This is a genomic window from Paracoccus spongiarum (genome assembly GCF_030732095.1).
GTDB lineage: Bacteria > Pseudomonadota > Alphaproteobacteria > Rhodobacterales > Rhodobacteraceae > Paracoccus > Paracoccus spongiarum.
In genome coordinates, this window is record NZ_JAVAMQ010000004.1 from 112,753 (window position 1) to 318,486 (window position 205,734).

The window sequence follows — 205,734 nt, forward strand, 5'->3', positions numbered from 1 at the left end:
GCCCGGCGCCGGTCGGTCAGCGTCGTGCTGATGCTGGACGAGGTCGAATGCGCCAGCCCGTCCGGGCTGCTGGCCGTCAGCGACGGGCGGCACAGCCGGCTGGCCCGCCTGTCGCTGCCGGACCTGGCCGCCGACACGGCGCGGCTGCAGGCGCTTGGCGTCACCCCCGCCGAGGCGCGACCGTGACCCAGGCCGAGCTTCTGGCGGCGCTGGCGCCGCCGCGCCTGCCGGCCGACCTGGCCCGGATCGGCTGGCGCGAGGGGCTGGCGCTGGTCAGCCTGGGGCTGCTGGCGGCGGTGATTCTGTTTGCGCTGCTGGCGCCGATGCTGGCCCGCAGGCCCTCGCGGCGCGCGCGCATCCGTGCCACCCGCGGGCTGCCGGTGCCCGATCGCCTGCTGGCGATCGCCCGCATCCTTGGCCATCTGCCCGCGACCCTGCGCCCGGCCGCCTATGGCGCCGCGCCGCCGCCCGGGGACCGCCAGATCGAGCGGCTGGCCCTGCGCAGCCGAAGGCCGCGATGAGCCTGGCCGCACCCTGGCTGCTGGCCCTGCTGCCCCTGCCGCTGCTGCTGCGACGGCTGCTGCCGCCGCTGGCCTTGCGGCGCCCGGCCCTTGTCCTGCCGCCGCATCTCGATGCCGCCGCGCAGCAGGCCGGATCGGCGGGGCTGCGGCGCGGACCGTGGCTGGCGGCGCTGGCCTGGGCCGCGCTTGTCCTGGCGCTGGCCGGTCCAAGGATCGAGGCGGTCAGCGACATCGTGCCCGCCTCGGGGCGCGACATCGTGCTGGCGCTGGACCTGTCGGGCAGCATGATGAAGGAGGATTTCCAGCTGGACGGGCAGCCGCTGACCCGTCTCGACGCGGTCAAGCGCACGGCCTCGGCCTTCGTGGCGGCGCGGCGGGGCGATCGGATCGGGCTGGTGATCTTTGGCGAGCGGGCCTATTTCGCCGAACCGCTGACCTCCGACGTGGCCGCCGTCGCCCGCACGATCGACGAGGCGCAGATCGGCATCTCGGGCCGCGGCACCGCGATTTCGGACGGGCTGGGGCTGGCGACCAAGCGTCTGTCGCAAAGCGCGGCGCCCAGCCGGGTGATCGTGCTGCTGTCGGACGGCGTGGACACCTCGGGCACGGTGCAGGCAGTCGATGCCGCGCGGCTTGCCGACCGCCACGGCATCCGCATCCATTCGATCGCGCTTGGCCCCGAGGACCTCGAGACGCAGCCCGCATCGCGCGACGCGGTCGATGTGGCGACGCTGCGCGCGGTTGCCGCGGCGGCCGGCGGTGAAAGCTTTCGGGTGCGCACCGTCGCCGATCTGGACCGCATGGCCGAGGCGCTGGACCGGCTGGAACCGAACCCCTCGGCCCGCCCGCCGATGCGCTACTGGCAATCGCTGTGGGTGTGGCCGGCGGGGCTGTCGCTGGCCTGCCTGGCACTGATCGGCCTGCGGAGGCGCGGATGGACGGGCTGATCCTGTTGCGGCCCTGGTGGCTGGCGGGTCTCGTGCCGCTGGCCGCGCTGCTGATCTGGTCGCGGCGCCGCCTGCCGGATGCCGGGGGCTGGCAGGCGGTGATGCCGCGCGACATGCTGGCGGCGATGGTCGCGCTTGGCGCGTTGGGCGGTCGGCCGCCGCGGTGGCAGCGGGGCCTGGCACCGGCGGCGATCGCGCTTTTGCTGCTGGGGCTGGCGGGGCCGGCGCTGCCGCGGCCGGACGCGCCCCTGCTGGCCCAGACCGACGCGGTGGTGCTGGCCATCGACCTGTCGCCCTCGGTCGCGCAGGGCCCGGCGCTGGCCGAGGCGCGGCTGGCCGCGGCGGGGCTGTTGCAGGGGCTGGCCGGCCGGCCGGTCGGGCTGATCCTCTACAGCGGCGAGGCTTATGCCATCGCCGCGCCCACCACCGATACAGCGGTGCTGGAGACGCAGATCGGCGTCCTGGATGCCGAGACCATGCCCGCCCCCGGCAGCCGCGCGGCGGCGGGCCTCGGGCAGGCGGCGGCGCTACTGGCCGGGCTGCGCCGGGCCGATCTGGTGCTGATCTCGGATGGCGGTGGGGTCGATGCGGCGGCGGTGGCCGAGGCCGACCGCCTCGATCGGCAGGGGGTGCGCATCTCGGCCCTGCGACTGGATGAGCCGGCGCCGGCCGCACCGCCGGTGCCTCACGACGCGCTGGACCGGCTGGTGCGCGGTGGCGGAGCGGTGCTGCCCGCGGCCGAGATGCGGCAAATGGCAACGCGGCTTCGGCGGTCGGGCGCCAGCCTGCGCGATCCGGCGCTGGTGGCGTTGCGGTTTCGCGACCTTGGGCCTTTCCTCGCTGCGCTGGCGGGGCTGCCGCTGCTGGTGATGCTGCGGAGGCCGCGATGAGGCGGGCGGCGATTCTGCTGGCCATGGCGGCGGCCGGGCTTATCGCAGCGGGACCCGAGGCCCTCGGGCGGCTCGCCCTGCGAAGCGGGCTGAACGGCGCTGCCGCCGCGCTGCTGCGCGATCCGGCGGCGCGGGGCGTCGCGCAGTTCCGGCTGCGGCGGTTCGAAGCCGCCGATGCCAGCTTTGCCGCGGCCGGCCGCGCGCAGACCTACAATCGCGGGCTCAGCCTTGCCGCGCGCGGCGACTACATGCTGTCGCGTGCCTATTTCGACGCGATGCTGTTCGCCAATCCTGCTGACTCCGCCGCGCGGCAGAACCGCGATCTGGTCGATGCGATGATCGATCCGGTGCGCGGGCAGACCACGGCGCCGGGCCGGATTGCCGGGGCGGGCGGGCTGTCGCCCGACGAGGCGCCGATTTCCGACCTGCTGGCGAATGCCTCGGGGCCCGAATGGGAACGCCGCTTCGACCGCAAGGGCATCGCCGCCACCGATGACTGGCTGGCCACGATCAGCGACGATCCGGGCGAATTCCTTCGGCTGCGGCTGCGCGCCGAGCATGATCGCCGCGCGGCGCTTGGCCTGATCCGCCCGGACGAGATCTCGCCATGGTGAGGCATCTGGTCCTGATCCTGGCCGCGCTGCTGTCCTTGCCGGCCGGCCCCGCGCCGGCGCAGGAGGCGCGGCTGATGATCCTGCACGACCACGGCAACCCGGTGGTGTCCGAGATGGTCCGCCTGCGGATCAGGGGCGAATACGATCTGACCGTCTCGCTCGAGGACATGCAGTTTCCGAACTCGCCAGACTATGACTGGATGCAGATCGCCCGCGACGACTGGCACAAGGAACGCGTGAACGGCCGGCTGCGGCAGGTCTTCGAGCGGCAGGTGGCGCTGTTCCCGCGCCGGGTCGGGCCGCTGCAGGTCGGCCCGGTCAGCCATCGGCTGACCTATGTGACGCCCGATGACGGCCGCGCCGAGATCGAGGTCGTGGCGCCGCCGGTGACGCTGAACGTGAAGGCCTTTCCGGGCGGCTACACGCCGCTTGCCGCCAGCCGGCTGACCCTGACGGACGAGTTGTCGGCCCAGCCCGGAAGCCTGAAGAAGGACGAGATCCTGACCCGCCGCGTCACCGTCGAGGCGCTAGGCGCGCTGGCCCATTCGCTGCCGCCGCGCCCGGACCTGCGCCAGCCCTGGATGATCAGCTTTACCGTCCCCGAGACCCGCGAGACGGTGCTGACCGCGCAGGGGCCGGTCGCCCGCGTGGTCTGGGAATGGCAGATGCGCCCGCAAACCGGCGAACCGGCGATCCTGCCGGGCACGGGTTTTCCCTGGTTCGACACCGACAGCCGGCAGATCGAGGTCGCGCCGCTGCGCCCGATTCCCTTCGGGTTTGCGGGGTTCGGATCGAATTTCGGTGATGCCGGGGCCGCGGGCGCCCGCAACGGCCTGATTGCGGCGGTGGCGCTGGCCGCGGGAGTCCTGGCGGGAATGACGCTGCTGGCGCGCCATCGCGGCATGCTGCCGCCGACAAGACTGCGCGGCCTGTGGCGCAGGCTGCGGCCCTCGCCGCACCGGGCGGCGCTGCGGGCGGCGGCGGCGCGCGGTGACCTGGGCGCCCTGCGCCGCGCGGCCGAGGCCCATCTGCGCTGGCTTGGCCTGCCCGTGACGGGGCTGCAGGCGCTGGACCGGCAGATCTATGCGGAGAGCCCGCCCGCGGGTTTCGACGCGCGGCACTGGCTGCGGGGCTTTCTGCGCGACGCGCGGCGGATGCCTCAGCCCGCGGCGACCGCCGCCTGCCAGCGCGCACCGTAGGCGGCCAGCCCGGCACGGTCCGCGGGCTGGGGCCAGACCCGCGTTGCGGGCGGGCGCGTGTCCGTCAGGCACAGCAGCGCCGCGCCGACCGAGGTACCGGTGGCCGATCCGGCGGTCTCGACGCCGTCCGGACGCAGCGCGGCCAGCATGTCCAGATAATCGGGATTGCGCGCGAACGGCCCCTCGACCACCACAGGGCCGCGCGCCCCGATCAGACCAAGGCAGGCATCGGTCATCAGCGCCAGATACCATGACAGCGCGACCATCCGCGGCCCCGCACCGCCCGGCTCGGCCGTCCAGCGCATCCGGCGACCCGGAAACGGTCCCGATCCCGGCTCGACCGCGGGCAGCAGCATCAGCCCCTGCCGCAGCGCCGCCTGCCGGTCGGCCTCGGTCCGGGGAGCGCTGTCGCCGGCGCCGACGATCTGGAACTTGCGCCCGCCCATGAAGCGGGCCGAGGGCACCGGCTGGCCAAGCGCATTGACGTTCACCAGCACGTCGCGCCTCGCATCCAGCGGACCCCGCGCCCCGCCGATCGCCATGGCGACGACCCAGGTGCCGGTCGAGACCACCGAGAATGGCGCCGCACGGCCCAGCACATGCGGATAGAGCGAGGCATTGCTGTCATGGATGCCGACCGCGACCGGGGTCGCCGGGGCCAGCCCGGTTGCGGCGGCGACCTGCGGGGTGACCCGGCCCAGCATCTCGCCGGGGTGCCGGGGCGGCGCGATCAGGCCGGCCAGGCCCAGCCGCCCGGGCAGGTCGGACCAGTCGCCCGCCCAGGGGTTCCACAGGTCGGTGTGGCAGCCAAGCGATGTCACGTCGCTGGCGATTTCCCCGGTCAGCCGCCAGCCCCAGTATTGCGGGTAGGTCACGACATGGGCCAGCCGCGCCGCGAGCCCGGGGTCCTCGTGCAGCATCCAGTGCAGCTGCGCCCCCAGGTTCAGGCCCGCGGGCAGGCGCGGGGATCCGGTCTGCGCGAAGTCCGGGCGGATCGCGTCATATGCGGCGGCATGTCCGTCGGGGCCGGGATGTTCGTAGTCCAGCATCGGCGCGGCGATGCCGCCATCCCGGCCCAGGACCACGCCCGAGGCGCCATGCGTCGCCACCGAGATCGCGTCGATGCCATGTGCCGCGTGGAAGCCGGCCAGATGGTGCAGGAAGAAATCCCACAGCCCCTCGAGGTCGAATTGCGGCCAGGGTGGCCCGGGCCGGGGCCTGTTGGGCCGCGTGACCACCGCGATCTCGGCCAGCGTCTCGCCTTCGACCAGGGCCAGCTTGGCGTTGGTCTTGCCGATGTCGATGACGGCGATGCGGGTCATGGCAGGTGGAACATGGTGGCCAGCGGCACCACGACGGGCCGGTCGTCGGGATGCGTCTCCATGATGTCGGCCATGTGCGCCCACCAGCGGCGCATGACCGGATGCGCCGGCAGATCTTCCATGCCGTGATCCTCGCGCCGCCACAGCACGCCGAACAGGGCGTCGGTCTGCGGGTCGAGATGGATCGAATAGTCCTCGACCCCCGCCGCCTTCAGCAGCGCGACCAGTTCGGGCCAGATCGCGTCATGGCGGCGACGGTATTCCTCGGCCATGCCGGGCTTCAGCATCATGCGGAAGGCGTGTTTCTGCATCACGCCCCCCGCGCCATCCGCCACAGCCGGGGCAGGGCGATCACGGCGATCAGCAGCGCGCCGACGATGATGGACATCACGATGCCCGGCACGTTCAGCAGCCCGAGGCCGAAGGTCACGAGGCCCATCACGAAGGCCGCCAGCACGACGCCGGGGATCGTCCCCGACCCGCCCAGGATGCTGACCCCGCCCAGCACGACGATGGTGACGACCTCAAGCTCGAAGCCCGAGGCGATCGAGGGACGCGTCGATCCCAGCCGCGAGGTCAGGCAGATCGCCGCGATGCCGCTCATCAGCCCGGTCAGCAGGAACAGGATGAACCTGACCCGATCGACCCGGATGCCCGAAAACCGGGCGGCGGTCGCATTGTTGCCTATGGCATAGACCATGCGGCCGAAATTCGTGCGGTGCAGCAGGATTCCGAAGGCCAGCGCGGCAAGGGCAAAGATCACCAGTTCCACGGTGATGACCCAGACGACATAGCCCTGTCCGAACCAGGCGAAGGCAGGCGGATAGCCGGTGAAGGCGCCGTCGCCCAGCACGATGTAGCTGATGCCGCGAAACAGGCTCATGGTGCCGATCGTCACCACGATCGAGGGCAGCCCGAAGCGCGCCACCAGGAGGCCGTTGAACGCTCCGCAGGCCAGCCCCGTGCCCAGACCCAGCAGCACCAGCACCGGCGTCGGCGCCCCTGCGGCCATCGCGACGCCCATCACCGTCGAGGCCAGCGCGATGATCGCGCCCACCGACAGGTCAATCTCGCCGGCCACGATCAGCATGGCCATGGCAAAGGCGATCATTGCCTTTTCGGTGAAGTTGAAGGTCGCGTCGCTGAGGTTCCAGGGATCGAGGAAATAGGGCGAGGCCAGGGAATTGAGGATGAAGATGGCGATCGCCGTGACCAGCAGCAGCGCCTCCCAGCTTTTCAGGGCGCGGGCGGCGGGGCTGCCGAGGCGGTCGGGGATCTGGCGGCCGGTGGTGGCAGGGTTGGCGGTGGTCATGTCCGGTGCTCCGCGCGCTTCAGGATGATGCGGCCGGGGTCGCGCCGGCTGGCCGCGTTGAAGGCGATGGCGACCAGGATCGCGCTGCCCGAGATGGCCATCTGCCAAAAGGGCGAGATGCCCACGACCGGCAGGGCGTTCTTGATGATGCCGAGAAACAGCGCCCCCATCACCGCGCCGGCGACGCTGCCCGATCCGCCGGCGATTGCGATGCCGCCGATCACGCAGGCCGCGACCACGTCCAGTTCGAACCCGCCGGCGATGTCGACATAGGCGACGGCATAGCGCGCGACCCACAGATAGCCTGTCAGCCCGGCCAGCGCGCCGGCCAGCACGAAGGCCAGGAACTGCGTCCGCCCGACCGAGATGCCGGTATAGACCGCCGCATGGGGGTTGCCGCCGACGGCGTAGAAGGCGCGGCCAAGCGGGGTGCGGGTCAGCAGCAGCGCCATCGCCGCCACCGCGGCCAGCGCGATCCAGGCCATCACCGGCAGCCCCGCGACGACCGCGCGCGGGAACGCCTTGAAGGCATCGCTCATCTGGTGGGCGTTGATCCATGCGCCGCCGGTCAGCAGGAAGATCGTGCCGCGATAGATGGTCATGGTGCCCAGCGTGACCACGATCGACGGGATGCCGAGGCGCCAGACCAGCAGCCCGTTCACCGCGCCAAGCGCGGCGCCGAGACCGATCACCGCCAGCAGGATCAGCGGCAGGGGCAGGCCCGCGCCGTTCATCAGCGCCGCGACCATGCCGCACAGCGCAAGGTTGGCGGCCACCGACAGGTCGATGCATTTCGTCACGATCACCACCATCTGACCCAGTGCCAGAAGGATCAGCGGCGCGGTGTCGGTCAGCACGCGGGCCAGGTTCGCCGGTGCGACAAAGCCGGGAAAGCGGGTCGCGATGACCGCCAGCAGGATCAGGATGGCCAGCGCGAGGATCGCCTCGCGGGATGTGACGAGGCGCGTCATGCGGCGGCTCCGCTGTCGGTGCCGGCCAGCCCGACGGCGGCGCGCACGAGGTTTTCGGGGGTCATCCGGTCACCCGAGAATTCGCCCGCGATGCGGCCCTCGCGCATCACGATGATGCGGTCGGACATGCCCAGCACCTCGGGAATCTCGCTGCTGACCATGATCACGGCCAGCCCTTCGGCAGCCAGTTCGGACATGAAGTCGTGGACCGCAGCCTTGGACCCGATGTCGATGCCCTTGGTCGGCTCGTCCAGGATGATGACGCGGGGCCGGGTGGCCAGCCACTTGGCGATCACCACCTTCTGCTGGTTGCCCCCCGACAGCAGCGCGACGTCCTGATCGAGGCTGGCAGCGCGCAGGTCCAGCCGCTGGGTATAGTCGCGGGCCATCGCGAATTCCTCGGCCAGCCGCAGGAAGCCCGCCCGGCTGGTCCGCGCCAGCGAGGGCAGCGTGACGTTCTGGAAGATCGGCAGCCCCTTGACTGCGCCCTGCCGGCCGCGATCCTCGGGCACATAGACGATGCCCGCCTCGACGGCCTGCGCGGTGGAGCGGATCGCGCGCACCTGATCGCCGATCCGGCAGGCGCCCTTGGAGGGCTGGGTGATGCCGAACAGCGCCTGCATCACCTCGGACCGCCCGGCGCCGACAAGGCCGTAAAAGCCCAGGATCTCGCCCTGGTGCAGCGTGAACGAGATGTCCTCGAACTCGGTCGGGTGGCAGTAGCCCGCGACCGTCAGCGCGGGCGGGCCGATGCGGGCCGGGCGCTTGGGATAGATCTGGTCGACCGCGCGGCCGACCATCATCTGCACCAGGTCGGATTCGGTCACATCTGCCATTGCGCCCTCGGCGACGAACTGCCCGTCGCGGAACACCGTCCAGCGGTCGGCGATGCGGAAGATCTCGTCGAACTTGTGGCTGATGAACAGGATCGCCTTGCCCTGCGCCTTCAGCTTTTCCACCAGCTCGTAAAGCTCGTGGATCTCCTTGTGGCTCAGCGCGGCCGTCGGCTCGTCCATGATGACCACGCGGGCGTCGATCGACAGGGCGCGGGCGATGGCCACCAGGTGCTTGCTGGCGATGCCAAGATCGACAAGCCGGGCCGAGGGGTCCAGGTCGGCACCGATCGCATCGAGGATCCGCCGCGCCCTGTCGCGCATCGCGCGGCGGTCGATCAGCCCCCACCGGTCGCGCGGCGCATGGCCGATGAAGATGTTCTCGGCCACCGTCATCTCGTCGAACAGCACGGTTTCCTGATGGATCGCGGTGACGCCCGCCTGCCCGGCCGCCTGCGCGGTCGGAAAGCGCGTCTCGGCGCCGTCGACGATGATCTGGCCCTCGTCGGGCTGGTAGATGCCGGTGAGCACCTTCACGATGGTCGATTTTCCCGCGCCATTCTCGCCGATCAGCGCGGTGACCTGGCCGGGATGAAGGTCCAGATGGACCCCGTCCAGCGCGCGGACGCCGGGAAAGGACTTGACGATGCCGCGCAGCGACAGCACCGGGCCGGCTGCGGCCGGGGACATGGCCTGCATTGGGATGATCCTTCGGAAGGAGGCAGGGTCCGGGCGGCTGGCCCGGACCCGCTTGCGGGTTCAGAAGATCGAACTGAACTCGTCGATGTTGCTGGCGTCATAGGTGAAGGGATCGGCCATCGCGGCCTCGGTGTTGTCGTCCAGTGTCACCTCGCCCATGCGGCCGATGGGGATGGTCGCGCCCGGCTCTGCCTTGGCATCGCCCTTGGCCAGGTGATAGGCGATCATCGTCGCGGAATAGCCAAGGTCGATCGGGTTCCAGATCGCGAAGGATTTCGAGGCGCCCGATTTCACGTGGCCGGCCATCTCGGAGGGCAGGCCAAGTCCGGTGACGTTCACCTGGCCGATCTTGCCGGCGTCGGTGACGGCCTGCGCGGCGGCGACGATGCCCACGCTGGTCGGGGCGATGATCGCCTTGAGGTCGGGATAGGTCTGCATGAGGCCCTGCGCCTCGCGATAGGACTTGTCGGCCAGGTCGTCGCCATAGACGGTGCCCACCACCTTCACGTCCGGGTAGTTGCCCGCGACCTTGTTCATCTCTTCGATCCAGGTGTTCTGGTTGGTCGAGGTGGTCGTGGCCGACAGCACCGCAACCTCACCGCCCTCGGGCAGGTGATCGGCCGCCAGCTTGATGATCGTGTTGCCGATCAGCGCGCTGGACGAGGGGTTCAGATGCATCTGCCGGCCCTCGGCCGCGACGCCGGAATCCCAGCTGATGACCGTGATGCCGCGATCCATCGCCTTCTTCAGCGTCGGCACCAGCGCGTCGGTGTCGTTGGCGCTGACCGCGATGGCATCGACGCGCTGCGCGATCAGGCTGTTGATGACCTCGATCTGGCCCTCGGCGGTGGTGTCGGTGGGGCCGGTATAGATGATCTCGACCCCGCCCAGTTCGGCCGCGGCTTCTTGCGCGCCCTTGTTGGCGGCCTCGAAGAAGCCGATGCCAAGCGCCTTGACGACCAGTGCGATGCGCATGTCCTCGGCCTGTGCCGATCCCGCGACAAGCGCGGTCGCCATCGCGGCGGTGGTCAGGGCCTTTCTCAGAATGCTCATGTGTTCCTCCCTATGAGCGGTTGGCGCGTCATTCCTGCGCGCGCGTCTTGCGGTCGGTCGCGGCCAGCGGCGCCACGATCAGGCGGATCTCGGCGGCCTGAAGCATCTGCGCCTCGCGATCCGTGATGCCGTCATCGGTGATGACGGTGTGGATGCGGGTCAGCGGGCACAGAAGCAGGCTGGATCGCTGCCTGAATTTCGAGCTGTCGGCCAGCACGACCAACTCGTCGGCCTGGCCGATCAGCTTCTGTTCGGCCTGCACCAGCAGCGGGTCGCCCTCCATCAGGCCAAGGGGGCCGAGGCCGCGGCAGCCCATGAACATGCGGCGGGCGTGGAAATGGTTGCTGCCATCGGCGTCGAAGGGCGACAGGATGATGTTCTGTTCGCGGTAGATCGCGCCGGCCGGCAGCAGCACGGTGTTCTTCGACTGCTTCAGCAGGTGTTCCGCGATGGGAAAGCTGTTGGTGAAGACCTGCAGCCGCTTGGTGGTCAGCGGATGGACCATCTGGAAGGTCGTCGTGCCGCCATTGATGATGATGGCGTCGCCATCCTCGCACAGATCGACGGCGGCCTGCGCGATTGCGCGTTTCTGCGCGATGTTGATCGTCTGGTTCACGGCGAAGGGCCGGGCGTTGATGCCCACGAACTGCGGCGGGGCGATGGCCTCGGCGCCGCCGCGCACCCGGCGCAGCTTCTTGGCGACGTGCAGCTGGGCGATGTCGCGCCGCACGGTGGCCTCGGAGGCGCCGGTCAGCGCGCAGCAATCGGCCACCGTGACGACCGGCCGTTCCTGGACCGCCGACAGGATGATGCGATGGCGTTCGGTTTCCAGCATGGTGCCCCTCCGTCCCTCGATCACAGCTTCCACCATTTTCGCGCATTGTCAATCAATAATGATCGAAAAATACTTTCTGCATGTGCATAATGATCGGTGATGATCGAAAATGATTGACCAATGCGGCTGTCGGGGTGTATCGCCGATCTGATCGCGCGGCGCATCGCCGCCACAAGGGAGGCATCCATGACCAAGACACTTGCCGCCGACCGGCTGGAAAACCTGTGGGATGACGGCCGTGCCGCCGCGATGAGCGAATCGGAAAAGCTGCTCTACCGCTCGAACCTGCTGGGTTCGGACAAGCGGGTGACGAATTACGGCGGCGGCAACACCTCGGCGAAGGTCATGGAAACCGATCCGCTGACCGGCGAGGCGGTCGAGGTGCTGTGGGTCAAGGGATCGGGCGGCGACATCGGCTCGATGGGCATGGACGGGTTCGCCACGCTCTACATGGACCGGTTGCGGGCGCTGAAGGGCCGGTATCGCGGCCTGGCGCATGAGGACGAGATGGTCGGCTATCTGCCGCATTGCACCTTCGGGCTGAACCCGCGCGCGGCCAGCATCGACACGCCGCTGCACGCCTATGTGCCGCGCCGGCATGTCGATCACGTCCATTCCGATGCGATCATCGCCATTGCCGCCTCGGTCAATTCGCGCGCGCTGACGGCCGAGATCTTCGGCGACGATATCGGCTGGCTGCCCTGGAAGAAGCCCGGCTACGAGTTGGGCCTGTGGCTGGAGAAATTCGCCACCCAGAACCCGCAGGCGCGCGGCTGCGTGCTGGAAAGCCACGGGCTGTTCACCTGGGCCGACGACGCCAAGGACTGCTACCTGACCACGCTTGAGGTCATCAACACCGCCGCAGAATGGCTGGCGCGGCGCAGCGCCGGCAAGCCCGTCTTCGGCGGCGTCGCGCGCCCGACGCTGGAGCCGGCGCAGCGGCGCGAGATCGCGGCCCGGCTGATGCCGGCGATCCGCGGGCTGATCTCGAAGGATCGCCACAAGGTCGGGCATTTCGACGACCAGCCTGCGGTGCTGGACTTCGTGGGCTCGCAGATGCTGGAGACGCTGGCGCCGATGGGAACATCCTGCCCGGACCATTTCCTGCGCACCAAGATCCGGCCGCTGGTCGTCGATTTCGACCCCGCGCGCCCCGATCCGGACGCCACCATCGCCGGGCTGGCCAGGGCGGCCGAGGATTACCGCGCCGATTACGCCACCTATTACGATCGCTGCAAGCATCCCGACAGCCCCGCCCTGCGTGATCCGAACGCGGTCGTCTGGCTGGTGCCCGGCGTCGGCATGATCACCTTTGCGCTGGACAAGGCCACGGCCCGCATCTCGGGCGAGTTCTACGTCAATGCGATCAACGTGATGCGCGGGGCCAGCGCGGTCAGCACCTATCAGGGTCTGCCGGAACAAGAGGCCTTCGACATCGAATACTGGCTGCTGGAAGAGGCCAAGCTGCAGCGCATGCCCAAGCCGAAATCGCTGGCCGGTCGGGTCGCGCTGGTGACCGGCGGCGCCGGCGGCATCGGTGCGGCGACGGCCGAACGCTTCCTGCGCGAGGGCGCGTGCGTCATGCTGGCCGATATCGACCAGGACGCGCTGGCCGGTGCCCGGCAGGGGCTGGCCGCCCGGCACGGTGCCGATGCGGTCCGCTGCGTGCAGATGAACGTCACCGACGAACACCAGGTCGCCCGCGCCTATGCAGAGATGGCAGTCGAGTTCGGCGGCATCGACATCCTCGTGTCGAATGCCGGCATCGCCTCGTCGGCGCCGGTCGAGGACACCTCGCTGGCGATGTGGAACAAGAACATGGACATCCTGTCCACAGGCTATTTCCTCGTCTCGCGCGAGGCGTTCAGGACCTTCCGCACACAGGATATCGGCGGCGCGGTGATCTTCGTGGCGTCCAAGAACGGGCTGGCGGCCAGCCCCAATGCCAGCGCCTACTGCACCGCCAAGGCGGCCGAGATCCATCTGGCCCGCTGCCTGGCGCTGGAAGGCGCCGAGGCCGGCATCCGCGTGAATGTCGTCAACCCCGACGCGGTGCTGCGGGGCAGCAGGATCTGGCAGGGCGACTGGCTGGACCAGCGCGCCTCGACCTATGGCACCGACAAGGAAGGGCTGGAGGAGATGTATCGCCAACGCTCGATGCTGAAACGCTCGGTCCTGCCCGAGGACATCGCCGAGGCCGCGTATTTCCTTGCTTCGGACCTGTCGGCCAAATCGACCGGCAACATCCTCAACGTGGACGCCGGCAACGTCCAGGCGTTCACGCGGTGATGGCGATGATCGACAGCAGCATCATCGAGGCGGAAAACGCCGCGCGCCGGGCCGATCTGGCCGAAGATTACGACGCGCTGGGGGCAAGGCTGGCCCGGCGCGGCATCGAGATCGAGGCGCTGACCGCGCGGGCGGTGGCCTTCGGCGTGGCGGTGCCCAGCTGGGGGACAGGGACCGGCGGCACCCGCTTCGCGCGCTTTCCGGGGATCGGAGAGCCTGCCGGCATCTTCGACAAGCTGGACGATTGCGGCGTCATCCATGCCCTGACCCGCGCCACGCCCAGGGTCAGCCTGCACATTCCCTGGGACAGGGCCGATCCCGCCCTGCTGCGCGAAAAGGCCGAGGAAGCCGGCCTTGGCTTCGACGCCATGAACTCGAACAGCTTTCAGGACCAGCCGGGGCAGGCGCGCAGCTACAAGTTCGGCTCGCTGAGCCATACCGATGCCGCGACCCGCGCGCAGGCGGTCGAGCACAATCTGGACTGCATCGAGATCGGCCGCGCCATCGGGTCGCGCGCGCTGACGGTCTGGATCGGGGACGGGTCGAACTTTCCCGGCCAGACCTCGCTGAGCCGGCAGTTCGACCGCTATCTCGACTCGATGAAGGCGATCTATGCCGGGCTGCCGCCGGACTGGCGGCTGTTCAGCGAACACAAGATCTACGAGCCGGCCTTCTATTCGACCGTGGTGCAGGACTGGGGCACCAGCCTGATGACCGCGCAGGAGCTTGGCCCCAAGGCGCAATGCCTGGTCGATCTGGGCCATCACGCGCCGAACGTGAATATCGAGATGATCGTGGCGCGGCTGATCCGCGCCGGCAAGCTGGGCGGCTTCCACTTCAACGACAGCAAATATGGCGATGACGACCTGGACAGCGGCACCATCGAGCCGTTTCGCCTGTTCCTCGTCTTCAACGAGCTGGTCGAGCTTGAGGACAGCCCCGGCCTCGACCTGGCGCACATGATCGACCAGAGCCACAATGTCACCGATCCGATCGAAAGCCTGATCGTCTCGGCCTGCGAGATCCAGCGCGCCTTCGTGCAGGCCAGCCTGGTGGATCGCACGGCTCTGGAGGCGTATCGACAGTCTAACGATGCGCTGATGGCGGCGGCGACGCTGCGCGCGGCGTTTCGCACCGATGTCGAGCCGATCCTGCAGATGGCGCGGCTGCGGCAGGGCGGGGCGATCGACCCCGTGGCCTGTTTCCGCGCCTCGGGCTGGCGCGCGACCGTCGCGGAACGCCGGCCGAAAGCGGCGGGCGGCGGCGGCGGCATCGTCTGAGACGGGGCGGGGCGATGGACGCCCCGCCGGCCCCTCAGGCCGCGAGGCCGCGTGGGCGGACGGTTTCGGGCGAGACCGCACCCTCGAGCCCGGTCGAGCCGTAGAGCCAGCCCACCGCCTGATACCAGTCGGCCGGCGACTTGGCGCGCATCACCGCGTTGCGCAGGTCGGCATGGGCACCGGCGGGGTGATAGACATGCTGGCCGATCTCGCGCGATTGCAGCTGCACCCGCGCGGTGCGCAGCCGGCGCAGGTCCTGATAGGCGCCCAGGGCCGTGCCCGGATCCTCGCCATGTCGCTCCAGCATCGCCGACAGCGCCACCGCATCCTCCATCGCCATGCAGGCGCCTTGCGCGAAATACTGCATCATCGGATGGGCGGCGTCGCCCAGCAGCACCACACGCCCGTCGATCCAGTTCTGCACCGGGTCGCGGTCGCACAGCACCCAGCGCTTCCAGTCGCGGCCGCGGTCGATGATCTGGCGGGCGACGGGGTTCACATGCTCGAAGCCCTTGCGCACCTCGTCATGGCTGACCGGCACTCCGGCCTCGGGCGAGGGGGCGTCGTTGTGGTAGGTGACGACAAGGTTGAACACCTTCCAGCCCTTCAGCGGATAATGGACGATGTGGCATTTCGGACCGGCCCAGAGGGTCGCGGCGTTCCAGCGCAGATCCTCGGGCATGTCCTCGGTCGGGATGACCGAGCGGTAGGTGGTGTGCCCCGAGACCCGCGGCGCGCCGTCGCCGACCAGCTGCTGGCGGATGTTCGACCACAGCCCGTCGGCCCCGACCAGCAGGCGGCCAGTCAGCCGCTCGCCCGATTTCAGGATCGCGGTGACGGTCTCGCCGTCCTGGTCATAGGCCACCACCTCGCTGCTGGTGCGCAGGCTGACCAGCGGATGATCGGCGCAGGCCTTCAGGAAGATGCCGTGCAGGTCGCCCCGATGGATGACGGCGTAGGGGTTCCTGAAATGCGCCCGGAACGCGTCGTCCAGCGGGATGCGGGTGATCTCGTCGCCGCTGAGCGCGTCCATCAGGCGCAGGCTGTCGATGTAGACGGCGATGGATCGCGCCGCCTCGCCGACGCCCAGATAGTCGAAGGCGTGAAAGGCGTTCGGGCCCAGCTGGATGCCGGCGCCGATCTCGCCCAGCTGCGGTGCCTTTTCCAGCACCAGCGAGGCGATGCCCTTGTTGGCGAGGCCGATCGCGGTGGCAAGGCCGCCGATGCCGCCGCCGGCGATGATGACGGGATGGGTCATGATGAGTTCCTCCTCCTGCGGGGCGCGCCCGCGTGTTCGTTGTCAGAAAGGCCGCACCGTCCAGGGGACGAAGATGACCATCAGGATGACGGCGATGGACGCCAGGATGTAGGGCGCCACCAGGCGGGACAGGCGCGTGATCGGGATCTCGGACATCGCCGCGGCGATGTAGAGGCCGGTGCCGACCGGGGGCGTCAGCAGGCCCAGGACCAGCGTCAGCGACATCAGCACCCCGAACTGGATCGGATCGATGCCGTAATTGGCGATGGCGACGGGCAGCAGGATCGGCGTCAGGATGATCAGGGCGGCGATGCCGTCGAGGAACATCCCGACCACCATCAGCGCAACCATGATCAGCAGCATGAAGATCAGCGGATCGCCGGTCAGCGAGACGATGAAGGCCGCGACCGCCTGCGGGATCTGGTTGAAGGTCAGAACCCAGCCGAAGACCTTGGCGGCCATGATCAGGAAAAGCACGATGGCGGTGTTGGTCACCGTGCGGTCGATGATCCGCGGCAGCGCGCGCAGCGGCAGCTCGCGAAAGACGATGGCCCCGAACAGCAGCGCCACGACGATGGCCACGGCGGCGCTTTCGGTGGGCGTGAAGATGCCCCAGCTGATGCCGCCGATGATCGTCAGCGGGATCAGCATCGTCGCCAGCCCCGGGATCGTCGCCCTGAGGCGCGATCCGGTGGGCAGCGGCGCACCCGGATGGCCCGGCTCGCGATGCCGGCCTGCCACAGCGCGATCGCCAGAATCAGCGCGAACAGCACGATGCCGGGCAGGATTCCGGCCATGAACATGTCCGCGATCAAGACCTGCGCCACCACGCCATAGATGATGAACACCATCGAGGGCGGGATGATCGGTCCCAGAAGCCCGGCCGAAGCGGTGATCGAGGCCGCATAGCCGCGGTCATAGCCGTCCTTCTCCATCTCGGGCACCACGACGCGCGACATCACGGCCATCTGTGCGGTGGCCGAACCCATGATCGCGGCCAGCGCCAGGTTCGAGATCAGGTTCACGATGACGAGGTTGTGCGGCAGCCGGGTCAGCCAGACGCGCGCGGCGATGATGATCCGCCGCGTCAGCCCGCTTTCGTTCATGATCTCGCCCAGCAGCACGAACAGCGGGATGGCCAGCAGGTCGAAATTCTCGACCGAACCGAACAGGATCTGCGGGATCGAGTTCAGGATCTGCATGTTGCCGGTCATCAGCACGAAGGTGAAGGTGGCGGCCAGCAGCACGAAGGCGATCGGCATCGCGGCCAGCATCAGCGCGAGGAAGGACAGGCCCGTCATATCTCGACCCCCTTGTCGGTGGACAGCTCGATGGGCTTGTGGCCCGTGACAGCCTCGGCGAAATCGGCAAGCACATGGATCAGCGCCGAGGCCGAAAAGATCGGGACGATCCAGAAGAAGGGCGATTTCGCCCAGCCAAGCGTGATGATCTGCTCGAAGGCGACCACCGGCGAGATGACCCATCTCGCCGACGCCCACAGCAGGGTGGCAAGGATCGCGGCAACCAGCGCCAGCACCACCAGATCGACGATCCGGCGCGGCCCGTCAGGCAGCGTCTCGGTCAGCAGCGTGACGCCGATCTGCGCGCGGTCATTGACCGTGATCGAGGTCGCGACGAAGGCCAGCCAGACCAGCAGGATCGCCGCCATCTCTTCGGCGAAGACGATCGGAAGCCCGATCACATAGCGCATCGCGACATTGGCAACGATCAGCGCCACGAACGCCAGGACCAGAAGCCGGCTGGCCCACCGCTCGATGCGGGCCAGCCCGTCCGAGAGGGCGGAGAGCCAGGTCATTTCCCTTCGACGCCCGCGATGAAGGCTTCGATGGTCGGGTCGCCCGCAAGGCTGTCGCGCACCGCCTGATTGGCTTGCGCGAAGGCCTCGGCGCCATTTTCCAGCGTCACGATCTCGACCTTGCCCTCGAGCGCGGCGAGATTGGCCTTCTCGGCCTCGACCTGCTGGGCAGTGCCCCAGGCCAGGGCCTCGCGGGCAACCTCGCTGAAGCCGGCACGATCCTCGTCGGACAGCGAGTCCCATGTCACCTTGCTGACCACCAGCGCCGCGGGGAAGGGCATGTGACTGGTGATCGTCAGACCCTTGGCCACCTCGTCGAATTTCAGGCCGACCATCGCGTCAAGGTCGATGTCGATGCCGTCCAGAAGGCCGCTTTGCAGGCCCTGATAGACCTCGGTGAGGTTGACCGGGGTGGGAACCGCGCCCACAGCCTCCCACCAGGTCTTCATCGCCGGGAAGGGCACGATGCGGATCTTCTTCTGCGCCAGGTCGGCCGGGCCGTTCGCGGGGGCGGCCTTCATCAGGATGTGGCGCTGTCCGGCGAAGGTATAGCCCAGCCCGACAAGGCCCGCGGCCCCGAGCTGCGCCAGCATTTCGCCGGCTGCGGGGGTTTCGGCGGCGGCGGCGGCCGCGGTCACGTCCGCGAACAGGTAGGGCGTGAACCAGCCCTGCATCGAGGGCGCGCGCAGGCTGGTGATGGCGGCGGTCATCAGCCCGCTGTCCAGAAGCCCGCCCGACATCTGCTGGAACATCTCCTGCTCGACGCCCAGCTGCCCGGCGGGAAAGACCGCCAGCGTCAGGTTGCCGCCGGTCGCCTCGGGAAGCCTTTCGGCGATGCGGTTTGCGACCTGCGTCCAGACATGGCTGGGCGGGGTGATCAGGCCCATGCGCAGTTCGCGCGCATCGGCGGCCCCGGCCAGCGAGGCCAGCGCGGTGGTGGCAAGGGCTGCGGCGACGGCCGCGCGGCGGGTGAAGGTGGTGATGGACATGGCGTTCCTCCCTGGATGTCGGTCTTATTGCGCGTCGGGCTGGCGCGCGGGATGTGCTTCGGCAAAGGCCGGCAGCGCCTCGCAGGCGGCGCGGATCGCGCGCAGGCGGGGATAGGCATCGGTGGCAAGGCCGAAGCGGTCGGCCGAGAACATCTGCGGCACAAGGCAGATGTCGGCGAGGCCGGGGCGGTCACCGAAGGCGAAGGCGCCGCGATGATCCTGCGCGGCCGCAATCGCCTCGCAGGCCGCCAGCCCCTCGGCGATCCAGTGGCGACACCATGCGCCGGCGCCGTCCTGGTCCTGCCCGTGATGCGCCTTGATGTAGTTCAGCACCCGGAGGTTCTGCAGCGGATGGACCTCGCAGGCGATGATCTGCGCAAAGGCGCGGACCTCGGCGCGGGCCGTCGCGTCGTCGGGCAGCAGGCGCGCGCCGGCCTGCGTCTCGTCCAGCCATTCGATGATCGCCAGCGACTGGGTCAGCCGCGCGGTGCCGGTGTCGAGGACCGGCACCAGCCCCTGCGGGTTCATCGCCAGGAAGGCGTCGTCGCGGTGCGCCTTGTCGCGCAGGTTGACGGTCACGACCTCGGGCGCCAGGCCCTTGAGGTTGAACGCGATCCGGCAGCGATAGGCCGAGGACGAGCGGAAATAGCCGTAAAAGCGCATCACTCGGGCGCTCCGACGGTCAGGTTGACCGGGTCGAGCCCGTCGATGGTGCCGTGGATCGACTGGCCGGGCGTGACCGCGCCGACGCCCGCGGGCGTGCCGGTATAGATCAGGTCGCCCGGTTCGAGGTGGTAGAATTTCGACAGGTCCGCGACCAGTTCGGCAACCGACCAGATCAGGTCCGACAGGCGCGCGTCCTGGCGCAACTCGCCATCCACGCTCAGCTGGACCTTCTGGTCGCCGATGGTGCCGAAATCGGCGGCGCGGGTGATCGGGGCGATCACCGAGGAGCCCTCGACATCCTTGCCGAGATCCCAGGGCCGCTGCTTGGCGCGGGCCGCAAGCTGCAGGTCGCGCCGGGTCATGTCGAGGCCGGTCGCATAGCCAAAGACCGCCTCCAGCGCCTCGTCGACCGACACGCGGAACGCCGGCTTGCCGATCGCCACGACGAATTCCATCTCGTAGTGGAAGTTCCCGGTGCCGGGCGGATAGGGGTAGGTCTGGCCGGTCGGCAGGATCGTCAGCGCCGATTTGGTAAAGTAGAAGGGCGCCTCGCGATCCACCTCGACACCCATCTCGGCGGCATGGGCGGCATAGTTGCGACCCACGCAGAAGACGCGGTGGACGGGATATTCGGCGGTCTCGCCCTTGACGGGAACGGTCGGCCATGCCGGCGAGGGAAACAGGGTCTGGGTCATCGGTCGGGTCCTTGCGGTCAGGGATGGGTCAGGTCTTGTGCCAGAGCGGCGGGAATGTCGCGCAGCCTGCCGCCGGCGCGCAGATCGATCGCCGCGCGCCACAGGGTCAGCGCATGCATGTGGGCGGTGTCGCGGGCCGCGACCTCACCCGAGGCGAGCCGCACCGGCAGATCCCATTCGGCATCCGTCAGGTCGCGCCACACGACGTTCAGATGCACTTCGGCATGGGCGGCCAGATGGCGCAGCGCGCGGTCCGGCAGGGTCTCGGCCAGGTCCAGAGCGGCGGCGTCGGTGTCGGCCCGGTCGCCGGTGCGGCCTGTGGCATCCTCCAGCACCTGCGCGATGGCACGCGCCTCGAGGGCCGCGGCGGCAATCACCCGCCGGCGGCTGAAACCCTCGCGCGCCGATTCGGCCCACAGCGATTCGTCGTCCAGTCCGTTCACGATCCGCGCCAGATAGGCCCTGCCGCGCCGCGCCATTGCCAGCGCCCCGGCCGGCGCCGCGGCGGCGTCATGGCGCGCCCCGGCACCCTGCCGTTCGCGCAGCGCCGCCCGGGCGGTGTCCAGATCGCTCACGCCTCGGCCTCGATCAGGCTGCGCTGGAAGTTCAGCCGCTCGATGATCGGCGCGTCGGAAAAGCGGAACAGGTCGAACAGGGTCTCGGCCTCCAGCGACCAGGCGACCCAGGACGGGATCACGAAGATGTCGCCTGTCTCGAGCCGCGTGCGTTCGCCGTCCATCACCACCGCGCCGCGCCCCTCGAAGACCTGGAACACGGTCGAGCCGACCTCGCGCCGGGTCTGCGTCTGCGTGCCCTCGCGCAGCCGGTGGAATTCGGCCCGGATCGTCGGCATCACGTCGCCGCCCGTCGTCGGGTTGACATACCGGACCGCGGCATGGCCCTGCGCGACGGTGGCGGGCTGGCCTTCCTCTTCCAGCAGCAATTGCTGGGTCAGGGCGGCGTCGGTGACGTCCCAGCGATAGGCGCCGATCGGGCTGGCCGCGGTGTTCTGAAGCTGCGACAGCGGGCGCAGGCCGGGATGGCACCACAGCCGTTCGCCGCGCGAATATCGCGGCGTGGCGTAGTCGGTCACCCGGTCGGCGCCGAATTCGAAGAAGCCCACGTCGTTCTGGAAGCTGAAGGGGATGTCCAGCCCGTCGATCCAGGCCATCGGCTGATCGGTGTCGTTGTGGTGGCCGTGAAAGCACCAGCCCGGCGTCAGCAGGAAATCGCCCCGCGACATGCGGACCGGATCGCCGTTCACCACCGTCCAGACGCCCTCCCCCTCGACGACGAAGCGAAAGGCGTTCTGCGAGTGGCGGTGTTCGGGCGCCGTCTCGCGCGGGCCCAGATACTGGATCGCGCACCACAGCGTCGGCGTGATGTAGGTCTGCCTGCCAAGGCCCGGATTGGCCAGGCCGATGGCCCGACGCTCGCCGCCGCGGCCGACCGGGACCAGATCGCCCGATCGCTGCGCCAGCGGATAGAGGTTGGCCCATTTCCAGACATGCGCGACGGCCCTCGGACGGGGATGGCGCGGCATCAGGTCGCCGATCTGGGTCCATAGCGGGTTCAGATGATGCTCTGCAAAGCCCTGATACAGGCGGCGCAGTTCGGGCGTGTCCTCGGGCTGCATGGCGTTGTCCATCGCGGGCCTCCTCCTCCGACGAATCGTTCCTCTATTGATATGTATACTGATGATTAGTATACTTTGTAAATAGCCGTGTTGCCAAAGCCGCGGCGCCGCCCGAGGATCGCTGGAATGACACAGATCTACGACCTTCCGGGGCACCAGATTCGCCGCCTGCACCAGATCTCGGTCGCAGTCTTCGCTGCGCAGACGCGGGCCGCGGGCTTCGACCTGACGCCCGTGCAATATGCGGCGCTGGCCAGCCTGCGCGACCATCCCGGCATCGATCAGGCCACGCTGGCCGGGCTGATCGCCTATGACCGGGTGACCATCGGCGGGGTCGTGTCGCGGCTGGAGGCGCGCGGCTATCTGCAACGCAAGGTGCGCGACGGCGACCGCCGCGCCCGCAGCCTGACCCTGACCGAGCGCGGCGAATCGCTGCTGGCGACGATCCAGCCCGCTGTGCGCGCCACGCAGGATCAGCTGATGGCCGGGCTTGCGCCGGACGAGCGGGATGCGTTCATGCGCCTTCTCGCCAAGCTGACCGAGGCCGGCAATCACCTGAGCCGCGCGCCCTTCGAGGGCGGCGAGGCCTGAGCGGGGTGGCGGGCGGACGGGGCGTCAGTCGTCGATTGCGGGCATCACCACCCGGGCCAGGGTCGCGGGCGAGATCGGCTTGTGCAGGATCTCGATGCGGTGGCGCGCGGCCTCTTGCAGCAGGGCGTCCGACCGGTCGGCGGTAATCAGGCATCGGCCGGCCGCCTGCGGCAAGAGCGGGGCCAGGGCGCGCAGGCAGGCCAGCCCGTCCATGCCCGCGCCAAGCTGGTAGTCGACGAGGCACAGGTCCGGCTCGACCCCGGTTTCCTCGATCAGCGCAACGGCCTCTTCGCCCGAGGCCACGTCCAGGACCGCCACGCCCCATTGGTCCAGCAGCTGCGACAGCGCCTGCGTCACCTCGCGGTCGTTCTCGACGATCAGGGCGATGCGGTCGATGGCGCGGTCCTGTCCGGGCGGTTCGGCGGGCGGCGAGGCCGCGTCGCGCCGGTCGCCCAGCCCGGTCGAGGGCACCTCGACCGAGAAGGTCGAGCCGCGGCCCGGCGCCGATCGCAGGTCCAGCCGGTGCCCCAGCAGCGCCGCCGCGCGTTCGACGATGGCCAGACCCAGACCCAGACCCTCGGCGGCCGACGCCTTGGAATCCAGCCGCCTGAATTCGGCGAAGATCACCCCCTGATCGTCGGGTGCGATGCCGCGGCCGCTGTCGCGCACCTGGATCAGCTGGCATCCGGGCCGGCCGCGCGCGGCGACCATGATGCCGCCGCTGTCGGTATAGCGGATCGCATTCGAGATCAGGTTCTGCAGGATCCGCCGCAGGTAGATGCGATCCGACAGCACCGTGGCGGGGGCCGGCCGGAAGGACAGCCGCAGGCCCTTGCGTTCGGCCAGCGGGGTGAACTCCTCGCGCAGTTGCCGGAACAGCGGCGCCAGCGCGATCGGCTCGATGCTCAGCGCCGCCTGCCCGACCTCCAGCCGCGAGATGTCGAGAAGCGCCTCGAGCAGCGCGCTGACCGAATCCAGCGAGCGTTGGGTCTTTTCCAGCCGCGACCGCAGCCGCGCCTCGGTCACCTCCTCGATCAGCGTGCCGACATACAGCGTTGCCGCCGACAGCGGCTGCATCAGGTCGTGGCTGACCGCCGCGACAAAACGCACCCGCGAGGCATTGGCGCGTTCGGCGCTGGCCAGCGCGTCCTGCAATTCCAGCGTGCGTTGCACCACCCGCGCCTCCAGCGTCTCGTTGGCGTCGCGGATCGCCTGCATCGCGGCCTTGTAGTCGGTGATGTCGTCCAGCGACATCACGAAGCCGCCATCCGGGATCTCCTGCGCGAAGATCGCGTAGCTGCCCTTGCCGCCCTGCCGGCGCAGCTCGACCTCGAAGGCGGTCTTGCGGCGGACCGAGCGCACCCAGTCGGCCAGCATGTTGGCACCCTGATGGGCCGGAAAGACGAACTGGCCGCGCAGCTGCTGCCACAGCTCGTCGAAATGCATCCCCGCGCGCAGCCGGCTGCGCGGCAGCACCAGCATCTGGGTCAGGTTGGCGTTCCAGCCCAGCAGGTGCAGCCGGGCATCGAAGATGCAGACGCCAAGGGGGACGTGATCCAGCGTCGCCTGGAGGATCCTGGTCTGGGTGGACAGCAGCCGGCCGCGTTCCTGGCGTTCGGCCCGGATCAGGTCGGTCACCTCGGTCTGGATGATCGCGGTGCTGCCATCGGCGGTGCGCTGTTCGGACACCTGCACCCAGCGGCCCTCGGCCATGCCCTGCGTCAGGATGAAATGCCGCTCGGCGTGGCGGCGCTGCCGCATCGCGATCCAGTCCTCGCGGGTGGTGCCCTCGGGCAGCGCCAGATGCCGCGAACTGGCGGCAAGGCGCAGATAGTCGTCGAAGGACAGGCCCGGCTTCAACCCGGCCACGATGTCGGGCAGCAGCGCGTTGAAGCGCGAGTTGCACATGATCAGCACGTCGTCCGCGTCGAACAGCGCAAAGCCCTCCTGCACCGCCTCGATGGCGTTCGCAAGGTTCTGGCGGGCGATGTCCTTTTCGCGCCAGGCCTCGGACAGCCGCTCGTTCGAGGCGTTCAGCAGGTCCAGCGCATTTTCCAGCTCGCGCGTGCGGGCGCGCACCTCGTCCTCCAGCACGGCGGCGCGCTGGAACTGGGCATAGCCCACGCCGGTGTCGCCGGGCAGGTCCTCGATGTGGCGGATCAGCGACTGGGTGATGCGCACCAGCTTTTCGTGGCGCCGGTCCATGTCGTCCTCGGGCGCCATCATCCGCTCGACATCCGCGGGCTGGTGCGGGGCCGTCACTGGGGCGTCCCGGCGTCGTAGAAGGCCACGCCGCTGAAGGTCTGGTTCATATGCATCGCGCCGATCTGTTCGCCATAGGTGGAAAAGCCTGCGACGCGGTGATCACGCAGGATCCGCGAGACGTCGCGGGTGCGCTGCCGGGCCTCGGCGTCGATGCGGCGGAACAGGCAGTCGAAGCCCAGCACCATCGCGGGCGCGCCGTCGCGGCCCAGATCGCGCAGCGAGGCGTCGAGATGGGTGGCGATGTCGCCCTGCTCGGCCAGCGTCAGCACCATGCCCTCGGCCACCGCGCCAAAGAACACCAGCGCCCCGTCGGACCCGACCTCCTGGATCGAGCGGACGTGATGGCGCCCGCCCGCCCGCACCAGCAGCGGCCGGGTCGCGAAGGTCTCGGGGCCGAGGCTGTCGACCGGGACCGACAGCAGCCGCGCGTATTCCTGCGCGGCGGGCTCGTCATTGATGCGCAGGATCGCGCGGTTGGGCGGATCGGCCCGGGTCACGACCATCTGCGTGCGCGAGGGGCTGGTGCAGTCGAAGGAAAAGACCCGCACCGGCGCGCGGGCGCGCAGCAGGCACAGCACCGCCGCGCGGTCATGCAGGGCGCCGGACAGGAACACCCGCGTGCGCCGGAAGCGGCGCCCGTCGCCCGCCGAGCCGCCGACCAGCGGCACCGGGCCCAGCCCTCCGGCCAGCGAGGCGACCAGCTGTTCCTCGCGCCCCGACAGCCCGTCGACCATCAGGATGCCCAGCTCATGAGGGAAATCGGCGGCATGGCGGTGCAGGGTCTGGCGGGCGCGCTGCAGCTGCGCGATGACGCCGCGGCTGTCGACCTCGTCCAGCGGGTCGATCAGCACCGCGTCGGCGACGAAGGCCGAGGCCGGAAAGCCGATGGCGACGATGCGGCCGTCGCCATAGCCGTCCTCGCACAATTCGCCGGCGGTGGTGCAGCCGGCGACCGTGGTGCCGGGGAACAGCCCGGCCGCGCGGGGCAGCAGCGCGTCCAGCCGCGTCTGGGGCGCGGCAAACAGCAGCAGCAGCGCGAAGGGGCCGGGGCCGATGATGCCCGCGATGGCGAAGGCCGGGTCGGGATGGTCGGCAAAGACCGAGGCGCGGGCGGGCACCAGCGGCGACGGGCGGGCCGCAAAGCCGGCCAGCGTCGGGCTATGGATGTCCTCCTGCATCGCTCAGCTGTCCTGCCATGGTTGCATCCCGCGCCAGCAGCACCGCCTGCGTCCGCGACGACACGCCCAGCTTGCGCATGATCGCCGTCACATGCGCCTTGACCGTGGTTTCGGCGATCGACAGCTCGTAGGCGATCTGCTTATTCATCTTGCCGTCGCAGATCAAATCAAGAATCCGCGCCTGCTGGCGGGTCAGCTGCGACAGCCGGCGGATCGCGGCGGTCGCGCCGCCCGAGGGCGCATCGCCGGGGGCACCCTCGGCGGGCAGGTCGGGGGCATAGACCTCGCCTGCGGCCAGCGCCGCGAAGGCGGCGCGAAAGATCTCGCGCCGCGAATGCTTGGGCACGAAGCCCGCCGCCCCGGCCGCCAGCGCCGCCCGGATCACCCGCGTCTCCTTGATCGAGGTGACCAGCAGGATCGGCAGGTCCGGCGCGATGCGGCGCAGCGCCACCAGCCCCTCGAGGCCATCCACATCGGGCAGGTTCAGGTCCAGCACCACCACATCGAAGCGCCGGCCGGATTCCAGCGCCTCGATGGCCCGCGCCAGGCTGTCGGCATGGACCACCCGCTGGATCCGGGTGACGCTTTGCAGCGTCATCGCCAGCGCATCCCCGAAAAGCGGATGATCCTCGATGATCAGCGCGGTGCGGAAATCCAGAACGGGATGGGGGGCAGTCGGCGGGTCGTCCATCAGCATCCCTCGTCAGGGCAGGGCCATCGCCGCCAAGCATAAGGGCGGCGTGGCGATGCAGCGACATGTAAAATGGTCGTATGGACGCTGCGCCGGCCACCCTTGCGGGGTCAGGCGGGCGCGGCTGTCAGCGCCACGATGCGCCGGACGGCCGCGACATAGCCATCAAGGCCCAGCCCCGCGATGACCCCGTCGGCGCGCAGCGAGACGTAGGAATGGTGGCGGAACGCCTCGCGCTTGTGGACCTGGCTGATATGGACTTCGATCACCGGCCCCTCGAAGGCGTTCAGCGCGTCGAGGATCGCGACCGAGGTATGGGTCAGCGCGGCGGGGTTGATGACGATGCCGCAGGCGGTGTCGCGGGCCTCGTGGATCCAGTCGACGATCTGGCCCTCCCAGTTCGATTGCAACAGCCGGATCTGGTGGCGGTCGCCCGCCGCCTCGCGGCACATCCGTTCGACATCGGCCAGCGTCTCGCGGCCATAGATTTCGGGCTGGCGCTTGCCCAGCAGGTTGAGGTTCGGGCCGTTCAGCACCTGGATTGTCTTCATGCGTCCCCCGTCAGGCAGTCATGCCGGTCACAGCGCGCCGATCATAACGCCTGGCCCGGGATTGATAAGGCGCAAAGCGCCGCTTACGGTCCGCGCGCGCCTGTTGTGCGCGGGAAGGCCGGTCGCGATGGCACGTTTGTTCAGCACCTCCAGCAGCGCGCTTGGCGCGACCTCGGCGATTCTCGCGGCATCGGTCCTGTACAGCCTGATCCCGCTGGCGATGACGGCGGGCGGCGCCGATCTGGCGGTGCATCTGGGGGCGATCCTGCCGATCCTGCTGGGTCTGCTGTCGATTCCGGCGATCTTCGCGCTGCACCTTGGCGGGGCCTTCCGGCAGATCGTCACCGATCTGCGGCTCAGCGCACTGATGCTGGCCAACGCTGCCTGCCTCGTCCTCAGCTTCGTGCTGCTGAGCGCGGCGCTGGCTTCGGGGCGGCATGTCGCCAGCGTCATCATCGCCGAGACCTGGCCCTTCTTCGCGGCGCTGACGATGCAGTATCTGCGCCGCCAGCGGGTCCAGTCGCTGAGCGCGGGGGACCTGTTCTGGGGGCTGGTGTCGGTCGCCGGCGTTGCATTGGTCATGCGTGGCGAATTCAACGCGGCCCCGGTCCTGACGCGCGGCCATCCGGCGGCGCCCGATTTCGGGGGAAACTGGCTCAGCGGATATGCCGGGCCCTCGGGAACCCTGCTGCTGGCCGGTGCCGCTGCCGTCGCAATGGGGCTCGCCGTGTCGCTGAAGGCGCGGATCGCCGACATCCTTCTGCAGCGTCACGACATCGGCCCGTTCCGCGGTTACGCCATCATCCAGGCCTATTTCCTGCCGGTCGGCCTTCTGGCCCTGCCGTTCCTGTCGCTGCGCCCGGTCAGCATCGGGGCGGGCGATCTGGTGCCCGTGGCGCTCGTGGCGCTGCTGAACGTGGCCTCGTCGATCGCCTTCACCATCGGCACGCTGCGCATGACCCATGCCTCGCAGACCTATGTGTCGTTCTTTTCGCCGCTGTTCGCGATGATCTGGCTCAGCGTCGCGCACTGGACCATCCCGGTCGAGGATCAGCTGCTGGGCATCAGCTTCCTGCTGGGCTCGAACCTGATGGTCGCGCTGAAGCAGGATCTCAGCATCGCGCTGCGCGGGATGATCGCGGGGTTGCTGCTGGTCGGGGCGGCCTGCCACATGACGCCGCCCGTCGAATCCGAGAACTATTTCGAGGTGGTCGCCGCGCTGTCGGTCTTTTTCGTGGTCTATTTCGTGTTCGTGATGGAGTTGCTGGTCCGCTGGGGGGACGAGGAACTGCTGCTGCGGGTCGAGTTGAGCCATCCCGGCGATCCCGGCAACGCCGCGCTGCTGGGATCACTGGCGCATCGGCTGCGGGCGCTGTCGACGCGGCAGGTCTATTTCGGCCATGTCGCGGTGATGGTGCTGATCTTCCTGGCCAGCGCGACGGTCGGGGTCTTCGCGCGGCCCGAGGGCTGGGTCTTCAGCCTGTTCGTGACGCTGTATGTCTCGGCGATGCTGTATTCGGTGCTGCTGGTGATCGTGTCGGTCCGGGCGCGGCGGAACCGGTCGCAGGCCGAGGGGCTGGAACGGGGCGGCCATGACGGCAGCCTGCGCGGCTTGCGCGACGAGCCCGACCGTCAGGACCTGGTGATGCTGACCATGCTGGCCACGATCATCATCCTGCTGGATATGCTGGTGTTCATCCGCTGACGGGGTGGCCGCGCCGTGCATGGTGTGGCGACGGGTCGCGGGGTTGTGAACGGAATCGCCCTTGTGAATGACGCGCATTCGCGCCCAAGGCGAATTTTTTGGCGACAACGGCCGGTCCGCGGGCTTAATTGACCATGCGGCAAGAAGGAGACTCAGATGATTGCAGCATGCAATGAGCGCAAGCTGGCGGACGCCGAGTTCAGCAGGGACATGGTGGAAACCATGCTGCAATATTTCGATGCCTATGCGGATGGGGGCGTGCTGACGGTCGAGGTCCGCGAGGGCGGACTGTGGCTGCCCAACCCGGTCACGGGCGGCCGGCAGTTCCTGGGTCTGGCCAAGCTGCCGGGCTATCTGCGCCACTGATCGCGCCGGGTCGGGGGATCAGCCGGCCGGCCCGGTCGTCTCGCGCAGCATCAGCCGCGGCGCCAGCAGCGTCACCGGCGCGACCTCCTGCCCCTCGATCCGTGCCAGGATCACCCGCGCCGCCTGACGGCCGATGTCGCGCTTGGGCTGGCGGATCGTCGTCAGCGCCGGTGACAGATGCGAGACAAGGTCAATATCGTCGAAGCCGATGATCGACACATCGCGCGGCGCGGCCAGACCGGCCCGTTGCAGGCTGGCCATGAAGGCGCAGGCCATCTCGTCCGACAGGGCAAAGACCGCGCCGGGCCGGTCGGGCATCGCCTGCCAGGCCTCGGCGGCCTTGCGCCCGGCGGCCAGGCTGAAATCGCCGGGAAACAGCGTCAGCCGCCCGCCCGCCAGTGCCGCCCGCGCGCCCGCCAGCCGCGCCTGATGCAGCACGTTGCCGGCCGGTCCGCCGATCACGCCGATGTGGCGATGCCCGAGGTCTCGCAGATGCGCGACGGCGATGCGCCCGCCCTCGCGATTGTCCAGCATGACCCGCGGCAGGTCGGCGCCCTCGATCCATTCGCAGGCGGTGATCAGCGGCGGCAGGTCCTGCCCCTGGCCCAGCCGGCCAAGCGGCACCAGCCCGTCCAGCAGGATGATGCCGTCCGCGCGGGACGGATCAAGAAACCGCTCCAGCGTGCGGTGCCTGCCCGCGTCTTCCAGCGTGTCGGCGATCAGCAGGTCATAGCCCGCCGCCGCAAGTTCCCGACCCATGCCATCAAGGATCTTGGCGAAGAACGGGTTGCCGAGATTCGGCACCAGCGCCACGACGCAGCCGGTCCGCTGCTTGCGCAGATTCCGGGCGGCATGATTCATCCGGTAGCCGCTGGCCATGACCGCCGCCAGCACGGCCTCGCGGGTGGCGGGCGCGACAAGGCCCGGATTGGACAGCACGCGGCTGACGGTCGAGGCCGACACCCCCGCCAGCCGCGCCACATCCGACAGTCGCGCCCGTCCGGGCATGGCCATGCGCCTCTCCATGCCGGGCAGGTTACGCGCGGAGTCGCGGGGCCGGCAAGAAAATGTTTGAAATCGATTGCAGTCCCGTGCAAGCTGCGCGGCGGGGAGGCTTCGACATGCAGACGATCAAGGGGCCTGCGCTGTTTCTGGCGCAGTTCATCGGCGATGCCGCACCGTTCGACAGCTGGGCGGGGCTGACAGGCTGGGCCGCCGGCTGCGGCTATCGGGGCGTTCAGGTGCCCACCGGCGATGCGCGCATCCTCGATCTTGCCAGGGCCGAGACCTCGGCGGACTACCGCGACGACTTCCTGGGCACCGCGCGCGACAATGGCGTTGCGGTGACCGAGCTTTCGGCCCATCTGCAGGGTCAGCTTGTCGCCGTTCATCCGGCCTATGATGCGGGCTTCGATGCCTTCGCGCCCGCCGCGCTGCGCGGCAATCCGGCCGCGCGGCAGGAATGGGCCGTCGATCAGGTGGCCCGCGCCATCCGCGTCAGCCGCCTTCTGGGGCTGGACCGCATGGCGACCTTTTCCGGCGCGCTCGCCTGGCCCTATCTCTACCCCTGGCCGCAGCGGGCGCCGGGGCTGGTCGAGGCTGCCTTCGACGCGCTGGCGGCGCGCTGGCGGCCGCTGCTGGACCTGGCCGAGGATCACGGCGTCGATCTGTGCTACGAGATCCATCCCGGCGAGGATCTGCATGACGGCGCCAGCTTCGAGATGTTCCTGGACCGCGTGAACGGGCATCCGCGCGCCAACATGCTGTACGACCCGTCGCATTATCTGCTGCAGCAGCTGGACTACCTGCAGAACATCGACCTGTATCACGACCGCATCCGCATGTTCCACGTCAAGGATGCCGAATTTCGCCCGACCGGCCGGCAGGGCGTCTATGGCGGCTACCAGCCCTGGGCGGCGCGGGCCGGACGGTTCCGCAGCCCCGGCGACGGGCAGGTGGATTTCGGCGCGATCTTCTCGCGGCTGACCCAATACGGCTTTGACGGCTGGGCGGTGGTCGAATGGGAATGCGCGCTGAAGCATCCCGAGGACGGCGCCCGCGAGGGGGCGGCCTTCGTGCGCGACCACATCATCCGCGTGACCCCGCATGCCTTCGACGATTTCGCGGCAAGTGCGGTGGATGGCGACGCGATCAGAAAGGCGCTTGGATTATGAAGCCCATTCCCCTTGGCATGGTCGGCGGCGGCAGCGGCGCCTTCATCGGCGCAGTCCACCGGATCGCCGCGCGCATCGACGGGCAGTTCCGGCTGGTGGCCGGCGCCCTGTCCTCGGACCCCGCGCGCGCCGATGCCAGCGCGCGCGAACTGGGTCTGGCCCGCAGCTATGCCAGCTTTGACGAGATGGCCGAGGCCGAGGCGGCGCGGCAGGACGGCATCGCGGCTGTGGCGATCGTGACGCCGAACCACATGCATGCGGCCCCCGCCGTGGCCTTCCTGAAGGCCGGCATCCATGTCATCTGCGACAAGCCGCTGGCCGCCACGGCCGCGCAGGCGGCCGAGATCGCCGAGGCCGCGCGGTCCTCGCGGGCGCGGTTCTTCCTGACCCACAACTACAGCGCCATGCCGATGATCCGCGAGGCGCGGGCGCTGGTGGCCGAGGGCGCGCTGGGCGAAGTCCGGCTGGTGCAGGCCGAATATCTGCAGGGCTGGCTGGCCGATCCGGCCTCGGGAAAGCAGGCCGAATGGCGCACCGACCCGGCGCGGGCCGGGGCTGGGGCGCTGGGCGACATCGGCACCCATGCCTGGCAGCTGGCCCAGTTCGTGACCGGCCAGACCCCCGCGCATCTGTCGGCCGAGCTGTCCAGCGTGGTGCCGGGCCGCCCGGTCGATGACGACGCCCGGATCGCGCTGCGCTATGCCGGGGGCGCCAAGGGCGGCATCTGGGTCAGCCAGGTCGCGGTCGGGCAGGAAAACGGCGTCTCGTTGCGGGTGTTCGGCACCAGGGCGGCGCTGGAATGGCGGCTTGACGCCTCGGAGCGGCTGATCCTGTCGCCCAAGGACGGTCCCGCGCGGCTGCTGACCCGCGCGCAGGACCGCAGTGCCTCGTCGCGGACACCGCCCGGCCATCCCGAGGGCTATCTGGAAGGGTTTGCGAACCTCTATGCCGACATCGCGGCGATCATCAACGGCGATGTCGGCCCTCTCGACCGGGTGCCGGGGCTGGACGCCGGCCTGTCCGGCATGGCCTTCATCGCCGCCGCGCAGGCCTCGTCGGCGCGCGACGGCGCCTGGGTCGAGGTCGCGCCATGAGCCTGCTGGCGCTGCGCGATGTCTCGAAAAGCTTCGGGCCGATCGAGGTGCTGCACAACGTCGATCTGGCGCTTGAGCCGGGCGAAGTGCACGCGCTGATCGGCGAGAACGGCGCCGGCAAGTCCACGATCATGAAGATCCTCGGCGGTTTCCTTGATCCCAGCGCGGGCGAGATCCTGATGGACGGCGCACCGCTGCGTTTCGCCGGCGGGCCCGAGGCCGAGGCGCGCGGCATCGTGGTGATCCATCAGGAGTTCAACCTGGCGCCCGATCTCGGCGTCGCCGCCAACATCTTTCTGGGCCGTGAGGCGGGGGGCTGGCGGCTGGATCTCGCAGCGATGCGCCGCCAGACCGCGGCGCTGCTGCAACGGCTGGACTGCGCGATCCCGCCCGATGCGCTGATCGGCGAGCTGTCGGTGCCCGACCGCCAGATGGTCGAGATCGCCAAGGCGCTGTCGCGCAATGCCCGCGTGCTGATCATGGACGAGCCAAGCGCCGTGCTGACCCACCGCGAGGTCGGCACGCTTTACGCGCAGATCGACCGGCTGCGGGCCGAGGGCGTCGCGATCCTCTACTGTTCGCACCGGCTGGACGAGGTGGCGCATCTGGCCGACCGCATCACCGTGCTGCGCGACGGCCGGGTGGTGCGGCAGGCGCTGCGCGGCGAGTTGACCGAGGACGACATGGCCACCGCCATGGTCGGGCGCGAATTGCAGGACTTCTATCCGCCCAAGGGGCAGCCGGGCGGCGCCCTGGCGCTCGAGGTTCGCGGGCTGAGCGTGCCGGGCCGGGTGCGCGATGTCTCCCTGAGCCTGCGCGAGTGCGAGGTGCTGGGCATCGCGGGGCTGGTCGGGTCGGGCCGGACCGAACTGGCCGAGGGGATCGTCGGGCTGCGCCCGGCCAGCGGCGAGATCCGGGTGGCGGGCCGCCCGGTCGCGATCCGCGAACTGCGCGACGCCTTCGCGGCGGGTCTGGCCTACCTGACCGAGGATCGCAAGGAGGCCGGCCTGCTGCTGGACAAGGGCCTGCGCGAGAACCTGACGCTGGCCACGCTGGACCGCTTTGGCGGCTTCCATAATGGGGCGGGAGTAGTCAAGCGCCGTGGAACACGAAGAAGTTGAACGCGAAATGGTAGCCCATTCGCGGCACGAAGGCGCTGGCAGCGCGGAGACGTCATGGATCGAAGCGGTGCCAGCGCCTGGTCAATCTGTCGATGCCTGTGCGGTTCGGCCCGTGACCTGACGTTTCTGGGATGCCGATTGGTCGTTCCCGGCTCGGGATGTCGCTTCCATCCGAGGTCGGCGCAGATGGCCGCCTCTCCATGCCTGGTTCAAGTGCGGTTCCCGCGTGCCAATCTGAACTGCGCTCTCGGACAGGGTCCGGATGCAAGCCGCCAGGCGGCATCGTCGGGAACCGCGTCCCGGTCGGGACCTCGGCAAGCCATGGCGGCCATGCCCGGCCTGTTCCTCCTGTTCTGGGTTTCCTGCCGAACGGCTTTCAGCAGGTGCGTAGCGTCATCGCCGCCATAGCCTCATCGCGGGTGAAACGGAATTCCGTCCCGTCGCGCCACATGCGGTGCAGCACTACACCGATCCGTCGGGCCAGCGCGACCGTGGCGCGCTTCTTGCCGCGACGCGCAGCCACCCTCAGCGCCCATGCCTTGAGCCAGCTCGGCGCGCTTCGGCACAACACCGCATTCGCGGCCTGATAGAGCGCCGTGCGCAGGGCGGCATCCCCGGCCCTCGTGATCCGGCCGATGACATCCCGCTCACCGGACTGGGTGCGCCGCGGTGTCAGGCCCGCCCAAGGGCCGATATCTTTCGACGAGTGAAACCGCTCGGGATCATCCACCGCCGTGCGCATGGTCAACGCCACAACCGCGCCAACCCCCGGCATTGTCATCATCAACCGGCAGTCAGGATCCGTCTTGGCCAGATCGCGCAGCAGCTTCTCCAGCCCGGCGAGTTCCTTCCGCAATTCCTCTCGGGCGCGCAGGACGGGTGCGGCAGCCCGTTCCAGCATCAGGTTGCCGTCGACCAACTCACGGACCCGCGCCTCGAAGCGGACCTTCGTCAGCGCGCCCATCTTGAGGCCGAAGTTGCGCAGCACGCCGCGCAGCGAAAGCTCGAGGTTGATCAGGGTCTGCTGGAGCAATTTGCGCGTGCTCAGAACGGCCCGCATCTCCTGCGCCGAGACCGACTTGCAGTGGACCGGCCTGAACCATCCCATCTGCAAGAGTCGGGCAATACCTTCGGCATCCCGGCGATCGGTCTTGATCGGCATCGCCTTCAGGGCGCCCTTCACCTGCCGCGTCTCCAGCAGCACGACGGTGAAACCGGCACCACTCATGTGCAGGTGCAGCCATTGCGAAAGCGGGCCGGCCTCGAGACCGACAACCACAACCTTGCCGGGCAGCGTACGCAGGACCGCGATCAGCGCCTCCGGCTCGCTGTCGACCTTCGCCTCCTTCACCACCTTGCCATGCGCATTCAGGGCGCAGAGCGCCGTGCTTGCCAGCGAGACATCAAGAGCAATAAACAGATCCATGTCGTTGTCCTTCTTCCTGACCAGGGAATTGGGGCGCGCCTCGCGGCATGACCCCGTCGACACGCCAGCCGTGTCAGGGACAACGACACCTCACCTCCCGCCAGCCATCAAGACGTCAAACCACGCATCAAGATGCCCAGACAGTGCCGACTCGCACCGAGCCCCATTACGGCATCTGGCGGCTGGATGTCGCGGCCGAGACCGCCGCGCTGGACCGCGCCACCGAGGATTTCGACATCCGCGCGCCAAGCCGCGAGATCGTGGCCGGCAAGCTGTCGGGCGGCAACCAGCAAAAGCTGCTGCTGGCCAAGACCATGCTGCCGGACCCGCGCATCATCATCATCGACGAACCCACGCGCGGCATCGATGTGGGCACCAAGCAGCAGATCTATGCCTTCATCCGCAAGCTGGCCGCCGAGGGCCGCAGCGTCATCGTCATCAGCAGCGAGATGACCGAGGTGATCGGCCTGTCGGACAGGGTGCTGGTGATGCGCGAGGGGCGGCTGGCCGGCGAATTGACCGGCGACCGGCTGACCGAGGACCGAATCGTGCGCCTTGCGATGGGCGTGAACAGCGAGGCCGCATGAAGATCGACCTGCATACCCTCGGACCTCTGGTGGCGCTGATCGCGCTGGTGATCCTGGGCGCGGCGCTGAACAGCGCGTTCCTGGCCCCTGCCAACATCACCAATGTCCTCGCGCGGTCGGCCTTCATCGGGCTGATCGCGGTGGGCATGACCTTCGTCATCACCGCGGGCGGGCTGGATCTGTCGGTGGGCTCGATGGCCGCCTTCCTGGCCGGCATCGCGATCATCGCCATGAACGCCGCGCTGCCGGGCACCGGCGAGAACTGGGGCACCATCCTGATCGGGATGGGCGTGGCGATCATGGGCGGGGTGCTGGCCGGCTATCTCAACGGCGCGCTGATCACAAAGGCCCGGATCGAGCCCTTCATCGTCACCCTGGGAACGATGGGCATCTTCCGGTCGCTGGTGACCTGGCTTGCCGATGGCGGCACGCTGAGCCTCGAATACGGGCTGCGGACGCTGTACCGGCCGGTCTATTACGGCGGCCTCGGCTGGATCACCTGGCCGATCATCGCCTTCGCCATCGTCGCGGTCGCCGGCGAATGGGTCATGCGCCACAGCCGCTTTGGCCGCCATGTCGAGGCGATCGGGTCGAACGACCGGGTTGCGCGCTATTCGGCCATCGACGTGAACCGGGTGCGGCTGCTGACCTATGTGCTGCTGGGCGTCCTCGTCGGGCTGGCGGTGGTGCTGTATGTGCCGCGCCTCGGCTCGGCCTCGGGCTCGACCGGCGTGCTGTGGGAGCTTGAGGCGATCGCCGCCGTCATCATCGGCGGCACCGCGCTGAAGGGCGGGCGCGGGCGCGTCTGGGGGACAGTGGTCGGCGTGCTGATCATGTCGCTGATCGACAACATCCTGAATCTGGCCGATCTGGTCAGCCCCTATCTGAACGGGGCGATCCAGGGGGTCATCATCGTCCTTGCTGTCGTGTTGCAGCGGGAAAAGCGCACCGCCGACGAGCGGTGAGACAAACGGGGAGGAAAGAAGCATGAAACGCAGAAGCCTGATGAAATCGGCGGCCGTCATCGCGGTGCTGGGATTTGCCGGCGCGCCGGTCTTCGCGCAGGACGACGCCAAGACGATCATCGGCGTGTCGATCCCGTCGGCCACCCATGGCTTCATGGGTGGGCTGAACTGGCACGCGCAGGACAGCATCGACCGTCTCAGCGCCGCCTATCCGCAGCTGGAATTCGTGCTGGCGACGGCCGGCGATGCCGCCAAGCAGGTCAACGACATCGAGGACATGATGGCGACCCGCAACATCGACGGGCTGGTCGTGCTGCCCTTCGAATCCGAACCGCTGACCGCGCCGGTCAAGGCGGTCAAGGATGCCGGCAAGTTCGTGACCGTCGTTGATCGCGGCCTGTCGCAGGAGGGGATCGAGGATCTGTATGTCGCCGGCGACAACACCGCCTTCGGGCGCGTGGCGGGCGAGTATTTCCGCGACAATCTCGAGGATGGCGCCAAGGTGGTGGTGCTGCGCGGCATTCCCACGACGCTGGACAACGAGCGGGTCGAGGCCTTCCAGGCCGCGCTGGAGGGCTCGGGCGTCGAGATCCTGGACATGCAGCACGGCAACTGGAACCGTGACGACGCCTTTGCCGTGATGCAGGACTTCCTGGCGAAGTATCCCCAGATCGATGCGGTCTGGGCGGCCGATGACGACATGGCGATCGGCGTGATGGAGGCCATCGCGGCCGCCAACCGCAGCGAGGAGATGTGGGTGATCGGCGGCGCCGGCATGAAGGAGATCGTCAAGCGGATCATGGACAAGGACCCGCAACTGCCGGTCAACGTCACCTACCCGCCGGCGCTGATCTCGTCGGCGATCGAGATGACGGCGCTGAACTTCGTGTCGGGCGCGCCGATGGTCGGCCGCTTCATCATCGCCAGCCAGCTGATCACGCCCGAGAACGCCGAGCGGTTCTATTTCCCCGACAGCCCGTTCTGACCAGGAGGACGGCGGGCGTCGCGCCCGCCGTCACCCCCCGGGCGCGGCCGGCCCCGCGCGTCGTGCGGACAGCCGGTGGCGCAGGAAGAACCGCACCATCTCGCGCGAGGCGTCGGGCCCGGCCGGATCGGTGAAGCGGCCCCGGGACGAGCCGCCCGACCACGCATGGCCGGATGCGGTCACGCTCCAATGCTCGACACAGGGGCGGCCCTTGCCGATCCGGTGGACGGTCTTCACATAGGCCCGGCCCTGCGCCACCTGGCCGGCCGTCTCGGTGCGGCGCAGCGCGGCATAGGGCTCGACCGCGCGGATGGCGATCAGCCGACCGTTGCGCGGATGCACGACGCGGTCGGCGCTGCCATGGAAGGCGATGGTGGGCACCGCGGTGCTGCGTCGCTGCCCCGGATTGCCGCGCTGCATGGCGATCACCGCCGAGGCATTGTCGCGCGCCGCCCCGACCGGCAGGCCGGAATGCGCCCCGACCGCCGCGAAGAGGTCGGGATGGGTCTCGGCAAGGACCAGCGCGGCCGAGGCGCCCGCCGACAGTCCGGCGACATAGACGCGGGCCGGGTCGGCATGGTGGCGCGACAGAACATGCCGGGTCAGCGCGGCCAGCAGCGCCGGCTCGCCCGCCTCGCGGCCCTGATCGGCGGGGCGGAACCAGTTCCAGCAGCGGCCCGGATGCGCCTCGCGCGGCTGCTGCGGATAGACCACCAGCAGGCCGCGTTCCTCGGCGATGGCATTCATGCCGGTGCCGCGCGCGAAATCGTCGGGCGTCTGGCCGCAGCCATGCAGCATCACCAGCACGGGCAGCGGAGTCACCGACGCCGCGGCACAGCCGGGGATAAAGACTTTGTAGCGCCGCTCGCCATGCTCGCAGCGGAACACCGCCGACCGGAAGGATGACCCCCGCATCGGCGCCGCATCGGCGGCGCGCCTGAGGGGCTTGGACCCAGCGATCCTGGCCGCCGGCGTTGCCGCGGGTTTTCGCCGCGGCTTGGGCTTGGGTGGCGCCTTGCGCTTGGCCTGCGATACCAGCGCGGCGGCCGGAACCGCAAGACCCATCGCCGCGCCCAGCAGGCCCGCCATCGTGCCGGCGGCCCTGCCGCTGCCGCGACGCCGCTTGCGCAGGCGTCCTGAACTGAAGAAGCCGGCCATCGAACCCCCGAGGCTGTGATGCGATGGGGGTGCCACGGACCGTCCCGCACGGCAATCGTCAAACGTGCCGCGCGCCCACACAAGCGCGTTCCCCTGCCTCGCAGGCGGGCAGCGGCGGCGTTGCGCAGAATATTGTTGCAATTGAAACGAAATTTGCTATCCAGCCGGCGACCCCGGCGGGCTGGAGGACAGGGCACGTCCTGCCGGAGGGGGCGAGGCACCAGCAGACAGGGGGTGGGTATGCCGAAGGATCAGACCGGATTGCGCAGCTGGCTCGCGGCCGCGAATGAGGAGGGCTGCGATTTCCCCATCCAGAACCTGCCCTATGGTGTGTTCTCGGTCGGTGACGCGGCGCCGACCTGCGGGGTGGCCATCGGCGACCGGATCGTCGATCTGGCTGCCTGCGAGGCGCGCGGCCTGCTGGAGGCCGACGGGACGTTCTCCGCGCCGCAGCTGAACGATTTCATCGCGCTTGGCCGCCCCAGGTGGGAAGCAGTGCGGGCCCGCCTGACCGCCCTGCTGGCCGAGGACGGCGACCGCGACCTGCCCACCGTGGCCATGTCCGCGGCGCGGCTGCATTTGCCGATCCGGGTCAGCGAATTCACCGATTTCTACGCTTCGCGCAATCATGCCTTCAATGTCGGCGTGCTGTTCCGCGGCCCAGAGAACGCGCTGCCGCCGCAGTGGACGCACATGCCCATCGGCTATAACGGCCGGGCCTCGTCGGTGGTGGTGTCGGGGACGCCGATCCGCCGGCCGATGGGACAGGTGCGTGGCGAGGCGGGGCCGGAATGGACCGCCTGCCGACGGCTTGATCTGGAACTGGAACTGGGCGCGATCGTCGGCGCCGACAGCGTCATGGGCCAGCGCATCGGCGTCGACGAGGCTGAGGGGATGATCTTCGGCTATGTCCTGCTGAACGACTGGTCGGCCCGCGACATCCAGGCGTGGGAATACCAGCCGCTGGGACCGTTCCAGTCGAAGGCGCTTGGCACCACCATCGGGCCTTGGATCGTCACGCAGGCCGCGCTGGAACCGTTCCGCTGCGCCGGTGCGCCGCGCGACAACGAGATCCTGCCCTATCTGCGCGAGGAGCGCCCCGGCTTTTACGACCTGACGATCGGCTGGACGATGAACGGCCAGCAGATGTGCCGTACCAATTACAACGTAATGTACTGGTCCAGCGCGCAGCAGATCGCGCATCACGGCGTCTCGGGCTGTCCGATGCGGGTGGGCGACCTGCTGGGATCGGGCACGATCTCGGGACCCGCGCCCGACCAGACCGGCGCGCTGCTGGAAATGACCGAGGGCGGCAAGCGCCCGGTCATGGTCCATGGCGAACCGCGCAGCTTCATCGAGGATGGCGACGAGATCGGGCTTTACGCCCATGCGCAGGGCCAGGGCTACCGCATCGGCTTCGGCCCCTGCACCGGGCGCATCCTGCCCGCGACCGACGACCGGCCGGCCTAGTCCGGCCGCGCGCCCAGCCGGGCAAGGGCGCGATCCAGCGCCTCGGCATCCTCGCCCAGTTCGGCGACCAGCTCGGCCTGGAAGGCCTGTGCGCTGCGGCCCAGCCGCTGCATCAGCTCGCGGCCCTTGGCGGTCAGCTCCAGCGCGACCAGCCGCCGGTCCTGGTCATGGCCGGCCTTGCTGACCAGCCCGACCTGTTCCAGTCGCGTCGCCGCGCGGCTGACCATCGACTTGTCCAGATTCACGCGGGCATGGATGTCGCGGACGCTGACCGAGCCGGAATGGTTCAGATGTGCCATCACCCGCCATTCGGGGATGCTGAGGCCCGCCTCGGCCGCATAGCGTTCGGCGAATCGGCGGCTGATGCGCGTGGCGGCGACGCTCAGCCGGTAGGGCAGGAACAGGTCAAGGCGGAACGGATCATGGGCGCTCATGCGCCAAGATCAGCAGAAATTCCCCGCCGCGGCAATCGCGAAGGCCCGCGCCGCTTGACATCGTTGCAAATGCAACGTTATGGAGAGCCATCGACAACGAGGCGGCGACAGGAGGTTGGGGATGACCACGCATGACCTGCCCGAGGGCATGATCCGCGCAGCGCGTGGCGACGGCGCGCATCCGGGCTACATGCCGGGCTTTGGCAACGACTTCGAGACCGAGGCCCTTCCCGATGCGCTGCCGCAGGGCCAGAACAGCCCGCAGAAGTGCAATTACGGCCTTTACGCCGAGCAACTGTCTGGCACCGCCTTCACCGCCCCGCGCGGCCAGAACGAGCGGACCTGGTGCTATCGCATCCGCCCCTCGGTCCATCATACCGGGCGGTTCAGCGCCATCGACATGCCGCACTGGAAATCGGCGCCGAACGTCCTGCCGCATGTGACCAGCCTCGGCCAGTACCGCTGGGACCCGATCCCGGTGCCCGACGAGCCGCTGACCTGGATCACCGGGATGCGCACCATCACCACCGCGGGCGACGTGAACATCCAGGTCGGCATGGCCAGCCATGTCTATCTGGTCACCCGCTCGATGCAGGACGAATATTTCTTCTCGGCCGACAGCGAATTGCTGGTGGTGCCGCAGGAGGGCCGGCTGCGCTTCTGCACCGAACTGGGCATCATCGACCTTGAGCCGAGGGAAATCGCGATCATCCCGCGCGGCATGGTCTACCGGGTCGAGGTTCTGGAAGGCCCCGCCCGCGGCTTCGTGTGCGAGAACTACGGCCAGAAGTTCGACCTGCCCGGCCGCGGCCCGATCGGCGCGAACTGCATGGCCAATCCGCGCGACTTCAAGTCGCCCGTGGCGGCCTTCGAGGATCGCGAGGTGCCAAGCCGCGTGGTCATCAAGTGGTGCGGCCAGTTCCACGAGACCCGCATCGGCCACAGCCCGCTGGATGTGGTGGCATGGCACGGCAATTATTGTGCATACAAATATGACCTGCGCACCTATTCCCCGGTCGGTGCGATCCTGTTCGATCATCCCGACCCCTCGATCTTCACGGTGCTGACCGCGCCCTCGGGGCAGGAAGGGACGGCGAACATCGATTTCGTGCTGTTCCGCGAACGCTGGATGGTGGCCGAGCATTCCTTCCGCCCGCCCTGGTATCACAAGAACATCATGTCCGAACTGATGGGCAACATCTATGGCCAGTACGACGCCAAGCCGCAGGGCTTCGCGCCGGGCAGCATCAGCCTGCACAACTGCATGCTGCCGCACGGGCCCGACCGCGACGCCTTCGAGGGCGCCAGCAATGCCGCGCTGAAGCCCGAGAAGCTGGACAACACCATGTCCTTCATGTTCGAGACGCGGTTTCCCCAGCACCTCACCGAATACGCCGCGAAGGACGCCCCGATGCAGCAGGAATACATCGAGGTCTGGAACCGGCTCGAGAAGAAGTTCGACGGCACGCCGGGCATCAAGTAACGGTCAGGCGGGTGCAGCGGAAAGCCTCGTTTCCGCCGTGAAAACGCAGGCTCTTCAGGGCGATATGCCGCCGCATTGACATCGATCGCCGCGCCCACCTACCCTCGCCCAGGCGTGGCGCGGGGGGCGGCGCGGGGATCGCGGGAGGAACGTGATGGTCAGCCAGGGGCGTCCGATGTCGGCGGCCGGTCTTGCGACATTCGCATGGCAGGTCCCCGAGGATTTCAACCTCGGCATCGCCGTCTGCGACCATTGGGTGGCGCGCGATCCCGACCGGATCGCGCTGATCGAGGTGGACGAGACCGGCGTGGCCGCCCATCACAGCTTTGCCGATCTGGGGCGGCTTGCGGCGCGGATCTCGCATGTGCTGGCGGCGCGGGGCATCGCCCTGCCGCGTCAGGGCGAGGTCGGCGACCGGGTCGGGGTGCTGCTGCCGCAATCGCTGGAAACCGCGGCCAGCCATGTCGCGGTGACCCGCATGGGCGGCGTGTCCCTGCCGCTGTTCACGCTGTTCGGCCCCGAGGCGCTGTTGCACAGGCTGCGCGATTCCGGCGCGCGGGCGATCGTGACCGGCGCGGCAAGCCTGCCGCTGCTGGCCGGGATCCGGGCCGAACTGCCGGACCTGCGGCTGATCCTGTGCAAGAACCTTCCGGCAGAGGCCGTCGCCGGCTTCCCGGGCATCGAGGTGCTGGATCTCGACCGCGCCTGCGCCGACCAGCCGGGCGGCTATCCGGCCGCGGCGACGCGTGCCGACGACCCGGCGATCCTGATCTACACCTCTGGCACGACCGGCAACCCCAAGGGCGCGCTGCACGCGCATCGCGTCCTCTTGGGCCATCTTCCCGGCGTCGAGGTCAGCCACAACCTGCTGCCGCAGCCCGGCGACCGGCTGTGGACGCCGGCGGACTGGGCCTGGATCGGCGGCCTTCTGGACGTGCTGCTGCCCGGCCTCTACCACGGCGTCGGCGTCGTCGCCTGCCGGTTTTCCAAGTTCACGGCCCGGGCGGCCCTTGACCTGATGCGCGATCATGCCATCCGCAACGCCTTCCTGCCGCCCACCGCGCTGAAGCTGATGCGGCTCGAGCCCGAGGCCGAGAGCTGGGGGCTGCGCCTGCGCTCGGTCGCCAGCGGCGGCGAGCCGCTGGGCGCCGAGTTGCTGGACTGGGGCCGGCGGGTATTCGGCACGACGATCAACGAATTCTACGGCCAGACCGAATGCAACATGACCGTTTCGGCCTGCAGCGCGCTGGAACAGCCGCGGCCCGGCGCGATGGGCCGCCCGGTGCCCGGCCACCAGGTCGCGATCATCGACCGCGACAGCGGTGCGCGGCTGCCCGACGACCACGAGGGCGAGATTGCCGTGCTGTCGCCGGACCCGGTGATGTTCCTGGGATACTGGAACAATCCCGACGCCACGCGGGCGAAATTCATTGACGGGCCCGAGGGACGCTGGCTGCTGACCGGCGATCGCGGGATGCGCCGCGCCGACGGCCGGCTGGTCTTCGTCGGGCGCGACGACGACGTGATCTCGTCGGCCGGCTATCGCATCGGTCCCGCCGAGATCGAGGACTGCCTGCTGCGCCATCCGGCGGTGCATCTGGCCGGAGTGGTCGGCCAGCCCGATCCGCTGCGCGGCCATGTCGTCGCGGCCTTCGTCACCCTGGCCGAGGGGCACAGCGCCAGCGACGATCTGGCGGCCGAGATCTCGGATCATGTCCGCCGCCACCTGGCCGCCTATGAATATCCCCGCGCCGTGCATTTCATCGAGGACATGCCGATGACCACCACCGGCAAGATCATCCGCGCGGCGCTGCGCGACCGGGCGGCGGACATCGCGGCGCGGGCGCAGGAGGCGCCGAACTGACGCTGCGGCAGGCGGGCAGGGAATGGCCCGGCGGCGCTGGCCTTTGCCGTCCAAGACTGGCTAAGGTGCCCGCGACGCGGGCTGAAAGCGTCACAACACGGGAACGACAGGGTGCCACGATGACCGGGTCATCGCGGCAAGAGCCATGCAGGGCCGCCTGTCTCGAGGAGGGTTCATAACGTGCCGATCATTCGCGTGATCGACGGCATCAACGAGATCGTCGGCCGGATCGTGTCGATCGTGGCCATCGTGTTCGCCGCCATCATCATCTACGACGTCTTCATGCGCTATTTCCTTGGCGAGCCGACGCGCTGGGCCTTCGACGTCACCAAGCAGCTTTACGGCTTCTATTTCATCATGCTGGGCGGCTATGCGCTGCGCCACCAGTCGCATGTGCGGGTTGATCTGCTGACCGCGCGGATGGGCCGAGAGACGCGCCGCTGGGTCGAGGCGGCGGGCTACCTGATCTTCTTCTTTCCCTTCGCCTGGATCTTCGCGCGCCACAGCTGGAACTTCGCGATGACCTCGTGGAGCCAGGCCGAGGTGACCTATGGCGCGGTGCAGCTGCCGGTCTACCCGCTGAAGATGGCGATGTTCGCGGCCGCCGTGCTGCTGCTGATCCAGGGCGTCAGCGAATTCCTGAAGCTGCTGCTGAACAAGGCCGACCACCTCGAACCGATGGAGCCGCTTGATGTCCGGTGAATCGATCGCCCTGATCATGTCGGGCCTGCTGCTGCTGGGCCTGTTCATGGGGCACCCGCTGGCCTTCGTGCTGGGCGGCACCGCCGTCCTGGGCGCGCTGATCGCCGGCAAGCCGATGGTGCTGGGCATCGTCATCAACCGCATCTTCGGCGACGTGCTGGACAATTATGTCCTGATCGCCATTCCGCTGTTCGTTCTGATGGCGCGGTTCCTGTCCGACAGCGGCGTGACCGACCGCATGTTCGAGGCGCTGCGCCACCTGATGGCGCGCGTGACCGGCGGCCTTGGCCTTGCGGTCGTGTTCATCTCGATCCTGCTGGCCGCGACGACCGGGATCATCGGCGCCTCGATCACCGTGATGGGCATGATGGCGCTGCGCCCGATGCTGCAATACGGCTATGACAAGAAGCTGGCGACCGGGCTGATCGCCTCGTCGGGCTGCCTCGGCATCCTGATCCCGCCCTCGATCATGCTCATCCTGATGGCGTCCTATGCGCCGGGCCTGTCGGTCGGGCAGTTGTTCGCGGGGGCGATGCTGCCCGGCCTGATCCTGGGCGTGATGTATGCGGTCTATGTGGCCGCCATCGCCTGGCTGAAGCCGGAATGGGCGCCGCCCGTCGCCGACGAGGAACAGATCAGCCGCGGCGCCATGTGGCGGATGCTGATCGTCGAGGCGGTGCCGCCGCTGGTGCTGATCCTCGGGATCCTCGGCTCGCTGCTGGCCGGCATCGCCACCGCGACCGAGGCCAGCGCCATCGGTGCCGCGCTGGCGCTGCTGATCGTGATCTCTCGCGGGCGGTTCGAATGGCAGACCTTCTATTCGGCGCTGCTCGAGACCGGGCGGACCTCGGCGATGATCCTGTTCATCGTCGTCGGCGCGACGGCCTTTACCGGGGTGTTCAACATCACCGGCGGGCTGCGCGCCAGCCAGGACCTGATCCGCGGTCTGGCCGACGATCCCTACACGCTGGTGGCGGTGATGCTGCTGGTGGTGTTCATCCTGGGCATGTTCCTGGACTGGACCGGCATCGTGCTGCTGTCCTTCCCGATCTTCCTGCCGCTGGTGGGCGAGATGGGCATCAGCCCGCTGTGGTTCGTGATCCTGATGGCGGTGGTTCTGCAGACCAGCTTCCTCTCGCCGCCCTTCGGCTATGCGCTCTTCTACATGCGCGCCATCGCACCGCCCGATGTCTCGACCGGCGACATCATCAAGGGCGTGTTGCCCTTCATCGCGCTGATCCTGCTGATGTGCGCGCTGATCATCCTGTTTCCCGCGCTGGTGACCTGGCTTCCCACGACGCTTTATGGCGGCTGAGCCCGCGCGATCCCGAATAACCACCAAGGAGGACCTTCATGAAACATCTGCTGACCACCGCCGCTCTTGCGCTGGCCGCTGCCGCGCCCGCCATGGCCGAGACCTGGACGATGACCAGCACCTGGCCGTCCAGCCTCGAGCTGATCGAGATCGACAAGCACTGGGTCGAGCTGGCCAACAGCCTGGTCGACGACGACAAGCTGACCATCGAGTTCTACGAGGGCGGCAGCCTCGTCCCGGCGGGCGAGGTGTTCGGCGCCGTCGAATCGGGCACGATCCAGGCCGGCGCCGACTGGCCCGGCTACTGGGCCGGCCGCGACAGCGCGTTTTCGCCGCTGGCCACGACGGCCAGCCTGTTCAACGCCGTGGACTATGTGAACTGGATCCAGGAATGGGGCGGGGCCGATCTCTACAACGAGGTCTATGGCAAGTTCGGAATGGTCTACCTGCCTTATGGCGTGACCAACAACGAATCGGGCTTCCGCACCGTAAGCAAGGCGATCAAGACCGTCGACGACCTGAAGGGCCTGCGGCTGCGCCTGTCGGGGCTGGAACAGGGCAAGCTGCTGGAAAAGCTGGGCGGCAACCAGGTGAGCATGGCCGGCGGCGAAATCTATCAGTCGCTGGAACGCGGCGTGATCGACGGGGCCGAGTTCTCGACCCCCAATGTGGACTTCTCGGGCGGCTTCCAGCAGGTGACCAAATACTGGTCCACGCCGGGCTGGCACCAGTCGTCCTCCGTCTTCGGGGTGATGATCAACAAGGCCAGCTGGGACGCGCTGGACGACGAGACCCGCGAGCGGCTGGAGATCGCCGCCGACGCCACGATGCTGTGGTCGCTGGCCTTCACCGAGAAGCGCGCGACCGAAGCCTTCGCGCAGTTCACCGAGGCCGGGACCGAGATCAACCGTCTCGACGACGCCGCGCTGGAGCAGATCCAGACCCTCGCCAACGAGACCATCCAGGAAGTCGCCTGCGAGAACCCGTTGTCGGCCAAGGTCTATGCCAGCCAGATCAGCTACCTTCAGGATTATGCGACCTGGCGCGACGCCTCGGCGCCGTTCAACCTGGGCCGCACGCCCAACGGGCCGGACCTCGCCGCGATCCAGGCCTGCGCCCAGTAGGGCCGCGCCGTCGCAGAACCCGAGGGGGCGCCGGTTGCGGCGCCCCTTTTCCGTCGTGACCGCCGCGGGCGCGGCCTGTCCAGACGCGCGACGATCGGCCATGGTGCGCCGGCGGGTCAACGGTCGCGCTTGCCCTGCGCGGCCCGTCCCGCGCGCCCGTCCTGCCGGAAAGGAGCCCCCGGATGCCCCGACTGCCCCGCCTTCGCCACCACGCCGGCCCCGGCGCTGCAGGCCGCGCGAAGGGGCTGTTTCCGGGCATCGCGGTGGCGGTTCTGGTGGCGATCACCGCGCAGTTCCTGTCCGAACATTACGGCGCCCCGGCCATGCTGATGGCTCTGCTGCTGGGGCTGGCGCTGCACTTTCTGGCCGACGAGGGCACCCGCACCCGTCCGGGGATCGAGTTCGCGTCACGCGCCATCCTGCAGGTCGGGGTGGCGCTGCTGGGCGCGCGGATCTCGGCGCAGATGATCGCGGACCTGGGTCTGGCGACGATCGGGCTGGTCGTCGCGGGGATTGTCGCGACCATCCTTGTCTCGCTGCTGCTGGCGCGCGCCTTCGGGCAGGACTGGCGGCTGGCGCTGCTGACCGGGGGCTCGGTGGCGATCTGCGGCGCCTCGGCGGCCATGGCCATCGCCGCCGTGCTGCCGCGCGACGAACGCTCGGAACGCAACCTCGCCTTCACGGTGCTGTCGGTCACGCTGCTGTCGACGGTGGCGATGGTCGCCTATCCACCGCTGGTCGGGGCGCTGGGCCTGAGCGCGCCCGAGGCGGGGGTGTTCCTTGGCGGCACCATCCACGATGTCGCGCAGGTCGTGGGCGCGGGCTTCTCGATCAGCCCCGAAGTCGGCGAGACGGCCACGCTGGTCAAGCTGATCCGGGTGTCGATGCTGGCGCCCGTTGTGCTGGCCGTCTCGCTGGCGGTGCGGGCCCGCGGGCAGGCCGAGCGCGTCGCAGCCGGGGGCAGGCCGCCGCTGCTGCCGGGCTTCGTGCTGGGCTTCCTTGCGCTGGCGACGCTGAATTCGCTGGCGCTGATCCCGGTGCCGGTCGCGGATCTCGCCGCGGGCCTCAGCCGCTGGGCGCTGCTGGCCGCGATCGCCGCGGTCGGCATCAGGACATCGCTGGTGCGGATGCTGGCGGTCGGCGGCAACGCCGTCGCCCTGATCGTCGCCGAGTCCGCGCTGCTGGCCGGGGTCATCCTTGCGGGGCTGCACCTGTTGTCCTGACGGCCGCATCTCGCGTCCCTGCGCCCGAAAGGTTCCTGTGGCCGCACAAGCCGTGTATAGCGCGATCCGAAGGCCGGCGTGGCCGGCGAAGACGGGATGTTTGATGAACCAGGCGGCCGAGGCGGCAATTCACTGCAGAGGGCTGTGCCACGAGGTGCAGGGCCGCGTGATCCTGGACCGGATCGACCTTTGCACCGACGCGGCGCGGGTCGGCGTGGTCGGCCGCAACGGATCGGGCAAAAGCACGCTGGCGCGGATTCTGGCGGGGCTGGTGCGGCCCAGCGCCGGGCAGGTCCGCATCCATGGCATCGACATCGCGCGCGACCGCCGCGCCGCCCTGCAGACCGTCGGGCTGCTGTTCCAGAACCCAGAACACCAGATCATCTTTCCCCGCGTCGACGAGGAAATCGCCTTCGGCCTGCGCCAGCAGGGCCTGTCGCGCGACGAGGCCGGCCGTCGCGCCTCTGCCATGCTGGACTGGTTCGGCAATGCGCACTGGTCGGATGCGCCGGTGACCGAGCTGTCGCAGGGCCAGAAGCATCTGGTCTGCATGATGGCGGTGCTGGCGATGCGCCCGCGCCTGCTGATCCTCGACGAACCCTTCGCCGGGCTGGACATTCCCACCCGGCTGCAACTGGCGCGCTATCTGGATCGCGCCTCGGTCGGGCTGCTGCACATCTCGCATGATCCGGCCGATCTGGCAGGCTGTGACCGGGTGTTCTGGCTGGATCGTGGCCGCATCGTGGCCGATGGCCCGCCCGCGCCGCTGCTGGCGCGGTTCACCGAGGAGATGCAGCGGCTGGGGGGGCTGGATGATATCTCTGACCTCGCCGGTTGAGACCCGCGCCCATCGCTGGCCGGCGGGGCTGAAGCTGGGCCTGCTTTGCCTTGCCAGCACCGGCCTGCTGCTGACCGCCGACCCGGTCCTGCATGGCGCGGTCCTGCTGGCGGCGCTGACGCTGTATGCGGCGCCGGGACGGGTGTTCCTGCGCACCGGGCTGGGCCGGCTGCGGATCGTGCTGCCCTTCGTGGCAATCGTGCTGGCCTGGCACGCGGTCACCGGCGAGCTGCGCGCGGGGATCGTGATCGCGCTGCGCATGACGACGCTGGTCGCGCTGGCCAATCTGGTGACGATGACCACGCCGCTTGGCGACATGACCGACCTGATCCGCTGGCTGCTGACCCCGCTGCGCCGGATCGGCCTGCCGACGCATCTGCTGGAACTGGCGATCCCGCTGGTGATCCGCTTTACCCCGGTGCTGATCGGACGGGCGGACATGCTGGCCGATGCCTGGCGGGCGCGGTCGCGCCGACGGCCCGGATGGCGGCTGATCCTGCCGCTGATGCTGCAGGCCCTCGATGATGCCGACCGGGTCGGCGATGCCCTGCGCGCGCGCGGCGGGGTGACGGAACCACAACGACAGGAGTAGTTGACGATGATGGAACGAAACCTTGCCCAGATCGCGCTGTTCGCGGCGATGATCGCGGCCCTCGGGCTGGTGCCCCAGATCACCCTGGCCTTCGGCGTGCCGATCACCGCGCAGTCGATGGGCGTGATGCTGGCCGGTGCGGTGCTGGGCGCCTGGCGCGGCGCGGCTGCGACGGCGCTGTTTCTGGTGCTGGTCGCGCTGGGCCTGCCCCTGCTGTCGGGCGGTCGCGGCGGGCTGGGCATCTTCGTTTCGCCCACTGCTGGCTTTGCCCTCGGCTTCCCGGTCGCGGCCTTCGTGACCGGGCTGGTGGTCGAGCGGCTGCGGCTGCGCCCGGCAGGGCTGGTTGCAGGGCTTGGCGCGGTGCTGGGCGGCATCGTCGTGCTGTATGCCCTGGGCGCCATCGGCCTGTCGCTGGTACTGGGCAAGACCCTGCCCGAGGCGTTCATGCTGACCGCCGTCTTCGTGCCGGGCGACCTGCTGAAAGCCGCGATCACCGGGATGCTGGTGCAGGCGCTGGCGCGGGCGCGTCCGCAGACGCTGGCCTGGTATCGCCGCGGCCCCGCGAACGGCGCCGCCTGAGCGCCGCGCCCGGCGCGTCGGACGCGCGCCGGGCATCCGTATATTAGATATTATTTACTTCGGAAATATGTTATTATTATTCCCTGCCCGATCCTGTAGCGGACCCGGCATTTACATCAGGTAATCATGTTTGAATGTGGGGGATATCACAATGGCCGAAGACATCCTTGGCCGCCGATGCGCGACCCATGACCTTGGCAGCGGCGACGTGGCCCGCATGGTCGAGCTGGAGCGAGACTTCCGGGCCCGCAGCCGCATCGCCGAATCGACCTTGCAGGTGACCATTCCGGTGCGCTTCATCCATATCGTCTCGGGGGCGCAGGGCGTCGTCACCCGCCAGCAGCGCGAGGACCAGATCGCGGTGATGAACGCGGCCTTCGCGCCGGCCGGTGTCAGCTTTTCCCATGACGAGGCGCAGGTGTCCGAAATCGACAATGCGGCGTTCTTCGCGATGGGCCACGGGTCGGCGGCGGAACGGCAATGCAAGTCGCAGACCCAGGCGATCGCGCCCGAACAGGGGCTTAACTTCTATACCGCGCGGCCGGGCGGCGGGCTGCTGGGCTGGGCGACCTTCCCGCACGAGATGGCGGGCGACCCGGTGATGGACGGCGTGGTGATGCTGGACGGCACGCTGCCGGGCGGCGCGACCGCGGATTTCAACAAGGGCAAGACGGCGGTGCACGAGGTCGGTCACTGGCTGGGCCTTTGGCACACCTTCCAGGGCGGCTGCTTTCCGCCCGGCGACGAGGTGGCCGACACGCCCGCCCATTCGGGGCCGAATTTCGGCAAGCCCGCCGATTCGGGACAGCCCTACAACCGCTGCCCCAGCGAGCCAAGCTCGGCGCTGTGTCCGATCCACAACTACATGAATTATGTCGATGACGACTGGATGACCGAGTTCACCGATGGCCAGATCCAGCGGATCTGGGCGCAGATCGGGATGTTCCGGTCGCGGCTGCTGCAACCCGGCGTCTCGAATGTCCGCGAAAGCGCGCTGGCGGCCCCGGTGGTCTGGTAGGCGATGCCCGCCGCGCCGCTCTGCGTGCTGCTGGGCGCCGGGTTCCTGGCCGATCCCGGCTATTCGGTGAACCCCGACGCCGTGGCGACGGCCGGCGCGGCCATCGCGATCCGGGCCGAGGCCGGCGCCGGGCGGCTGAGCGTCGCGGCCGAGGGGCCGGGGCTGGACCGGCTGCGCGAGATCGCCCGGATCGCGGCGGGCGCGCGTGCCGCCGACGATCTGGCCGCATCATGCCCGCCCGAGGCCGACCGGATCATGCTGGTCGATCACGCCGGGCGCGAAGCCGCGGGACGCGAGATTTTGTGGCCGCCGGCGATGGCGGATGCGGGCGCCGGGCCGGCCCCCGAGATCGCCCGCGCGATCCGCGAATTCCTGGGTCTGGCGGTGCCGCGACCGCTGCCGCCTGACCGCCACCCGGTGACGGTCATGCGGCTTGCCGCGCCGGTGGCCGCGGACCTGCTGCTGTCGCTGGCCTTCGCATCGCCCTGGACAAGCTGGCATGGCGCGGGCGGTTCGGTCTATGTTGCGCTGGACGACGCAGCCGGGATCGCCCGACTGGTCGGGCTGCCCGGCAGCCGGATTCTCGGCGAAGAGATCCCGCTTGGCCGGTTGCGGCTGCTGGGCGGGGTCGGGGTCGAGGGCGCCCGGCCGCTGGATCGCTGGCCCGAGGGGCAGCTGGCGGTCTGCGCCGAACCCTGCGACACGGGCCGCGCCTGGCTGGACGACCGCTTCGACCGCGACACGGGCACCGGAGGATAGCCATGCCGCCACCGCTCACCCGAACCGACCCGCCAGGTCGCGCGCTTCAAATTCATCCGTTTTTTCCGTAGAACAGAAAGAATGCACCGGCCCCGCGCCGGTCCGGCAAGGATCCTCGCCATGCAGTTCCATCTCGACGAGACAGAGCGCAGGGTTCTTTTCAGCGAATTGCTGTCCGCGACCGAGGGCTTCGACACGCCGGCGATCCTGAAGCATCTGCTGCGCGACTATCCGGTGCTGGTGGCCCAACTGCCGGCCGGCGCCCTGCCGAACGGCATCCACATCGACAACGCCATCGATCTGTGCAGTCGCAGCGGTTACGATCTCAGCCCGCCGGCGCTGCTGGCGCTGCTGGATTATCTGGTCCATTCGGGGCGGCTGGATGCCGACACCCTTCTGCGTGCCCGGCTGCTGACCGTGCCGCGCGGCGCGATCGCCGTGCATCCGCTGGAGGCCGAGTTGCTGTTCGAACGGCTGCCCTTCGCCAATCGCGCGCATCTGCGCCAGATCCTGCGCGAGATGAGCGGCGAGGCCAGCCTCAAGAAGATCCTGCATATCGAGGGAACGCCGGGGTCGGGCCGGTCCTGGACCGCGCAGCTGATCGATTTCCACTGCACCAGCGCGCCGGGGCTTCTGTATTGTCAGGAGACGGTGACCGAGGACAACGGCTCGGCCACGGGACCGGTGGAACTTGCGCGCAACCTTGCCATCAAGCTGGGCGCCGACCTGTCGGATTGCCCGCCGCCGATGACGAACGAGGACGCGCATCTGAGCGTTCTGGTGCAGTGGATCATCGCCGAGGCCAACAGGCCCCAGCCGGACCTGCAGAACAATCGCCGCCGCGTGTGGTTCGTCTTCGACGGCTTCAAGACCGGCACGCTGCGCGAGGACACGGCGCGCTTTCTGGTCGAGCTGGCGCGGCAATGCACCAGCGGCGTGGCCGCACAGCTGCATCGCGTGGTGTTCTGCGAGTTCGACTTCGACCTTGCCAGCCGGATCCGGCTGAAGGTCCAGAACTACCGGATCGAGCCGGTGACCGCCGACGACCTGCGCGGGATCGTGCGCCGGGTGATCGAGGCCAACGAGCAGATCCCCGAAGCCGACCGCGCCGCGGTGATCGAGCAGTCGATGCGGATGGTGACGCAGGACGCGCCCGGGCCCTTCGTGGATCTCAGCGAGATCGGCGCCCGCCTGCAGCAGATGATCGAGGAGGCGCGGCGATGAGCGCGATGTCATCCTACAGCGCCGGGTTTCTGGATCGTCTGCGCGACCGGCTGGAGAAGGGCCGGGAGATGGTCGAGGCCCAGGCCGCCCCGCCGCCGGCGCAGGACTGGCCGGCGCAGCTGGTGGCCGCCGCCGTCCAGCATGTGTTCACGATGCAGCTGCCCGGCGGGCTGTCCGACGCGGCGCTGCTGGGCCGGCTTCTGGCCGCCTCGGTGCCGGCGCCGGGGCTTGGCGACCGCGAGGGTCGCATCCTGTCGCGCGGGCTGCGGCGGCAGATCCTGACGGCCCTTGGCGCCGACGGCATCCGCGCCGCGCTGGCCACGCTGACGCCGATCCAGACCCCGACGCAGACCATGTTCGGCCAGCTTCTGAAGGGGCAGCTGCCGTCGCTGGACAGCCTTGGACGGGCCGACCTGCTGGGCCTGCAAGAGGCCGCCGGCTGGCTTGACGGCCTGATCGAGTTGCCGTTCTCGGCCCGGCAGGTCGAACAGGCCCTTGCCCGCGCCGCGATCTGGGCGCCGCTTGGCGCGGTCCTGGGCGCGGCGCTGGTGGGGCGCGACGAGGATCTTGCCCGGCTTGCGGGCTTCGCCGGCGTCAGGCTGAGCGGGACGGGCGCGGTCGCGACAGGCACCGCGACGCGCGCCCGGATCGCCCTGGTCGAGGGGGTCGGCGGCATCGGCAAGACCTCGCTGATCGCGCATTTCCTGCTGCGGCTGAACCAGGGCGACGGGCGGCCGCGCATCCCCTTTGCCTATCTGGCCTGCGACGATCCCGCGCTGGACGTGACGGATGCCGAGCTTCTGCAGAGCGTTGCGGCCGATCAGATCCTGCGACAGCTGCAGCTGGCCGATCCAGACTCCGCCGACCCCGACCCTTCCGACCCCGACCCTGCCGCTCGCGACGCGGCCCGGCGCGCCCATGCCGCCTTCGCAGACAGCGTCCGACGGCAGTCGCTGACCATCGAAGGCGCCACCAAGCGCAGTTCGACCGCCGGCAGCATGGACGGGCGGCTGGACCAGATCCGCAGCGGCGCGGGCGAGGTGACGCGCCGCTTTGCCGACTTCGCCGATCTCGCCAGCAACGCGCTGCGGCGGCCTGAGCTTGACTGGCAGCCGCCCTGCCTGATCGTGATCGACACCTTCGAAGAGGTCCAGTATCGCAGCGGCGCCCGGCTTCTGGACTTCTGGCGGATGCTGGCCGATCTGGTCACGCAGTCGCGCCACGCGCGCATCGTCATCGCCGGCCGCGCGCCGCTGCCCCGGCCTGACCTGCCTGCGGACATCGACACGCTGTCGCTGCAGCTGCGCAACCTGCCCCATGCCGCCGCGGTCGATCTTCTGGAACGCGAGACCGGCCAGCAGGGCCGCGCGGTCGAGGCGCTGGCCCGGCAGATCGGCGGCAACCCCCTGAACCTGCGCCTCGCCGCGCGGGTCATCGCCGACGAGCCAGCCGGCCGGCGCGGCATCGAGGGGATCACGACCCGCCGCTGGGGTTTCCTGCGGGTCGGCGAGGACCTGATCCGCGGCCAGCTGTATCGTCGGGTCCTGGACCACATCCACGATCCGCGGGTGCGCGCGCTGGCGCATCCGGGCATGGTCCTGCGCCGGGTCACGCCGCAGGTCATTGCCGATGTCCTCGCCGGGATCTGCGAGATCGGGATTGCAGGTCCCGAGGATGCGGCCGCCCTGTTCGAGTCGCTGGCCCGCGAACACACGCTGGTGCAGCGCACCGAGGATGGCGCGCTGGCCTATCGCGACGATGTGCGCCGCCCGGTGCTGCGGCTGCTGCAGGCCGACCAGCCGCAGCTGGTGCGGCGTGCGCATGACGCGGCCTGGCGGCATTACGCGGCATTTCCGGATGCGGTATCGGTGGCCGAAGCCGTGTATCACGCCCTGATGCTGGGTCTCGATGACGCCGTGCTGGACGGGCTGTGGACCCCCGAGGCCGGCCCGCATCTTGTCAGCGCGGTCGAGGAGCTGCCGCCCGAGGGGGCGCGATGGCTGGCCGCGCGGACCGACATCCACCTGACCGACGACCAGCGGCAGGCCGCCAGCCTTGCCGAATGGGAACGCATCATCGGCCCCCGCGCGCTGGCCGTGCTGCAGCAGGCCGGGTCCGACAAGGTGCTGGCCATGCTGTCCGAGCGCGAGGCGCGCAGCGTGCAAAGCCCGCTGATCGCGATCGAGGCGCGCTGCCTGATCTCGCTGGGCGACTACCGGGCGGCGCAGAGGCTGCTGACGGCCGAACTGGATCGCAGCCCCGCCGACGGAAACCCCGGTCGCAAGGCGGAATTCCTGTGGCTGCTGGCAAAGGGCTTCTGGGAGGACGGCCAGCGCGAGCCTGCGATCGAGGCGCTGGACGCGCTGGCCGGGCTGGCACGGTCACTGTCCTCGCCGGTCCCGCTGGTGCAGGCGCTGACGGCGCGGCTGGCGCTGTCGGCGCCGGAGGCGGCGGGGCTGGCCGATCACCGCGCCGCGCTGGCCGAGGCGCTGGCGCGCTGTTCCGAGGCCGACCTGCTGCGCGAGCCCGACGTGACGCGGCGCGGCTTTGCCCGCGTCGATCCCGAGGCGGCCGGCGGGCTGACGCGCTGCGCCCTGTCCAGCCTGTCGGGACTGTTCGCGCTGGCCGAACGGGGCGTGGGCCTTGCACCGGCCCAGCCGCATCTGCGCGCGATCCGCGACCTGGCCGCCCGCCTGTCGCAGCAGCCGGGCGAGATGGAGTTCGCGCATCAGGTGGGCGCGGCGCTGGCCTCGGACAGCCCGACGGCGGCCGAACTGCTGCGTGCCATGCAGGTGCTGCGCCGCCCGCTGGCCACTGCGGCCGAGGCTCGACCCGACCCGGCCTCGGCGGGCGCCGCGCGGATGGTCTGGCATCTGGCGCAGATGGAGACCGCGACGCTGGCGACCGCGACCCTGGCCGGGATCGACGATTACCGGATGCCGTGGGAAACCCAGACGGACTATCTGGCGGCGGCGGTCTGACACGGAAGCAGGGAGGCACGGTCATGGCGTGGAACGGCTATCTCGATGCGGCGGAACTGATCCGCGTCCGCGACGCGCTGATCGCCGCCGATCTCTTTTCGCCCGAGGCGTTCCGCGCCCTGCTGTCAGTGCTGCCGGCGGGCTATCGCGCCCTGCTGCCCGGCAATCCGGGCCTGCCCCCGGCCATGCAGATCGACCAGATCCTGCGGGCGATGAACCTTGTCGTGAACCTGCGCGGCGGCGAGGTGCCGATGCGGCTGGTGCTGGCGCAGGCGGCCGATTATGCCGCCGATGCCGCCCAGCGGGACCTGTTCGAGGACATGGCCGCGCAGGTCGTGGCGCGCAGGCCGGCGCCCGCCGGGGCGAACGCGGCGGCAGGATCGGCGGCCGCCGCGGCGGTTCCGGCCCAGCCCACCGCGATGGCGCGGCTTGCCGCCGCGATGCCCTCGCTTGCCGGTGCCGAGGTCGCGCCCGAGGCGGTCATCGGCGAATTGGACACCACCCTGTCGGTCAATTTCCTCGCGGGCGGGCTGGCAGCCGCCGGGTCGGTCTTCAAGATCGTGGTGCAGCGCCATTTCGATGGCGCGGCCTCCTTCACCAGCGGCGATACGCCGGATGCCAGCAGCGGGACGGCCTGGATGTTCCGCCCCGGCATCGGCATCACCAACCACCATGTCCTCAACGCCCGCACCGGGACCGAGCCGGACGCCGCGCCCGGCGATCTCCGCCTGCAGGCCGAGACGGCGCGGCTGATCGCAGATTTCCGGGACGAGGCCGATGAACGCCCCGGGCTGGTTCTGGGGCCGGGCAGCCTGATTCATGCGGACAAGACGCTGGACTACGCGCTGTTTCGGGTGCCGGACGAGCTGGCGCAACGCCCGGCGCTGGGCCTGCGGCGCCATCCGATCCGCAAGACGGGGCAGCAGAAGATCGGCGACCGGGTGAACCTGCTTCAGCATCCGATGGGCCGGCCGATGCGCCTTGGCTTTCGCAACAATTTCGTGGTGCTGGGCAACAACGACATGCTGGCCTACCTGACCGACACGAACCGCGGCTCGTCGGGGGCGCCGGTCTTCGACGACAGCTGGGCGGTGGCGGCGCTGCATGTCGGCTCGCAACCGCTGTCGGTGCCGGAATTCGACCTGATGGGCGTCACGGTCCGGCGCGAGAATTTCGGCGTGCCGGTGCAGGCGATCCTGGCGGATCTGGCCGCAAATGCGCCCGCCGCGCTGGCGGCCATCGGCGGCGCGGTCTGACGCGATGTCCGGCGGGGTGGCAGGCGCGGGCCCAGGCTAGGCGAAGGCGCGCAGATAGCTGGCAAGGTTCGCGCCCAGTGCCGGCTGCAGATAGCCGCCCTCCTGCACGCTGAGGACCGGCAGCCCCAGCCCGGCGATGCGGCCGGCGATGCGGGCGAAGCCCGGGGTCGTGATCGTCATCGCCTGGAAAGGATCGCCCTCATGCGCATCGAGGCCTAGCGCCACGACCACCACGCTGGCCCCGAAGGCGCGCAGATGCGCAAGCGCCCGGTCAAGCGCGGCCAGATAGGCCTCGTCGCCGGTGCCGCGCGGCAGCGGCAGGTTCAGGTTGTAGCCCAGCCCGCGCCCGGTGCCGCATTCCTGCGCGCCGCCCGCGTGGAACGGATAGAACTGCGCCGGATCGACATGCAGCGACAGGGTCATCACGTCGCTGCGGTCGTAGAAGATCGCCTGCGTGCCGTTGCCGTGATGCACGTCGATGTCCAGGATCGCCAGGCGGTGGCCCTGCGCGCGCAGGTATTCTGCCGCGATCGCGCTGTTGTTGAGAAAGCAGAACCCGCCCGCCAGTTCGCGGTCGGCGTGGTGGCCCGAGGGGCGCGACAGCGCATAGCAGGCGCGATCCCCGGCAAGGATCCGCGCCGCGCCGCTGATCGCGGTCTGCGCCGACCAGTAGATTGCCGGCCAGCTGCCGGCCGAGACCGGGCAGGAGGTGTCGGCGTTGTGAAATCCGATCTGCGCCTCGACGTGATCGCTGTAATGGCCGCCGCGGTCCGGGCAGAAGCGGCTGGGCACCACTTCGGCCAGCCCGGGCACCATCGCGCTGCGCCGCGCGAACACACCCGACAGATAATCCAGATAGCGCGGCGTATGGATCGCGGCCAGCGGCGCCATGCCGAAATCCCGCGCCGGATCGTGGTGCAGCCCTGCCTCGGCCGCGCCCTGAAGCAGGCGGTCGATGCGATCGGGGCGGTCGGGGTTCTGCACCACCCTGCCATCCACCAGCCGGAATTGCGGGTCATGGCCACGCTGGCGGTCGTCGAAGATGATCTTCATGGGGGCCTCCTGTCGGGCATCTGGCGTCTTCCGCCGCCAGCTCGCTTGCAGTCGCGGCAATTTTCACGGCAACGTCGCGCAGACGCATATCACATGGCGCCCGATGAGAAACTCGCTTGCCGCATCGCTTGCCCTTGGCCTGGCGGGCCTTCAGCTGATCGCGATCCTCGCGGTCGTCTTTTCCTCCTATATCACCTCGGAACGCGCGCTTCTGGACCACGCCCGCAGCCTGCTGAGCGATGTCGGCACCAATACCGCGGAACATGCCAAGGGCTTCCTGAACCCCGCGCGCGGCGCGGCCGAGCTGGCAGCCCGTCTGGCCCAGCATCGCATCGTCGTCAGCGAGGACCAGACCCTGCTGGAGCAGTTCCTGTTCGAGCAGCTGCGCATCACGCCGCAATTCTCGGGCCTCTATTTCGGCGATGAGGATGGCAATTTCGTCTATGTGATGCGCAGCGGCGGCCCCGGCCCCTTCCGGTCCAAGCTCATCTCGACCGGCGAAGGCGCCCGCAAGGTCGAGTTCATCTGGCGCGACGAGGAGTTCCGCGTGATCGAGCGCAGCCTTGATCCGGCCGACATGTTCGACCCGCGCACCCGGCCCTGGTATGTGCGGGCGCGCGCCGAGATGGGCACGATCTGGACCGATCCCTACATCTTCTTCTCGTCGCAGCAGCCCGGCATCACGCTGGCGGCGCCGGTTCCCGACAATCGCGGCGGCATCCGCGGCGTGGTCGGCGTCGATATCGAGATCGCCAGCATCTCGCGGTTCCTGTCGATGCTTCGGGTCGGCAACAGCGGGCGGGCCCTGATCATCAACCACAATGGCGACGTGATCGCCCATCCCGACCAGTCGCTGATCAAGAGCCGCAACAGCGACGGCACGCTGCGCTTCACGGGCATCACCGAATTCGGCGATCCGATCGCGCGGGCGGCGTTCTCGGGGATCGGCAATGGCGTGCCGCTGCCGGTGGCGGGCGAGGTGTTTTCCGAGTTCACCTTCGATGATCGCCCCTATGTCGCCAACGTTCTGCCCGCCATCAGCGGCGAGATGCCGTGGACGATTGCCGTCTATGCGCCCCAGGACGATTTCATCGGCGCGATCAAGCGCAACCGCAGCGTGAACATCTGGATCGCGCTGTCGGTCGCGGTCATCACCGGGCTGGGCGGGCTGATGCTGGCGCGCTATATATATCGTCCGGTGCGCGCCTTCGCGGTGCGCGCCGCGCTGATCTCGCAGGGCGAGGCCGATCCGGCAGAACCGCTGCCGCGCACCTATCGCGAGCTTTCCGAGGCCAATGCCTCGCTCGTCCAGCAGATCGTCGCCCGCAAGAAGGCCGAGCGTGAATACGGGCAGACCTTCGACCTGTCCTCGCGCGCGATGGCGCAGATCGAACCGGGATCGGGGCGGTTCCTGAAGGTCAATGCGCGGCTGTGCCAGATCACCGGATACGGCGCGCCCGAATTGCTGGCGATGCGCTATGCCGACCTGGTCCCGTCCGAGGACGCGCCGCTGTTTCCGGTCGCCCGACTGGGCGCCGAGGACGCCTTTGCGACCAATCACGAGGCCCGGATCCGGCGCAAGGATGGCGCGATCGTCAGCCTGTCGGTCAACGCGATCCTGATCCGCGACCACAACGGCAAGGCACTGCATGCGGTGCTGACGCTGGACGACATCACCGAGACCAAGGCGCAGGAGACCGAGATCGCCCGGTTGAACCGCGACCTGTCGCATCTGGCGCGCGGCAACACGATGGGGCAGATGGCCGCCGGGCTGGCGCATGAGCTGAACCAGCCCCTTGCCGCCATCGCGCAGAACGCCGATGCCGGGATGCTGATCATGGACAAGGCGCGTCAGGGCGCGCCCGAACTGCGCCAGATCCTGGCCGAGATCGAGCAGCAGTCGCTGCGCGCGGGCGAGATCATCCGGGCGCTGCGCGGCTTCATCGGCAAGGACACGACGCAGATGACCACCTTCGATCTGGGCGATCTGCTGGCGCAGGCCCGGCGGCTGGTGCAGGCCGAGGCGACCGAGGCCGGGGTGGCGATCGCATCGGACCTGCCCGCCCTGCCGCCGGTCCGCGCCAATCGCGTGCAGATCGCGCAGGTCTTCGTCAACCTGCTGCGCAACGCGATCGAGGCGCTGGCGGCGATGCCGCCGGACCGGCGCCGGATCGTGGTCCGGGCGCTGCGGTTCGGGGCGCTGGTGCAGGTTGATGTCGAGGACAGCGGCCCGGGCGTGCGCGCCGACATCAACCTGTTCGCCCAGTTCGAGACCACAAAGCCGAACGGCATGGGGCTGGGGCTTTCGATCTGCCGCTCGATGGTCGAGGCGAATGGCGGCACGCTGGTGCTGGACCGTTGCCATCGCGAGGGTGCGCGTTTCCGCTTTACGCTGCCGGTCGATCTCGCTTACCTCGACGGGCCGGACGTGGTCGCGTGAGGCCATGACCGGGGTGGACACGACCCGACCGGCGGGCCGTCGCAACCGATGCGGGGCGGCGGCGCGTCAGGAACGGCCCCGCGCGCCGAGGACGCAACGAGGATGACGCAGGACGGCAGATCGACGATCTTCCTGGTCGATGACGACCCGGCGATCCGCACATCTCTGTCCCGGGCACTGCGACTGCGTGGCCATGACGTGCGCGCCTACGCCTCGGCGGCCGAGTTCCTGGCCGCATATGAGGACGGCGTGGCGGGCTGCCTGATCCTCGATCACGGCATGCCGGGGATGAGCGGGCTGGAACTTCAGGCGCAACTCACCGCCGAGGGGCGCCAGATCCCCATCATCTTCATCACCGGCCATGGCGGGGTTCCGGAATCAGTGCAGGCGATGAAGGCCGGCGCGGTGGATTTCCTGGAGAAGCCGTTCCGTCAGGCCGATCTGCTGGAGCGGATCAGCGAGGCGCTGCAGATCGCCCGGAGGCTGCATCAAAGCGACCAGGCCGCCCGCGAAGTCGGCGCCCGCTTTGCCCGGCTGACGCCCCGCGAAAGCGAGATCGTCGCCCATATCCTCAGCCATCCGGGCGAGGTGTCCAGCAAGGAGATCGGCCGCCATCTCGAGATCAGCCCGCGCACCGTCGATCATCACCGCGCGCGGATCCTGGAAAAGCTGGAGGTCGGCTCGGTCGTCGAACTGATCGACCTGGCCCGACGCAGCAACCTGTGACACGGGCCTCCGGGCGGGCGCGGCGCAGCCGACAAAAAAGCCGCCGGAACCCGCGCGCATGCGCGACGCCCCGGCGACGCTGAAAAGGCTTTCAGTCGTAAAGGTTCCGCCTGAACCGCCATCCTTCCGTCTGACCCGGACAGCAATCGCGGCGTGCGCAATCGTGACATTCAAATGCTCGCCGGGGCCTTCGGCCTGCCGACGCAGGCACTATGCAACGGCCTCGTGGCCCCTGCCATTCGCAAGATTGCCAAGGCAATATTGCCTATGCCAGGATGATCGCGCGGTGTTAGGCGTCAGGCGTCAGGCGGCGCCGGTCTGCCAGTCGATGCCCGCGAACGCCTCGCGGAAGGCAAAGCGTTGCAGGTGGCTGTCAAGGATGCCCTGCATCCGCGTCAGCGCCTCGGGCGAGGTGCCGGTCAGCCGCACCGACAGCAGATCATCGCCGGCCTGCAGGCGTGCGGTGCCGATGTCGAAGCAAATCTCGCCGGTCTCGCCCTCGGTGCTGGCGGGGATCTTGTGGGCGAAATGCTTGCACAGCTGGGTCATGTATTTGCGCGCATGGGGGGTGGCATGGCGCCCCGTCGCCGTGATCTGGTCTTCCATCACCAATTCCTGATTATTTCGATAGGAAATTGGCGACGGCCGGACCTGCTGTCAAGGGCGCCCGGTCGGCCGGACGCCCCGCATCCGCGGGTCAGAGGATGAAGTTGTCCTCGCCCAGCTGCGAGAACCAGCCGTGATAGACGGTGATGCGCGCATCCTCCAGCTGGATGACCGACCGGCCGAACCAACTGGTCGAGATGTTGTCCTGAAGGTCGTCGAAGCTGTCGAAGCCATAGCCCGTCAGGTCGATGCGATCCTGGCCGCGGCTGAAACCGGCGACGATGTCCCGCCCCTCGGACGGGCCGAAGGCAAACACATCCGCGCCGCTGCCGCCCCAGATCGTATCGTTGCCGCTGCCGCCGCTGATGCTGTCATCGCCCGTGCCGCCATAGATGCGGTCGTCGCCCGCGCCGCCGGCCACGCTGTCGTTGCCGCCGCCGCCCGACAGCAGGTCCGCATCCGCGCCGCCGTCCAGGTGGTCGGTGCCGTCCCGGCCGAACAACAGGTCGCCGCCCGCGCCGCCCAGCACGACATCGGCGCCCGATCCGGCCACCACCCGGTCGTTGCCGGCCTTGCCGAGGAACCAGTCGTCGCCCCGCCCCAGCCACGCCTTGTCGCGCCCCTCGCCGCCGATGACGAAATCGACGCCCTTGCCGGAATCCGGCAGATCCGCGGGCAGCAGCACCCCGTCGATCACATGCACGATGCCGTTGCTGGCCAGCAGATCCACCGCCGTGATCGACGGATCGGCGACCGAGGGATCGGCATCCACCAGCCGGGTGCCGTCCACGCCCAGATCGGGCCCCAGCAGCGTGGCGATGCTGTCGCTGGCCAGAACCTGGCTGGATTGCAGCGATTGCGGTGCGATGTGATAGCTGAGGATGTCGGTCAGCAGCGGCACCGGGCTGGCCCCCTTGCTGAGCAGCGTCAGCGCATCGACCAGATAGCCCCAGGCCTCGGCCTCGCCCTTGCCCTCGAAGCCCAATGTGGCAGCCAGCGCCATGAAGGCATCGTCATCGGGCGCAAAGACGGTCAGATCGGCGCCGGCGTCGTCCAGCGCGCCGACCAGCCCCGCCGTTTGCGCGGCGGTCAGCAGGATGTCGAAATCGGCGCCGTTGCGATCGAAGCCCGTGCCGCTGGCGGCCACGATCCCGGCAATGCTGGGCGCGTCATTGCCCGGCAGGTCGATGGGCAGCAGCACCCGGTCGATCAGATGCACCACCCCGTTCGAGGCGCGGATATCCGTGGCGATCAGCGAGGGATCCAGGAGGTCCGGCTCGTTGTCGCGCAGCACCGGCAGTTCGGTCGCGATGGTTGCGCCCTGCAGCGTGGCCAGCGTTGCCTGGCCGGAAATGTCGCCCGAGGACTGCGCGCCCGGCAGCACATGGTACAGGATCACCTGGTTCAGTGTTGCAGGGCCGACCGCCGCCAGCAGGAAATCGGCCACGGCATCATTGTCCGAGCTGCCGGTATGGCCCAGGTCGCGGGCCAGCGCGGCAAAGGCCGAATTCACCGGCGCGAACACTGTCAGCGGGTCGGCCCCGGCGAGGGCCGCGACCAGCCCCGCCGAGGGGATCGCGTCGTCCACGGCCTGCGACAGGCGCAGGAGGACGGCAAGGTCGGGGTTGGCAATGGCAAGGCCGGCGATGGTGGTGTCGGTTCTTCTCGGCATCAATCTCTCCTGTTGCACATGCGTGTTGGCCGCGCCCGCGCGGGGATGCGCCGCTGCGGCAGTCCTCGCGGTCCGGTCAGGAGAGTTGCGGCGGGGCGGTTTCGGCCGCCCCTGCCGCGGACGCCCTGCCGTGGCCCGCGCGCAAGCCACGCAGGCGCGGGCAGGACGGATGCAGCCGACCGGCGGCAGGCTGCATCACAATCGCGTCACGACCGGGCACGACTGCCCGCACGGCGGCGCGGCGTGCGCCGGGGGTCAGCGGGCCGAACCGAGCCCGCCCGCCGAGATGGCGGCCATGTTCAGGATGTCGTTCACCGTCGAGGTGGTCGAGCAGATCTGGATCGGCTGCGACACGCCGGTGAGGATCGGGCCGATGACCGTGGCGCCGGCCATTTCCTGCAGCAGCTTGACCGAGATCGAGGCCGAATGTCGCGCCGGCACGACCAGCACGTTCGCCGGTCCGGTCAGGCGGCTGAACGGGTACCGCGCCGCCGCCTCGGCGTTCAGCGCCACGTCGACGGTCATCTCGCCCTCGTACTCGAAATCGACCCCGCGGGCATCCAGGACCTTCGGCGCCTCGGCCATCTTGATCGCGCGTTCGCTGACCGGATAGCCGAAATTCGAGAAGGACAGGAAGGCCACCCGCGGCTCAAGCCCCAGGCCGCGGGCCACGGCCGCCGCGCGGGTCGCGATGTCGGCCAGGTCCTCGGCTTCGGGCCATTCATGCACCAGCGTGTCGCCGATCAGCACGATGCGGCCGCGATGCAGAACTGCCGTGACGCCGACCGCGCCATCCTGAGGGCGCACGTCGAAGACCTGCCCGATCTGCGCCAGCACCGGCGCGTTCTTGCGCGTGGCGCCCGTCACCAGCCCGTCGCCATGCCCATGCGCCAGCATCAGCGCGGCGAACACATGCCGGTCGCGATTGGCCAGCTTGTGCGCGTCCTCGCGGTCCACCCCTTTGCGTTGCAGGCGCTGATACAGGAACTCGTGATAGGCCTCGAGATGGCGGTTGTTCGCGGCGTTCACGACGCTGATCTCGCGATAGGCATCGCCCAGGCCCAGCTGCTCCAGCTCGGCCTTGACCTCGGCCTCGCGGCCCACCACCAGCGCCTGGCCCATGCCGCCGCGCTGCCAGGCCACGGCGGCGCGCAGCACGCGCGGGTCGTCGCCCTCGGCAAAGATCATCCGCGCCTGCTTCTGTCGCGCGCGGGCATGGATGCCCTGCAGGATCGCGGCGGTCGGATCCATCCGCGCCTTCAGGGTCTGGACATAGCCCTCCATGTCGATGATCGGCCGGCGGGCGACGCCGGTATCCATGCCGGCGCGGGCGACGGCGGGGGGCACCACATGGATCAGCCGCGGATCGAAGGGCGTCGGGATGATGTAGTCGCGCCCGAAGATCAGCTTGCGGCCATAGGCGATGGCGACCTCGTCGGGCACGTCCTCGCGGGCCAGTTCGGCCAGCGCGCGGGCGCAGGCGATCTTCATCTCGTCATTGATGGCACGGGCATGGATGTCCAGCGCGCCCCGGAACAGGTAGGGAAAGCCCAGCACGTTGTTGACCTGGTTCGGATAGTCGCTGCGGCCGGTCGCCACGATGGCGTCGGGGCGCACGGCATGGGCATCCTCGGGGGTGATTTCCGGGTCGGGGTTGGCCATTGCGAAGATCACCGGGTTGTCGGCCATCGACTGCACCATCGCCTGCGTGACGGCACCCTTGGCGGAAACCCCCAGGAAGACGTCGGCGCCGCGCATCGCGTCCTCCAGCGTGCGGGCCTCGGTGACGACGGCATGGGCCGATTTCCACTGGTTCATGCCCTCCGTGCGGCCCTGGTAGATGACGCCCTTGGTGTCGCACATGATGCAGTTCTCGTGCCGCGCGCCCATGGATTTCAGCAGCTCGAGGCAGGCGATGCCCGCCGCGCCCGCGCCGTTCAGCACGATGCGCACATCCTCGATCTTCTTGCCCGACAGCTCCAGCGCGTTCAGCAGGCCGGCGGCACAGATCACCGCCGTCCCGTGCTGGTCGTCGTGGAACACCGGAATGTCCATCATCTCTTTCAGGCGCTGCTCGATGATGAAGCATTCCGGCGCCTTGATGTCTTCCAGGTTGATGCCCCCGAAGGTCGGGCCCATCAGCCGGACGGCGCTGATGAATTCGTCGGCATCCTCGGTGGCCAGTTCCAGGTCGATGGCGTTCACGTCGGCAAAGCGCTTGAACAGCACCGCCTTGCCCTCCATCACCGGCTTGCTGGCCAGCGCGCCCAGATTGCCCATGCCGAGGATTGCGGTGCCGTTCGAGATGACGGCGACCATGTTGCCCTTGGTGGTGTAGTCATAGGCGGTCTCGGGGCGGTCGGCGATGGCCTGGACCGGCACCGCAACGCCGGGGCTGTAGGCCAGCGACAGGTCGCGCTGGGTCGTCATCGGCGTCGAGGCGACGATGTCGTATTTGCCCGGTCGCGGCTCCATGTGATAGGCCAGCGCCTCTTCGGGCGTGATCCGCGTGCTGCGGCCCGGCTGTTCGGTCATCGGCATGTCCCCCCTGATGCTGCCTCGTCCGGTCTAGCGCGGTGGAGTGCGGATCATCAACGGGGATCGCGCAAGCAGGGGCGAAACGGGCGGCCTAGATGGTGACCTTGACGAAGCTGTCGCGCAGGGCGGCGGACCACTCGGCGCTCATCTGCATGAAGTCCGGATCGCCTTCCAGGATGCGGCGGCGTGCGCCCACCTTGCAGGCGTCCTTCTCGATGATGGCGAGGTCCAGCGGCATGCCCACCGACAGGTTCGAGCGCAGCGTCGAATCCATCGACAGCAGCACCGCCTTCTGCGCGTCGGCAAGGCTGGTGGCGGGCGTCACCACCCGGTCGAGGATCGGCTTGCCGTATTTGTGTTCGCCGATCTGCAGGAAGGGGGTGTCCTCGGTCGCCTCGATGAAATTGCCTTCCGGGTAGATCAGGAACATCCGCATGTCGCCGCCGCGCCGCTGGCCGGCGACGATCATGCTGGCCGAGGCCTGCTGGCGCAGCTCGCGGCACTGGTCGGCGATCTCGCGCCGCGTGCGCGACAGCGTGTCGCCGATGATCGAGGCGACCTGCAGCATGGTCGGCGCCTTCAGGATGGAGGTGGTCTCGTCGGCCATCTCGTCCTCGTTGGCCTCGTCCAGCCGCGCCAGCGTGGTCTGGGTGACCGACAGCGAGCCCGCGGTCATGATCGCGATGACCCGTTCGCCCGGGGTCTCGAAGAAGAACATCTTGCGATAGCAGGCGATGTTGTCGAGGCCGGCATTGGTGCGTGTGTCGGACAGTAGCACCAGCCCGGCATTGAGTTTCAGTCCGACGCAATAGGTCATCGGCAGGCTTTCTGATGGTTCGTCGCGGCGCGTTTCCTGTCGGACGCACCTTAGTCGGACGCCCGGGGTCAGGCAATCATCCGCCACGGGCCACCGCGCGCGACGCGATGCGCTGCGGCAATTCTGTCGCAGCCGCAACGCCCCGCCGCCGGTGAGGCGGGCCGATTTTTTCGTTGCGCGGGGCGCGCGGGGCGCGTATGTGCGGCGCCGGGACACCCTTCCCCAACGAAGGGCTTTTAGCTGGAAGGCTGAGTCACATGACTGATCCGACGATCCCGGCCGCGCGGCCGGAAAATCCGCGCTTTTCCTCGGGCCCCTGCGCCAAGATTCCCGGATATTCGCTGGACATGCTGGCCGACGCCCCGCTGGGGCGGTCGCATCGCGCCGCTGTGGGCAAGTCGAAGCTGGCCGAGGCGATCGACCTGACCCGCGAGGTCCTCGGCGTGCCGGACGATTATCGCATCGGTATCGTGCCCGGTTCGGATACCGGCGCGGTCGAGATGGCGATGTGGACCATGCTGGGCGCCCGGCCGGTCGAGATGCTGGCCTGGGAAAGCTTTGGCGAGGGATGGGTCACCGACGCCGTCAAGCAGCTGAAGCTGGATGCCACGGTGCGCAAGGCCGATTACGGCAGGATCGTCGATCTGGCCGAGGTCGATTTCGACCGCGATGTCGTCTTTACCTGGAATGGCACCACCTCGGGTGTGCGGCTGCCCGATGGCGGGGCGATCCCGGCCGATCGCGCCGGCCTGACGATCTGCGACGCGACCAGCGCGGCCTTTGCGATGGACCTGCCCTGGGATAGGCTGGATGTGGTGACCTTCAGCTGGCAGAAGGTCCTGGGCGGCGAGGGCGCGCATGGGGTGCTGATCCTGGGCCCCCGCGCGGTCGAGCGGCTGGAAAGCTTTACCCCCGACCGCCCGCTTCCGAAGATCTTCCGGCTGACCAAGGGCGGCAAGCTGATCGAGGGCATCTTCAGGGGCGAGACGATCAACACCCCCTCCATGCTGGCGGTCGAGGATTACCTCGTGGCCTTGAATTGGGCGCAGGGGCTTGGCGGGCTGCCGGCGCTGATCGCGCGTGCAGACGCGAATGCCCGCGCGGTGCGCGACTTCATCGCCGGCAAGGACTGGATCGCGGACCTGGCCGAGGACCCGGCGACCGGGTCGACCACCTCGGTCTGCCTGAAATTCACCGACCCCGGGATCCGCGACGGTGCGGCCTTCGCCAAGGCCGTCGCGAAGCGGCTGGAACAGCAGGGCGTCGCGCTGGATGCCGGGGCCTATCGCGATGCGCCCGCCGGCTTGCGGATCTGGTGCGGCTCGACCGTGGAGACGGCGGATGTCGCGGCGCTGATGCCGTGGATCGAATGGGCCTATCGCGCCGAACTGGCCGCGCAATAGTCTTGCGTCCCGCGACCGCCGGGGGCCGTCTGCCCCCGGACCCCCGAGGATATTTCCGCACAGAAGATGATCACGGCACCTGCGAGGCGCGGCCCCGGGTGCGTCACATGAGGAAGAACGACATGCCGAAGGTTCTCGTCTCGGACAAGCTGTCCGAAACCGCCGTCCAGATCTTTCGCGATCGCGGCGTCGAGGTGGACTACCTGCCCGATCTGGGCAAGGACAAGGAGAGGCTGGCCGAGGTGATCGCCGAGTATGACGGGCTTGCCATCCGCTCGGCCACCAAGGTGACCGAGAAGCTGCTGGAGAAGGCGGCCCGGCTGAAGGTCGTCGGGCGGGCCGGGATCGGCGTCGACAATGTCGACATCCCCGCCGCCAGCAAGAAGGGCGTGATCGTGATGAACACGCCCTTCGGCAACAGCGTCACCACCGCCGAACATGCCATCGCGATGATGTTCGCGGTGGCGCGGCAGCTGCCCGAGGCCAGCGTCTCGACCCATGCCGGCAAATGGGAGAAGAACCGCTTCATGGGGGTCGAGCTGTTCAACAAGACATTGGGCGTGATCGGCGCGGGCAATATCGGCTCGATCGTGATCGACCGGGCGCTGGGGCTGCATATGCGCGTGCTGGCCTATGATCCCTTCCTGTCCGAGGATCGCGCCCGCGAGATCGGCGTCACCAAGGTCGAGCTGGACGATCTGCTGGGCAAGTCGGATTTCATCACCTTCCACGTGCCTCTGACCGACAAGACCCGCAACATCCTGTCGCGCGAGGCCATCGCGAAATTGAAGAGGGGTGTCAGGATCATCAACTGCGCGCGGGGCGGGCTGGTCGACGAGGCGGCGCTGGCCGAGGCGCTGACGGATGGCCGCGTGGCTGGGGCGGCCTTCGACGTGTTCGCTGTCGAGCCGGCGACCGACAGCCCGCTGTTCAACCTGCCGAATGTCGTGGTGACGCCGCATCTGGGCGCCTCGACCACCGAGGCGCAGGAGAACGTGGCCCTGCAGGTGGCCGAGCAGATGTCGGACTATCTGCTGACCGGCGCCGTGCAGAACGCGCTGAACATGCCGTCGGTGACCGCCGAGGAGGCGGCGACGATGGGGCCGTGGATCAAGCTGGCCGGGCATCTGGGCGCCTTCGTGGGACAGATGACCGACGAGCCGATCAAGGCGATCAACGTGCTGTATGACGGCGTTGCCGCGACGATGAACCTGAACGCGCTGAACGCCTCGGTCATTGCCGGGGTGATGCAGGCGACCAACCCGGATGTGAACATGGTCTCGGCGCCGGTGATCGCGAAGGAGCGCGGCATCCAGGTGGCCACGACGACCCAGGACAAGGGCGGCGTCTATGAGGGCTATGTCAAGCTGACCGTGGTGACGGCGCAGCGCGAGCGGTCCATCGCCGGCACCGTGTTCAGCGACGGCAAGCCGCGCTTCATCCAGATCCGCGGGATCAATGTCGATGCCGAGATCGGCGAACACATGCTGTATACGCGCAACAAGGACGTGCCCGGCGTGATCGGCGCGCTGGGGATGACGCTGGGCGATCTGGGGGTGAACATCGCCAACTTCACCCTTGGCCGGTCCGCCAGCGATGACGATGCCATCGCGATCCTGTATCTGGACGAGGCGATCGGCGACGATGTCCTGGCGGCGTTGCAGGCGACCGGCAAGTTCCTGCAGGCGCGACGCCTGAAGTTCGAGGTCTGAGGCGGCGGTTGTGCGCCGGGCCTGCCGGCGCGCAACCTCGACCGGTGCGGCGACGTTCATCTGTCCCGGAGACCTGACAGGAGGCAGCATGCGGCTTTATGCCATCGGCGACATTCACGGCCAGCTGGACCTGCTGACGGACGCGCATGAGCGGGTGTTCCGGGATGGCGGGCGCGATGCGCTGATCGCCCATGTCGGCGACCTGATCGATCGCGGCCCCGATTCGCGCGGTGTGGTCGAGCACCTGCTGCGCGGCCGGCGGGACGGTCGCAACTGGGTGGTCACGCGGGGCAATCACGACCGCTTCCTGCCGCAATTCCTGCAGCGGCCGTCCTGGGTCGATCCGGGGCTCAGTTCGGGGCAGCATTGGGTCGATCATCCGGGGCTGGGCGCGGCTGCCACGCTGGCCTCTTATGGGATCGACCCCACCTTGCCGCGCGCGCAGCTGCGCGCCGAGGCCGCTCGCGCGGTGCCCGCGGCGCATTGCGACTTCCTGGCCTCGCTGCCCCTGTGGTTCCTGCATCCGCAGGCGCTGGTGGTGCATGCGGGGATCCGGCCCGGCGTCGATCTGCGCGACCAGGCCGAGGATGACCTTGTCTGGATCCGCGCCGGGTTCCTGGACAGCAGGGCCGATCACGGGCCGCTGGTCGTGCATGGCCACACGGCGATCAAGACGGCAAGGTGGTATCCGAACCGGCTGAATGTCGATGGCGGGGCCGCCTATGGCCGGCCGCTATGCGCAGTGGTGATCGAGGACGGAATGGTGCATCTGCTGACCGACGACGGCAGGGTGCCCTTGCAGCAGGAGACGGAAGATGCGCTTTAGGGTCGTGGTTGCGCTGCTGGCGCTGATGCCGGTGGCGGCGGCGGGCGAGGAGGTGGCGAAGATCGGCGTGGACTGGGTCGGCAATGACGTGATTGTCGAGGCGATCCGCGATCCCAAGGTCGGCGGCGTCACCTGCCATCTGGCCTATTTCGAGCGGTCGGTCCTGGATCGGCTGAGTCAGGGGAACTGGTTCGAGGACCCGTCCAACAGCGCCATCGAATGCGCGCAGACCGGGCCGATCGATCTGAGCCAGATCCGTCGTGGCTCGGATGGCGAGGATGTCTTTAGCGAGGGCCGGTCGCTGATCTTCAAGTCGCTGCGGGTCAAGCGCATCTATGACGAGGCCAATCAGGTGCTGATCTACCTCGCTCATGCCAACCAGATCACGGAAGGGTCGGCCAAGATGGCGATCTCGACCGTGCCCTTGTTTGCCGCAGGCGCCGAGGCGCTGCCTGCGAACTAGGCCCGGGCCGGGCGCGAATCCTGCGGATGATGCAAATTCGGGCGATCCGGTGGACAGAATCGGCATCAGGCGCTAGAAGGCGTGTCAGTCTGGCGAAGGATCGGGCAAATGGTGGAAACTCTGCGCATACAATCGCATAGCCGCATCGCGAAATTCAGTCTGGGTCAGGTCGTGCGGCACCGCAACCGGCCGTTCCGGGGCGTGATCTTCGATGTCGATCCGGAATTCGCCAATACCCAGGAGTGGTACGATTCCATCCCCGAAGATGTGCGCCCGGCCAAGGACCAGCCGTTCTACCATCTCTATGCCGAGACCGAGGCGACCTATTACGTCGCCTATGTATCGGAGCAGAACCTCGTGCCGGATGCCTCGGGCGAGCCGCTGGAACATCCCGACGTGCTGGACATGTTCGGCGACTTCAGCGAGGGCCGCTACCCGCTGGCCGGGCCTCTGAACTGACGCGGCGGGCTGACCGGCACGACGGACCCTGCCGCAGCCCCGGGCGGTCGCCCCGACGGCGGTGCGGGCGCGTCAGCGGCCGCCGGTCTGGTCCGTAAAGGGAATGCTGAAGGCCAGGAAGTTGCGCTGTTCCTCGCGGTAATAGCACAGCGCCTGGGTCAGGTCCTGGATGAGATACCAGCCGAAGCCGCCCTCGGGCAGGTCGGTCAGGTCCATCACCGGCAGGCCGCGCGGCAGCAGGCATTCCTCGGGCAGCGATACCCCGTCATCCGAGATCGCGCAGGCAAGGCCGGTGTCGTGGCGCACGATGCTGATATGGATCGAGGGCTGCTGCCCGGCATCCGCGGCGCTGTCGGCAAGGCTGGCATGTTCGGTGACGTTGTTCATCACCTCGGCCAGCACCAGTTCCAGCCGGCCCAGCGTGTCGTCGCTGACTTCGCTGCGAAAGCGGGTGCGGATGGCGGTCAGCGTCTCGCGCACGCGGGTCGGCTGGGCGTGCAGGACGCGGTGAAACATCGGCTGGGTGCGGGTCGAGATCTGCCCGTTCAGCCCGGCATTCTGCCGTTCGGTTGAGGTCATTCGGTCTGTTCCTCGTCAGCGGCTGCGGGGCGGATGTCGAAGACGGTGTCCATGCGCGTCAGCCGGAACACGCGCTCGACATTGGGGGTCAGGTCCTTCAGCACCAGCGGCAGGTTGTCCGGCAGTGCCTTGCGGACCGCGATCATCGCGCCGAGGCCCGAACTGTCCATGAAGTCCACCGCGCCCATCAGCATCTCGACGGGCTTGCGGTGGCGCAGCACCACCTCGCGCAGCTTGTCCTTGAAGCGGGTCGCAATCGCCGCGTCGATCCGCGCCTCGGCCACGGTGATGACCAGTCGGTTCTCGGTCTCGGTAACGGTGAATTGCATGTCGGTCCCTCGCTTCGCATTCCTTCTGCCGTGACTAGACGCAAAAGGTTACCATCCGGTAAGCGGGAACAGAGGGCTCAGGGGAGGGATCATGACAATTCGACAGGCATATGTTCTGGGGGCGGCCCGCACGCCGATGGGCGGGCTGATGGGCGATCTGGGCGGGGTGGCCGCCGCGCAGCTGGGCGGGGTGGCGATCCGGGCGGCGCTGTCGCGTGCGGGCGTCGCGGCCGACCGGCCCGAGGCGCTGCTGATGGGCTGCGTCCTGCCGGCCGGTCAGGGCCAGGCCCCGGCGCGGCAGGCAGGCTTCGCCGCGGGGCTGCCGCAGACTGTGCCGGCGACGACGCTGAACAAGATGTGCGGGTCGGGGATGCAGGCGGTGATGATGGCCGATGATGCGATCCGCGCCGGCAGCGCCGATCTGGTCGTCGCGGGCGGCATGGAAAGCATGTCGAACGCCCCTTACCTGCTGCCCGGGATGCGGGCCGGGGCGCGGCTGGGCCATGGCCAGGTGATCGACCACATGTTCCTGGACGGCCTTGAGGATGCCTATGACAAGGGCCGCCTGATGGGCACATTCGCCGAGGACTGCGCGGCCGAGTTCGCCTTCAGCCGCGAGGCGCAGGACGCATATGCCCTGGAGAGCCTGGCGCGGGCCAAGGCGGCGATCGACACGGGCGGCTTTGCCGACGAGATCGCCACAGTGGCGGTTCCCGGCCGCGCGGGCGAGACGCTGGTCGAGATCGACGAACAGCCCGGCAAGGCGCGGCCCGACCGGATTCCGCTGCTGAAGCCGGCCTTCCGGAAGGACGGCACGGTGACGGCGGCCAATTCCAGCTCGATCTCGGACGGGGCGGCGGCGCTGGTCATCGGCGCCTCGGCGGAAGGCGCGCTCGCCCGCATCGTCGGCCATGCCAGCCACGGGCAGGCACCCGGCCAGTTCCCGACCGCACCGGTGCCGGCCGCCGAGAAGCTGCTGGACCGGATCGGCTGGAGCCGCGACAGCGTCGATCTGTGGGAGGTGAACGAGGCCTTCGCAGTCGTGCCGATGGCCTTCATGGCGCGGATGGGGCTGGGCCATGACCGCGTGAACGTCAATGGCGGCGCCTGCGCGCTTGGCCATCCGATCGGCGCGTCGGGGGCGCGGATCATCGTCACCCTGCTGCATGCGCTGAAGGCCCGGGGCGGGCGGCGCGGTGTCGCGGCGATCTGCATCGGCGGCGGCGAGGGCACGGCGATCGCCCTCGAATTGCTGTAAGGCTGCACAAATTTACGGCAACGCGCCCGCCAATCGCCGGGCGCGTCGTCAGCACCGGCCGGGAAATGCGGAACTTTCCCGCAATCGGGTGGGTTCTGATGTGGACTTCGGGATACCTCTCTCGGATCATTCCGGCATAAGAAGCCCATTGAGGGGCGCCGTTCCACAGCGGGGGGAAGATGTCCTATTACAACGAGATGTTTGAAGGCACCCGGGTCCGTGATCCCTATGCGCGCCTGAATGAATGGGTCGAGACGATGCCTGCCGATTTCCGGCAGATGAAGCAGGCCGAGGCCGAGGCGCTGTTCCGGCGCATCGGGATCACCTTCGCGGTCTATGGCGAGGGCGGCGACCCCGACCGGCTGATCCCCTTCGACATGATGCCCCGCGTCTTCGAGCAGGCCGAATGGCGCAAGCTGGAACGCGGCATCAAGCAGCGGGCGCGGGCGCTGAACGCCTTTCTGCGCGACGTCTATGGCCGGGCCGAGATCGTCCGGGCCGGCCGCATCCCCGCCCGGCTGGTCTACCAGAACGAGGCCTACGAGAAGGCCGTGGTTGGCGTCGTGCCGCCGCGCGGGGTCTACAGCCACATCATCGGCATCGACCTGGTGCGCACCGGCAAGGATGAATTCTACGTCCTCGAGGACAATTGCCGCACCCCGTCCGGCGTCAGCTACATGCTGGAAAACCGCGAGATCATGATGCGGATGTTTCCGCAGCTGTTCCGCAACAACCGCATCGAGCCGGTGGACCAGTATCCCGAACTGCTGCGCCGCACGCTGGAATCGGTGGCGCCGCAGAAATGCACCGACCGACCGACCTGCGTGATCCTGACGCCCGGGCATTTCAACAGCGCCTATTACGAGCACAGCTTCCTCGCCAACCTGATGGGGGTCGAACTGGTCGAGGGGCAGGACCTGTTCGTGGATGGCGAATTCGTCTACATGCGCACCACCCAGGGTCCCAAGCGCGTCGACGTGATCTACCGCCGGATCGACGATCCCTATCTGGATCCGCTGTGCTTCCGCCCCGACTCGATGCTGGGCATCCCCGGGCTGATGGACATCTATCGCTCGGGCGGGGTCAGCATCTGTTCGGCGCCGGGTGCAGGGGTGGCCGACGACAAGGCCATCTACACCTTCGTGCCCGAGATGGTGCGGTTCTACCTCGGCGAACAGCCGATCCTGAACAACGTCCAGACCTGGACCCTGTGGAAGGACGACGACTACAAGCATGTCATGGCGAACCTTGGCGATCTGGTCGTCAAGGAGGTGCATGGCTCGGGCGGATACGGGATGCTGGTCGGCCCGAAATCGACCAAGGACGAGATCGAGGCGTTCCGCAAGAAGATCGAGGCCGATCCTTCGAACTACATCGCCCAGCCCACGCTGGCGCTGTCGACCTGCCCGACCTTCGTGGAGGAGGGCATCGCGCCCCGCCATGTCGACCTGCGACCCTATTGCCTCTGCGGCGACCGGATCGAGCTGGTCCCCGGCGGGCTGACGCGGGTGGCGCTGCGCGAGGGCAGCCTCGTGGTCAACTCGTCCCAGGGCGGCGGTGTCAAGGACACCTGGGTCCTGTCGGAATAAGGGGGACAACAGATGCTCAGCCGCACCGCAACCAATCTGTTCTGGATGGGCCGTCACCTGGAACGCGCCGAAACCGCCGCCCGGCTGCTGGATGTGGGCCAGCGGATCACGCTGTTGCCCAATACCGAGACCGGCTATCAGAACGAGTGGAACTCGCTGCTGCAGGCCTCGGGAACCTCGGACCTGTTTGCCGAGAAGTATGGCGAGATAACCCAGGAGAAGATCGAGGAATTCATCTTCTTCGACCGCGACAACCCGTCCTCGGTGTTTTCCTGCATCGAGAAGGCCCGCGAAAGCGGCCGCATCGTGCGCACCGCGCTGACCAGCGAGGTCTGGGACGCGCTGAACGTGGCCTATCAGGAGTTGCGCCGGATCTCGAAGACGCCGCGTGACAAGCTGGACACGGCCTCGCTGACCGATTTCACCACCGGCCACACGGCGACGGTGCGGGGCGCGATCAACTCGACCCAGCTGCGCAATGACGGCTGGCACTTCATGCATCTGGGCTACGGGCTGGAACGCGCGGACGCGACCGCGCGGCTTCTGGACGTCAAGTATTTCGTGCTGCTGCCGCGGATCGAGTTCGTGGGCTCGGGCCTTGACACCTACCAGTGGCAGGTGATCCTGCGGGCGCTGTCGGCGCACCGCGCCTATCACTGGGCTTATGGCGGCGACGTGTCGGCGGGCCGGGTGGCCGATTTCCTGATCCTGAACGGCGAAAGTCCGCGATCGCTGATCACCTCGCTCTACGAGGCGGTCTGGCATCTCGAGGGCCTGGCCAAGCGCTATGGCGAGACCGCGCCGACCGCGGCGCGCGACAAGTCGCGCGAGGTGCTGACCGCCTTGCAGGCGCGCGACATCGACATGATCTTCGACGAAGGGCTGCACGAATTCCTCAGCTGGTTCATCGGCGAGATCGGCACCATCTCGGTGCGCGTGCACGAGGATTATCTGCTGGGAGGCGCATGAGCGATGAAACTGGCCATTTCTCACCAGACCGAGTACCGCTATGATCCGCCCCTGCGCAACATCGTGCAAAGCCTGCGGCTGACGCCCTCGGTCTTCGAGGGGCAGAAGCTTCAGGACTGGAAGATCGAGGTATCGGGCGGGCTGCGGGGTCCGGGTTTCCGCGACGGCGCCGGCGACTGGATCTCGGGCTGGACGGTGCGCGGCCCCGCCGAACAGATCGTGGTCAGCGTGACGGGCCGGGTCGACACGCGCGACACCGCGGGCGTGCTGCGCGGCCACCGCGAGATGATCCACCCGCTGGCCTATCTGCGCGACACCAAGGCGACCAGACCCGCCGAGGCGCTGCGCGAGCTTGCCGGCTCCGTCGGGGCCGGGACCGACCGGCTGGACCTGGCGCACAGGCTGTCGGCGGCGGTCAGCGACCGGATCGCCTATCGGCCCGGCGTGACCGAGGCCGCGACCACCGCCGCCGAGGCGCTGGAGCAGGGCGAGGGCGTCTGCCAGGATCATGCCCATGTGCTGATCGCGCTGGCGCGGCTGCACGAGCTGCCGGCGCGCTATGTGTCGGGCTATCTGCATTCGACCAGCGACGGCACCGCGCATGACGCCGCACACGCCTGGGCCGAGATCCATGTCGAGGGGCTGGGCTGGGTCGGCTTCGACGCGGCCAATGCCTGCTGCCCCGATGAACGCTATGTGCGGCTGGGATCGGGGCTGGACGCGCCCGATGCCGCGCCGATCCGCGGCATCGCCCTGGGGCAGGGGGCCGAGCGCCTGTCGGTCGCCGTGCAGGTCGAGGATGTCGAGGCCCTGCAACGCCAGAGTCAGAGCCAGACGCAAAGCTGACCCCGCCCCGGTGGCGCCCTGCCTGCCTCAGGGGCCTCTGGCAGCGCGGCGCGCTTTGGCCTAGATCGCATGGGCAGCCGCAGAAGGAAGTGCCCATGTTCACCGTCTCGCTGATCGCCGCACCGGCGAAGGCCAATCTGGAAAGCGCCCTTCTGGATGGGCTGGCGCGCATGTGGGCGGGGAGCGGGCCGCGCTGGCTCGATCCGGGCATCGCCGCCGAATTCGACATCGCCCAGCGGCCCGACGACGCCGAAACGGTCTGGGCCGAGCTGCAGGCGGCGGGCATCGACCTTGCCATCCAGCCTGCCGGGGGGCGGCGCAAGTCGATCCTGCTGGCAGACATGGATTCGACCATGATCGGACAGGAATGCATCGACGAGCTGGCTGACATGGCGGGCGTCGGGCCGCGCGTCGCCGCGATCACCGCCCGCGCCATGAACGGCGAGCTGGATTTCAACGCGGCCCTGACCGAGCGTGTCGCCCTGCTGCAGGGTCTGCCCGAGACCGTCATCGCCGAGGTTCTGGACCAGCGCATCACCATGGCGCCGGGCGGAGAGGTGCTGGTGGCCACGATGCGCGCCCATGGCGGCTATGCCGCACTGGTCTCGGGCGGGTTCACCGCCTTTACCGGGCCGGTCGCCGCGCGGCTTGGCTTTGACGAGGACCGCGCCAACACCCTGCTGGCGCGGGACGGGCTGCTGACCGGCGAGGTCGCGCAGCCGATCCTGGGCCGCGAGGCCAAGGTCGCGGCGCTGCATCGCATCAGCGCCGCGCGCGGCGTCACCCCCGACGCGGTCATCGCGGTGGGCGACGGGGCCAACGATCTGGGAATGCTGCAGCGTGCCGGATGCGGCGTCGCGCTGCATGCCAAGCCCGCCGTGGCCGCGCAGGCACGGGTTCGCATCAACCACGGCGACCTGACCGCGCTGCTGTATCTTCAGGGCTACCGCGCCGCCGACTTCGTCACGGGCTGATCGCCTGCACCGTCCGGGCCGCGGGCCGGGCCACCGCGCCTGCCGCACCGCGGCCTGCCCAGAAGGCGCCATAGCCCGCCTCGCCCCGCGCCAGCGCGGCGGCGTTCAACGCCTTGCCTGCATCATAGGCCAGAGGATAGTCGGCAGCCCCGGCATCCGCGATCTCGGTGAAGCGGTTGGCAAGGCAGCGCGCCGGCCGGCCCGAGATTGCCCGCGTCATCACCGTCTGCCCCGCGGCCATCGCGGCCCGATGCGGGGCGCTGGTCGCGGCTTCGGGCGCCAGCAGGAAGGCGGTGCCGCATTGGACCGCAACGGCGCCCGCCTGCAACGCGGCGCGCGCATCGCTTCGGGCCATGATCCCGCCCGCCGCGATCAGGGGCAGGCCGATGGGCGCAAGACTGCGCAGCAGCGACAGGCAGTCCAGCCTGTCATCCCCGGCCTCGGGATCGAAGATGCCGCGATGCCCGCCGGCCTCCCAGCCCTGTGCGACGATGCCGTGCAGCCCGGCCCCGGCGATGCGCCGTCCCTCGTCGGCGCTGGTGGCGCTTGCGATCAGCAGAGCGCCGGTCTCGCGCAGCGCCTGCAACTGCCCGGCCTCGGGCAGGCCGAAATGGAAGCTGATGACCGCGGGTCGCAGGTCAAGCAGCACCCGCAGCATGGCGTCGTTGCCCCGGAAGCTGTCGTAGATCTCGGACAGCTGCTGCGGCGGGCTGGCCCCGAAGCGGTGAAATTCGGGCGCGAGGCGCCCCAGCCATGCGGCCTCGCGCGCCGGGTCGCGCCGCGCGGGCCTGTGGCAGAACAGGTTCACGCCGAAGGGCCGGGCGGTCAGCGCCGCCGTCGCCCGGATCGCCTGCGCCGCCGCATCGGGCGCCAGCGCGCCCAGCGCGACCGAGCCCAGCCCCCCGGCCTCGCAGACCGCCGCGGCCAGTTCGGGGGTCGAGACGCCCGCCATCGGCGCCTGCACCAGCCGGTGCGCCAGGCCCAAGCGGTCGATCATCCTGCCCTCCATCCTGCCCGCACCAGTCTTTCACGCATCCGCGCGGCTGTGAATGCCGCGTCGCCCCGGCCGCTTTACAATTCCGCGCCGGCAGGGCAATCGCGGGCCATGATCGACTTGTCCCTCGACATCCTGCTGTTGCTGATCGCGGCCGGCTTCGCCGCGGGCTTCATCGACGCGATCGCCGGGGGCGGCGGGCTGATCACCGTGCCGGCGCTGCTTCTGGCGGGCGTGCCGCCCGCACAGGCGCTGGCGACCAACAAGGTGCAGGGCGTGTTCGGCGCGGCGACGGCGGCGTTCAGCTATGCCCGTGGCGGGCTGGTCGATCTGCGCACGCAAGGGCGCGCGGCCCTTCTGGCCGGTTTGGGCGGCGTCGCGGGCGCCGCACTGGTCAGCCACCTGCCGACCCAGGCGCTGCGGATCGCGTTGCCGGTGATCCTCATCGGCATCGCCCTGTTCTTCGCGCTGAAGCCGGGGCTGAACGATCTGGACCGGGTGCGCCGCATGCGGCCGGCGCTGTTCACCGCCAGCATCGTGCCGCTGATCGGGTTCTATGACGGGCTGGTGGGGCCGGGGGCCGGCTCTTTCTACATGATCGCCTTTGTCAGCCTGGCGGGATATGGCGTGCTGAAGGCGACCGCGCATACCAAGCTTCTGAACCTGTTCTCGAATCTCGGGGGGCTGTTGACCTTTGCGCTGGTCGGCCAGCCGCTGTGGCTGCTGGGCGTCTGCATGGGGGTGGCGCAGATCGCCGGTGCCGCGCTTGGCGCGCGGCTGGCGGCGCGGATCGGCGCGCGGCTGATCAAGCCGCTGCTGGTCGTGACCTCGACGGCGCTGGCGCTGCGCCTGATCTGGCAGCTGCTGGCAAGCTGAGGCGGCCGACGCCCGCTCTGCCAAAGGGGCGCCGGCTATTCTGTCGCGACGGACGGACCGGGGGGCACCGTCCGCGCACAGATAACCAGAAACATGCGTCGAATTCGTGACGCCTAGGCCGGAAAGCCGGTCGAGGTCCGCATGTCGCCGGTGTCCATGCCGCGCCAGTTGCGGATCGACTTCGGCAGGTGGCGGTCCACGGCGGGATCGTCGGCGTCCAGCACGCCCAGATGCACCAGCAGGGCGGTGATCGCGGCCTCGCTGGCGCGGCTGGCGCCATCGACGACCTTCAGCGCGACACCGATGCCGCGTTCGGGCAGGATTGCCACGAACACCGCCTCGGCGCCTTCCTTGGCCGCGGCCTGCCCTTGCGTGGCGCGCATCAGAACCGTCGAGGCGGCGCCTTCGCCGGCCACCATCTCGGGATGGGCGCGCATCGCATCGACCAGCCGCCGCATCGCCTGGCCGCGCCGGTCCTGGCCGGGATCGGCGAAGGCGGCCATGGCGCGGCCCAGCCCCTCGAGGGTGCAGGCCCAGTTCGGGGCCGAGCAGCCGTCGATGCCGAAGCCGGGGCTGACCTCGTCGGTGACCTCTTCGAAGGCCGCCTTGACCGCCTGCTGGACGGGGTGGTCGGGCTCGATGTATTCGGGGCCGCCGCGCAGATGGCGGTTCAGCGTCAGGAACCCCGCATGCTTGCCCGAGCAGTTGTTGTGCAGCTGGCTGGGTGCGCCATCCGAACAGGTCAGCCGGCGGTTTTCCTCGCGGTCGCGCGGCATGTGGCAGCCGCAGCGCAAGTCGGGTTCGGCCATGCCGATCCCGTCGAGCCAGTCTCCAACCGCCTCGACATGCATCCGCGCGCCGTCATGGCTGGCGCAGGCCAGGGCCAGCTGCCGGTCGGTCAGTCCGGCCGCATCGGCCGCGCCGCTCTCGATCAGCGGCAGCGCCTGGATCATCTTGCAGGACGAGCGCGGGAAGATCACCCGCGACGGGGCGCCCCAGGCTTCCAGCACGCCGCTGCGGTCGCAGATCACCGCATGGCCGCGATGAATGCTTTCGCGGCGCCCGCCGCGCCACAATTCGATCAGATCGGCCGACCGCATCGCTTTCCCCCTGACAATCGCGCGATTTCCTGCCTTGCGCTCTTTTGTGCGCAATGATTTTGGATATCCTGCGCGCAGATGGTTGAAAAGACCCTAGCGATCGGGGAACAAGGCCCCGAGCGGCGAAACGAATGGCAGGAGGCCAGAGCATGACGACCACCACGCTGCGAGGCATGGCAGCACTCGCGGTCCTGATGACGGGGCTGGGCACGGCCGCGGCACAGGAATCGACCAATGTCGTAGCGACGGAGGGCGACTGGACCGTCTTCGCCGCGGAGAATCCGAAGGAGTGCTGGGCGGTCTCGCCGCCGAAATCGACCCTGAACACCAAGGACGGCAAGGAGGTCGAGGTGACGCGTGGCGACATCCGCCTGTATGTCGCCTATCGCCCCGGCCAGGGCGGCGAGGTGTCCTTTGCCGGCGGCTATCCCTTTGCGCCGGATTCCACCGTCGAGCTGGATATCGGCGGGCAGAAGTTCAACCTGTTCACAGAAGGCGAAAGCGCCTGGACCGGCAGCCCGTCCGAGGACGGCAAGCTGATCGGCGCGCTGCGCGCGGGCTCGACCGCGGTTGTCACCGGCCGCTCGGCGCGTGGCACCACCACCAAGGACAGCTTCAGCCTGTCGGGCATCACCGCCGCGACCAACACCGCGCAGGAACGCTGCAAGTAGGGCGGAAGGGGGGGCGCTGCCCCCCGTCGCCCGAGGGCGACTCCCCCCGGGATATTTGCGCACAGCAGATGGGGCGGCGCGGCCGGTTGATTTGCGGCCCTGTTTCGCCTATCTGCAGGTCTTTCACGCGCAACCCCGGTAGTTCCCATGTCCGCCCCGATCACGCAGGATGTCCTGACCCTTCCCCGCAAGCTGCCCGAGGGCGGTCTGACGAATATCGTCGGGCTGACCCGCGACCAGTTGCAGGCGGCGCTGATCGCCGCCGGCACGCCCGCGCGGCAGGCGCGGATGCGCGTCGGGCAGGTCTGGCAGTGGGTCTATCACTGGGGGGTCCGCGATTTCGCGCAGATGACCAATCTGGCCAAGGATTATCGCGCCCTGCTGGCCCGGCATTTCGAGATCGCGCTGCCCGAGGTCGTAACGCGGCAGGTCAGCGCCGACGGCACCCGGAAATACCTGCTGCGGATCGCCGGCGGCCACGAGGTCGAGACCGTCTACATTCCCGAGGAAGGCCGCGGCACGCTGTGCGTGAGCAGCCAGGTCGGCTGCACGCTGACCTGTTCCTTCTGCCATACCGGCACGCAGAAGCTGGTGCGCAACCTGACGCCCGGCGAGATCGTCGGCCAGTTGATGGTGGCGCGCGACGATCTGGGCGAATGGCCGCAGCCCGGCGCGCCCAAGGACGAGACCCGGCTGGTCAGCAACCTGGTGCTGATGGGCATGGGCGAGCCGCTGTACAATTTCGAGGGCGTGCGCGACGCCATGAAGGTGGTGATGGATGGCGAGGGCCTGTCGCTGTCGCGCCGCCGGATCACCCTGTCCACCAGCGGCGTGGTGCCGGAAATCGCCCGCACCGCCGAGGAGATCGGCTGCCTGCTGGCAGTGTCGTTCCACGCCACCACCGACGATGTGCGCGACCGGCTGGTGCCGATCAACAGGCGCTGGAACATCAAGACCCTGCTGGACGCGCTGCGTGATTACCCGCGGCTGTCGAACAGCGAACGGATCACCTTCGAATACGTGATGCTGGACGGCGTGAACGACAGCGACGCCGACGCGCGCCGGCTGGTCCAGCTGATCCGCGGCATCCCCGCGAAGATCAACTTGATCCCCTTCAACGAATGGCCCGGCGCGCCCTACCAGCGGTCAAGCCGGGAGCGCATCGAGGCCTTCGCCGACATCATCTACAAGGCCGGCTACGCCAGCCCCATCCGCACCCCGCGCGGCGAGGACATCATGGCCGCCTGCGGCCAGCTGAAATCCGCGACCGAACGGGGGCGGAAGTCGAAGGCGGAGATAGCGGCGGACTCTAGGCTCCAGACTCATTGATCGTCAAAGCCAGAAGATGACGGTCGCGGCCAGTGCGACGGCGGAGAGGAAGACCCTGGCGCACCTGTCGTAGCGCGTTGCGATCCGGCGCCAGTCCTTGAGCCTGCCGAACATGATCTCGATCCGGTTCCGCCGCTTGTAGCGCCGCTTGTCGTATCGAACGGCCTTGCCGCGCGACTTTCGGCCTGGGATGCAGGGTCGTATCCCTTTGTCTTCCAACGCTTCCCGGAACCAGTCGGCATCGTAGCCCCGGTCTGCGATCAGCCATTCGGCGGCTGGCAGGCTGCCCAGAAGGGCTGCAGCACCTGTGTAGTCGCTGACCTGGCCCGCCGTCATGAAGAACCTCAAGGGGCGGCCCTTGGCATCTGTCACGGCGTGCAGCTTCGTGTTCAGCCCGCCCTTCGTGCGCCCGATCAGACGCCCGCGCTTGTCGTCAGACCCCCCTTTTTCGCCCGCAGGCTCGAAGCCGTGCGATGCGCCTTGAGGTATGTCGCGTCGATCATGACCGTCTTCTCGTCGGTGCCTTCGGACGCCAGCCCCATCATGATCCGGGCGAAGACCCCCATGTCGCCCCACCGCTTCCATCGGTTGTAAAGCGTCTTGGCAGGGCCATACTCCTGAGGTGCGTCACACCACCGCAAACCATTGCGATTGATGAAGATTATGCCGCTCAGGACGCGTCGGTCATCAACGCGCGGCTTGCCATGGCTCTTGGGAAAGAAGGGCCGCAGCCGCTCCATCTGCTCGTCGGTCAGCCAGAAAAGGTTGTCCATCATCACCCCCGTCAGTTCGGGAGCTTGAATCACGCGGGCCGGACCACCCCAAGCAGAACAATGGGTCCTGACCCTAGGCGATTGTTTGCTGATTTGTATAGCCTTGTCTGACGTGTGCCTTCCTGTGCTAGCAGGGCTCTTTCCACCCGTCGATGATCGCCACGGCCTCGGCGGAGGTCTCGACATAGTGGAACAGTTTCAGGTCGTCGGCGCTGATCGTGCCGGCATCGGCAAGGGCCTGCCAGTTGATGATGCCGTCCCAGAATTCCTGACCGAACAGCAGGATCGGGATCGGTCTCATGCGCCTGGTCTGCACCAGGGTCAGCGTCTCGAACAATTCGTCCAGCGTGCCGAAGCCGCCGGGAAAGACGGTGATGGCGCGGGCGCGCATCAGGAAATGCATCTTGCGCACGGCGAAGTAGTGGAAGTTGAAGCACAGATCCGGCGTGACATAGCGGTTCGGCGCCTGTTCATGCGGCAGCACGATGCCAAGGCCGATCGACTGGCCGCCGGCCTCGTCGGCGCCCATGTTGCCGGCCTCCATCACGCCGGGGCCGCCGCCGGTGCAGATGACGAATTCGCGGCCATAGCTTTGCAGGCTGCGGCGGGTCATCTCGCGCGCGAAGAGGCGGGCCTCGTCGTAGTATGTCGACAGCGCGGCCAGCGTCGGGGTGCGGGCGCTGCCGGCGTCCTCGGGCGCGGGGATGCGGGCGCCGCCGAACATCACCACCGTCGATTCGATGCCGCGTTCGTCCATCACCATCTGCGGCTTCAGCAGTTCCAGCTGCAGCCGGACCGGGCGCAGTTCCTCGCGCAGCAGGAAGTCGCGATCAGTGAAGGCCAGACGGTAGGCGGGGGCGCGGGTCTGGGGCGTGTCGGGGCTGCGGTCGGCGCGGGCCGCGTCCTCGTCGCTGTGCGGGAAGGGGTGGGCGCGGTCGTCTTCGCTGGGGTCGGGCATGGCGTGGGGCCTATGGAGTTTCGCGCCCTGCGCGGATTGCGCGGGCTTTCCCTCACGCTTATAGCCCTGACGTGACAGTTTCCACCCGGACGCGACAGATCGAGGAGAGGCCGCGATGACACAAGCCCTGGAGAACGCCATCGAAACCGCGTGGGAGACCCGCGCCGAGATCACCAGCGCGACGAAGGGCGAGGTCCGCGATGCCGTCGAGGAGACCCTGACCGCGCTGGACGAGGGGCGGCTGCGGGTCGCGGAGCGGCGCGGCGCCGAGTGGCATGTGAACCAGTGGGCCAAGAAGGCGGTGCTGCTGTCCTTCCGGCTGAACGACATGGAAGAGATGTCGGGCGGGCCGCAGGGCGGCAACTGGTGGGACAAGGTGCCGTCGAAATTCGCAGGCTGGGGCGACAACCAGTGGCGCGAGGCCGGGTTTCGGGCGGTGCCGGGCGCGATCGTGCGGCGGTCGGCCTTCATTGGCAAGGGGGCGGTCCTGATGCCTTCATTCGTCAATCTGGGCGCGCATGTCGGCGAGGGCACGATGGTCGACACCTGGGCCACCGTGGGCAGCTGCGCGCAGATCGGGCGCAATGTCCATCTGTCGGGCGGTGTGGGCATCGGCGGCGTCCTGGAGCCGTTGCAGGCCGGGCCGACGATCATCGAGGATGACTGCTTCATCGGCGCGCGCTCGGAGGTGGTCGAGGGCTGCATCGTCCGCGAGGGATCGGTCCTCGGGATGGGCGTGTTCATCGGCCAGTCGACCAAGATCGTCGATCGCGAGACCGGCGCGGTGATGTATGGCGAGGTTCCGGCGGGGTCCGTCGTGGTGGCCGGGTCGCTGCCCTCGACGAACGGGGTGAACCTGTATTGCGCGGTGATCGTCAAGCGGGTGGATGCGCGGACACGCTCGAAGACCTCGATCAACGATCTGCTGCGCGATTGACGACGCTGTTCATCGATGCCGACGCCTGCCCGGTGAAGGCCGAGGCCGAGCGGGTGGCGACGCGACTGCGGGTGCCGATGGTGCTGGTCTGCAATGGCGGGCTGCGGCCGTCGCAGAACCCGCTGGTGTCGCTGAAGGTCGTGCCCGAGGGGCCGGATGCGGCCGACATCTGGATCGCGGGGGCCTGCGGGCCGGGCGATGTGGTGGTGACCAGCGACCTGCCGCTGGCCGACCGCTGCCTGAAGGCGGGCGCGCGGGTCGTGCAGCATGACGGGCAGGTGCTGTCCGAGGCCAATATCGGCGCCCGCCTTGCGACACGCGACCTGATGGGCGATCTGCGCGCGGCCAATCCCTTCCTGCAAGGCAGCGGCGCAGGGTTCGGCAAGGCAGAGCGGTCGCGATTCCTGCAGGCGCTTGATCTTGCGCTTCGGGGCGCGCTGCGGTCGCCCTGACAGCGGCCCCGTCCGGCTGCGGGCGGAGGCTCTGGTGGAGGGGGTGCGGTTGGCCAGGCCATCGAGGCCCGGCCAACCGCCGCCTCGGCGCCGGCCTCGATGGCCGGCACCGAGGCGCCCCCCGTGGCGGCGGTGGCTTCACGCCTGGCCGATCAGCAGCATGATCGCGGGCAGCGTCGCGATGCTGAGCATCGTCGAGATCAGGATCGCCGCCGAGACGCGCTGCTGGGCGATGCCGAAATGCTGCGCGAGGATATAGACATTGCCGGCGACCGGCAGGGCCGCGGCTGCCACCATCACGCCGGCCGCGAAGGGCTTGACCCCGAAGGCCAGCGCGGCAAGGCCGACCGCAAGCGGATGCAGCGCCAGCTTGGCCGCGCTGAGCCAGACCGAGGCGGCAACGCGGCGGATGCGGTGGCCGACGAGGCTGGCGCCGATGGCGAACAGCGCACCGGGCGTCGCGGCGGCGCCGAGCAGCGTCAGGAATTCCTCGAGCGGACCCGGCATCGGCAGGTCGGCCTGCGCCCATGCGAGGCCGGCCGACATCGACAGGACCATCGGATTGCCGATGATCCCGCGCATCACCGGCCCGAAGCTGGAGAGCCGCAGCCGGCTTTGGCGCGAGGCGTGGATGATCAGCGTGATGAGTGTCGAGAACACCAGCATGTCGATGGTCAGCACCATCAGCACCGGCCCGATCGCGCCCTCGCCCAGCAGCACCACCAGCATCGGGACGCCAAGAAAGCCGGTGTTGCCGATCATGCAGCATTGCGCCTCCATCGCGGCTTCGGGCAGGGCAAGCCCACGCGCGCGACCGACCGACATTCCGACGACCCAGACCAGGGTCGAGCCCGCGAGGTAGGCCGCCACGAAGCGGGCGTCGAAAAGCGCCGCGAGGTCGAGGCCCGAGGCAAAGCGGAACAGCATCGCCGAAAGGGCGAAGTAGAACACGAATTTCGTCAGCCAGACCGCGCCGGCCTCGGGGAACAGGCGGCTGCGCGCGGCAAGCCAGCCCAGCCCGATCAGGGCGAAGAACGGCAGCGTCTTGAGGAACACGGCCAGCATCAGCGTGTCGTCCCTGTGGCCGCGGATCGGCTGCGGGATGTGGTGTCAGGCCCGGCCATGCGGACCGGCCGGCGGGGCAGGGCGGCCACCTTTCGTGGCATTGCCGGCGGCGTGGCGGCAGGGCTCCGGGAGGGCGCGTCCGGGCGCTGCCGGGCGGCATCGGGTGCGGCCGCTGCGCGCCCGCGCCCGCTTGCGCCCGCAACCGGCCCTGCATCCTGCGGACCGTCGCCGCGCCCGAGACCCGCAGCGCCCTCGCAGGCGCCAGCGGCCCGACGGGGCGACGGCGGGTCGGCCGGGCCGTGCAGGCGGCCGGGATGGCGGGGCGGTTCGATGGGCCGGACGGTCACGCAGTCTCCTTGCGGGGTTAGCCCGAACCGATCAGCACCCCTGTCGCGAAGACCAAACCACCCCCGACCACCACTTGCAAGGCCGCGCGCCAGAACGGCGTCTGCATCCAGCGGTTCTGGATCCAGGCAATGGCCCACAGCTCGACGAAGACGACCAGGCAGGCGATCGTCGTGGCGGTCCAGAAATGCGGGATCAGATAGGGCAGCGCATGGCCCAGCCCGCCCACTGCCGTCATCACCCCCGAGGCGAGGCCGCGCTTGAAGGGCGAGCCGCGCCCCGACACCACCCCGTCATCCGAGGCGGCTTCGGTAAACCCCATGCTGATCCCGGCGCCAAGGCTGGCGGCCAGCCCGACGAGAAAGGTCGTGCCGGTGTCCTGCGTGGCGAAGGCTGTCGCGAAGATCGGCGCCAGGGTCGAAACGCTGCCATCCATCAGCCCGGCCAGCCCCGGCTGCACCCAGGTGAGCACGAAGTTGCGATGCGCGACGGCGCCTTCTTCGGCCAGCGCATCGGGGGTCAGGTGCCGCTCGGCCAGTTCGGTCGCGCGCGCGCCGTGGCCGCGTTCGGCCGCGGCCAGATCGCCCAGCAGCTTGCGGGTCGCGATGTCGCCGCTGGCCTGCGCGGCGCGGGCGTAGAACTCGGCGGCGTCATGTTCCATCAGCGCGGCTTCCTGGCGGATCGCGTCCAGCGAGGCGGTGCCCATCATCCAGGCCGGGCGCCGGCTGAAATATCCCGCGATATGCTCGCGCCGGATCACCGGCAGGTCGGGACCGAATCGCGCCTGAAAGACGTCCAGCAACCGGCGGCGGTGGTCGTCTTCTTCGCCGGCCATGCCCTCGAAGATGGCGGCGGTCGCCGGATAGTCGCCGCGCAGCATTCCCGCCCAGTTGCGATAGATGCGCGCGTCATCCTCTTCCGAGGCGATTGCCAGCGCCAGCACCTCACGCTCGGTCAGCTCGGCGAAGCGCTTGCGATGACCGGCAATCTGCATGTCCGTCTCCGGCTGTTCAGGGTTCGGCCCGGCCGGAACCGGACTCGGCCCGCAGGGCGCCGCGCTGGACGACATAGGCCTGCCCGCCCCCGTCCAGATCGTGCGTGTGGATCATGGCATGACCGGCCACCGCGCAGAAATGCGGCACATCGACCGAGGCCATCGGGTCCGAGGCCCACAGCGTCACCCGCCCACCCGGCGGCAGGTCGGCCAGAGCCTTGCGAAGCCGAAGGACCGGCAGCGGGCACAGCAGCCCGCGCGCGTCGACCGCGATGCAGGACGGATCGTCGGGCGCCGGCATCCGCTTCATGCTGCCCGCCTGGCGCGCAGGGCCGCCCAGTCGGCCAGCGCATCCGGCGCCAGCCGTTCGCCGATACCGTCGCAGAACCCAAGGAAATCGGCGCGCTGCTCGGGCGGCACATGCAGCAGGACCGGCAGCCCGCCGCCGATGGCCTGGGCGATCACGTCGCGAAAGCCGCGCCCGGCCGCCTCTTGCCGGCCGAATTTCGGCACGATCAGCAGATCAGCGCCCGCCAGCCGCCGCGCCACGCGCAGCGCCGCGACCTCCAGCGCCCCGGCATCGAGGCGGCAGCCGGTCGAGCCCCTGCCCAGCGATTGCGAGATGCGGACCGGGCGATCCTCTTCGCCGATCACCACCACATCCATCTCGCAGGCACAGTCGCCGTCCCCCCCGAGATTGTGCTGGACCGCGCCGGCGAGACGCAGCCCGGCCGCCGTCAGATCGTCGACCAGCCGCGCCAGCAGGCGGTCGGCCTCGCCCGGCGCGGCGCTGTCGGGCAGTCCGAACCAGCCCAGCATCGCGGTTTCCATCCCGACCTCCTAGACGCCGCTGTCCAGCGCGATCTTCATCAGCCCGTTGATCCCGTCGACCGCCAGCTTCTTCTTCAACGAGGACGAGGCATTCGCGGCGGTCTTGTAACTGACGCCGAGATCATCGGCGATCGCCTGCAGGCTGTAGCCGCGCCCGATCAGCCCCAGCACGCGCCGCTCGCGTTCGGACAGCAGCGCTAGGGGATCGGCGCTGGCCCCCGCCCGCAGGGTCGCAAGCTCGACCGCCTGCCGGGCCGACAGGTAGAACGCGCCGTCCTCGAGCCGGCGCACCGCCTCGCGGAAATCGGCGGGCGCGGCGTTCTTGGACAGAAAGCCATGCGCGCCGACCTGCAGCGCGCGGGCGGCGAAGCCGGTCTGGTCGTTCATCGAGAAGATCAGCACCCGCGCCCCCGGCGCCGCCTCGCGCAGCGGCTGCACAAGGTCCAGACCGCCGGCGTCGGGCAGGCTGATGTCCAGCACGATCAGGTCGGGGGCCGGCGGGTCGCGCAGCAGCGCCAGTGCCTCGGCGGCGGACATCGCCTGCAGCACCGGGTCGTATCCCAGGTCGCGCAGCAGCCGGCTGGCGCCGAGATGGGTGATCGGGTGGTCATCGACGACCAGCGCGCATTTCATGTTCCGGCCTCATTGCGCCTGCATCCGGGGCAGGCTGGTCTCGATCATCGTGCCGCGTTCCGGCGCGGACAGCCGCAGCGTGCCGCCCAGCAGGGTGATCCGCTCGCGCATGCCGGTCAGCCCGGTGCCCTCGCGGCTGCCCGGCGCGAAGCCCGCGCCGTCATCGGTCAGGATCATGCGCCAATGCGCCGGATCGGTCCAGAGCCGGATGACCACCTCGCGCGCGCCCGAGTGGCGCAGCGCGTTCGTGGTGCCCTCTTGCAGCACGCGAAACAGCGTGACCGCCGTCGCCTCGTCGGGTTCGGGCAGGTCGGGCGCCACCTCCAGCCGGATCGCCAGATCGCCAAAGCGCCGGCCCAGATCGGCGACATAGTCGCGCAGCACCGTCGCCAGCGGCAATTGCCCGATAGCGGCGGGGCGCAAATCGTCCAGAAGGGCGCGATTGACGCGGGCGATTTCCTCGGCGATGGCGGCGATGGCATCGGCCTGCGCGGCGACCTGCGGGCTGGGCGCGGCCTCGCGCAGGGCGTCGGCCTCGACCCGCAGGCCGAAGAGACAGGGGCCCATCTCGTCATGCAGGTCGCGGGCGATGGCCTTGCGCTCCTCGTCGCCGCGGCTGACGACCTGTCGCTGCAGCCGCACCCGGTCGGCCTGCGCGCGCGCCAGGGCCTCGGCCAGCCGGTCGACGCCGCGCGCCAGCGGTGCGAGATCCGGCTGCGGCACCGCGCCGACGCGGGCCGCCAGGTCGCCCCTTTCCAGTTCCGCCAGCCGCGCCGCGATACCCTCGACCGGGCGCAGCGCGTGGCGGGTCGCGATCAGGATCAGCAGCGCCTGGCCGGCGGCCGCCAGCGCCGCCAGCCCCAGCGTGCGGCGGATGTCGCCCCAGGCCGCGGCGATCTCGGCCGTGGGGTCGCTGGCGATATAGACATAGCCGCGCAGCCGCCCGTCGAGGCTGACCGGCAGGCGGATCTCCTGCGGATCGGGCGCCACGAGGGCCGCGAACCAGCCGGGCGCCGGGTCGCCGGCCCCGGTCGGCGCGTCCGGCGTGCGCACCTCGCCGGCGCGGGCGTCCAGCACCCCGATCCGGGTGTGGCGCGGCGGCACCAGCCGGTCGGGCAGCGCCGCCATCAGCCGGTCATGCGGTACGGCGCCCTGCATCGTGCCGACCGTGGCCAGCACCAGCGAGCGGGCGGTCTCGGTCGCCAGCCGGCTTTCGGTCGCGATCTCGCCGCGCAGGCTGTCGAGGCTGGCCGCCGCCAGGGCCCCGATCAGCAGGGCCTGCATGGTAAGGATCACCACCAGAATGCGCGAGGTCAGCGAAAGACGGCTCATGCGCGAAAGCTAGGCCGAAGCACCGGCCGCCGTCCATGCCTCACGGGTGGGCGCGGCAGTGGCGGGGCAAGCCGCGCCTGCTTGAGAATCGGGTCCGGTCGCGATAGCCGGGGCGCGCAGCGGCAAGTGAGGGTGGGGCGATGATCTGGGAAACGCTGGCGATGATTCCCGTGGCGCAGCTGACGGCGTTCGTCGCGGGCGGGCTGGTGCTGAACCTTGCGCCGGGTCAGGACGTGTTCTTTGCCAGCGCCTGCGGCATCCAGGGCGGGCCACGCGCCGGCGCGCTGGCGGGGTTCGGGGTCGGGCTTGGCGTGCTGGTGCATCTGGCGCTCGCGACGCTTGGCCTTGGGGCCGTCGTCGCCGCCCATCCCCAGGCGCTGCTGGCGGTGAAATATGCGGGCGCGGCCTATCTGATGTGGCTGGCCTGGAAAAGCTGGACCCCCGGGCCGGTCGATCCGCAGGCACGCGCCGCGCGGCGGCCCTGGGCCATCATCCGGCGCGGCGCGCTGTCGAACATCCTCAACCCCAAGCCGGTGCTGTTCCTGCTGGCCTTCCTGCCGCAATTCACCAGCCCTGCCCATGGCCCGATCTGGCAGCAGATCCTGGCACTGGGGCTGATCTTCGCCGTGACAGGGACGCTGGTGACGATGGGCTACGGGATCCTGGCTGGCCATGCCGGGCAGATGCTGGGCCGTCGTCTGGGGGTGGTGAACAAGGTCGCGGCGGTGCTGTTCGCGGCGCTGGCGATCCGGCTGGTCGCGCGATGATGCGCGCCTATGATCCGCCGTCCGAGCCGCCGCAGATCCTGCATGCCGACCACCAGATCCTGGTGGTGGACAAGCCCGCCGGCCTGCTGTCGGTGCCGGGGCGCGGCGAGGACAAGGCCGATTGCCTGATTGCCCGGCTGCGCGGCGCCTTCCCCACCGTGCTGCTGGTGCATCGGCTGGATCTCGACACCTCCGGCGTGATGATCTTTGCGCTGACGCCCCATGCCCAGCGGCATCTTTCTGCGCAGTTCGAGGCGCGGCATACGAAAAAGGTCTATGTCGCGCGGCTGCATGGCCGGCTGGACCCCAGGACCGGCCGCGTCGATCTGCCGCTGATCGTGGACTGGCCGAACCGGCCGCGCCAGAAGGTCGACCACGCCGAGGGCCGCCCCGCGCAGACCGACTGGCGGGTGCTGCGCGCCAGCGACCACGAGACGCGGGTGCGGCTGACGCCGATCACCGGCCGCAGCCACCAGCTGCGTGTGCACATGGCACAGACCGGCCACCCGATCCTGGGCGACACGCTGTATGCGACCGGCGCGGCGGCGGCGCATCCGCGGCTGATGCTGCATGCCGAAAGCCTGCGGGTGAAGCATCCCGAAACCGGGATTGCCACGACCTTTACCGCCGCGGCGCCGTTCTGAGGGTTCAGCCCTGGCCCGCGGGATACCAGTCGGCCAACGCCACCGTGCTGCCCGATCCACCCTCGGCGACCAGCCGCGCGAATTCCTCCACGTCGCTGTCCCGGTGGTGATAGGGCACCACGACCGCCGGCTTGAAGGCGGCCACGGCCTCGGCAGCCTGCTGGACGGTCATCGTGTAGGGCAGGTTCATCGGCAGGAACGCCATGGCGATGTCGGTCATCGCCAGCATCTCGGGCGTCGGTTCGGTATCGCCGGCAATATAGACGCGCTTGCCGCCGATCGTCAGGACATAGCCGTTGTCGCGCCCGACCGGGTGATACTGCATCCGGTCCTCGGTGGTGTTGTGCGCGGGCACCGCCTCGATGGTCATGCCCATCGCCTCGGCGGCATCGCCATTGGCCATGACGGTGGCGCGTTCCTTCATCGCATCGGGCAGCTTGTCATGGACCGACTGGTTGGTGATCAGCCGCACCGCAGGCAGCGCCTCCAGCGTCGGCAGGTCGAAATGGTCGCCATGCTCATGGGTGACGAGGATCAGCGCGGGCTCGGGCAGGCCGGCGTATTTCTGCGCGCCGCCGACCGGATCGACATGGATCGCGCCCGCCGGGGTCCGGATGACCATCGAGGCGTGATCGACGGGCAGGACCTGCACCTCGCCGCCCTCGACGGCAAGCCCGAGGGGCGATGTGGCCTGCTGCGCAAGCGGCCTGCGCGGCAGAAGGCCCGCGCCAAGCGCGGCGGCGGCAAGGGTCAGTCCGGTACGGCGGGTAAGGATCATGGTCATGTCTCCTGCTGGCAGGTTGATGGCCAAGGGGAACCCGCGCGCGGCACGACGGTTCCGGTGGCGGCGCGGCTTCTGACGCGGACGTGAACGGCTGCGGGGGGCATTGGTGAAATCGCCATGCTAGCCTGACGCCACGGTGCTGCCGAGCCACGCCCCGACGACCCAAGCCCCGCCGACCCAGCCTGACGAGGAGATCCCGATGAAGCCATTGACGGTCATTGCCGCGACCGCCCTGTTTGCCGGCTGCGCCATGGCGCAGGATTTCAACGACCGGCCGCCCAATGCCGAGGGCCAGACCCCGGCCTTCGCGAACCAGACCCGCGCCCCGGCGCTGGCCAATATCGTCATGGATCGCGAGGTCGTCGCGCGGGGGCTGGAACATCCCTGGGGCATGGCGCAACTGCCCGATGGCAGCTGGCTGGTGACCGAACGTCCGGGCCGGCTGCGGCTGGTGTCGCCCGAGGGCAACCTGTCGGATGCCATCGCCGGCGTGCCCGCGGTCGATGCGCTGGATCAGGGCGGGCTTCTGGATGTCGCCATTGCCCAGGATTTCGCGCAGACCCGCCGGGTCTGGCTCAGCTTTTCCGAACGCAATGCCGAGGATCTGACCTATACCGCCGTTGCCACCGGCGTCCTGTCCGACGACGCCAGCCGGCTTGAGGACATGCGGGTGATCTGGCGGCAGACGCCCTATCCCTCGACGCTGCATTACGGCTCGCGGCTGGTCTTCGACGGGCAGGGCGGGCTGTTCGTCACCACGGGCGAGCGCGGCGGTACCGACGCGCCGCGCTTTGCGCAGGATCTTTCCACGACGCTGGGCAAGGTCGTCCGCATCGACCCGATCAGCGGCGCGCCGATGGGCCGGCCCGGCGTCGACGGCGCCATGCCCGAGATCTGGTCATGGGGCCACCGCAACATGCAGGGCGCCACGCTGGGACCCGACGGCGCGTTGTGGACGGTCGAGCACGGGCCGATGGGCGGGGACGAGCTGAACCGCCCCGAGGCCGGCCGGAACTATGGCTGGCCGGTCGTCAGCTATGGCGAGGAATACAGCGGCGCGAAGATCGGGCAGGGCCTGACGCAGAAGGAGGGCATCGAACAGCCGGTCTATTACTGGGACCCGGTGATCGCGCCCGGCGGCATGACCTTCTATTCCGGCGAGATGTTCCCGCAATTGCAGGGCGACCTGCTGGTCGCCGGGCTGCAGGCCGGGGCGGTGGTGCGGCTGAAGCTTGGCGCGGACGGGCGCGTCAGCGGCGAATCGCGGCTGCTGCGCGATGTCGGGCGGGTACGCGATGTCGCCGTGGCGCAGGACGGCGCGATCATGGTGCTGACCGACGAACAGGACGGCGCGCTGATCCGGGCCACGTCGGGGCGCTGATCAGACCGGCTTGTGCAGCGCGTCCTCGGCGTCCTCGGGCGACAGGCCGAGGGCGTCCATCCCGGCCTCGAGCAGGTCGGCCAGATGCGGCTCGCCCATCAGGTAGTCCTCGGTCGGGATGGTCCGTTCGGCCCGCGCCGTCTCGATCGCCTCGGCCAGCTCGTCGGCCTCAAAGCTGTCGCGGCCGATCCACATGACCGCGACAAGGCTGGCCTGCTCGTCCTCGTTCAGCGCCGCGATGAAATCATGCAGCTCGCTGCGCGTGCCATGCTGGCGTCGCTGGCCCGAATGCTGCCAGGCGTCGATACCGCTGCCGTATTCGCGGGCGCGGATGATGACATGGGCGATCTTGTCGGGGCCGATCTGCAGCATCGCGATCTCCGAGGGGGTCGTTGCCGTCGCCTTCTCTTGTCGCGCCGCGGGCCGGCTCGGTCAATCCCTGCGGCCGAACAGCCGTTCGATGTCGTCAAGGCGCAACTTGACCCAGGTCGGACGGCCGTGGTTGCACTGGCCCGAGCGCGGCGTCGCCTCCATCTCGCGCAGCAGGGCGTTCATCTCGGCCGCGCTCATGCGCCGGCCGGCGCGGACCGAGCCGTGGCAGGCCATCGAGGACAGCACCGCGTCGATCCGCGCCCGCAGCCGGTCCGAGGCACCCTGATCGTCCAGATCGTCGAGGATGTCGCGGATCAGCGCCGCGGCGTCCAGCCGGCCCAGCAGGGCCGGTGCCTCGCGCACCGCGACGGCGCCGCCGCCGAAGGGTTCGATGACCAGGCCCAGCCGCGCCAGGTCGTCGGCGATCGACAGGATCCGCGCGCTGTCGGCGGGCGCCAGCTCGACGATCTCGGGGATCAGAAGGGCCTGGCCGGGGATGCCGCTGGCGGCCGCCTGCGCCTTCAGCCGTTCATAGACCAGCCGCTCATGGGCGGCATGCTGGTCGACGATCACCAGCCCGTCCGCCGTCTGCGCGATGATGTAATTCTCGTGCAGCTGCGCGCGGGCGGCGCCCAGCGGGGCGTCGGCGGGCACCGCGTCGTCCTGCGCGCTGTCCTCGAAGCGTGCCGAGGGGGTTTCGGCGAAGCCGCCGGCGAATCCCGGAACCGGCGCCTGCAGGTCGAGGCTGGCGCGGATCGCCCCGCCCGAGGGGCGGTAATCCATCTGGTAGGCGCGCGTCGCCGCCGGACGCGGGGCCTCGGCGCGAAACGCCGCCAGCGTCGCATCGCCCAGCGTGGACGAGGCGCGCGGCCCGGCCCCGGCCAGCGCATGACGCAGCGCCGAGACCACCAGCCCGCGCGCCGCCTGCGGATCGCGGAACCGCACCTCGGCCTTCGCGGGATGCACGTTCACATCGACCATCTGCGGATCGCAGGCCAGATACAGCACGGCCGCGGGATGCCGTCCCGACGCCAGCATGTCCGTGTAGCCCGCCCGCAGCGCCCCGGTCAGCAGCTTGTCGCGCACCGGGCGGCCGTTGACGCAGACATGCTGCGCCACCGCCGCGCCGCGCGAATAGGTCGGCAGCGCGGCAAGCCCGGTCAGCCGCAACCCGTCGCGCTGGGCCTCGATGCGGATGGCGTTGTCGGTGAAGTCGCGCCCCATGACCCGCGCCAGGCGGGCCTGCAGCGCGCCGAACAGGTCGCCCTGCTCGGCATCGGCGCGAAAGATCTCGTGGCCATCGGCGGTCAGCGTCAGGCTGACACGCGGTTCGGCCATCGCCAGCCGCCGCACGCAGTCGGCGACCGCCTGCGTTTCGGCCCGGTCGCTGCGCATGAATTTCAACCGCGCGGGGGTGGCGAAGAACAGGTCGCGCAACTCGACCACGCTGCCCTCGTTCGCGGCGGCCGGGCGGACCGGCTGCATGGCCCCGCCCGCGACGGAAATCGTGGCGCCCTCGGCGCCTGCCACCCGCGAGGTGATGCACAGCCGGCCCACCGCCCCCAGCGAGGGCAGCGCCTCGCCGCGAAAGCCGAAACTGCGGATCGCCAGAAGGTCGCTGCCGTCGATCTTGCTGGTCGCGTGGCGCGACAGCGCCAGCGGCAGGTCCGCGGCGGTCATGCCGCAGCCGTCATCGGCGACCCGGATCAGCCGCTTGCCGCCCTGCTCGATGGCGATGTCGATGCGGGTGGCGCCGGCATCCAGCGCGTTCTCGACCAGCTCCTTGACCGCCGAGGCGGGACGCTCGACCACCTCGCCGGCGGCGATCCGGTTGGCGGTGGTTTCATCCAGCTGCCGGATGACGGGGCGCATGTTGGGGGCGTGCGAATTCATCTTACAAGATATAGCAGGCGTGGAGGCGGGCGGGAAGTTCTTCCTGTGCCGATCCGCGAGCCAAGGAAACCGCAAGGCGCTGTTCGGGGTTGAACCGGCGATCACAATTTCAACAGGAAGGAAATTCCCATGCAGAAATCCCTGATGATCCTCGCCTGCGGTGCGGCCCTGGCGGTCGCGGCATGCGGTCCGAACACCGCCACCCGCGCGACCACCGGCGCGGCCACCGGGGCCGTCGTCGCGGGGCCGGTCGGCGCGGTCGCGGGCGCCGCGCTGGGTGGCAGCGGCGCGGTGCGGGTGGAATGACGCAATGACACGGCGGCGGGCCGGCCTGTCGCCGGCCCGTCTCCCCTCAGCCGCCTGACGCCTCGGGGGCGGTGGCAGCCTGGGCCTCGACGCCTTCGGGCCGGCCTACGAGAACGAATCGCAGCGCGTCCGCGTCCAGCAGTCGGGCCGCGACGCGGCGCAGATCTTCGAGGGTGACCGCCGCGACAAGGTCGTTGCGGCGGTTCACGTAATCCGCCGGAAAGCCGGCAATCTGCATCCCCGACAGAATCGAGGCGATCTTGGCGTTGCCGTCGAAGCGCAGCGGGTATTCGCCCGTCAGGTAGGTCTTGGCATCGGCGAGTTCCTGTTCGGTCGCGCCCTCGCGGGCCATGCGGTCCCACTCCTGCCGGATGAGGTCCACCGCCTCGGCGACATTGCCGTTCGAGGCGGCCAGCCCGCCCTGCCAACTCTGGCCGTAAAGCCCGGTGGCAAGGCCGGTATAGACGCCATAGGTCAGGCCGCGCTTCTCCCGGATCTCCTCCATCAGGCGCGAACTGAAACCGCCGCCGCCAAGGATGTGATTGGCGACATAGGCTGCGAAGAAGTCCGGATCGTCCTGCGGCAGGCCGGGGCCGGCAAAGCTGATGACGGTCTGCGGGCTGTCCCAGTCCACCACCGACAATCCGCCGCCGGCCGCGATCGTCGCCGGGTCGGGCAGGGGGGCGGTGCCTTCGGCGGGCAGCCCCGACAGGATCCGGTCCACCAACAGGCCCAGTTCCTCGGCGGTGATGTCCCCGGCGGCGCCCACCACCACCCGGTCGCGGGCCAGGACCCGGTTCTTGGCGGCGACGAGATCCTTGCGGGTCAGTGCCGCCACGGTTTCGGCGGTGCCGTTGACCGAACTTCCATAGGGGTGATCGCCCCACAACTGCCGCGCCATTTCCTTTGCGGCGATGGCCTGCGGGTCGGTCGCCTCGGACCGGATCATCGCCTGCACCTGTGCGCGCACCCGTTCCACGGCGCTGTCGTCGAATCGCGGCTGGCCCAGCGCCAGGGCCAGAAGGTCGGCCACCTGATCGCGGTTTTCGGTCAGCGCCCGCATACGCACCGACAGCGCGTCGTCGCCCACATCGAAGCCGAGGCTTGCGCCCAGCATCTCCAGCTCTTGCGCGAATTGCGTGGCATCGCGCTTGCCCGCGCCCTCTTCCAGCAGGCCGGTCATCAGGTTGATCGCCCCGCGCTTGCCGGGGGCATCAAGGCTGGCGCCGCCCTTGAAGTCGAGGCTGATCGCCACGAAGGGGATCGAGTGGTCCTCGACCAGCCAGGCATCCACGCCGCCCGGCGAGGTCACCTGCCGGATGTCGATGGCCTGGGCCGGAAGGGCCGTCAGGGTCAGGATCAGGAAGACAAGGGCGCGGATCATTGCTGCGGCTCCGTTGCGGGGCTGGCGTCGGGAAGGCGGCGTGCGGGCGGGCGGCCTGCGGCGGTCGCAGCGGCGCCGGCCTGCGGGTCGGCCTGTGGGTCGGCCTGCGCCTCGGTTGCCGCTGCCGGCAGCAGCCAGCCGGTGACGGTGGCCCTGCTGTCCAGCAGCGCGGCGGCGGCGCTGCGCAGCTGGTCGGCGGTGACGGCGTCCAGCAGGTCGGGCCAGCCGGCCACGTCCTCGGCGCTCAGCCCGATCGACAGGCCCTGCCCGTAATCATAGGCCCGTCCATGCGCGCTGTCGCGGGCATAGACCTGCGCCGCGCGGATGCGCGTCTTGACACGCGCCAGATCATCCTCGTCCGGCCCCTTCGCCAGGAACTCGGCCAGTGTGGCGTCCAGCAACTCCTCGGCCTTCCGCGTCGCCATGCCCTCGGCCGGCACCATCGACAGGGTGAAGGTCGTGGGGTCCAGCGACAGCCCGTCATACGAGGCCGAAACCCACAGCGCCTTGCCCGGCAGGGCCAGCGCCCGTCCCAGGACCGATGTCTGCATCGAGCCGCCCAGCAGTTCCGCCAGCACGGTCAGCGCCGCCGCATCCTGCTGATCGCCGGGGTTGCGCTCGGGGGCGAGATAGCTGCGCACCAGCGTCGGCTGGGCCACCCGCGCATCCTGCATCTGCATCCGGCGCGGTGACCGCTGCACGGGTTCCTGCGGGCGCTGGCGGGGCGCGGCCTTGCCCTTGGCGGGGATCGGGCCGTAATACTGTTCGGCCAGCTTGCGGACCTCGTCGGCGGTCACGTCGCCGGCAATGATCAGCACCGCCTCGTCGGGCGAATAATGGGCGTCGTACCAGGCGATCGCGTCCTCGCGGGTCAGGCCCATCATCTCGTCGCGCCAGCCGATCACCGGGCGGCCATAGGGGTGGTTGTAGAACTGCACCGCGGCGCGTTCCTCGGCAAAGAGGGCGCGGGGATCGCTGTCGGTGCGCTGTGCGCGTTCCTCCAGCACGACCTGCCGTTCGGCCTGCCAGTCATCCTCGCCGATGCGCAGATTGGCCATTCGGTCGGCCTCCATCCGCATGATCATCGGCAGGCGGTCGCTGGCGATGCGCTGGAAATAGGCGGTGTAGTCGTACGAGGTGAAGGCGTTGTCCATGCCGCCATTCGCGGTGACGGTCTTCGAGAACTCGCCCGCCGCCAGCGTGTCGGTGCCCTTGAACATCAGGTGTTCCAGATAATGCGCGATGCCCGACTTGCCCGGCATCTCGTCGGCGGCGCCGACCCGGTACCACAGCATCTGCACGACGACCGGGGCGCGGCGATCCTCGATCACAACCGCCTCGAGGCCGTTGGGAAGCGTGAAGTGGCTGATGCCCTCGGGCAGGTCGCCGGTGCGGGCCGCGGATGGCTGCGCCCTGGAAGCCTGCGTGTCGGGCGCTTGCGCGTCGGATGTCCGCGTCTCGGCCGCGGGGGGCGCGGTCTCGGGCGTCTGGGCCGGTGCCGCCGTGGCCAGCAACAGCACCAGTGCGGGGGCCGCGATCAGGGCAGGGCGGAACGGCGGGGCGGTGCGACGCATGGGCAGGACCTCCAGTTGGACGGGCGGAAATCTGGCCTGACGCCGCGATGCGCGCAACCCGGACTCGCGGCATTGTGTGGCACGCGCCTGCGACAGGTCGCAGCAGGCCGCCGCGGCGGTCGCCGGGGCAAGGCGGTCTCAGGCGGGTGCGATCACTCGGCCGCGGGGGCGGGAGAGGTCGAGGTGCGGGCCCCGGCGCGCTGCCAGCGCAGTTGCTCGGCCACCGGGTCCAGCGTCATCGCCCGATAGGCCCGCAGATAGACCGAGGTGCCGAACAGCGTCTCCAGCGGGCGACGGGAATTGCGCGACCGCCATTCCACATCGGCCTGCGCCAGCCGGGAGCGGATGTCAGCCTGGTTGCCGCGCCGCGAGGCATGGGCCACCAGCGCCTGATCGGCCGCAGCAACGCCCTGATCGGCCAGCCGGCCGGGATCGCCGCCCAGCGCCGCCACGGCATCGGCCTGCGGCGTCGGGTCGGTGATGTTGGCACCGCCCGGCGTCGGCGCCGGAAGCACGGCCAGATCGGGCGGCATCGACAGGGCGCGGGTCGGCAGCACCGCGAATTCGTCGGGGCTGTTCTGGCCCGCGCTGATGTTCATCAGGCGCGGATCGCCGCCACAGGCCACAAGCCCGGCCGTCGCCGCCAAACCGATCACCAGCGCCATTGCCCGCATGTCCTGTCCCTTTTGTCGTTCGCGCCCGTTCTAGCCTTATTTCTCGGCCCCGTCACGGGTGTTGTCCGGCGCCGGTCCGGTCGTCTCGGGCGCGGTCCTGGCGGCTGGTCGCGGCGCGGTGCGCTGCCGCGGGGTGCGGGCCGGGGCAACCGCTTCGGGGGGGCGCTGCGGCATCAGCACCAGCCCGATCGCGCCGGCAAAGATCGAGATGTCGGCCACGTTGAAGCTGTAGGGATTCTGCCAGCCGGGCAACGACATATTCAGGAAATCGGCGACCGCGCCATAGGCCAGCCGGTCGATGACATTGCCGATCGCCCCGCCGGTCAGCAGCCCCGCCGCGAGGCGCGCGAAGCGGCCGGCCGCGCTGCGCCAGATCCACAGCCAGACCCACAGGCAGATCGCGACCGCGACCCCGATCAGGATCCAGCGCGTCACATCCCCGTCCGACGCCATCAGCCCGAAATTCACGCCCTGGTTCCACGCCATGCGCAGGTTCAGCCAGGGTGGAAGCAGGTCGATCTCGCGCAGCCGGTCGAGATGCAGCACATGCACGACCCAGTATTTCAGCGCCTGGTCGGCGGCGATGATCGCGGCCGCGGTCCAGGCGGTCAGCCGCATGTCGGCGCGCGCCGGGGGCGGCGTCGGGCTCTTGGCGCGCCGCGCCGCCGGGGCCTTCTTGGTGCCATCGGACGCCACCTGCCGGGCCGGTGTCGGAACCCTGCTCATCAGTGCCGGAAATGGCGCTGGCCGGTCAGCGCCATCGCCAGGCCCAGCCGGTCCGCGGCGGCGATCACCTCGTCGTCGCGCAGCGAGCCGCCGGGATGGATGACCGCCTTCGCGCCGGCCTCGGCCAGCGTCTCGATGCCGTCGGCGAAGGGGAAGAACGCGTCCGAGGCGACCACCGCGCCGATGGTCAGCGGCAGCGGCAGGCCCAGGGCCTCGGCCATGTCCTCGGATTTGCGCCGCCCGATCCGGGTGCTGTCCACGCGGCTCATCTGGCCGGCGCCGATGCCGACCGTCGCGAGGTCCTTGGCGTAGACGATGGCGTTCGACTTGACGTGCTTCGCCACGTTCCAGGCGAACAGCATGTCGGCCAGTTCGGACTCGGACGGCTGCCGCTCGGTCACGATGCGCAGCGCCGCGGGCTCAAGATGGCCGTTGTCGCGTGTCTGCGCCAGAAAGCCGCCGGCGACCTGCCGGAAGGTCATCCCGCCCGCGCGCGGATCGGGCAGCCCGCCCGTCGTCAGCAGGCGCAGGTTCTTCTTGCCCGCGAAGATGCGCCGGGCGTCCTCGTCGGCCTCGGGCGCGATCACCACCTCGGTGAAGATCTTCACGATTTCCTCGGCGGTCGCCCCGTCCAGCGGCCGGTTCAGCGCGACGATGCCCCCGAAGGCCGAGGTCCGGTCGCAGTCGAAGGCCCGGCGATAGGCCTCGATGGCGGTGTCTGCGCGCGCCACGCCGCAAGGATTGGCATGCTTGATGATCGCGCAGGCCGGACCCTCGGCGGGATCGAACTCGGCGACCAGTTCGAAGGCCGCGTCGGTGTCGTTGATGTTGTTGTAGGACAGCTCCTTGCCCTGCCACTGCCGGGCCGTGGCCACGCCGGGCCGCGCTTCGCCGGTGACGTAGAAGGCGGCGCGCTGGTGCGGGTTCTCGCCATAGCGCAACCCCTGCGCCAGCCGACCCGCGAAGACGCGGCGGCGCGGCGTCTGCTCGCCGATCGCCTCTGCCATCCAGGTCGAGACGGCGGCATCATAGGCGGCGGTCCGCGCATAGGCGATCTGCGCCAGCCGCTGCCGGAAGGCCAGGCTTGTCCCGCCGCCCTGCGCATCCATCTCGGCCAGCAGCGCGTCGTAATCGGCCAGATCGACGATCACCGACACGAAGCCGTGGTTCTTGGCCGCCGCGCGGATCATCGCGGGGCCGCCGATGTCGATGTTCTCCACGCAATCGGCATGATCGGCGCCCCGGGCGACGGTCTGCTCGAACGGGTAGAGGTTCACCACCAGCAGGTCGATCGGGGCGATTCCGTGCTCGGCCATCGCCGCGCGGTGCGCCTCGTTGTCGCGCAGCGCCAGAAGCCCGCCATGCACGGCAGGGTGCAGCGTCTTCACACGGCCGTCCATCATCTCGGGAAATCCGGTGATCTCGGCCACATCCACCACCTGCAACCCGGCCTCGCGCAGCGCGGCGGCGCTGCCGCCGGTCGACAGGATCTCGACCCCGCGCGACGCAAGCGCGCGGGCGAAATCGACCAGCCCGGTCTTGTCGGATACCGAGATCAGCGCGCGTTTCAGGGCGACGGGATGGGACATGGCGGGGCCTCGCATCTGCATGTGCCGCCCCCCTACCCAAGCAGGCCGGGAAGGTCCAGCACTTGCTGACGGGTCTTGCCTTGGCCGTGAAATATCCTCGGGGGGTCCGGGGGGCAGACAGCCCCCCGGCCGGCGCGGGACGCAAGGGCCGGCGCGGCGTCGCCCCCCTTTCACGTTGCGCCCGGCACCACCAGCCGCGCCATGAAGAACCCGTCCATGCCGCCCCGGTCCGGCCAGTGGTCGGGACGCAGCCGCAGCCCGCGCGCGGGGGTGATCCAGCCGGGCAGGGTTCCCGGCAGGTCGGGCGGCTCGATCGCAAGGCCCGGATGCCGCGCCAGCGCAGCGTCGATCTGCGCCTCGCCCTCGGCGGGCAGCAGCGAACAGACCGCATAGACCAGTCGCCCGCCCGGGCGCAGCAGGCTCAGCGCGTGGTCGATCAGCCGCGCCTGCAGCGCCACCAGATCGGCGACCCCGCTGCCGTCGCGCAGAAAGGGCAGGTCGGGGTGGCGCCGGATCGTGCCGGTGGCCGAACAGGGCGCGTCCAGCAGCACCGCATCCAGCGCCGCGGCGGGCCGCCACTCCAGGGCATCCGCCGCCACCACCGTTGCCGACAGCCCGCACCGCGCCAGGTTCTGGTCCAGCCGCGCCAGCCGCGCCGCGCTGAGATCCACGGCGGTGACCTCGGCTCCTGCCGCCGCCAGTTGCAGTGTCTTGCCGCCCGGCGCGGCGCAGAGATCGGCGATCCGCTCGCCCGGCGCCGGGGCCAGCAGCCGCACCGGCAGCGCGGCCGCCGCGTCCTGCACCCACCAATGGCCCTCGGCATAGCCCGGCAGGGCCGACACCTGCCCCTGCGTCCGCATCCGCAGGCTTCCGGTCGGCAGGGGTTGCGCCCCCGGCGGGGCCGCGGCGCCCGGCTTCAGGGTCAGGTCAAGCGGCGCGCCCGCCTGATGGGCGGCCTCGATCGCGCGGGCCGCGTCCTCGCCCCAGGCCGCCACGACCGGTTCGCGCAGCCAGCCGGGCATCCGCTGCGGCGGCAGGGCCTGCCAGCCCTCGTGCCGCGCGATCTTGCGCGCCACCGCATTGACCATGCCCGCCGCCGCCGCGCCGCCGCGCCCCTGCCCGCGCACCAGATCCACCGCCGCATCGACCACGCCATGCGCCGCGCCACCCAGTTCCAGCATCTCGACGCAGGCCAGCCGCAGCACGTCCGCGACTGGTGGCGCCGGCCAGCGCCGGACATGGGCGGCGATCACCGCATCGGCCCGGTCGCGATGGCGCAGCGTCTCGGCCGCCAGCCGTCCGGCGCGGGCCTGATCGGCTGGCGCCAAGGCCGCCAGCAGGCCCGCCAGGTCGCCCAGCGAGCGGCCCTCGCGCACGCCCTGAAGCAGGCGCAGCGCGCCGCGCCGCGCCATATCCATCCCCGGCTTTGCCAAATCGCTTTCCTTCGCCTAAGTCTTGTTCAAGACTGCGACGGACCCTTAAGCCCTGTTGGGGGATGTTTCCATGAGTGATGTGACCGGCTCCGACGACCGCGACCTGCCCCCTGCGGCACGCCGCGCCCTGGCCGAGGCGGCCGAACGCCGCCGCACCCTTGCGGCCCAGGCCCGGATCCTGCCGCGCGAATATGGCGGCCGCGACGGACCCGAGCCGGTGCGCTTCGGTGATTACGAAAAGAACGGAATCGCGGTGGATTTCTGAACATGGTCGACTGGTTGCGCGCGCCGGCGGTCCGGCAGGGCCGGGCGATCATGGCCGGGCTTCTCGATCCGATCGACCAGACCGAGGCCTATCTCGAGGCGGCGCGCAAGCATCGCTATGGCCGGCGCATCTATGCGCGGCTGACCGAGGCCCGCGCCCGCTCCGAGGCGGTGGCCGCCCATGACCGCGCCAAGGCCGAACTGCGCCACGGCATCCTCGACGGCGTGGCGATCAGCTGGAAGGACAATATCGACAGCGGCGGCATCGTCACCGAGGCCGGTTCGAAGCTGCTGGAAGGCCGGGTGCCGCGCAAGGATGCCACGGTCCTGTCGCGGGCCACGCGCGAGGGGATGATCTGCCTCGGCAAGACGCATCTGAGCGAGCTGGCCTTTTCCGGGCTGGGCCTCAACCCGGTCACCGCCACCCCGCCCAATGCGCTGGATCCGGCGCTGGCGCCTGGCGGCTCGTCCTCGGGCGCGGCGGTGTCGGTGGCGCTGGGCCTTGCCGCCGCCGCGATCGGCAGCGACACCGGCGGCTCGCTGCGGGTGCCGGCGGCATGGAACGGGCTGGTCGGGTTCAAGCCCAGCCATGATTCGGTGCCCGAAAAGGGCGTCGTGCCGCTGTGCCGCCGCTTTGACGTGGTCGGGCCGATGGCGCGGTCGGTCGAGGACTGCGCGGAACTGCTGGCGGTGCTGGCGGGCGACAAGCCGGCCGACCTGCACGGCGCCTCCGCCTCGGGGCTGCGGCTGATGGTGCTGGACGGGTTGCCCTTCGACGATGCCGAGGCCGGGCCGCTCACCGCCTTCCAGGACGCGCTCGACCGGCTGGGGCGTGCGGGCGCGCGGATCAGCACCGTGGCCACCGACTGGCTGGTGCAGGCGATGGACCTGTCGGCGCAGGTCTTCGCCCCCGAGGCCTACGGCATCTGGCAGGCCCAGATCGAGGACGCGCCAGAGCTGATGTGGGCGCCGATCCTCGAACGGTTTCGCGGCGGGGCCGGGGTCAGCGCGGCCGAATATGTCGCCGCCTGGGAACAGCTGGTGCGCATCCGCCGCAAATGGATCAAGGAGGTCGCCAGCGGCTTCGACGCGGTCATCCTGCCCACCGTGCCGATCCTGCCGCCCGACGCCGCCCGGCTGATGCAGGAACAGGATTACTATGTCCGCGCCAACCTGCTGACGCTGCGCAACACCCGCATCGCCAACCTTCTGGCACTGCCAGCGGTGACCCTGCCGACCGGACATCCGGGCTGCGGGATCATGCTCATGGGCCATGTCGGCCGCGACCGGCACCTGCTGCGCGTCGCCGCCGGCGCCGAGGCCGCGCTGGACGCGGCCTAGGCGCGCGGCCCGCCGTGCCGGCGATGGCCCGCTTTCGCTGGACGCAAGGCGGCGATCACGTTACTGTTGACGACAATAATGGGGCAAAGACCCCGCAAGCGAGGCAGTATGGCAATCCCCGAGCGGTTCTCGAACCTGCCGGATTACGCGTTCCCGCGGCTGCGGGCGCTGTTGTCGGGTATCGCGCCGGGCCTGCGTCCCGGCGAGGCGCCGATGGTCCTGACCATCGGCGAGCCGCGCCATGCCATGCCCGATTTCGTGGCCGAGGTGATCGCCCGCCACATGGACGGCTTTGCCCGCTATCCCAGCAATGACGGCATTCCCGACCTTCTTGACGCCATCGGCGGCTGGATCCGGCGCCGTCACGGCATCGAGGTCGGCGCGGACCGGATCATGGCGCTGAACGGCACCCGCGAGGGGCTGTTCAACGCCGCGCTGGCGCTGTGCCCCGAAACCAAGGCCGGCGCGCGGCCCGTGGTGCTGGTGCCGAACCCCTTCTATCAGGTCTATGCGGTCGCCGCTGCGGCGGTCGGCGCCGAGCCCGTCTTCGTCCCCGCCACGCCCGAGACCGGCAACCTGCCCGACTACGCCGCGCTGCCGCCTGCCCTGCTGGACCGGGTGGCCATCGCCTATCTCTGCTCGCCGGCCAATCCGCAGGGCGCGATTGCCCGGCGCGCGGATCTGGAACGGCTGCTGGCCCTGGCCGAGCGGCATGATTTCCTGGTCTTCGCCGATGAATGCTATTCCGAGATCTATCGCGACGACCCGCCCGAAGGCGCGCTGGCCGTGGCCACGGCGATGGGGCTGGCCGACCGGGTGGTGATGTTCAATTCGCTCAGCAAGCGGTCGAACCTGCCCGGCCTGCGGTCGGGATTTGCCGCCGGCAGCGCCGCCAACATCGCCCAGCTGCGGCGGCTGCGCAGCTATGCCGGCGCGCCGCTGTCGCCGCCCGCCCAGCATCTCAGCGCCGCGGTCTGGCGCGACGAGGCGCATGTCGAGGCCAGCCGCGCGCTTTATCGGCAGAAATACCGGATCGCCGACAGCGTCCTGGGCGAGGTGCCGGGCTACCACCCTGTCGAAGGCGGGTTCTTCCTGTGGCTGCCGGTCGCGGATGGCGAGGCTGCCGCGCGACGGCTGTGGGCCGAGGCGGGCATCCAGGTGCTGCCCGGCGCCTATCTGTCCCGCGAGGTCGAGGGGCACAATCCGGGTCGCGGGTTCATCCGGGTCGCGCTGGTCGCCACGCCCGAGGAGACCGGGTCCGCGCTGACGCGGCTGCGCGAGGTGTTGTATGATGGTGCTTGAAGGCAAGAGGGGCTGACGGGATGGCAAGCTGGCAGGCGAAACACCGCGATCCGCTGTTCGACCAGACCACGCAGGCGGCTCTGGAACGGCGCGGCAAGGAACTGGCCGGCGCCGCGCTGGTGGTGCTTGCGGTGCTGATCGCGATGATGCTGGGCAGCTGGTCGGCCGAGGATCCCAGCTTCCTCAGCGCGACCGATGCCGAGGCCCAGAACCTGCTGGGCGGCTTTGGCGCCTATGTCGCCTCGCCGCTGATGATGATCGCGGGATACGGCTCGTGGATGCTGGTCGTCGCCGCGGTCGTCTGGGGCGTGCGGCTGATGCTGCACCGGGGCGAGGAACGCATCATGCGCGGCATCTTCACGCCGCTGTCGGTCGCGCTTGTCTCGGTCTATTGCAGCACGCTGACGCCGGGGCCGGACTGGCAGCAGAGCTATGGCCTGGGCGGGCATTTCGGCGACATGGTGATGGGCGCCACGCTGAACCTGATCCCGATGAAGGCGCAGATCGGCATCCGGCTGGCCGCGCTGGTCGCTGCCATCGGCGGGCTTGCCGTGCTGATCTTCGTCCTCGGCTTCAACCGGGCCGAGACGCGGGCCCTGTGGCACCGCTTTGTCACCGGCCTCGTCACCGCCTTTGATCTGGCGTTGCGGGGGGCGGGGCGCGGTGCCCGCCTGTCCGCGGGCCTCGCGCAGCGCGCCCGGACGCGGCGCGGCGCCTCGGCGGCCGCAGGGGATCACGACCCGGCCGACCAGGCGCCCGCGGCCCCGCGCGGCAACCTGTTCGCGCGGCGCAGACCTGCGGCGGGGCCGGATCGGGATGCCGAGTTCGGCGACGAGATGCCCGAGCCCGAACTGATCGAGCGCGACGCCGACTACGGCGGCGAAGCGCCCTCGCCCGAGGAGGTCAGCGGCCGCATCAGCGATGCGATCCGAAGCCGCACCGGCGCGTCCTCGGTTCTTGCCGCGGTCGCGGCGCGGCTGGCGCGCGAAGGCCACAGCCCCACGCCCCGCGCCGAGCCGCAGGCCCCGGCCGCCCCGCCCGAGCCTGCCGAGCCGATGCCCTTCGGCGCCGAGACGCAGCGCGTGGTGGTGCCACCGCTGCGCAAGCCGGCCTCCGGCACATCGCGCCAGGCCCGTGACGAGGCCGAGCCGCGGCTGCGCTTTGACGACGAGGCGACCGGCTATGAACGCCCGGCGCTGGCCCTGCTGACCGCGCCGACGCATGGCGACCGGCCGCAGATCAGCCAGGAATCGCTGATGGAAAACGCCCGCATGCTCGAGGCGGTGCTGGACGATTACGGCGTCAAGGGCCAGATCACCGAGGTCCGCCCCGGCCCGGTCGTGACGCTTTACGAACTGGAACCCGCGCCGGGGCTGAAGGCCAGCCGGGTGATCGGGCTCGCCGACGACATCGCCCGGTCGATGTCCGCGCTGTCGGCGCGCGTTTCGACCGTGCCGGGCCGCACCGTGATCGGGATCGAGCTTCCGAACGCGCGGCGCGAAAAAGTGCTGCTGCGCGAGATCCTTGCGGCCCGCGCCTTCGGTGACGGCACGCAGCCGCTGCCCCTGGCGCTGGGCAAGGACATCGGTGGCGACCCGGTTGTGGCCAACCTCGCCAAGATGCCCCACCTGCTGATCGCCGGCACCACCGGCTCGGGCAAGTCGGTGGCGATCAACACGATGATCCTGTCGCTGCTCTACAAGCTGACGCCGGATGAATGCCGGCTGATCATGATCGACCCCAAGATGCTGGAACTGTCGGTCTATGACGGCATCCCGCATCTGCTGTCGCCGGTCGTCACCGACCCCAAGAAGGCCGTCGTGGCCCTGAAATGGGTCGTCGGCGAGATGGAGGACCGCTATCGCAAGATGTCCAAGATGGGGGTGCGCAACATCGAGGGCTATAACGGCCGCGTCCGCGAGGCGCTGTCCAAGGGCGAGATGTTCAAGCGCACCGTCCAGACCGGCTTTGACGAGGATACCGGCGAGCCGATCTTCGAGACCGAGGAATTCCAGCCCGAGACCTTCCCCTATATCGTCGTGATCGTCGACGAGATGGCCGACCTGATGATGGTCGCGGGCAAGGAGATCGAGGCCTGCATCCAGCGCCTCGCGCAGATGGCGCGGGCGTCCGGCATCCATCTGATCATGGCCACGCAGCGGCCTTCCGTCGATGTCATCACCGGCACGATCAAGGCGAACTTCCCGACCCGGATCAGCTTTCAGGTCACCTCGAAGATCGACAGCCGCACCATCCTGGGCGAGCAGGGTGCCGAGCAGTTGCTGGGTCAGGGCGACATGCTCTACATGGGCAACGGCGCCCGGATCACCCGCATCCACGGACCCTTTGTCAGCGATGAAGAGGTCGAGGAGGTGGTGACGCATCTGAAATCCTTCGGGCCACCCAACTACAAGTCGGGCGTGGTCGAGGGGGTCGAGGACGACAAGGCCGACGACATCGACGCCGTCCTCGGTCTTGGCGGCGGCGATGGCGGCGACGAGGCGCTGTATGACCAGGCGGTGATGATCGTGGCGAAGGATCGCAAATGCTCGACCAGCTATATCCAGCGCAAGCTGGCGATCGGCTATAACAAGGCGGCGCGGCTTGTCGAACAGATGGAGGATCAGGGCGTCGTGTCCGCCGCCAACCATGTCGGCAAGCGCGAGGTTCTGGTTCCCGAGGTCTGAGTGCTGCCCCGATGACGGTCTGGACCCTGCATCTGCTGAACGCGCGCCACGGCCTGACCCGGGTCCTGCCCGATATCCGCGCCACCGCACGCGAGACGGTGGCGCTGGTGTCGGGCCATGCCGACCTGCCGCCCTTCGATCTGGTCGTCCGCGCGCAGCCGCCGGGCGCGGGCGATCGCGACCTGCCGGGCGGTCCGCCGCAGCCCGGACTGATCGAGATCGCGCTGAACCCCGACCGCTTCGATCCGGCGCAGATGCAGCGACAACTGATCCGCGCGATGCATCACCTGATCCGGGCCGAGGGGCCGGGCTATGGCCGCAGCCTGGGCGAGGCGCTGGTCAGCGAGGGGCTGGCGGGGCATTTCGTGGCGCTTCTGTCGGGCGGGACGGTCGATCCTCGCGCCACGACCGCACCGCCTTCGGGCCTGGCGCGGCGCGCGATGAACGAATGGTCGCGGCTTGACCACGACCACGCCCACTGGTTCCTCGGCAAGGGCGATCTGCGCCGCTGGGCGGGCTTCGGTCTCGCGCAGCGCCTTGTCGCCGAACATCTGAGGGGCCAGCCCGGGGGTGATGCCGAGCCCCTGGCGATGCTGCCGGCCGATGCCTTCCGCGCCGCGCTTCGCCGCCTTGTCGCGGCCGAGGCCGCGCCCGGCCCCGATCCCGAACGGGCTGATCGCGAACCTGCCGAGGACGGACCCGAGGACGGACCCGAGGATGCCGGCACTGATGACGGCGCCGCCGCCGCGCCGCCCGCGCCGGATGACGCATCGTCGCCTCCGGCGGGCAGCTAGCGTCGTTCAGGCACCGACCCGGCTGAGAAAGCGTTGCAGCCTCTCGTCCTTCGGGGCGCCGAAGATCTGCTCGGGCGGGCCGCTTTCGACGATCCGGCCGCTGTGCATGAACAGGATGCGGTCGGCGATCTCGCGGGCAAACTGCATCTCGTGGGTCACGATCAGCATGGTCTGGCGCCGCGCCGCCACCCGGCGCATCAGGTCCAGAACCTCGCCCACCCATTCGGGGTCCAGCGCCGAGGTCGGTTCGTCGAACAGCATCAGGTCGGCATGCAGCGCCATCGCCCGGCCGATGCCCACGCGCTGCTGCTGGCCCCCCGACAGCGCCGCCGGATAGCTGTCGGCCTTGTCGGACAGCCCGGTTTCGGCCAGCACCGCCAGCGCGCGGGCCTCGGCCTCGGCACGCGGCTGTTTCTGCACCGTGACCAGCGCCTCCATGATGTTTTCCTTGGCCGTCCTGTTGGCGAACAGCGCGTAGTTCTGAAACACGAAGGCGGTGCGCCGGCGCAGGGCAAGGATCTGCGCCCGCGAGGCCCGCGCGGCATCCAAGGTCAGGTCGCCGATGCTGATCTGCCCGGCCTGCGGGCGATCCAGGAAGTTCAGGCAGCGCAGCAGGGTCGACTTGCCGGTGCCCGACGGCCCGATCACGACCACCCGTTCGCCATGCGCGATCCGCAGGTCGACGCCGTCGATCACGGTCGTTTCGCCGAAACGCTTGGTCAGCCCGCGAATGTCGATCATCTTGCATAGGCCCGGTTGAGGAACAGCTCCAGCCGCTTCTGTCCCTGATTCAGCGCCTCGACGATCACCCAGTAGATGATCGCGACCACCAGAAACGCCTCGAAATAGCGAAAGCTGCCAGCGGCTTCCTTCTGCGCGGCGCCCATCATCTCTGTCACGCCGAGGGTGAAGGCCAGCGAGGTGCCCTTGATCATGTCGATGAAATAGTTGACCAGCGTCGGCGCCGCGATCCGCGTCGCCTGCGGCAGCACGATGCGCCGCATCATCTGGCCCTGGGTCATGCCGATCGACTGCGCGGCCTCCCACTGGCTGCGATCCACCCCGGCGATGGCCGCGCGGATGCTTTCGGCCATGTAGGCCGAGAAATGCAGTGTCAGCCCCATGATTGCCGCGGTCACGCCGTTGATCTGGGTCAGGAAGGCCAAGACCTGCGGCAGGCCGTAGTAAAACAGGAACAGCTGCACCAGCAACGGCGTGCCGCGAAAGAAGCTGATGAACAGCAGCACCAGCCAGTCCAGCCCCGGCACCTTGAACACCCGTTCCACCGCCAGCAGGGAGGCCAGCACCAGGGCCAGCGCCATGCCCACCAGCGCCATGAACAGCGTCAGCGGCACATAGCCGAGGATGACGGGCACCAGACCCAGCATGTATTCAAGGTCAAGTGCCCGCATCCAGCCTACTCCGCCGAGGTGATGTCGCTGTCAAACCACTTCTGCGAAATCTCGGCCAGCGTTCCATCCTCGCGCAGCGCCGTCAATGCGGCGTCCACCCGGTCGCGCATCGCCGTGCCGGCCTCGTCCTTGCGGAAGGGCAGGGCGTTGCGGATCTCGGAAAAGGGCTTGCCGGCCAGTTGCAGCGGCAGCGGGCTTTCCTTGATGACCTGCGCCGAGGACACGCGGTCCATCACGAAGGCATCGACCCGGCCCAGCGCGGTGTCCTGTTCGATGTTGGATTCATAGGTCCTGATCTCGACTTCGTCGGCAAAGGGCAACTCGCGCAGCAGCTGTTCGAAATTCGAGCCCAGATTGACCGCGACGGTCTTGCCCCGCAAATCCTCGACGCCGGCGATGTCGTCATTGCCCTCGCGGGTGACGACCTGCGCGCCGTCGATGACATAGGGCTGGGTAAAGCCGAACTTCGCCTCGCGTTCGGGGGTGATGGTGATCTGGTTGGCGATGGTGTCGATGCGGCCGGCCTCCAGCGCGCCGACGAGGCCGGAAAAGGACATCGTCTCGAACTGGATGTCGAGGCCGGCCTGCTCGCCGACGGCGTTCATCACGTCGACCTCGAAGCCCTGCAACTGGTCCTGCTTGACGAAGGTGAACGGGAAATAGCCGCCCGACATGCCGACGCGCAGCGTGTCGCCCTGCTGGGCGGTCGCGGGAACGGCAAGTGCTGCGGACAGCAGCACGGCCGCGGCGGTCAGGAATTTCGTCATGGTCTGTCTCCATCTGTTTCTGGAGATACAGGTGTTTGTTCGGAATGACTTTTTCAACGCATCTCGTCAAGCAAGACCATTGGTCCCGGGATTCGCGCTGCCCGGCGATGGCTGTTCCGCCGACGCCGCCGTCGGGGGTTCAGCATTGCGATGCCCGCCCATGGTCCGGAACAGCGTTCCGCCCTGCCTGGGCCGCGCCTGCGCTGCGCGGCGCCTCAGACGAAGATGAAATCGCCCGAATCAAGCTCGAACGGGCGGGTGCCGCGCAGGACGATCTCGACATCCGCGAACTCGACCACGGTGCTGCTGCCCACCCGGTAGAAGTCCAGCTGGCCGAAACGCGTGGCGCCGGAATCGATGACGATATCATCGACGTTGGGGCGGAAATCGGCGATCACGTCCACCCCGTCGCCGCGCCGGAAGAGAAAGCGGTCGGCCCCGCCGCCGCCGGTCAGCAGGTCATTGCCGGTTTCGCCGTACAGGGTGTCGACCCCGCCCTGACCCCGGATCGTGTCGGCGCCGCTGCCGCCCAGCAGCCGGTCGGCGCCGCTGCCGCCATTGATGAGGTCGTTGCCGGCATCGCCATAGATGACGTCGCGCCCGCCCGCCGCCCGCACAAGGTCATTGCCGGCGCCGCTTTCGAAACGGTCGCTGGCGCGGCTGAGGTTGATGACGTCGTTGCCCGACAGGATCTGTTGCAGCAGCGCGCGGTCGTCGGCGTTGCCGGCGGTCGAGATGACCCGGAAGAACGACGCGATCGGCACCGCGAAGCCGTCCGCATACCACAGCGGCGTTTCCGAGAAGGTGAATTCGAAGATCGCGTTGACTGTCCCCGCGATCTCGCCGCGGAAGGTCTCGTAGAGGTTGTTGCCCATCAGGCTGAGGACAAGGTCCACAGGCGCGTCATAGCCGTTGACCACATAGGCGTCGCGATAGGTGCGCCCGCCAAGGTCCAGATATTCGTCCTCGAGAAGGTCGTCGTCGAAGAAATTCCGGTCGTAGAAGTTGAAATCCGCGCGGAACGTGTCCAGCGCGCTGAAAGCCACGATACGTGTCACGATGACCCCACCCTGCAACCCATTGTTGCCTTTACCTTAGACAATAGCCGATCGCCGGTGCCACCTGTCCTAATCGACAGGCAGCTTCGTGCCGCGAAGGTTCTGCCTTCCTCGCTGCGCCCCGGATGCCCGGCGGCCGACCCGCGCGCTCAGGCGACGAGGCCGGCATAGATCCCGTTGCGGGCCAGCAGCGCCGCGTGGCTGCCGATCTCGGCGATGCGGCCCTCGTGCATCACGACGATCCGGTCGGCATGGCGGATCGTGCCGAGACGGTGGGCGATGACCAGCGTCGTGCGGCCGACGGCCAGAGCGTCCAGCGCCGCCTGGATCTCGCGTTCGGTCTGGCTGTCCAGCGCGCTGGTCGCCTCGTCAAGGATGAGGATGGGCGGGTTCTTCAGGAAGGCGCGGGCGATGGCGACGCGCTGTTTCTGCCCGCCCGACAGCATCACCCCGCGTTCGCCCACCACCGTGTCGAGGCCGTCGGGCAGGCTGGCGATCAGCCCGCTCAGTTGTGCCTGTGCCGCAGCCTGCGCGATCTCGGCGTCGGTCGCGTCGAGGCGCCCATAGGCGATGTTCTCGCGCAGCGTGCCGCCGAACAGGAACACGTCCTGGCTGACCAGCCCGATCTGGCGGCGCAGGCTGGTCAGCCGGATCCGTGGAAGGGCCAGCCCGTCCACGGTGATACGCCCCCCGGTCGGATCGTAGAAGCGCGGCAGCAGGGCCAGCAGCGTGGTCTTGCCGGCGCCGGAATGGCCGACGAAGGCCACCGTTTCGCCCGCCCGGATCTGCAGGTCGATGCCGGTGAGGATCGGTCGGGCGGGGTCATAGGCAAAGCCCACCGCCTCGAAGCCGACATCGCCGCGCAGCGCGGGGGCGTCGATGGCGTCGGGCGCGTCGGCGATCTCGGGCTCGGTCGCCAGCAGTTCCTGATAACGGCGAAAGCCCGCGATGCCGCGCGGATAGGTCTCTATCACGGCGGCGATCTTTTCCAGCGGGCGGTAGAAGACGCCGACCAGCAACAGGAAGCCCACGAAGCCGCCGGTCGTCAGGCTGCCGGCCAGCACGAAGCCCGCGCCCATCACCATCACAACCACCTGCACCAGCCGCAGCCCCATGTATTGCAGCGCGGACGAGGCGGCCATCACCCGGTAGGCATCCAGCTTGGCCTGGCGGTAGCGTGCATTGTCGCCGGCGAACAGGTGGGTCTCGTGGCGTTCATTGCCGAAGGCCTGCACCACGCGGACCCCGCCCAGCGCCTCTTCCAGCCGGACGTTGAAATCGCCGACGCGCGCATAGATCGCCCGCCATGTCCGAGTCATGCGCCCGCCATAGACGATCACCAGCACCAGCATGGCCGGCACGATCAGCGCCACGACCAGCGCCAGCTGCGGGTTGATCCAGAACATCAGCGCGAAGGCGCCGAAAAACGTCATGATCGCGATGAAGGCGTCCTCGGGGCCGTGATGGGCGACCTCGCCGATCTCCTCGAGGTCGCGGGTGACCCGTGCGACCAGCTTGCCGGTGCGGGCGCGGTCATACCAGCGCCAGGACAGCCGCGTGAGGTGATCGAAGGCCCGGGCGCGCATCTCGGTCTCGATGTTGATGCCCAGCTTGTGGCCCCAGTAGATCACCACGCTCAGCAACCCGGCATTGATCGTGTAAAGGACCAGCAGCCCGGCGGCGGCGGCGATCGTCAGCCCCCAGTCGCCGCGCGGCAGCAGATGGTCGATGAAGCCGGTGATGGCCAGCGGAAAGGCCAGTTCCAGAAGCCCCGACAGCGTGGCGCAGCCGAAATCCAGCCAGAACAGGCCAAGGAAGGGGCGGTAATACGAGAAGAAGTCGCGCAGCATGTGTCATCCTCGGGCAACGATCCGGTCGCCGAACAGGGGCGGGTTCGGGCCGCGCGGCAGCCCAGTCTGCTGCGGGCCCTGGTCTTGCTGGGCCGGCGGCCCGGATGACCGAGGCCGGCGTTGCGGGGGTCTCGCCCTCATGCGGCATCGCGGCGGCGGCGCACGGGGCGAGGACCCGGACCCGGCAAGGGCTCCGGCGCGGCGACGGGATGGGGCATCGGCAGCGGTCCTCGTGCGGAGACGCGCCGACAGCTGATTAAAAAACTCGGAATTGTCAATTGTCCGAGTGAAAAACTTTGATATAGCTCGGCGGCGACTGGAATGGAACGCGGGTGACGACATGGCGCATATGCGCAGCTATCGCAGCACGGGCCGGATCGAACGGGCCGCGGGGGCCGCCGTGGCCGCGTTGAAGGCGCGGGCTGCGGCGTGGGAAGTGCCGCTGGTCGAGGCGCCCGAGCGGCTGAGCCTTGTGCTGTGGGGCTGCGAACTGATCCTGATGCCGCAGCCCGATGGCGTGCAGATCGACCTTGTCGGCCCCGAGGAGCGGTTGATCGGCACATTGCGCGACAGCGCCACCGAGATCTTCGCCGAGGTCGGCCTGCCGGTACTGTGGGATCATGTCGATGTCGGCGCGCTTGCCCCCGGCCTTTCGCTGATGCGGGTCGAGGCGGTGAGTCCGCTGACGCCCGGCTTCCTGCGCGTGCGCCTGTCGGGTCCCGAGGCCGGGCGCTTCGCATCGGGCGGGCTGCATTTCCGCCTGCTGTTGCCGCCGGCCGGGCGCCCGGCGATCTGGCCCCGGGTGGCCGGAACCGGCCGGACGGTCTGGCCCGAGGGGGCGGACGCGCTGCACCGCCCGGTCTATACCGTGGCCGCGCAGGAGGCCGACTGGCTGGACTTCGACATCTTCCGGCATCGCGGCAGCCCCACCTGCGACTGGGCCGAGGCCGGTCCGGTGGGGGCCACGGTCGGCATCATCGGTCCTGGCGGGGGCTGGTGCCCCGAGGCGGGCCGGCTGTTCCTGTTCGGCGACGAGACCGCCCTGCCGGCGATCAGGCGGATGCTGGATCTGGCGGGCGGCCGCGCGCGGGCCGTGCTGCGCTGCGCGGCGGCCGATCTGGGCCGGCTGGCCGGCGACCCGCGCGTCGACCGCAGCGACGACCTGCTGGCCGCGCTGGCCGCGCAGGAGGCGTGCGGGCCCGACCATTTCCTGTGGTTCGCGGCCAGCGCCGACGAGGCACGCGCCGCCCGCCGGCATCTGCAGGATCGCGGCGTGGCCAGGGCGCGGTTCGTCGCCGCCGCCTACTGGTCATGACGCGGGCCATCGCGCGGGGCGTGGTCGGGCCGGGCGGGATCAGCGCCGGCGGCGGAACAGATCGGCACGGTCATAGAGGGATTCCAGCCGCTTCATCCGCGCCTCGGTCCGGGGCCACGCGCGTTCCTGAACCGCGGCCAGCAGCGTTTCGACCAGCACCAGCAGCGCGGCCGATGAATCCCAGGCCGAGGGCACCTCGATCTGGGCGGTGAAGCGCAGGCAGGCATGTCGCGCCACCGGGCTGACCCAGGGATCGGTCAGCAGCAGGATCCGCGCGCCGCGTTCGGCGGCCAGTTCGGTCAGCTGCAGGATCGCGTCCTCGTAGCGGCGGATGTCGAACACCACCAGCAGGTCGCCCTCGCGCATGTCGAGCAGCGCGGGCGGCCAGGCGCTGGACAGGCCCGGCAGGATCGCCACGCCGGGCCGCACAACGCTGAGCTGGGTGACCAGATATTCCGCCACCGACTGGGTGATTCGCCCGCCGATCACCCGGACCTGCCGCGCCGGATCGGCCAGCAGGTCGGCGGCGGCGTCGAAATCTCCGTGGTCGATCCGCTCCAGCGTCACCCGCAGGTTGGTCAGCACCGCATCGGCAAAGCGGTTCAGGATATGCGTCTGCGGGGCCGACTGGCTCCAGCGCGCGCGCTTGGCGAGGGGCGATTCCAGCCGGGCCTCGATCTCGGATCGCAGCTGCGCCTGGAATTCGGGATAGCCGCGAAAGCCCAGCTTCTGCACCAGCCGCAGCACCGTCGGGGTCGAGACCCCGGCCTCGCGCGCCAGCTGCGACATCGAGGCGAGGCCGGCGACCGGATAATGCCGCGTCAGATGGCCGGCCAGCCCGCGCTCCAGCGGGGTCAGCGCATCGAACTGCCGCGCAAGGCGTTCCTCGATCAGCATCGCGGCGGCAGGGGTCTGGTCGGGCATCTGCGGCTCCTTCCCCGGCGGGGCTGCCGGGGCATGGCAAGGGGGCGGGCGTAACGAATTTAACAGACAATTCAGGCCATGAAAAAATATTGACAGAAACCGCCCTGCTGATCCAGCCTGTCGTGAGCGGAGGGCGGATGGCGAAGGCGGCGGCAGTTCTGGCGATCGAGGGGGCGGATGCGGCCGGGCCGGCCGTCTTGGTCTGCGAACATGCCTCCAACGCGCTGCCGAAGGATTGGGGCGATCCCGGCATCGACGCGGCGCAGCAGCAATCGCATGTCGCCTGGGATCCGGGCGCGCTGGACCTCGCCCGGGGGCTGGCGCGGCTTCTGGACGCGCCGCTGATCTTCGGCCGGGTGTCGCGGCTGATCTATGACCTGAACCGCCCGCCACATTCGCCCGCCGCCATGCCCGACCGCAGCGAATTGCACGACATCCCCGGCAACCGCGACCTGGCCCCCGCCCTGCGCCGGCGCCGCACCGACGAGATCTACCTGCCCTTCCATGCCGCGCTGGCGGCGATGCTGGCGCATCGGCTGGCGATCGGGCAGATGCCGGTACTGATCACTGTCCACAGTTTCACGCCGGTCTATTTCGGCCGCCCGCGCGCGGTCGAGTTCGGCGTGATCCATGATCGCGACGACCGTCTGGCCCGCGCCATCGCCGCTGCGGCGACGGGCCTCGAGACGCGGCTGAACGCGCCCTACAGCGCCGCCGACGGCGTGGCGCACACGCTGGCGCTGCACGCCACGCCGATGGGCCTGCGACACGCCATGCTGGAGCTGCGCAACGACCTGCTTGCCGGCGGGGCAGGCGCCGCGATGGCGCAGCGGCTGGCGCCGGTGTTGCGCGCGGCCATCGGGGATGCCGCGTGATGCCGGGCTGGGCGGTCGGCTATGTCCGCGCGGTCGAGGCGCTGAACCATCGCATCGGGCGCGCGGCGATGTATCTGCTGTTCGCGATCATGGGCATCCTGATCTGGTCGTCGCTGACCAGGATGGCCGATGTGCCCGCGCTTTGGACGATGGAGATGGCCCAGTTCACGCTGGTCGCCTACTACCTGCTCGGGGCGCCCTACGCGATGCAGCTTGGCGCCAATGTCCGCATGGACCTGCTGTATGCGCGGCTCGGCCCGCGGGCGCAGGCGCGGCTTGACCTGCTGACGGTGTTCTTCCTGCTGTTCTACCTGGGCGTGATGCTGTGGGGCGCGGTCGATTCCACCGCCTACAGCCTTCAGATCAACGAACGTGCGCCCAGTGCGTGGCGGCCTCTGCTGTGGCCGATCAAGCTGGTCATCACGCTGGCCTTCGCGCTGATGATCCTGCAGGCCATCGCCTATCTGATCCGCGACATCGCCATCCTGCGCGGCGTCGAGATCCCGCGGCCCTTTGCCGACGAGGTCGCGCGATGAGCCACGAGGTGATCGCGCTGCTGATGTTCTCGACCATGATGCTGATGATGGTCACCGGACAGCGCGTCTTTGGCGCCATCGGCTTTGTCGCGGTGGTCGCGGCACTGGTGCTGTGGGGTCCGGGCGGCACCGACATGGGCTTTTCGGCGGTGATGAAGGTGATGCGCTGGAACGCGCTGCTGACCCTGCCGATGTTCGTCTTCATGGGCTATGTCATGTCCGAATCGCGGCTGGCCGACGATCTCTACCGGATGTTCCATGTCTGGTTCGGGCCGGTGCCGGGCGGGCTGGCGATCGGGACGATCCTGCTGATGGTGATGATCTCGGCGATGAACGGGCTGTCGGTCGCGGGCATGGCCATCGGCGCGACCATCGCCCTACCCGAACTGGTCCGGCGCGGTTATGACAAGCCGATGATCTCGGGCGTGATCCAGGCCGGGTCCAGCCTGGGGATCCTGATCCCGCCCTCGGTGGTGCTGGTGCTGTATTCGCTGATCGCGCGCCAGCCGGTCAGCCAGCTGTGGCTGGCGGGCATCGGGCCGGGGCTGCTGATGGCGGCGCTGTTCATCGCCTATGTCGTGATCCGCACCCGGCTGAACCCCGCGCTGGCCCCGCCGATGCCATCGGAGGAACGCGCCGCGATCACCTGGGCGCAGCGGATCGCGCTGCTGCGGGCGGGGCTGCTGCCGGTGGCGATCTTCGTGGCGATGATGGTGCCCTTCGTGCGCGGCTGGACCTCGCTGACCGAAAGCAGCGTGGTCGGCGCGCTGGCCGCCGTGCTGGCGGCGGTCGTGAAGGGCCGCTTCACGCGGCAGGTGTTCGAGACCGCGACCCGCCAGACGCTGGCGATCACCTGCATGTTCATGCTGATCATCACCGCGGCGCTGTCCTTCGGGGCGGTGTTCGACGGGCTGGGCGCCGGCCGCGCCATCGAGGGGCTGTTCCTGCGCGAGATGGGCCTTTCGCCCTTGCAGGTGCTGCTGCTGATGCAGGCCTCGTTCCTCGTCATGGGGATGTTCCTCGACGATACCGCGATGCTGGTGATCGTCGCGCCGATCTTCGTGACGCTGGCCCGCAGCCTGGGCTTCGATCTGGTCTGGTACGGCATCCTCTATACCATCACCTGCCAGATCGCCTATCTGACGCCGCCCTTCGGCTACAACCTGTTCCTGATGCGGGCGATGGCCCCGCCCGATTTTACGATGGGCGTGATCTACCGCTCGGTCCTGCCCTTCGTGCTGATCATGGTGCTGACCTTGGCGCTGGTGATCGCCTTCCCGCAGATCGCCATGTGGCTGCCGCAGTCGATCTACGGTCAATCATAAAACAGGGAGACACGACCATGACCACGACACGACGCAAGTTCCTGACCACCGGCGCGCTGGCCGCCGGCACCGGGGCGCTGGCCGCGCCCGCCATCGCGCAGGGCGCACCGCTGAAGTGGCGGATGCAGACCTATGCCGGCGCCACCCTGGGCGAGCATGTCTGCAAGCCCGCCATCGACGCCCTCAACAGGATCGCCAATGGCCAGATGGAGATCGAGCTGTTCTATGCCGACCAGCTTGTGCCCACCCCGGAACTGTTCCGCGCCATGCAGAACGGCACCATCGACGCCGTGCAGTCCGACGATGACAGCATGGCCAGCCCGACCGAGGTGACGGTGTTCGGCGGCTATTTCCCCTTCGCGCTGCGCTATTCGCTGGATGTGCCGGCTCTGTTCAACCATCACGGGCTGGACGAGATCTGGAAGGAACAATACGGCGCCCTGGGCATCCAGCACATCTCGGCCGGGGCCTGGGACCCGTGCAACTTCGCCACCAAGCAGCCGATCAACAGCCTGGCCGATCTTCAGGGCAAGCGGGTATTCACCTTCCCGACCGCGGGCCGGTTCCTGACCCGATTCGGCGTGGTGCCGGTCACGCTGCCCTGGGAGGATATCGAGGTCGCGCTGCAGACCGGCGAGTTGGACGGGGTGGCCTGGTCGGGCATCACCGAGGATTACACCGTGGGCTGGGCCGAGGCGACCGGGAATTTCCTGACCAACAGCATCTCGGGCGCCTGGATCGGCCATTTCTTCGCCAACCAGTCGCGCTGGGACGAGGTGCCCGAGCACCTGAAAGAGGCGATGAAGGCCGTCTTCGACCAGTCGCATTACTATCGCCAGCACTGGTACTGGAGCGGCGAGGCCAATCTGCGCGTCAATGGCGACAAGATGACGCTGACCACCATTCCGGCCGAGGAATGGGGGCAGGTCGAGGAGGCCGCGAAGGAATTCTGGGACGAGATCGCGGCCGAGTCCGAGGTCAAGGCGCGGGTCGTCGCCAAGATCAAGGAATACAACGAGGCGATGACCAAGGCCGGGCCACCCTACCGCTATTCCTGATGCCTGCCACGGGCGCGCCGGCCGCGGCGCGCCCGATCCCCGTTCATGCCGGAGAACGTGATGCCCGCCAATCTCAGCTTCGACGATCTGAAGGCCGCCGTCGGGGCGGGCGAGATCGACACCGTCATCGTCGCACTGCCCGACATGCAGGGCCGGCTGATGGGCAAGCGGTTCCATGCCGCGCACTTCCTTGAGAGCCCTGACGAGACGCATTGCTGCAACTATCTGCTGGCCACCGATGTCGAGATGGTGACCGTGCCCGGCTATGCCGCGACCGGCTGGGACAGGGGCTATGGCGACTATGTGATGAAGCCCGACCTGGCGACGCTGCGCCGGCTGCCCTGGGCGCCGGGAACCGCGCTGTGCCTTGTCGATCTGCTGGACCACCATACCCACCAGCCGGTCCCCCACGCGCCGCGCAGCGTGCTGGCCCGGCAGGTGCGGCGGGCCGAGGCGATGGGCTATGTGCCGATGATGGCGACCGAGCTTGAGTTCTTCCTCTTCGCGCAGGGCTTCAAGGACCTGTTCGACGCCGGCTATCGTGGCATGACGCCCACGGCGCGCCACAATGTCGATTACGCGCTGACCGGCACCTTCGCGGACGAGTCGGTGATGCGCGCCCTGCGCAACGGGCTGCACGGCGCGGGCATCCCGGTCGAGAACTCGAAGGGCGAGGCCGAGGCCGGCCAGCACGAGATCAACGTGAAATATTCCGACGCGATGGACACGGCCGACATGCATGTGCTGGTCAAGGCCGCCACCAAGGAGATCGCGCAGGCCCATGGCCAGTCGGCGACCTTCATGGCGAAATACTCCGACCGCCGCGCCGGCTCGTCCAGCCATGTGCACCAGTCGCTGTTCAAGGGCGGCGCGAACGCCTTTCACGATCCCGAGGCGGATCACGGCATGTCCGGGCTGATGCGGTCCTATCTTGCCGGCCAGCTTGCCCATGCCGGGGCGCTGACCCTGTTCCTGGCGCCCTATGTCAACAGCTACAAGCGGTTCGTCACGGGCATGTTCGCGCCCACCAAGGCGATCTGGTCGATCGACAATCGCACCGCCGGCTTCCGGGTCTGCGGCGACCGCACGAAGGGCGTGCGGGTCGAATGCCGTATCGGCGGGGCTGACCTGAACCCCTATCTGGCCTGCGCCGGGCTGCTGGCCGCCGGGCTGGACGGGATCGAACAGGGCATGGACCTTGAACCGGAATTCACCGGCGACGCCTATGCCGCGCGCTCCGCCCGCGCGATCCCCGGCACGCTGGGCGCGGCGGCGGACGCGCTGGAAGGCTCGCGGATGCTGCGGCAGGCGATGGGCGATGAGGTCGTCGATCACTATGTCCGCGCCGCCCGATGGGAGATCGAGGAACAGAATCGCGTCGTCACCGACTGGGAACTGGCCCGCGGCTTCGAGCGGGCCTGAGATGCAACGCCGAGGCTTCGGCACAATGAGGAACCGATGACCACCACGATCACGCTTGTCTCGCCCGTCGATGGCGAGGTTCACGTCGAACGCGCGGCGCTGAGCCCCGAGGCCGCCCATGCCGCCGTCGCCCGCGCCCGCGCCGCGCAGCCGGGCTGGGCCGCGCTGCCGCTGGCCACGCGCATCGAAAGGGTGCAGGCCGGGATCGCCGCGCTGAACGCGATGAAGGACGAGGTGGTGGCCGAACTGGCGATGCAGATGGGCCGCCCGGTGCGTTATGGCGGTGAATTCGGCGGGGTGAACGAACGCACCGCCCATATGGCGCAGATCGCCGCCGAGGCGCTGGCGCCCGAACGGGTCGAGGACAGCGCCGGGTTCCGCCGCGAATTGCGGCGCGAGCCGGTGGGGGTCGTCTTCGTCATCGCGCCCTGGAACTATCCGTTCCTGACCGCCGTCAATACCATCGTGCCGGCCCTGATCGCCGGCAATGCGGTGATCCTGAAGCACGCCAGCCAGACCCTGCTGGCCGGCGAAAGGCTGGAGGCCGCGATGCGGGCGGGCGGGGTTCCGGCGGACCTGTTCCAGAACCTCGTGCTGGATCACCCGGCGACCGAGGCGCTGATCGCCGCGCGCAGCTTCGGCTTCGTGAACTTCACCGGATCGGTCGCGGGCGGGCAGGCGATCGAGCGGGCGGCGGCCGGAACCTTCACCGCCGTCGGGCTGGAACTGGGCGGCAAGGACCCCGGCTATGTCCGCGCCGATGCCGATCTGGAGGCGGCGGTAGAGGGGTTGATGGACGGGGCGATGTTCAATTCCGGCCAGTGCTGCTGCGGGATCGAACGGATCTATGTCCATGACAGCCTTTACGATGCCTTCGTGGGCAAGGCGGTCGCATGGGTCGGCCGGCAGCGGCTGGGCGATCCGCGCGACCCCGACACCACCATGGGCCCGATGGCGCATCGCCGCTTTGCCACGCTGGTGCGCGGGCAGATCGCCGATGCGGTGGCGCAGGGGGCCCGCGCCCTGATCGACCCCGCCGGCTTTCCCGCCGATGACGGCGGCGCCTACCTGGCGCCGCAGGTGCTGGTGGATGTGACCCATGACATGCGTGTGATGCGCGAGGAAAGCTTTGGCCCGGTCGTCGGCATCATGCGGGTTTCGGGCGATGACGAGGCGGTGGCGCTGATGAACGACTGCGCCTACGGGCTGACCGCCTCGATCTGGACCGCCGATGCGGATGCTGCGGCGGAGATCGGTGCGCGGCTGGAAACCGGCACCGTGTTCATGAACCGCTGCGACTATCTGGACCCGGCGCTGTGCTGGACCGGCTGCAAGGACACCGGCCGGGGCGCGTCGCTGTCGCATCTGGGCTATCTGGCCGTGACCCGGCCCAAATCCTACCATCTGAAGAAGGTGACGACATGACCCTGCGCGCCAACTGGTCCTATCCGACCGCGATCAGGTTCGGCGCCGGCCGCATCGCCGAACTGGCCGATCATTGCCGCGCCACCGGGATCGCGCGCCCGCTGCTGGTGACCGACAGGGCGCTGGCCGGCCTGCCGATCACCGCGCGGGCGCTGGACATCCTGGACGCGGGCGGGCTGGGCCGCGCGGTGTTTTCCGGCGTCGATCCGAACCCGACCGAACACAACATGCAGGCGGGCATCGCAGCCTACCGCGCCGGCGGGCATGACGGGGTGGTGTGCTTTGGCGGCGGCTCGGCGCTGGATCTGGGCAAGATGATCGCGCTGATGGTGGATCAGCGCGTGTCGGTCTGGGACCTCGAGGATGTCGGCGACTGGTGGACGCGCGCCGATGCGGACGCCATCGCGCCGATCATCGCGGTGCCGACCACGGCGGGAACAGGGTCCGAGGTGGGCCGGGCCGGGGTGCTGACCAATTCGCAGACCCACAAGAAGAAGATCATCTTCCACCCGCGCCTGCTGCCCGCCGTGACGATCTGCGATCCCGAACTGACCGTCGGGATGCCGAAGGTCATCACCGCTGGCACGGGCATGGATGCGTTTGCGCATTGCCTGGAAGCCTATTGCTCGCCGCATTACCACCCGATGAGCCAGGGGATCGCGCTGGAGGGAATGCGTCTGGTCAACGAATACCTGCCCCGCGCCTATGCTGTACCCGACGATCTGGAGGCCCGCGCCCAGATGATGAGCGCGGCGGCGATGGGCGCGGTCGCCTTTCAAAAGGGCCTCGGCGCGATCCATTCGCTGAGCCATCCGGTCGGCGCGGTCTACAACACCCATCACGGCACCACCAATGCGGTGGTGATGCCCGCGGTCCTGGATTTCAACCGCCCCGCCATCGACGCGCTGATCGCCCGCGCCGCCGATTATCTGGGCATCGCGGGCGGCTTTGACGGCTTTCGCGACCGGGTGATGGCCTTGCGGGCCGAACTGGCGATCCCGGCGAACCTGACCGCGCTCGGCGTCGCGGCCGACCGGCTGGACGAACTGACCGCGATGGCGCTGGAGGATCCGTCCTGCGGCGGCAACCCGGTGCCGATGACGCCCCGGAACACCCGCCAGCTCTTCGCCGACTGCCTCTAGCGTCCCCGGCTCGCGATCTGGCCGGCAGTGGCCTGCCGCCTTGGCCCGAAGGCTTCTCGACATGCCGGCCGCGCCGGCCGAGGTTTCGGACCGGAGGCGCGGTGATGGGGGAACAGGACGTGGCCGGCGACAACGCCCTTGAGGCCGGTCATGTGATGTTCGGCGCCGGCTTGGCCGGTGGCGTGATCGCCAGCAGGGCCAGCGCGGATGGGGGCAGCCGGGGCGCCCTGCCGGAATCCTGCGGGTCGGACCGCAATTTCTGGGTGCGGATGCCGATCGGCCATGGCGGCGCGTTCCACCACCCGGCGCCGAACTGTCGCGATCGGACCGAAGCGGTGCCGGGGCGCGGCAGCGACTGGCCGCGCGGCAAGGTGGTTGTCCGCGAGGCCAGCCGTCCGACCGGAACGACATCCTTCGCCCGCTGTCCCGCCGTCGTCTGGCGGGGGGCGGGCCATGTGCTGACGCGGGGCGGGCCGCCGTCGCTCGTCGGCGATCAGGGCTGCGGCTTCGTCAGGACATCGGCCGCGCGCGAACGGCCCGACATCCGGCGGGGCTTCTCGCCGCTCGGCCGTGCCCGGAAGGCCGAGGCCGACCGTTCATCCGCGGGCCCGACCCGACCCCTCCGCCCCAGATCCACCCCGGCCATCTGGACGAACTGGTCGAGGGGGCCGCGATCCTGTGCCGCGTCGCCACCGCATCGCCCTTGGCGGGGCTGGGTCCGGCGCCAGGTGCCGCCCGGCCCGATGCCTCCGGCGATGAGGCGATCCGCGAGGATATCCGCCAGCGCGCCGGTTCGGTGTTCCATCCGTGCGGCACCCGCGCGATTGGCCCCGACCCCGCGCCCGGCGCGGTGGTGGACGCCCCGCTGCGCGTCCGCGGCATCGAGGTGCTGCGCGTTGCCGATGCCCCGTATTTCCCGCCATCGCCTCTGGCAACCTGAATGGCCCCCCGCGTTCATGCCGGGCGAGAAGGCGTCGCGGGTCATCGTCGGCACCGACGGCTGAGCCGGGCCGGGGGCCAGATCGCGCGCGTCGCGGGCGATCTGCTGTGGGGCGACGGCGCCGAGGCCCAGTGTGATCGCCTGCCGGTCCAGCGGCCGGACCGCGAAGCGGCGCAGCGGCGCGGTGGCAAGGCCCGCCTGCTGCGCGGCGCGGGCCAGAACAACGACGGCCAGCCCCGGCACAAGGATGCCGGACAGGGTGTGAGACCCGGCCCCGGCCCTCGGCGCATCGCGGCGCTGGGCACAGACCTCGGACATGAGGCGGATCCGTGCGGCGACATGCGCCTGCGTGATGAACTCGGCGACCACCGCCCGCATGCTGGCCGCCGCGCCCTGCATGGTCGGGCTGGCGATGCGCCGGAAGAGCGGCGCTTGCCCCGGCGGCGCGACGACCTAGCCAAGCCGCAGGGGCGGAGACAGCGCCTTCGAGAAGGTGCCGACAGGGATCGCCCGGCCGGCCCGGTCGATGTTTTTCCGCGGCGGCAAGGCGTGGCCGCCATAGGGGACGTCGCCGACGACATCACCCTCGACGATCCGGGGCCCGGCCGTCTCGGCGGCGCGCAGCCGGTCCGGCCGCCGCTCGGCGCTCATGGTGCTGCCAAGGGGGTGCGGGCAGGCGGGGGTGACGAAGGTTAGCCCGAAATCGGGCGCCGGCGCCAGACCCGCCCGCGCGTCAGGGCCCTGATCGTTGACTGGCACCGGGACGAGCCTCGCCCGCACGAGATCAAGCTGTCGCGCGCCCCTGTCGCGCCGGGATCCCCGGGCGAGACCCGGGCGCCCGGGTCCAGCAGCATGTGGCCGACCCCGTTGAAGGCATCCATGCGCGCCGTTGACGATGAACTGCTGGTCCGGGGCGCCGACAATGCCCGCGATCGGCGCGCAGGTGCCGGCAGACGGCGCGGCGCAGTCCGGGAAGGCCGCAGGGCTGGGGATAGCTCAACGCCATGCCGCGCGCGCTGCGCCAGTCGCGCGCCACCATCCGCGGCCGCAGCGGCATCGGGAAGGCGTCGAACGCTGGCATGCCGATGACGCAGGGGCGCGGCGTCTCGGGGTTATCGAGGCGCGTGAAACAGCGGTCCGGGACCTCGGGGCTGAGCGCGGCGCGGCGCGGCGGCAGGCCGGCCACCTCGGTGGATGCCGCCGGCGCGGGGGGCGCCGCCGCGACATGGTCGCTGACACAGGTGCCCGACCCGACATGCGGGCGGATAAGCCCCTCGGCGGCTGCGCGACCGCGCCGGCTACGACGCCTTCACGTTCCGTGGCGAGGATGTGGCGCTGCTGGTCGACGCCAATTCCTGACTTGCGCCGGCGGAGGCCATCGCCCATCGCGCGCTGCTGGCCGAACACGGCGTCTCGCATTTCGAGGAAGGCCGCCCCTACTGGCAGCTTGAGCAGACCCGGCAGGTCACCGAGGCCCTGCCGATCCACGTGGCAGGGGGGCGGGCAGGACTGCATGATCCCGCTCTGGCGCCGCATGCTCGAGATGCGCGCCGTGGACATCGCGCGGCCCGACGTCCTGTATCTGGGCGGCATCAGCCGCAGCCTGCAGGTCGCGCGAATGGCGGCGAATGGCCTGCTTGCCGGGCACGACGCATTGCGCAAGCCTGTCGCTGGCGACGCTGTTCACGATGCACCTCCTGCGGGCGATCCCGGATGCGGGCAGGTATCTGGAATGCTCGGTCGCGGGCGCGGATTGCTGCCCCTGGCTGCAGGGCCTGCTCGTGACCCGCCCCTGCCGCATCGCCGATGGCAGGGCGGTGGTCGGCGACGCGCCGTGCCGGGGTCGCGATCTCGCCCGACTGGCTGGCGCGGTCCCGCTGTCAGGGCCAGCGACCCGGCATGAGCGGGCGTGACGCCGGCGGCGGTATCTTCACCGGTGATTTCCGCGAACGGCCCTACTGGTGGGGTGACAGCCCGCCCGACGCGACGCCGCCCGACGACCTGCCGGGACGGGCCGATGCGATGGTGACCGGCTCGAGCCAAGGGGGGCTGCACGCGCCGCTGCATCTGTCGCGGGCCGGGCGCGTGGTTGTGGTGCAGGAGGCGGGCCTGCCCGGGCAGGGCTGATCGACCCGCGATCGCGGGCAGATAAGCACCGCGATCAGGCCCGATCTCGCGCGCCTGTGTCGAACGCCTCGTCGCGGATGAGCGGGTCGACTGCGACTTCGGGCTGTGCGGGCGATTCCTCGCGGCCCATTCCCCGCACGCCTTCGCGGTGATGCGCGCCGCCGCGGCCCGGCTGCCCGAGGGGTTGCCCAGCCGGGTGAGCGTCATCGACCGCGACCGGCAGCGGGACAAGATCGGCTCGGATCGCTGTCACGGCGGTGGCGTGCATCAATACCACGCGCCGCCGGATGCCGGCCGCTATCACGCGGGGCTGCCGCGGCCGGCGGGGGCCGCCGGCGTGCAGGTGGCGGCGCAGACGCGGGCCCTGTCGCTGACCGCGGAGGAGGCCGGGGTGCGGGTTGTCACGCCGCGCGGCACGATCCGCGCGGGCGATGCGGTTCGGCAACGAACGGCCATGCCGACGGGCTGTCGCCCTGGCATCGGCGGCGGATCATCCCCACCGGCAGCTTAATCATCGCCGCCGGGGACCTGCCCGGCGCGCTGGCCACCCAGATCGACCCCAAGGGCCGGATCACGTCGGACAGCCGCGAGTTGGTCTAGTACTTCCGAGTGTCGCCGGATCGCCGGCGCATGCTGTTCGGCGGCCGGGTCCGCGCGGGCGAGACCGACCTGCGCAGCAGCGCGCGCCGCCTGCACCGCGAGATGCTGGCGATCTTCCCCCAGCTTGAAGGGCGCCGCGTCAGCCATTCCCGCATGGGTCACGGGGCCTGATCAGCGACCCGGTCGACCGGCTCTCCAACGACATGACGGTGGTGAGCGGGCTGGTCTGCACGGTGATGCAGTTCCTGATCGCGCCGCTGGTTTAGACGCCGGACGGCACGGACGATGCGTTGCTGGAGGCGGGCTAGCCCCCCGGCGGCAGCCGCATGATGGTGTTTCGCCACATCATCGGGCCCTGTGCCATGCCGGGCATCATGGCGGGCTGGATCATCACCGTCATGCTCACCGCCGGCAGCGCTGTGACCCCGATCCTGCCGGGCGGCAAGAACAGCGGCTGGTCCACCGGACAGATCTGCAATCGGTTCGTCACCCGCTGCACCGGGGATGCCGGGGCGATCTTCGGGGTGCTGCCGCGGGCCTTCGCCTCGCGAGTGACCTGGCCGGGCCTGCGGGTGACCGCCCAGAGCCTCGCCACCACGGTCGCGGAGGGCGAGGCGATGGCGCGCGCCCCCTCATACGCCACGCTGCGCCTGATCTGTCGCACTTGTGGGGCGGCGGTCTTGCTGTATCGGGTCGCGGCGGTTCTGGCGGCGGGCATCGTCGCCTTCAACGATACGATGTTCCCCCCACCGCCCCGGCGGGGCTTCACCCCGTGGTTCTTCAACGGCAACCAGCGGAAAGAGGGCAGGTTCCACGGCGACCGCCTGCTGCGGGGCCTTTGGCAGTTCCTCTACACGGGGGGTGATCGTCTCGGCGCTGGCGGTTGCGGCGGGAACCTGCAACGCCGTCCTGTCCGTACGGAAGGAGTTCCGGTTCAAGAACGCGCTTTGCGCGCGGTTGGTGTTGGCGCTGGTGACCCCGGGGTGATCCTCGTCATCTCGATCCTGGTCTGTGCCAGCACGATCGCCGATGGCATCGACGCGGCCATCGGCGTGAATCGGCGCTGGCTGCGGCCGGAAATTCCGCTGATCGTGCCGGGGCCGTTCTGGCTCCTGACCACGATCACCTCGCTGGAGATCGCCGCGCGGAGCCCGGGGTGCCGGCCGGCGGCGCGCGCTGACGACGGTGACGGCGCCCTTGCTGTTCCCGGGGCTGTTCTCGGCCTTCGTGGTGGCGTTTCTCGTCCCGCGCGAGAATTTCAACACCACGCTGATGCTCGTCGGATCGGACGCGGCTGGCCATCACCAGGGACGAGCGCTTGGTGAAGGTCGGCCCGACCCCGGTGCTGATTGCAGTATCGGTGTTCCTTAGGATCGGATCGGGTTTGCCGGCGCTGCCCGGCGTGCGGGTGCAGCGCGACCGCGGCTGGGGCGCCGTTGCAGCGCGGCGGCCAGCAGCGCCAGCACGGCCAGCGCGATCACCGGCGCGGGCCCCAAGCGCAGCCACGGAGTCGGCGGCAGGGCGCCGGGCAGGGCCGCGTCGATGCGCCCCATCGCGCCCAGGGGCAGCGTGTCGCGCAGCGTGCCGCGGGCGTCGACCACTGCGCTGACCCCGGTATTGGCCGCGCGGATCAGCGGCAGCCCGGTTTCGATGGCGCGCAGGCGCGCCTGCGCCAGATGCTGATAGGGCCCCGAGAAGCGGCCGAACCAGCCGTCATTGGTGACCTGCAGGATCCAGCCGGGCCGGTCCGGCAAGCCCCGCAGATGCTGCGGAAAGATCGCCTCGTAGCAGATCAGCGGCTGAAGGGACGGCAGGCCGGGCACCGCCATCAGCGCGGGGCCGGGACCGGCCGAATAGCCGTTGCCCTCCTGCGCGGCGAAGGCGGTGATGCCGATGCGGGCCAGCCAGTCGCCCCAGGGGACATATTCGCCAAAGGGCACCAGGTGGAACTTGTCATAGACCTCCAGCACCTGGCCATCGCGGTCCAGCAGCGCGAGGCTGTTCAGGTAGCGCGGCCCCTCCTGCCGCTGGATGCCCAGCAACAGCGGCGCGCCAGCCGCCCCGGCCATCGAGGGCAGCAGCCCGGCCGCGTCGTCCAGCAGGAAGTTCACCGCCGTTTCGGGCCAGATCACCAGATCGCGCGGGCCGGGTTCGGACGACAGTTCCAGAAGACGGCGAAAGAAGACCGTGGACCAGTCACGGTCCCACTTCAGGCGCTGTTCGGCATTGGGCTGCACGATCCGCAGCATGATCGCGGTGTCCTCGGGCAGCGGCCGCGCGAGCCGCGCCAGCCCGGCGGCCCAGATCCCGCCCAGCATCACGATCGCCAGCGCGATGCCCGGGGCCGCGCCGGGGATGGCCGCGGGACCGCGACGCCACAGCAGCGCGGGCAGGCCCGCCAGGGTCAGGGTCAGAAGGCTCAGCCCGATCGCCCCGCCGAAGGCCGCCATCTGGGCCACAGGCGTGTCGATCCAGACATGGCCGACCAGCGCCCAGGGCAGGCCGGTGAAGATCCAGCCGCGCAGCCAGTCCGACAGGACCAGCGCCGCGATGGTCGCGACCAGCCGCCATCGCCAGCCAAGCGCCAGCCACGCGGCGACCCGGACGGGGATCGCCCAGAACAGCGCCCCGCCCGCAGCGGTCAGGATCAGCGCGAAGGGCGCCATCCAGCCATAGGTCTCGGGTTCGACAAGGAAGGGCTCGACGATCCAGCACATCGAGAGGCCGAACCAGCCGAGGCCGGCCGCGAGGGCGTGCCAGAAGGCTTGTGCCGGACGCGCGCGCGACAGCCGCCACAGCAGCAGCGCCAGCGCCGTCAGCGTCGCGCCCCAGATGCCGAAGGGCGCCAGCCCAAGCGCCGCGACCAGCCCCAGCCCGAAGTCAAGGGCCAGTTGCGCCAGCGGCGGACGGCTGCGCCGCGGCAGGCGCGGCGGTCGCAGCAGGCTGCGGCGCAGGCCCGGCATCGCGGCGATCAGGCGTCGGCGTCGGCGCGATCCGCAGGCTGACCGGTCGGCGCCCCGGCATCCGCCGGCGCCTCGTCCGCGGCGGCCGCCTTGCTGCGCCGGCTGCGCCGGGGCGCCGGCGCGGCGGCCTCGTCGGCCGCGCCTTCCGCCGTATCGGCCTTCTTGCGCCTGCTGCGCCTGGGCTTGGGCGTCTCGTCGGTGGTTTCGGCCGGGGTTTCGGCCTGCTCGGGCTGGGCGGCCTTGCGCGTGCGGCTCTTGCGCGGGGCGGTGGCCGCCGGCGCATCGCCTGCCTCGGTCGCCGCCTCGTCGGCCTTCTTGCGCCGCGTGCGCTTGGGCTTGGCAGGCGCCTCGACGGTCTGGGCCGTCTCGGCCTCGGCCGCGGCGGGCTGGTCGGGGGCCACCGCTTCGGGCGCGGCGCCCGCATTTTCGGCGGTGCTGTCCGGGGCGGGGCTGTCCGACGGGGCGGTCTCGCCGGCCGCGGCTGCGTTCGGCGCGGCATCATCGGCGGAGGTTTCGGCCTTGCGGCGGCGCCCGCCGCGCGAGCGGCTGCGCGACGGCTTCGGGGTCTCGGAGGCGGTCCCGGCGCTTGCCGCGACGGTTTCCGTTGCGACGTCCTCGGCGCTGTCGGCTTCGGGCATGGAATCGGTCTGGCTGGTGCGCAGCTCGACCAGCATGAATTGCGGGACATGATCGCCCATGCCCATCACCGCAGGGCCGCGGTTGTCGTCACGGCCTCGGCCGCCGCGGCGATCGTCGCGCCCGTGATCCCGGTTCTGGTCGCGACCCTGATCGCGGCGGTCCTGACGACGATCCTCGCGCGGCTCGTCGCGGCGGGCGTCGCGGGCGGGGCCGCCGTCGCGGTCCTCCCCGCGCGGTGCCTCGGCCTCGGCGGTGCGGGCGCGATCCTCGCGCGGCCGCGCGGGGCGGGAAGGCTCGGCGGGCCGTTCCTCGTCGCGGCGTCCGCGCCGGCGCTTGCCGTCGCCGCGTGCGCCCTTGCGATCCTCGCGGTCCGAGCGGGGCGCGGGGCTGCCGCTGTCGGTGACCTCGAAGCCGTCGGGTGCCGGGCTGCGCGGCAGCGTGCGGTTGACCAGCGTCTCGATCGCTGCCAGGTACTTGTCGTCGGCGGGCGTGCCGATGCTGATGGCGGTGCCGCTGCGGCCGGCGCGGCCGGTCCGGCCGATGCGGTGGACGTAGTCCTCGGCATGGCTGGGCAGGTCGAAGTTGAACACATGGCTGACCGCCGGAATGTCCAGCCCGCGCGCCGCCACGTCCGAGGCGATCAGCAGCTTCAGCCGACCGTCGCGGAAGCCGTCAAGCGTCCGGGTGCGGTGGCTCTGGTCCAGGTCGCCATGGATCGGCGCGGCATCATAGCCGTGCTTCTTCAGCGATTTGGCGACGATGTCCACATCGGTCTTGCGGTTGCAGAAGACGATCGCGTTGGTCAGCGCCTCGCCCTCGGCGTCGATCAGGGCGCGCAGCAATGCGCGCTTCTGCTTCGAGGTCTGGTCGCGGCGGATCGGCGTGATCTCGACGAGACGCTGGGTGATCGTCTCGCTGGCGGTGGCCTGCCGGGCGACCTCGATGCGTTCGGGCGAATGCAGGAAGGTGTCGGTGATCCGCTCGATCTCGGGCGCCATCGTCGCACTGAAGAACAGCGTCTGGCGGGTAAAGGGCGTCAGCTGGAAGATGCGCTCGATATCCGGGATGAAGCCCATGTCCAGCATCCGGTCGGCCTCGTCCACGACCATGATCTGCACACCGGTCAGAAGCAGCTTGCCGCGTTCGAAATGATCCAGCAGGCGGCCGGGTGTGGCGATCAGCACGTCCACGCCGCGGTCGATCAGCTTGTCCTGTTCGGAAAAGCTGACGCCGCCGATCAGCAGCGCCTTGGTCAGCCGGGTGTGCTTGGCATAGGTGTCGAAGTTCTCGGCCACCTGCGCGGCCAGTTCCCGCGTCGGGCACATCACCAGGCTGCGCGGCATCCGCGCCCGCGCCCGGCCGCGGCCCAGCAGGGTGATCATCGGCAGGGTGAAGCTGGCAGTCTTGCCGGTCCCGGTCTGCGCGATGCCCAGCACGTCGCGGCCTTCCAGCGCATGCGGGATGGCCCCGGCCTGGATCGGCGTCGGCGTCTCGTAGCCGGCCTCGGCGATGGCCTGCAGGACCTTGGGATCAAGCTTCAGATCAGAGAACTTCGTCATTCGGGGCTTTCCGTGCTGCCGCGCCAAATCGCGCGATGCGTTCCATGCCGCGCGCCCGTATGGCGCCATGCGGTGCTGATGGGACGCATATCCGAACGCCCCGTCGGTCGGCCCGCCGGATGCGGGCTGCCTTCGCCTAGACCAAAGCCGCGGGCGCGTCAATCTTTCCGCCCGGTTCCCGAACAATATGGCATGGTGGCGGAACCCTGAGGGCCGGCGGCCGGTTCCCACAGGGACAGACAGGGCGGGGGCGCGATGGCGACCGAGATTTCCGGCGGGCTTGCCCCGATGCAGGCACTGGCGCTGATCGGCATTGCCGGTGTCGGCGCGCAATGGCTGGCCTGGCGGTTCCGGCTTCCGGCAATCGTGCTGATGCTGCTGGCAGGACTGGTGCTGGGGCCGGTCACCGGCGTCATGATCCCGTCGCGCGACATCGGCGACCTGGTGCCGCCGATGATCGCGCTGGCCGTCGCGGTGATCCTGTTCGAGGGCGGCCTGACGCTGAGCTTCAAGCAACTGGCCGACGCGCGTCCCGCGGTGCGGCGGCTGGTCTATGTCGGCGCCCCGCTGGGCTGGCTTCTGTCGACGCTGGTGCTGGTCTATGGCGCGGGGCTGGGCTGGGCCTCGGCCACCGTGTTCGGCGGCGTGCTGATCGTGACCGGGCCGACCGTCATCGCGCCGCTGCTGCGCCAGGCCAAGCTGCGCTCGCGGCCCGCGCAGGTCCTGCAATGGGAGGGCATCGTCAACGACCCGATCGGCGCGCTGGTCGCCGTCATCGCGCTGGAGATCGTGCTGGTGCTGCGCGCCGGGGTGACATGGCCCGAGGCGATCGGCCAGCTGGTCCTGGGCATCGGCGTGGCCGCATCGCTGGGGGTGCTGGGCGGCTATCTGATCGTGCAGGCCTTTCGCCGGGGATGGGTCCCCGAATACATGAAGGTGCCGCTGCTGTTCGTGGCGGTGCTGGGCATCTTCTCGGCCTCGGACAGCATCCTGCATGAAAGCGGGCTGCTGGCGGTGACGGTGATGGGGCTGGTCGTCGCCAATGCCGACCTGCCCAGCTATCACGAGCTGCGCCGCTTCAAGGAGCACGCCACGATCCTGCTGGTCTCGGGTGTCTTCATCCTGCTGGCGGCGGGTATCCAGTTCGATACGCTGGCGCGGCTGGACTGGTGGCGCGCGCTGCTGTTCGTGGCGCTGATCGTGCTGGTCGCCCGGCCGCTGACGGTGATGATCGCGCTGATCGGCTCGGGCCTGCCGATGGCCGAAAGGGTGCTGATCGCGCTGACCGGGCCGCGCGGGGTGGTGCTGGTCGCGGTGTCGGGGATCTTTGCCGAAAGGCTGGTGGCGGAAGGCATCGCGGATGGCGAACGCATCGCGCCGCTGGCCTTCGTCCTGGTGCTGGCAACGGTGGTGCTGCACGGCTTCACGCTGGCGCCGCTGGCGCGGCGGCTGGGCCTGACCTCGGGCGGCAAGCCGGGTGTGCTGGTCGTCGGCGGCTCGCTGTTCGCGACCGGCCTCGCCAAGGCGCTGCAAAAGGCCGATGTCGAGGTGCTGCTGACCGACACAAACCGCGACCACCTGCGCACCGCGCGGGCGGCGGGGCTGCCGACCTTCTACGGCGACATCCTGGGCGAGGCGGCCGAACACAATGTCGAATTCATCGCCTTCGGGGCGATCCTCGCTGCCTCGGACAATGACGCCTACAATACGCTGGTGGCGACCGACCTTGCGCCGGAATTCGGCCGGGAATCGATCTGGCAGCTGGCCCGCCACAAGGAGGACCGCGCCCGTCATTCGCTGCCCAGCCAGCTGGGCGGGCAGGCGATCGAGGGCAACCGGACGCTGGCGCAATATCTGGACCTGCTGGCCGAGGGCTGGGTGTTCCGCACGACGCGGCTGACGCAGGAATACCGGCTGCCGCAATGGCGCGAGGCGCGCGAGGGCGCGATTCCGCTGGCCATGGTGCAGGGCGACCGCCTGTGGTTCGTGTCAGCGCCCGAGGATCTGGTGGATCGGCCCGACGCGCGGATCGTGTCGCTGATCCCGCCCGAGATCGCCCGCAGGATCGACCGCGAAAACGAGGAAGAGGCGCGGCCCCGCCCGCAGGGCCGATCGGTCGCGAAGGCCCAGGCCGAGGCGGTGCGCCGCGGCGAGGGCAATGGCAGCGTGCCGGGTGGCGGGGGTGGCGAGGCGGCGCGCGCGCTGGCCGAGGACGAGGCCGTGCTGGACGATCCGGCCCTCATCGACGCGGACCGGCCCGACCCCGGCCCCGACCAGGAGCCGGACGCCCGGTCCGGTGCCGGGGACCCCGCAGCCGGGGCGGACAGCCGCGACGGGCAGGGGCGGCGCGACTGAGGCCGGCCGGGCACGGGCTGCGCTGTTGACCTTTGACGGCCGCTGGCGTTAACCCGGCATGTCACTTTGGAAGCGGAACATGAACCTTTTCTCGGATCTTCGCGGCGTCGTCCTTGGCGCGCTGGAGCAGATGGCCGTCGCGGGCGAACTGCCGGCGGGGCTGGACACAGCCAATGTCACGGTCGAGCCGCCCCGCGATCCGGCGCATGGCGACATGGCCACCAACGCGGCGATGGTGCTGGCCAAGCCCGCCGGCCTGAAGCCGCGCGAGATCGCCGAGAAGCTGGCCGCACGGCTGACCGATCCGCGCATCGCCGCCGCAGAGGTGGCGGGGCCGGGCTTTCTGAACCTGCGGCTGGCGCCTTCGGTCTGGCAGGGCGTGATCGGTGCCGCCCTGCGCGCGGGCGCCGATTTCGGACGCTCGCGGATGGGCGAGGGGCAGAAGGTGAATGTCGAATTCGTCAGCGCGAACCCGACCGGGCCGATGCATGTGGGCCATGTGCGCGGCGCGGTCTTCGGCGATGCGCTGGCCAATCTGCTGGCCTTCTCGGGCCATGAGGTGACGCGCGAATACTATGTCAACGACGGCGGCGCGCAGGTCGATGTGCTGGCCCGTTCCGCCTATGAACGCTATCGCGAGGCCAATGGCCTCGAGCCGGCGATCCGCGAGGGGCTGTATCCGGGCGACTACCTGATCCCGGTCGGTGAGGCGCTGAAGGCGAAATATGGCGACAGCCTGCTGGACCGCCCCGAAGAGGACTGGCTGGCCGAGATCCGCGATTTCGCCACCGAGGCGATGATGGCCGAGATCCGGCACGACCTCGCCGCGCTGGGCGTCCGCATGGATGTCTATTCCAGCGAGAAGGCGCTGTATGGCACCGGCCGCATCGAGGCCGCCATCGAGCGGTTGCGCGCCGCCGGGCTGATCTATCGCGGCGTGCTGGAGCCGCCCAAGGGCAAGCTGCCCGACGATTGGGAGGAGCGCGAGCAGACCCTGTTCCGCGCCACCGCGCATGGCGACGACGTGGATCGCCCGATCCAGAAATCAGACGGCGCCTGGACCTATTTCGCGCCCGACATCGCCTATCACTGGGACAAGATCGAACGCGGCTTCGACCAGTTGATCGACGTGTTCGGCGCCGATCACGGCGGTTATGTCAAGCGCATGAACGCCGCCGTGAAGGCGCTATCGAACGGTCGCGTGCCGCTGGACATCAAGCTGATCCAGCTGGTCAAGCTCTACAAGAACGGCGAGCCGTTCAAGATGTCCAAGCGCGCCGGCACCTTCGTCACTCTGCGCGACGTGGTCGAGGAGGCAGGCGCCGACGTCACCCGCTTCATCATGCTGACGCGCAAGAACGACGCGGCGCTGGATTTCGACTTTGCCAGGGTGCTTGAACAGTCGAAGGACAATCCGGTCTGGTATGTTCAATATGCCAGCGCCCGCGTGAATTCGGTGCTGCGCCGCGCCGCCGAGGCCGGGATCGACGTGTCCGACGCAGCCCTTCTGGCCGCCGATCACGGCCGCATCACCCACCCCGCCGAGCTTGACCTTGCCCGGAAAGTTGCCGAATGGCCACGCCTTGTCGAGCATGCGGCCCGCGCGCACGAGCCGCACCGGGTGGCGTTTTTCCTCTATGACCTCGCCTCGGACCTGCATTCGCTGTGGAACCGGGGCAATGACGACCCCGCGCTGCGCTTCGTGCAGGATGGCGATCCGGCAACGTCGCAGGCAAAAATCGCGCTGGTCCGGGCAGTGGGCGTTGTCATTTCGGGCGGCCTCGCTATCCTTGGCGTGACTCCGGCGGAAGAAATGCGCTGACCACACGGTGCCGCCGCCGGATGTCCGAGAGCAGTCAACGGTAAATCCGGGTCAACCGGCAGGCAGGCAGACGATGGCAGTGATGGATTTCCGCGAAGGCGGATACGTCTTCTCGCGGCACAAGGTGCGGCGCGAATTTTCCTATGACCAGAACGGCTGGGACGACCCGTCGGCGCCCGGCGACCACAGCCGCTTCGCGGCCGATCCTGACGGCGCCGCCAGTTTCTCGGCGCGGATCGCGCGACTGACGCATTACCTCGGCGCGCTGGTCTCGGTCGGGCTGATGGTCGGGCTGCTGGCCTGGGGCTGGCAGCTGATGTCGCGCGACGTCTCGGGCGTGCCGGTCATCAAGGCGATCGAGGGCGAGGCGCGGATCACCCCGGAGGAGCCGGGCGGCGAATTGTCCAGCTATACCGGATATGCGGTGAATGGCGTGGCGGAAGGGGCCGAGCCGACGCCGGCCCAGCAGGTCGCCATCGCGCCGTCGCCGACCGGGCTTGCCGACGAGGATCTGGCGATGGGCCGCTTTGGCGCCACCGCGCGCGAGCCCGCTAACGCCTCCGACGCCCCGCTCAGCTTCGACGGAGAACCGATCATGCCGCTGTCGGACAGCGAGGCGCGGGCCCTGGCCGAGGCGCAGGCCGCCGCCGAGGCGGCACGGCTGGCCCTGGCGACCGAGGATGTCGCGCGGGCCGCGATCAGCGACGCGCCGGCCCGCGAAGGCCCGATCAACGAGGTCGTCACCGACGAGAACGGCGCCCCCGCCCAGACCGATGCCATCACCGCCGCGCTGCAAGAGGCGCAGGCCGCCAATCCGGGCGTCATCATGGCCTCGCCCCGGCCCGCGCCGCGTCCGCGCAGCATGCGTGTGGCCGCCGCGGTGACCAGCGCCACCGACGCCGCCGCCCCGCCACCCGCGCCCGCCGCCGCGGACCGCACAACCGAGCCCGCGCCGGTCGCATCGGCGGGCGGCCCGCTGGTGCAGATCGGCGCCTTCGACAGCGATTCGATCGCCTCGGGCGAATGGAACCGCCTTGCCGGCAAGTTCGGCTCGCTCTTCTCGGGCAAGGGGCAGGTGATCCAGCAGCACCAGTCGAACGGCCGCACCTTCTGGCGCCTTCGCGTGGCGGGTTTCGGTTCGGTCAGCGAGGCGCGGCAGTTCTGCGCGGCGCTGAAATCCGGCGGCACGGACTGCCTCGCCCTGTCGCAGTGATGGCGGCGAACGCGACGATCCTCGGCGGCATCGCCGGGACCGCCCTGACCGGGGCCGAGCGCGACTTCTTTCGCGCCGCCGATCCCTGGGGCTTCATCCTCTTCGGCCGCAATGTCGATCATCCCGACCAACTGCGCCGACTCACCGGCGATCTGCGCGAGGCGGTCGGCCGCGAGGCGGTGATCACCGTCGATCAGGAGGGCGGGCGGGTGCAGCGGCTGCGCGGCCCGCACTGGACCGACTGGCCGGCGCCGCTGGATCAGGCCGGCGCGGGCCCGCGCGCGATGTGGCTGCGGCACTACCTGATCGGGCGCGAATTGCGCGACGTCGGCATCGACAGCGACTGCGCGCCCACGCTGGACGTGGCCCAGCCCGACACCCACCCCTTCCTGCGCAACCGCTGCCTCGGCACCGATCCCGCCCGCGTGGCCGAACTGGGCCGGGCCGCGGCCGACGGGCTTCTGGCGGCGGGCGTGCTGCCGGTGATGAAGCACATGCCGGGGCATGGACGCGCGGTCGCAGACAGCCATCACGACCTGCCGGTGGTCGCCGCCGCGCCCGCCGATCTGGAGGCGCTGGATTTCGCGCCCTTCCGCGCGCTGTCCGACCTGCCGATGGGGATGACCGCGCATATCCGCTTTACCGCGCTGGACGATCGCCCCGCGACGGCGTCGCCGCGCATGGTCGGGCTGATCCGCGAGACGATCGGCTTCGACGGGCTGCTGATGACCGACGACATCACCATGAACGCCCTGTCTGGGACCGAGGCCCGGCGCGCCGCGGCGGCGATCGCCGCCGGGTGCGATCTGGTGCTGCACTGCAATGGCGATATCCCCGCGATGGAGGCGGTGGTCGCCGCCGCGGGCGGCATGTCGGCCGAGGCCTGCCGCCGAGCCGATGCGGCGCTGGCCATGCGCCGCACGCCGACACCCTTCGACCGCGCGGCCCTGATGGCCGAATGGCGCGGTCTTGTGGCGGGGACGGCCACGGCTTGACTCATGCGCGGGTTGGGCGGACGCTGTCGGTCCGAGAAACCGGAGGCGGCGTGGCCAGAACTTCCGCACAGATGCCCCATCTGCGACCGCTTCCCGATCCGCCGGGCGAGGCCGGCGATGTCGCGCAGCGCCGCGCCGACGAGGCGCTGATCGTCGATGTGGACGGCTATGAAGGGCCGCTTGACCTGCTGCTGACGCTGGCGCGGACCCAGAAGGTCGATCTGATGAAGATCTCGGTCCTGCATCTGGCCGAGCAATATCTGGCCTTTGTCGAACAGGCGCGCAAGCTGCGCATCGAACTGGCCGCCGACTACCTGGTGATGGCCGCATGGCTGGCCTTTCTCAAGTCGCGCCTGCTGCTGCCACCCGACCCTGAGGCCGAGGGACCAAGCGCCGAGGACATGGCCGCGCATCTGGCGTTCCAGCTGGAACGGCTGGACGCCATGCGCCAGGCGGCGGCGCGGCTGATGGCGCGCGACCGGCTGGGCATCAGCCGCTTTGCCCGCGGCGCGCCCGAGGCCGTCACGCGCAGGCGGCGCACCGAATGGCAGGCCGGGCTGATCGACCTGATGCGCGCCTATGCGCGGCTGAAGACGCGCGACGAATTCCGCCCCTATGCCTTCGACCGGCAGGACGTGTTCACGATGGAACAGGCGCTGGACCGGATGCGCCGGATGATCGGCTTTGCCGGCGACTGGGTGGAGCTGTCGGATTTCCTGCCCGAGGGCTGGGACGGGGGCGGGGACGGTGGCGGGGCGCGGCGGCGCTCGGCCACGGCGGCCACCTTCGCGGCCTCGCTGGAGCTTGCGCGGCAAGGCCGGTTGGAGATACGCCAGTCCGACACCTTCGCGCCGATCAGCTTCCGGCGCAAACCCTCAGCCGACCAGTGACGTGACCGACCTGACCCAGAACGACGCCTCCGACGCCGAAGCCGGGGCCGCGGGCCCCGATTTTCCGCCGCCCCCCCTTGCCCAGCAGCAGCGCATGGTCGAGGCGATCCTGTTCGCGGCGGCCCAGCCCGTCACGGTCCGCGACCTGGCCGCGCGGTTGCCCGCGGGCTGCGATCCGGCCGAGGCGCTGGCCGGGCTGCGGCGGCTTTACGAGGGGCGCGGCGTGGGTATCGAGAGGATCGGCGACGGCTACGCCTTCCGCACCGCGGCCGATCTGTCCTTCCTGATGCAGACCGAAACCGTGGATCAGCGCCGCCTGTCGAGGGCGGCGGTCGAGACGCTGGCGATCATCGCCTATCACCAGCCGGTGACCCGCGCCGAGATCGAGGAGATCCGCGGCGTCGCCGTCAGCCGCGGCACGCTGGACCAGCTGATCGAGATGGAATGGGTGCGCGTCGGGCGGCGCCGCATGACGCCGGGGCGCCCCGCGACCTTCGTGGTGACCGAGGGGTTTCTTGACCATTTCGGGCTGGAATCGGCGCGCGACCTGCCCGGGCTGTCCGAACTGCGCGCCGCCGGCCTGCTGGATTCGCGCCCGCCCGACGAGGGCATGGCCCTGCCGATCGTGCCCGACACGGATGACGAGCCGGGCGAGGGGGCCGGGGACGTCGCCGACGATCTCTTCGAGGATGACTAGCCGCGCTCGCGCAGGGCAGGTGCGGCGTTTCCGTCTCGCCAAGCCCGGCAGGGCAGGCTAAGGGCTGCCGGATGTCCGAGGATCCTTTCGAAATCTACCTGGTCGCCACACCCGGCCTCGAGGCGCCGCTGGCCGCCGAGGCGCGCGATCTCGGCTGGCAGGCGACCGTCCAGCCCGGCGGCGTCACCATCCGTGGCGGCTGGACCGATGTCTGGCGCGCCAATCTGATGCTGCGCGGGGCGACCCGCGTGCTGGCCCGGATCGGCAGCTTCCGGGCGATGCATCTGGCGCAGCTGGACAAGCGGGCGCGCCGGTTTCCCTGGGCGCATGTCCTGCGTCCCGACCTGCCCGTGAAGGTCGAGGCGACCTGCCGCGCCAGCCGCATCTACCACGCCGGCGCAGCCGCCCAGCGGATCGAGAGGGCCATCGCCGAGGAACTGGGCGCCCCCATCGCGGCGGATGCCGCGATGGTCGTGAAGGCGCGGATCGAGGATGATCTGGTGACCATCAGCCTCGACACCACCGGCCGCTCGCTGCACAAGCGCGGTCACAAGCAGGCCGTCGCCAAGGCCCCCATGCGCGAGACGATGGCGGCCATGTTCCTGCGCGAAATGGGTTTCGACGGCAGCCAGCCGGTGCTGGACCCGATGTGCGGATCGGGCACCTTCGTCATCGAGGCGGCCGAGATCGCGGCCGGTCTCGCGCCGGGCAGGTCGCGCGGCTTTGCCTTCGAATCGCTGGCCGGTTTCGATCCTCAGGCCTGGGATGCCCTGCGGGGCAGCATCCTGCCCCGCCCGCCCGCGACATGTTTCACCGGCAGCGACCGCGATGCCGGCGCCGTGCGGATGAGCGGCCAGAACGCGCAGCGGGCCGGAGTGGCCGACTGGACCCGGTTCGACTGCTGCCCGATCGCCGAGATGCAGCGCCCCGGCGGGCCGCCGGGTCTGGTGATCGTGAACCCGCCCTATGGCGCGCGGGTCGGCAACAAGGGACCGCTGTTCGGCCTGCACGCCGCCATGGGAGAGGCGTTCCGCAGCCGCCTTGCAGGATGGCGCATCGGCATCGTCACCAGTGAGGCGGGGCTTGCGAAGGCGACCGGCCTGCCACTGATGCCGCCCGGCCCGATCGTCGCGCATGGCGGGCTGAAGGTCAGGCTGTGGCAGACCGGCACGCTGCCGGGCTGATCGCGCCCGGCCCGAAGCAGGATCGCTGCCCTCAGCGGAACTGCTTTGCCAGCTTCAGCCCCTGGCCCTGATAGTTCGAGCGGATGCCCGCGCCGTAAAGCCGGTCGGGCCGGGCCGCCATGCGTTCATAGACCAGCCGCCCCACGACCTGCCCGTGTTCCAGCACGAAGGGCGCCTCGTGGCAACGGACCTCGAGGACGCCGCGCGCGCCCGCGCCGGCCTCGCCGATGCCGAAGCCGGGGTCGAAAAAGCCCGCGTAATGCACCCGGAACTCGCCCACCATCGCCAGATACGGGGCCATCTCGGCCGCGCAATCCGCCGGAATGGCCACCGATTCCCGGCTGACAAGGATGTAGAAGGCGCCGGGGTCGAGGATCAGCCGTCCATCGCCGGTGCGCAGCTCGTCCCAGAATTCGAGGGCTTCATAGGCGCCGATGCGGTCGAGGTCGATCACCCCGCTGTGCGGCCGGGCCCGATAGCCGACCAGATCGCCCCGGTCGGGGCGCAGATCGACCGAAAAGCCCAGCCCGTGATCGATCAGCGCCTCGCCCGCCACCAGCGGCTCGCGCGCGTTCAATTCGCGCAGCTGGTCGTCGCTGAGGACCGCCTGCCCCCGCCGCAGGCGCAGCTGGTTCAACCGCATGCCGGGACGGACCAGAACCGAAAAACTTCGGGGGCAGATCTCGGCATAAAGGGGGCCGTCATACCCCTCGGGGAGGCGGTCGAACTCGGTGCCATCATCGGTCACCAGCCGGGTCAGCAGGTCCAGCCGCCCGGTCGAGGATTTCGCATTCGCGACCGCGGTCAGCCCGGCGGGCAGCGACAGCCGTTCCATCAGCGGCACGAGATAGACGCAGCCGCGCTCCAGCACCGCGCCACCCGACAGGTCCATCTGGTGCATCTGCAGATCGGCCAGCCGGTCGGTGATCCGCCTGCCGCGCCCCGCCAGAAAACTGGCGCGCAGCCGGTAGGCGGTGGCACCAAGCCGCAGGTCGAGGCTGGCCGGCTGGACCTGATCGGGGGTGATGGCGGGCCGCGCGGTGATGGCGCCGGACGCGATCAGGCCGCGAATCTCGCTGTCGGGCAGAACGCCGTTCATCCGCTTGTCTCCTCGGGCCTGCGATCGGAACGGAAAACGCCCACCCCGGAACCGGGATGGGCGTTTTCGCAATGGTCGGGCCGGCGAGATTCGAACTCGCGGCCTTCCGCCCCCCAGACGGACGCGCTAACCAGGCTGCGCCACGGCCCGACGCCGGCCATATAGATCGAAGGCGCGGCGCTGCACAAGGGCCGCAGGGCGGAAATCTGCGCCACGGTCGAATTCGGCGGTCAGTAGATGCGCGAGATCGCGTCGCGCAGGGCATCCATGCGCGGGCTGGCCGCGACCACCCGCGCATCGCCCGGCGCGAGGGCGCGCAACCGCGCCGCCAGCAGGCCGAGGCGTGCCAGCCATGCGGTGTCGCGCCCCATCCGGTCGAGATCGGGAAACAGCGGCAGGCCGCCATCCGTCGCGCCATGACGGCGGCGCGGGCGGTGACGCGATCGGGGGCTGTGCGGGGCCATGTCCTGCGGATCCTCCTCGGCAAGCGGGTCGTCCCCGATGCCCGCGCCGTTCAGGGCATGGGCCGCGGTCGGGCGTTCCTCGGGCCTGGTCGTGACCCTGCCACGGGGCAGGGGTGACGGCGCAGGCCGGTCCTGCGCGCCGATGCCGTCGGCCGGGGCGATCTCGGCCGGTCCTGCGCCGATCACCTCGTCGATCCGCGCGGCGCCGCGGGCCCGCACCGCCTCTCCGCGGTCACGCGCCAGCAGCTTGCGGGCGCCGCGGATGGTCAGCCCCTCGTCGCGCAGGATCTCGCAGAGACCGGCCGCCAGCCGCACGTCCTCGGGCCGATAATAGCGGCGCCCGTCGGGCCGTTTCATCGGCTTCAACTGGGTGAATTGCGTTTCCCAGTAGCGCAGGACATGCGGCGCCACGCCGATCAGCTTGGCAACCTCGCCGATCGACCGGAATGCCTCTGCCCCCTTTTGCATGGCGATGTCCGGACCCTACTGCCTGTTGCCGTCGGCGACGCGATCCTTCATCAGATGCGACGGCCGGAAGGACAGCACCCGCCGCGGCGTGATCGGCACTTCCTCGCCGGTCTTGGGGTTGCGGCCGATGCGTTCATTCTTGTCGCGCACGCTGAAGGTGCCGAAGGACGAGATCTTCACCTGCTCGCCGCGCACCAGCGCGTCCGAGATGTGGTCCAGCACGCTTTCGACCAGCTGGGCGGATTCGTGGCGTGACAGCCCGACATCGCGGAACACGGCTTCGGCCAGGTCCATGCGGGTCAGCGTTTTTTCGCCCATGATCTTCCCTCTTTGGTCCTTGCAGGATGAGGCCGATTGCGCGCCCTGTCAACGATGCCGACGAGGAAATCGTTCCTTGCCCGAGGGTTGGCCTGCCCGCGATGCGCGGTTTGCCGCGCAAGTGCCATCGGCACGGGCAGCCGCCGGCGACATGCCGGGGCTTTGCGGCGGCGGCCTACGTGCCCATATTGCGGGTCCGGCATCGGGATGTCGGACAAGGAGGTGTCATGGCCGGTGGATGGGCGCGCGACGATGCGGTGAACGACCAGATCGAGGTCAGCACGGCCGAGGCCGTCGCCCGCGCGCGATTGCGCCTGCATGCCCCGCTGCGCGAGGCGGCCGAGGTCTGCGCCGACTGTGACGAGCCGATTCCCGCGGCGCGGCGCGCCGCCATTCCCGGTGTGCAGCTGTGCGTCGCCTGCCAGTCGGGCCGCGACCGGCAGGCCCGGCCGGCAGGCGGCATCAATCGCCGGGCCAGCAAGGACTCGCAGCTGAAGTGAAACGGCGCCGCGTCAGCCGCCCGGGGGGTCGCGCTACCAGCGCAGCACCACCGAGCCCCAGCTGAGGCCGCCGCCGATCGCCTCGGTCACGACCAGATCGCCGGCGCTGAAGCGGCCTTCGCGATCCGCGACCGACAGCGCCAGCGGGATCGAGGCCGCCGAGGTGTTGCCATGATCCGCGACGGTCAGCACCACCTTGTCCATCGGCAGGTTCATCCGCTGCGCCGTGGCGGTGATGATGCGCAGGTTCGCCTGATGCGGCACCAGCCAGTCCACGTCGCCCGGCGTCAGCCCGGCCTTGTCCAGCGCGGTGTGGGCGGTCTGGGCCAGCTTCTCGACGGCGTGGCGGAACACCAGGTTTCCCTGCATCCGCAGCTGGCCGGCCGTGCCGGTGGTGGACACGCCGCCATCGACATACAGCAGGTCGCGATACTGCCCGTCGCTGTTCAGGTCGCTGGCGAGGATGCCGCGATCGTCGCTGGTGCCGGCGCCCTCGCGGGCCTCCAGCACGACGGCGCCGGCGCCGTCGCCGAACAGCACGCAGGTGCCGCGGTCGGTCCAGTCCATGATCCGCGAGAAGGTCTCGGCGCCGATCACCAGCACCCTGTCCGCGAGGCCCCCGCGAATCATCGCGTCGGCATTGGCAAGCGCAAAGACGAAGCCCGCGCAGACCGCCTGCACGTCATAGGCAAAGCCGCGCGTCATGCCGAGGCCAGCCTGCACCATCGTGGCGACGGCGGGGAAGGTGAAATCCGGGGTCGAGGTCGCCAGAACGATCCCGTCCAGCTCGCCCGCCTCGACGCCCGCGCGGGCCAGCGCCTCGCGCGCCGCGCGCAGGGCTAGATCGCTGGTGGCCTGCCCCTCGGCCGCGAAATGCCGCCTCTCGATCCCCGAGCGTGACCTGATCCAGTCGTCGCTGGTGTCCAGCTTGTCCTCGAACCAGCTGTTTTCGACCACCCGTTCCGGCAGGTAATGGCCGGTGCCGATGATGACTGCGCGCCGTGTCACGTTGTAGCCCCCGCGTCCTGGCCTTCGGATGACGCGCCGGCCGAGGCAGCCGCGCCCTGTGCCACACGGGCGGCCAGACGCTCGTGAAAGCCCGACTTGGCCAGCGTGAAGGCCAGCTTGATGGCCGCCGAGACGCCGGTGGCGTCGGCCGAGCCATGCGACTTGACGACGGTGCCGTTCAGGCCAAGGAAGATGCCGCCATTGACGCGGCGCGGATCGATGCGCTTCTGCAGCCGCTTCAGCGAGGTCATCGCCAGCAGCGCCGCGAATTTCGACATGAAGGAATTGGCAAAGGCCTCGCGCATGAACTCTCCGACCAGCCGCGCCGTGCCCTCGCCGGTCTTCAGCGCGACATTGCCGGTGAATCCGTCGGTCACGATCACGTCCACGCGCGCGGCCGGCAGGTCGCCGCCCTCGACGAAGCCCACATAGTCGAAATCGCCGCAATCGGCCGCGGCGCCGATCAGGTCGTTGGCCTGCTTCAGCTCGGCCCGCCCCTTGTGCTCCTCGGTGCCGACATTCAGCAGGCCGATGCGCGGGTGGGCGACGCCCAGACCGTTGCGGGCATAGGATGCGCCCATCATCGCATATTGCAGCAGGTCGGGCGCATCGGCGCGGATGTCGGCGCCCACGTCCAGCATGATGTTGAAGCCCTGCGGGTTGCGCGAGGGCCACAGGCAGGCGATGGCGGGCCGGTTAACCCCCGGCAGCTTGCGCAGGCGCAGCATCGACATGGCCATCAGCGCGCCGGTATTGCCACAGCTGACGGCCGCCCCGGCCTCGCCCGCGCGCACCGATTCGAGCGCCGACCACATCGAGGTGTCGCCGCCCTTGCGCAGCACCTGGCTGGGCTTGTCCTCCATCGTCACGATGCCGGCGGCATGGCGGATCTCGCAGCGGCCGGCCAGAGCCTTGCGCCTGTCGATCAGCGGGCGCAACTGCGCCTCGTCGCCATGCACGATGAAGCGGATCTCGGGGTTCTTGGCGGCGCTGGCGGCCATGCCCGCGACCACGACCGAGGGGCCGCGGTCGCCGCCCATCGCGTCAACCGAAATCACCACGCTGCCCCCGTCCTGGGGGGCGCGCGGTGCCGGGCTGGTCGAGGAATCGACGCTCATCTGGAAACGGTGACGGCCGGTCAGGCCGCGTCGTCGTCCAGATCGATCTCGTTGGCCTGCGCGACCACTTCACGGTCCGCATAGTGACCGCAGGACGGGCAGACGTGATGGGGACGCTTCAGCTCGCCGCAGTTCGAGCATTCGTTCGGGTTCCCGGCGACCAGGGCATCATGCGCGCGGCGCATGTTCCGCTTGGAGCGGGTTACGCGGTTCTGAGGGACAGCCATGTCACAACCTCGGTTCGGGGTGCGGCGCATGCGCGCCTTGGCACCATGTGTCTTGAATTCGCAAATGAACCGCGCAGATACGCGATGCGGGCAGCGCCCGCAAGCCCCCGGCGCCGGCGCGCCCGACCTAAATGCACCAGTGCGGCCCCGTGGCGCCACCTTCCGCGCCCGCGGGCGGCGTCGCGGGGTGGCGCTGTGGCCTTCCTGCAACGCCGGGCAAGGCGGGCCGTCCGGCGCGGCAGAATCACCCCTCGCCTGTCCCGGGCTCGCCGTCGCGACCCAGCATCCGGCCCAGCCCGGCAAAGGGGCGACGGGTGTCGGCGGGGGCCTCGTCGGGCGGGGCATCGGGCAGGGCGGCACCCTCGGCGCGGGGATATTCGGGCAGCGCAAGGGCCAGCGTCTCGATGGCAACCGCGCCGAGGTCGATGAACTGGCCGAGGGGCTCCAGCGTCTCGTCGGGCATCTCGATCTCGTCGCCCTCGGGGTCGCTGAGATGGGGCGAATAATGCCGCGTCACCTCTTCGCGCAGCGCGGTGCGCACCGGCCGCAGCGTCACGACGCAGGGCTGCACCACCGTCGCGGTCAGCACCCCGCGCAGCGCCCAGCCATCGCCGCCCTCGGCCCGGATCTCGCCGCGAAAGCCGAGTTTGGGCAGCCCGCTGATTCCCAGTTCCTCGGCAATGGCCTGCCGCGCCCCGGCATCGGGATCAACGGCGAAGGGCGTCGGCTGCCGCGGGTTCAGATGCGCCACACGCACCCTGTGCGTCGACATGGAAGAAGCGGTCATCGCGGGCCCTCCGGGCAGTCTGGTCCGGGCTTGCGGCGGCGGCATGGCGCGCAAACCCCGGCGCAAGATGGATATTCTTGAGCGCGGTAGCCGAGTTTGCTAAGCCGGGCGGGCCGCGTCAACCGCCTGAGCAAAGGAAACGCTTTCATGGCTGCCATCAGGAACCTCATGATCCTGGCCCTTGTCGCCATGATCGGGCTTGCCGCCTGCGCTCCGGTCTATCGCAATCACGGCTTCGTGCCGCCGGACGAGGACCTGGCGCAGGTCGTGGTCGGGCAGACCAGCGTGGCCGAGTTGCCGGGCCTGCTGGGCCGGCCTTCGGCGCAGGGCCTGCTGACCGGATCGGGCTGGTATTACGTCGGCTCGCGCTGGCGCCATTTCGGCGCCTACGAGCCGCAGGAGATCGACCGTCAGGTGGTGGCCATCCGCCTGGACGCGGGCGGCACGGTCTCGAACGTCGAACGCTTCGGGCTGGAACGCGGCCGCGTGGTGGTGCTGTCGCGGCGCGTGACCGAGGGCAGCGTCACCGAGATCTCGTTCATCCGCCAGATCCTGGGCAATCTGGGCAATTTCCAGGCCGGCGATTTCATCGACTAGGAGGGTCGCCGGGGTCCGGCGACCTACAGGCTCTGCACGATCCGCCCGGCGAGGCGGTGCAGATCGTCGCGGTATCCGGTGCGCGCCGAGGGCTGGTCGGGATCGGAGGTCATCGCGATCGCGGCCGCCGGCGCACTGCGGCTGGCGGGAAAGACATAGATCATCTGCCCGCCATAGCCCCAGCCATAGCGCAGGTCGCGCCCTGCGATCCGGGTGATGAACCAGCCATAGCCGTATCCCTGGCCGCTGAAGATCGACGAGGTGCGGGGGGTCCAGCTGTCGCGGATCCAGTCCCGCGGCACGATCTGCCGTCCGCCGGCGCGCCCGCCTGCGGCATAAAGCGCGCCAAAGGCCAGCAGCGACCGCGTGCTCATCGCCATCTGGTTGCCGCCCAGATGGATGCCCTGCGGGTCACGCTCCCACCCGGTGATCGCGAAGCCCGGCAGCGGGCCCAGCCAGTCATTGGCCAGCGCCAGGGTCGAGCGGCCCGTGACCCGCGCCAGAATCGCCGAGACAAGATGCGTCGAGGCCGTCGAATACTGCATCCGCCCACCGGGGTCCTGGGTGAAAGGCGCGGCAAGCGCGGCGCGCACCCAGTTCGGGCTGCTGACCCAGCGGCCGTAATTCGCACCCGACTGGCGTTCCAGCCCGGCCTGCATCGACAGCAGGTGACCCAGCGTCAGGCGCGCCAGCCGCGGATCGGGGTCCGCGGGCAGCTGGTCTTCCAGGATCGGCGCGACGGCCTGCCCGGTGCCGGTCAGGTGGCCCTTGTCGATGGCGATGCCGGCCAGCGCCGAGATGACGGATTTCGAGGCCGACTTGATGTTGGTCGGCTGATCGGGGCCAAATCCGTGATACCCCTCGGCCGCGACCTCCTGCCCGTCGCGCCAGATCGCGACGGCCCGTAGCGGCGGCAGGTCACGCGCCCCGGACAGGATCGAGGAAAGTGCGGGCGGCCGGCCGGCACGGGCCGGCCGCGGCGCGGCCAGAAGGGGCGCCAGCGCGGCGCCGGTCAGCAGGGTGCGGCGGTTCATCCGCCAGATATGGGCGCAGGGGCAGCAATCGGGAAATGACAGATGCGTCAGCGGCGGGTCTTGCCCGGCGCGGGGGTGGACGCTAGGGCAGGGCGGACCAGACAGGGGCCGCCGATGTCCGCGCTTGACGATCTTGCCACCACGCCGTTCCATGACGCCGACGCGCCGGGTCGCGCCCGGATGCTGTCGCGGCTGGCCGATACCGAATTGTCGGTGGCGCTTGCCGCCGAACCCGCAGGCGACGCGGTGCAGCTGATGATGTTCCCGCTGGACGGCCAGGAGGTCGCGCTGGCCTGCGACGCCGAGGACCGGCTGTCGGGCTTTTTCGGGCGCGCGGTCGCCTATGCGGCGATGCCCGGCCGGGTGCTGGCCGGGCTGCTGCGCCAGACAGGCGCGGGGCTGCTGGTCAATCCCGGCCACCCCTCCGAGATGCTGCTGGACGGCGTGACGCTGGACTGGCTGTCGGGTGCCCTGGCGGCAAGCCCGGTCGCGGACGAGGCGCGGCTGCGCCTGACCGCGCCCGCGCCCGACACCGTGGCCGCGCTGGCCGCGCCCCTGGCCGAGCGTCTGGGCGACATGCACGGGCTGATCAGCGGCGCCGCGCTGTCGGGCGTGCGCGGGGAGGCTGGCGTGCCGGCGGCGCATCTGCTGCTGGTCGCGGGCTGCGCGGCCGACCGCCAGCCCGCCGTGGCCAAGGCGCTGGCCGAGGCGCTGGCCTTCCTGCCGCCCCAGCCCGGCGGCGTCGACATCAGCTTTTCCGACGCCCCGCCGCCGGCCGGCGCGCTGCGCTTCGACCTGGAACCGCAGCCCGCGCCGGCGCCGTTGCCCGCGCGCCCCAAGGGCCCGCCCATCCTGCGCTGAACCCTCGGCCCTGTTGCGCCAGGGCCGGCGATTTGCCAGAACGGTCCGATGCACCTGAAACACAAGGCCCTGTCCGTCCATCTGCTGACCGCGACCGGCGCGGTGCTGTCGATGCTGGCCATGCTGGAGGCCGTGCAGGGCGACTGGCCGATGATGTTCCTGTGGCTGGTGGTGGCCTTCGTGGTCGATGGCATCGACGGTCCGCTGGCCCGCCGCTATGAGGTCAAGCGGAACTGGCCGACCTATGACGGCGTCCTGATGGACCTGATCATCGACTACCTGACCTATGTGTTCATCCCCGCCTTCGCGCTGTTCCAGTCGGGGCTGCTGTCGGGCTGGACCGGCTGGTTCGCGATCATCGTGATCGTCTTCGCCAGCGTCATCTATTTCGCCGATACCCGGATGAAGACGCGCGACAATTCCTTTGCGGGCTTTCCGGGCTGCTGGAACATGGTCGTGCTGGTGCTGTTCGCGGTCAAGCCGCACTGGGTCATCATCCTGGCCATCGTCGTCGCGCTGAGCGTGGCGATGTTCAGCAACATCAAGTTCGTCCACCCGGTCCGCACCGAACGCTGGCGCGCCATCACCCTGCCGGTGGCGGTGATGTGGGTGGTGTTTGCGGGCCGCGCCGCCTGGGTCGAGTTCCACCCCTCAAGCTGGGCGATCTGGGGGCTGGTGCTGACCTCGCTGTGGCTGATGCTGGCCGGCGCCGCCCAGCAGGTGATCCCTGATCGGCGCTAGGATTTCGGGTGCTTGCCTGAGACGCGGTTCCGGCCGATGATCGCCGCGAGGCATCATGGATCGGGGGCGTCGCATGCTGGATATCCTGAAATCATCGGTGGCGGCGCTGGCGCTGCTGGCCGGTGCCGCCGAGGCGCAGGACGGGATCACCCTCGGGATGGTCCTCGAGCCGCCGAACCTCGACCCGACCGGCGGCGCCGCCGCGGCCATCGACGAGATCGTCTATGCCAATCTCTTCGAGGGGCTGACCCGCTTTGGCCCGGATGGAAGCATCCTGCCCGCGCTGGCCGCAAGCTGGGAGGCGCAGGACGAGGGCAGGGTCTATGTCTTCCGCCTGCAGCCAGGCGTCACCTTCCATGACGGTGCCGCCTTCGACGCCGAGGATGTGGTCTTCTCGCTGGATCGCGCGCGCGCGGACGATTCGACCAATGCCCAGAAGGTCCTGTTCGAGGGCATCGAGACGGTCGAAGCGGTCGATCCGCAGACCGTGCGCGTGACGCTGCGGGCGGCGGACGGCAATTTTCCCTTCAAGATGGCCTGGGGTGACGCGGTGATGGTCGACGCGGCCAGCGCCGCCGACCTGGCCACGAAGCCGGTCGGCACCGGACCGTTCCGCTTCGGGCAATGGGTGCAGGGCGACCGGGTCGTGCTGGAGGCCTTTGACGGCTACTGGGGCGAAAAGCCCGCCCTGAAGACCGCCACCTTCCGTTTCATCAGCGACCCCACGGCCGCCTTCGCGGCGATGATGGCGGGCGATGTCGATGCCTTCCCGAACTTTCCCGCGCCCGAGGTGCTGCCGCAGTTCGAGGCCGATCCGCGCTTCAGCGTCATCATCGGCACGACCGAGGGCGAGACGATCCTGGCGATGAACAACAGCCGCCCGCCGCTGGACGACCTGCGGGTCCGCAAGGCGATTGCCCATGCGATCAACCGGCAGGACATCATCGAGGGGGCGATGTTCGGCTATGGCACGCCGATCGGCAGCCATTTCGCGCCGCATCACCCCGATTACGTCGATCTCGTCGACCGCTCGGCCTTCGATCCGGCGCTGGCCAAGCAGGCGCTGGCCGAGGCGGGGGCGGGGCCGATCCGGCTGCGGCTGGCGTTGCCGCCGCCCGCCTATGCCCGCCGCGGCGGCGAGATCATCGCGGCGCAGCTGCGCGGGGTGGGCATCGAGACCGAGATCACCAACATGGAATGGGCGCAGTGGCTGGAGACGGTGTTCAAGGGCGGCGATTTCGACCTGACCATCGTCAGCCATACCGAGCCGCTGGACATCGATATCTATGCCCGGCCCGATTACTATTTCAGATACGCCCGGCCCGACTTCGTCGCGCTGATGGACCGGCTGAAATCCGCGACCGCGCCCGACCAGCGCAGCGCCCTGTATCGCGAGGCCCAGCAGATGATTGCCGAGGATTACGTCAACGCCTTCCTGTTCCAACTGGCCAAGACGGGCGTGGCCGATGCGCGGATCGAGGGGCTGTGGCAGAACGCGCCGACCCAGGCCAACGACCTGACCGGGGTGCGCTGGACCGAATGAGGGCGCGGCGCCGGCCCCCCGGCCTGCGCCACGACCCGTCAGCCGGAGGCGCCGACCCCGCGCGACTTGGCGCGCAGGTCGAAGACCCCGTAGGCCGCGACCACGAGGAAACACAGCGCCGGCACGAGATACGAGGTGGCGGCCCCCCGCGCATCCATCACCGCGCCATGCACCAGCGGCATCAGCGCGCCGCCAAGGATGGCCATGACCAGCCCGGCCGCGCCGAACTTGGTGTCCTCACCGAGGCCATGCAGCGCGATCCCGTAGATCGTCGGGAACATCAGCGACAGGCAGGCCGACAGCGCGACCACCGCCCAGACCCCCGCCATGTTCGGGCTGGACACCGCGAACAGGCACAGCGCCGTGCCCGCCAGCGCCATCGCCGCCAGCAGCATCGCCGGGCGCAGGAAGCCCATCAGCCAGACCATCACGAAGCGCGAGATCAGGAACACGATCAGGCTGGCCTGCAGATACCAGCCCGCCTGCGCCTCGTTGCCGCCGATGGCGGCCATGACGTACTGGATGGTGAAGGTCCAGACGCAGGTCTGCGCGGCCACGTTGAAGAACTGCGCGACGACGCCGAAGACATAGTGGCGATTGGCCAGAAGCCGGCGCAGCGTGGCGGTGAAATGCACCTCGTGGTCGGTCTCCAGCCGGACCTCGGCCTCGGTCGGCATGCGGATCAGCGCGATGGCGATCCAGATCGCCAGAAGCACGAAGGCAAAGCCGACATAGGGGACCATCACGGCCTGCAATTCGCCCTGCTGCACCGCGCGCAGCGCCTCGGGTGCCATCGCGGCGCGTTCCTCGGCCGAGGCGGTGTTCAGCCGGGGCAGGATCAGCGTGGCGGCCAGCAGCACGCCGATATTGGTGCCGACCGGGTTGAACGCCTGCGCGAAGTTCAGCCGGCGGGTGGCGTTCGCCTCGGGTCCCATCGCGATCACGAAGGGGTTGGCCGAGGTTTCAAGGATCGACAGCCCGCCCGCCAGCAGGAACAGCGCGGCGAGAAAGAAGCCGAAGGTCATCGCCTACGCGGCGGGGTAGAACATGAACGCGCCGCAGATCGCGCAGCCCAGCCCGACCCGCACGCCGGTCTTGTAGGAAAAGCGTCGGTTGATGAAGGCCGCGGGCAGGGCCAGCAGGAAATAGGCCCCGTAATAACAGAACTGCACGAAGGACGCCTGAAGCGTGCTCATCGAGAAGATCCGCGAAAACACCTGCACCAGCGGATCGGTCATGTTCGCCGCGATTCCCCAGGCGGCAAAGCAGGTTACCAGGATCACGAAGGGCAGCAACATCCCCTCATGCACAAAACGACGTTCCGACATCCGGTCTCCTCCCTGCTGACAGGATACGGGGGGGATAATCGCATGCTTTTGCGCTAACAGCCAGAAAATGACGTTGCGGCAAACGAAAGGGGCGGTGCATCGCGCACCGCCCCCTGTCGTGTCGCCGCCCGTCCGCCGTCAGGCGAACTTGCGGATCTCGCCCGATTTCAGCCGCGAGAGATAGCTGTTCATCTCGGCCTTGACGATCGGCATCAGCAGATACAGCGCGATGATGTTCACCACCGCCATGGCGAAGATGGCCGCGTCCGAGAAGTCGATCACCGGCCCAAGGTTCGCCGCAGCGCCGATGATGACGAAGATGCAGAAGATGACCTTGAAGATCAGCTCTTTCGTCTGGCCCTCGCCGAACAGGAAGGTCCAGGCCTTCAGGCCGTAATAGCTCCACGAGATCATCGTCGAGAAGGCGAACAGGATCACCGCGACCGCCAGCACATAGCGGAACCAGCCAAAGGCGCTGCTGAACGCCGCCGAGGTCAGCGCGACCCCGCTGGTGTCGCCGATGGTCTGGATGCGGGTTCCCGCCTCGTTCAGGATGAACATGCCGGTGTTGGGGTCGGTGATCAGCTGGCCGGTGATGACGATGACCAGCGCGGTCATGGTGCAGATCACCACGGTGTCGATGAACGGCTCAAGCAGCGACACGAAGCCCTCGGTGATCGGCTCCTTGGTGCGCACCGCCGAGTGCGCGATGGCCGCCGAGCCGACGCCCGCCTCGTTCGAGAAGGCGGCGCGGCGGAAGCCCTGGATCAGCGCGCCGATGGCCCCGCCCACGGCGCCGTCCCAGGTAAATGCGCCCCGGAAGATCTGCCCGAAGGCGTCGCCGATCATGCCGGCGTTCATCACGATGATGATCAGCGCTGTGCCGACATAGATGACGCCCATCAGCGGGACGATCTTCTCGGTGACGCGGGCGATCGACTTGAGCCCGCCGACGATCACGAGGAACACGATCACAGCGAAGATCACGCCGGTGATCCAGCCCGGATAGGCCCCGAACACATTGGTCAGCTGCGCGTGGGCCTGGTTCGACTGGAACATGTTCCCGCCGCCAAAGCTGCCGAGGATGCAGAAGATCGCGAACAGGATCGCCATGAACCTGCCGCCCGGCAGCCCGCGTTCGGCAAAGCCCTTGACCATGTAGTACATCGGCCCGCCCGACACCTTGCCGTCGGCATATTCGTTGCGATATTTCACGCCCAGGGTGCATTCGGTGAATTTCGAGGCCATGCCCAGAAGCCCGGCGAGGATCATCCAGAAGGTCGCGCCCGGCCCGCCGACGCTGACCGCAACGGCGACGCCCGCGATGTTGCCCAGCCCGACCGTGCCCGACAGCGCCGTGGCCAGCGCCTGGAAGTGGCTGACTTCGCCGGCGTCATTGGGGTCGGAATAGTCACCCCGCACCAGTGCGATGGAGTGTCCGAAGGCGCGGAACTGGATGAAGCCGAAATAGATCGTGAACACGGTGGCGCCGATCACCAGCCAGGCCACGATCCACGGAAAGCTCGTGCCCGGGAAGTTCGCGAAGATGAAATTGACGAACCAGCCGGTCGAGCTTGCGAAGATCTCGTTCACGCGCTCGTCGATGGTCTGGGCCGCGGCGGGCGCTGCGGCCGCAAGGCCGGCCGTCACCGTGGCAAGGATCAGTGCAAAGGGTCGAAAATTCATGGGATGTCGCTCCTGTTCCGTCGGTTCACGGCACGATGGTGACCGGCACCGGCGCAACCTGCGCCAGGGTGCCTGCGACCGATCCGAAGATGCGCGCGGAAAGGCCGGAATGCCCCATCCGCCCGATGAAGATCAGGTCCGCGCCCTGTTCCTTCGCTATCTCGCACAATGTCTCGGCGATATGGCCGTATCTCAGCACGGTCGAGACGGTCAGACCGGTAGTGCGGGTCTGCTCGGCGACCGGCGCGATGACGACCGCCTCGGCCCGTTCCAGTTCGTCCTGCCGACGCTGGTGTCGTTCCTCGATCTCGTCGGGCGTCAGGAAACTGTAGGGAGACCATTCAAGCACATGGGCGAGAATGATCTGGTCATCATTGGTTTTCGCGATTCCGACCGCGAAATCCAGGGCGCGTCGTGACGTGTCGCTGCCGTCATATCCGACGACGATCTTTCTTGGCATCTGCCTTCCCCCGTTGTCGTTCTACTACTTTTGTCGTGTCGATGGCCCGAGCATAGACCCGGGTCCGTCGACGGAGCGAGAAAAAACATGACGGATCCGTGAATGCGCCTATAGTCCGGCATGTCCGCGGGCGCTGCTGCGCAGGACAAACTGCCGACTTTTCGCTTTTCAAGCCGCGCCGCGCCCTGCATATTCCGGCCCATGACCCGGATTCGCCCCGTTGCCAGCATCCCGACCCCGCGCCTGGGCGCGGCCCCGGTCGTGCAGCTCCGCGGTCTGCTGCTTCTTACGCTGCGCTGAGCGGGTCTTCCGGGCCGCCGCTCAGCCAGGATCGTGCCCGGCCAGACCCGAACATCCCGCGTAAGAAAGACTGACCCATGACCGACAAGAACCGCGTCTACATCTTTGACACGACCCTGCGCGACGGCGAGCAATCGCCCGGCGCCACCATGTCCCACGCCGAAAAGCTGGAAATCGCCGCCATGCTGGACGAGATGGGCGTGGACATCATCGAGGCCGGCTTCCCGATCGCCTCGGAGGGCGATTTCGCCGCCGTCAGCGAGATCGCCAGGCTGTCGCGCAACGCCGTGATCTGCGGCCTCGCCCGCGCGCAACTGCCCGATATCGACCGCTGCTGGGAGGCCGTGCGCCACGCGCGACGCCCGCGCATCCACACCTTCATCGGCACCTCGCCGCTTCACCGCGCGATTCCCAATCTGGACATGGACCAGATGGCCGAGCGGATCGAACAGACCGTGACCCATGCCCGCAACCTCTGCGACAACGTGCAATGGTCGCCGATGGACGCGACCCGGACCGAACATGACTATCTGTGCCGGGTGGTGGAAATCGCCATCCGGGCGGGGGCGAGAACGATCAACATTCCCGACACGGTGGGCTATACCGCGCCCCGCGAAAGCGCGGATCTGATCCGGATGCTGCTGGAACGGGTGCCGGGCGCCGACGACATCATCTTCGCCACCCATTGCCACAACGATCTGGGCATGGCGACGGCCAACAGCCTTGCCGCGGTCGAGGCCGGCGCGCGGCAGATCGAATGCACCATCAACGGGCTGGGCGAACGCGCCGGCAACACCGCGCTGGAAGAGGTGGTGATGGCCATGCGGGTGCGTCACGACATCATGCCCTATGACACCGGTATCGACACGACGAAGATCATGAACCTGTCGCGGCGGGTGGCGCAGGTGTCCGGCTTTGCGGTGCAGTTCAACAAGGCGATCGTCGGCAAGAACGCCTTCCTGCACGAAAGCGGCATCCATCAGGACGGCGTGCTGAAGAATGTCGAGACCTTCGAGATCATGCGCCCCGCCGATATCGGCCTGAACGAGACCAACATCGCGATGGGCAAGCATTCCGGCCGCGCCGCGCTGCGCGCCAAGCTGGCCGATCTGGGCTATGAGGTGGGCGACAACCAGTTGAAGGACATCTTCGTGCGGTTCAAGGCGCTCGCCGACCGCAAGAAGGAAGTCTATGACGAGGATATCGTCGCGCTGGTGCAGGATGCCGCCGCCAATACCGGCGACGATCACCTGCAGGTCAAGCATCTGCGCGTCGTCTGCGGCAGCGACGGCCAGACCGCCGATCTGACGATGATCGTGGATGGCGAGGAAAAGACCGTTCACGCGACCGGCGATGGCCCGGTCGATGCCTGCTTCAACGCGGTCAAGCAGATCTTCCCGCACGAGGCACGGCTGAAGCTGTATCAGGTCCATGCCGTGACCGAGGGCACCGATGCGCAGGCCACCGTCAGCGTCCGCATGGAAGAGGACGGCCGCATCGTGAATGGCCAGGCCGCCGATACCGACACGATTTTGGCCAGCGTGAAAGCCTATGTCGGGGCGCTGAACCACCTGATCATGCGCCGCGCCCAGACCGGCCGCGACAGCGACGCCAAGCAGATCAGCATGTATTCGCACTGATCGGTGGCAGGTCGCCCCTGACGCGACGGGGGCGACCTGTTGCACAACCGGCGCGCGGGCCGATCCTTTCCCCGGACGGGTCTTGATCGGGGCTTTCGCGCGTGCGTTGCAGCTTTTATATGGGGCAACGCCGTGTGCCGGGCGATTCCGGCTGGCGGCCTATCGGGCGTTCAGAAACGGACAGGGCCGGAGAAACCGGCGCGAAAGGATACGGGCATGGCATTCGGCGGGTTGTTTTCGACCGACATCGCAATCGACCTCGGCACGGCGAACACGCTGATCTATGTCAAGGGCAAGGGCATCATCCTGAACGAGCCCTCGGTCGTGGCCTACCACGTCAAGGACGGCAAGCGTCAGGTGCTGGCGGTGGGCGAGGACGCGAAACTGATGCTGGGCCGCACCCCCGGCAGCATCGAGGCGATCCGCCCGATGCGCGAGGGTGTCATCGCCGATTTCGACAGCGCCGAGGAAATGATCAAGCACTTCATCAAGAAGGTGTTCCGGCGCACGACCTTCTCGAAGCCCAAGATCATCGTCTGCGTGCCCCATGGCGCCACCCCCGTCGAGAAACGCGCGATCCGCCAGTCGGTGCTGTCGGCGGGCGCGCGCAAGGCCGGGCTGATCGCGGAACCGATCGCGGCGGCCATCGGCGCCGGCATGCCGATCACCGAACCCACCGGCAGCATGGTCGTCGATATCGGCGGCGGCACCACCGAGGTCGCAGTGCTGTCGCTGGGCGATGTGGTCTATGCGCGCTCGGTCCGCATCGGCGGCGACCGGATGGACGAGGCGCTGATCAACTATCTGCGCCGCAACCAGAACATGCTGATCGGCGATTCGACCGCCGAACGGGTGAAGACCTCGATCGGCACCGCGCGGATGCCCGATGACGGGCGCGGCGCCACCATCATGGTGCGCGGACGCGACCTGCTGAACGGCATCCCCAAGGAAATCGAGATCAGCCAGGCGATGGTCGCCGAGGCGCTGGCCGAGCCGATGCAGGCGATCTGCGAGGCGGTCATGGTCGCGCTGGAAGCGACGCCTCCCGATCTGGCCGCCGACATCGTCGATCGCGGCGTGATGCTGACCGGCGGCGGTGCGATGCTGGGCGATCTGGACCTGGCGCTGCGCGAGCAGACCGGCCTGTCGATCACCCTGGCCGACCAGCCGATGAGCTGCGTGGCGCTGGGCACCGGCAAGGCTCTGGAATTCGAGAAGCAGCTGCGCCACGTCATCGACTACGACAGCTGATCCTGCCCGTGCGGAGGCGCTGAATGGCGCGCAAGGGACCCGATTTCGCCACCCCCGTCCGGCGCGTGCTGATCGCGCTGCTGGCGATCATGCTGATTGCGCTGTTCCTGTTCTGGCGGATCGACAGCCCGCGCGCCGAACGCATGCGTATCGCCATCATCGACCGCGTGGTGCCAAGCTTCGAATGGGTTCTGGCGCCGGTCAACAAGGCCAGCCAGATGATCGCGGGCTTCCAGTCCTATGCCCGCATCTACGAGCAGAACCAGGAACTGCGGCGCGAGTTGCAGAAGATGCAGGCCTGGCGCGAGGCCGCCGTGCAGCTGGAGCAGGAGAATTCCAAGCTACTGGCCCAGAACAACGTCCGCATCGATCCAGCCCTGACCAGCGTGACCGCGCTGGTCACCGTGGACAGCGGCTCGGCCTTCCGGCAATCGGTCCTGATCAATGTGGGCGCCCGCGACGGCATCGTGGACGGCTGGGCGACGATGGACGGGCTGGGCCTCGTCGGCCGGATCTCGGGCGTGGGCCAGCGCACCAGCCGGGTGGTGCTGCTGACCGATCCCTCGTCGCGCATCCCGGTCACCATCCAGCCCTCGGGCGACCGGGCGCTGCTGACCGGCGACAACACCTCGCTGCCGGTGCTGGACTTCATCGAAAGCCTCGAGGATGTCCGCCCGGGCGACCGCGTGGTGACCTCGGGCGACGGCGGCGTGTTCCCGCCGGGACTGCTGGCCGGGCAGGTGGTGCAGGGCAGCGACGGCCGGATGCGCCTGCGCATGGCCGCCGATTACAGCCGGCTGGAATTCCTGCGGGTGCTGCGCTCGCACCCGGCCGAGAATGTCGTGGATGCCGGCACGATCATCACCCCCGGCGATCAGGGTCCGATCGGCCCGCAACTGCCGACCTCGCCCGTCGAGGCCGCGCAGGCCGCCGATCCGCTGGCAGCCGGCGGCGACAATGATTGAGGGGCCGGGCCGGCGGATGCTGCTGGGCACGGCGCTGTTCCTGCTGTGCATGGCGCTGCTGATCCTGCTGCGCCTGCTGCCGCTGTCCAGCGGGATGACCGGCTGGCCCGGCCCGGATCTGGGGCTGGCGCTGACCTTTGCCTGGGTGCTGCGCCGGCCCGACCAGATCCCGGCACTGGCCATCGCGCTGGCTTTCCTGGTCGAGGATCTGCTGCTGCTGCGCCCGATCGGGCTGTGGGCGGCGCTGATGCTGCTGGCGACCGAGGCCGCACGGCTGCGTGAACCCCGTTGGCGCGACCAGCCATTCATGGTTGAATGGCTGCGTGTCGCGATGCTGATCGGGGCGATGACGCTGGCCAACCGCCTGGTGTTGCTGATCTCGCTGATGCCCGTGCCCGCCCTGGGGCAGGTGCTTCTGCAATATCTGGCGACCCTGGCGGCCTATCCGCCGGTCGTCTTCGCGGCGCGCTGGCTGATCGGCCTGCGCCGCTCTGGCCATGGTGGTGCCGACGTGACGAGACAGGTCCGATGAAAAAGGTCGAGCGTGAGACGCAGGACGGGGTCCGAAAGCTGGGTCGGCGCGGACTGCTGCTGGCCGGCATCCAGCTGGGCGTGGTCACGACGCTGGCCCTGCGGCTGCGGTCGATGCAGCTTGAGCATGCCGAGGAATACCGGATGCTGGCCGACGGCAACTCGATCAAGATCCGGCTGCTGCCGCCGGCCCGCGGGCTGATCCACGACCGCAACGGGCTGGTGATCGCGGGCAACGAACAGAATTACCGCGTCACCCTGACCCGCGAAGAGGCGGGCGGCGAGGTCGAGCCGGTGCTGCGCCGCCTGTCGCGTCTCATCCCGATCAGCGAGGCGCGCATGGCCGAGCTTCTGGAAGAATTTTCCAGGCGCAGCGCGATCACCCCCATCGTCATTGCCGACCGGCTGACCTGGGAACAGTTCGGCTCGATCGCGGTGAACGCACCCGCGCTGGCCGGAGTGACGCCGGAATCCGGGCTGTCGCGTGCCTATCCGCGCGGCGGCGACCTGGCGCATGTCATGGGTTATGTCGGCCCCGTCTCCGACTACGACCTGTCGAAGATCGAGGATCCCGACCCGGTGCTGATGCTGCCCGAATTCCAGCTGGGCAAGATCGGCGTCGAGGCCAAGCTGGAAGAGGTGTTGCGCGGCCGTGCCGGCGCCCGCCGGGTCGAGGTGAACAGCGCCGGCCGCGAGATGCGCGAACTGGGCCGGCAGGAGGGCGAGCAGGGCGCCACCGTGCAACTGACCATCGACGCCCGGTTGCAGAACTACGCCGCGCAACGAATGGGCAGCGAAAGCGCCGCGGCGGTCGTGATGGATGTCCAGACGGGCGACCTGGTGACCATCTGTTCCTCGCCCAGCTTCGATCCGAACAAGTTCGTGCGCGGCATCTCGGGGCCGGACTACCGGGCGCTGATGAACCACGACCACCGTCCGCTGGCCGACAAGACCGTGCAGGGCGTCTACCCGCCCGGCTCGACCTTCAAGATGGTGACGCTGCTGGCCGGGCTGGAATCGGGGCTGATCAACGCGAATTCCCGCTTTTTCTGCCCCGGATCCACCGAGGTCGGCGGGCGTCGCTTTCACTGCTGGCGGCGCGGCGGCCACGGCACCATGAATGCCATCCAGAGCCTCGAGCAAAGCTGCGACGTCTATTATTACGAGCTGTCGCAGCGCATCGGAATCGACCGCATCGGCGCGATGGCCCGGCGCCTGGGCATCGGGGTGCGCCACGAACTGCCGATGTCGGCGGTGGCCGAGGGCATCGCCCCGGACCGCGACTGGAAGCGGCAGCGTTACGATCAGGCCTGGCAGATCGGCGACAGCCTGAACGCTTCGATCGGGCAGGGCTATGTGCTGGCCTCGCCGCTGCAACTGGCGGTGATGACGGCCCGCATCGCCTCGGGCCGCGCGGTGGCGCCGCGGCTGGTGCGCGCGATCGACGGCGTGCCGCAGCCGATCCCCGAGGCGGCCGAACTCGGGCTGGACAGGACGAACCTGAACCTTGCCCGCGCCGGCATGGAGGCGGTCATGAATGGCGGACAGGGCACCGCGCGCCGCTCGCGGATCGAGCGGGAGGAATGGCGCATGGCCGGCAAGACCGGCACCAGCCAGGTGCGCAACATCACCGCCGCAGAGCGGGCGCGCGGCGTCGTCTCGAACGAACAGCTGCCCTGGAACCGCCGCGATCACGCGCTGTTCGTCTGCTACGCGCCCTACGAGGCGCCGCGCTATGCGGTATCGGTGGTGGTCGAACATGGCGGCGGCGGATCGACGGCCGCCGCGCCCATCGCGCGCGACATCCTGCTGTTCGCGCTGGCGGGCGGGCTGCCGCCGCTGGACGCCGTGCCCTCCGATCAGCGCGCCGCGCTGGAGGAACGCCACAACGCCATGCAGCTCTATACCCCCGAGCCGCCGAAGCCCGGCCGGACGCGGGCCTGAGGGAGGCGGGCGATGGCCTATCTGGACTACGATGTCACCCGTGTTCCGACCGGGTTTCGCAAGATCCTGTACCTGAACTGGCCGCTGGTGTTCCTGCTGGCCGCGGTCGCCTGCTTCGGCTTCCTGATGCTGTATTCCGTGGCCGGCGGCCGCGCCGAGACCTGGGCCGAGCCGCAGATGTATCGCTTCGGGGCGGGGATGGCCGCGATGTTCGCGCTGGCTTTCGTGCCGATGTGGTTCTGGCGCGGCGTGTCGATCTTCGCCTATGTTCTCTGCCTGCTTCTGCTGGTCGCGGTCGAACTGGTGGGCGACATCGGCATGGGCGCGCAACGCTGGATCGACCTCGGCCCGGTCCGGCTGCAACCCTCGGAACTGATGAAGATCGCCCTCGTGCTGATGCTGGCCGCCTATTACGACTGGCTGCCGCTGCGCCGGGTGTCGCGCCCGCTGTGGGTGCTGATCCCGGTGGCGCTGATCCTGCTGCCGACCGCGCTGGTGCTGAAGCAGCCGGATCTCGGCACCTCGATCATGCTGGTGGCGGGCGGCGGCATCCTGATGTTCGCGGCGGGCGTCTCGTTGTGGTATTTCGGCGTGGTCATCGGCGCGGTCGTGGGCCTCGTCTATGCCGTGCTGGAAAGCCGCGGCACCGACTGGCAGCTTCTGAAGGACTACCAGTATCGCCGCATCGACACCTTCCTCGATCCCTCGGTCGATCCTCTCGGCGCGGGCTACAACATCACCCAGGCCCAGATCGCGCTGGGCTCGGGGGGCTGGTCGGGACGTGGCTTCATGCAGGGCACGCAGTCGCGGCTCAACTTCCTGCCCGAGAAGCAGACCGACTTCATCTTCACCGTGCTGGCCGAGGAATTCGGCTTCGTCGGGGCGATCTCGCTGCTGATCCTCTACACGCTGATCCTCGGCTTCTGTCTCTACTCGGCGCTCAGCAACCGCGACCGGTTCGGCGCCCTGCTGACCATCGGCATCAGTGGCACCTTCTTCGTCTACTTCGCGATCAACATGGGCATGGTGATGGGGCTGCTGCCGGTGGTCGGCTCGCCGCTGCCGCTGGTCAGCTATGGCGGCACGGCGATGATGATCCTGCTGATGGGATTCGGCATGGTCCAGTCGGCCCATGTCCATCGGCCACGGTAGAACCATGCGCGTCCTGTTCGCCGCACCCGCGCCGATGTGGGCCGAATGGGCCCCCGCGCTGACCGCCGCCTGCCCCGAGATGGACCTGCGCCGGTCCGGCGATCCTGCGGGCTTCGACGCGATCATCTACGCGCCCGGCGGCGAGATCGAGGATCTGTCGCCCTATGTCCGTGCGCGCCTCGTCCAAAGCCTCTGGGCCGGGGTCGAGCGCATCGTCACCAACCCCAGCCTGACCCAGCCGCTGGCGCGCATGGTCGATCCCGGCCTGTCGCGCGGCATGGCCGAATACTGCACGGGCTGGGTGATGCGGGCGCATCTGGGCATGGACCGCTATGCACAGGACGGGATCTGGCGCAACGGCCAGGTGCCGCCGCTGGCCGGCGACCGCAGGGTGACAATCCTCGGCATGGGCGAACTGGGCCGCGCCGTGGCCGCGATGCTGGCGCCGATCGGGTTCCGGCTGACCGGCTACAGCGCCTCGGGCCGCGCGGTCGATGGGGTGCGCAGCCTCGGCGGGGACGATCCCGGCGCCGCGCTCGATGGCGCCGAGATCCTCGTGAGCCTGCTGCCCGATACCCCGGCCACGCGCAACCTGCTGGATGCCGGCCGGCTGTCGCGCCTGGCGCGCGGGGCGTGGATCATCAATCCCGGCCGCGGCACGCTGATCGACGAAGCGGCGCTGATCTCGGCTCTCGATGACGGCCATCTGGGCCACGCCGTCCTCGACGTGTTCCGCACCGAGCCGCTTCCGCCCGGCCACCCCTTCTGGGCGCATCCGGGTGTCACCGTCACGCCCCATATCGCAGCCGACACCCGTCCAGAAACCGCCGCGCCCGTCGTCGCCGACAATCTGCGCCGGGCGATGGCGGGCCGGCCCGTCCGGCATCTCGTCGATCGCGTCAGGGGCTACTGATCCCCATCTCCTGTGCGGGAAATATCCCGGGGGGAGTCCGCAGGACGGGGGGCAGCGCCCCCCCGCTTCATGGCCTCGGTCTCGCGGGCTGTGGTCACAAGCGCACCTCGCGTGCGCACCTTCTCGATCCGCCAGGCCATCTTCTTCTCGCGCCGCCGGTGATAGGCGCGGATCACCGGCACCGTAAGGTAATGCGCGGCGACGCTGACCAGCAGCCCGATCAGCGCGCCGCCGACCATGTAGGGCCAGTAGATCTGCTGGAAGAACTCGATCAGGCGACCCCAATGCACGCGCTCGGGCCCGAAGACGGATTCCAGGTTGTTCCACAACTCGGTGCTGGCCCCGGCGAATTCGCCGAAGATCCGCTGCGGCCCCATGTCGCCGCGATAACCCAGGATCTCGCGCCCCAGGCCGACGGCGGCGACGGCGATGAAGGGAAAAGTCACCGGGTTGCCCACGAAAGTCGCCAGCAGCGCGGCCAGCACATTGCCGCCGATCAGCCAGGCCACCGCGGCGGCCGACAGGAAGTGCAACCCGAACAGCGGCGTGAAGGACACGAACACCCCCGCCGCGACGCCCCGGCCGATGCGGTGCGGCTGGTCGGGCAGCCGGCGAACCCGGTGCAGGACATAGGTGCCCGCCCGCCGCCAGCCGCCGGGCGGATAGATCATGTCGCTGGCCATCTGGCCATAGCTGCGGGGCTTGCGGCGCTTGAACACGATATCACCCGGTGCTTCGCGGGCTGGGCCGCGGACTACGGTTTCAGCGCCGGGTCACGGATCCGGGCGACCTGCGCGACATCGCCTTCCGCCTCCAGCGCGGTCAGCAGGTTGTGCAGATGCTCGTGGTCGCGCAACTCGACCTCGACCTCGATCCGGTAGAAATCCGGCTTTCGGTCGATGAACTCGAGGTTCGAGATATTCGCACCCTGCGCCCCGATCAAGCCACAGATGCGTCCCAGGACGCCCGCATCATGCCGGATCGTCAGGTTCAGCAGCGTCGAATAGGCCGCAGGGTGACGGCCCTCGCGCCATTGCAGGTCGACCCAGCGATCCGGGCTGTCCTCGAACTCGGCCAGCACCGGGCAGTCGATGGCGTGGATGACCACGCCGCGGCCGCGATAGGTGATGCCCACGATCCGCTCGCCCGGCAGCGGGCTGCAACAGGGGGCGCGCTGGAACTCGGCATCGGCCTCGAGCCCGGCGAAGGGGCGCTTGCCGTCGATCTCGTCCTGATGGCCGGCCAGTTCGGGATAAAGGACCGACAGCACCTCCTTGGCCGAGATCTCGGCGCTGCCGATCCGGGCCAGCAATTCCTCGGCATCCTCGACGCCCATCTGCCGGGCGGCGGTGCGCAGCGCCTTGTCGGTGACCTTGCGGCCGACATGCTCGAAGCTGACGCGCACCAACTCGCGCCCCAGCCGCATGAAGCGGTCGCGATCCTCCTCGCGCAGGCTGCGCCGGATGGCGGCCTTGGCCCGGCCGGTGACCACGATGTCCAGCCAGGTCGCCTGCGGCCGCTGCCCGGACGCGGCGATCACCTCGACCGACTGGCCGTTCTTCAGCCGCGTCCACAGCGGCACCCGGATGCCGTCCACCTTGGCGCCGACGCAGGAATTGCCCAGCCGCGTGTGGATCGCATAGGCGAAATCGATCGGCGTGGCGCCCTTGGGCAGCTGCATCACGTCGCCCTTCGGGGTGAAGCAGAACACCTGGTCCTGATACATCTCCAGCTTCACATGCTCGAGGAACTCGTTGTGGTCCTCGCCATCGAAGCGGTCGGTCAGGCTGTCGATCCAGGCGGCGGGATCGACGGCGAAGGGGTTGCGCGCCAAGACGCCGTCGCGATAGGACCAGTGCGCCGCCACGCCGGCCTCGGCGACCTCGTGCATCTGGCGGGTGCGGATCTGCACCTCGACCCGCTTGCCGTCACGCCCCGAGACGGTCGTGTGGATCGACCGGTAGCCGTTCGATTTCGGCTGGCTGATGTAATCCTTGAACCGCCCCGGCACCGCCCGCCACCGATGGTGGATCACCCCCAGCGCGCGATAGCAGTCCATCTCTGACCGGGTGATGATGCGAAACCCGTAGATGTCCGACAGCCGTGAGAAGGCCAGCTGCTTTTCCTGCATCTTGCGCCACACCGAGAAGGGCTTCTTGGCCCGGCCGAACACGTCGGCCTCGATCCCCTCGCGTTCCAGTTCGGCGCGGATATCGGCGGTGATCTGGCCGATGATGTCGCCCGAGGCGCGTTGCAGGCTGACGAAACGGCGGATGATCGAGTTGCGGGCTTCGTGGTTGATGACCTTGAAGGCCAGGTCCTCAAGTTCCTCGCGCATCCACTGCATGCCCATCCGCCCGGCCAGCGGCGCATAGATGTCCATCGTCTCGCGTGCCTTCTGCACCTGCTTGTCGGGCCGCATCGAGCGAATCGTGCGCATGTTGTGCAGACGGTCGGCCAGCTTGACGAGGATCACCCGCAGGTCGCGCGACATGGCCATGAACAGCTTGCGGAAGTTCTCGGCCTGCTTCGACTGTGCGCTGGACAGTTGCAGGTTGGTCAGCTTGGTCACGCCATCGACGAGATCGGCAATCTCGCTGCCGAACATCCCCGCCAGATCCTCCTTGGTGGATCGCGTGTCCTCGACGGTGTCGTGCAGCAGGGCGGTAACGATGGTGGCGTCGTCCAGCCGCATCTCGGTCAGGATGGCGGCGACGGCGATGGGATGGGTGAAATAGGGCTCGCCGGAATGGCGGAACTGGCCCTCATGCATCCGCATCCCGTATTCGTAGGCATCGCGGATCAGGTCGGCATTGCTGCGCGGGTTGTAGTTGCGGACCAGCGCGATCAGGTCTTCGACGTCGATCATGTCCTGCCGAAGACCCCGTTCCGTCGCGCCGTCTTACCGCTGGTTCGCGTCCAGCATCATCCGCAGCATCCGCTCTTCCGATTCGTCGTCGGCGGGCTTGGGACGATCCATCTCGGCGCCCAGCAGCAGCGCCATCGCATCCTCTTCGGGTTCGTCGACCTCGATCTGGGTCTGGGTCGATTCGATCATCCGCTCGCGCAGGTCATCGACCGGCTGCGTCTCGTCGGCGATCTCGCGCAGGGCCACGACCGGATTCTTGTCGTTGTCGCGGTCGACCGTGGCCTGGCTGCCGGCGGCGATCTCGCGGGCCCGATGCGCGGCCAGCATCACCAGATCAAAGCGGTTGGGAACCTTGTCGACGCAATCTTCAACCGTAACGCGGGCCATGTCTCACCTGTGCAGATTCGAATCGGGTATCGGGGGCGAAACCGGAGTTCTGGTGGCCAGACCGGGAAATGTCAAGGAAAAGGCAAGGCGTCGCCGGGTCGGCCCGGTCATCGGGTCGGACCCTGCGCGAGACCTTGCTGCGCGGTCAACGGCGACATGCCGGCCAGCCCCTGCGCACCGAGGTCCGCCAGCATCCCGGCCACGCTGCGCCCGGTCAGCGGATGGCACCAGTGCGGCGCGATCTCGGCCAGCGGCGCCAGCACGAAGCCGCGATCCTGAAGCCTCGGATGCGGCAGGATCAGCCGGTCCGGCGCCTCGACGGCCTGCCGTGCGGGCGGCAATGCGACCCAGGCGCGCTGCGTCGCGGAATCGGGGCGCACCAGATTCCCGACGGCGATCAGGTCCAGGTCCAGCACCCGCGCCGACCAGCGCCCGGTGCCGCGATCGCGTCCCATCCGCGCCTCGATCGCGTGCAGCCGCACCAGCAGGGCCTCGGGTGCGAGCCGCGACCGGACAAGCACCACCGCATTGGCGTAATCGGGGCCGGAGCCCGGAGGATAAGCCGGGGTTTGCCAGATCCGGCTGGCGGCGCTTATTGAAATATCCTGTTCAGCGTGCAGAATGGACAGTGCTGAACCAAGCGTTTCACTCGCGCTGCCGTCAGCCGATGGCAGGTTCGCGCCAAGGGCGACTATCGATAAGGACAACCTATCCATGCCCGCCTGACCGTCCTATGAAACCATGGCGGGCATCGGGCCGGAACGCCGGCGCCGGACCCTGCCTGACCACACCTACTGCAAGTCTGATCGAAGGCAACACCGATGTTTTACAAGGACGACCGACTGGCGATGTTCATCGACGGCGCCAATCTCTACGCCGCCGCGAGATCCCTGGGGTTCGACATAGATTACAAGCTGTTGCGACAGGAATTCGACCGCAGGGGAAAGCTGATGCGCGCCTATTACTACACCGCGCTGATGGATGGCGAGGAATATTCCCCGATCCGACCGCTGGTGGACTGGCTGCACTACAACGGCTATTGCGTCGTCACCAAGCCGGCCAAGGAATTCACCGACTCGATGGGTCGCCGCAAGGTCAAGGGCAACATGGACATCGAACTGGCGGTCAGCGCGATGGAACTGGCTCCGCGGCTTGACCACGCGGTGCTGTTCTCGGGCGATGGCGACTTCCGCCCGCTGGTCGAGGCGCTGCAACGCCAGGGGGTGCGGGTGTCGGTGGTCTCGACCATCCGCAGCCAGCCGCCGATGATCGCCGACGACCTGCGCCGCCAGGCCGACAACTTCATCGAGCTTGACGCCCTGCGCGACATCATCGGCCGCCCGCCGCGCGAAACCACGCAGGCCGAGACCTGACAGCCCCGGCGCATGGCAGATGGGTGGCGCTGGCGCTGATCTGCACCGGCGTGGTGGGGGCGATGACCTGCTGGTTCTCGGCCACCGAGATCATGCCCGAACTGATCCGCGACTGGCGGCTTGACCCTGCGCAGGCAGGCTGGCTGACCAATGCCGTCCAGATCGGTTTCGTCGTCGGGGCGCTGGCCTCGGCGCTGGTGAACCTGCCCGACATCCTGCGGCTGACCCGGCTGATCGCCGGCGCGGCGCTGCTGGCCGCTGCCGCCAACGCCTGTCTGCTGCTGGAGCCCGGATATTCGGGCGCCCTGGCCGCGCGTTTCGTCACCGGTGTCGCGCTGGCGGGGCTGTACCCGCCCGCGATGAAGCTGATGGCGACGTGGTTCCTGCGCGGGCGCGGTCTTGCGATGGGCTTCCTCATCGCCGGGCTGACGCTGGGCTCGTCCATGCCGCATCTGTTCCGCGCGCTGGGCGGCGGCATCGACTGGCGCCTCGTTGTCATTGCCGCGTCGCTGGCCACCCTGAGTTCGGCGGCGATCTTCGGGCTGATGGTGCGCGAGGGGCCGCATGGCTTCGGCCGTGCGACCTTCGATCCCCGGCAGGCGCTGGCGGTGCTGCGCGACCGGCCGGTGCTGTTGGCAAATCTGGGCTATTTCGGCCATATGTGGGAACTCTACGCGATGTGGGCGTGGTTTCTTGCCTTCGCCACCGCGGCGGCCGGGGCGGGCGTCGGCCCCTTCGCCAGCCCGTCGGCCTTCGCCTTCGTGGTGGTGGCGTCGGGCGTGGCAGGCTGCATCCTCGGCGGCGTGCTGTCCGACCGCATCGGCCGCTGCCTGACAACCGCCGGGATGATGGCCGTGTCGGCCGCCTGCGCGGCGCTGATCGGTCTGGCCTTCGACGGCCCCGCCTGGGGTCTGGCGCTGATCGGCATCGTCTGGGGGATCGCGGTCATCGGCGACAGCGCGCAGTTCTCGGCCGCCGTGACGGAACTGGCCGATCCAAGGCTGGTCGGCACCGCGCTGACCTTGCAGACCAGCCTGGGCTTTGCGCTGACCGTGCTGGCCATCTGGCTGATGCCGCATGTCGCCGAGATGCTGGGCGGCTGGCGATGGGCGTTCCTTGCTCTGCTGCCCGGGCCGGTGATCGGTACCTGGGCGATGCTGCGGCTGCGCGGCATGGAGGCGTCGCGGCGGCTGGCCGGGGGCCGCCGCTGATACCGGCTGCGGTCGCCGGAGGTGGGCGCGCCCCGCCATGCGTGGTGCGGGCGGCGGGACTCGAACCCGCACGGGCCAGGCCCTGGCGATTTTAAGTCGCCTGTGTCTACCGTTCCACCACGCCCGCAGGCCGCGGAACCGCCTGCCGAGGCCGTCGCTAGCCAAGCGGTTATGATTAATCAAGCGGAACTTGGCGCGCAGGGCGGGGTTGACCGGGACGTTCATCCAGCCAGATCGGAGGACCCCATGACCGGGACCAGCGACAAGCGCGGCGAAGCCGGCGAATTGCACCAGCGCGGCGGCGAAACCCTGACGACCAATCAGGGCCTGCCACTGTCGGACAACCAGAACAGCCTGACCGCCGGCGCGCGCGGCCCGACCCTTCTGGAAGATTTCGTGCTGCGCGAAAAGATTTTCCACTTCGATCACGAACGCATCCCCGAGCGGATCGTCCACGCGCGCGGCTCGGGCGCGCACGGCTATTTCGAATGCACGGATCCGATCCCCGACCTGACCCGCGCGGCCTTCCTGTCGAAGAAGGGCAAGACGCCTGTCTTCACCCGCTTCTCGACCGTGGCGGGCGGGGCGGGCAGCGTCGACACGCCCCGCGACGTGCGCGGCTTCGCGGTCAAGTTCTACACCTCCGAAGGCAATTTCGACCTGGTCGGCAACAACATCCCGGTCTTCTTCATCCAGGATGCGATGAAGTTCCCCGACCTCGTCCATGCGGTGAAGATGGAGGCCGACCGCGGCTATCCGCAGGCGGCCAGCGCACATGACACCTTCTGGGACTTCATCTCGCTGATGCCCGAATCGATGCACATGATCATGTGGGCGATGTCGGATCGCACGATCCCGCGCAGCCTGCGGATGATCGAGGGCTTTGGCATCCACACCTTCCGGCTGGTCAATGCCGAGGGCAAGTCGACCTTCGTCAAGTTCCACTGGAAGCCCAGGCTGGGCCTGCAGTCGCAGGTCTGGAACGAGGCGGTCAAGACCGCGGGCGCCGATCCCGATTTCCACCGCCGCGACCTGTTCGAGGCGATCGACGGCGGCGACTATCCCGAATGGGAACTGGGCATCCAGACCTTCGATGCGGAGTGGGCGGCCAGTCAGCCCTATGACGTGCTTGACGCGACCAAGCTGATCCCCGAGGAAGACCTGCCGGTGCGGATCGTCGGGCGCATGGTGCTGGACCGCAACCCCGACAATTTCTTCGCCGAGACTGAACAGGCGGCCTTCTGCCCGTCGAACATCGTGCCGGGCATCGATTTCACCGAGGATCCTTTGCTGCAGGGGCGGCTGTTCAGCTATCTCGACACCCAGAAATCCCGTCTTGGCACGGCGAATTTCCACCAGCTGCCGATCAATGCGCCGAAATGCCCGATGCACAATTTCCAGCGCGACGGCATGATGCAGATGGCGGTGCCGAAAGGGCGCGCCAATTACGAACCGAATTCGCTGGACGAGGCCGGCGAAGAGGCCGGGCCGCGTGCCATCGACAAGGGCTTCTCCACCTATCGCAATATGGTCGATCGGCCGGACGGAGAGGTCGAGAAGCTGCGCGTCAGGCCCGAGCTGTTCGGCGATCATTACAGCCAGGCCCGGCTGTTCTATCGCAGCCAGACCGAGGCCGAGCAGGGCCACATTGCCGACGCGCTGGTATTCGAACTGTCCAAGGTGGGGCTGGGCCATGTCGTTTCCCGGATGCTGTCGCATCTGCGGGTCATCGACGAGGACCTGGCCGAGGCCGTCGCCGAGGGTCTTGCCGAGGATCTGCCCAAGCCCGCCAAGCCGCATCGCGCGCCGCTGGACATGAAGCCTTCGGACGCACTCTCCATCCTGAAGCAGGCCACGCCGACGCTGGCCGGGCGCAAGGTCGGCATCCTCGTGGCGGAAAATTCCGACCGCGACAGGGCCGAGGCCATCCGCGCCGAGATCGAGGCGCAGGGCGGCAAGGCGGTGCTGATCGCCAAGGCGCGCGGTCTTGCCGACGAGCAGCTGGCCGGCACCCCCTCGGTGGTGCTGGACGCGGTGGCGCTGGTGCTGGACGAGGCCGATGCGGCCAGCCTTGCGAAATACAAGCCTGCGGTCGATTTCGTCTCGGACGCCTATGCGCATCTGAAGGCGATCGGCGCGGATGACGGCGCCAAGCCGCTGCTGGATGCGGCGGGCGTCGAGGAGGGTGCGGGCGTGACCAGCCTCGATCCGGGCGCCTTTGCCAAGGCGGCGGCACGGCGATTCCACGACCGCGAGGCCAAGGTCTGGTAAGGGCGGTCCGGCGCCCGTCGCGGGCGCCGGGTCGACGGCGCGGTCTCAGAAGCTGCGAGTCGGGCGGTCGAAGACCTTCCGGCCCATCAGGCTGCCGACAAGCTCGACCATCAGCCGTGCCGTCCGGCCCCGCTCGTCCAGGAAGGGGTTAAGCTCGACCAGGTCCAGCGAGGTGACCAGCCCGGATTCGTGCAGCAGTTCCATCACCAGATGCGCCTCGCGGAAGGTGGTGCCGCCGGGGACCGTGGTTCCCACCGCCGGCGCGATCGAGGGGTCGAGGAAGTCGACATCAAGGCTGACATGCAGCAGTCCGTCGGCCGCGCGAACCCGGTCGAGAAAGCCGCGCAGCGGGGCGACGACGCCCTGCTCGTCCAGCACGCGCATGTCGTTCACGGTGATCTCGGTGTCCTGCATCGCGGCGTGTTCGGCCGGATCGACGCTGCGGATGCCGAACATGCAGATGTTCTCGCCCGGGATCGGTGCGGGAAAGGGCGGGAACGGATCGAAGCCCGGCAAGCCGCTGGCATAGGCCATCGGGGTGCCATGAAGGTTGCCCGAGGTGGTCGAGGCGACCGTGTGGAAATCGCTGTGCGCGTCCAGCCAGATCACGAATTGCGCGCGGCCCGCCTGCGCGGCGTGATCCGCGACGCCCGCTAGCGTGCCAAGGGCCAGCGAGTGGTCGCCGCCCATGATGATCGGCATGCCATGCGGCAGCGCCGCAGCCGTCGCCCGGCGCAGCGCGCCGGTCCAGGCCAGCGTCTCGGGCAGGTGGTGCACGGCGGGGTTGGCGCAGCTCTGCTGGCCGATCGGATCGGGGGCGACATCGCCACGATCCTCGACGCTGTGGCCCAGCGCCGCCAGCGTCGCCGCAAGCCCGGCGGTCCGGTAGGCGGCCGGTCCCATCAGGCAGCCGGGGCGGCGCTGGCCCTCGTCGACGGGTGCGCCAAGCAGGATGCAGTGGGTCATGTCAGGGCCTCGGTCGTTGTCATGCCCCGGATAAGAGCCGCCTGGCCGGCAAAAGTCCACCGGCCGGGGCTTGCCTTTGGAACTTGCCGGTCAGGTCCCGCCACTGACGGTGCCGCGCCCCCAGGGGTGCGGCTGCCGGCGGTGGTGATGTTGCGGTCGGGAAGGGTGCAGGCCGCCGCGGTCAGCGCCAGGCGGATCGCCGATCCGGTCGTCGGCGCCCGGATCGCCCGTCGCGGATAAGCCGCGTTCACGGCGATCAAGGAGCCCGACCCGCCCACGGCGGAGGGCGGGCCAGTCGCCGCGATCCGCGCATCCGCGGCCGCCGTCTTGCCGTGACAGGACAGCGCATCCCACAGCCCCTGCCCGGCGAGCGGCGTCGCCGTGTCTGCCGTGAGGCCGGCCGCGCGGCGCGGGACGCGTCCAGGGCAGGCCGCGCAATCGCCGGTCAGTTGCTCATCCCGACGCCGCGCCTCGCCCACATCGTCGCGTTCGAAGCCTGGCGGGCTCGTCCTTCCGATGCCGATGGTCCGGGCGGTCCTCACGCGGCCTGTCCCGCTGCCGAAATCGGTGCGGAACAGGGTCGCGCGGATCGTCCCGCCCCGTGTCGGACGGATCGCCGCCACCTCGCGGCGGGTGTTTTCCCCTGGCGACAGGGCGGTTTCGAGACGATCGCCCGTGCGCCGCGCCTGCCCCGTGCACGGCAGCCGGACATGATCGGGCGAAGATCGGGCACGCGAATGCGGGCCGGGACACCGCCTCTGATCGTCAGCCTTGACGAGGCCGCCACGATAGTCCGCCGCGACGCGAACGGCCTTGTCGCGGATGCGACCGCGTCAGGCGCGCACGCCCCCGAAGCGGTCTTCCCACGCGGCGCGCTGCTCGTCGGTGATCTTGGCAAACAGCACGTCGGGCACGCTGAAGGGATGGCCCGCAGGCAGCGTCTCGAGGGCGGCGGCGGGATCGTCGGGCCAGCCGGCATCGTCGGTCTGCATCGCGGCCAGCATCGCCTGCGCGGCGAAGGGGATGAAGGGCGCCGACAGCACCGCATAAAGCCGGATCAGGTTCAGCCCCAGTCGAACCTGCATGGCCGCCCGCTCGGGATCCGTCTTGAAGGTCGACCAGGGCGCGGCGGCCTGCAGGTATTCGTTGCCCAGCACCCAGATCGCGCGCAGCTCGGCCGCCGACTTGCGCACCTCCATCGCCTCCATGAAGCCCTCATAGGCGCGGATGCGCGTGGTCAGGGCCGTGATCAGCGCCTGTTCGTCGGGGCCCGGGGCGCCGCCCGCGGGCACCGTCTCGCCGAACTTGGCGCGGCAGAACTTGGTGATGCGGCTGACGAAGTTGCCCAGCACATCGGCCAGGTCCTTGTTCACCGACTGCTGGAAATTCTCCCAGGTGAACTCGCTGTCCCCCGATTCGGGGGCGTGGGACAGCAGCCACCAGCGCCAGTAGTCGGCGGGCAGGATCTCCAGCGCGTGGTCCATGAAGACGCCGCGCCCCTGCGAGGTCGAGAACTGGCCGCCATCATAGGTCAGGTAGTTGAACGACTTGATGTAGTCGACCATCTTCCAGGGCTCGCCCGAGCCGATCATCGTCGCCGGGAAGCTGAGCGTGTGGAAGGGCACGTTGTCCTTGCCCATGAACTGGGTGTAGGTCACGTCGCCCGCGCCCTCGTCGGTGCGCCACCAGCGGCGCCAGTCGGCCTCGGCCCTGCCGGTGGCGTCGGCCCATTCGGCGGTGGCGGCAATGTATTCGATGGGCGCGTCGAACCAGACATAGAAGACCTTGCCCTCCATCCCCGGCCAGTCGGCATCGCCGCGCCGCACCGGGATGCCCCAGCTCAGGTCGCGGGTGATGCCGCGATCCTGCAACCCGTCTCCGTCATTCAGCCATTTGCGCGCGATCGAGGTGGTCAGGATCGGCCAGTCGGTCTTGCTGTCGATCCATGCGGCAATGTCATCCTTCAGCGCCGACTGGCGCAGATAGAGGTGCTTCGTCTCGCGCACCTCGAGGTTGGTGCTGCCGCTGATCGCGCTGCGAGGGTCGATCAGGTCGGTCGGGTCCAGCTGCTTGGTGCAGTTCTCGCACTGGTCGCCGCGGGCCTTGTCATAGCCGCAATTGGGGCAGGTGCCCTCGATATAGCGGTCGGGAAGGAAGCGGCCGTCATCGATGGAATAGACCTGCTTCTCGCTGACCTCGCGGATATAGCCGTTGTCTGCCAGCCGGCCTGCAAGATGCTGCGTCAGGCGCCGGTTGCGGTCGCTGGAAGACCGGCCGTAATGGTCGAAGCTGAGGCCGAAGCCCCGCGCCAGGCCGGTCTGGACGCCGTGCATGCGGCGGCAGTAATCGGCCACCGGCTCGCCGGTCCTGGCCGCCGCCAGTTCGGCGGGCGTGCCGTGCTCGTCGGTGGCACAGATGAACATCACCTCATGGCCGCGCGCCCGGAGGTAGCGGGCATAGAGGTCGGCGGGCAACTGGCTGCCGACAAGGTTGCCCAGATGCTTGATGCCGTTGATGTAGGGCAGGGCAGAGGTGATGAGATGGCGGGCCATGCGGATGCGTCCTTTGGAATCCGCGTGTGTCTAGCCTTGATGCGGGCTGAATGAAAGTGGCGCCCGCCGCCTTGCCGACGGGTGCGGCAGGGTGTCTTGCCAGCAGCGCGGCGGCGGGGCAGCCTGCGGCAGATGATTCCCGAATCCGATGTCACCTTCGCAGGCAGTTTTCTGGACCGCGCCGACCGGCTGCGCGGCGATGACGCCGCGCTGGTGCGCGGGCTTGCCGACCCGGCCAGCCGGGTGCTGCCCTTCTGGCAGGGCAAGCCGCTGCTCGACCTGACTGCGCGGGGCCCGCGCCTCGCATGGCTGCCAGCCACCGATCCGCTGATCGCCGACGGTCCCGAGCCGGTGTTGTTCATGGGGCTGGACGAGGCCGGCACGCTGCATTTCGCCGCCGACCTGTCGCATCTGGCGCCGCCCGACGAACGGCCCGCGGATTTCATCGACAGCCGCACGCTGGATCTGTCCGAGACGCGCAAATTCATCGACCTTCGCGCCATCATGGCCGAGATCGACCACCGCGACGCCGGCATCGCGGCGGCTGCGAAGGGCATCTTCGAATGGCGCCTGACGCACGGGTTCTGCGCCAATTGCGGCGGCCGGAACCGGGTCGTCCACGGCGGCTGGCGCTTTGACTGCCCCGGATGCGGCCGCCAGCATTTCCCCCGCACCGATCCGGTGGTCATCATGCTGGTGCTGGATGGCGACCGGGTGCTGCTGGGCCGCCAGTCGAGCTGGCCCGAGCGGATGTATTCCCTGCTGGCAGGCTTCATGGAGCCGGGCGAGACCGTCGAGGAGGCGGTGCGCCGCGAGGTCGCCGAAGAGGCCGGGATCGAGATCGGCGCGGTGCGCTATGTCACCTCGCAGCCCTGGCCTTTCCCGGCCTCGCTGATGATCGGCTGCGTCGCCGAAGCGCTGGGCACCGATATCCGCATCGACCCGACCGAATTGCAACACGCCCTCTGGGCCAGCAAGGCCGAGATCGCCGAGGCCCTCGAGGGCCGCCACGACGGCATCGCGCCCGCCCGCAAGGGCGCGGTGGCGCAGGTGATGCTGCGCGCCTGGGTCACGGGCCAGCTGGGGGGCTGAGACCGGCATCGGCGCGCGGGCATGCGCTGCGCCGCCCGCCGCTGCCCGGGCGTCAGCGGCGGCGGTCGCGCCGCGAACTCATCGGCTGGAAGGCCACGCCGACATGCGCCTCGCAATAGGGCTTGCCGGCCTGGCTGGGCAGGCCGCAGAACCAGAACCTGTCTGTGGCGGGGTCGCCGATCGGCCATTTGCAGGTCCGTTCGGTCAACTCCATCAGGGTCAGCTTGCGGGCCTTCTTCTCGACCTCGCGGACCGAGGCCAGCGCCTCGGGGCTGATCTCGTTGGCCGAGGGTTGCGGCGGCAGGGGTTGTCCGGCGGGCACGATCGGCCGGCGCGGCACCGGCGTGAAGACGGGCTGCGCCGCCGGCTCGGCCTCGGCGGCCTCGGCGGCCTCGGCCTCGTCGGTCGCCGCTGCGGCTGCCGGGGCGGGCTCGGCCGCCGGCTCGGCACGCGCGGGCGCGGGCTTGCGCTCGGCCCGCTTCTCGGCGGCCGGCTCGGGCGCCGCCGCCTCGGCCTCGTCGCCGCGGTTGGACAGGCCGAGGCGATGCACCTTGCCGATGACGGCGTTGCGGGTCACGCCGCCCAGTTCCTTCGCAATGGCGCTGGCCGACTGACCCTCGCTCCACATGCGCTTCAGCGTCTCGACACGCTCATCCGTCCAGGACATGATTGCCTTTCCGGGCGGACCCGCAGCGCCGCCCCATCTTGAAACCCGTGATCGCCCCCGCCAGAAACGGGATGACGAGATCTAGCCCCCGAAGGCCCGGAATTCAAGGACTGCCCGACATGGACCGACCGATCACACAGGACCGCCCCGCGATGGGGACACGCCGCTTTGGCCGTGTGAACTGGCTGGGGCTGGCGACGCTGGCCCGGCGCGAGGTGATGCGCTTCATGGCCGTCTGGCAGCAGACGGTGTTCGCGCCGCTGGTCACGGCGGCACTGTTCGTGATGGTGTTCGCGATGGCGCTGGGGCAGGGGCGCGGCCAGATCATGGGGCTGCCCTATCTCGAATTCCTCGGCCCCGGCATCCTGATGATGACGGTGATCCAGAACGCCTTCGCCAACACCTCAAGCTCGATCACCGCAGCCAAGGTGCAGGGCAACATCGTCGACACGCTGATGCCGCCGCTGTCGGCGGGCGAATTGCTGACGGGCTATCTCTGCGGCTCGGTCGTGCGGGCGGGGCTGGTCGCGGTGGTCATCGGCACCGGCATGGTCCTGGTCACGGGTGCCCCGATCGCGCATCCGGCCTGGGCGCTGGCCTTCGTGCTGCTGGCCGCGCTGCTGCTGGGCGGCCTCGGCATCCTTGCCGGCATCCGGGCGCAGAAATTCGACCAGATGGCGGTGATCACCAATTTCGTCATCACCCCGCTGTCCTTCCTGTCGGGCACCTTCTACTCGGTCCAGAACCTGCCCGAGCCGTTCCGCACCCTGTCGCACTGGAACCCGATCTTCTACCTGATCGACGGCGCCCGCTTCGGCGTCACCGGGGTCAGCGACGCCCCGCCGCTGCGCGGGCTGGTGGTCTGCGCGCTGGTCACGGCGGCGGTGCTGTATCTCGGCTGGCGCTGGCTCAAATCGGGCTACCGGATGAAACCCTGATTGCGCGGCGGGGCGATCCGCGCTATGGGCGGGACATGACCGCATGGACCGCCCTTGCCGAACGCTTCCGACGCTGACCCTTGGTCGCCGTCCGATCCTGCCTGTCTGCCTTCCACGACAATCTGTCCTGACCTTCGGGGAATCCGCCATGATTTCGCATGTCCTGCCGACCTACAACCGTGCCCCCCTTGCCTTCGAGCGTGGCGAGGGCGCCTGGGCCATCGCAACCGACGGGACGCGCTATCTCGACCTGGGGGCCGGCATCGCGGTCAATGTGCTGGGCCATGCCAATCCCGATCTGGTGGCCGCGCTGACCGAACAGGCGGGGCGCATCTGGCATGTCTCCAACCTCTACCAGATCCCCGAACAGGAAAAGCTGGCAGATCTGCTGGTCGAGGCGACCTTCGCCGACACGGTGTTCTTCACCAATTCCGGCACCGAGGCGGCCGAACTGGCGATCAAGATGGTCCGCAAGTACTGGGATCACGTCGGCCGGCCCGATCGGATCGAGATCCTGACCTTCGAGGGCGCCTTCCACGGCCGCTCGACCGGCGCCATCGCGGCGGCGGGGTCCGAGAAGATGGTCAAGGGCTTCGGTCCGCTGATGCCCGGCTTCCGGCAACTGCCCTGGGGCGACATGGCCGCGCTGGAAGCCGCCATCGGCCCCGCCACCGCCGCCGTGATGATCGAGCCGGTGCAGGGCGAGGGCGGCATCCGCCCCATTGCCGATGACGACCTGCGCCGGATCCGGGCGCTCTGCGAGGCGACCGGCGCGCTCCTGGTGCTGGACGAGGTGCAATGCGGCATGGGTCGGACGGGGCGTCTGTTCGCGCATGAATATGCCGGCATCACGCCCGACATCATGATGGTCGCCAAGGGCATCGGCGGCGGCTTTCCCCTGGGCGCGGTGCTGGCGACCGAGGCCGCGGCGGCCGGCATGGTCGCCGGCACGCATGGCTCGACCTATGGCGGCAATCCGCTGGCCTGCGCGGTCGGCGCGAAGGTCATGCAGATCGTCGCCGACGGGAATTTCCTGGCCGAGGTGAACCGCAAGGCCGCGCTGTTCCGCCAGAAGCTGGAGGGTCTGGTCGCCGCCCACCCGCAGGTCTTCGAGGGGGTGCGCGGGCAGGGGCTGATGCTGGGGCTGAAATGCAGGGCGGCCCCTGCCGACCTCGTCAAGGCCAGCTATGGGCAGCATCTCCTGACCGTGCCGGCCGCCGACAACACGCTGCGGCTGCTGCCGCCGCTGAACATCACCGAGGACGAGATCGCCGAGGCGGTCGCGCGGCTGGACCGCGCCGCCGACAGCCTCGATGCCTGACTACCGCTTCAGGCCGGTGACGCGGGCCGATCTGCCGATGCTGGCGGACTGGCTGCGCGACCCGGTGGTGGCGGCATGGTGGCCGGGGCCGGACCGGCAGATCGCGCTGGTGGCCGAGGACATGGCCAACCCGGTGATGCGCCAGGTGATCGCCAGTCTGGGCGGCACGCCTGTAGGCTACGCGCAATACTACCCGGCCCGTCACTGGCCGGCCCCGCATTTCGCCGATCTCGCGCCCGACGCTGTTGCCATCGACCTCTTCGCCGCGCCGCTTGGCCTCGGACAGGGCGGCGCATGGCTGCGCGCGCTGGGCGATCTGCTGCTCGACCAGGCGCCGCTTCTGGCGATCGATCCGGCGCCCGCCAACCTGCGCGCGATTCGCGCCTATGAAAAGGCGGGCTTTTCCGGTGACGCCATCCGCATCGACAGCGAGGGCCAGCCCGTCCGGGTCATGACGCGGCACCGATGATGGCCTCTCCTGTGCCGAAATACCCCGGGGGAGGCGCGCGGAACGCGCGCCGGGGGCAGCGCCCCCTTGACCCGCCCGCCGCAAGCGGGCTTGCTGCATGAAATCGCCGAAAGACACGCAGATGACGCATTTTCTCGACATCCACTCCACCGCCAAGGACGATCTGCGGTCGATCATCGACCAGGCGCAGGCGATGAAAAGGGCCCGCAACAACCGCCCCAGGGGCACGCCCGACGACGAGTTGCCGCTGGCTGGCCGCATGGTCGCGCTGATCTTCGAGAAGCCCTCGACCCGGACCCGCGTCAGCTTCGACGTGGGTGTGCGCCAGATGGGCGGGCAGACAATGGTGCTGTCCGGCTCCGAGATGCAGCTGGGTCATGGCGAGACGATCGCCGACACCGCCCGCGTGCTGTCGCGCTATGTCGACCTCATCATGATCCGCACCTTCGAAGAGGCGACCCTGCAGGAAATGGCCGAATATGCCGAGGTGCCGGTCATCAACGGGCTGACCAACCGCAGCCATCCCTGCCAGATCATGGCCGATGTGATGACCTTCGAGGAACATCGCGGCCCGATCCGGGGCCGGAAGGTCGTCTGGGTTGGCGATGGCAACAATGTCTGCGCCAGCGTCATCCACGCCGCCGGGCAGTTCGGCTTCGACTTCACCTTCACCGGCCCGCCGCCGCTGGACCCGGAACGCGAGGCGCTGGATTTCGCCCGCGCTCAGGGCGTCGGGGTCACCATCGAACGCGATCCGGCGCGCGCGGTCGAGGGCGCGGACCTGGTCTTTGCCGATACCTGGGTCAGCATGCATGACCCGCAATCGGCCAAGGAGCGTCGCCACAACCAGCTGCGCGGCTATCAGGTCAACGAGGCGCTGATGGCCCGCGCCCGGCCCGATGCGCTGTTCATGCACTGCCTGCCCGCCCATCGCGAGGACGAGGTGACCAGCGCGGTGATGGACGGCCCCCATTCGGTAATCTGGGACGAGGCCGAGAACCGCCTGCACGCCCAGAAGGCCGTGATGCGCTGGTGCCTCGGCGTCTGACCGCTTCGCCAGCGACAGGTCGGCGGACCCGGCCTGCGGCGCATGGGCACAGGCCGGCGTCAGCAAAGCTTTGCGCTTCTGTCGCCTGACTGTCACATCGCGCGCCTAATCGGGGGCCAGCCGGCCCGCCCGCTCGCGGGCCTCCAAGCGTCAGCCAGGAGAGCGCCATGAACGATCAGCAGCCCCCCCGCCATGTGTTCCGCACCAGCCAGCTGGAACAGGCCGACGGCCCCGCCCTGAACCCGACCCGCAACACGACGATGGGCGAGATCATCGCCGCGCGGTTCTCGCGCCGTGGCTTCCTGCGCGGCTCGATGGCCTCGGTCGCCATTTCAGCCACGGTCAGCCCCATCGCGCTGCTGTCGGCGGGCGACGCCCATGCGCAGGGCAAGGTCGAGGGGTCGGTGTTCGACTTCGCCGAAGTCGCCGCCGGCGTCGATGCCGATCATCATGTCGCCGAAGGCTATGACGCCGATGTGCTGATCCGGTGGGGCGACAAGATCTTCGCGGATTCGCCCGATTTCGACCCGCTGAACCAGTCCGAGGCCGCGCAGGAACGCCAGTTCGGCTACAACAACGATTATGTCGGCTTCATCCCGCTGGAGGGCGCCGCCGATCACGGCCTTCTCGTGGTGAACCACGAATACACCAACGAACACCTGATGTTCCCCGGCATCGTCACCGTCAATGGCGACGAGATCACGGTGGCCGCGGCGACCGAGGAACGCGTCAACATCGAGATGGCCGCGCATGGCGGCACCGTCATCGAGATCCGCAAGACCGATGGCAAGTGGCAGGTTGTGCCCGAGGGCGCGATGAACCGCCGCATCACCGCCAAGACCGAAATGGCCATCGCCGGCCCCGCCGCGGGCCATGCGCGGATGCAGAGTGTGGCCGACGCCACGGGCACGAAGGTTCTCGGCACGATCAACGACTGCGCCGGCGGCATCACGCCCTGGGGCACCTGGATCATGGGCGAAGAGAATTTCCACGGCTATTTCATCGGCGCGCTGCCCGCCGACCACCCCGAGGCGGCGAACTACGAACGCCTGGGCCTGCCCGGCGAGAACTACGAATGGGGCAGGTTCCACGACCGCTTCGACCTGTCGAAGGACCCGAACGAAGCCAACCGGCATGGCTGGATGGTCGAGGTCGATCCGCTCGATCCCAATTCGGTGCCGAAAAAGCGTACCGCGCTTGGCCGGTTCAAGCATGAGGGCGCGGAAAGCGCGCTGGCGGCCGATGGCCGCGTGGTCTTCTACATGGGCGACGACGAGCGGTTCGAATATGTCTACAAGTTCGTGACCGCCGGCACCTACAATCCCGACGACCGCGCCGCCAACATGGACCTTCTGGACGAGGGCACGCTGTATGTGGCCCGCTTTGACGAGGATGGCAGCATGACCTGGCTGCCGCTGGTCCATGGCGAAGGCCCGCTGACGGCCGAGAACGGCTTCGAGAGCCAGGCCGATGTGGTGATCGAGGCCCGCCGCGCCGCCGACCTGCTGGAGGCCACGCCGATGGACCGTCCCGAGGATGTCGAGCCGAACCCCGCCAATGGCCGGGTCTATGTGATGCTGACCAACAATACCAAGCGCGAGGAGGCCAACGCCGCCAATCCGCGCGTCGAGAACGCCTTCGGCCATGTGATCGAGATCCAGGAGGCGGGCGGCGACCTGGCCGCCACCACCGGAACCTGGGAGATCCTCGTGAAATGTGGCGATCCCGCCATCGCCGAGGTCGGGGCGACCTTCTCGACCGCGACGACCGAGAATGGCTGGTTCGGGATGCCCGACAACTGCGCGATCGACGCCGATGGGCGGCTGTGGGTGGCGACCGACGGCAACGCGCCCGGCAAGACGGGCCGGACCGACGGGCTGTGGGCGATGGATACCGATGGCGCGGCGCGCGGCACCTCGCGGCTGTTCTATCGCGTTCCGGTCGGCGCGGAACTCTGCGGCCCGTTCATGACCGCGGACATGACGACCTTCTTCGTCGCGGTCCAGCATCCGGCCGATGGCGGCGAGGACTGGGATGGCCATGGCCGGCCGTCCTATTACGAGGATCTGTCGACCCGCTGGCCGGATTTCGACGACTCGATGCCGGTGCGTCCGGCGGTCGTGGCGATCACGCGGCAGGACGGCGGCCGGATCGGCTGATCAGCAAGCGACCTTGCGGAAGTGCGGCCGCGGGCCGCCCTGCACGATGCGAAAACCCCGCGCGGTGGCGCGGGGTTTGTATCCGGTCCGCCAGGGCAGAGGGGAAACCGGGCATGGTCGCGATGCCCTGTCTCAGCGCCTGACGAAAACCTTGTTCACGAGCTTCCACGTGCCGTTCACCTTGTAGAGCGACAGCACGTCCAGAAACCGTTCATCGCCCAGCTGCAGCTCGAATTTCACGATCGCCAGCTGACCGTCGATCACCTCCAGTGCGACGATCCTGCCGGTCGAGGTCCCGGGTGTCCCCGCCGCCCATCGCCGGATCGAATCTGCAATCGGCTCGACCTTGACCGTTTCGACCCTGCCCGGGTCGGTGACGACACCCTTCCAGTGGCCCGAACCGGCGTCCCATGCGCGGTCGAGCGGCGCCCGGTCGGCCGATGACACGCCCTCGAAGTAATCCTGAATGACCAACCGGATAGCCTGGTGGTCGTCATGGCAGATCGGCGTGGTCACGGCGCGGATGCCTCGATGGGGTTGGTGGGACATGCGACCGGGCGCATCGCCCGTCGCAAGCGATGATCGGGCCGCGGACGCGCCGCAACGCGGAGGGCACCCGTTTCCGGGATCGCGCGCCGGGCCTGTCACCGCCAGGGCCGGTTGAAGGCCAGCGCGGCCTGGCGCGGACCGGCCTGAAAAAAGGGGCCACGCGCCTGCGCCGCCCCTTCGTGATCTTTTCGATGACGCGATCAGCCGATCGCGGCGGCGCGCACGTCGTCGTCGATGGCTTCCAGATACTGCGCGAAATTGTCGCTGAACATCTGCACCAGCCGGGCCGCCTGGCGGTCATAGGCGGCGGGGTCGGCCCAGGTCTGGCGCGGGTCAAGCAGCACCTCGGGGACGCCGGGAACCGAGACGGGCACCTCGAAGCCGAAATTGGCGTCCTTGCGGAACTCGACCTGGTTCAGGCTGCCATCCAGCGCGGCGGTCAGCAGCGCGCGGGTCGCCGCGATCGGCATCCGCGATCCGGTTCCGAAGGCGCCGCCGGTCCAGCCGGTATTGACCAGCCAGCAGCTTGCGCCGTGACGGGCGATCTTGTCGGCCAAGAGCTTCCCATAGACCTCGGGGCGGCGCGGCATGAAGGGCGCACCGAAGCAGGTCGAGAAGGTCGGGATCGGCTCGACCACGCCAACCTCGGTTCCCGGCGTCTTGGCGGTGAAGCCCGACAGGAAGTGATACATGGCCTGCGCCGGGGTCAGCCGCGCGATCGGCGGCAGCACGCCATAGGCGTCGCAGGTCAGCATGATGACGTTGCGCGGATGGCCGCCCAGGCTGGTCGGCGAGGCGTTCGAGATCGCGTCCAGCGGATAGGCGCAACGGGTGTTGTCGGTGATCGAGTTGTCCTGGAAGTCCAGTTCCAGCGTCTCGGGGTCATAGACCATGTTCTCGACCACGGTCCCGAAACGCGAGGTGGTGGCGTAGATCTCGGGCTCGGCCTTGGGGCTGAGGTTGATCGTCTTGGCGTAGCAGCCGCCCTCGAAGTTGAAGATGCCCTTGTCGGACCAGCCATGCTCGTCGTCGCCGATCAGCACGCGCGACGGATCGGCGGACAGGGTGGTCTTGCCGGTGCCCGACAGGCCGAAGAAGATCGCGCTGTCGTCGGGATCGCCAAGCGCGTGATTGGCGCTGCAATGCATGGGCATGATGCCGCGTTCGGGCAGCAGGTAGTTCAGCAGGGTGAACACCGATTTCTTGTTTTCGCCGGCATAGGCGGTGCCGCCGATCAGGATCATCTTCCGCTCGAAGTTCAGCGCGATCACGGTCTGGCTGCGGCAGCCGTGGCGGGCCGGATCGGCCTTGAAACCGGGGCAGTTGATGATGGTGAATTCAGGGGTGAAGCCTTCCAGCTCCTGCGCCTCGGGACGGCGCAGCAGGTGGCGGATGAACAGCCCGTGCCAGGCCAGTTCGGTGACCACGCGCACGTCCAGCCGGCTTGCCGGATCGGCCCCGGCGAACAGGTCCTGCACGAAGTAGTCGCGGCCCCTCATGTGCGCCAGCATGTCGCCATGCAGCCGGTCGAAGGCGTCGGGCGCCATCGGCGCGTTGTTGTCCCACCAGATGCTGTGTTCGACGGACGGCGTGCGCACCACGAACTTGTCCTTGGGCGAGCGGCCGGTATGCGCGCCGGTCGAGACGAGGAAGGTACCGCCCTGACCCAGCCGGCCTTCGCCGCGGGCGACCGCCTCGGTCATCAGCGCGGGTTCGAGCAGGTTGTAATAAACCCGGCCGAGGCCCTCGATTCCCTGATCGTCCAGTCGGCAGTTCGGGTTTACACGGGATGTCATGTGGGAACGCTCCTACTCATTTGACCGCTGCGACAGTTCCATGACGCAGTATGCGGCGGCTATAGCATGGCGCGTCATCGAAAAAACACGCGAGCGCAAACGGTTAGCGCCACCACAAAATGTTATCGCCAACGGGACTGATTCGGGACGCGCGAGGGGCACATATTAACCATATCCGGCGATGATCGGGGGCGGAGGTGATTCGCATGACGCAGCTTCATGGCACGGTTGTGGCGCTGGACGGGCGGGGTCTGCTGGCGCTCGGCGCTTCGGGCAGCGGCAAGTCCAGCCTCGCGCTGGACCTGATGGCGACCGGAGCTGCGCTGGTCGCCGATGACCGGGTCGACCTGCGGCGCGACGGCGACAGCGTCATCGCCAGTTGCCCCCCCTCGCTGCGCGGGCGGATCGAGGCGCGCGGTGTGGGCATCCTTGCCGCGCGGGATCATGGCCCGGTGGCGCTGCACCTGGTCGTCGATCTGGCCCAAGCCGAGGATCGGCGCTTGCCCGCCTCGCGAGAACATGACCTTTTGGGCATCCGCCTGCCACTTGTCTTCGGCCCGTATCACCCGCATCTTTACGCTGCACTGCGGCAGATGCTGCTTGCGGGGCGCATCGCATGACGGCGCCCCTGGCTTCGACGAAGGATCCCGATCGCATGGCGGAGGACGCCGCGGTACATGACGGAACGATGACGCCGCGCGAACCGCGGCCGCAGCGGCTGGTGCTGGTGACCGGACCCTCGGGTGCCGGGCGGTCCACCGCGATCAACGTGCTCGAGGATCTGGGCTTCGAGGCGATCGACAACCTGCCGCTGTCGCTCATCCCGCGGCTGCTGGACGGGCCGGCGCGGCCGGTGCCGCTGGCCCTGGGCCTCGATGTCCGCAACCGCGACTTTTCGGCTTCGAACGTGATCGAACTGATCGACCGGCTGACGCGCAGCCCGCATTTCTCGCCCGAGGTCCTGTTTCTCGACTGCAATGCCGACATGCTGGTGCGCCGCTACAACGAGACGCGGCGCCGCCATCCGCTGTCGCCCGACTCCTCGCCGCTGTCGGGCGTGACGGCCGAGATCGACCTGCTGGCCCCGATCCGGGTTCGGGCGGATGTGCTGGTCGACACCACCGATCTGTCCCCGCATGACCTGAAGGCCGAACTGACGCATTGGTTCGCCATCCGCCAGGATGACCGCCTCAGCCTGTCGCTGCACTCGTTCAGCTACAAGCGCGGGGTGCCGCGCGGCGTGGACCTGATGTTCGACTGCCGGTGCCTGGCCAATCCGCATTGGGATACCGGGCTGCGCCAGCTGACCGGGCGCGACCGCGCGGTGCAGGACTATGTCTGCGCCGATCCGCGCTATGCCGAGTTCTTCGACCGCATCCGCGACCTGATCCTGTTCCTGCTGCCGGCCCATCTCGACGAGGGAAAGACCCATCTTGCCGTCGGGTTCGGCTGTACCGGAGGGCAACACAGGTCAGTCACTTTGGTGGAGAAGATGGCAGTTGCGCTTGCAGAGGCCGGATGGCCGGTGTCAATAAGGCACAGGGAACTCGAGCGCCGCGTGCCGGTGCCGTCATCTTCGGGCGAGGGCCGGGCGGGCGAAGCCGCGGCGGCCCTGTCGGCGCCACGGGATGCGGCCGGGCTGGCGACGCCAGGACTTGGTGAAACGCGTTGATCGGAATTGTCATCGTAGCGCATGGCGGGCTGGCGCGGGAATATCTTTCCGCCGTCGAGCATGTCGTCGGCCCGCAGGCCGGAATCGCCGCCGTGGCGATCGAGGACGATCACGACCGCGCCATGAAGACCGCCGAGATCCAACTGGCCGCCAATTCGGTCGATCGCGGCGAGGGGGTCGTGGTGGTGACCGACTTGTTCGGCGGATCGCCCTCGAATCTGTCGCTGCCTGCCTGCGCCTTTCGCGACCGGGCGATCCTCTATGGCGCCAATCTGCCGATGCTGGTCAAGCTGGCAAAGTCGCGCCACCTGCCGGTGGCCGATGCTGTCGCCTTCGCCAAGGAGGCCGGGCGCAAATACATCAATTCCTACAATGTGCCGCTGGACGCCGTGCTGGACGCGGGAACCCCGGCCACATGAGCGGCAAGGTCACGCGCGATCTGCCAATCATCAACATCAAGGGGCTGCACGCCCGGGCCAGCGCAAAATTCGTCGATCTGGTCGAACGCCATGACGCCCAGGCGATCGTCGAGAAGGACGGTCTGAGCGTGTCTGGCGATTCGATCATGGGGCTGCTGATGCTCACCGCGCCCCGCGGCTCGGTCATCCGCGTGACCACCAGCGGCCCCGACGCCTCGCAGCTTGCCGACGCGCTGGAGGCGCTGGTCTCGGACTATTTCGGCGAGGGCATGTAGGGCGCCGATGTGGTCGAGCGGAAATCCTATCATCACGGCAATCTGCGCCAGGCGCTGGTCGAGGCGACCGCCGCGCTGATCGAGGAGACCGGCCCGCAGGCCTTCACCCTGACCGAGGCCGCCCGCCGCGCGGGGGTGTCCCCGGCGGCACCCTACCGGCATTTCAAGGGCCGCGAGGATCTGATCGAGGAGGTCGCCCGGCAGGGCTTCCTGGAATTCGCCGGCCGGCTCGAGGCGGCGTTCGACCAGGGCCGGCCCCGGCCCCTGACCGCTTTCCTGCGAATGGGCCAGGCCTATCTGGATTTCGCGCGCGCCCGGCCGGGCTATTACATGGCGATGTTCGAATCCGGCCTCTCCATCGCCGGCAATGCCGACCTTGCGCAGGCCTCGGAACGCGCGCAGGGGATGCTGCTGGCCGCCTCGGCCGCTCTCGCCGAACGCCTGCCCGCCGCGCAGCGCCCGCCCGCGCGGATGGTGGCCAACCATGTCTGGGCCATGAGCCACGGCGTGGTCGAACTGTTCTCGCGCGGCAAGCCCGGCGGGCGCAGTTCGGTCGAACCGGCCGAGATGCTTGAAAGCGGCGTGATCATCTATCTGCGTGGTCTGGGCATGATCGCCGACTGATTCTTCGCCGGAGGGCCTTGAAGATGCGTGGCGGGCCTCCATCTATGTAAATGTGATTAACATTAACATGGAGGGATCACCTGATGCACAGCGCATCGCACACCATGGCCGCCTATCCGCTGGCCCCGTCGCGCGGTCCCGGCCCCTTGGGCCGCGCCCGTGACTGGCTTGACGAACGCGGCCGGCCCGGCTGGATCGTCGCCATGATCCTGGGCTTCGTCGCCTTCTGGCCGGTTGGCCTCGCCATCCTCGGCTACATGATCTGGAGCAAACGCATGTTCGGATGCAGCACGCGCAGCCATGCGCCCCGCTATCGCGCCGCCTCGACCGGCAACTCGGCCTTCGACGCCTATCGCGACGAGACGCTGAAACGGCTCGAGGACGAGCACCGCGAATTCGTGGAGTTCCTGAAGAAGCTGCGCGAGGCCAAGGACAAGGCCGAGTTCGACCAGTTCATGCAGCAGCGCGAAGACAAGCCGGCACAATGACCGGGCGATGACGGGCGGGGCCGGCAGACCGGCCCCGCCCGCAACCTAGTCGCCGCGCGGGAACCGCTGGCGGTCCTCCAGCACGTTCAGGTCCATGTGGTTGCGCATGTAGCGTTCCGAGGCCTTCATCAGCGGCTGGTAGTCCCAGGGGTAATAGCTGCCATTGCGCAGCGCCTCGTAGACGACCCAGCGCCGGGCCTGCGACTGGCGCACCTCGGCGTCGTAGGCGTCAAGATCCCAACGGGTCCGCGCCATGGCGCGCATCCGCGACAGCACCGCGAATTCGGCAGGATCGGTGGCCAGGTTGCGGCGTTCGCCGGGGTCAGACTCGAGATCGAACAGCATCTCGGGATCGGCGGCGCAGGCGATGTATTTCCAGCGCCCGTCGCGCAGCGCGACCATCGGCGCGATGCTGCCCTCGGCGGCATATTCCATCGCGACCGGTCCGCGCGCCGCGCCGCGATCCACCAGCGACTGGCCATCGGTCCAGGGCGCCACCTCGTCCATCGACAGGCCCGCCAGATCGCACAGGGTCGGCAGCACGTCGATGGTGCTGACCGGGGTTTCCACGCAGCCCGGTTCCATCCCCGGCGCCGCGATCATCAGCGGCACCCGCGCCGAGCCTTCGAGGAAGCTCATCTTGAACCACAACCCGCGTTCGCCCAGCATCTCGCCGTGGTCCGACAGGAACAGGATGATCGCCTGCTGCCCGGTGCGGTCCAGAACGTCGAGGATCTCGCCGATCTTGTCGTCGACATAGCTGATATTGGCGAAATAGCCCTGACGGGCGCGGCGGACGTGATCTTCGGTGATGTCGAAGGCCTGCCAGTCGCAGGCATCCATCAGCCGCTGCGAGTGCGGGTCCTGATCGGCGTAGGGGATCGGCGCAGGCGCGGCCCGTTCGGGCGCGTCCGCATAGAGATCCCAGTATTCGCGTCGCGCCACGAAGGGGTCATGCGGATGGGTGAAGCTGACGGTCAGGCACCAGGGCCGCGCATCGCCGCCGCGCGCCAGATCATACAGCTTGCGACAGGCGTTGAAGGCCACCTCGTCGTCATATTCCAGCTGGTTGGTGATCTCGGCCACGCCCGCGCCGGTCACCGAGCCGAGATTGTGATACCACCAGTCGATACGCTCGCCCGGCTTGCGGTAATCGGGCGTCCAGCCGAAATCGGCGGGATAGATGTCGGTGGTCAGCCGCTGCTCGAAGCCGTGCATCTGGTCGGGGCCGACGAAATGCATCTTGCCCGACAGGCAGGTCTGATAGCCCGCGCGGCGCAGGTGGTGGGCATAGGTCGGGATGTCGGAGCAGAATTCGGCCGCATTGTCATAGACCCGCGTGCGGCGGGGCAGCTGGCCCGACATGAAGCTGGCCCGTCCGGGCGCGCAAAGCGGGCTGCCGGTATAGGCATTGGCAAAGCGGGTCGAGCGGTCGGCCAGCCGCCGCAGGTTCGGCGCGTGCAGGAAATCGGCGGGGCCGTCGGGGAACAGCACCCCCGACAGCTGATCCGCCATCAGGATCAGGATGTTGGGCTGCAAGCGATCAGCCCTCGACGGCGGCCTTTACCGCATCCAGACCCGGCTGGCCGTCCAGCGTCGTCACGCCGTCCAGCCAGGCCGCGGCGGTGTCGGGATTGGCCGCCAGCCAGCCCTTCGCGGCCTCGCGGGCATCCATCCCCTCGTCGAGGATCTTGCCCATCAGCACGTTTTCCATCGGCACGTCGAAGACCATCTGGCTCAGCAGCCTGGCGGCGTTGGGGCAGGCGGCGACCCAGTCCTTGCGGGCCAGCGTATGCACGGTCGCGCCGCCGTAGTCGGGGCCGAACTGCGCGTCGCCGCCCGACAGATAGGTGATCTCGATCGCCTCGTTCATCGGATGCGGCGCCCAGGCCAGGAAGACCGTCGGGGTGCCGCTGTTGCGGGTGACCTGCGCCAGCATCGCCTGTTCGCCGCTTTCCACCAGCTCCCAGTCGCCCAGCCCGAATTCGTCGGCGTCGATCATCGCCTGGATCGACTGGTTCGCCGGGGCGCCCGGCTCGATGCCATAGATCTTGCCCTCGAAGGCGTCCTTCTGCGCGTCGAGATCGGCGAAATCGGCGACGCCCGCATCCGCGCCGGCCTTGTTCACCGCCAGGGTGAACTTGGCCCCTTCAAGGTTCTGCACCAGCACCTCGATGCTGCCGGCGGCGTCCAGGTCGTCGCGGAATTTCTGCTGCGCCGGCATCCAGTTGCCCAGGAACATGTCGGTCTGGCCGTTCTTCAGCGCCTCGTAGCCGACCGGCACCGACAGCGTCGCGATGTCGGGGGTATAGCCCAGCGCCTCCAGAACGACGGCGGCCACGCCATTGGTGGCGGTGATGTCGGTCCAGCCCGGATCGGAATAGCGCACGGTGCCGCAGGTCGCGGCCTCGTCGGCCAGCGTCGGCATCGCCGCCGCGGCGGTCATCAGCACGGCGAGGGTCGCGTGTTTCATCGTCAGCATGGCAATACCTTCCTGTCGGTTTATTGATTGTTCAGCCAGTCAATGTCAGCCAGCCGCGTCCTGCGCGTCCAGAAACGACATTCAGCGTGTCGGAACTGGCGTCTCGCCGCGATAATCATAGAAGCCGCGGCCGGTCTTGCGGCCCAGCCAGCCGGCCTCGACATATTTGGTCAGCAGCGGGCAGGGACGGTATTTCGTGTCGGCCAGCCCGTCATGCAGCACGTTCATGATCGCAAGGCATGTGTCCAGCCCGATGAAATCGGCCAGCTCCAGCGGCCCCATCGGGTGGTTCGCGCCCAGCTTCATCGATTCGTCGATCGACTTCACGTTGCCGACGCCTTCATACAGCGTATAGACCGCCTCGTTGATCATCGGCATCAGGATGCGGTTGACGATGAAGGCGGGGAAATCCTCGGCGCTGGCGGCGGTCTTGCCCAGCTTCTCGACCACCTCGTGCAGGGCCTTGTAGGTGCCCTCGTCGGTGGCGATGCCGCGGATCAGCTCGACCAGCTGCATCACCGGGACCGGGTTCATGAAGTGGAACCCCATGAACTTCTCGGGCCGGTCGGTGCGGCTGGCCAGCCGGGTGATCGAGATCGACGAGGTGTTCGAGGTCAGGATCGTGTCCGGGCGCAGATGCGGCAGCAGGTCCTCGAAGATTGCCTGCTTGACGGTCTCGCGCTCGGTCGCGGCCTCGATCACCAGGTCGGTGCGGCCCAGATCCGACAGCTTCAGCGTGGTCGCGATGCGGGCCATCGCCGCCGCCTTGTCCTCGGCCGAGACCTTGCCGCGGCTGACCTGCCGTTCGATGTTGCGGTCGATCAGCGACAGCGCCCTGTCCAGCGCGTCCTGGCTGATGTCGGTCATCAGCACGTCATAGCCGGCAAGGGCGAAGACATGCGCGATGCCGTTGCCCATCTGTCCCGCGCCGACCACGCCAACCGATTGAATCGCCATCTTCGCCCCTCGCTTCTGATCGGCGCGACGATAGGGCGGGCCGGATCATGCTGCAATGCAAAACCGCCCCCGCTTCCGGGGGCGGTCGGTGACTGCCTCGGGGCAGGGCCCTACAGCTTTTCGGTCAGTTCCGGGACTGTCGTGAACAGGTCTCCGACCAGACCGTAATCGGCGATCTGGAAGATCGGGGCCTCTTCGTCCTTGTTGATGGCGACGATGACCTTGCTGTCCTTCATGCCGGCAAGGTGCTGGATCGCGCCCGAGATGCCGATCGCGACATAGAGTTCGGGCGCCACCACCTTGCCGGTCTGCCCGACCTGCCAGTCGTTCGGCGCATAGCCCGAATCGACCGCGGCGCGCGAGGCGCCGACCGCGGCGCCCAGCTTGTCGGCCAGGGCCTCGATGATCGCGAACTGCTCTTTCGAGCCGACGCCCCGGCCGCCCGAGACGACCCGGCCCGCCGAGGTCAGTTCCGGCCGGTCGCTTTGCGCGACCTCGTCATTCAGCCAGGCCGACAGGCCCGGATTGTCGCCCGCCGCGATCGCCTCGACCGGCGCCGGGCCGCCTTCGCCCGCCGCGTCGAAGCTGGCAACGCGGATCGTCATCACCTTCTTCGCGTCCGAGGATTTCACCGTCTGGATGGCGTTTCCGGCATAGATCGGTCGCTCGAAGGTCGAGGCGTCGATCACCGCCGACACGTCCGGGATCACCATCACGTCCAGCAGCGCCGCGACGCGGGGCATGATGTTCTTGGCATCGGTGGTGGCCGGCGCCGCGATGTGGTCGTAATCGCCGGCCAGCCCGACCAGCAGCGCCGCCGCCGGCTCGGCCAGGCGGTGGCCGTAAAGCGGGTCTTCGGCGACCAGCACGCGGGCCACGCCCTCGATGGTGGCCGCCGCCTCGCCCGCGGCCTGCGCCGAGGCGCCCGCGCACAGCACCGTCACATCGCCCAGCCCCTTCAGCGCCGCGACCGCCTTGCCGGTCGCATCGCGGTTCAGCGCGCCATTGGTGACTTCACCCAGCAGAAGAACAGCCATCAGATCACCCCCGCTTCTTTCAGCTTGCCCACCAGCTCGTCGACCGAGCCCACCTTGATGCCGGCGCTGCGGCCCTCGGGCTCGCGGGTCGACATGATTTCCAGCCGCGGCGTCACGTCGACGCCGTAATCGGCCGCGGTCTTTTCATCCAGCGGCTTCTTCTTGGCCTTCATGATGTTGGGCAGGCTGGCATAGCGCGGCTCGTTCAGCCGCAGATCGGCGGTCACGATGGCGGGCAGTTTCACCTCGATGGTCTGCAACCCGCCATCGACCTCGCGGGTGACGCGCGCGGCGTCGCCGTCGATCTCCAGCTTGCTGGCGAAGGCCGCCTGGCTCCAGCCCAGCAGCGCCGCCAGCATCTGGCCGGTGGCGTTCATGTCGTTGTCGATCGCCTGCTTGCCGGCGATCACCAGGCCGGGCTGTTCCGCCTCGACCACGGCCTTCAGGATCTTGGCCACCGCCAGAGGCTCGATGTCGGTATGCAGGTCATCGGCGGCCACCACCAGGATCGCCCGGTCGGCGCCCATCGCCAGCGCCGTGCGCAGCGTCTCGGCCGCCTGCTTGACACCGATCGACACCGCCACGACCTCCGAGGCCGCGCCCTTCTCCTTCAGCCGGATCGCCTCTTCCACCGCGATCTCGTCAAAGGGGTTCATCGACATCTTCACATTGGCCAGATCGACCCCCGATCCGTCCGCCTTCACACGGGCCTTCACGTTGTAGTCGATCACACGCTTGACCGGCACGAGAACCTTCATCGGCACCTCTCCCTTGGGCTTGTCGTCATCGTCGGCCACACTGTTAGCGGCTGGTTTTCGTCAGATACAGCGGAAAAGCGTCGTCCGACGCCGCGTTTGCGCCGTCTGCGCTAACATCCGGCGGGATCAGCGACTGGCGCCCGGCACCCACAGCACATCCTCGGTTCCGCCGCCATTGGCCTGCCGGCCGGCGACGAAAAGCCAGTCGCTGAGCCGGTTCAGATAGCGGATCGCGGCGCCGTTCACATCGGCCGCCGCCGCCAGTTCGGTGGCCCGTCGTTCGGCCCGACGGGCGACGGTGCGCGACAGGTGCAGATGCGAGGCCAGCACCGTGCCGCCCGGCAGGATGAAGCTGCGCAGCGGCTGCAGGTCGGCGTTCATCTCGTCGATCTCGGTTTCCAGCCGCGTCACCTGCGTGTCGATGATCCGCAGCACCGGATAGCCGGCGCGGTCGTCGGCGGCCATGTCGGGCCGCGCAAGGTCGGCGCCCAGGTCGAACAGGTCGTTCTGGATCACCGCAAGCCGGGCCGCCATCTGCTCGGCCGCATGCAGCCGGCACAGCCCCAGCGTCGCGTTCAGTTCGTCCACGGTGCCATAGGCCTCGACGCGCGGGTCGTGCTTGGCCACCCGGCTGCCATCCGACAGCGCGGTGTCGCCCTTGTCGCCGGTGCGCGTATAGATGCGGTTCAGAACGACCATCAGCCTTCCCTCAGCCAGATGAACAGCAGGATCAGCGCCACGGCGACCGCCTGCGCGATCAGCCGCCAGCGCATCAGGCGGTTGCCGTGCCTGCGGTTGAACTCGCCACCGCGCGCGAAGCCGCCGATGCCGGTCGCGAGGATCGCCAGCACGACCAGCACGGCCAGCGCGACGACGTAGAACAGCGGTTTGTCGGTCATGGGCACCACCTTTGGCGCGACCCTATCCGCGCCGTGCCAGCCAGTCCAGTGCGCGGGTCGGCAGAAGCCGGCGCCCGGTCGCGGAAATCCATGTCGGCGCCGTGACATAATAGCGCGGGGCCGGGTTCGCGGCGGTCAGCGCGCGGTGGATGCGGTCGCTGACCGCCGAGGCAGGCAGTTCGAACCGGTCCGGCCCCGAGGGCTGGTAAAGCCGCTTCAGCAGCCCGGCGCGGTACTGGTCGGCGCGGGGGCTGTTGCGCCAGTCGATCCAGGTCTCGAAATGCGGGATGGCATTGGCGCGGATGCGGCTGGTGATCGGCCCCGGCTCGATCAGCACGATCCTGACCCCGGTGCCGGCCATCTCCAGCCGCAGCACGTCGGTCAGCCCCTCCAGCGCGAATTTCGTCGCCACATAGGGGCCGCGCCAGGGAATTCCGATCAGCCCCAGGACCGAGCTGATGTTCACCACCCGCCCGCCGCGCTGGCGGAAATGCGGGATCAGCCGGGTGGTCAGGTCATGGGTGCCGAACAGGTTGGCCTCGAAGATCGCGCGCAGGGCGCCGCGCGGCACGTCCTCGACCGCGCCGGGCAGGGCGAAGGCGGCATTGTTGACCAGCGCATCCAGGTCGCCGCCGGCCAGCACCTCGCCGGCCAGCCGCGCGACGCTCGCCTCGTCGGCCAGTTCCAGATGCAGGCACTCCATCCCCTCGGCCCTGCGGGCTGCGATGTCCTCGGGGCGGCGGCAGGTGGCCACGACGCGCCAGCCCGCGGCCTGCATCCGCCGCGCCGCATCCAGCCCGATGCCGGACGAACAGCCGGTGATCAGCACGCGCCGGGTCATCTCAGCCGGGCGCGTCGGCGGACAGGAACTGCCCCGAGATATAGCCGATGCGGCCGTCGCGATCGCGGATATTGACCCATGCGCCATCCGTCGGCCCCAGCGCCTCGACCGCGGCGCCGCCGTCCAGCGCCCCGATCACCCGGTCCCCGGTCGAGGGGCCGGCGCGGAAATTCACCCGGCTGCCGGTCACATAGAGGATCGGGCCGGTCGCGCCCGCGGGCGGCGGCGCGACGGGGGCCGGCGCGGCGCCCGCATGTTCGGGCGAAGGGCGCAGCGGCGGTCCGGGAAAGCGCGGCGCGGCCGGCGCGCTCTCGGCCTGCGGTGCGGCCGGTGCCGGGATCGGCGCGGCCTCGGGCGCGGCTGTCGCTGCGGCCTCGGGCGCCGGCGGCGGCAGCAGCGCGCGGCCCGCATCCTGCGCCGCCGATTGCAGCGCCGCGACCGCCGAGGGCGCGGCCGGCGCGGGCTTGCGGTCGGCGCGCGGATTGCCGCTGCCCTGCACCGAGGCCAGCACATACAGCCCCGCCAGCGTCACCGCGATGAATAGTGCCAGTCTCAACATCCCGTCGCCCGTGCCCCCGCTGGCCATCACCGCATCGATAGCCCATCCGCCCTGTCAACGCCACGCCGCGCGTGACGTTCCGCGCGCGACGCTCCGGGCGATCCCGGGCGCCGGATTTTCCGGCTGGACCGGCGCCGCCCTGCGGCCTATCCAAGACGACATGTCCGACGATCTGCCCCCCGAGCCCGACAACATGCCCGATCCGAACACGCTGTCCGAGCCGCTGAGCCGGGCCATCGGCGAACGCTACCTGACCTACGCGCTGTCCACGATCATGAACCGCGCGCTGCCCGACGCCCGCGACGGGCTGAAGCCGGTGCATCGCCGCATCCTCTACGCGATGCGCGAACTGCGCCTGTCGCCCAGCGGCGCGTTCCGCAAATCCGCCAAGATCACCGGCGACGTGATGGGCAATTATCACCCCCACGGCGATGCCGCGATCTATGACGCGATGGCCCGGCTGGCGCAGGATTTCGCGATGCGCTATCCGCTGGTGGACGGGCAGGGCAATTTCGGCAATGTCGATGGCGACAACCCGGCCGCCGCCCGCTATACCGAGGCGCGGCTGGCGCAGGCCTCCGAGGCGCTGATGGACGGTCTGGCCGAGGATTCGGTCGATTTCCGCCCGAATTACGACGGCACCCTCAGCGAGCCGGTGGTGCTGCCCGCGGCCTTCCCCAACCTTCTGGCCAATGGCGCCTCGGGCATCGCCGTGGGGATGGCGACCAATGTGCCGCCGCACAACCTGCACGAGGTGATCGACGCCTGCCTGCACCTCATCAAGACGCCCGACGCCCGCGACGACACGCTGGCCGGCATCCTGCAGGGTCCCGACTTTCCCACCGGCGGCGTGATCGTCGAAAGCCGCGACAGCATCGCCGAGACCTATCGCACCGGGCGCGGCGCGTTCCGCGTCCGGGCGCGCTGGGAACAGGAAGATCTGGGCCGCGGCCAGTGGCAGATCGTGGTCACCCAGATCCCCTATCAGGTCCAGAAATCGCGGCTGATCGAACGGCTGGCCGAACTGATCCAGACCCGCAAGATCCCGATCCTCGCCGATGTGCGCGACGAATCCGCCGAGGACATCCGCATCGTGCTGGAACCGCGGGCGCGCAATGTCGACCCCGAACAGTTGATGGCGGCGCTGTATCGGGTCAGCGATCTCGAGATCCGCTTCAGCATGAACATGAACGTGCTGATCGACGGCCGGGTGCCGAAGGTCTGCTCGCTCAAGGAGGTGCTGCGGGCCTTCCTCGACCATCGCCGCGAGGTGCTGGGGCGGCGGGCGCAGTTCCGGCTGGGCAAGATCGCGGCGCGGCTCGAGGTGCTGGACGGCTATCTGATCGCCTATCTCAACCTCGACCGGGTGATCGAGATCATCCGCCACGAGGACGACCCCAAGGCCGTGATGATCGCCGAGTTCGGTCTGACCGAGGTGCAGGTCGAGGCGATCCTGAACATGCGGCTGCGCGCCCTGCGCAAGCTTGAAGAGATCGAGCTGCGGGCCGAACGCGACGCCCTGCTGGCCGAGCGCGAGGGCCTGGCCGCGATGCTGGCCGACGAGGCCGCGCAATGGGCCCGCATCGCCGAGCAGCTGAAGGAGGTGCGCAACCTCTTCGGCAAGTCCAGCCCCGAGGGCCAGCGCCGCACCACGATCAGCGAGGCCGCCGATGTCGAGCCGCTGGACCTCGATGCGATGATCGAACGCGAGCCGCTGACCGTGATCCTGTCGAAGATGGGCTGGATCCGGGCGATGAAGGGCCACCAGCCGCTGGATGCCGAGGTCAAGTTCAAGGATGGCGACGGCCCCGGCGCGGCGCTGCATGCCGAGACCACCGACAAGCTGATGATCTTCGCCTCGAACGGCCGCTTCTACACGCTGCCCGCCAATACCCTGCCCGGCGGGCGCGGCATGGGCGAGCCGTTGCGGCTGATGATCGACCTGCCCAACGAGGCCGAGGTGATCGCGCTGTTCCCGTGGCGCGAGGCCGACCGCTATCTGGTCGCCTCGAAGGCCGGCGACGGCTTCGTGGTGCAGGCCGCCGACATCCTCGCCCAGACCCGCAGCGGCAAGCAGGTCCTGAACGGCGAGGGGCTTCTGTGCCGCAAGGTCGCGGGCGATCATGTCGCGGTGGTGGGCGACAACCGCAAGCTGCTGGTCTTCCCGCTGGACGAACTGCCCGAGATGGCGCGCGGCAAGGGCGTGCGGCTGCAGAAGTTCAAGGATGGCGGCCTCTCCGACGCGATCTGCCTGACCCTGGCCGAGGGGCTCAACTGGCCGATGGGCGGCGGCAAGACCCGCACCGAACCCGACCTGTCCGAGTGGCTGGGCAAGCGCGCGACCGCCGGGCGCATGGCGCCGCGCGGCTTCCCGCGCGACAACCGCTTCGCCTGATCCGTCGCCGCGCCGACGCGCCCCGCCCTGCGCGCAACGCGCCCGCCGACCGGCGGCCCACGGCCGGCGGTCAGGTCATGGGCGAGGGGGCCCGCCCCCTCGCACCGCAGGATCGATCGCCGCGGTCGCCCTCAGCGCCGCCGCACCCATTTCCAGCCGGTCAGCATCGGCCGCACCAGATCCTCGTTCTTCCAAAGCCGGTAGAACAGGATGATCCCGACATGCAGGATCACCAGGACCAGGATCACCTGCGCGCCCAGGTTATGCCAGCCCACTGCCTTGCGGGCCGTCGCGGTGGCGACCTGCCCGGCCAGCGGGCCGACATTGATGAAGTCGTCGGGATCCGAGATCAGCCCGGTCGCGACCTGCGCCAGCAGCACCGCCAGCATCGCCACCACCGACAGCGCGCCAAGCGGGTTGTGGCCCGGCCAGTGGCTCGGCTCGCGGCGCGGCAGGTGGCGCAGATAGCCCGCCACCGCCCCAGGCCCGCGCAGGAAACTTGCGAATCGCGCGGATTCCGGCCCGACCACGCCCCAGACCACGCGAAACAGCAGCAGCCCGAGGATGGCGTAGCCCAGCCAGAAATGCAGCGTCATGACGTTCGGACCGAACTGGCCCAGCAGCCAGTTGGCGATGACCAGCCCGGCCAGCAGCCAGTGAAAGGCCCGCAGCGCCGGGTCCCAGACCCGGACGCGGCGGGCTTCGTCAGGCTGGCTCATTGCGGCTTGCGGAAATCGTCATGGCAATCCTTGCAGGCGCCGCCCAGCTTCTGCAGGACCGGGCCGATATTGCCCTGGCCGCCCTTGACCGCCTCCGAGGCGCCCGCCGCCGCCTCGCCAAGCGCCGCATATTCCTGCGCGAACTGTTCGGGCTTCTCCCAGATCGCGGGCAGCGCGTCCGAATCCTCGACCTCGCCATTGGCGGTGCCCGGCGTGAACAGCCCCGCCGCCGCATAGCCGCTCAGCGCCTCGATATTCGCCGCCGCCAGCGACGCGGCGGCCTCGTCATAGGGCATTTCGCCCTTGGCCATCGCGGCCAGCGGCGCCATGTTCAGCGACAGCATCTTCATGAAGCCCTGCCGCGCCTCGAGGATGTCCTCGGCGGACTGGGCGCCGGCAATGGCGGGCAGGATGAAAAGACTTGCAAGGGCGGCTGTCGTGATCCGACGCATGGCATGCTCCTGTTTGAAATGACGAGGAATTCCCCAACGAAACTGTGGCAGAGCGCTTATCCCCGATCAATCCGCCCCTCGCCCGATCACGCGATTGCGATGAAGCCCGGCGGCAGGACGCCGACCGGGCGCCGCAGAACGGGGGCCGCAGGACAGGGGCCTCAGGACGGGGCGCGCAGCGCAGGGGGCGCCGCGCTGTCGCACGACGCCCGCCCCCGGCTTGCCGGGCGAATGCGCGCCTCAGCCGTAAAGCCGCGTCACGCCCACCTCGTCATGGATGCGGTTGATCTGCTCCTCGCCCAGCGACATCGCCTGCGCCAGCGCGTTCAGATAGCGCGCCTCCTCCTTGCTGTCGAAGTCGATCGCCAGCAGCGACATCAGGTAGACCTGCGCCTCGAGGCCCTTCGGCGTCTCGCGCGCCAGCCCGGCCGGATCGACCGGCGCGGCCATCTGCTCGCGGATGAACTGCCGCTCCTCGTCGTCGAGGTCGTCGCCCAGCCGGCCCAGCAGGCGTTGCTTCTCGGCATCGTCGATCTTGCCGTCGGACTTCGCGGCCTGGATCATCGCCTTCAGCATCAGCCCGGCGACGGCGTTCTGTTCGGCGGTCGGCGCGATCTCGGGCTCCTGCCCGGTGGCCACCGCGTCGTTGAACAGCTCGCCGAAGCTGGCATCATTGGTCTGCTGCGCATCCTTGCGCGCCAGGCCGCCGGCCACCCCGCCCGCGGCCGCGCCGCCCAGAAGACCGCCCAGCAACCCGCCAAGCCCGCCGGATGAGCCGGAAGCCCCCTTGCTGCCGCCCGCCAGCTGGCCGAGGATGTCGCCCAGGCCGCCGCCGGCCCCCCCCGTCGTCGTGCCGCCGCGGGCGCTGTTGGTCAGGCTGTCGAGGATGCCGCCCAGCCCGCCCTGCGCGCCGCGCGAATGCGGCCCGCCGTAACGGGTGCCGCTGCCCGCGCCGGGGCTGCGCCCGCCCAGGACCTGGCCCAGGACGTCGCCCAGCCCGCCTCCTGATCCGGCCCCGATGCTGCCCCGCGACTGGCCGCCGAGGATCTGATCCAGCAGACCGCCGCCGCTGCCATGCGAGCCGGCCGTGCGGCCGCCCTGCTGGCGGCTGTTCATGGCCGCGCCGATGCCCTTGGCCAGCATCACGCCCGCCGCAACGCGGGCCAGAGATTTCATCAGGCTCATGGTGATCGTTCTCCCTCAATCGGCCGCGCCGGGCAGCCTGTTTCCCCACGCCAATGCTTGCGGAACGCACCCGGTTCCCGCAAGCCCTTTCGGCGCCGCGCCGGGGCGGTCGCGCGGCCTGTCGCGTGCCCTTGATTTTTCCCCTGCCGCCTTATACATCGCGGCGCACGTCAAATTCGGGGCCATCAACACGCCACGCCCCGCGATCAGGAGGCCGTAGATGGCAAAGGCAAAGTTTGAACGCAACAAACCGCATGTGAACATCGGC

At 69.3% G+C, this 205,734-nt stretch carries 200 protein-coding genes, 2 tRNA genes and 2 pseudogenes (1 of these 204 only partly in view); 107 read left to right on the forward strand and 97 right to left on the reverse strand.

Annotated features, from left to right (window positions below; genetic code table 11):
• The 6 genes in view from Q5Y72_RS05860 to Q5Y72_RS05885 are tightly spaced (each overlapping or abutting the next) and all read left to right on the forward strand, a layout consistent with a single transcriptional unit that may run on beyond the window.
• Positions 1 to 186 carry the 3' end of a DUF58 domain-containing protein gene (locus Q5Y72_RS05860; RefSeq protein ID WP_305962463.1) on the forward strand. Its footprint begins 699 nt before the window's first position, so 186 of the gene's 885 nt are visible here — the last part of the coding sequence; its start codon lies off the left edge, out of view; its stop codon occupies positions 184 to 186.
• Positions 183 to 521 (forward strand): hypothetical protein, encoded by a 339-nt coding sequence (locus tag Q5Y72_RS05865; protein WP_305962464.1) that lies wholly within the window; start codon positions 183 to 185, stop codon positions 519 to 521. The genes Q5Y72_RS05860 and Q5Y72_RS05865 overlap by 4 nt, the downstream gene beginning before the upstream one ends.
• A complete protein-coding gene (locus tag Q5Y72_RS05870) occupies positions 518 to 1,468 on the forward strand; it encodes a VWA domain-containing protein (RefSeq protein WP_305962465.1) in 951 nt (316 codons plus the stop codon). Before Q5Y72_RS05865 ends, Q5Y72_RS05870 begins: the two co-directional genes overlap by 4 nt.
• A complete protein-coding gene (locus Q5Y72_RS05875; protein ID WP_305962466.1) occupies positions 1,456 to 2,358 on the forward strand; it encodes a VWA domain-containing protein in 903 nt (300 codons plus the stop codon). The genes Q5Y72_RS05870 and Q5Y72_RS05875 overlap by 13 nt, the downstream gene beginning before the upstream one ends.
• Positions 2,355 to 2,972 carry a hypothetical protein gene (locus Q5Y72_RS05880; protein ID WP_305962467.1) on the forward strand — a complete coding sequence of 206 codons (618 nt, stop codon included), beginning with the start codon at positions 2,355 to 2,357 and terminating at the stop codon, positions 2,970 to 2,972. The genes Q5Y72_RS05875 and Q5Y72_RS05880 overlap by 4 nt, the downstream gene beginning before the upstream one ends.
• A complete protein-coding gene (locus tag Q5Y72_RS05885) occupies positions 2,969 to 4,171 on the forward strand; it encodes a hypothetical protein (protein ID WP_305962468.1) in 1,203 nt (400 codons plus the stop codon). The genes Q5Y72_RS05880 and Q5Y72_RS05885 overlap by 4 nt, the downstream gene beginning before the upstream one ends.
• Here Q5Y72_RS05885 and Q5Y72_RS05890 read toward each other — a convergent pair.
• From Q5Y72_RS05890 to Q5Y72_RS05925, 8 genes are read right to left on the reverse strand one after another with little or no spacing between them, the layout of a single operon-like run.
• Entirely contained in the window at positions 4,132 to 5,493 is a 1,362-nt protein-coding gene (locus Q5Y72_RS05890; RefSeq protein WP_305962469.1) for an FGGY-family carbohydrate kinase, read from the reverse strand. The genes Q5Y72_RS05885 and Q5Y72_RS05890 overlap by 40 nt on opposite strands.
• A complete protein-coding gene (rhaM, locus tag Q5Y72_RS05895; protein ID WP_305962470.1) occupies positions 5,490 to 5,804 on the reverse strand; it encodes an L-rhamnose mutarotase in 315 nt (104 codons plus the stop codon). Before rhaM ends, Q5Y72_RS05890 begins: the two co-directional genes overlap by 4 nt.
• A complete protein-coding gene (locus Q5Y72_RS05900) occupies positions 5,804 to 6,805 on the reverse strand; it encodes an ABC transporter permease (RefSeq protein WP_305962471.1) in 1,002 nt (333 codons plus the stop codon). The genes rhaM and Q5Y72_RS05900 overlap by 1 nt, the downstream gene beginning before the upstream one ends.
• Positions 6,802 to 7,776 (reverse strand): ABC transporter permease, encoded by a 975-nt coding sequence (locus tag Q5Y72_RS05905; RefSeq protein ID WP_305962472.1) that lies wholly within the window; start codon positions 7,774 to 7,776, stop codon positions 6,802 to 6,804. Before Q5Y72_RS05905 ends, Q5Y72_RS05900 begins: the two co-directional genes overlap by 4 nt.
• Entirely contained in the window at positions 7,773 to 9,308 is a 1,536-nt protein-coding gene (locus Q5Y72_RS05910) for a sugar ABC transporter ATP-binding protein (RefSeq protein WP_305962473.1), read from the reverse strand. Before Q5Y72_RS05910 ends, Q5Y72_RS05905 begins: the two co-directional genes overlap by 4 nt.
• A 60-nt stretch (positions 9,309 to 9,368) precedes the next feature.
• Positions 9,369 to 10,361 carry a rhamnose ABC transporter substrate-binding protein gene (rhaS, locus tag Q5Y72_RS05915; protein WP_305962474.1) on the reverse strand — a complete coding sequence of 331 codons (993 nt, stop codon included), beginning with the start codon at positions 10,359 to 10,361 and terminating at the stop codon, positions 9,369 to 9,371.
• A gap of 28 nt (positions 10,362 to 10,389) precedes the next feature.
• Positions 10,390 to 11,196: a DeoR/GlpR family DNA-binding transcription regulator gene (locus Q5Y72_RS05920; protein ID WP_305962649.1), complete on the reverse strand. Its 807-nt coding sequence runs from the start codon at positions 11,194 to 11,196 to the stop codon at positions 10,390 to 10,392.
• Positions 11,197 to 11,216: 20 nt separating this feature from the next.
• Positions 11,217 to 11,384, reverse strand: a complete 168-nt coding sequence (locus Q5Y72_RS05925) for a hypothetical protein (RefSeq protein ID WP_305962475.1) — start codon at positions 11,382 to 11,384, stop codon at positions 11,217 to 11,219.
• On the opposite strand from Q5Y72_RS05925, the gene Q5Y72_RS05930 reads away from it, so the two are divergent.
• Positions 11,383 to 13,485 carry a bifunctional rhamnulose-1-phosphate aldolase/short-chain dehydrogenase gene (locus tag Q5Y72_RS05930; RefSeq protein ID WP_305962476.1) on the forward strand — a complete coding sequence of 701 codons (2,103 nt, stop codon included), beginning with the start codon at positions 11,383 to 11,385 and terminating at the stop codon, positions 13,483 to 13,485. The genes Q5Y72_RS05925 and Q5Y72_RS05930 overlap by 2 nt on opposite strands.
• 5 nt (positions 13,486 to 13,490) lie before the next feature.
• Entirely contained in the window at positions 13,491 to 14,765 is a 1,275-nt protein-coding gene (gene rhaI / locus Q5Y72_RS05935; protein WP_305962650.1) for an L-rhamnose catabolism isomerase, read from the forward strand.
• A 34-nt stretch (positions 14,766 to 14,799) separates the two neighbouring features.
• Here the strand turns inward: rhaI and Q5Y72_RS05940 are convergent, their stop codons facing one another.
• The 9 genes from Q5Y72_RS05940 to Q5Y72_RS05980 are packed head-to-tail and all read right to left on the reverse strand — an operon-like array spanning position 14,800 to position 21,837.
• Complete coding sequence (locus Q5Y72_RS05940; protein WP_305962477.1) at positions 14,800 to 16,023, reverse strand: 3-hydroxybenzoate 6-monooxygenase; 1,224 nt, start codon at positions 16,021 to 16,023, stop codon at positions 14,800 to 14,802.
• A 42-nt stretch (positions 16,024 to 16,065) separates the two neighbouring features.
• On the reverse strand, positions 16,066 to 16,674 hold the full coding sequence (locus Q5Y72_RS05945) for a TRAP transporter large permease subunit (RefSeq protein ID WP_305962478.1): 609 nt from the start codon (positions 16,672 to 16,674) through the stop codon (positions 16,066 to 16,068).
• Complete coding sequence (locus tag Q5Y72_RS05950; protein WP_305962479.1) at positions 16,668 to 17,324, reverse strand: TRAP transporter large permease subunit; 657 nt, start codon at positions 17,322 to 17,324, stop codon at positions 16,668 to 16,670. The genes Q5Y72_RS05945 and Q5Y72_RS05950 overlap by 7 nt, the downstream gene beginning before the upstream one ends.
• Complete coding sequence (locus tag Q5Y72_RS05955) at positions 17,321 to 17,839, reverse strand: TRAP transporter small permease (protein ID WP_305962480.1); 519 nt, start codon at positions 17,837 to 17,839, stop codon at positions 17,321 to 17,323. Before Q5Y72_RS05955 ends, Q5Y72_RS05950 begins: the two co-directional genes overlap by 4 nt.
• Positions 17,836 to 18,828, reverse strand: a complete 993-nt coding sequence (locus tag Q5Y72_RS05960) for a TRAP transporter substrate-binding protein (RefSeq protein ID WP_305962481.1) — start codon at positions 18,826 to 18,828, stop codon at positions 17,836 to 17,838. The genes Q5Y72_RS05955 and Q5Y72_RS05960 overlap by 4 nt, the downstream gene beginning before the upstream one ends.
• A gap of 24 nt (positions 18,829 to 18,852) precedes the next feature.
• The gene (gene maiA / locus Q5Y72_RS05965; protein WP_305962651.1) at positions 18,853 to 19,491 is read right to left on the reverse strand and encodes a maleylacetoacetate isomerase; all 639 of its coding nucleotides are present in this window, start codon (positions 19,489 to 19,491) and stop codon (positions 18,853 to 18,855) included.
• The gene (locus Q5Y72_RS05970; protein ID WP_305962482.1) at positions 19,491 to 20,189 is read right to left on the reverse strand and encodes a fumarylacetoacetate hydrolase family protein; all 699 of its coding nucleotides are present in this window, start codon (positions 20,187 to 20,189) and stop codon (positions 19,491 to 19,493) included. The genes maiA and Q5Y72_RS05970 overlap by 1 nt, the downstream gene beginning before the upstream one ends.
• Before the next feature lie 17 nt (positions 20,190 to 20,206).
• Positions 20,207 to 20,764: a DinB family protein gene (locus tag Q5Y72_RS05975; RefSeq protein WP_305962483.1), complete on the reverse strand. Its 558-nt coding sequence runs from the start codon at positions 20,762 to 20,764 to the stop codon at positions 20,207 to 20,209.
• Positions 20,761 to 21,837, reverse strand: coding sequence for a cupin domain-containing protein (locus Q5Y72_RS05980; RefSeq protein ID WP_305962484.1), 1,077 nt, complete (start codon positions 21,835 to 21,837; stop codon positions 20,761 to 20,763). Before Q5Y72_RS05980 ends, Q5Y72_RS05975 begins: the two co-directional genes overlap by 4 nt.
• 114 nt (positions 21,838 to 21,951) lie before the next feature.
• Here Q5Y72_RS05980 and Q5Y72_RS05985 point away from each other — a divergent pair, with 114 nt between their 5' ends.
• Positions 21,952 to 22,416, forward strand: a complete 465-nt coding sequence (locus tag Q5Y72_RS05985; protein WP_305962485.1) for a MarR family winged helix-turn-helix transcriptional regulator — start codon at positions 21,952 to 21,954, stop codon at positions 22,414 to 22,416.
• Between the two features lie 24 nt (positions 22,417 to 22,440).
• On the opposite strand, the gene Q5Y72_RS05990 is transcribed toward Q5Y72_RS05985, so the two are convergent.
• The 4 genes from Q5Y72_RS05990 to aroQ all read right to left on the reverse strand — a co-directional run bounded on the left by Q5Y72_RS05990 (position 22,441) and on the right by aroQ (position 27,101).
• On the reverse strand, positions 22,441 to 24,678 hold the full coding sequence (locus Q5Y72_RS05990) for a hybrid sensor histidine kinase/response regulator (protein ID WP_305962486.1): 2,238 nt from the start codon (positions 24,676 to 24,678) through the stop codon (positions 22,441 to 22,443).
• Positions 24,675 to 25,859, reverse strand: a complete 1,185-nt coding sequence (locus Q5Y72_RS05995; protein WP_305962487.1) for an FIST N-terminal domain-containing protein — start codon at positions 25,857 to 25,859, stop codon at positions 24,675 to 24,677. Before Q5Y72_RS05995 ends, Q5Y72_RS05990 begins: the two co-directional genes overlap by 4 nt.
• Entirely contained in the window at positions 25,840 to 26,550 is a 711-nt protein-coding gene (locus tag Q5Y72_RS06000; RefSeq protein ID WP_305962488.1) for a response regulator transcription factor, read from the reverse strand. Before Q5Y72_RS06000 ends, Q5Y72_RS05995 begins: the two co-directional genes overlap by 20 nt.
• Positions 26,551 to 26,660: 110 nt before the next feature.
• Positions 26,661 to 27,101, reverse strand: a complete 441-nt coding sequence (gene aroQ / locus Q5Y72_RS06005) for a type II 3-dehydroquinate dehydratase (RefSeq protein WP_305962489.1) — start codon at positions 27,099 to 27,101, stop codon at positions 26,661 to 26,663.
• A 127-nt stretch (positions 27,102 to 27,228) separates the two neighbouring features.
• Here aroQ and Q5Y72_RS06010 point away from each other — a divergent pair, with 127 nt between their 5' ends.
• Together Q5Y72_RS06010 and Q5Y72_RS06015 are read left to right on the forward strand one after the other, a co-directional pair.
• Entirely contained in the window at positions 27,229 to 28,806 is a 1,578-nt protein-coding gene (locus tag Q5Y72_RS06010; RefSeq protein ID WP_305962490.1) for a hypothetical protein, read from the forward strand.
• A 156-nt stretch (positions 28,807 to 28,962) separates the two neighbouring features.
• A complete protein-coding gene (locus Q5Y72_RS06015; RefSeq protein ID WP_305962491.1) occupies positions 28,963 to 29,172 on the forward strand; it encodes a frataxin family protein in 210 nt (69 codons plus the stop codon).
• Between the two features lie 18 nt (positions 29,173 to 29,190).
• Here the strand turns inward: Q5Y72_RS06015 and Q5Y72_RS06020 are convergent, their stop codons facing one another.
• A complete protein-coding gene (locus tag Q5Y72_RS06020) occupies positions 29,191 to 30,186 on the reverse strand; it encodes a LacI family DNA-binding transcriptional regulator (RefSeq protein ID WP_371930770.1) in 996 nt (331 codons plus the stop codon).
• Between the two features lie 107 nt (positions 30,187 to 30,293).
• On the opposite strand from Q5Y72_RS06020, the gene Q5Y72_RS06025 reads away from it, so the two are divergent.
• The 3 genes and pseudogenes from Q5Y72_RS06025 to Q5Y72_RS06035 form a co-directional block, all read left to right on the forward strand.
• Complete coding sequence (locus Q5Y72_RS06025) at positions 30,294 to 31,346, forward strand: sugar phosphate isomerase/epimerase family protein (RefSeq protein ID WP_305962492.1); 1,053 nt, start codon at positions 30,294 to 30,296, stop codon at positions 31,344 to 31,346.
• Positions 31,343 to 32,440, forward strand: coding sequence for a Gfo/Idh/MocA family protein (locus Q5Y72_RS06030; RefSeq protein WP_305962493.1), 1,098 nt, complete (start codon positions 31,343 to 31,345; stop codon positions 32,438 to 32,440). Before Q5Y72_RS06025 ends, Q5Y72_RS06030 begins: the two co-directional genes overlap by 4 nt.
• Positions 32,437 to 33,507: pseudogene (locus tag Q5Y72_RS06035) on the forward strand (sugar ABC transporter ATP-binding protein); the annotation flags it as partial. The gene Q5Y72_RS06030 and the pseudogene Q5Y72_RS06035, both read left to right, overlap by 4 nt.
• Before the next feature lie 430 nt (positions 33,508 to 33,937).
• Here the strand turns inward: Q5Y72_RS06035 and Q5Y72_RS06040 are convergent.
• The gene (locus Q5Y72_RS06040; RefSeq protein WP_305962494.1) at positions 33,938 to 34,987 is read right to left on the reverse strand and encodes an IS110 family RNA-guided transposase; all 1,050 of its coding nucleotides are present in this window, start codon (positions 34,985 to 34,987) and stop codon (positions 33,938 to 33,940) included.
• Between the two features lie 170 nt (positions 34,988 to 35,157).
• Between Q5Y72_RS06040 and Q5Y72_RS06045 the strand changes: the two are divergent.
• The 3 genes and pseudogenes from Q5Y72_RS06045 to Q5Y72_RS06055 form a co-directional block, all read left to right on the forward strand.
• Positions 35,158 to 35,574 (forward strand): annotated as a pseudogene (locus tag Q5Y72_RS06045) (ATP-binding cassette domain-containing protein); the annotation flags it as partial.
• Positions 35,571 to 36,539, forward strand: coding sequence for an ABC transporter permease (locus tag Q5Y72_RS06050; protein WP_305962496.1), 969 nt, complete (start codon positions 35,571 to 35,573; stop codon positions 36,537 to 36,539). The pseudogene Q5Y72_RS06045 and the gene Q5Y72_RS06050, both read left to right, overlap by 4 nt.
• 22 nt (positions 36,540 to 36,561) lie before the next feature.
• The gene (locus Q5Y72_RS06055; RefSeq protein ID WP_305962497.1) at positions 36,562 to 37,524 is read left to right on the forward strand and encodes an ABC transporter substrate-binding protein; all 963 of its coding nucleotides are present in this window, start codon (positions 36,562 to 36,564) and stop codon (positions 37,522 to 37,524) included.
• Positions 37,525 to 37,554: 30 nt separating this feature from the next.
• On the opposite strand, the gene Q5Y72_RS06060 is transcribed toward Q5Y72_RS06055, so the two are convergent.
• On the reverse strand, positions 37,555 to 38,682 hold the full coding sequence (locus Q5Y72_RS06060; RefSeq protein ID WP_305962498.1) for an extracellular catalytic domain type 1 short-chain-length polyhydroxyalkanoate depolymerase: 1,128 nt from the start codon (positions 38,680 to 38,682) through the stop codon (positions 37,555 to 37,557).
• Between the two features lie 240 nt (positions 38,683 to 38,922).
• Between Q5Y72_RS06060 and fahA the strand changes: the two genes are divergently transcribed.
• Positions 38,923 to 40,152, forward strand: coding sequence for a fumarylacetoacetase (gene fahA, locus Q5Y72_RS06065; protein ID WP_305962499.1), 1,230 nt, complete (start codon positions 38,923 to 38,925; stop codon positions 40,150 to 40,152).
• Here fahA and Q5Y72_RS06070 read toward each other — a convergent pair.
• Entirely contained in the window at positions 40,149 to 40,586 is a 438-nt protein-coding gene (locus Q5Y72_RS06070; RefSeq protein WP_305962500.1) for a MarR family winged helix-turn-helix transcriptional regulator, read from the reverse strand. The two genes, fahA and Q5Y72_RS06070, sit on opposite strands and share 4 nt — an antisense overlap.
• Positions 40,587 to 40,707: 121 nt before the next feature.
• On the opposite strand from Q5Y72_RS06070, the gene hmgA reads away from it, so the two are divergent.
• The 14 genes from hmgA (at position 40,708) to Q5Y72_RS06140 (ending at position 57,544) form a co-directional block, all read left to right on the forward strand.
• On the forward strand, positions 40,708 to 42,069 hold the full coding sequence (gene hmgA / locus Q5Y72_RS06075) for a homogentisate 1,2-dioxygenase (RefSeq protein ID WP_305962501.1): 1,362 nt from the start codon (positions 40,708 to 40,710) through the stop codon (positions 42,067 to 42,069).
• Positions 42,070 to 42,223: 154 nt separating this feature from the next.
• Complete coding sequence (locus Q5Y72_RS06080) at positions 42,224 to 43,933, forward strand: AMP-binding protein (RefSeq protein ID WP_305962502.1); 1,710 nt, start codon at positions 42,224 to 42,226, stop codon at positions 43,931 to 43,933.
• Between the two features lie 180 nt (positions 43,934 to 44,113).
• Positions 44,114 to 44,635 carry a TRAP transporter small permease subunit gene (locus Q5Y72_RS06085; protein WP_305962503.1) on the forward strand — a complete coding sequence of 174 codons (522 nt, stop codon included), beginning with the start codon at positions 44,114 to 44,116 and terminating at the stop codon, positions 44,633 to 44,635.
• Positions 44,625 to 45,950, forward strand: a complete 1,326-nt coding sequence (locus Q5Y72_RS06090) for a TRAP transporter large permease (protein ID WP_305962504.1) — start codon at positions 44,625 to 44,627, stop codon at positions 45,948 to 45,950. Before Q5Y72_RS06085 ends, Q5Y72_RS06090 begins: the two co-directional genes overlap by 11 nt.
• A gap of 38 nt (positions 45,951 to 45,988) precedes the next feature.
• Positions 45,989 to 47,074 carry a TRAP transporter substrate-binding protein DctP gene (gene dctP, locus Q5Y72_RS06095; RefSeq protein ID WP_305962505.1) on the forward strand — a complete coding sequence of 362 codons (1,086 nt, stop codon included), beginning with the start codon at positions 45,989 to 45,991 and terminating at the stop codon, positions 47,072 to 47,074.
• 182 nt (positions 47,075 to 47,256) lie between these two features.
• Complete coding sequence (locus Q5Y72_RS06100; RefSeq protein WP_305962506.1) at positions 47,257 to 48,297, forward strand: YeiH family protein; 1,041 nt, start codon at positions 47,257 to 47,259, stop codon at positions 48,295 to 48,297.
• Between the two features lie 103 nt (positions 48,298 to 48,400).
• Positions 48,401 to 49,135 carry an energy-coupling factor ABC transporter ATP-binding protein gene (locus Q5Y72_RS06105; RefSeq protein ID WP_305962507.1) on the forward strand — a complete coding sequence of 245 codons (735 nt, stop codon included), beginning with the start codon at positions 48,401 to 48,403 and terminating at the stop codon, positions 49,133 to 49,135.
• Positions 49,110 to 49,727: an energy-coupling factor transporter transmembrane component T family protein gene (locus Q5Y72_RS06110; RefSeq protein WP_305962508.1), complete on the forward strand. Its 618-nt coding sequence runs from the start codon at positions 49,110 to 49,112 to the stop codon at positions 49,725 to 49,727. Before Q5Y72_RS06105 ends, Q5Y72_RS06110 begins: the two co-directional genes overlap by 26 nt.
• A 9-nt stretch (positions 49,728 to 49,736) precedes the next feature.
• Positions 49,737 to 50,306: a biotin transporter BioY gene (locus Q5Y72_RS06115; protein ID WP_305962653.1), complete on the forward strand. Its 570-nt coding sequence runs from the start codon at positions 49,737 to 49,739 to the stop codon at positions 50,304 to 50,306.
• A 151-nt stretch (positions 50,307 to 50,457) separates the two neighbouring features.
• On the forward strand, positions 50,458 to 51,324 hold the full coding sequence (locus Q5Y72_RS06120) for a zinc metalloprotease (RefSeq protein ID WP_305962509.1): 867 nt from the start codon (positions 50,458 to 50,460) through the stop codon (positions 51,322 to 51,324).
• A gap of 3 nt (positions 51,325 to 51,327) precedes the next feature.
• A complete protein-coding gene (locus Q5Y72_RS06125; RefSeq protein WP_305962510.1) occupies positions 51,328 to 52,083 on the forward strand; it encodes a hypothetical protein in 756 nt (251 codons plus the stop codon).
• Between the two features lie 120 nt (positions 52,084 to 52,203).
• On the forward strand, positions 52,204 to 53,307 hold the full coding sequence (locus tag Q5Y72_RS06130) for a hypothetical protein (protein ID WP_305962511.1): 1,104 nt from the start codon (positions 52,204 to 52,206) through the stop codon (positions 53,305 to 53,307).
• Entirely contained in the window at positions 53,304 to 56,288 is a 2,985-nt protein-coding gene (locus Q5Y72_RS06135) for an ATP-binding protein (RefSeq protein WP_305962512.1), read from the forward strand. The genes Q5Y72_RS06130 and Q5Y72_RS06135 overlap by 4 nt, the downstream gene beginning before the upstream one ends.
• Before the next feature lie 23 nt (positions 56,289 to 56,311).
• Entirely contained in the window at positions 56,312 to 57,544 is a 1,233-nt protein-coding gene (locus tag Q5Y72_RS06140; RefSeq protein WP_305962513.1) for a trypsin-like peptidase domain-containing protein, read from the forward strand.
• Positions 57,545 to 57,580: 36 nt separating this feature from the next.
• On the opposite strand, the gene Q5Y72_RS06145 is transcribed toward Q5Y72_RS06140, so the two are convergent.
• The gene (locus Q5Y72_RS06145) at positions 57,581 to 58,597 is read right to left on the reverse strand and encodes a histone deacetylase family protein (protein ID WP_305962514.1); all 1,017 of its coding nucleotides are present in this window, start codon (positions 58,595 to 58,597) and stop codon (positions 57,581 to 57,583) included.
• Between the two features lie 103 nt (positions 58,598 to 58,700).
• On the opposite strand from Q5Y72_RS06145, the gene Q5Y72_RS06150 reads away from it, so the two are divergent.
• Both Q5Y72_RS06150 and Q5Y72_RS06155 read left to right on the forward strand, forming a co-directional pair.
• The gene (locus Q5Y72_RS06150; protein WP_305962515.1) at positions 58,701 to 61,037 is read left to right on the forward strand and encodes a sensor histidine kinase; all 2,337 of its coding nucleotides are present in this window, start codon (positions 58,701 to 58,703) and stop codon (positions 61,035 to 61,037) included.
• A gap of 102 nt (positions 61,038 to 61,139) precedes the next feature.
• Complete coding sequence (locus tag Q5Y72_RS06155; protein ID WP_305962516.1) at positions 61,140 to 61,763, forward strand: response regulator transcription factor; 624 nt, start codon at positions 61,140 to 61,142, stop codon at positions 61,761 to 61,763.
• 303 nt (positions 61,764 to 62,066) lie between these two features.
• Here Q5Y72_RS06155 and Q5Y72_RS06160 read toward each other — a convergent pair whose 3' ends face one another.
• The 4 genes from Q5Y72_RS06160 to Q5Y72_RS06175 all read right to left on the reverse strand — a co-directional run bounded on the left by Q5Y72_RS06160 (position 62,067) and on the right by Q5Y72_RS06175 (position 67,396).
• Positions 62,067 to 62,369, reverse strand: coding sequence for a DUF2218 domain-containing protein (locus Q5Y72_RS06160; protein WP_305962517.1), 303 nt, complete (start codon positions 62,367 to 62,369; stop codon positions 62,067 to 62,069).
• 91 nt (positions 62,370 to 62,460) lie between these two features.
• Entirely contained in the window at positions 62,461 to 64,041 is a 1,581-nt protein-coding gene (locus Q5Y72_RS06165) for a fasciclin domain-containing protein (RefSeq protein ID WP_305962518.1), read from the reverse strand.
• Between the two features lie 255 nt (positions 64,042 to 64,296).
• On the reverse strand, positions 64,297 to 66,576 hold the full coding sequence (locus Q5Y72_RS06170) for an NADP-dependent malic enzyme (RefSeq protein WP_305962519.1): 2,280 nt from the start codon (positions 66,574 to 66,576) through the stop codon (positions 64,297 to 64,299).
• Positions 66,577 to 66,670: 94 nt separating this feature from the next.
• Positions 66,671 to 67,396: a proteasome-type protease gene (locus Q5Y72_RS06175; protein WP_305962520.1), complete on the reverse strand. Its 726-nt coding sequence runs from the start codon at positions 67,394 to 67,396 to the stop codon at positions 66,671 to 66,673.
• Positions 67,397 to 67,653: 257 nt separating this feature from the next.
• On the opposite strand from Q5Y72_RS06175, the gene Q5Y72_RS06180 reads away from it, so the two are divergent.
• The 5 genes from Q5Y72_RS06180 to hspQ all read left to right on the forward strand — a co-directional run bounded on the left by Q5Y72_RS06180 (position 67,654) and on the right by hspQ (position 72,259).
• A complete protein-coding gene (locus Q5Y72_RS06180; RefSeq protein WP_305962521.1) occupies positions 67,654 to 68,799 on the forward strand; it encodes a phosphoserine transaminase in 1,146 nt (381 codons plus the stop codon).
• 122 nt (positions 68,800 to 68,921) lie between these two features.
• Complete coding sequence (serA, locus tag Q5Y72_RS06185) at positions 68,922 to 70,511, forward strand: phosphoglycerate dehydrogenase (RefSeq protein WP_305962522.1); 1,590 nt, start codon at positions 68,922 to 68,924, stop codon at positions 70,509 to 70,511.
• Positions 70,512 to 70,599: 88 nt separating this feature from the next.
• A complete protein-coding gene (locus Q5Y72_RS06190) occupies positions 70,600 to 71,337 on the forward strand; it encodes a metallophosphoesterase (protein WP_305962523.1) in 738 nt (245 codons plus the stop codon).
• Positions 71,327 to 71,800, forward strand: coding sequence for a CreA family protein (locus Q5Y72_RS06195; protein ID WP_305962524.1), 474 nt, complete (start codon positions 71,327 to 71,329; stop codon positions 71,798 to 71,800). The genes Q5Y72_RS06190 and Q5Y72_RS06195 overlap by 11 nt, the downstream gene beginning before the upstream one ends.
• Before the next feature lie 108 nt (positions 71,801 to 71,908).
• Positions 71,909 to 72,259 (forward strand): heat shock protein HspQ, encoded by a 351-nt coding sequence (gene hspQ / locus Q5Y72_RS06200; RefSeq protein ID WP_305962525.1) that lies wholly within the window; start codon positions 71,909 to 71,911, stop codon positions 72,257 to 72,259.
• 72 nt (positions 72,260 to 72,331) lie between these two features.
• On the opposite strand, the gene Q5Y72_RS06205 is transcribed toward hspQ, so the two are convergent.
• Entirely contained in the window at positions 72,332 to 72,838 is a 507-nt protein-coding gene (locus Q5Y72_RS06205; protein WP_305962526.1) for an ATP-binding protein, read from the reverse strand.
• Positions 72,835 to 73,167, reverse strand: a complete 333-nt coding sequence (locus Q5Y72_RS06210) for an STAS domain-containing protein (protein ID WP_305962527.1) — start codon at positions 73,165 to 73,167, stop codon at positions 72,835 to 72,837. The genes Q5Y72_RS06205 and Q5Y72_RS06210 overlap by 4 nt, the downstream gene beginning before the upstream one ends.
• 97 nt (positions 73,168 to 73,264) lie before the next feature.
• Between Q5Y72_RS06210 and Q5Y72_RS06215 the strand changes: the two genes are divergently transcribed.
• The 5 genes from Q5Y72_RS06215 (at position 73,265) to serB (ending at position 78,803) form a co-directional block, all read left to right on the forward strand.
• Positions 73,265 to 74,425, forward strand: coding sequence for an acetyl-CoA C-acyltransferase (locus Q5Y72_RS06215; protein WP_305962654.1), 1,161 nt, complete (start codon positions 73,265 to 73,267; stop codon positions 74,423 to 74,425).
• A 179-nt stretch (positions 74,426 to 74,604) separates the two neighbouring features.
• Positions 74,605 to 76,014: a circularly permuted type 2 ATP-grasp protein gene (locus Q5Y72_RS06220; protein WP_305962528.1), complete on the forward strand. Its 1,410-nt coding sequence runs from the start codon at positions 74,605 to 74,607 to the stop codon at positions 76,012 to 76,014.
• 12 nt (positions 76,015 to 76,026) lie between these two features.
• Complete coding sequence (locus Q5Y72_RS06225) at positions 76,027 to 76,983, forward strand: alpha-E domain-containing protein (protein WP_305962529.1); 957 nt, start codon at positions 76,027 to 76,029, stop codon at positions 76,981 to 76,983.
• A gap of 3 nt (positions 76,984 to 76,986) precedes the next feature.
• Positions 76,987 to 77,829 (forward strand): transglutaminase family protein, encoded by an 843-nt coding sequence (locus Q5Y72_RS06230; RefSeq protein ID WP_305962530.1) that lies wholly within the window; start codon positions 76,987 to 76,989, stop codon positions 77,827 to 77,829.
• Between the two features lie 95 nt (positions 77,830 to 77,924).
• Positions 77,925 to 78,803 (forward strand): phosphoserine phosphatase SerB, encoded by an 879-nt coding sequence (gene serB / locus Q5Y72_RS06235; protein WP_305962531.1) that lies wholly within the window; start codon positions 77,925 to 77,927, stop codon positions 78,801 to 78,803.
• On the opposite strand, the gene Q5Y72_RS06240 is transcribed toward serB, so the two are convergent.
• A complete protein-coding gene (locus tag Q5Y72_RS06240) occupies positions 78,793 to 79,800 on the reverse strand; it encodes an NAD(P)H-dependent flavin oxidoreductase (protein ID WP_305962532.1) in 1,008 nt (335 codons plus the stop codon). The genes serB and Q5Y72_RS06240 overlap by 11 nt on opposite strands.
• 108 nt (positions 79,801 to 79,908) lie before the next feature.
• On the opposite strand from Q5Y72_RS06240, the gene Q5Y72_RS06245 reads away from it, so the two are divergent.
• Entirely contained in the window at positions 79,909 to 80,673 is a 765-nt protein-coding gene (locus Q5Y72_RS06245; protein WP_305962533.1) for a TSUP family transporter, read from the forward strand.
• A 113-nt stretch (positions 80,674 to 80,786) separates the two neighbouring features.
• On the opposite strand, the gene Q5Y72_RS06250 is transcribed toward Q5Y72_RS06245, so the two are convergent.
• Entirely contained in the window at positions 80,787 to 81,773 is a 987-nt protein-coding gene (locus Q5Y72_RS06250; RefSeq protein WP_305962534.1) for an asparaginase, read from the reverse strand.
• 149 nt (positions 81,774 to 81,922) lie between these two features.
• Here Q5Y72_RS06250 and Q5Y72_RS06255 point away from each other — a divergent pair, with 149 nt between their 5' ends.
• Together Q5Y72_RS06255 and rlmN are read left to right on the forward strand one after the other, a co-directional pair.
• Positions 81,923 to 82,444 (forward strand): invasion associated locus B family protein, encoded by a 522-nt coding sequence (locus tag Q5Y72_RS06255; protein ID WP_305962535.1) that lies wholly within the window; start codon positions 81,923 to 81,925, stop codon positions 82,442 to 82,444.
• Between the two features lie 147 nt (positions 82,445 to 82,591).
• Positions 82,592 to 83,773 (forward strand): dual-specificity RNA methyltransferase RlmN, encoded by a 1,182-nt coding sequence (rlmN, locus tag Q5Y72_RS06260; protein ID WP_305962536.1) that lies wholly within the window; start codon positions 82,592 to 82,594, stop codon positions 83,771 to 83,773.
• 3 nt (positions 83,774 to 83,776) lie between these two features.
• On the opposite strand, the gene Q5Y72_RS06265 is transcribed toward rlmN, so the two are convergent.
• Together Q5Y72_RS06265 and Q5Y72_RS06270 are read right to left on the reverse strand one after the other, a co-directional pair.
• A protein-coding gene (locus tag Q5Y72_RS06265; RefSeq protein ID WP_305962655.1) for an IS5 family transposase occupies positions 83,777 to 84,546 on the reverse strand; the annotation gives its coding sequence in 2 pieces (ribosomal slippage) (positions 83,777 to 84,210 and positions 84,210 to 84,546; 771 coding nt in all).
• A gap of 127 nt (positions 84,547 to 84,673) precedes the next feature.
• Positions 84,674 to 85,504 (reverse strand): LOG family protein, encoded by an 831-nt coding sequence (locus Q5Y72_RS06270; protein WP_305962537.1) that lies wholly within the window; start codon positions 85,502 to 85,504, stop codon positions 84,674 to 84,676.
• A gap of 115 nt (positions 85,505 to 85,619) precedes the next feature.
• On the opposite strand from Q5Y72_RS06270, the gene dapD reads away from it, so the two are divergent.
• Both dapD and Q5Y72_RS06280 read left to right on the forward strand, forming a co-directional pair.
• Complete coding sequence (gene dapD / locus Q5Y72_RS06275) at positions 85,620 to 86,441, forward strand: 2,3,4,5-tetrahydropyridine-2,6-dicarboxylate N-succinyltransferase (protein WP_305962538.1); 822 nt, start codon at positions 85,620 to 85,622, stop codon at positions 86,439 to 86,441.
• The gene (locus Q5Y72_RS06280) at positions 86,438 to 86,893 is read left to right on the forward strand and encodes a YaiI/YqxD family protein (protein ID WP_305962539.1); all 456 of its coding nucleotides are present in this window, start codon (positions 86,438 to 86,440) and stop codon (positions 86,891 to 86,893) included. The genes dapD and Q5Y72_RS06280 overlap by 4 nt, the downstream gene beginning before the upstream one ends.
• Before the next feature lie 138 nt (positions 86,894 to 87,031).
• On the opposite strand, the gene Q5Y72_RS06285 is transcribed toward Q5Y72_RS06280, so the two are convergent.
• From Q5Y72_RS06285 to Q5Y72_RS06310, 6 genes are all read right to left on the reverse strand, one after another.
• Entirely contained in the window at positions 87,032 to 87,958 is a 927-nt protein-coding gene (locus tag Q5Y72_RS06285) for an AEC family transporter (RefSeq protein WP_305962540.1), read from the reverse strand.
• Between the two features lie 364 nt (positions 87,959 to 88,322).
• Complete coding sequence (gene mbfA / locus Q5Y72_RS06290) at positions 88,323 to 89,297, reverse strand: iron exporter MbfA (RefSeq protein WP_305962541.1); 975 nt, start codon at positions 89,295 to 89,297, stop codon at positions 88,323 to 88,325.
• 16 nt (positions 89,298 to 89,313) lie between these two features.
• Positions 89,314 to 89,607: a sulfurtransferase TusA family protein gene (locus tag Q5Y72_RS06295; protein WP_371930773.1), complete on the reverse strand. Its 294-nt coding sequence runs from the start codon at positions 89,605 to 89,607 to the stop codon at positions 89,314 to 89,316.
• Positions 89,604 to 90,128: a DUF2478 domain-containing protein gene (locus Q5Y72_RS06300; protein ID WP_305962542.1), complete on the reverse strand. Its 525-nt coding sequence runs from the start codon at positions 90,126 to 90,128 to the stop codon at positions 89,604 to 89,606. The genes Q5Y72_RS06295 and Q5Y72_RS06300 overlap by 4 nt, the downstream gene beginning before the upstream one ends.
• A 9-nt stretch (positions 90,129 to 90,137) precedes the next feature.
• Positions 90,138 to 90,761: a response regulator transcription factor gene (locus Q5Y72_RS06305; protein WP_305962543.1), complete on the reverse strand. Its 624-nt coding sequence runs from the start codon at positions 90,759 to 90,761 to the stop codon at positions 90,138 to 90,140.
• Between the two features lie 9 nt (positions 90,762 to 90,770).
• Entirely contained in the window at positions 90,771 to 92,093 is a 1,323-nt protein-coding gene (locus Q5Y72_RS06310) for a histidine kinase (RefSeq protein WP_305962544.1), read from the reverse strand.
• A 140-nt stretch (positions 92,094 to 92,233) separates the two neighbouring features.
• On the opposite strand from Q5Y72_RS06310, the gene Q5Y72_RS06315 reads away from it, so the two are divergent.
• Positions 92,234 to 92,860, forward strand: coding sequence for a LysE family translocator (locus tag Q5Y72_RS06315; RefSeq protein ID WP_305962545.1), 627 nt, complete (start codon positions 92,234 to 92,236; stop codon positions 92,858 to 92,860).
• The gene (locus Q5Y72_RS06320) at positions 92,857 to 93,504 is read left to right on the forward strand and encodes a pseudouridine synthase (protein ID WP_305962546.1); all 648 of its coding nucleotides are present in this window, start codon (positions 92,857 to 92,859) and stop codon (positions 93,502 to 93,504) included. The genes Q5Y72_RS06315 and Q5Y72_RS06320 overlap by 4 nt, the downstream gene beginning before the upstream one ends.
• A 4-nt stretch (positions 93,505 to 93,508) precedes the next feature.
• Here the strand turns inward: Q5Y72_RS06320 and Q5Y72_RS06325 are convergent, their stop codons facing one another.
• Positions 93,509 to 94,288 carry an MBL fold metallo-hydrolase gene (locus Q5Y72_RS06325; RefSeq protein ID WP_305962547.1) on the reverse strand — a complete coding sequence of 260 codons (780 nt, stop codon included), beginning with the start codon at positions 94,286 to 94,288 and terminating at the stop codon, positions 93,509 to 93,511.
• Between the two features lie 199 nt (positions 94,289 to 94,487).
• On the opposite strand from Q5Y72_RS06325, the gene Q5Y72_RS06330 reads away from it, so the two are divergent.
• Positions 94,488 to 95,669 (forward strand): PQQ-dependent sugar dehydrogenase, encoded by a 1,182-nt coding sequence (locus Q5Y72_RS06330; RefSeq protein WP_305962548.1) that lies wholly within the window; start codon positions 94,488 to 94,490, stop codon positions 95,667 to 95,669.
• Here Q5Y72_RS06330 and Q5Y72_RS06335 read toward each other — a convergent pair whose 3' ends face one another.
• Positions 95,670 to 96,041, reverse strand: a complete 372-nt coding sequence (locus tag Q5Y72_RS06335) for a DUF3775 domain-containing protein (protein WP_305962549.1) — start codon at positions 96,039 to 96,041, stop codon at positions 95,670 to 95,672.
• Between the two features lie 60 nt (positions 96,042 to 96,101).
• The gene (gene mutL, locus Q5Y72_RS06340; protein WP_305962550.1) at positions 96,102 to 97,934 is read right to left on the reverse strand and encodes a DNA mismatch repair endonuclease MutL; all 1,833 of its coding nucleotides are present in this window, start codon (positions 97,932 to 97,934) and stop codon (positions 96,102 to 96,104) included.
• Positions 97,935 to 98,063: 129 nt separating this feature from the next.
• On the opposite strand from mutL, the gene Q5Y72_RS06345 reads away from it, so the two are divergent.
• Positions 98,064 to 98,240 carry a hypothetical protein gene (locus tag Q5Y72_RS06345; protein WP_305962551.1) on the forward strand — a complete coding sequence of 59 codons (177 nt, stop codon included), beginning with the start codon at positions 98,064 to 98,066 and terminating at the stop codon, positions 98,238 to 98,240.
• 46 nt (positions 98,241 to 98,286) lie between these two features.
• On the opposite strand, the gene Q5Y72_RS06350 is transcribed toward Q5Y72_RS06345, so the two are convergent.
• The 6 genes from Q5Y72_RS06350 to Q5Y72_RS06375 all read right to left on the reverse strand — a co-directional run bounded on the left by Q5Y72_RS06350 (position 98,287) and on the right by Q5Y72_RS06375 (position 105,605).
• Positions 98,287 to 99,624 carry a M16 family metallopeptidase gene (locus tag Q5Y72_RS06350; protein WP_305962552.1) on the reverse strand — a complete coding sequence of 446 codons (1,338 nt, stop codon included), beginning with the start codon at positions 99,622 to 99,624 and terminating at the stop codon, positions 98,287 to 98,289.
• A complete protein-coding gene (locus Q5Y72_RS06355; RefSeq protein WP_305962553.1) occupies positions 99,621 to 101,198 on the reverse strand; it encodes a M16 family metallopeptidase in 1,578 nt (525 codons plus the stop codon). The genes Q5Y72_RS06350 and Q5Y72_RS06355 overlap by 4 nt, the downstream gene beginning before the upstream one ends.
• 152 nt (positions 101,199 to 101,350) lie before the next feature.
• A complete protein-coding gene (locus Q5Y72_RS06360; RefSeq protein ID WP_305962554.1) occupies positions 101,351 to 101,872 on the reverse strand; it encodes a DUF3035 domain-containing protein in 522 nt (173 codons plus the stop codon).
• Between the two features lie 36 nt (positions 101,873 to 101,908).
• Positions 101,909 to 102,598: a signal peptidase II gene (lspA, locus tag Q5Y72_RS06365; protein ID WP_371930774.1), complete on the reverse strand. Its 690-nt coding sequence runs from the start codon at positions 102,596 to 102,598 to the stop codon at positions 101,909 to 101,911.
• Complete coding sequence (gene purH / locus Q5Y72_RS06370; RefSeq protein ID WP_305962555.1) at positions 102,598 to 104,187, reverse strand: bifunctional phosphoribosylaminoimidazolecarboxamide formyltransferase/IMP cyclohydrolase; 1,590 nt, start codon at positions 104,185 to 104,187, stop codon at positions 102,598 to 102,600. The genes lspA and purH overlap by 1 nt, the downstream gene beginning before the upstream one ends.
• Before the next feature lie 170 nt (positions 104,188 to 104,357).
• Positions 104,358 to 105,605 carry an RsmB/NOP family class I SAM-dependent RNA methyltransferase gene (locus tag Q5Y72_RS06375; RefSeq protein ID WP_305962658.1) on the reverse strand — a complete coding sequence of 416 codons (1,248 nt, stop codon included), beginning with the start codon at positions 105,603 to 105,605 and terminating at the stop codon, positions 104,358 to 104,360.
• A gap of 85 nt (positions 105,606 to 105,690) precedes the next feature.
• Here Q5Y72_RS06375 and Q5Y72_RS06380 point away from each other — a divergent pair, with 85 nt between their 5' ends.
• From Q5Y72_RS06380 to Q5Y72_RS06400, 5 genes are all read left to right on the forward strand, one after another.
• On the forward strand, positions 105,691 to 105,885 hold the full coding sequence (locus Q5Y72_RS06380) for a DUF1674 domain-containing protein (protein WP_305962556.1): 195 nt from the start codon (positions 105,691 to 105,693) through the stop codon (positions 105,883 to 105,885).
• A 2-nt stretch (positions 105,886 to 105,887) separates the two neighbouring features.
• A complete protein-coding gene (locus Q5Y72_RS06385; protein WP_305962557.1) occupies positions 105,888 to 107,225 on the forward strand; it encodes an amidase in 1,338 nt (445 codons plus the stop codon).
• A gap of 108 nt (positions 107,226 to 107,333) precedes the next feature.
• Positions 107,334 to 108,527, forward strand: coding sequence for an aminotransferase class I/II-fold pyridoxal phosphate-dependent enzyme (locus Q5Y72_RS06390; RefSeq protein ID WP_305962558.1), 1,194 nt, complete (start codon positions 107,334 to 107,336; stop codon positions 108,525 to 108,527).
• 20 nt (positions 108,528 to 108,547) lie between these two features.
• The gene (locus Q5Y72_RS06395; protein WP_305962559.1) at positions 108,548 to 111,214 is read left to right on the forward strand and encodes a DNA translocase FtsK; all 2,667 of its coding nucleotides are present in this window, start codon (positions 108,548 to 108,550) and stop codon (positions 111,212 to 111,214) included.
• A gap of 11 nt (positions 111,215 to 111,225) precedes the next feature.
• Complete coding sequence (locus Q5Y72_RS06400; RefSeq protein ID WP_305962560.1) at positions 111,226 to 112,008, forward strand: DUF2268 domain-containing putative Zn-dependent protease; 783 nt, start codon at positions 111,226 to 111,228, stop codon at positions 112,006 to 112,008.
• 6 nt (positions 112,009 to 112,014) lie between these two features.
• Here Q5Y72_RS06400 and Q5Y72_RS06405 read toward each other — a convergent pair whose 3' ends face one another.
• From Q5Y72_RS06405 to Q5Y72_RS06425, 5 genes are all read right to left on the reverse strand, one after another.
• A complete protein-coding gene (locus Q5Y72_RS06405) occupies positions 112,015 to 112,749 on the reverse strand; it encodes an amino acid ABC transporter ATP-binding protein (RefSeq protein WP_305962561.1) in 735 nt (244 codons plus the stop codon).
• Positions 112,746 to 113,420, reverse strand: coding sequence for an amino acid ABC transporter permease (locus Q5Y72_RS06410; RefSeq protein WP_305962562.1), 675 nt, complete (start codon positions 113,418 to 113,420; stop codon positions 112,746 to 112,748). The genes Q5Y72_RS06405 and Q5Y72_RS06410 overlap by 4 nt, the downstream gene beginning before the upstream one ends.
• Positions 113,421 to 113,425: 5 nt before the next feature.
• Positions 113,426 to 114,187: an amino acid ABC transporter substrate-binding protein gene (locus Q5Y72_RS06415; RefSeq protein ID WP_305962563.1), complete on the reverse strand. Its 762-nt coding sequence runs from the start codon at positions 114,185 to 114,187 to the stop codon at positions 113,426 to 113,428.
• 215 nt (positions 114,188 to 114,402) lie between these two features.
• Positions 114,403 to 115,245, reverse strand: coding sequence for a calcium-binding protein (locus tag Q5Y72_RS06420; protein ID WP_305962564.1), 843 nt, complete (start codon positions 115,243 to 115,245; stop codon positions 114,403 to 114,405).
• A 149-nt stretch (positions 115,246 to 115,394) separates the two neighbouring features.
• Complete coding sequence (locus tag Q5Y72_RS06425) at positions 115,395 to 117,095, reverse strand: ABC transporter ATP-binding protein (RefSeq protein ID WP_305962565.1); 1,701 nt, start codon at positions 117,093 to 117,095, stop codon at positions 115,395 to 115,397.
• A 340-nt stretch (positions 117,096 to 117,435) separates the two neighbouring features.
• Between Q5Y72_RS06425 and Q5Y72_RS06430 the strand changes: the two genes are divergently transcribed.
• Entirely contained in the window at positions 117,436 to 118,410 is a 975-nt protein-coding gene (locus tag Q5Y72_RS06430; protein WP_305962566.1) for a siderophore-interacting protein, read from the forward strand.
• 39 nt (positions 118,411 to 118,449) lie between these two features.
• Here Q5Y72_RS06430 and Q5Y72_RS06435 read toward each other — a convergent pair whose 3' ends face one another.
• Complete coding sequence (locus Q5Y72_RS06435; RefSeq protein WP_305962567.1) at positions 118,450 to 119,334, reverse strand: MurR/RpiR family transcriptional regulator; 885 nt, start codon at positions 119,332 to 119,334, stop codon at positions 118,450 to 118,452.
• Positions 119,335 to 119,471: 137 nt separating this feature from the next.
• On the opposite strand from Q5Y72_RS06435, the gene Q5Y72_RS06440 reads away from it, so the two are divergent.
• The 8 genes from Q5Y72_RS06440 (at position 119,472) to Q5Y72_RS19890 (ending at position 128,057) form a co-directional block, all read left to right on the forward strand.
• Positions 119,472 to 120,209: an N-formylglutamate amidohydrolase gene (locus Q5Y72_RS06440; protein ID WP_371930786.1), complete on the forward strand. Its 738-nt coding sequence runs from the start codon at positions 119,472 to 119,474 to the stop codon at positions 120,207 to 120,209.
• The gene (locus Q5Y72_RS06445; protein WP_305962569.1) at positions 120,209 to 120,745 is read left to right on the forward strand and encodes a TRAP transporter small permease subunit; all 537 of its coding nucleotides are present in this window, start codon (positions 120,209 to 120,211) and stop codon (positions 120,743 to 120,745) included. Before Q5Y72_RS06440 ends, Q5Y72_RS06445 begins: the two co-directional genes overlap by 1 nt.
• On the forward strand, positions 120,742 to 122,070 hold the full coding sequence (locus tag Q5Y72_RS06450) for a TRAP transporter large permease (protein ID WP_305962570.1): 1,329 nt from the start codon (positions 120,742 to 120,744) through the stop codon (positions 122,068 to 122,070). The genes Q5Y72_RS06445 and Q5Y72_RS06450 overlap by 4 nt, the downstream gene beginning before the upstream one ends.
• A 17-nt stretch (positions 122,071 to 122,087) precedes the next feature.
• Positions 122,088 to 123,128: a TRAP transporter substrate-binding protein gene (locus tag Q5Y72_RS06455; RefSeq protein WP_305962571.1), complete on the forward strand. Its 1,041-nt coding sequence runs from the start codon at positions 122,088 to 122,090 to the stop codon at positions 123,126 to 123,128.
• Between the two features lie 60 nt (positions 123,129 to 123,188).
• Positions 123,189 to 124,550 carry a glutamine synthetase family protein gene (locus Q5Y72_RS06460; RefSeq protein WP_305962572.1) on the forward strand — a complete coding sequence of 454 codons (1,362 nt, stop codon included), beginning with the start codon at positions 123,189 to 123,191 and terminating at the stop codon, positions 124,548 to 124,550.
• 36 nt (positions 124,551 to 124,586) lie between these two features.
• A complete protein-coding gene (locus Q5Y72_RS06465; protein WP_305962573.1) occupies positions 124,587 to 125,975 on the forward strand; it encodes an aldehyde dehydrogenase family protein in 1,389 nt (462 codons plus the stop codon).
• Positions 125,972 to 127,117: an iron-containing alcohol dehydrogenase gene (locus Q5Y72_RS06470; RefSeq protein WP_305962574.1), complete on the forward strand. Its 1,146-nt coding sequence runs from the start codon at positions 125,972 to 125,974 to the stop codon at positions 127,115 to 127,117. The genes Q5Y72_RS06465 and Q5Y72_RS06470 overlap by 4 nt, the downstream gene beginning before the upstream one ends.
• 655 nt (positions 127,118 to 127,772) lie before the next feature.
• Positions 127,773 to 128,057 carry a GMC oxidoreductase gene (locus tag Q5Y72_RS19890; protein WP_371930787.1) on the forward strand — a complete coding sequence of 95 codons (285 nt, stop codon included), beginning with the start codon at positions 127,773 to 127,775 and terminating at the stop codon, positions 128,055 to 128,057.
• A 453-nt stretch (positions 128,058 to 128,510) separates the two neighbouring features.
• Here Q5Y72_RS19890 and Q5Y72_RS06480 read toward each other — a convergent pair whose 3' ends face one another.
• Complete coding sequence (locus tag Q5Y72_RS06480; RefSeq protein WP_305962576.1) at positions 128,511 to 128,816, reverse strand: aminotransferase-like domain-containing protein; 306 nt, start codon at positions 128,814 to 128,816, stop codon at positions 128,511 to 128,513.
• A gap of 869 nt (positions 128,817 to 129,685) precedes the next feature.
• On the opposite strand from Q5Y72_RS06480, the gene Q5Y72_RS06485 reads away from it, so the two are divergent.
• The 5 genes from Q5Y72_RS06485 to Q5Y72_RS06505 all read left to right on the forward strand — a co-directional run bounded on the left by Q5Y72_RS06485 (position 129,686) and on the right by Q5Y72_RS06505 (position 132,109).
• Positions 129,686 to 129,970 (forward strand): hypothetical protein, encoded by a 285-nt coding sequence (locus Q5Y72_RS06485; protein WP_305962577.1) that lies wholly within the window; start codon positions 129,686 to 129,688, stop codon positions 129,968 to 129,970.
• Positions 129,957 to 130,184 (forward strand): hypothetical protein, encoded by a 228-nt coding sequence (locus Q5Y72_RS06490; protein WP_305962578.1) that lies wholly within the window; start codon positions 129,957 to 129,959, stop codon positions 130,182 to 130,184. The genes Q5Y72_RS06485 and Q5Y72_RS06490 overlap by 14 nt, the downstream gene beginning before the upstream one ends.
• Before the next feature lie 43 nt (positions 130,185 to 130,227).
• Complete coding sequence (locus tag Q5Y72_RS06495) at positions 130,228 to 130,695, forward strand: FAD-dependent oxidoreductase (protein ID WP_305962659.1); 468 nt, start codon at positions 130,228 to 130,230, stop codon at positions 130,693 to 130,695.
• A gap of 98 nt (positions 130,696 to 130,793) precedes the next feature.
• Positions 130,794 to 130,955 carry a hypothetical protein gene (locus Q5Y72_RS06500; protein WP_305962579.1) on the forward strand — a complete coding sequence of 54 codons (162 nt, stop codon included), beginning with the start codon at positions 130,794 to 130,796 and terminating at the stop codon, positions 130,953 to 130,955.
• A gap of 155 nt (positions 130,956 to 131,110) precedes the next feature.
• Positions 131,111 to 132,109 (forward strand): hypothetical protein, encoded by a 999-nt coding sequence (locus Q5Y72_RS06505; protein WP_305962580.1) that lies wholly within the window; start codon positions 131,111 to 131,113, stop codon positions 132,107 to 132,109.
• Positions 132,110 to 132,151: 42 nt separating this feature from the next.
• Here Q5Y72_RS06505 and lnt read toward each other — a convergent pair whose 3' ends face one another.
• Complete coding sequence (gene lnt, locus Q5Y72_RS06510) at positions 132,152 to 133,747, reverse strand: apolipoprotein N-acyltransferase (RefSeq protein ID WP_305962581.1); 1,596 nt, start codon at positions 133,745 to 133,747, stop codon at positions 132,152 to 132,154.
• Positions 133,748 to 133,755: 8 nt separating this feature from the next.
• The gene (locus Q5Y72_RS06515) at positions 133,756 to 135,945 is read right to left on the reverse strand and encodes a DEAD/DEAH box helicase (protein ID WP_443147229.1); all 2,190 of its coding nucleotides are present in this window, start codon (positions 135,943 to 135,945) and stop codon (positions 133,756 to 133,758) included.
• A gap of 255 nt (positions 135,946 to 136,200) precedes the next feature.
• Here Q5Y72_RS06515 and Q5Y72_RS06520 point away from each other — a divergent pair, with 255 nt between their 5' ends.
• From Q5Y72_RS06520 to Q5Y72_RS06550, 7 genes are all read left to right on the forward strand, one after another.
• The gene (locus tag Q5Y72_RS06520) at positions 136,201 to 138,300 is read left to right on the forward strand and encodes a cation:proton antiporter (protein ID WP_305962582.1); all 2,100 of its coding nucleotides are present in this window, start codon (positions 136,201 to 136,203) and stop codon (positions 138,298 to 138,300) included.
• 79 nt (positions 138,301 to 138,379) lie between these two features.
• Positions 138,380 to 140,122, forward strand: coding sequence for an arginine--tRNA ligase (gene argS, locus Q5Y72_RS06525; RefSeq protein WP_305962583.1), 1,743 nt, complete (start codon positions 138,380 to 138,382; stop codon positions 140,120 to 140,122).
• 82 nt (positions 140,123 to 140,204) lie between these two features.
• Entirely contained in the window at positions 140,205 to 141,335 is a 1,131-nt protein-coding gene (locus Q5Y72_RS06530; protein ID WP_305962584.1) for an SPOR domain-containing protein, read from the forward strand.
• On the forward strand, positions 141,335 to 142,330 hold the full coding sequence (locus Q5Y72_RS06535; protein WP_305962585.1) for a glycoside hydrolase family 3 N-terminal domain-containing protein: 996 nt from the start codon (positions 141,335 to 141,337) through the stop codon (positions 142,328 to 142,330). The genes Q5Y72_RS06530 and Q5Y72_RS06535 overlap by 1 nt, the downstream gene beginning before the upstream one ends.
• A gap of 71 nt (positions 142,331 to 142,401) precedes the next feature.
• A complete protein-coding gene (locus Q5Y72_RS06540) occupies positions 142,402 to 143,220 on the forward strand; it encodes a segregation and condensation protein A (RefSeq protein ID WP_305962586.1) in 819 nt (272 codons plus the stop codon).
• 94 nt (positions 143,221 to 143,314) lie between these two features.
• Complete coding sequence (gene scpB / locus Q5Y72_RS06545; RefSeq protein ID WP_305962660.1) at positions 143,315 to 143,917, forward strand: SMC-Scp complex subunit ScpB; 603 nt, start codon at positions 143,315 to 143,317, stop codon at positions 143,915 to 143,917.
• Positions 143,918 to 143,988: 71 nt separating this feature from the next.
• A complete protein-coding gene (locus tag Q5Y72_RS06550) occupies positions 143,989 to 145,101 on the forward strand; it encodes a THUMP domain-containing class I SAM-dependent RNA methyltransferase (protein WP_305962587.1) in 1,113 nt (370 codons plus the stop codon).
• Between the two features lie 31 nt (positions 145,102 to 145,132).
• Here Q5Y72_RS06550 and Q5Y72_RS06555 read toward each other — a convergent pair whose 3' ends face one another.
• From Q5Y72_RS06555 to ihfA, 4 genes are all read right to left on the reverse strand, one after another.
• Positions 145,133 to 146,200 (reverse strand): 2'-deoxycytidine 5'-triphosphate deaminase, encoded by a 1,068-nt coding sequence (locus Q5Y72_RS06555; RefSeq protein ID WP_305962588.1) that lies wholly within the window; start codon positions 146,198 to 146,200, stop codon positions 145,133 to 145,135.
• A 72-nt stretch (positions 146,201 to 146,272) separates the two neighbouring features.
• Positions 146,273 to 146,350, reverse strand: a tRNA-Pro gene (locus tag Q5Y72_RS06560).
• An 80-nt stretch (positions 146,351 to 146,430) separates the two neighbouring features.
• Positions 146,431 to 147,132, reverse strand: a complete 702-nt coding sequence (locus Q5Y72_RS06565; RefSeq protein WP_305962589.1) for a MerR family transcriptional regulator — start codon at positions 147,130 to 147,132, stop codon at positions 146,431 to 146,433.
• 15 nt (positions 147,133 to 147,147) lie between these two features.
• Complete coding sequence (ihfA, locus tag Q5Y72_RS06570) at positions 147,148 to 147,450, reverse strand: integration host factor subunit alpha (protein WP_305962590.1); 303 nt, start codon at positions 147,448 to 147,450, stop codon at positions 147,148 to 147,150.
• A 227-nt stretch (positions 147,451 to 147,677) separates the two neighbouring features.
• On the opposite strand from ihfA, the gene Q5Y72_RS06575 reads away from it, so the two are divergent.
• Complete coding sequence (locus Q5Y72_RS06575) at positions 147,678 to 147,950, forward strand: DksA/TraR family C4-type zinc finger protein (protein ID WP_305962591.1); 273 nt, start codon at positions 147,678 to 147,680, stop codon at positions 147,948 to 147,950.
• A gap of 33 nt (positions 147,951 to 147,983) precedes the next feature.
• Here Q5Y72_RS06575 and Q5Y72_RS06580 read toward each other — a convergent pair whose 3' ends face one another.
• The 4 genes from Q5Y72_RS06580 to Q5Y72_RS06595 form a co-directional block, all read right to left on the reverse strand.
• Positions 147,984 to 148,958 (reverse strand): beta-ketoacyl-ACP synthase III, encoded by a 975-nt coding sequence (locus tag Q5Y72_RS06580; protein ID WP_305962592.1) that lies wholly within the window; start codon positions 148,956 to 148,958, stop codon positions 147,984 to 147,986.
• A complete protein-coding gene (gene plsX, locus Q5Y72_RS06585; protein WP_305962593.1) occupies positions 148,955 to 150,076 on the reverse strand; it encodes a phosphate acyltransferase PlsX in 1,122 nt (373 codons plus the stop codon). The genes Q5Y72_RS06580 and plsX overlap by 4 nt, the downstream gene beginning before the upstream one ends.
• A 20-nt stretch (positions 150,077 to 150,096) precedes the next feature.
• Positions 150,097 to 150,303 carry a 50S ribosomal protein L32 gene (gene rpmF, locus Q5Y72_RS06590; protein WP_209054548.1) on the reverse strand — a complete coding sequence of 69 codons (207 nt, stop codon included), beginning with the start codon at positions 150,301 to 150,303 and terminating at the stop codon, positions 150,097 to 150,099.
• Between the two features lie 244 nt (positions 150,304 to 150,547).
• Positions 150,548 to 151,075, reverse strand: a complete 528-nt coding sequence (locus tag Q5Y72_RS06595; RefSeq protein WP_305962594.1) for a YceD family protein — start codon at positions 151,073 to 151,075, stop codon at positions 150,548 to 150,550.
• A gap of 162 nt (positions 151,076 to 151,237) precedes the next feature.
• Here Q5Y72_RS06595 and Q5Y72_RS06600 point away from each other — a divergent pair, with 162 nt between their 5' ends.
• Positions 151,238 to 151,687 (forward strand): outer membrane protein assembly factor BamE, encoded by a 450-nt coding sequence (locus Q5Y72_RS06600; protein WP_305962595.1) that lies wholly within the window; start codon positions 151,238 to 151,240, stop codon positions 151,685 to 151,687.
• 23 nt (positions 151,688 to 151,710) lie between these two features.
• Here Q5Y72_RS06600 and Q5Y72_RS06605 read toward each other — a convergent pair whose 3' ends face one another.
• Positions 151,711 to 152,721 (reverse strand): serine hydrolase domain-containing protein, encoded by a 1,011-nt coding sequence (locus Q5Y72_RS06605; RefSeq protein ID WP_305962596.1) that lies wholly within the window; start codon positions 152,719 to 152,721, stop codon positions 151,711 to 151,713.
• Between the two features lie 114 nt (positions 152,722 to 152,835).
• On the opposite strand from Q5Y72_RS06605, the gene Q5Y72_RS06610 reads away from it, so the two are divergent.
• From Q5Y72_RS06610 to Q5Y72_RS06620, 3 genes are all read left to right on the forward strand, one after another.
• A complete protein-coding gene (locus Q5Y72_RS06610) occupies positions 152,836 to 153,582 on the forward strand; it encodes an SseB family protein (protein ID WP_305962597.1) in 747 nt (248 codons plus the stop codon).
• 48 nt (positions 153,583 to 153,630) lie between these two features.
• Complete coding sequence (locus Q5Y72_RS06615) at positions 153,631 to 154,323, forward strand: CDP-alcohol phosphatidyltransferase family protein (protein ID WP_305962598.1); 693 nt, start codon at positions 153,631 to 153,633, stop codon at positions 154,321 to 154,323.
• Between the two features lie 73 nt (positions 154,324 to 154,396).
• Positions 154,397 to 155,866 (forward strand): ABC transporter substrate-binding protein, encoded by a 1,470-nt coding sequence (locus Q5Y72_RS06620; RefSeq protein ID WP_305962599.1) that lies wholly within the window; start codon positions 154,397 to 154,399, stop codon positions 155,864 to 155,866.
• Between the two features lie 38 nt (positions 155,867 to 155,904).
• Here Q5Y72_RS06620 and fucP read toward each other — a convergent pair whose 3' ends face one another.
• The 4 genes from fucP to Q5Y72_RS06640 form a co-directional block, all read right to left on the reverse strand.
• Positions 155,905 to 156,891 carry an L-fucose:H+ symporter permease gene (gene fucP / locus Q5Y72_RS06625; RefSeq protein WP_305962600.1) on the reverse strand — a complete coding sequence of 329 codons (987 nt, stop codon included), beginning with the start codon at positions 156,889 to 156,891 and terminating at the stop codon, positions 155,905 to 155,907.
• Between the two features lie 3 nt (positions 156,892 to 156,894).
• Positions 156,895 to 157,194: an MFS transporter gene (locus Q5Y72_RS06630; RefSeq protein WP_305962601.1), complete on the reverse strand. Its 300-nt coding sequence runs from the start codon at positions 157,192 to 157,194 to the stop codon at positions 156,895 to 156,897.
• 138 nt (positions 157,195 to 157,332) lie between these two features.
• On the reverse strand, positions 157,333 to 158,880 hold the full coding sequence (locus Q5Y72_RS06635; protein WP_305962602.1) for an alanine/glycine:cation symporter family protein: 1,548 nt from the start codon (positions 158,878 to 158,880) through the stop codon (positions 157,333 to 157,335).
• 25 nt (positions 158,881 to 158,905) lie between these two features.
• Positions 158,906 to 159,340: a universal stress protein gene (locus Q5Y72_RS06640; RefSeq protein ID WP_305962603.1), complete on the reverse strand. Its 435-nt coding sequence runs from the start codon at positions 159,338 to 159,340 to the stop codon at positions 158,906 to 158,908.
• 377 nt (positions 159,341 to 159,717) lie between these two features.
• Here Q5Y72_RS06640 and Q5Y72_RS06645 point away from each other — a divergent pair, with 377 nt between their 5' ends.
• The 7 genes from Q5Y72_RS06645 to Q5Y72_RS06675 all read left to right on the forward strand — a co-directional run bounded on the left by Q5Y72_RS06645 (position 159,718) and on the right by Q5Y72_RS06675 (position 168,036).
• Positions 159,718 to 161,280 carry a 2-isopropylmalate synthase gene (locus Q5Y72_RS06645; protein ID WP_305962604.1) on the forward strand — a complete coding sequence of 521 codons (1,563 nt, stop codon included), beginning with the start codon at positions 159,718 to 159,720 and terminating at the stop codon, positions 161,278 to 161,280.
• 216 nt (positions 161,281 to 161,496) lie between these two features.
• Positions 161,497 to 162,531, forward strand: coding sequence for a rod shape-determining protein (locus tag Q5Y72_RS06650; protein ID WP_305962605.1), 1,035 nt, complete (start codon positions 161,497 to 161,499; stop codon positions 162,529 to 162,531).
• Positions 162,532 to 162,554: 23 nt separating this feature from the next.
• Complete coding sequence (mreC, locus tag Q5Y72_RS06655) at positions 162,555 to 163,496, forward strand: rod shape-determining protein MreC (RefSeq protein WP_305962606.1); 942 nt, start codon at positions 162,555 to 162,557, stop codon at positions 163,494 to 163,496.
• A gap of 16 nt (positions 163,497 to 163,512) precedes the next feature.
• On the forward strand, positions 163,513 to 164,028 hold the full coding sequence (locus Q5Y72_RS06660; RefSeq protein ID WP_305962607.1) for a rod shape-determining protein MreD: 516 nt from the start codon (positions 163,513 to 163,515) through the stop codon (positions 164,026 to 164,028).
• Complete coding sequence (gene mrdA, locus Q5Y72_RS06665) at positions 164,025 to 165,971, forward strand: penicillin-binding protein 2 (protein ID WP_305962608.1); 1,947 nt, start codon at positions 164,025 to 164,027, stop codon at positions 165,969 to 165,971. The genes Q5Y72_RS06660 and mrdA overlap by 4 nt, the downstream gene beginning before the upstream one ends.
• Positions 165,972 to 165,983: 12 nt before the next feature.
• Entirely contained in the window at positions 165,984 to 167,123 is a 1,140-nt protein-coding gene (rodA, locus tag Q5Y72_RS06670) for a rod shape-determining protein RodA (RefSeq protein ID WP_305962609.1), read from the forward strand.
• Between the two features lie 4 nt (positions 167,124 to 167,127).
• Positions 167,128 to 168,036, forward strand: a complete 909-nt coding sequence (locus tag Q5Y72_RS06675) for a 2-hydroxyacid dehydrogenase (protein WP_305962610.1) — start codon at positions 167,128 to 167,130, stop codon at positions 168,034 to 168,036.
• Here the strand turns inward: Q5Y72_RS06675 and Q5Y72_RS06680 are convergent.
• From Q5Y72_RS06680 to folK, 4 genes are all read right to left on the reverse strand, one after another.
• Positions 168,030 to 168,755, reverse strand: coding sequence for a DUF2062 domain-containing protein (locus Q5Y72_RS06680; RefSeq protein ID WP_305962611.1), 726 nt, complete (start codon positions 168,753 to 168,755; stop codon positions 168,030 to 168,032). The two genes, Q5Y72_RS06675 and Q5Y72_RS06680, sit on opposite strands and share 7 nt — an antisense overlap.
• 35 nt (positions 168,756 to 168,790) lie before the next feature.
• On the reverse strand, positions 168,791 to 170,905 hold the full coding sequence (locus Q5Y72_RS06685; RefSeq protein ID WP_305962612.1) for a RelA/SpoT family protein: 2,115 nt from the start codon (positions 170,903 to 170,905) through the stop codon (positions 168,791 to 168,793).
• 33 nt (positions 170,906 to 170,938) lie between these two features.
• Positions 170,939 to 171,292, reverse strand: coding sequence for a DNA-directed RNA polymerase subunit omega (gene rpoZ, locus Q5Y72_RS06690; RefSeq protein WP_305962613.1), 354 nt, complete (start codon positions 171,290 to 171,292; stop codon positions 170,939 to 170,941).
• A 107-nt stretch (positions 171,293 to 171,399) separates the two neighbouring features.
• Positions 171,400 to 172,008 (reverse strand): 2-amino-4-hydroxy-6-hydroxymethyldihydropteridine diphosphokinase, encoded by a 609-nt coding sequence (gene folK, locus Q5Y72_RS06695; RefSeq protein ID WP_305962614.1) that lies wholly within the window; start codon positions 172,006 to 172,008, stop codon positions 171,400 to 171,402.
• Positions 172,009 to 172,113: 105 nt separating this feature from the next.
• Here folK and Q5Y72_RS06700 point away from each other — a divergent pair, with 105 nt between their 5' ends.
• Both Q5Y72_RS06700 and Q5Y72_RS06705 read left to right on the forward strand, forming a co-directional pair.
• Positions 172,114 to 172,665: a LabA-like NYN domain-containing protein gene (locus tag Q5Y72_RS06700; protein ID WP_305962615.1), complete on the forward strand. Its 552-nt coding sequence runs from the start codon at positions 172,114 to 172,116 to the stop codon at positions 172,663 to 172,665.
• 23 nt (positions 172,666 to 172,688) lie between these two features.
• Positions 172,689 to 173,876 (forward strand): MFS transporter, encoded by a 1,188-nt coding sequence (locus Q5Y72_RS06705; protein ID WP_305962616.1) that lies wholly within the window; start codon positions 172,689 to 172,691, stop codon positions 173,874 to 173,876.
• 42 nt (positions 173,877 to 173,918) lie between these two features.
• Here the strand turns inward: Q5Y72_RS06705 and Q5Y72_RS06710 are convergent.
• Positions 173,919 to 174,003 (reverse strand) — tRNA-Leu (locus tag Q5Y72_RS06710).
• A 119-nt stretch (positions 174,004 to 174,122) separates the two neighbouring features.
• Here Q5Y72_RS06710 and Q5Y72_RS06715 point away from each other — a divergent pair.
• Positions 174,123 to 176,147 (forward strand): catalase, encoded by a 2,025-nt coding sequence (locus Q5Y72_RS06715; protein ID WP_305962617.1) that lies wholly within the window; start codon positions 174,123 to 174,125, stop codon positions 176,145 to 176,147.
• Between the two features lie 45 nt (positions 176,148 to 176,192).
• On the opposite strand, the gene rocF is transcribed toward Q5Y72_RS06715, so the two are convergent.
• The 3 genes from rocF to metG form a co-directional block, all read right to left on the reverse strand.
• Positions 176,193 to 177,113, reverse strand: coding sequence for an arginase (gene rocF / locus Q5Y72_RS06720; protein ID WP_305962618.1), 921 nt, complete (start codon positions 177,111 to 177,113; stop codon positions 176,193 to 176,195).
• Positions 177,110 to 177,592, reverse strand: a complete 483-nt coding sequence (locus Q5Y72_RS06725) for a hypothetical protein (RefSeq protein ID WP_305962619.1) — start codon at positions 177,590 to 177,592, stop codon at positions 177,110 to 177,112. The genes rocF and Q5Y72_RS06725 overlap by 4 nt, the downstream gene beginning before the upstream one ends.
• Positions 177,593 to 177,946: 354 nt before the next feature.
• Positions 177,947 to 179,665 carry a methionine--tRNA ligase gene (gene metG / locus Q5Y72_RS06730; RefSeq protein ID WP_305962620.1) on the reverse strand — a complete coding sequence of 573 codons (1,719 nt, stop codon included), beginning with the start codon at positions 179,663 to 179,665 and terminating at the stop codon, positions 177,947 to 177,949.
• A gap of 132 nt (positions 179,666 to 179,797) precedes the next feature.
• Here metG and nudC point away from each other — a divergent pair, with 132 nt between their 5' ends.
• Entirely contained in the window at positions 179,798 to 180,757 is a 960-nt protein-coding gene (gene nudC, locus Q5Y72_RS06735; protein ID WP_305962621.1) for an NAD(+) diphosphatase, read from the forward strand.
• A gap of 52 nt (positions 180,758 to 180,809) precedes the next feature.
• Here the strand turns inward: nudC and Q5Y72_RS06740 are convergent, their stop codons facing one another.
• A complete protein-coding gene (locus Q5Y72_RS06740) occupies positions 180,810 to 181,424 on the reverse strand; it encodes a GcrA family cell cycle regulator (protein WP_305962622.1) in 615 nt (204 codons plus the stop codon).
• A gap of 119 nt (positions 181,425 to 181,543) precedes the next feature.
• Between Q5Y72_RS06740 and Q5Y72_RS06745 the strand changes: the two genes are divergently transcribed.
• The 5 genes from Q5Y72_RS06745 to Q5Y72_RS06765 all read left to right on the forward strand — a co-directional run bounded on the left by Q5Y72_RS06745 (position 181,544) and on the right by Q5Y72_RS06765 (position 187,359).
• The gene (locus Q5Y72_RS06745) at positions 181,544 to 182,362 is read left to right on the forward strand and encodes an ABC transporter permease (protein WP_305962623.1); all 819 of its coding nucleotides are present in this window, start codon (positions 181,544 to 181,546) and stop codon (positions 182,360 to 182,362) included.
• A 148-nt stretch (positions 182,363 to 182,510) separates the two neighbouring features.
• Complete coding sequence (locus Q5Y72_RS06750) at positions 182,511 to 183,683, forward strand: aspartate aminotransferase family protein (protein WP_305962624.1); 1,173 nt, start codon at positions 182,511 to 182,513, stop codon at positions 183,681 to 183,683.
• The gene (locus Q5Y72_RS06755; protein ID WP_305962625.1) at positions 183,676 to 184,152 is read left to right on the forward strand and encodes a GNAT family N-acetyltransferase; all 477 of its coding nucleotides are present in this window, start codon (positions 183,676 to 183,678) and stop codon (positions 184,150 to 184,152) included. Before Q5Y72_RS06750 ends, Q5Y72_RS06755 begins: the two co-directional genes overlap by 8 nt.
• 121 nt (positions 184,153 to 184,273) lie before the next feature.
• Positions 184,274 to 185,200 (forward strand): ornithine carbamoyltransferase, encoded by a 927-nt coding sequence (gene argF / locus Q5Y72_RS06760; protein ID WP_305962661.1) that lies wholly within the window; start codon positions 184,274 to 184,276, stop codon positions 185,198 to 185,200.
• A gap of 167 nt (positions 185,201 to 185,367) precedes the next feature.
• Positions 185,368 to 187,359, forward strand: coding sequence for a PhoX family protein (locus Q5Y72_RS06765; RefSeq protein ID WP_305962626.1), 1,992 nt, complete (start codon positions 185,368 to 185,370; stop codon positions 187,357 to 187,359).
• Between the two features lie 132 nt (positions 187,360 to 187,491).
• Here Q5Y72_RS06765 and Q5Y72_RS06770 read toward each other — a convergent pair whose 3' ends face one another.
• Positions 187,492 to 187,875: a nuclear transport factor 2 family protein gene (locus Q5Y72_RS06770; RefSeq protein WP_305962627.1), complete on the reverse strand. Its 384-nt coding sequence runs from the start codon at positions 187,873 to 187,875 to the stop codon at positions 187,492 to 187,494.
• A gap of 233 nt (positions 187,876 to 188,108) precedes the next feature.
• The gene (locus tag Q5Y72_RS06775) at positions 188,109 to 189,704 is read right to left on the reverse strand and encodes a phosphoenolpyruvate carboxykinase (protein WP_305962628.1); all 1,596 of its coding nucleotides are present in this window, start codon (positions 189,702 to 189,704) and stop codon (positions 188,109 to 188,111) included.
• Between the two features lie 206 nt (positions 189,705 to 189,910).
• Here Q5Y72_RS06775 and Q5Y72_RS06780 point away from each other — a divergent pair, with 206 nt between their 5' ends.
• The 6 genes from Q5Y72_RS06780 to Q5Y72_RS06805 all read left to right on the forward strand — a co-directional run bounded on the left by Q5Y72_RS06780 (position 189,911) and on the right by Q5Y72_RS06805 (position 193,182).
• Complete coding sequence (locus Q5Y72_RS06780; RefSeq protein ID WP_305962629.1) at positions 189,911 to 190,324, forward strand: HPr kinase/phosphorylase; 414 nt, start codon at positions 189,911 to 189,913, stop codon at positions 190,322 to 190,324.
• A gap of 35 nt (positions 190,325 to 190,359) precedes the next feature.
• On the forward strand, positions 190,360 to 191,376 hold the full coding sequence (gene rapZ / locus Q5Y72_RS06785; RefSeq protein ID WP_305962630.1) for an RNase adapter RapZ: 1,017 nt from the start codon (positions 190,360 to 190,362) through the stop codon (positions 191,374 to 191,376).
• The gene (locus Q5Y72_RS06790; RefSeq protein WP_305962631.1) at positions 191,373 to 191,795 is read left to right on the forward strand and encodes a PTS sugar transporter subunit IIA; all 423 of its coding nucleotides are present in this window, start codon (positions 191,373 to 191,375) and stop codon (positions 191,793 to 191,795) included. The genes rapZ and Q5Y72_RS06790 overlap by 4 nt, the downstream gene beginning before the upstream one ends.
• The gene (locus Q5Y72_RS06795) at positions 191,792 to 192,070 is read left to right on the forward strand and encodes an HPr family phosphocarrier protein (protein ID WP_305962632.1); all 279 of its coding nucleotides are present in this window, start codon (positions 191,792 to 191,794) and stop codon (positions 192,068 to 192,070) included. The genes Q5Y72_RS06790 and Q5Y72_RS06795 overlap by 4 nt, the downstream gene beginning before the upstream one ends.
• A gap of 9 nt (positions 192,071 to 192,079) precedes the next feature.
• On the forward strand, positions 192,080 to 192,694 hold the full coding sequence (locus tag Q5Y72_RS06800; protein WP_305962633.1) for a TetR/AcrR family transcriptional regulator: 615 nt from the start codon (positions 192,080 to 192,082) through the stop codon (positions 192,692 to 192,694).
• 104 nt (positions 192,695 to 192,798) lie between these two features.
• Positions 192,799 to 193,182, forward strand: a complete 384-nt coding sequence (locus Q5Y72_RS06805; RefSeq protein WP_305962662.1) for a DUF2852 domain-containing protein — start codon at positions 192,799 to 192,801, stop codon at positions 193,180 to 193,182.
• Positions 193,183 to 193,227: 45 nt separating this feature from the next.
• Here the strand turns inward: Q5Y72_RS06805 and betC are convergent, their stop codons facing one another.
• The 9 genes from betC to Q5Y72_RS06850 all read right to left on the reverse strand — a co-directional run bounded on the left by betC (position 193,228) and on the right by Q5Y72_RS06850 (position 200,712).
• Positions 193,228 to 194,721 carry a choline-sulfatase gene (gene betC / locus Q5Y72_RS06810; RefSeq protein ID WP_305962634.1) on the reverse strand — a complete coding sequence of 498 codons (1,494 nt, stop codon included), beginning with the start codon at positions 194,719 to 194,721 and terminating at the stop codon, positions 193,228 to 193,230.
• Between the two features lie 4 nt (positions 194,722 to 194,725).
• Positions 194,726 to 195,664, reverse strand: a complete 939-nt coding sequence (gene choX / locus Q5Y72_RS06815; RefSeq protein ID WP_371930781.1) for a choline ABC transporter substrate-binding protein — start codon at positions 195,662 to 195,664, stop codon at positions 194,726 to 194,728.
• Between the two features lie 81 nt (positions 195,665 to 195,745).
• The gene (locus tag Q5Y72_RS06820; RefSeq protein WP_305962635.1) at positions 195,746 to 196,621 is read right to left on the reverse strand and encodes a 3-hydroxybutyryl-CoA dehydrogenase; all 876 of its coding nucleotides are present in this window, start codon (positions 196,619 to 196,621) and stop codon (positions 195,746 to 195,748) included.
• Between the two features lie 110 nt (positions 196,622 to 196,731).
• Positions 196,732 to 197,658, reverse strand: a complete 927-nt coding sequence (locus Q5Y72_RS06825; protein WP_305962636.1) for an electron transfer flavoprotein subunit alpha/FixB family protein — start codon at positions 197,656 to 197,658, stop codon at positions 196,732 to 196,734.
• Positions 197,658 to 198,416, reverse strand: a complete 759-nt coding sequence (locus Q5Y72_RS06830; RefSeq protein ID WP_305962664.1) for an electron transfer flavoprotein subunit beta/FixA family protein — start codon at positions 198,414 to 198,416, stop codon at positions 197,658 to 197,660. Before Q5Y72_RS06830 ends, Q5Y72_RS06825 begins: the two co-directional genes overlap by 1 nt.
• A gap of 126 nt (positions 198,417 to 198,542) precedes the next feature.
• Complete coding sequence (locus Q5Y72_RS06835; protein WP_305962637.1) at positions 198,543 to 199,115, reverse strand: cob(I)yrinic acid a,c-diamide adenosyltransferase; 573 nt, start codon at positions 199,113 to 199,115, stop codon at positions 198,543 to 198,545.
• Positions 199,115 to 199,315 (reverse strand): twin transmembrane helix small protein, encoded by a 201-nt coding sequence (locus tag Q5Y72_RS06840; RefSeq protein WP_305962638.1) that lies wholly within the window; start codon positions 199,313 to 199,315, stop codon positions 199,115 to 199,117. Before Q5Y72_RS06840 ends, Q5Y72_RS06835 begins: the two co-directional genes overlap by 1 nt.
• Before the next feature lie 22 nt (positions 199,316 to 199,337).
• On the reverse strand, positions 199,338 to 200,156 hold the full coding sequence (locus tag Q5Y72_RS06845; RefSeq protein ID WP_305962639.1) for an SDR family NAD(P)-dependent oxidoreductase: 819 nt from the start codon (positions 200,154 to 200,156) through the stop codon (positions 199,338 to 199,340).
• 1 nt (position 200,157) lies between these two features.
• Entirely contained in the window at positions 200,158 to 200,712 is a 555-nt protein-coding gene (locus Q5Y72_RS06850) for an SH3 domain-containing protein (protein WP_305962640.1), read from the reverse strand.
• A 163-nt stretch (positions 200,713 to 200,875) separates the two neighbouring features.
• Here Q5Y72_RS06850 and parC point away from each other — a divergent pair, with 163 nt between their 5' ends.
• Positions 200,876 to 203,110, forward strand: a complete 2,235-nt coding sequence (parC, locus tag Q5Y72_RS06855; RefSeq protein ID WP_305962641.1) for a DNA topoisomerase IV subunit A — start codon at positions 200,876 to 200,878, stop codon at positions 203,108 to 203,110.
• 131 nt (positions 203,111 to 203,241) lie between these two features.
• Here parC and Q5Y72_RS06860 read toward each other — a convergent pair whose 3' ends face one another.
• The 4 genes from Q5Y72_RS06860 to Q5Y72_RS06875 form a co-directional block, all read right to left on the reverse strand.
• Complete coding sequence (locus tag Q5Y72_RS06860; RefSeq protein WP_305962642.1) at positions 203,242 to 203,829, reverse strand: cytochrome b/b6 domain-containing protein; 588 nt, start codon at positions 203,827 to 203,829, stop codon at positions 203,242 to 203,244.
• Entirely contained in the window at positions 203,826 to 204,281 is a 456-nt protein-coding gene (locus Q5Y72_RS06865) for a c-type cytochrome (RefSeq protein ID WP_305962643.1), read from the reverse strand. The genes Q5Y72_RS06860 and Q5Y72_RS06865 overlap by 4 nt, the downstream gene beginning before the upstream one ends.
• A gap of 240 nt (positions 204,282 to 204,521) precedes the next feature.
• Entirely contained in the window at positions 204,522 to 205,466 is a 945-nt protein-coding gene (locus Q5Y72_RS06870; protein ID WP_305962644.1) for a DUF533 domain-containing protein, read from the reverse strand.
• A gap of 15 nt (positions 205,467 to 205,481) precedes the next feature.
• Positions 205,482 to 205,734, reverse strand: a 253-nt coding sequence (locus Q5Y72_RS06875; RefSeq protein ID WP_305962645.1) for a hypothetical protein, incomplete at its 5' end; no start/stop codon positions are given.

Coding starts and splice junctions, on each gene's coding strand:
- Q5Y72_RS05870 (WP_305962465.1), top strand. CDS start 518: ATGAGCCTGGCCGCACCCTGGCTGCTGGCCCTGCTGCCCCTGCCGCTG.
- Q5Y72_RS05875 (WP_305962466.1), top strand. CDS start 1,456: ATGGACGGGCTGATCCTGTTGCGGCCCTGGTGGCTGGCGGGTCTCGTG.
- Q5Y72_RS05880 (WP_305962467.1), top strand. CDS start 2,355: ATGAGGCGGGCGGCGATTCTGCTGGCCATGGCGGCGGCCGGGCTTATC.
- Q5Y72_RS05890 (WP_305962469.1), bottom strand. CDS start 5,493: ATGACCCGCATCGCCGTCATCGACATCGGCAAGACCAACGCCAAGCTG.
- rhaM (WP_305962470.1), bottom strand. CDS start 5,804: ATGCAGAAACACGCCTTCCGCATGATGCTGAAGCCCGGCATGGCCGAG.
- Q5Y72_RS05900 (WP_305962471.1), bottom strand. CDS start 6,805: ATGACCACCGCCAACCCTGCCACCACCGGCCGCCAGATCCCCGACCGC.
- Q5Y72_RS05905 (WP_305962472.1), bottom strand. CDS start 7,776: ATGACGCGCCTCGTCACATCCCGCGAGGCGATCCTCGCGCTGGCCATC.
- Q5Y72_RS05910 (WP_305962473.1), bottom strand. CDS start 9,308: ATGCAGGCCATGTCCCCGGCCGCAGCCGGCCCGGTGCTGTCGCTGCGC.
- rhaS (WP_305962474.1), bottom strand. CDS start 10,361: ATGAGCATTCTGAGAAAGGCCCTGACCACCGCCGCGATGGCGACCGCG.
- Q5Y72_RS05920 (WP_305962649.1), bottom strand. CDS start 11,196: ATGCTGGAAACCGAACGCCATCGCATCATCCTGTCGGCGGTCCAGGAA.
- Q5Y72_RS05930 (WP_305962476.1), top strand. CDS start 11,383: ATGACCAAGACACTTGCCGCCGACCGGCTGGAAAACCTGTGGGATGAC.
- Q5Y72_RS05925 (WP_305962475.1), bottom strand. CDS start 11,384: ATGGATGCCTCCCTTGTGGCGGCGATGCGCCGCGCGATCAGATCGGCG.
- rhaI (WP_305962650.1), top strand. CDS start 13,491: ATGATCGACAGCAGCATCATCGAGGCGGAAAACGCCGCGCGCCGGGCC.
- Q5Y72_RS05940 (WP_305962477.1), bottom strand. CDS start 16,023: ATGACCCATCCCGTCATCATCGCCGGCGGCGGCATCGGCGGCCTTGCC.
- Q5Y72_RS05945 (WP_305962478.1), bottom strand. CDS start 16,674: ATGCTGATCCCGCTGACGATCATCGGCGGCATCAGCTGGGGCATCTTC.
- Q5Y72_RS05950 (WP_305962479.1), bottom strand. CDS start 17,324: ATGACGGGCCTGTCCTTCCTCGCGCTGATGCTGGCCGCGATGCCGATC.
- Q5Y72_RS05955 (WP_305962480.1), bottom strand. CDS start 17,839: ATGACCTGGCTCTCCGCCCTCTCGGACGGGCTGGCCCGCATCGAGCGG.
- Q5Y72_RS05960 (WP_305962481.1), bottom strand. CDS start 18,828: ATGTCCATCACCACCTTCACCCGCCGCGCGGCCGTCGCCGCAGCCCTT.
- maiA (WP_305962651.1), bottom strand. CDS start 19,491: ATGCGCTTTTACGGCTATTTCCGCTCGTCCTCGGCCTATCGCTGCCGG.
- Q5Y72_RS05970 (WP_305962482.1), bottom strand. CDS start 20,189: ATGACCCAGACCCTGTTTCCCTCGCCGGCATGGCCGACCGTTCCCGTC.
- Q5Y72_RS05980 (WP_305962484.1), bottom strand. CDS start 21,837: ATGGACAACGCCATGCAGCCCGAGGACACGCCCGAACTGCGCCGCCTG.
- Q5Y72_RS05985 (WP_305962485.1), top strand. CDS start 21,952: ATGACACAGATCTACGACCTTCCGGGGCACCAGATTCGCCGCCTGCAC.
- Q5Y72_RS05995 (WP_305962487.1), bottom strand. CDS start 25,859: ATGCAGGAGGACATCCATAGCCCGACGCTGGCCGGCTTTGCGGCCCGC.
- Q5Y72_RS06000 (WP_305962488.1), bottom strand. CDS start 26,550: ATGGACGACCCGCCGACTGCCCCCCATCCCGTTCTGGATTTCCGCACC.
- aroQ (WP_305962489.1), bottom strand. CDS start 27,101: ATGAAGACAATCCAGGTGCTGAACGGCCCGAACCTCAACCTGCTGGGC.
- Q5Y72_RS06010 (WP_305962490.1), top strand. CDS start 27,229: ATGGCACGTTTGTTCAGCACCTCCAGCAGCGCGCTTGGCGCGACCTCG.
- Q5Y72_RS06015 (WP_305962491.1), top strand. CDS start 28,963: ATGATTGCAGCATGCAATGAGCGCAAGCTGGCGGACGCCGAGTTCAGC.
- Q5Y72_RS06020 (WP_371930770.1), bottom strand. CDS start 30,186: ATGGCCATGCCCGGACGGGCGCGACTGTCGGATGTGGCGCGGCTGGCG.
- Q5Y72_RS06025 (WP_305962492.1), top strand. CDS start 30,294: ATGCAGACGATCAAGGGGCCTGCGCTGTTTCTGGCGCAGTTCATCGGC.
- Q5Y72_RS06030 (WP_305962493.1), top strand. CDS start 31,343: ATGAAGCCCATTCCCCTTGGCATGGTCGGCGGCGGCAGCGGCGCCTTC.
- Q5Y72_RS06040 (WP_305962494.1), bottom strand. CDS start 34,987: ATGGATCTGTTTATTGCTCTTGATGTCTCGCTGGCAAGCACGGCGCTC.
- Q5Y72_RS06050 (WP_305962496.1), top strand. CDS start 35,571: ATGAAGATCGACCTGCATACCCTCGGACCTCTGGTGGCGCTGATCGCG.
- Q5Y72_RS06055 (WP_305962497.1), top strand. CDS start 36,562: ATGAAACGCAGAAGCCTGATGAAATCGGCGGCCGTCATCGCGGTGCTG.
- Q5Y72_RS06060 (WP_305962498.1), bottom strand. CDS start 38,682: ATGGCCGGCTTCTTCAGTTCAGGACGCCTGCGCAAGCGGCGTCGCGGC.
- fahA (WP_305962499.1), top strand. CDS start 38,923: ATGCCGAAGGATCAGACCGGATTGCGCAGCTGGCTCGCGGCCGCGAAT.
- Q5Y72_RS06070 (WP_305962500.1), bottom strand. CDS start 40,586: ATGAGCGCCCATGATCCGTTCCGCCTTGACCTGTTCCTGCCCTACCGG.
- hmgA (WP_305962501.1), top strand. CDS start 40,708: ATGACCACGCATGACCTGCCCGAGGGCATGATCCGCGCAGCGCGTGGC.
- Q5Y72_RS06080 (WP_305962502.1), top strand. CDS start 42,224: ATGGTCAGCCAGGGGCGTCCGATGTCGGCGGCCGGTCTTGCGACATTC.
- Q5Y72_RS06090 (WP_305962504.1), top strand. CDS start 44,625: ATGTCCGGTGAATCGATCGCCCTGATCATGTCGGGCCTGCTGCTGCTG.
- dctP (WP_305962505.1), top strand. CDS start 45,989: ATGAAACATCTGCTGACCACCGCCGCTCTTGCGCTGGCCGCTGCCGCG.
- Q5Y72_RS06100 (WP_305962506.1), top strand. CDS start 47,257: ATGCCCCGACTGCCCCGCCTTCGCCACCACGCCGGCCCCGGCGCTGCA.
- Q5Y72_RS06105 (WP_305962507.1), top strand. CDS start 48,401: ATGAACCAGGCGGCCGAGGCGGCAATTCACTGCAGAGGGCTGTGCCAC.
- Q5Y72_RS06110 (WP_305962508.1), top strand. CDS start 49,110: ATGATATCTCTGACCTCGCCGGTTGAGACCCGCGCCCATCGCTGGCCG.
- Q5Y72_RS06115 (WP_305962653.1), top strand. CDS start 49,737: ATGGAACGAAACCTTGCCCAGATCGCGCTGTTCGCGGCGATGATCGCG.
- Q5Y72_RS06120 (WP_305962509.1), top strand. CDS start 50,458: ATGGCCGAAGACATCCTTGGCCGCCGATGCGCGACCCATGACCTTGGC.
- Q5Y72_RS06125 (WP_305962510.1), top strand. CDS start 51,328: ATGCCCGCCGCGCCGCTCTGCGTGCTGCTGGGCGCCGGGTTCCTGGCC.
- Q5Y72_RS06130 (WP_305962511.1), top strand. CDS start 52,204: ATGCAGTTCCATCTCGACGAGACAGAGCGCAGGGTTCTTTTCAGCGAA.
- Q5Y72_RS06135 (WP_305962512.1), top strand. CDS start 53,304: ATGAGCGCGATGTCATCCTACAGCGCCGGGTTTCTGGATCGTCTGCGC.
- Q5Y72_RS06140 (WP_305962513.1), top strand. CDS start 56,312: ATGGCGTGGAACGGCTATCTCGATGCGGCGGAACTGATCCGCGTCCGC.
- Q5Y72_RS06145 (WP_305962514.1), bottom strand. CDS start 58,597: ATGAAGATCATCTTCGACGACCGCCAGCGTGGCCATGACCCGCAATTC.
- Q5Y72_RS06150 (WP_305962515.1), top strand. CDS start 58,701: ATGAGAAACTCGCTTGCCGCATCGCTTGCCCTTGGCCTGGCGGGCCTT.
- Q5Y72_RS06155 (WP_305962516.1), top strand. CDS start 61,140: ATGACGCAGGACGGCAGATCGACGATCTTCCTGGTCGATGACGACCCG.
- Q5Y72_RS06160 (WP_305962517.1), bottom strand. CDS start 62,369: ATGGAAGACCAGATCACGGCGACGGGGCGCCATGCCACCCCCCATGCG.
- Q5Y72_RS06165 (WP_305962518.1), bottom strand. CDS start 64,041: ATGCCGAGAAGAACCGACACCACCATCGCCGGCCTTGCCATTGCCAAC.
- Q5Y72_RS06170 (WP_305962519.1), bottom strand. CDS start 66,576: ATGACCGAACAGCCGGGCCGCAGCACGCGGATCACGCCCGAAGAGGCG.
- Q5Y72_RS06175 (WP_305962520.1), bottom strand. CDS start 67,396: ATGACCTATTGCGTCGGACTGAAACTCAATGCCGGGCTGGTGCTACTG.
- Q5Y72_RS06180 (WP_305962521.1), top strand. CDS start 67,654: ATGACTGATCCGACGATCCCGGCCGCGCGGCCGGAAAATCCGCGCTTT.
- serA (WP_305962522.1), top strand. CDS start 68,922: ATGCCGAAGGTTCTCGTCTCGGACAAGCTGTCCGAAACCGCCGTCCAG.
- Q5Y72_RS06190 (WP_305962523.1), top strand. CDS start 70,600: ATGCGGCTTTATGCCATCGGCGACATTCACGGCCAGCTGGACCTGCTG.
- Q5Y72_RS06195 (WP_305962524.1), top strand. CDS start 71,327: ATGCGCTTTAGGGTCGTGGTTGCGCTGCTGGCGCTGATGCCGGTGGCG.
- hspQ (WP_305962525.1), top strand. CDS start 71,909: ATGGTGGAAACTCTGCGCATACAATCGCATAGCCGCATCGCGAAATTC.
- Q5Y72_RS06205 (WP_305962526.1), bottom strand. CDS start 72,838: ATGACCTCAACCGAACGGCAGAATGCCGGGCTGAACGGGCAGATCTCG.
- Q5Y72_RS06210 (WP_305962527.1), bottom strand. CDS start 73,167: ATGCAATTCACCGTTACCGAGACCGAGAACCGACTGGTCATCACCGTG.
- Q5Y72_RS06220 (WP_305962528.1), top strand. CDS start 74,605: ATGTCCTATTACAACGAGATGTTTGAAGGCACCCGGGTCCGTGATCCC.
- Q5Y72_RS06225 (WP_305962529.1), top strand. CDS start 76,027: ATGCTCAGCCGCACCGCAACCAATCTGTTCTGGATGGGCCGTCACCTG.
- Q5Y72_RS06230 (WP_305962530.1), top strand. CDS start 76,987: ATGAAACTGGCCATTTCTCACCAGACCGAGTACCGCTATGATCCGCCC.
- serB (WP_305962531.1), top strand. CDS start 77,925: ATGTTCACCGTCTCGCTGATCGCCGCACCGGCGAAGGCCAATCTGGAA.
- Q5Y72_RS06240 (WP_305962532.1), bottom strand. CDS start 79,800: ATGATCGACCGCTTGGGCCTGGCGCACCGGCTGGTGCAGGCGCCGATG.
- Q5Y72_RS06245 (WP_305962533.1), top strand. CDS start 79,909: ATGATCGACTTGTCCCTCGACATCCTGCTGTTGCTGATCGCGGCCGGC.
- Q5Y72_RS06250 (WP_305962534.1), bottom strand. CDS start 81,773: ATGCGGTCGGCCGATCTGATCGAATTGTGGCGCGGCGGGCGCCGCGAA.
- Q5Y72_RS06255 (WP_305962535.1), top strand. CDS start 81,923: ATGACGACCACCACGCTGCGAGGCATGGCAGCACTCGCGGTCCTGATG.
- rlmN (WP_305962536.1), top strand. CDS start 82,592: ATGTCCGCCCCGATCACGCAGGATGTCCTGACCCTTCCCCGCAAGCTG.
- Q5Y72_RS06270 (WP_305962537.1), bottom strand. CDS start 85,504: ATGCCCGACCCCAGCGAAGACGACCGCGCCCACCCCTTCCCGCACAGC.
- dapD (WP_305962538.1), top strand. CDS start 85,620: ATGACACAAGCCCTGGAGAACGCCATCGAAACCGCGTGGGAGACCCGC.
- Q5Y72_RS06285 (WP_305962540.1), bottom strand. CDS start 87,958: ATGCTGGCCGTGTTCCTCAAGACGCTGCCGTTCTTCGCCCTGATCGGG.
- mbfA (WP_305962541.1), bottom strand. CDS start 89,297: ATGCAGATTGCCGGTCATCGCAAGCGCTTCGCCGAGCTGACCGAGCGT.
- Q5Y72_RS06295 (WP_371930773.1), bottom strand. CDS start 89,607: ATGAAGCGGATGCCGGCGCCCGACGATCCGTCCTGCATCGCGGTCGAC.
- Q5Y72_RS06300 (WP_305962542.1), bottom strand. CDS start 90,128: ATGGAAACCGCGATGCTGGGCTGGTTCGGACTGCCCGACAGCGCCGCG.
- Q5Y72_RS06305 (WP_305962543.1), bottom strand. CDS start 90,761: ATGAAATGCGCGCTGGTCGTCGATGACCACCCGATCACCCATCTCGGC.
- Q5Y72_RS06310 (WP_305962544.1), bottom strand. CDS start 92,093: ATGAGCCGTCTTTCGCTGACCTCGCGCATTCTGGTGGTGATCCTTACC.
- Q5Y72_RS06315 (WP_305962545.1), top strand. CDS start 92,234: ATGATCTGGGAAACGCTGGCGATGATTCCCGTGGCGCAGCTGACGGCG.
- Q5Y72_RS06320 (WP_305962546.1), top strand. CDS start 92,857: ATGATGCGCGCCTATGATCCGCCGTCCGAGCCGCCGCAGATCCTGCAT.
- Q5Y72_RS06325 (WP_305962547.1), bottom strand. CDS start 94,288: ATGACCATGATCCTTACCCGCCGTACCGGACTGACCCTTGCCGCCGCC.
- Q5Y72_RS06330 (WP_305962548.1), top strand. CDS start 94,488: ATGAAGCCATTGACGGTCATTGCCGCGACCGCCCTGTTTGCCGGCTGC.
- Q5Y72_RS06335 (WP_305962549.1), bottom strand. CDS start 96,041: ATGCTGCAGATCGGCCCCGACAAGATCGCCCATGTCATCATCCGCGCC.
- mutL (WP_305962550.1), bottom strand. CDS start 97,934: ATGAATTCGCACGCCCCCAACATGCGCCCCGTCATCCGGCAGCTGGAT.
- Q5Y72_RS06345 (WP_305962551.1), top strand. CDS start 98,064: ATGCAGAAATCCCTGATGATCCTCGCCTGCGGTGCGGCCCTGGCGGTC.
- Q5Y72_RS06350 (WP_305962552.1), bottom strand. CDS start 99,624: ATGATCCGCGCCCTTGTCTTCCTGATCCTGACCCTGACGGCCCTTCCG.
- Q5Y72_RS06355 (WP_305962553.1), bottom strand. CDS start 101,198: ATGCGTCGCACCGCCCCGCCGTTCCGCCCTGCCCTGATCGCGGCCCCC.
- Q5Y72_RS06360 (WP_305962554.1), bottom strand. CDS start 101,872: ATGCGGGCAATGGCGCTGGTGATCGGTTTGGCGGCGACGGCCGGGCTT.
- lspA (WP_371930774.1), bottom strand. CDS start 102,598: ATGAGCAGGGTTCCGACACCGGCCCGGCAGGTGGCGTCCGATGGCACC.
- purH (WP_305962555.1), bottom strand. CDS start 104,187: ATGTCCCATCCCGTCGCCCTGAAACGCGCGCTGATCTCGGTATCCGAC.
- Q5Y72_RS06375 (WP_305962658.1), bottom strand. CDS start 105,605: ATGGATATGGCGCGGCGCGGCGCGCTGCGCCTGCTTCAGGGCGTGCGC.
- Q5Y72_RS06380 (WP_305962556.1), top strand. CDS start 105,691: ATGAGTGATGTGACCGGCTCCGACGACCGCGACCTGCCCCCTGCGGCA.
- Q5Y72_RS06385 (WP_305962557.1), top strand. CDS start 105,888: ATGGTCGACTGGTTGCGCGCGCCGGCGGTCCGGCAGGGCCGGGCGATC.
- Q5Y72_RS06390 (WP_305962558.1), top strand. CDS start 107,334: ATGGCAATCCCCGAGCGGTTCTCGAACCTGCCGGATTACGCGTTCCCG.
- Q5Y72_RS06395 (WP_305962559.1), top strand. CDS start 108,548: ATGGCAAGCTGGCAGGCGAAACACCGCGATCCGCTGTTCGACCAGACC.
- Q5Y72_RS06400 (WP_305962560.1), top strand. CDS start 111,226: ATGACGGTCTGGACCCTGCATCTGCTGAACGCGCGCCACGGCCTGACC.
- Q5Y72_RS06405 (WP_305962561.1), bottom strand. CDS start 112,749: ATGATCGACATTCGCGGGCTGACCAAGCGTTTCGGCGAAACGACCGTG.
- Q5Y72_RS06410 (WP_305962562.1), bottom strand. CDS start 113,420: ATGCGGGCACTTGACCTTGAATACATGCTGGGTCTGGTGCCCGTCATC.
- Q5Y72_RS06415 (WP_305962563.1), bottom strand. CDS start 114,187: ATGACGAAATTCCTGACCGCCGCGGCCGTGCTGCTGTCCGCAGCACTT.
- Q5Y72_RS06425 (WP_305962565.1), bottom strand. CDS start 117,095: ATGCTGCGCGACTTCTTCTCGTATTACCGCCCCTTCCTTGGCCTGTTC.
- Q5Y72_RS06430 (WP_305962566.1), top strand. CDS start 117,436: ATGGCGCATATGCGCAGCTATCGCAGCACGGGCCGGATCGAACGGGCC.
- Q5Y72_RS06435 (WP_305962567.1), bottom strand. CDS start 119,334: ATGCCCGACCAGACCCCTGCCGCCGCGATGCTGATCGAGGAACGCCTT.
- Q5Y72_RS06440 (WP_371930786.1), top strand. CDS start 119,472: ATGGCGAAGGCGGCGGCAGTTCTGGCGATCGAGGGGGCGGATGCGGCC.
- Q5Y72_RS06445 (WP_305962569.1), top strand. CDS start 120,209: ATGCCGGGCTGGGCGGTCGGCTATGTCCGCGCGGTCGAGGCGCTGAAC.
- Q5Y72_RS06450 (WP_305962570.1), top strand. CDS start 120,742: ATGAGCCACGAGGTGATCGCGCTGCTGATGTTCTCGACCATGATGCTG.
- Q5Y72_RS06455 (WP_305962571.1), top strand. CDS start 122,088: ATGACCACGACACGACGCAAGTTCCTGACCACCGGCGCGCTGGCCGCC.
- Q5Y72_RS06460 (WP_305962572.1), top strand. CDS start 123,189: ATGCCCGCCAATCTCAGCTTCGACGATCTGAAGGCCGCCGTCGGGGCG.
- Q5Y72_RS06465 (WP_305962573.1), top strand. CDS start 124,587: ATGACCACCACGATCACGCTTGTCTCGCCCGTCGATGGCGAGGTTCAC.
- Q5Y72_RS06470 (WP_305962574.1), top strand. CDS start 125,972: ATGACCCTGCGCGCCAACTGGTCCTATCCGACCGCGATCAGGTTCGGC.
- Q5Y72_RS06485 (WP_305962577.1), top strand. CDS start 129,686: ATGGCCTGCTTGCCGGGCACGACGCATTGCGCAAGCCTGTCGCTGGCG.
- Q5Y72_RS06490 (WP_305962578.1), top strand. CDS start 129,957: ATGAGCGGGCGTGACGCCGGCGGCGGTATCTTCACCGGTGATTTCCGC.
- Q5Y72_RS06505 (WP_305962580.1), top strand. CDS start 131,111: ATGATGGTGTTTCGCCACATCATCGGGCCCTGTGCCATGCCGGGCATC.
- lnt (WP_305962581.1), bottom strand. CDS start 133,747: ATGCCGGGCCTGCGCCGCAGCCTGCTGCGACCGCCGCGCCTGCCGCGG.
- Q5Y72_RS06515 (WP_443147229.1), bottom strand. CDS start 135,945: ATGACGAAGTTCTCTGATCTGAAGCTTGATCCCAAGGTCCTGCAGGCC.
- Q5Y72_RS06520 (WP_305962582.1), top strand. CDS start 136,201: ATGGCGACCGAGATTTCCGGCGGGCTTGCCCCGATGCAGGCACTGGCG.
- argS (WP_305962583.1), top strand. CDS start 138,380: ATGAACCTTTTCTCGGATCTTCGCGGCGTCGTCCTTGGCGCGCTGGAG.
- Q5Y72_RS06530 (WP_305962584.1), top strand. CDS start 140,205: ATGGATTTCCGCGAAGGCGGATACGTCTTCTCGCGGCACAAGGTGCGG.
- Q5Y72_RS06535 (WP_305962585.1), top strand. CDS start 141,335: ATGGCGGCGAACGCGACGATCCTCGGCGGCATCGCCGGGACCGCCCTG.
- Q5Y72_RS06540 (WP_305962586.1), top strand. CDS start 142,402: ATGCCCCATCTGCGACCGCTTCCCGATCCGCCGGGCGAGGCCGGCGAT.
- scpB (WP_305962660.1), top strand. CDS start 143,315: ATGGTCGAGGCGATCCTGTTCGCGGCGGCCCAGCCCGTCACGGTCCGC.
- Q5Y72_RS06550 (WP_305962587.1), top strand. CDS start 143,989: ATGTCCGAGGATCCTTTCGAAATCTACCTGGTCGCCACACCCGGCCTC.
- Q5Y72_RS06555 (WP_305962588.1), bottom strand. CDS start 146,200: ATGAACGGCGTTCTGCCCGACAGCGAGATTCGCGGCCTGATCGCGTCC.
- Q5Y72_RS06565 (WP_305962589.1), bottom strand. CDS start 147,132: ATGCAAAAGGGGGCAGAGGCATTCCGGTCGATCGGCGAGGTTGCCAAG.
- ihfA (WP_305962590.1), bottom strand. CDS start 147,450: ATGGGCGAAAAAACGCTGACCCGCATGGACCTGGCCGAAGCCGTGTTC.
- Q5Y72_RS06575 (WP_305962591.1), top strand. CDS start 147,678: ATGGCCGGTGGATGGGCGCGCGACGATGCGGTGAACGACCAGATCGAG.
- plsX (WP_305962593.1), bottom strand. CDS start 150,076: ATGAGCGTCGATTCCTCGACCAGCCCGGCACCGCGCGCCCCCCAGGAC.
- rpmF (WP_209054548.1), bottom strand. CDS start 150,303: ATGGCTGTCCCTCAGAACCGCGTAACCCGCTCCAAGCGGAACATGCGC.
- Q5Y72_RS06595 (WP_305962594.1), bottom strand. CDS start 151,075: ATGTCGACGCACAGGGTGCGTGTGGCGCATCTGAACCCGCGGCAGCCG.
- Q5Y72_RS06600 (WP_305962595.1), top strand. CDS start 151,238: ATGGCTGCCATCAGGAACCTCATGATCCTGGCCCTTGTCGCCATGATC.
- Q5Y72_RS06605 (WP_305962596.1), bottom strand. CDS start 152,721: ATGAACCGCCGCACCCTGCTGACCGGCGCCGCGCTGGCGCCCCTTCTG.
- Q5Y72_RS06610 (WP_305962597.1), top strand. CDS start 152,836: ATGTCCGCGCTTGACGATCTTGCCACCACGCCGTTCCATGACGCCGAC.
- Q5Y72_RS06615 (WP_305962598.1), top strand. CDS start 153,631: ATGCACCTGAAACACAAGGCCCTGTCCGTCCATCTGCTGACCGCGACC.
- Q5Y72_RS06620 (WP_305962599.1), top strand. CDS start 154,397: ATGCTGGATATCCTGAAATCATCGGTGGCGGCGCTGGCGCTGCTGGCC.
- fucP (WP_305962600.1), bottom strand. CDS start 156,891: ATGACCTTCGGCTTCTTTCTCGCCGCGCTGTTCCTGCTGGCGGGCGGG.
- Q5Y72_RS06630 (WP_305962601.1), bottom strand. CDS start 157,194: ATGTCGGAACGTCGTTTTGTGCATGAGGGGATGTTGCTGCCCTTCGTG.
- Q5Y72_RS06635 (WP_305962602.1), bottom strand. CDS start 158,880: ATGAATTTTCGACCCTTTGCACTGATCCTTGCCACGGTGACGGCCGGC.
- Q5Y72_RS06640 (WP_305962603.1), bottom strand. CDS start 159,340: ATGCCAAGAAAGATCGTCGTCGGATATGACGGCAGCGACACGTCACGA.
- Q5Y72_RS06645 (WP_305962604.1), top strand. CDS start 159,718: ATGACCGACAAGAACCGCGTCTACATCTTTGACACGACCCTGCGCGAC.
- Q5Y72_RS06650 (WP_305962605.1), top strand. CDS start 161,497: ATGGCATTCGGCGGGTTGTTTTCGACCGACATCGCAATCGACCTCGGC.
- mreC (WP_305962606.1), top strand. CDS start 162,555: ATGGCGCGCAAGGGACCCGATTTCGCCACCCCCGTCCGGCGCGTGCTG.
- Q5Y72_RS06660 (WP_305962607.1), top strand. CDS start 163,513: ATGCTGCTGGGCACGGCGCTGTTCCTGCTGTGCATGGCGCTGCTGATC.
- mrdA (WP_305962608.1), top strand. CDS start 164,025: ATGAAAAAGGTCGAGCGTGAGACGCAGGACGGGGTCCGAAAGCTGGGT.
- rodA (WP_305962609.1), top strand. CDS start 165,984: ATGGCCTATCTGGACTACGATGTCACCCGTGTTCCGACCGGGTTTCGC.
- Q5Y72_RS06675 (WP_305962610.1), top strand. CDS start 167,128: ATGCGCGTCCTGTTCGCCGCACCCGCGCCGATGTGGGCCGAATGGGCC.
- Q5Y72_RS06685 (WP_305962612.1), bottom strand. CDS start 170,905: ATGATCGACGTCGAAGACCTGATCGCGCTGGTCCGCAACTACAACCCG.
- rpoZ (WP_305962613.1), bottom strand. CDS start 171,292: ATGGCCCGCGTTACGGTTGAAGATTGCGTCGACAAGGTTCCCAACCGC.
- folK (WP_305962614.1), bottom strand. CDS start 172,008: ATGGATAGGTTGTCCTTATCGATAGTCGCCCTTGGCGCGAACCTGCCA.
- Q5Y72_RS06700 (WP_305962615.1), top strand. CDS start 172,114: ATGTTTTACAAGGACGACCGACTGGCGATGTTCATCGACGGCGCCAAT.
- Q5Y72_RS06715 (WP_305962617.1), top strand. CDS start 174,123: ATGACCGGGACCAGCGACAAGCGCGGCGAAGCCGGCGAATTGCACCAG.
- rocF (WP_305962618.1), bottom strand. CDS start 177,113: ATGACCCACTGCATCCTGCTTGGCGCACCCGTCGACGAGGGCCAGCGC.
- metG (WP_305962620.1), bottom strand. CDS start 179,665: ATGGCCCGCCATCTCATCACCTCTGCCCTGCCCTACATCAACGGCATC.
- nudC (WP_305962621.1), top strand. CDS start 179,798: ATGATTCCCGAATCCGATGTCACCTTCGCAGGCAGTTTTCTGGACCGC.
- Q5Y72_RS06740 (WP_305962622.1), bottom strand. CDS start 181,424: ATGTCCTGGACGGATGAGCGTGTCGAGACGCTGAAGCGCATGTGGAGC.
- Q5Y72_RS06745 (WP_305962623.1), top strand. CDS start 181,544: ATGGACCGACCGATCACACAGGACCGCCCCGCGATGGGGACACGCCGC.
- Q5Y72_RS06750 (WP_305962624.1), top strand. CDS start 182,511: ATGATTTCGCATGTCCTGCCGACCTACAACCGTGCCCCCCTTGCCTTC.
- Q5Y72_RS06755 (WP_305962625.1), top strand. CDS start 183,676: ATGCCTGACTACCGCTTCAGGCCGGTGACGCGGGCCGATCTGCCGATG.
- argF (WP_305962661.1), top strand. CDS start 184,274: ATGACGCATTTTCTCGACATCCACTCCACCGCCAAGGACGATCTGCGG.
- Q5Y72_RS06765 (WP_305962626.1), top strand. CDS start 185,368: ATGAACGATCAGCAGCCCCCCCGCCATGTGTTCCGCACCAGCCAGCTG.
- Q5Y72_RS06775 (WP_305962628.1), bottom strand. CDS start 189,704: ATGACATCCCGTGTAAACCCGAACTGCCGACTGGACGATCAGGGAATC.
- Q5Y72_RS06780 (WP_305962629.1), top strand. CDS start 189,911: ATGACGCAGCTTCATGGCACGGTTGTGGCGCTGGACGGGCGGGGTCTG.
- rapZ (WP_305962630.1), top strand. CDS start 190,360: ATGGCGGAGGACGCCGCGGTACATGACGGAACGATGACGCCGCGCGAA.
- Q5Y72_RS06795 (WP_305962632.1), top strand. CDS start 191,792: ATGAGCGGCAAGGTCACGCGCGATCTGCCAATCATCAACATCAAGGGG.
- Q5Y72_RS06805 (WP_305962662.1), top strand. CDS start 192,799: ATGGCCGCCTATCCGCTGGCCCCGTCGCGCGGTCCCGGCCCCTTGGGC.
- choX (WP_371930781.1), bottom strand. CDS start 195,664: ATGCTGACGATGAAACACGCGACCCTCGCCGTGCTGATGACCGCCGCG.
- Q5Y72_RS06820 (WP_305962635.1), bottom strand. CDS start 196,621: ATGGCGATTCAATCGGTTGGCGTGGTCGGCGCGGGACAGATGGGCAAC.
- Q5Y72_RS06825 (WP_305962636.1), bottom strand. CDS start 197,658: ATGGCTGTTCTTCTGCTGGGTGAAGTCACCAATGGCGCGCTGAACCGC.
- Q5Y72_RS06830 (WP_305962664.1), bottom strand. CDS start 198,416: ATGAAGGTTCTCGTGCCGGTCAAGCGTGTGATCGACTACAACGTGAAG.
- Q5Y72_RS06835 (WP_305962637.1), bottom strand. CDS start 199,115: ATGGTCGTTCTGAACCGCATCTATACGCGCACCGGCGACAAGGGCGAC.
- Q5Y72_RS06840 (WP_305962638.1), bottom strand. CDS start 199,315: ATGACCGACAAACCGCTGTTCTACGTCGTCGCGCTGGCCGTGCTGGTC.
- Q5Y72_RS06845 (WP_305962639.1), bottom strand. CDS start 200,156: ATGACCCGGCGCGTGCTGATCACCGGCTGTTCGTCCGGCATCGGGCTG.
- parC (WP_305962641.1), top strand. CDS start 200,876: ATGTCCGACGATCTGCCCCCCGAGCCCGACAACATGCCCGATCCGAAC.
- Q5Y72_RS06860 (WP_305962642.1), bottom strand. CDS start 203,829: ATGAGCCAGCCTGACGAAGCCCGCCGCGTCCGGGTCTGGGACCCGGCG.
- Q5Y72_RS06865 (WP_305962643.1), bottom strand. CDS start 204,281: ATGCGTCGGATCACGACAGCCGCCCTTGCAAGTCTTTTCATCCTGCCC.
- Q5Y72_RS06870 (WP_305962644.1), bottom strand. CDS start 205,466: ATGAGCCTGATGAAATCTCTGGCCCGCGTTGCGGCGGGCGTGATGCTG.